The following is a 212062-nucleotide window of genomic DNA, read 5'->3' as shown; positions in this document are numbered from 1 at the left end:
ACGAACACGCAGGTGAGCTGGTCGCCGATGGCGCGGTGGATCAGCGCCGCCGCGACCGATGAATCGACGCCGCCGGACAGGCCGAGGATGACCTCCTCGTCGCCGACCTGTTCACGGATGCGCGCCACCGCCTCTTCGATGTAGTCGCCCATGATCCAATCGGCGGCGCAGCCGCAGACGTCGATCACGAACTTGCGCAGGATGTCGGCGCCGCGCGCGGTGTGCGTCACTTCGGGGTGGAACTGCACGCCATAGAAGCGGCGCGCCTCGTCGGCCATGCCGGCGATCGGGCAGCTGTCGGTCGACGCCATCAGCTTGAAGCCGGGCGGCAGTTCGGTCACCTTGTCACCGTGGCTCATCCACACCTTGAGCATGCCGTGGCCCTGCTCGGTGCGGAAATCCTCGATGCCGTCGAGCAGCTTCGTGTGGCCGCGCGCGCGCACTTCGGCGTAGCCGAATTCGCGCACCGTGCCCGCCTCGACGCGCCCGCCCAGCTGCTGCGCCATGGTCTGCATGCCGTAGCAGATGCCGAGCACCGGCACACCCAGTTCGAACACCGCCTGCGGCGCACGGTCGGTTTCTTCCTCATAGGCCGACATGTGGCTGCCGGACAGGATGACGCCCTGCGCACCGAAGCCGCGCACGAAGTCGTCGCTCACATCGGCCGGGTGGATTTCGCAATACACGTGCGCCTCGCGCACACGGCGCGCGATCAGCTGGGTGACCTGGGAGCCGAAATCGAGGATGAGGATCTTGTGGTGCATGGCAGGTGCAAGGCTCAAGGTACAAGGTTCAAGAAAAAACACGGCGGGTCGAATGACCCGCCGGAGGATTGGGATCAGGTCGTTGCGGCGCCTACTTGCACCTTGCAACTTGAATCTTGCACCTCATTCAACGTGATAGTTCGGCGCTTCCTTGGTGATCTGCACGTCGTGCACATGCGACTCGCGGATGCCGGCCGAGGTGATTTCGACGAACTGCGCGGTGCTGCGCATCTGGTCCACCGTCGAGCAGCCGCAATAGCCCATCGATGCGCGCAGGCCGCCCATCAACTGGGTGATCACATTGACCACCGGGCCCTTGTACGGCACGCGGCCTTCGACGCCTTCGGGCACCAGTTTGTCGGCATTCGACGCCGGATCCTGGAAGTAGCGGTCGGCCGCACCCTGCTGCATCGCGCCCAGAGAACCCATGCCGCGGTAGGACTTGTACGAACGGCCCTGGAACAGTTCGATCTCGCCCGGCGCCTCTTCGGTGCCGGCCAGCAGGCCGCCCAGCATGACGGCGTTGGCACCGGCGGCAACCGCCTTGGCGATGTCGCCGGAGAAGCGGATGCCGCCATCGGCGATCATCGGCACGTCGGTCGAGGCCAGCGCGGTGGCCACGTTGTCGATCGCGGTGATCTGCGGCACGCCGACACCGGCCACGATGCGCGTGGTGCAGATCGAACCGGGGCCGATGCCGACCTTGACGCCGTCGGCGCCCGCATCGACCAGTGCGCGGGCCGCATCGGCCGTGGCAATGTTGCCGCCGATCACATCCAGATGCGGAAAGGTGCGCTTGACCCAGCGCACACGGTCGATCACGCCCTGCGAGTGACCGTGCGCGGTATCGACGACGATCACATCGACGCCGGCTTCGGCCAGCGCCTCAGCGCGTTCTTCGGTGCCTTCGCCGACGCCGATGGCCGCGCCGACGCGCAGCCGGCCATGCGGATCTTTCGCGGCCAGTGGGTGTTCGGTCGACTTCAGCATGTCCTTGACCGTGATCAGGCCGCGCAGCGTGTCGTTTTCGCCGAGCACCAGCACACGTTCGAGGCGGTTGCGGTGCATCAGCGTGCGCGCTTCGTCGAGCGAAGCGCCTTCGTGCACGAAAATGAGCCGCTCGCGCGGCGTCATGATGCGCGCCACCGGCTGGTCGAGATTGGTTTCGAAACGCAGGTCGCGGTTGGTCACGATGCCGACCACGCGCGGGCCGTCGAGCACCGGAAAACCGGAAATGCGGTGACTGCGTGTCAACCCGAGCAGCTCGCGAACCGTCATGTCGGGAGAGATGGTGATCGGATCCTTCAGCACACCGGCTTCGAACCGTTTCACCTTCGACACTTCAGCGGCCTGCATTTTTGCCGTCATGTTCTTGTGAATGATGCCGAGACCGCCTTCCTGGGCCAGAGCAATCGCAAGACGCGCTTCGCTGACGGTGTCCATCGCAGCGGACAGCAGGGGGAGATTGACGTGGATATTGCGGGAAATACGGGTACTGAGGCTTACATCGCGTGGCAGAACACTCGAATGTGCCGGTACGAGCAGCACATCATCGAAGGTCAGCGCCTTCTGGATAACACGCATGACTACTTTCCAATCTGTCAAAAACGTATTATACGCCGCTCGACGCGGCTGGCTGCAGCAGGCGCGGAGGCGATCGCTGCAGTACCCTCAAGCATTTCGGGCAGGAGTTTCTGACGTGTATCTTCGACTGGCGTTCATCGCCCTGGCGTGTCTGCCGCTGCTCGCGACCGCGCAGGTTTATCAGTACAAGGACGCAAACGGCAATCCGGTGTTTTCGGACAGCCCGCCGCCCGGTGCAAAAGCCATCCGCAAGGACGTGAAGGTCGCGCCGCCCGCGGCTGACACCTCCAACAGCAATCTGCAGGAGAAGCTGCAGAGCTTTCAGCAGCGGCGTGAGGCGGCAGCCGCCGAAGAAGCCAAGGCAGCAAAGGAAAGGGCTGAGAAGGAAAAGGCCGACGCCAACTGCACGCGGGCGCGCAACAAGCTTGCGGCATTGCAGTCCGGTCAGCGGATCGTGCGCTACAACGCTCAGGGCGAACGCGAGTTCATCGACGACGCGACGCGGGCGACGGAAACCGCCGACGCGCAGCAGTCGGTGTCGGAGTGGTGCAAGTAGCGGCAAAGGTCGTCCGACGCGCTCAGGCTGCCGTTTCAGCCTCTCCGCCCCGCTCGCCACCGCCCTTCTTCAGCACCTTGCCCTCGGCTGCACGCTGACGGCGCACTTCCTTGGGATCGGCGATCAGCGCGCGGTAGATTTCCACCCGGTCACGGTCGCGCAGCAACTGATCCGGCTTGACCAGCTTCGCGAACACCCCGAGCTTGTTGCGCGCGAGATCGATGTCCGGATACTTCTGCAGCAGACCGGACGCTTCGACCGCCTGCACGGCCGTGGCCCCTTCGGGCAATTCGATGGTCACGAGGTCCTGCCGCTCGGGCAAGGCGTAAATGACCTGGACACGGATGCTTGCACTCACGTCAGGCCTCCTTGCCGTAGATGCGATCCGCCTGCTTCACGAAAGCCTCGACGAAGGTGTTCGCTATGTGGCTGAACACCGGGCCGACCACCTTTTCGATCAGGCGGCTGGAAAACTCGTATCGGAGGTTGAATTCGATCTTGCACGCCACATCGCCCAGTTGTGTGAAGGCCCAGGTGCCGTCGAGCGACTTGAAGGGCCCTTCGACGAGACGTATGGTCATGCTGTGCGGGAAGGATTTGGCATTGGCGGTCGCGAAATGCGCCTTCACCCCATGGTAGTTGATGTCGATCCGCGCGCGCGTCAGCGTGTCGGTGCGCTCTATGACTTCACTGCCGCCGCACCAGGGCAGGAACTCGGGGTAATGCTCTACGCCGTCGACCAGCCTGAACATCTGTTCCGCGCTGCGCTCGATGAGCACGGTTTTTCGGACTTCGGCCATGTCTTCAGAAGGTAAAATCGCAATTCTAGCTGTGCAGCGTCCTCCCGCGCAGCCTCTCGTTCAAGCCACTGCAGCAGATTCCCCGGTCACCGGTTACACCACATGAGCATCGCCGAAAACAAGAAAGCGTTTCACGACTACTTCATCGAAGAACGCTTCGAGGCCGGGCTGGTGCTGGAAGGCTGGGAGGTCAAGGCCATCCGCGCCGGCCGCACGCAGCTGAAGGAGGCCTATGTCGTGCTGAAGGGCGAAGAGGTGTTCGTGATCGGCATGCATGTGTCGCCGCTGCTGTCCGCCTCGACCCACATCCATCCGGACGCGACGCGCAGCCGCAAGCTGTTGCTGCACGCCGAACAGATCAGCAAGCTGATCGGCCTGGTCGAGCGCGCCGGCTACACGCTGGTGCCGTTGAACCTGCACTACACCCGCGGCCGCATCAAGCTGGAAATCGGACTGGCCAAGGGCAAGAAGCAGTTCGACAAGCGCGAGACCGAGAAGGAACGCGACTGGGAGCGCGAAAAGGCGCGCCTGATGCGCTCGCGTGTATGACACCACGGCGGCGGTGCGCCTGTTCGGTGGCAGGCTGATCCGCATGCCGGCTACAGCGCCCCGGCGCCGGAGCAGACCGATGTCGCAGCGGGCAGTCCGGCCGGGCCCCAGCGCGCAGCAGTGCTAAAGTCCGCCGATCCGTTGAACCTGAAAAGTACACGCCATGAGCCGCGACAGCATTGCCCACATCGGTCTGGGCAGCAATCTCGCCGATCCGGAAACGCAGGTGCTGGCCGCCTTCGATGAAATCGCCGCCACGCCCGGCATCACGCTGGAGCGCCGCTCGTCGCTGTACCGCACGGCGCCGATCGGCTACGACAACCAGCCCGACTTCATCAACGCCATTGCGCGCGTGCGCACCACACTTGAACCGCAGGCGTTGCTGGACGCGCTGCTCGCCATCGAACGTACGCACGGTCGCGTGCGTGAATTCCTGAACGCGCCGCGCACCCTTGATCTGGACGTGCTGCTGTACGACGACCGGCAGATCAGCACCGACACGCTGAACGTGCCGCATCCGCGCGCGCATCTGCGTGCCTTCGTACTGCTGCCGCTGCTGGAAGTGTCACCCGACCTGGAGATTCCGGGGCTGGGTGCGGCAAGCGCCTTTCTGGCGCATTGTCAGGACCAGCCGATTTCGCGCATTGCCGATGCGATGATGGTGCGGCTTGCTGTCGGCAGCGTTGTGCCGACGCCTGCGTAGTCTCGAACCCGGGCTAGAAGCCCTGACGGAACACCCGCTGCGCCCAGATCAGGGCCGACAGCGTCTTGGCATCCGTCAACTCGCCGCGCCAGACGGCGGACATCGCGGCGTCGAGAGACAGTGGAAGTACCTCGAGGAACTCGCCTGCGTCGAGATTGGCGCCGACTTGGCGCAAACCACGCGCGAGGAAGATTTCTATCCTTTCATCCGAGTAGCCGATGCACGGATGCATCGTGCCCAGATGCATCCAGACGTCGGCTTCGTAACCGGTTTCCTCGCGCAGTTCGCGCACGGCCGTCTTTTCAGGCGGCTCGCCCGGATCGATCTTGCCGGCGGGAAATTCGATGAAGGTGCGCCGCGGGCCGTAGCGGAACTGGCGTTCGAACAGCATGTTGCCGTCCGGCAGCACCGCGATGATCACCACGGCCCCGGGATGGCGGATGTACTCGCGCACCGCCTGCGTGCCATCCGGCAGCGCCACCTGATCCTGATAGACCTTCAGCAGCACGCCGTCGTAAACCTGACGGCTGTCCACCGTGGTTTCGATCAGGGGATCCTTCATTACTTCAGCGTCTGCCCCAGGGCGGAGGCACATAGCGACAGCAAGGACTGCGGCATCAGCCCGATCAGTGCGATCGCGAGTGCATTGACCGACAGCAGCGCGCGCATTTCGGTTGATGCCACGATGGGGGCTTCATCCTGCGGCGCATCGAAGTACATCAGCTTGACGACGCGCAGGTAGAAATAGGCGCCGATCAGCGACATCATCACCGCGAACACCGCGACGTACAGATAACCCGCTGCGACGACCGCCTGCAGCACGGCCAGCTTGGCGAAGAAGCCGATGAAGAACGGGATGCCGGCCATCGAGAACATGACCATCATCATCACTGCGGCGAACCACGGGCTGCGCTTGTTCAGTCCCTTCAGGTCGTCCAGTTCCTCGGCTTCGACCCCGGCACGGGTCAGCAGCAGCAGCACGCCGAAGGCGGCGGCGCTCATCAGCACATAGGCGATGGTGTAGAACATCGCGCTGCCGAAGGCGTACGAAAGGTGGATGTCGCCGGACGCGCGCAGCTCGATGACACCGCTGACCAGACCGAGCAGCATGAAGCCCATGTGCGAAATGGTCGAATAGGCCAGCATGCGCTTCAGATTGGTCTGTGCGATGGCGACGATGTTGCCGAGCGCGATCGACAGCACCGCCAGCAGCATCAGCATCTGCTGCCATTCATCGGCCAGCGTGGGCAGACCGTCGACCAGCAGGCGGATCGCCATCGCGAATCCGGCCAGCTTGGGCGCCGAACCGATCAGCAGCGTGATCGGCGTCGGCGCGCCGTGATAGACGTCGGGAATCCACATGTGGAACGGCACGGCGCCGATCTTGAACGCCAGACCGGCGACCAGGAACACTAGGCCGAAGCGCAGCACTTCCATATTGGTGGTGGGGTCGGACAACTTGCGTGCGATGGCCGAAATTTCGAGCGTTCCGGTCGCGCCATACACCATCGACATGCCGTACAGCAGCAGGCCCGAAGCCAGCGCGCCGAGCACGAAATACTTCATCGCCGCTTCGGTCGAGCGTGCGGAGTCGCGGTCGAGCGCCACCAGCGCATACAGCGCGAGCGACAGCAGTTCGAGGCCGAGATAGAGCGTCAGGAAGTGATTGGCGGAAATCATCACCTGCATGCCCAGCGTGGCGAACAGCACGAGCAGGTAGTACTCGCCGCGTTCCATACCGCGCACTTCGAGGTAGCCACGGCTGTAGATGACGACTGCGAACACCGTCAGATACAGGCAGCTCTTCAGAACATCGGACAGTCGATCGTCGACGAACATGCCGCTGAAGGTCAGCGTCGTGTCCGCGCCGGCCGTCGCCACCTGGATGACGAAGGCGCCGACCAGCGTGCTCAGCGTGAGGATGTAGGGCAGCCAGTTCTGGCGCTCGGACTTGAACAGGTCGGCGAGCAACACGACGCAGGCCATCACCAGCACGAAGATTTCGGCCGATGCGGGATAGAGGTCAGGCAGTGGGAAGTTCATTCTGTGTGTCCGTCAGAGCTTGCCAACGGCAACGTGTCCCAGCAGCTGGTTCACGGTCGCGTGCATGATTTCAGTCACCGGTTGCGGCCAGATGCCCATGGCCAGGGTGCATGCGGCAAGAACGCCGAGGATCAGCATTTCGCGGGCGTTGATGTCTTTCAGTTCGGCAACATGGCTGTTGGCGACCGCGCCGAAGATGACGCGCTTGTACATCCACAGCGTGTAGGCCGCTCCGAGGATCAGCGTGGTCGCAGCGGCGAAGCCGGTCCAGAAGTTGAACTGCAGTGCGCCGAGCACGACCATGAATTCGCCGACGAAACCGGACGTCGCCGGCAGCCCGACGTTGGCCATCGCGAACAGCAGGAAGAAGGCCGCAAACTTGGGCATGGTGTTCACGACGCCGCCGTAGTCACCGATGTTGCGCGTGTGCATGCGGTCGTACAGCACGCCGATGCACAGGAACATCGCAGCCGACACGAAGCCGTGCGAAATCATCTGCACCAGCGCGCCTTCGACACCGAGCGGATTGAAGATGAAAAAGCCGAGGGTGACGAAACCCATGTGCGAAATCGATGAATACGCGACGAGCTTCTTCATGTCGGTCTGCGCCAGCGCGACCAGGCCGATGTAGATCACCGCGATCAGTGACAGGCCGATGACGATCGGTGCGAAATGGGTCGCGGCATCCGGCACGATGGGCAGGGAGAAGCGCAGGAATCCGTAGGCGCCGAGCTTCAGGCCGATCGCCGCAAGCACCGCCGAACCGCCGGTCGGCGCTTCGACGTGGGCGTCCGGCAGCCAGGTATGCACCGGCCACATCGGCACCTTCACCGCAAAGCTCGCGAAGAAGGCCCAGAAGATCAGCGACTGCGCGGCCATCGCCAGCGGCTCGCGGTGCCAGTCAAGGATGGCGAAGCTGCCGCTCTTGTGGAACAGGTACAGCAGCGCGATCAGCATCAGCAGCGAGCCGAGCAGCGTGTAGAGGAAGAACTTGAACGCGGCGTAAACACGGTTCTTGCCGCCCCAGATGCCGATCACCAGATAGAGCGGGATCAGCGACGATTCGAAGAAGACGTAGAACAGGATGCCGTCGAGCGACGAGAAGATGCCGTTCAGCAGACCCGACATGATCAGGAAGGCCGCGTTGTACTGCGACACCTTGGTTTCGATCACCTGCCAGCCCGCCATGATCACCAGCAGCGTGATGAAGCTGTTCAGAATGACGAAGGGCATCGAAATGCCGTCGACGCCGAGGTGGTAGTTGATGTTGTAGTCGCGCACCCACGGCATCAACTCGACGAACTGCATCGACGCGCTCGATGGATCGAAACCGGTGTAGAGCGGAATCGTGATCAGGAAGCCGAAGATCGCGGTCACGAGTGCGATCAGCTTCGAGAACGCGACGTTGCGGCCATCGCCGCTGGCCAGCACCAGCAGGCCGCCGGCAATCGGCAACCAGATGGCGAGACTGAGAAGGGGAATATCGGTCATTTCTTTATTTGTCTGGCTTGCTCAGCGACCGGTCTGGCCCGCTGTGCGGAAGCACTCCCTTGAATCACACGCTGCAGGCGGCAGCTGCGCCGCCCGCACCCCATCACTTGAAGCCCAGCCTCCACAACAGCAACAGGCAGACGCCGATCACCATTGCAAAAGCGTAGCGGTAGATGTAACCGGTCTGGATGCCGCGCGCCATGCGCGCGAAGGCGCCGACGGCCGAAGCGGAACCATTGACCAGCACGCCGTCGATCACTGCGCGATCACCGGCCGCCCACAGGCCGCGACCGAGCGCACGCGCGCCACCGGCAAACACCACCTCGTTGAACTTGTCGAAGTAGTACTTGTTTTCGAGCAGCGTGTTGATCGGGCGGAAGAGCGGCGCGACGCGGCCCGGCAGCGACGGCATCGCGATATACATGACCCAGGCCAGCACCACGCCACCCAACGCCAGCCAGAACGGCAGCGCAGTCACGCCATGCAGTGCCATGCCGGTTGCCGTGGTGAAGTGGTGGCCGAGTTCGGCCAGCGTGTCGTGCTGCGGCAGCACTTCGACGACTCCGGAGAACCAGTCGCCGAACAGCATGGGCTGCACCGTCCAGAAACCGATGCCGACCGACGGAATCGCCAGCAGCACCAGCGGCAGCCAGACCACCCAGGGGGACTCGTGCGGCTTTTCGCCCGGTGCCAGTCCGTGGTGTTCGTCGGCGTGGTCGTCGTCGTGCACCGCGTGATCGTCACCGTGAGCCGCATGGGCGTGATCATCGTGTGCGGCGTGAGTCGCCTTCGCGTCGTGTGCGGGCGCATCGTGATGGTCGTGATGCGCCTTGCCGAAGTTCTCCGGGCCGTGGAACACGCGGAAGTACATCCGGAACGAATAGAAGGCGGTAACGAATACACCGGCAACGACGCAGAAGTAGGCGTAGCCCGCGCCGGGGATGGTCGAGAAATGCACCGCCTCGATGATCGAATCCTTCGAGTAGAAGCCGGACAGGAAGGGCACGCCGATCAGCGCGAGCGAACCGAGCAGCGACGTGAACCAGGTGATCGGCATGTATTTCCACAGGCCGCCCATGTTGCGCATGTCCTGATCGTGGTGCATGCCCATGATGACCGAGCCGGCGCCGAGGAACAGCAGCGCCTTGAAGAAGGCGTGCGTCATCAGGTGAAACACCGCCGCCGAGTAGGCCGAGACGCCGAGCGCAACCGTCATGTAGCCGAGCTGCGACAGGGTCGAGTAGGCGACAACGCGCTTGATGTCGTTCTGGATGATGCCGAGGAAGCCCATGAACAGCGCCGTCGTCGCGCCGATCACCAGCACGAAGGACAGTGCAGTCTCGGACAGCTCGAACAGCGGCGACATGCGGGTCACCATGAATATGCCTGCCGTCACCATCGTCGCGGCGTGGATCAGCGCGGAAATCGGCGTCGGGCCTTCCATCGAATCCGGCAGCCAGACGTGCAGAGGAACCTGGGCCGACTTGCCCATCGCGCCGATGAACAGGCAGATGCAGACGGCGGTCAGCAGCGGCCAGTCGGTGCCGGCCACCGTCATGGCGACCAGCTCCTCGCGCTTGGCGAACACTTCGGCGTAATTGAGCGTGCCGGCATACGCGGCGATCAGGCCGATGCCCAGCAGGAAGCCGAAGTCACCGACGCGATTCACCAGGAAGGCCTTCAGGTTGGCGTAGATCGCGGTCGGGCGCTTGAACCAGAAACCGATCAGCAGATAGGACACCAGACCGACCGCTTCCCAGCCGAAGAACAGCTGCACGAAGTTGTTGCTCATGACGAGCATCAGCATCGAGAAGGTGAACAGCGAAATGTAGGAGAAGAAACGGTTGTAGCCGGGGTCTTCCGCCATGTAGCCGATGGTGTAGAGGTGCACCATCAGCGACACGAAATTGACGACCAGCATCATCATCACGGTGAGCTTGTCGATCTGGAAACCGATTTCCATCGTCAGACTGCCGCTGGTCGCCCAGGTGTAGAGCGCACCGTTGAAACTGTTGCCGGCCTGCACGTCCTGGAAGATGACCCACGACGCCACCAGCGACACGGCGACGCCGAGGATGGTGACGCTGTGCGCCACCCAGCGCGGTATGACACGGCAGAACAGGCCGGCGATGATCGCGCCGATCAGCGGTGCCAGCGGGACGAGCAGATAGAGCTTTTGCATCGAGGTCATGTCGCTCAACCTTTCAGGCTGTCGAGATCATCGACGTGGATGGTGTTCAGATTGCGGAACAGCACCACGAGGATGGCCAGCCCGATCGCGGATTCCGCGGCGGCTACGGTGAGGATGAAGAAAACGAAGATCTGGCCGGACGGATCGCCCAGGTAATGCGAGAAGGCGACGAAATTCATGTTCACCGCCAGCAGCATCAGTTCGATCGCCATCAGCAGCACGATGAGGTTCTTCCGGTTCAGGAAGATGCCGACGACGCTGATCGCGAACAGCAGCGCGCCCAGCACGAGGAAGTGGGACAGCGATAGGGAGAGCAGTGATGTCATGTCGTGCGCTTCTTTTCTCAGTCTTTTTCGGCCGGCATCGACACCAGACGTATGCGGTCTTCGCGACGCACCGCGATCTGCTTCGCCGGGTCCTGGAACTTGGTGTCCTTGCGCTTGCGCATCGTCAGCGCGATGGCGGCGATGATGGCCACCAGCAGGATGACTGCCGCCAGCTCGAACGGATACACGTACTCGGTGTAGATCAGGCGGCCCAGTTCCTTGGTGTTGCTGTAGTCGGCTCCCGGCGCTTCCGGCGCCGGCGCACCGGCCGCCGAGAAGTAGCGCGCACCGAGCACGGCCACCATTTCGGCAAGCATCAGGCCGGCCACTATCAGACCGGGCACCAGATTCGCCCAGAAGCCTTCACGCAGCCGCTCGATGTTGATGTCCAGCATCATCACGACGAACAGGAACAGCACCATCACCGCACCGACATAGACCAGCACCAGCGCGATGGCGAGAAACTCGGCGCGCAGCAGCATCCACACGCCGCCCGCCGTGAAGAAGGCCAGCACGAGATAGAGCGCCGCGTGCACCGGGTTGCGCGCGGTGATCACGCGCAGCGACGCCAGCACAAGAATCGTGGCGAGAAAGTAGAAGACTGCGGTATGGAAATCCATCATCTATATGTGTCGTTCTTGTCCGTTCCCTGAAGCACCGCCCGCGCACCGCGCGGACCGGCACCCGTCAGCGGTATTTCGAGTCCGCTTCCCTGTCGCTGGCGATCTGACCTTCGTAACGGTCACCGACCGCGAGCAGCATCTGCTTGGTGTAGTACAGGTCGCCACGCTTCTCGCCGTGATACTCGAGCACACGCGTTTCGACGATGGCGTCCACCGGACAGGCTTCTTCGCAGAAACCGCAGAAGATGCACTTGGTCAGATCGATGTCGTAACGCGTGGTACGACGCGTACCGTCGTCGCGCTGGTCGGATTCGATCGTGATCGCCATCGCCGGGCACACCGCTTCGCACAGCTTGCACGCGATGCAGCGCTCTTCACCGTTCGGGTAGCGGCGCAGCGCGTGCAGGCCGCGGAAACGCGGCGACTGCGGCGTCTTCTCTTCCGGAAACTGGATGGTGATCTTGCGAGCGAACAGATGACGGCCGGTCAGTGCCATGCCCTTCAGCAGTTCGGTCAGCATCAGACCGCCAAACATGTCTTTCATCGATCCCATGACGCGTCCTTCACTTCCAGATCGACAGCGGGGACATCATCCAGCCGCCGATGAACACGAGCCACACGATGGTGACGGGAATGAACACCTTCCAGCCCAGACGCATGATCTGGTCGTAGCGATAGCGCGGAAACGTCGCACGCAGCCACAGGAAGAAGAACAGGCAGAAAGAGGTCTTGGCGGCGAGCCAGAGTATGCCGTCGGGCAGGAAGCCCACCGGCGACAGCCAGCCGCCGAGGAACATGATCGACGTGAGGCAGGCAATCAGGATCATGTTCGCGTACTCGGCAAGGAAGAACAGCGCGAACGCCATGCCCGAGTACTCGATCATGTGACCGGCGACGATTTCCGACTCGCCTTCTACGACGTCGAAGGGCGAGCGATTCGTTTCCGCCACGCCGGCGATGAAATACACGACGAACATCGGCAGCAGCGGCAGCCAGTTCCAGGACAGCACGCCGACACCCATGTCGGCGAACATGCCTTCGCCCTGCCCGCGCACGATGTCCGACAGATTCAGACTCTGCGACACCATCAGCACGGTGACCAGTGCAAAGCCCATCGCAATTTCATAGCTGACGATCTGCGCGGCGGAACGCAGGCTGCCGAGGAAGGCGTACTTCGAATTCGACGCCCAGCCGGCGATGATCACGCCGTACACCCCCATCGACGTGATGGCCATGATGTACAGCAGACCGGCGTTGATGTCGGCCAGCACCATGCCGTCGCTGAACGGGATCACCGCCCACGCGGCCAGCGATGGCGCAAGGGCGAGCACCGGCGCCAGCACGAACAGCATCTTGCTCGATGCCGACGGCAGCACGATTTCCTTGAACAGCAGCTTCAGGCCGTCGGCGATCGGCTGCGCCAGACCGCCGAGAAACTTGATGCCGAAGAAGGTGACGCGGTTCGGGCCATTGCGCACCTGCATCCAGCCGATGATCTTTCGCTCGGCCAGCGTCAGGTAGGCCACGCAGCCGAGCAGCGGCAGGATGATCGCGAAGATCTTGACCACGGTCCATACCGGCAGCCAGGCGGCGCCGAGCAGGTCCTGCACGGGTTGCAGCAGCGCATCCATTACACCGCCTCCGCTGTCAGGGTGCCCGTCAGGCTGCCCAGTGTTGCCGTCTGCGGCCAGCCGGCCGCCACACGGACACAATCGGCCGGCACCGTGTCATCGAGTGCCAGATCCAGTTCGCAGGACGACGCCGCTCCGTGCAGGCGCACCCGCTTGCCGGCCGCCAGACCGAACTGCGCAGCCGTCGCGCTGTGCATGCGGGCAACCGGCACCGCCGAGTCGCGCGCGGCAGCCAGCGCGGGCGCACGACGCACCGTGGCGTCATTGCGGTAGATCGGGAAGTCCGCAACGCGCTGCAGCCCGGTCGCCGCCGGGGCGCCGGTCAGACTGACGCCGGTCGCCACATTGCCCAATGCCGCATCGGGCAGCCAGCAGCTTGCACCGGACAGCGCCTTGTCACGCACGGCTTCCGACGTGTCGAAATCGAAGCCCGGCAATTCAAGCAGGCTGCCCAGCACACGCAGCACCTTCCACGCCGGCCGCGTGTCACCCCTCGGGCGCACGACGGCATGGAAGCTCTGAATGCGGCCTTCGCAACTCACATAGGTGCCGGACGTTTCGGTAAAGGGCGAAATCGGCAGCAGGCAGTCGGCGTAATCCAGACCCGTCCTGAACGGCGACATCACGATGACCGTATCGGCTGCCTTCAGCGCTGCAAGTGCGGCGGGCGGATTCGCGGAATCCACCTCCGGTTCGGTATTGAGCAGCACCACGGCGTGCAGACCGGCCGCGAGCATGTCGCGCGCATTCAGGCCCGATTGCGCGCCCACCACCTGCGCCCCCACGCTGTTGGCCGCTTCGACCAGATAGCCGAACCGTGCGCCGGTGATGTCGGCCAGTGTCTGCGCCAGTGCATGCAGTGCGGCGGCGTTGGTCGCCTGTTGCACGACCGAGCCGAGGAAAATCGCACGACCGCCCTCGCCTTCATCGATGAGGCTCTGCGCAATGCGCAGCCCGGCATCCGTCACCGGACTGGCGTCGACGCCTGCCGGCACGGCGACGCTGCGGATCTGCGCTGCAGCGCGCACCAGCGAGGCCAGTTCGGCCGCCATCGCAGCCGGGGCAACGGTGATGCGTTCGTGCAATGTCATCAGCCAGTCGCTGCCGTCGACACCCAGCGCGCTGACCTTGGTGCCGTGGCGCGCGGCCTGACGCAGGCGCTGGGCGATCAGCGGGTGATCCTTGCGCAGGAAGCTGCCGACCACCAGGGCCGCGCCGAGCTTCGACACGTCGGCGATCTTCATGCCCAGCCACGGTGCGCCGGACAGCTTGCCGTCGAGCGAAAAATCACTCTGACGCAGGCGGTGATCGATATTGCCACCCAGCCCGCGTGCCAGCTGGCCGGCGAGATACAGTTCTTCGGTGGTTGAATACGGCGCGGCCAGCACGCCGATCTTGCCGGCGCCGTGGTCGCGTGCTACGCGACGCAGCCCGTTGGCGACATATTCAAGCGCGGTCTGCCAGTCGACTTCAAGCCACTGACCGTCCTGCTTGATCATCGGCTTGGTCAGGCGCTGATCGCTGTTCAGCGCTTCATACGAGAAGCGGTCGCGATCGGAAATCCAGCACTCGTTGACCTCTTCGTTTTCCAGCGGCAGCACGCGCATGACCTGGTCATGCTTGACCTGCACCACCAGATTGGTGCCGAGGCTGTCATGCGGACTCACGGTCTTGCGACGGGACAGTTCCCAGGTGCGGGCCGAGTAGCGGAACGGCTTGGAAGTCAGCGCACCGACCGGGCACAGGTCGATCATGTTGCCGGACAGTTCGGAATCGACGGTGTGGCCGACGAAGGCCATGATTTCCGAATGCTCGCCGCGGTTCGCCATGCCCAGTTCCATGACGCCGGCGATTTCCTGACCGAAACGGACGCAGCGCGTGCAGTGGATGCAGCGCGTCATGTCGGTCGAAATGAGCGGTCCGAGATTCTTGTTGAACACGACGCGCTTTTCTTCCTGATAGCGCGACGCCGAGGCACCGTAGCCGACCGCCAGATCCTGCAGCTGACACTCGCCGCCCTGATCGCAGATCGGGCAATCGAGCGGATGGTTGATCAGCAGGAATTCCATCACGCCCTTCTGCGCCGTGATGGCCTGATCCGAATGCGTCTGAACCTTCATGCCATTGGTGACCGGCGTGGCACACGCCGGCAACGGCTTGGGCGCGCGCTCGACCTGCACCAGACACATGCGGCAATTGGCCGCGATGGACAGTTTCTTGTGATAGCAGAAGTGCGGAATGTGCACGCCCAGACGGTTGGCGGCGTCCATCACCGTGCTGCCGTCCGGCACTTCCAGCTTCTGGCCGTCGATTTCGATCTCTAGCATGCTGCGTGGTCCACGTAGATACGGCTGCCTTCGCGCTGCACGTCGACCGGGACGAGGCAGCGCTTGTGTTCGATGTGATATTCGAACTCGGAGCGGAAATGCTTGATGAAGCTCTTGACCGGCAGCGCCGCCGCGTCGCCCAGCGCGCAGATGGTGCGGCCGGCGATATTGGTGGCGACGTTGTCGAGTACATCGAGGTCGTCCGGACGGCCCTGACCGTGCTCGATGCGATGCACCATGCGGTACAGCCAGCCGGTGCCTTCGCGACACGGCGTGCATTGGCCGCACGATTCCTCGTGATAGAAATAGGACAGGCGCTCGAGCGACTTCACCATGCAGGCGCTTTCGTCGATCACGATGACCGCGCCTGAACCCAGCATCGAGCCGGCCTTGGCGATGGCGTCGTAATCCATCGTGCAGTCCATCATGACGTCGGCCGGCAGCACCGGTGCCGACGAGCCGCCCGGAATGACCGCCTTGAGCTTGCGCCCACCGCGCATGCCGCCGCACATGTCGAGCAATGTGGCGAACGGCGTGCCGAGCGGAATTTCATACACGCCCGGACGATTGACGTGACCGGACACCGAGAAGATCTTGGTGCCGCCGTTGTTCGGCTTGCCCAGCGCGAGGAACTGTTCGCCGCCGTTGGCGATGATCCACGGGATGGCCGCGAAGGTTTCGGTGTTGTTGATCGTCGTCGGCTTGCCGTACAGGCCGTGACTGGCCGGGAACGGCGGCTTGAAGCGCGGCTGGCCCTTCTTGCCTTCGATCGATTCGAGCAACGCGGTTTCTTCGCCGCAGATGTAGGCACCCCAGCCATGGTGGGCGAACAGCTCGAAATCGAAGCCCTTGCCCATGATGTTCCTGCCGAGGAAACCTGCGGCGCGCGCTTCGGCGAGCGCCTCTTCGAAGCGGGTGTACAAGGTCCACACTTCGCCGTGGATGTAGTTGTAGCCGCGGCTGCAACCCATCGCGAAACCGGCGATGATCATGCCTTCGATGACCATGTGCGGGTTGTAGCGCAGCAGGTCGCGGTCCTTGAACGTGCCCGGTTCGCCTTCGTCGGAATTGCACACGACGTATTTGTCCATCGGGAACTGGCGCGGCATGAAGCTCCACTTCAGCCCGGTCGGAAAACCTGCACCGCCGCGGCCGCGCAGGTCCGATTTCTTGACCTCGGCAATGACCTGTTCCTGCGTCATGCCGGTTTCGAGAATCTTGCGCAGGGCGGCGTAACCGCCACGCTTCACGTAGTCGGCCAGACCCCAGGTCCGGTCGCCATCCAGTCCTGCAAGCAGGATCACGGGCAGTTCGGTCGCGGCATTCATTTGAGTTCGTCCAGCAGGGCGTCGATGCGTTCGCGGGTCATCCAGCTGCACAGACGCGTGTTGTTGACGATGATGGCCGGGGCGTCACCGCAGACGCCCATGCATTCGCCTTCCTTCAGCGTGAACCGGCCGTCCGGCGTGGTTTCGTTGAAGCCGATGCCGAGCTTTTCCTGCACGTACTCGGCCGCCTGCTCGCCGCCCGACAGCGCACAGGGCAGATTGGTGCAGACGGTGACCTTCCAGCGGCCGACCGGCTTAACGTCGTACATGTTGTAGAAGGTCGCCACCTCCATCGCCGCCATCGGCGGAATGCGTAGGTGCTGCGCCACCGCTTCGATCGCGTCCGGCGACAGCCAGCCATTCTGTTCCTGCGCAATGCGCAGGCCGGCCATGACGGCCGAAATGGCCTGGCCTTCGGGATACTTCGCGACTTCGCGGTCGATCGCCGCGCACGACGCTTCAGTCAGCGTGAAAGTCATTCTGTCCATGCTCATCGATCACTCATCGATCTCTTACCGGTCAATCTCGCCGAACACGATGTCCATCGTGCCGATGATGGCGACCACGTCGGAAATCATGTGGCCGCGCGACATTTCATCCATCGCGGCCAGATGCGCAAAACCGGGGGCGCGAATCTTCAGCCGGTAGGGCTTGTTCGCGCCGTCGGACACCGCATAGATGCCGAACTCGCCCTTCGGGTGTTCCACCGCCGCATAGCACTCGCCTTCCGGCACATGGATGCCTTCGGTGAACAGCTTGAAGTGGTGGATCAGCTCTTCCATGTTGCCCTTCATCGCTTCGCGCGACGGCGGCGCCACCTTGTGGTTGTCGGTGATGACCGGGCCGGGATTGACGCGCAGCCAGTCGATGCACTGACGGATGATGCGGTTGGACTGGCGCATTTCCTCGATGCGCACCAGATAGCGGTCGTAGCTGTCGCCATTGGTGCCGATCGGGATATCGAAATCCATGCGGTCATACACTTCATACGGCTGCTTCTTGCGCAGATCCCAGGCGATGCCCGAACCACGCAGCATCGGGCCGGTGAAGCCGAGCGCCTTGGCGCGTTCAGGCGTCACGATGCCGATGTCGACCAGGCGCTGCTTCCAGATGCGGTTGTCGGTGAGCAGCGTTTCGTACTCATCGACGTAGCGCGGGAAACGGTCGGTGAAATCCTGCAGGAAGTCGAGCATCGAACCGCTGCGGTTCTCGTTCAGCCGCTTGATGGCATCGGCATTCTTGAACTTGTTCAGCTCGTACTGCGGCATCGAATCGGGCAGATCGCGATAGACGCCACCCGGACGGTAATACGCCGCATGCAGACGCGCCCCGGACACGGCCTCGTAGGCGTCCATAAGGTCTTCGCGTTCGCGGAAGGCGTAAAGGAACACCGTCATCGCGCCGACGTCGAGCGCATGCGCGCCCAGCCAAAGCAGGTGGTTCAGGATGCGCGTGATTTCGTCGAACATGACGCGGATGTACTGCGCACGTTCCGGCACCTCGAGTTGCAGCAGCTTCTCGATCGCCATGCAGTAGGCGTGCTCGTTGCACATCATCGACACGTAGTCGAGCCGGTCCATGTACGGCACGCTCTGGATCCAGGTGCGTGTCTCGGCCAGCTTTTCGGTGCCGCGATGCAACAGGCCGATGTGCGGATCGGCGCGCTGGACGACTTCGCCGTCAAGTTCGAGCACCAGACGCAGCACACCGTGGGCCGCCGGATGCTGGGGCCCGAAGTTCATCGTGTAGTTGCGGATTTCAGCCATGACCGACGTCCCCGTAATTCTCTTCGCGCACGACGCGCGGCGTGACTTCGCGCGGTGCGATGCTGACCGGCTGATAGATGACGCGCTTCTGATCCGGGTCGTAGCGCATTTCGACATGACCGGAAATCGGGAAATCCTTGCGGAACGGATGGCCGACGAATCCGTAGTCGGTCAGCAGGCGGCGCAGGTCGCCGTGGCCGGTGAACATGATGCCGAACAGGTCGAACGCCTCACGCTCGAACCAGTTGGCGGCGGGCCAGACGTCGTTCACCGACGCGATGACCGGGAAATCGTCGTCCTGGATCAGCACGCGCAGACGAAGACGCAGGTTGGACGCAACCGACATCAGGTGGCACACCACAGCGTAGCGCGCGCCGGACGAGCGTGTCGCATGCGTCGAATAGTCGATACCGCACAGGTCGATCAGTTGTTCGAACGGCACGTCCGCGTGGTCGCGCAGCGCGAGCGCAATGTCGTGGTAGTCGGCGGAACCGACTTCGAGTGTCAGTTCGCCGAGCGCGGACGTCGTTGTCCGGAGGCGTTCGCCGAACTGCGCGAGCAATGACTCGCGCAGGGATTCAAGCCGTGAGCTCATGATGTTCAACGCGCGATCGTGCTGGTGCGACGAATCTTGTTCTGCAGTTGCACCAGACCGTAAATCAACGCCTCGGCTGTCGGAGGACAGCCCGGCACATAGACATCCACCGGCACGATGCGATCACAGCCGCGCACCACGGAATAGGAATAATGGTAGTAACCGCCGCCGTTGGCGCATGACCCCATCGACAGCACCCAGCGTGGCTCGGGCATCTGGTCATAAACACGGCGCAGCGCCGGTGCCATCTTGTTGCACAGCGTGCCGGCGACGATCATCAGATCAGACTGGCGCGGGCTGGGACGGAACACGATGCCGAAGCGATCAAGGTCATAGCGCGACGCACCGGCCTGCATCATCTCGACGGCACAACAGGCCAGGCCGAATGTCATCGGCCACAGCGATCCTGTACGCGTCCAGTTGATCAGCTTGTCCAGTTGCGTCGTGACGAAGCCTTCCTGCAGTACACCTTCAATGCTCATCGCTCAATCCGTCGAAAAAACTGCAAGTACCGGGGGAACAGCCAGCGCCTTCATTCCCAGTCTAGTGCGCCCTTCTTCCATTCGTAGACAAACCCCACAACGAGGATGCCGAGGAAGATCATCATCGCCACGAAACCGAACATGCCGATCTCTTCGAGCACGATGGCCCACGGGAAGAGGAAGGCGATTTCAAGGTCGAACAGGATGAACAGGATGGCCACGAGGTAATAGCGGACGTCGAACTTCATCCGCGTATCTTCGAACGCCTCGAAGCCACATTCGTAAGGGGATAGCTTTTCGGGGTCGGGACGACTGGGTCCGACCAGCTTGCCGGCGAGCATCGGCACGAAACCAAAGGCGACACCGATCAGGATGAACAGCAGGACCGGGAAATATTCGATCAACATGACGGGTTGTTCATGCGTAAAAACTGTTCCGGCGACACGGTGAGTAGTCCGGGGCCGGCATCGACGCAGGGCCGGATGGACCCTGCATCACGTTGCACTGCAGCGTGAAACGCGCGGAGTATAGCGCGTTTCACATCAGCCGAAACCTACTTGGGGATATCGGCAGCCTTCGAATCGGGATTCTGCGCTTCCGGGGCCTGAGGCACAGCCGGTGCGGCAGGAACCGTCACACTCTTGGCAGCGTCGATGACCGAACTCGCGCCAGAGCGCGGCTGATTGGTCGCGATGTAGCTCAGCGCGAGACTGGTGCAGAAGAACACGGCAGCCAGCGCGCCGGTGGCGCGACTGAGGAAGTTGGCCGAACCCGACGAGCCGAACAGGCTGCCCGATGCACCACCGCCGAACGCGGCACCCATGTCGGCGCCCTTGCCATGCTGCAGAAGCACAAGAACGATCACGGCAATTCCGACCAGAACGTGGATCGAAAGTACGACTGAAAAAACGATGCCCATCAAATCACCTCAGGATGCAGCAGCAGCTGCAACGATGGCGAGGAAGTCCCCCGCCACCAGCGCCGCGCCGCCAATAAGACCGCCGTCAATATCAGGCTGGCTGAAAAGTTCGGCTGCGTTTTGCGGCTTGACACTGCCGCCATAAAGAATCGATGCACCCGCTGCGACTGCCGAACCGCACAGTGCTTCGAGGCGCGCACGAATGAAGGCGTGCACCGCCTGCGCCTGCGCCGGTGTGGCGGTCACGCCGGTGCCGATGGCCCAAACGGGTTCATAGGCAATGACGCAGCGCGCCAGGGCCTCGCTTCCGATACGCTGGTGGACCGCCGTCAGCTGCCGCTCGACCACGGACTCGGTCACGGCACGTTCGCGCTCGTCCAGCGTTTCGCCCAAGCAAAGAACCGGGATCAGATCAGCTGCCAGTGCGCTTTCTGTCTTGGCTGCGACGAGCGCGTCGCTCTCGCCGTACAGCGCGCGCCGCTCGGAATGGCCAACCAGCACGTAGCGACAGCCGAAATCCTTCAACATTGCTCCAGACACTTCGCCCGTGTAGGCGCCGTACTGTGCGTGTTCGCTCAGATTCTGGGCGCCCCAGCCAACAGAGGACCCCGAAAGCAGATCGGCTGCCTGATGCAGATAGGGAAACGGCACGCAGACCGCCACCGGGAAACCCGGGGCCGGCGCATCGCGCAAGGCCTCGAGCAGTTCAGTGTTGGCCGACTTCGAGCCATGCATCTTCCAATTGCCTACGACCAGTGTTCGCATCGCCGCCACAGTCACCTGCCAAAAGCAAAACCCCGGATTCTAGCGCATGGCTGCGCAAAAATCCGGGGTTCGCACGTCGGACGGACGCAGGTCAGCCGAATCGACCGGTGATGTAGTCCTCGGTTTCCTTGCGTTGCGGCTTGATGAATATCTGGTCGGTCAGGCCGAATTCCATCAGTTCGCCCATGAACATGTAGGCGGTGTAGTCGCTGACGCGCGCCGCCTGCTGCATGTTGTGGGTCACGATGAGGATGGTCACCTTGTCCTTCAGTTCGGTCACCAGCTCCTCGATGCTGGCGGTGGCGATCGGATCGAGCGCCGATGTGGGCTCATCGAACAGGATGATTTCCGGATCGGTCGCCAGTGCGCGCGCAATGCACAACCGCTGCTGCTGCCCGCCGGACAGATTGGCACCCAGCTCGTTCAGGCGGTTCTTGACCTCTTCCCACAGTGCCGCGCCGCGCAGCGCTTCCTCGACCCGTTCGTCGATCACCGAACGGCGCTTTTCGCCGCGCACGCGCAGACCATAGGCGACATTCTCGTAAATCGACTTGGGAAAGGGATTCGGCTTCTGGAACACCATGCTGATGCGCATGCGCACCTCGATCGGATCGACGTCCTGGTCGAGCAGATTGGTGTTGTCCGGGTACAGAATGATCTTGCCGTCGTAGCGGTTACCCGGATACAGATCGTGCATGCGGTTGAAGCAGCGCAGCAGCGTCGACTTGCCGCAACCCGACGGGCCGATCAGCGCCGTCACCTTCTTCTCGTGAACCGGCATGTTGATGCCCTTCAGGGCATGAAAGGCGCCGTAGTGGAAATCGAGGTTCTGTACCTCGGCCTTGGTGGCGATGCTCGCGTCGGTCACGGTATTCATGTCAGGTCTCTCAGGATGCAGGGGGCGATGCCGCTTACCACTTGATGTTGCGGCGCAGACGATAGCGCAGCCAGATTGCAGTGCCATTCATGGCGAGCGTCATCAGCACGAGCACGAAGCCGGCCGCTGCCGCATTCACCTGGAAGGCGGCTTCCGGGCGGGATGTCCAGTTGAACATCTGGATAGGCATGACCGTGAAGGGCGCAAGCAGCCAATCGAAATTGATGAAGGGCGCGACGTCACCGATCGGCGCAGGCGGCAGGAACGCGATAAAGGTGAGCGCGCCGATCGTGATGATGGGCGCGGTTTCACCGATCGCGCGGGCCATGCCGATGATGATGCCGGTCAGGATGCCGGCACTCGAGTACGGCAGGATGTGGTCCTTCACCGTCTGCCATGTGGTGGCGCCACAGGCATACGAACCCTCACGCACCATCTGCGGGATGGCGCGGATGGATTCCCGGGTCGCAACGATGACCACCGGCAGGATCAGCAGTCCCAGCGTCAGGCCGGCCGACAGCACGCTCTGACCGAAACCGAACTTGTAGACGAACAACCCAAGCGCCAGCAGGCCATACACGATGGAGGGCACGCCTGCGAGGTTGGTCACGTTGATCTCGATGATGTCCGTCACCCAGTTCTTCGGCGCGTACTCCTCAAGGTAGATACCCGCTGCGACGCCGAGCGGCACGGCGGACATCGCTGTCACGATCATGACCAGAATGGTGCCGACCCAAGCCGTAAGGATGCCGGCGCTGCCTGCGCGGCGAGACGGAAAGCTGGTGAAGAAATCGTAGTCAAGGCGCTCGGCGCCCTTGATCGCCATTTCGGCAAACAATGCGGTGAAGGTCAGCACACCGATCATCAATGCCAGCAAGCCCAGCAGGCCGAACATCATGTCCCACCGCTTATGGCGCGTGATCATGGCCCGAATGGCCTGGATATCCTGTTGATTCATCGCTCAGTACACCTCACGGAAACGCTTGCGCAGGTAATAGCCAAGCAGGTTGAAGCACAGGGTCAGCAGCATCAGCGTCAGGCCGGCCGCAAAGATCGTCTGGTATCCGATCGAGCCATGCGGCAAGTCGCCCAGGGCAACCTGCACGATGTAGGACGTGATGGTCGCGCCCGGCTCCAACGGGTTCAGCGTGAGATTGGGCTGCATGCCGGCAGCGACGGCAAGGATCATCGTTTCGCCGACTGCCCGCGAAATACCCAGGATGTAGGCCGAGGCGATACCGGATGTCGCCGCCGGCACCACGGTGCGCAGCGCGGTCTGCAGACGGGTCGCCCCCATTGCATAAGAGCCCTCGCGCAAGCTCATCGGCACCGCGCGCATCGCGTCTTCCGAAAGTGAACTGACGTAGGGAATGATCATGATGCCCATCACCAGACCCGCCGAAAGCAGGCTGAAGCCGGGAAGTTCCGGGTAGATCTTCTGCAGAATGGGTGTCACTACCGTCAGCGCGAAATAGCCATAAACGATGGTGGGCACGCCGCCGAGAAGCTCAAGAAAGGGCTTGGCAATTTCGCGCGTCTTGAATGATGCGAATTCGGAGAGGTAGATCGCGATGATGGTGCCCAGCGGCAGGGCCACTGCCAGTGCGACAAACGAACTGGTAAGGGTGCCGGACAACAGCACCATGATGCCGTAGTGGGCGTCGTCGAACAGCGGCGTCCATTGCGTGTCGGTCAGGAAATCCCACAACGACACGTGCTCGAACAACGTCAGCGATTCGTTGAACAGTACATAGACAATGGCGATCGTCGTGATCACCGAAATCGACGCTGCGCCGAAAAGGACAAATTCGATCAGCCGTTCCTTGACGTGACGGGATGCGCGCTTGCGCAAGCGGTCGCTGACCGTATCGGGCGCACTCGACAAAGGTGCTGACATAGGCGGGGCGTTGGCGGACATTGTGGGGCGCTCATTCTATCGGCCACCGGCAATTGCGGCGACTGGACAACAAAAAGCCCCGGGAAAGACCCCGGGGCCGCAGCGCGCGATTGTTATTCCTTAGGATCGCGCTTGAGCAGTTCAGATATCGTCACACCCACCTCGGCAACACCACCGAAAGCCGTACCGGTACGACGCTTTTCGAAGTTTTCATGCGCATGCTTGTAGTCAGCAGGCGTCAGCGGAACGTATTTAACTTCCTTGACGAGTTCCGCGCTTTCCTTGAGGTAGTAATCGACAAACTCCTTCACCTCCGGTCGGTTCGCTTCAGCCGCATTCACGTAGATGAAGATCGGACGCGAAAGGGGCTGGTATTCGCCGGCAATCACCGCTTCGAGCGACGGCAGCACTGCCTTGCCGGTCTTCGGATTGACGATGGGCACCGCATTCAGCTTGTCCTTGTTTTCCGCGTAGTAGGCGTAACCGAAGTAGCCAATCGCATTGACGTCGCGCGACACGCCCTGCACAAGCACGTTGTCATCTTCCGACGCGGTGAAATCGCCACGGCTGGACTTGGACTTGCCGACGATGGCTTCGGTGAAGTAGTCGAAGGTACCCGAGTCGGCACCAGCGCCGAACAGCTTCATCGGCGCATCGGGCCAGGCCGGATTGACCTGATTCCACTTGGTGATCTTGCCCTGGGCGGCCGGCTCCCACATCTTCTTCAGTTCTTCGACGGTCGCCTGCTTCAGGAAGGTGTTCTTCGGGTTCATCACGACGGTCAGTGCGTCGAACGCAACCGGCAGCTCGATGTACTTGATGCCTGCCGCCTTGCAATCCGCCATTTCCTTCTCGAGGATGGGGCGCGAAGCGTCCTGGATCGCAGTTTCGCCGCGGCAGAACTTCTTGAAGCCGCCGCCCGTGCCGGAAATCCCCACGGTCACCTGCACCTTGCCCTTCTTCAGCTTCATGAATTCTTCGGCAACCGCTTCGGTCACCGGAAATACGGTGCTGGAACCGTCGATCTTGATCAGCGCCTGAGCGAGAGCCGAGCCGGATGCAAACAGGGCGCCAAGGGCGGCGGTCAGGGTGGCGATCTTGCGTACGTTCATCAGTAGTCTCCGTAAGGTGTCATCGATTTCGATGCGACCTTCGCAGTCTATGAAGGCTATGTTACAACCATGTGAAGGTGTAACAATTGATCGAACCACCCGTCAGAGCGTCATCAAACGGTCTGCAGCGCCTGTTCCAGATCGTCCACGATGTCGTCGATGTGCTCGATGCCGATCGACAGGCGCACCATGTCTTCAGACACGCCGGCCCGCTTCAGCTCGTCCGGCGACAACTGGCGGTGGGTGGTCGAAGCCGGATGGCAGGCCAGTGACTTGGCGTCGCCGATGTTGACCAGCCGGGTGATCAGCTTCAGCGCGTCCTGGAAGCGCGCCCCGGCCTCTCGACCGCCCTTGACGCCGAAGGTAAGCAGCCCGGACGCCTTGCCGCCGAAATAGCGCTGCACCAGACCGTGGCTCGCGTGCTCCGGCAAGCCGGCGTAATTGACCCATTCGACCTTGGGATGCGACTGCAGATGACGGGCAACCACGGTCGCGTTCTCGCAGTGGCGGTCCATGCGCAGCCCCAGCGTTTCGAGTCCCTGCAGTATCAGGAAGCTGTTGAACGGCGAAATCGCCGCGCCCATGTTGCGCAGCGGCACCGTGCGTGCCCGGCCGATATACGCTGCCGGCCCCAGCGCCTCGGTGTAGATCACGCCGTGATAGCTTACTTCCGGTTCGTTCAGCCGGCGAAAGCGCGCCTTGTGTTCGGCCCATGGGAACCGGCCACCGTCGACGATGATGCCGCCGAGGCTGGTGCCATGACCGCCCATGTACTTGGTCAGTGAATGCACGACGATGTCGGCGCCGTGTTCGATCGGCCGTGTCAGCCAGGGCGACGGCACGGTGTTGTCGACGATAAGCGGCACGCCGGCGTGGTGCGCCACTTCGGCGAAGGCAGCGAAGTCGACCACATTGCCGAGTGGATTGCCGATCGACTCGCAGAACACCGCTTTCGTGCGGGCGTCGATCTTCGCCGCAACCGAGGCCGGATCGGCCGCATCGACGAAGCGCACCTCGATGCCGTACTGCGGCAGCGTGTGTGCGAACAGATTGTAGGTGCCGCCATACAGCGCGGACGTGGCGACGATGTTGTCGCCCGCCTCGGCGATGGTCATGATCGCGTAGGTGATCGCCGCCTGGCCGGAGGCCAGCGCCAGCGCCCCGATGCCGCCTTCGAGGGCGGCGACGCGCTGTTCCAGCACGTCGTTGGTCGGGTTCATGATGCGGGTGTAGATGTTGCCGCGAACCTTGAGGTCGAACAGGTCGGCCCCGTGCTGGGTGTCGTCGAAGGCGTAGCTGGTGGTCTGATAGATCGGCACCGCCACCGCCTTGGTGGTCGGATCCGGCGAATACCCGGCGTGGATGGCGAGCGTGTCGAAACGCATGGTAGTGTCCTCCCTGACTTGAAGGGCGGAAATCTACACGCGACAGGCCGCTCGCACAAAAGCGGTGCAGCAAAACAAAATGCCGCCCCGCACGTGCGGAGGCGGCATTTTCTGACGAAGACCGAGGGGCCGTCAGGCAGCCATCGCGGACTTGACGACTTCGGCCAGTCGCAGCGCGAGCCGACCGACTTCCGCCGCATCCTGACCTTCGACCATGACGCGCAACAACGGCTCGGTGCCCGACGGACGCAGCAGCACGCGACCACGCTGGGCAAGTTCACCTTCGACTTCGATGCGCGTCTGATCGATGATCGGCGCCTTGGACCAGTCGAATCCCGGGCGAAGCTTCACATTGACAAGCTTCTGCGGATAGAGCTTAAGTCCGGAACAGGCCTGATCGAGACTCACGTCCTGCGAGCGCAGCGCCGCGAGCACCTGCAGTGCAGCGACGATGCCGTCACCCGTCGTATGGCGATCGAGGTCGATGATGTGACCGGAATTCTCGCCACCCAGGCGCCAGCCCTGCTTGTGCAGCGCTTCGAGCACGTAGCGGTCGCCGACCTTGGCGCGCGCCAGACCGACACCCATTTCGTGCAGTGCATGCTCCAGCGCCAGATTGGTCATCAGCGTGCCGACCACACCGTTCAGCCGGCCTTCGCGCAGCCGCTGGCCGGCGATCACGTACAGCAGTTCGTCGCCATCGTAGATTCGGCCGGAGGCATCGCACATCATCAGGCGGTCGGCGTCGCCGTCCAGCGCGATGCCGATATCCGCACCGTAGGTGCGGACCGCCGCGGACAGCGATGCCGGCGCCGTGGCACCCACGCCGTCATTGATGTTCATGCCGTTCGGGCTGCAACCCACGCAAACCACTTCGGCACCCAGTTCGTGGAATACCTTGGGCGCGATCGAGTACGCCGCACCATGCGCGCAGTCGACCGCGATCTTCAGCCCGCGCAGATCGAGTTCGGTCGGAAAAGTACTTTTGCAGAACTCGATGTAGCGACCCGGTGCATCCTCGATGCGGCGCGCCTTGCCCAGTCGCGACGACTCCATGCAGCCCATCGGTTCGTCGAGCAATGCCTCGATCTGCAGTTCGACCTCGTCGGGCAACTTGGTGCCGCGCGCGGAGAAGAACTTGATCCCGTTATCTTCGAACGGGTTGTGAGAGGCGCTGATCACGACGCCTGCCTGCAGGCGCAACGCACGTGTCAGATAGGCGACGGCCGGTGTCGGCACCACCTTGGCCAGCATGGTATCAACCCCGGCTGCAGCAAAGCCCGCTTCCAGGGCGGCTTCGAGCATGTAGCCCGACACCCGCGTGTCCTTGCCGATCAGCACCGCCGGATGCTCTCCGGCTGGCAGGTGTTCGGTGGCCACCAGCACGCGTCCGGCTGCATAGCCGAGCCGCATCACGAAATCGGGGGTGATCGGCGCCTGACCCACACGGCCACGCACGCCATCAGTACCGAAATAACGTCTCGACATCTTGTTTGTCTCCTCAAGGGCAGTCGGGGAAAATCCCTGCGACCTGCCAGACAGCCAGCGCGTCGCGCGTCGCCGCCACATCGTGTACCCGTACCATCCATGCCCCACGCGCCACCGAAGCCAGCGCCGCCGCGATACTCGCCGCGGTCCGGTCGGACACCGGGCGCCCGGTCAGCCGCCCCAGCACGGATTTGCGGGACAGACCGACCAGCAACGGGTAACCGCATCCGGCCAGATCGGTCAGCCCCTGGATCAATTCCAGGTTGTGTGCTGAGGTCTTGCCGAAACCGAAACCCGGATCGAGCATGATCCGCGACCGGACAACGCCCGCATCCTGCGCCCGCTGCGCGCTTTGCAGAAGGAAATCAGTCACTTCACGGCATACATCGGCATAACTCGGCGAAACCTGCATGGTTTGTGGCGTGCCCTGCATGTGCATGATGCACACGCCGGCATCGGTTGCTGCGACAACGTCCAGTGCGCCGGGTGCGCGCAGACCGTTGACGTCATTGACCAGCGACGCACCCGCGGCCAGAGCTGCCCGCATCACCTCCGGCTTCCAGGTGTCGATCGAAAGCGGCACGCCCAGGCCGGACAGCGCTTCGATAACCGGTACGACCCGGCGCAGTTCTTCTTCCGCAGAGACCGGATCGGAGCCGGGACGGGTCGATTCGCCACCGATGTCCAGCACGTCTGCGCCATCGGCGATGAACTGTTGAGCCTGCGCCACGGCGCGTTCGAGGTCGAAGGCCACGCCGTCGCCCGAGAATGAATCCGGCGTGGCATTGATGATGCCCATGATCAGCGGGTGGTCGAGCGGAAGGCGGTAGTCACCGCAGTGAAAGCTTCTGGCGGCGGACGATGTGTTCATGGCGCTCACAAAAGAAAACCGGAGGCATCAGCCTCCGGTCGGGGTTGCAGCACGGCGTCGATCAGGCCGGCGCAGCAGCGCTCGGGGCGGCGCCCGGCGTGTTGCCATCGGCCGACGGCTTCGGCGGACGCGACGTCGGCTTCGGCGGGCGAACCGGCCGGCTGTTCATCACATCGTCGATCTGGTCGGCGTCGATGGTTTCGAAGTCCAGCAGTGCCTGGGTCATCGCTTCGACCTTGTCGCGGTTCTCTTCGAGCAGGCGCCGCGCTTCGGCGTAACGGTCATCGATGATTCGGCGGATTTCAGCATCCACGCGCTGCATGGTCGTTTCCGACATGTTGCGGTGGGTGGCCATCGAACGGCCGAGGAAAACCTCGCCCTCCTCCTCGCCATACACCATGGCGCCCATCAGATCCGACATACCCCATTGCGTCACCATCCTGCGAGCCAGATCGGTTGCGCGCTGGAAGTCGTTTGCCGCACCGTTGGTCATCTGGTGCATGAATATCTCTTCTGCGATGCGCCCTGACAGCATCATCGAAATGAGCTGCAGGCAGTATTCCTTGTCGTAGCTGTAGCGGTCCTTCTCGGGCAGCGACATGGTCACGCCCAGCGCACGACCACGGGGGATGATCGTCACCTTGTGGACCGGATCGCACTTGGGCAGCAGCATGCCGACGACTGCGTGGCCGGACTCGTGATAGGCGGTATTCCGCTTTTCTTCCTCGTCCATGACCATCGTGCGGCGCTCGGCACCCATGATGATCTTGTCCTTGGCGCGCTCGAAGTCTTCCATGTCGACCACACGCTTGTTGCCGCGCGCAGCGAACAGCGCCGCCTCATTGACCAGATTGGCCAGATCGGCACCGGAAAAACCCGGCGTACCGCGGGCAATGATTTCCGCCTTGACGTCGGGTGCCAGAGGCACCTTCCGCATGTGCACCGCAAGAATCTGTTCGCGACCGCGGATATCCGGCAGCGGCACCACCACCTGACGGTCGAAGCGGCCCGGGCGCAGCAGTGCCGGATCGAGCACGTCCGGACGGTTGGTCGCGGCGATCACGATGATGCCGGTCTGACCTTCGAAGCCGTCCATTTCGACCAGCAACTGGTTCAGCGTCTGTTCGCGCTCGTCGTTGCCGCCACCCATGCCGGCACCGCGCTGACGACCGACCGCATCGATTTCGTCGATGAAGATGATGCAGGGCGCCTGCTTCTTGGCCTGTTCGAACATGTCGCGTACGCGCGCCGCGCCCACGCCGACGAACATTTCAACGAAATCCGAGCCCGAAATCGAGAAGAAGGGAACCTTGGCTTCTCCGGCGATCGCCTTCGCGAGCAGCGTCTTGCCGGTGCCGGGTGAACCGACCAGCAGCACACCCTTGGGAATGCGGCCACCCAGTTTCTGGAATTTCGACGGATCACGCAGGAATTCGACCAGTTCGACCACTTCTTCCTTCGCCTCGTCGCAGCCCGCGACATCGACGAACGTGATGGTATTGGTCGATTCATCGAGCAGCCGGGCCTTTGACTTGCCGAACGAGAACGCGCCGCCACGGCCGCCACCCTGCATCTGACGCATGAAGAAGATCCAGACGCCGATCAGCAGCAGCATCGGGAACCACGATACGAAAATGCTCATCAGGAAGCTCTGCTCTTCCTCCGGTTTCGCGACCACCTTGACATTGCTCTTCAGCAGATCGCTGACCAGCCAGATGTCCTGCGGCGGCGCGTAGGAGGTGATGCGCTTGCCATCCACGGTCGCAGCATTCAGCGTCCGGCCCTGGATTTCAACCTTCGCAATGCGCCCTGCCTTGACCTCGTCAAGGAATTCGGAATACTCGACCGTGCCTTGTGCTGTCTGGCGCTGGTTGAACTGGTTGAAAACCGTCATCAGCACGATGCCGATGACGAGCCAGATTGCTAGATTTTTGAACATGTTGTTCAAGGCAGTTCCTCAGTATCACGATGGCCGGGGAACCGGCCGGATCAATGCAGCAACAGACAGACCAGACAAGGCGCTTTATGTTCCGGGTCCGGGGCACGACTTTTCAGGCAGACGGATCGCCGCGCCTGCCGCGACACAGAAGATACACCTCTGCACTGCGGTCGCGCGAACTGTCAGGTTTTCGCACGGACACCGTGTCGAAAAGCTGTTCCATGTCGCGCCGCAACGCATCGAAGCCGGTGCCCTGGAATACCTTTACGAGCATGTCTCCGCCACTCTTCAGGTATTCGCGGGAAAATTCCAGCGCCAGTTCCAGCAGGTGGATAGAACGTGCCTGATCGGTCAGCGCGATTCCGGTCAGATTGGGGGCCATGTCCGACAATACAAGCCCGACCGGCCGACCGTCCAGTGCCGACACCAGCTGGCCGAGCGTATCGTCTTCGCGGAAGTCGCCCTGGATGAAATGAACACCGGTCACGGGCTCCATCGGCAGCAGGTCGAGCGCGATCACGCGACCGCCCGGCAAAGTCTTCTTCGCCGCCACCTGCGACCAGCCGCCGGGCGTGCTGCCCAGATCGACCACCACCTTGCCGGGGCCGAGCAGGCGGTCGCGCTCGTCGATCTGCAGCAGCTTGAAGGCGGCGCGCGAACGATAGCCCTGCGCTTGCGCCTGCTTGACGTAAGGATCGTTGATGTGGTCGTGCACCCACTGGCGGCTGGTTTTGTTCTTTGCCATGACTTAGACTTGCGCGCCTTTACGGATTAAGCACATGTTGACTCTTTCGCCTGACGAACGCCGCGCCCTTCGCGCCAGCGCCCATCCGCTCAAACCGGTCGTGATGATTGCCCAGAACGGGCTGACGGATGCCGTTCTGAAGGAGATCGAGCTCGCGTTGAATTCGCACGAACTGATCAAGGTGAGGGTGTTCGATGCCGAGCGCGAACAGCGCGACGCCTGGCTGACAGCGGCCTGCGAGGCGCTCGGCGCGGCGCCGATCCAGCGCATCGGCAACATTCTCGTGCTGTACCGCCCGAATCCTGAACTGCACGTCGTGGCGGCACCGCCTGCCGCACCGGTGCGCAAGACGCGTGCCAATGCAGGCGACAAGCCCTCTGCCGGCAAACCGGTTCCGACACGCAGCAAACCGGCCAAGCCGGTCGCCGGTCGACGCGGTGTGGCGCGCAACGCCAAACCCGCCAGCACCTTCAAGGCGCGCGGCCGGTAAGCGCCCGGCCGCGGCGGCGGTTTTTCAGACGTAGCGCACATCCACGATTTCGTACTCGCGCACGCCACCGGGTGCCTGCACCTCGGCCATATCGCCCGCATACTTGCCGATCAGCGCACGGGCGATCGGCGAATTCACCGAAATCATGCCCGCCTTCAGGTCGGCTTCATCGTCTCCGACGATCTGGTAGCTGACCGGCTTGCCGGCTCCGACGTCCTCCAGATCGACCGTTGCACCGAAAACCACTCGACCTTCGGCGTCCAGCGTCTTCGGATCGATGACCAGCGCGTTGGCGAGTTTGCCTTCGATTTCCTGAATGCGCCCCTCGACAAAACCCTGACGCTCCTTCGCCGCGTCGTACTCGGCGTTTTCGGACAGGTCGCCATGCGAGCGTGCTTCGGCAATTGCGGCGATCACGCCCGGACGATCTACGGTTTTCAGGCGGTGCAGTTCCAGCTTCAGCTTTTCGGCACCAGCCACGGTAAGAGGTACGCTCATGTCAGTCCATCTGCGCATGCAGAGCCTGCAGCGCGTAAGTTTCGAGTTCGGAAATGCGCATGCCTGCACACGCGGCACGCGCCCCTTCGACCGTCGTGAACAGGGTCACCCGGCTCGCCAGCGCGCTCGTGCGGATTGAACGCGAGTCGTTGATTGCACTGCGCTTTTCATCCACGGTATTCACGATGAAAGTAATTTCATCATTCTTGATCATATCGACGATGTGCGGGCGGCCTTCATTCACCTTGTTGACCGCGGTCACCGGCAGACCGGCGGCCGCAATCGCTGCCGCGGTGCCGCGTGTCGCGGCCAGCGTGAAGCCGAGTTCGTGCAGTTCGCGCGCCACATCGACCGCCTTGGGCTTGTCGGCCGGACGCACCGAGATGAAGGCCTTGCCGCTGCGCGGCAGTTTGACGCCGGCGGCCAGCTGACTTTTCACGAAGGCTTCGCCGAAAGTGCGCCCGACGCCCATCACTTCACCGGTCGATTTCATTTCCGGACCCAGGATGGTGTCCACCCCCGGGAACTTGACGAAGGGGAATACCGCTTCCTTGACCGAGAAGTACGGCGGCACGACTTCGCGCGTGACGCCCTGATCCGCCAGCGAACGGCCGGCCATGCAGCGTGCGGCAATCTTGGCCAGTGGCAGCCCGCAGGCCTTTGAAACGAAGGGCACCGTGCGCGAGGCACGCGGATTCACTTCCAGCACATACACGGTGTCGCCGGTGGCGTCGCGCTGGATTGCGAACTGCACGTTCATCAGGCCCACCACATTGAGACCGCGCGCCATCAGCTCGGTCTGGCGACGCAATTCGTCGCACAGTTCGGGCGTGAGCGAAAACGGCGGCAGGGAGCAGGCAGAGTCGCCCGAATGCACGCCCGCCTGCTCGATGTGCTCCATGATGCCGCCGATGATCACCTGGGTGCCGTCGGAAAAGGCATCGACGTCGACTTCGGTCGCATCGTTCAGGAAGCGGTCGAGAAGCACCGGCGAGTCGTTGCTGACCTTGACCGCCTCGCGCATGTAGCGTTCGAGGTCAGACTGCTGGTGCACGATTTCCATCGCCCGGCCGCCCAGCACATAGCTCGGACGGACGACGAGCGGGTAGCCGATTTCCGCCGCCAGACGCACCGCCTGGTCTTCGGCCCGCGCCGTGCGGTTCGGCGGCTGCCTGAGCCCCAGTTCCTGCAGCAGCTTCTGGAAGCGTTCGCGATCTTCCGCGGCATCGATCATGTCCGGGCTGGTGCCGATGATGGGCACGCCGTTGGCCTCCAGGTCACGCGCCAGCTTCAGCGGCGTCTGGCCACCAAACTGCACGATGACGCCGACCGGCTTCTCGATTGCGACGATTTCCAGCACGTCTTCCAGTGTCAGTGGCTCGAAATACAGCCGATCGGACGTGTCGTAGTCGGTCGATACGGTTTCCGGATTGCAATTGACCATGATGGTTTCGTAGCCATCCTCGCGCAACGCGAGCGCCGCGTGCACGCAGCAGTAGTCGAATTCGATGCCCTGGCCGATGCGGTTCGGACCTCCGCCCAGCACCATGATCTTGCGCGCCGACGTCGGGTTGGATTCGCATTCGTCCTCATAGGTCGAATACATGTAGGCGGTGTCGGTCGCGAATTCCGCCGCGCAGGTATCCACCCGCTTATATACAGGGCGCACGCCCAGCGTCTGCCGGTGCAGGCGCAGCGCCGTTTCGTCGCACTGGAACAGCCGGGCCAGCCGGCGGTCGGCAAAACCCTTGCGCTTGAGGTCGCGCATCGTCGCGGCGTCGACGCTCTTCAGACTGCGGCCGAAGAAGGCGCGCTCGGTCAGGATGATGTCTTCGATCTGGGCCAGGAACCACGGGTCGATCTTGGTCAGCTGATGCACCGCATCCAGGCTCATGCCGTCGCGGAAGGCCTGGCCGACGTACCAGATCCGGTTCGGGCCGGGCAGCGCCAGTTCGCGCTCCATCTCGTCAGGGTCGGATTCGATCTCGTCGAAACCATATACGCCGACTTCCAGACCGCGCAGCGCCTTCTGCATCGATTCCTGGAAGCTGCGGCCCATCGCCATCACTTCTCCGACCGACTTCATCTGCGTGGTCAGACGGTCATTGGCCTGTGGGAACTTCTCGAACGCGAAGCGCGGAATCTTCGTGACCACATAGTCGATCGACGGCTCGAAGGACGCCGGGGTCGCACCGCCGGTGATGTCGTTCTGCAGCTCATCCAGCGTGAAGCCCACCGCCAGCTTGGCGGCGATCTTGGCGATCGGGAAACCGGTCGCCTTGGACGCCAGGGCCGACGAGCGCGACACGCGCGGGTTCATTTCGATGACGATCATCCGGCCATCTTCCGGATTGATCGAAAACTGCACGTTCGATCCGCCGGTATCGACGCCGATCTCGCGCAGCACCGCGATCGACGCGTTGCGCATGATCTGGTACTCGCGGTCGGTCAGCGTCTGCGCCGGCGCCACGGTGATCGAATCACCGGTGTGCACGCCCATCGGATCGAGGTTTTCGATCGAACACACGATGATGCAGTTGTCGGCGCTGTCGCGCACGACCTCCATCTCGAATTCCTTCCAGCCAAGCAGCGATTCCTCGATCAGCAGTTCGCTGGTCGGTGAGGCTTCGAGCCCGCGCTTGCAGATTTCGACGAATTCTTCATGGTTGTAGGCGATACCGCCGCCGCTGCCGCCCATCGTGAAGGACGGGCGGATGATGGCCGGAAAGCCGATGCTGGCCTGCACCTGCAGGGCTTCTTCCAGCGAATGGGCGATGCCCGAGCGGGCAGAGCCCAGGCCGATCCTGGTCATCGCGCGCTTGAACTTCTCGCGGTCCTCGGCCTTGTCGATCGCTTCCTGCTTGGCACCGATGAGTTCGACCTTGTACTTGTCGAGCACGCCGTGACGGGCCAGATCAAGCGCGCAATTCAGCGCGGTCTGACCACCCATGGTCGGCAGCAGGGCGTCCGGGCGTTCCTTTTCGATGATCTTCTCGACCATCTGCCAGGTGATCGGCTCGATATAGGTCACATCCGCCATGCCCGGGTCGGTCATGATGGTTGCCGGGTTGCTGTTGACCAGCACGACGCGGTAACCCTCTTCGCGCAGGGCCTTGCAGGCCTGGGCGCCGGAGTAGTCGAATTCACAGGCCTGACCGATGACGATGGGGCCGGCGCCGATGATCAGGATGGTTTGAATGTCTGTACGTTTGGGCATTTGTCTTTGAGGGGCCAGGGACAGGGGTTCAGGGTCTAGGGGAAACATCGGGGCGGCATGGCCGCCGCGCGCTCTCCAGCCTCTAGCCCCGCTTCCCTGCCCCCTCCTCCATCATCTTCACGAATCGGTCGAACAGGTAGGCCACGTCATGTGGCCCCGGGCTGGCTTCCGGGTGACCCTGGAAGCAGAAGGCCGGACGGTCGGTCCAGGCCATGCCTTGCAGGCTGCCGTCGAACAGCGATACATGGGTCACGCGCACATTGGCCGGCAGCGTCGCGGGATCCACCGCAAAGCCATGATTCTGGCTGGTGATCAGCACGCGGCCGGAATCGTTGTCCTTCACCGGATGGTTCGCACCATGGTGGCCGAACTTCATCTTCAACGTTCGGGCCCCCGCAGCGAGGCCCATCAGCTGATGGCCGAGGCAGATGCCGAAAGTCGGCACCCTGCGATCGAGGAAGGTCCGGATGGCGGACACCGCGTAATCGCAGGGCTCCGGGTCTCCCGGGCCGTTCGACAGGAAAACGCCATCAGGTTTCATCGCCAGAACCACGTCTGCCGGCGTCTGCGCCGGCACTACGGTGAGCCGACAGCCGCGGCTGGCAAGCATGCGCAGGATGTTCCGCTTGACGCCGAAATCGTAGGCCACGACATGACGCGGGGTGGCGGCCGGCATCACGAAACCGCGGCCGAGTTGCCACTCGCCCTCAGTCCATTCGTAAGCCTCCCTGGCACTGACGACTTTCGCCAGATCCATGCCGGACAGGCCGGCGAACGCCCTTGCCTGGGCAACGGCCTCGGCCGCATCGACCTTGCCGGCCATCAGGCAGCCGCTCTGCGCGCCCTTTTCGCGCAGCACGCGTGTCAGCTTGCGGGTATCGATGTTTGCGATGCCGACAATGCCCTGCTCCCGCAGATAGGCGTCCAGCGTCTGGTGACTGCGGAAGTTGGACGAACGCAACGGCAGGTCGCGAATGACCAGACCGGCGGCAAATACGCGGCCGGCTTCGACGTCTTCGTGGTTGATACCGGTGTTGCCGATGTGCGGATAGGTCAGCGTGACGATCTGACGGGTGTAGCTCGGGTCGGTCAGGATTTCCTGATAGCCGGTCATCGCGGTGTTGAACACCACCTCGCCCGTGGTGATCGTTTCCGCTCCGATGCTTTTGCCGTGAAAGACAGATCCATCGGCGAGTGCGAGCAGCGCGGGCGCATGGGCGGACACGTAATAACTCCTGAAATCTGTTCGGGGGACGGCGGCGCACGCAAGCGCCACATATGCGAAGCGGGAGACGCCGGTCTGGGCGCTCCCGCTAATGTTCGAATTATACCTTGCCGGTGGTGCGCCGCGCAATTTCGCGGGCGCCCCTTGTACCGGAGCCAGCCAGACGTCTGCGCGGCAGGCTCCTAGGCCGCGGGCGCCATCACTGCATCGCGCGCGTCGAGCAGCGCTTCGGACAACCTGGCGAGATGGACATCCACCTTCTCGTGCTGGCTGACCAGCGCCGGCAAGTCGGCCACGCGGGCGCTGTCCTCGAGCTTCGATACAGCGGCTTCGGCCGGCGCGGCGCCGAATACCGACAGGGAACCCCGCAGGCGATGACAGATGCGGGCAACGCCGGCGCTGTCCTCCAGCTGGATGCAAACATTGAGGCCGCTGCGCAGCTCCGGCAGCTCGCCGAGGAACACATCGATCACGCGCAAGGCCATCGCGCGGTCACCTTCCAGTGTTTCCAGCGTATGTGAGATATCGATCACCGGCGATTCGGCCGGCTCCGCATCGACCACCATACCGTTGAAATCGGTACTGACCGGCGTGCCGTCGGATTCGCTGCGCGAAAGCACACGCTCCAGCGTCGCCAGAAGTTCGTCCGCCTTGACCGGCTTGCTGATGTAGTCATCCATGCCCTCTTCCAGGCACAGCTCGCGGTCACCTTTCATCGCATTGGCGGTCATCGCGATGATGGGCATGTGCTGGACATTGTCGGTATCGACCACCCAGGAACGTCGCTGTTCGCGCGCCCGGATGGCGCGCGTCGCCTCGATGCCGCCCATGACCGGCATCTGCACGTCCATCAGCACGACCTCGAAGTGGTCGCGCTCCAGAAGATCCAGCGCTTCCTGACCATTGGACGCGACCGTTACGACATAACCCGCGCGTTCAAGTGTCCGTACGGCGACCAGCTGATTGACCGGATTGTCTTCGGCCAGCAGCACACGCCGCTTGCGCGCATTGCCGATGCCTTCGTGCGCCAGCGAGCGCTCGATATCGAGGTCTCCGATGGCGAAAGCGAAGTCATCCATTTCCGGTGCGGCGTCGTCCGGTTGGGTGGCGAGCGCCTCGGCCAGCGCGCCGGCCAGTTCGTTCGCCGAAAACGGCTTGTGCAGACGGCCGCGCACACCCAGCGAACGGGCATGCGCGTTGTCGGCCGCCTGATTGGAGCCGCTGAACATCATCACGACGCGGTTGAGCCGGTTCGGCCCCTCGCAGAAGGCGGAAATGAAGTCGAAGGCGTCGGCATCCGGCAAGGTGCGGTCAACCAGCAGGATGTCAAAGGGACGCCCTGATTCATGCGCCTGCTTGAGTGCCTGGCGCGCCGCCTGGACCGAGCTGACCGCCAGCGCCGAGGCGCCCATGTCGCCCAGCATGGCCGCCACGACGCCGCGTGAGGGCAGGTGGTCTTCGAGCAGCAGCACGTGGCGACCTGCGAAACGGCGAAAGTGCGCCGGCAGCGTGGCCTGCTCGATCACCATGCCGCGCAGCGTGAAGTGAAAGGTCGAGCCCTGCCCGGGCACGCTGTCCAGCCACAGACGGCCACCCATCAGCGACACGAGACGGTTGCAGATGGCCAGTCCGAGCCCGGTGCCACCGAAGCGCCGCGTGGTTGACGTGTCGGCCTGCGCAAACGCTTCGAACACCACGGATTGCTTCGCGGTGTCGATGCCGATCCCGGTATCGCGCACCCAGACATGCAGTTCGACCTCGCTGCCACAGCTGACGGGGGTCCCTGTTGTCTCGCAGCCGATCTCGATTTCACCGCGCGAAGTAAATTTGACGGCGTTGCCGATCAGATTGACCAGAATCTGCCGCAGGCGCCCGGGGTCACCCAGCATGCGCACCGGCAGATCGGGCGACAGACGGCAGTAAAGCTCCAGCCCCTTGTGCTGCGCCGCGATGGCAAGGCCGCGCGCAGCGTCGCCGACCACCTCCCCGACCGAATGCTCGACCTGTTCGATTGCCAGCTTGCCGGCTTCGATCTTCGAAAAGTCGAGGATGTCGTTGATGATGACCAGCAGCGCATCGGCCGACGTCTTGATGGCACGCACGTATTCGGCCTGTTCGCTGTCGAGCGTGGTGTCGAGCATCAGTTCGGACATGCCCATGATGCCGTTCATCGGGGTACGGATTTCATGGCTCATGTTGGCCAGGAAGTCACTTTTGGCCCGGCTGGCCGCCTCCGCCTTTTCCTTTGCCAGCAGCAGTTCTATTTCGGCCTGCCGGCGTGCATCGAGCTGGCCGAGATGACCCGATACCCGGATGACGCGGCCGCGTTCGTCGCGCTCGGACGAGCCGGCTTCAAGCCTGACCCAGACCGTGCGGCCATCGGCGTGCCGGAAGCGGCAATCCATCGATGCGTCGTCCGCCATGCTGGCCAGTCTGTCTTCGAGCCACTGATCGAAGGCGGCGGCGTCGTCGGCATGCACGATGTCGCGCCATACCGGAAGCAGATCCGGCAGATCGGTCGGGCCGTAACCCAGTGCCGCCTTGAACTCGGCCGACACCTCGAAGCGCGAACTCGACGGCACCCATCGCCAGAGGTGGCGCGATGCATCGGTTGTGTCGCCGGCCTCGAGCAACTGGTCGATGCGCTGCAGCGATTCGGCCAGCGAGGCGGCTGACGGCCTGCCCGCGAGCCATTTCGCAATATCGGCTTCATCGATCGATGGCAGGCCGAGGTGCTGCAGCAACAGGGAGGACAGCGCTGGGTGCATGGAAATCCGGGACAGGTAGAACCTGTTGAATTAACGGCCGTACAACGGCGGGCTGAAGAACCGGGACGCGGGCGGCTCGGTATCCGCTGCTCAGCGCAGACCCAGCACGTCCTGCATGTCGTACAGACCACTATCCCGGCTGACCAGCCAGCGCGCGGCACGCAGGCTGCCCAGCGCATAGGGCATGCGACTGGCCGACTTGTGGGTGATTTCGATGCGCTCGCCAAGGCCGGCGAACAACACGGTGTGGTCACCGACGATGTCGCCACCACGTATCGTGGAAAACCCGATGGTCGTGTCCTGCCGCTCGCCGGTGTGCCCTTCGCGGCCATATATGGCGCAGTCGGCCAGCGAACGGCCAAGTGCGTCGGCCACCACCTCGCCCATGCGCAGCGCGGTACCGGACGGCGCATCGACCTTCATGCGGTGATGCGCCTCGATCACTTCCACGTCGTAGCCGCTGTTCAGGATTCGCGCGGCGACATCAAGCAGCCGGAAAACCGCATTCACGCCGACCGCCATGTTCGGTGCGAACACGATGGCGATGTCGCGCGATGCCTCGACCAGCCTGGCGCGCTGCGCTTCGCTGAAGCCGGTCGTGCCGATGATCATCTTCACGTTGTGGCGCCGGCAGGCTTCAAGGTGGGCCAGCGTGGCTTCCGGACGGGTGAAATCGATCAGGAAGTCGGCTCCGGCCAGGGCTGCATCGACATCGCTGCTGATCGGCACGCCGGCCGGGCTGCCCAGAAAGGCTGCCGCGTCTTCGCCGATGGCGGCCGAATCCGGGCGGTCAAGGGCCGCGACGAGCCGGGCGCCTTCATCGCGCGACGTCGCTTCGATCAGCATGCGGCCCATGCGGCCTGACGCCCCGGCGATCGCTATGCGCATCGGTGACATGGAATCCTTTCAAACATGAATGTGCCGCGATGACCCCGCGCCTCGTCATTTCGGCGCGACAACCTCGCCCAGATCGATCGTGCGGGTACGCGGCGCCTCGGGCTGGTTCAGATCGGCGTCTTCCGCGCCCACCACGTCGCCACCGAGGCTGACCAGCTTGTCATCCTCGAAATAGACGATCAGGCGGCGCTGCTGGGTGTCTTCCGGCTTGTTGCCCGGTTTGAAGTAGTACAGATAGTCCCAGCGGTCCGGATGAAAGACGTCAGCCAGCATCGGCGACCCGAGCACGAAACGCACCTGGTCGCGCGACATGCCGGGCTTGAGCTGGAATGCCATTTCCTGCGTGACCAGGTTGCCCTGGCGGATATCGATGCGGAACGGATTCAGACGATTGGTCACATCGAGCGCCGAAGGCACGTTGGTGCATCCCGCGAGCACCGGAATCAGGGCGGCGAGGGCGTAGCGGACAACTACCACTGGGGCGAGGGACATCGCTGGACGGGACTCGGTTAGGGCTTCGGGCAGATCAGCCCGCTCGCGGCGCGACGCCGGACGGGAGACGAAAGTCTATATTATAGCGACCTTGATATTGCCGTCAGCCTTGCCCATGAGCGCAAACTCGCACAACCTGAAGAACATCGGCCTGAAAGCCACCCTGCCGCGACTCAAGATCCTCGAGCTCTTCCAGCGCGCGGATGTGCGCCACATGAGTGCGGAAGACGTCTACAAGGCGTTGCTGCAGGAAGATATGGACATCGGTCTGGCGACCGTCTATCGGGTGTTGACCCAGTTCGAACATGCCGGTCTGCTGGAACGCCACTTCTTCGAATCCGGCAAGGCGATGTTCGAGCTCAACGAAGGTCACCACCACGATCACCTCGTCTGCATCCAGTGCGGCAAGGTGGAAGAGTTCTACGACGCCGAAATCGAGCGTCGCCAGATCAAGGTCGCCAAGGACCACGGCTTCGCGGTGCACGACCACGCCCTGACGATCTTCGCCAATTGCACGACCGAAGCCTGCCCGAACAAGAAGAAGCCGCAGCGCGAACCCGGCCGATCCGAACCGGGTTGATCAGTTCGCCGGGCGCTCGCCCAGCATTTCCTTCGCGTGTGCCCGCGTGGTGTCGGTGATGACCTCGCCGCCCAGCATGCGCGCGATTTCCTCGATCCTTGCCACGGCATCGAGCGCGTTCACGGCACTGACTGTCTGCCCCGCGAGGCTGCGCTTGGCGATTGACCATTGCCAGTCGGCGCGTGCGGCGACCTGGGGCAGATGGGTGACGCACAGCACCTGGCGCGCCTTGCCGAGCCGCGCCAGCTGACGCCCCACCACTTCGGCCACCCGGCCGCCGATGCCGACGTCCACTTCGTCGAATACCAGCGTCGGCGTTCCGCTGCGTGCGCTGGCAATCACCTGTATCGCGAGTCCGATGCGCGACAGTTCTCCACCCGAGGCGACTTTCGCCAGCGGTGCCAGGGGTTGCCCGGGATTGGCAGACACACGGAACTCGATCTCTTCCAGGCCGGTGGCTGACGGTTCGGCCAGCGGACGAAGTGCGACTTCGAAGCGGCCACCCTGCATCGCCAGTTCGGCCATGGCTGCGCTCACCTCGGCCGACAGGCGCTCAGCCACCGGCCTGCGTGCGGCTGACAGCCGCGTCGCCGCCTGCAGACAGGCCGTGCGCGCTGCGTCGCGCGCCTGCTCAAGCCGTGCCGGATCCGCGTCGGCGGCCAGCCGGTCGAGCTGCAACTGGCTATCGGCCAGAAGCGCCGGCAGTTCGTCCGGCTCGCAGCGATACTTGCGGGAGGCGCCGAGCACGGCCGCAATGCGATCGTCGGCACGTGCCAGCGCAGCCGGGTCCGCATCGAGCCGATGTGCGTAGGCGCGCAGCGCACGTGCGGCTTCGCCGACCTGGGCCGACGCCGAATCGATCAGGCTGCAGCATTCGCCCAGCGCCGCATCGAACCCCTGCAAGCGGCCGAGCACAGCAGCGATGTGGGCGAGCTGCGCATCCAGCGCGACCTCGCCTTCCTCCAGCAGCGCGAGCGCCTCGGCACTGCCTTCGAGCAGTTGCGAGACATGCGCCAGCCGACTGTGTTCCTGCTGCAGCGCCGCCCAGGCAGCGGGTTCGAACGCCAGTGCGGTGAGCTCCTCGACGAGCCACTGCAGGCGTTCGCGATCGCGCAGGGCCGCATCACTGTCCTGCACGGCGCGCACCAGCGCCTGCTCGCGCGCCTGCCATTCCCGATAGAGCTTCGTGACTTCGATGACCTCGGCCAGCAGGCCGGCGTGCTGGTCGAACAACTCGCGCTGCGCCGATTCGCGCATCAGGGCCTGGTGCGCATGCTGGCCGTGGATGTCGACCAGCAGTCCACCCAGTTCGCGCAGCTGGGCGATGCCGGCCGGCGCGCCGCCTATCCAGGCACGCGAACGGCTGCCGCTGTCGATCACCCGTCGCACGATGACCCGGTCGCCGTCGCATTCGAAATCCTGCGCAACCAGCCAGTCGCGCGCCGGACTGTCCGGTGCGAGCACGAATTCGGCCGACAGCTCCGCCCGCTCCCGTCCGATCCGGACGACCGATGCGTCGGCGCGCGCGCCGAGCAGCAGGCCGAGCGCATCGACGAGGATGGACTTGCCGGCCCCGGTTTCACCGGTCAGCGCACCGAAGCCGGCCGAAAAGTCGAGTTCGAGCTGGTCGACCAGGATGAAATCGCGAATGAAAAGGCGTTCGAGCATGCAGCGCGGTGAGGATTCGGATCGGTGATGTAAATCGGGCAGAACGGGAAAAGCTCAGGCCTCTTTTGGCGCTTCGCTCCAGCGGAGCTTCTCGCGCAACATGGCAAAGTAGCTGTAGCCCGGAGGATGCATCAGGGTTACGCAATACGGCGATCGCTCGATGCGCAGGCAGTCTCCACCCTGCAGATTGAAATGTTCCTGGCCGTCGAAATGGGCGCGCGCGTCATGCCGAAGAAACAACCGGACATCCAGCACCGAACTGTCACTCAGCGCAATCGGTCTCGACGACAAGGCGTGCGGACACAGCGGAACGATGAGCATGCTTCCGAGCGACGGATGCACGATGGGACCGTTGGCCGACAGCGAATAGGCCGTCGAGCCGGTCGGCGTGGAAATGATCAGCCCGTCGGAGCGTTGACTGTATACAAATTCGTCGTCCACCCGGACTTCGAACTCGATCATGCGGCCGAGGTCGCCCTTGGACAGCACGACATCATTGAGCGCCAGCGCCGAGAAAACGGACTCCCCGTCACGCAGCACGCCTGCCTGCAGCAGCGCACGGCGCTCGCGGGTGAATTGCCCTGCCATCAGGGCTTCCATCGCCGACAGCATGTTGGAACGGGCGACATCGGTCAGAAAACCCAGTCGCCCCTGATTGACGCCAACCAGCGGCACGGCGTGCGGCGCCAGCTTGCGGGCCGCGCTGATCAGCGAACCATCGCCACCGATGACCACCGCCAGCCCGGCGCGCCGGCCGATCCCGTCGAATGCAGCCGGCTCGAAATCGTTGCCGGACAAGGCATCCGCAGAATCCTGCTCGATCAGCACCTCGCGGCCGGAGTCGCGCAGCCAGTGCGCGAGCGTGCGCATCGATTCGCCCACCTCCGCGCTCTGGTACTTGCCAATCAGGGCGACGCAGCCGAACGACGGTGGGGATTTGTCCATCGTCGAATTAAACCACAAAGGCCGCGATCGACCGCGAAGCCGACGAGAGCGGGCCGGCCTGTGTCAATATCCGGGCCTGACGCCGTCGCACCCGCGGCACCGTTCTAGAATCTGAAGCCGGAAGCGCACACAAACCGCGAAGTCATGCTCGAAGACCGCTCCAGACTGCTGCTCAAAACCCTGGTCGAACGCTACATCGCCGACGGTCAGCCGGTCGGCTCCCGCACGCTTTCGAAGTATTCGGGGCTGGACCTGTCGCCGGCCACGATACGCAACGTGATGTCGGATCTGGAGGAGCTGGGCTTCATCACCAGCCCGCACACCTCGGCCGGACGCGTTCCGACGCCGCGCGGCTACCGGTTCTTCGTCGACAGCCTGCTGTCGGTGCAGCCGCTGGAGCCCGGCCAGATCAGCGAACTGAAGGGTGAACTGCGCCCGGCCGATCCGCGCGTGCTGGTCGGTCAGGCCTCGCAACTGCTGTCGCAACTGACTCACTTCGCCGGCATTGTGGTGGCACCGCGGCGCCAGATGGTGCGTATCCGGCAGATCGAATTCCTCAGCCTGTCCGACAAGCGCATCCTGCTCATCATCGTGACCGATCAGGGCGAGGTGCAGAACCGCATCCTGCTGACGGAGCGCAATTTCTCGCCGGCAGAACTGGTCAGCGCAGCCAATTTCCTGAACCAGAACTATGTCGGGTTTGATTTCGAGGAAATCCGCGGCCGGCTGCAGGCGGAACTGAAGAAGCTGCATGGCGATCTGACGTCGCTGATGGCGGCTGCGCTGCAGGCGGGCAACGAGGCCTTTTCCGGCGACAAGGGCCAGTATGTCATTTCCGGCGAGCGCAACCTGCTGGCAGTGGATGATCTGGCTTCAAACATGTCCCGTCTGCGCGAGCTTTTTTCACTGTTCGACCAGCGCACGCAGCTTGCCAGTCTGCTCGATCTTTCGCAGCAGGCAGAAGGCGTGCAACTGTTCATCGGCGGTGAATCCGGTCTGGCACCGCTCGACGAATGCAGCGTGGTCACCGCGCCCTACGAAATTCAGGGTCAGGTGGTCGGCAGCGTCGGCGTGATCGGCCCGACCCGCATGGCGTACGAGCGCGTCATTCCGATTGTCGATGTCACCGCCAAGCTGCTGTCGAGCGCGCTGAGCCAGACCTGACCCGAACCACCCGAACCGGGCGCGCCATGGATGCGCGCACCGCAACCCCAACGAGCCCATGTCACGATTCAACGCCGAACCGTCCTACACCCATGGCCAGCCCGCGCGCACCGGCGTGTTGCTGGTGAACCTCGGCACTCCCGACAAGCCGGACGCACCGTCGCTGCGGCGCTACCTCAAGCAGTTCCTGTCGGACGACCGCGTGGTCGAGATTCCGAAGGCCGTGTGGTGGTTCATCCTGAACGTCATCATCCTGAACGTGCGCCCGAAACAGTCCGCCGAAAAGTATGCCTCGGTGTGGACCGACGAAGGCTCGCCGCTGCGCGTGCATACCGAACGCCAGGCCAAGTTGCTGCGCGGCTGGATGATTGCCGAAGGTCAGCCCGACATCGATGTGCGATTTGCGATGCGCTACGGCAGTCCGGCCATCGGCGAGGTGCTGCAGCAGATGAAGATGGATGGCTGCACGCGCATCCTGATGCTGCCGATGTATCCGCAGGCGGCATCGAGCACGACCGGTTCGATGATCGACGAACTGGCGCAGACCCTGCTGCGCTGGCGCAACCTGCCGGAGCTGCGCTATCTGAGAGCCTTCGCAGCCGACGCCGGCTACATTGGTGCGCTCGCGGCCAGCGTGCGCGAGCACTGGGCGAAGAACGGCCGTGCGGACAAGCTGGTCATGTCCTTCCACGGCGTGCCGCACTTCCATCTGGAACAGGGCGACCCCTACCACTGCGAGTGCCACAAGACCGGCCGGCTGCTCGCCGAAGCGCTCGGGCTGGCGAAGGATCAGTATCTGGTTACCTTCCAGTCACGCTTCGGCAAGGCGCGCTGGCTCGAACCGTATACGCAGCCGACGCTTGAGAAGCTCGCCGCGGAGGGCCTGCAGAGCGTGGACGTGATCTGCCCGGGTTTCGTGGCCGACTGCCTGGAAACGCTGGAGGAGATCGCGGTGGAAAACCGTGAAGCCTTCATCGGCAAGGGCGGCAAGACCTTCCAGTACATCGCCTGCCTGAACGAGCGTGCCGACTGGATTGACGCACTGGGCCGCATCGTGCGACGCGAACTGGGTCACTGGTGGGACGAAGCGAGTCCGGTGGCCGATCAGCTGGCCCTGCAGGCCGAACGCGCGAAGTCTTTCGGTGCACTGAAATAGCGGCGTGCTCCCCAGCGGGAGACAACGAAAAAAAGGCGACCCCGGGGGTCGCCTTTTTTCATGCGCTGACCAAATTTCAAGCAGCGCGTGCTTCGGCCACCGACGTTTCGTCATTCTTGGCACGGCGCGGGCGACCGCGGCGCGATGCGCCAGGATCGAACTGGCCGTCGAGCTTCTTCAGCGCGTCCTTGCGCGCCTTCAGTGCCATCTTGAACGCGCCTTCCTCACCGTACTTGTTGACCGAGAATTTCACCCGCTTGCGCCGACCCGATGGCAGTGGCCATGAAGCCACCCAGAACCAGCGCTGTTTCTCTTCCGGCATGTCGCGCGTTTCCGACGCACAGTAACGGCACACCCCGACGACGCCGGAGCGGTTGTTCTTCTTGACGATGCTCGAATACTCGCGCAGCGAGAACGGCGGAAACTTCGCAATGATGTCGTCCCTGAACTGCTTGGCGGCGGTGAACGCTTTCTGCTTGCCGCCGAACACGCCATCGCTGAAGTGCTTGCGGTGTATCACGCCACGTCGCTGGATGGTCACGAGCCAGCCATGCGTCCGGCTGGCTTCGTTATCCACGCGGCTGATGCCATAAACTGAATTGCGGCTCAAGGTCGGTCTCCTTCCGATCAGCACCGGGTTGGCCGGGTGCCTGTGAGGAGAGTTTCGGCCTGCAGGATCGAAACTTTAGCGGCCTGAGCGGCTGCGTTTCACGATGAAACAGGCGGGTCGTGAAGTGTGTCCGGACCGCAAGGCGGCGTCCTTCAGCGACGGAGCGGCGGATCAGGTGCAAGTTCGAGATCAAGCCCGACACCGGCGACGCAGAAACCGGACTCTGTCGGCAGCATGACTTCTTCGCCCTGTGCGGCGAGAGCGGCGTTGGCGCGGATCAGACGCTGCACGACGGTACTGATCAGCTGGCCGCGGAAATGTTCGAGACATTCCTCCGACGCAAGCGTCAGCGCCGACGGATTGATTTCCAGAAAGGTGATCTGGGTCGTGGCGATCACGGTGGCCGACCGGCTGACATGCTTGGGATCGAGATAGCCCATCTCGCCGACCACGTCGCCGGTACCCAGTTCGGCCAGCAGACGACCACCAACGCTGACCTGGGCCTGTCCTGACACGATGAGGCCGAAGCGGTTGTCGGTATCGCCCTCGCGCATCATCACGGCGTTCTCGGCAAACTGGCGCCAGCCGGAAAAGCGCAGCACCTCCCACACCTCGACATCGTCGAATTCGGTGAAGAAGGCCATCTTCCGCAAAATGTTGAAACGGGTCGTGTCCGGCGGCACGTAAGCGTCGTCGAGCAGCTTGAAGCGCACCGACGACAGATCCTTCGCGAATTCGGCACCATTCTTGTAGCGCGAGTACAGATCCTTTTCGAGCGCCTTGCGGATTACCCGGTCCATGCCTTCGGGCACTTCCGGATTCAGCTGCGACGCGGATGGCGGATCGGCATTGATGATCTTGTAGATCAGCTGGGCCGGATGCTTGGCGCGGAAAGGCAGCCGCCCGGTCAGCAGGTGGAACAGCACCACGCCGAGCGAATACAGATCGGTCTTCTGGTTCAGCGGATAGCCCTTCACCTGTTCCGGACTCATGTAGGCCGGTGAGCCCACGCCCATGATGAAGGTCGAATCCTTGTCGTTTTCCTTCGCGACATTCAGCGCCAGCCCGAAATCCGTGACCTTCACGAGGTCATTGGCGCCGATCAGGATGTTGGCCGGCTTGATGTCGCGGTGCACGACACCCTGCTTGAACGCGTAGTCGAGTGCCATGCAGCACTTGAACACGATGCTGACGGCGCGCGGCAGCGGCAGCATCTTGTTGAATTCGCAGTAGTGATCGAGTGCTTCGCCCTCGATGTACTCCATCACCAGGTAGGCGCGCCCCTCTTCCACCTGCGCGTCGAAGATGCGGATGATGTTCGGGTGGTTGAGTTTTGCGGCGATCGCCGCCTCGGTCAGGAACAGCTTGCGCATGCGGCGCGACCATTTGCCCTGATCGCGGTTCTTGTCGCCGAAATCGACCAGCTTCACGGCGACCAGTTCTTCGATGTCATCGGCCTTGCATAGGTATACGGTGGCGGTCGCGCCCTTGCCGATTTCCCGGATAACCCTGTATTTGCCGATGCGATCAAGCATTCTTGAAGTGCGATGGAGGCGTCATGAACATCCGCAATGATAGGGCATCGGCCTTCATGGAACAAAAGCAGTTCCCGATGTCACCCTGAACTTGTGCGCTGTCGCGGGCAAAAACCATACATGTCGGCGGGGCTTGAAATCGCCCGGCTTCGGCCCCAAGTGCATCGGGTCCGAAAGCCAGAGGAAATCGCTGCATGACCGATCAGACCCCGCAAGACCTGCCGAACGAGCTGCCGGCCGATGCCGCAGCCACCGACGAAACACACGCAGCCACCGCCGATCCGGCGCTTGCCGCTGCAGAACTCAAGGTGGCCGAATTACAGGACGCCCTGCTGCGTGCCAAGGCCGAAACCGAGAACATGCGCCGCCGCGCGGCCGAGGATGTGCTGAAGGCGGGCAAGTTCGGGGCCGAGAAATTCGCCAGCGCGATGGTGCCGGTCAAGGACAGTCTGGAAGCGGCGCTCGCCGACCAGTCGTCCGACGTGGCGACACTGCGCTCCGGTGTCGAACTGACGCTCAAGCAGCTGCAGCAGGCCTTCAGTGGCGCCGGCGTCGAGGAAACAGATCCGCTCGGCGAGAAGTTCGACCCGCACCGCCATCAGGCAATCAGCCAGATCGAGGCGCCGGGCGAGCCGAATCACGTGGTTCAGGTACTGCAGAAAGGTTATCTGCTGCATGAACGCGTGCTGCGCCCTGCCCTCGTGATCGTTTCCAGGGCAGCCAGCTGAATGACCCCTTGAAATGTGGGCGAATGCGCCCACATCTGAGGCCAAGCGGTCGTTTCGCTCCCGACACACACACTTATATATAGAGGACCCCGAACATGGGAAAAATCATCGGCATCGATCTGGGCACCACCAATAGCTGCGTGTCCGTCATGGAAGGCGGCAAGCCCAAGGTGATCGAGAATTCGGAAGGTGCGCGCACCACGCCGTCCATCGTCGCCTACACCGAAGACGGTGAAATCCTGGTCGGCGCCTCGGCCAAGCGTCAGGCGGTCACCAATGCGGCGAACACGCTGTTCGCGGTCAAGCGCCTGATCGGTCGACGCTTCGAAGAGAAGGAAGTGCAGAAGGACATCGCGCTGATGCCCTACAAGATTTCCAAGGCCGACAACGGCGACGCCTGGGTCGAAGTGCGCGGCAAGAAGATCGCACCGCCGCAGGTGTCGGCCGAAGTGCTGCGCAAGATGAAGAAGACCGCCGAGGACTACCTCGGCGAGGAAGTCACCGAAGCCGTCATCACGGTGCCCGCCTATTTCAACGACAGCCAGCGTCAGGCCACGAAGGACGCCGGCCGCATCGCCGGCCTGGACGTCAAGCGCATCATCAACGAGCCGACCGCGGCTGCGCTCGCCTTCGGCATGGACAAGAAGCCGGGTGATTCGAAGATCGCCGTGTATGACCTCGGCGGCGGCACGTTCGACGTGTCCATCATCGAAATCGCCGATGTCGATGGCGAACACCAGTTCGAAGTGCTGGCCACCAACGGCGACACCTTCCTCGGCGGCGAAGATTTCGACCAGCGCATCATCGATTACGTGATCGACGAGTTCAAGAAGGATCAGGGCGTCGACCTGAAGAAGGACATCCTCGCGCTGCAGCGCCTGAAGGAAGCAGCCGAGAAGGCCAAGATCGAACTGTCGTCGGGTGCGCAGACAGAAATCAATCTGCCCTACATCACAGCCGATTCGACCGGGCCGAAGCATCTCGCGATCAAGATCACGCGTGCCAAGTTCGAGTCGCTGGTGGAGGAACTGATCGAGCGTTCGATCGAGCCCTGCCGCATCGCGATCAAGGATTCGGGCGTCAAGGTGAGCGACATCGACGACGTCATCCTGGTCGGCGGCATGACCCGCATGCCCAAGGTGCAGGAACGGGTGAAGGAATTCTTCGGCAAGGAGCCGCGCAAGGACGTGAATCCGGACGAAGCCGTCGCAGTCGGTGCCTCGATCCAGGGCGGCGTGCTGCAGGGCGACGTGAAGGACGTGCTGCTGCTCGACGTGACCCCGCTGTCGCTGGGCATCGAAACGCTGGGCGGCGTCATGACCAAGATGATCCAGAAGAACACGACGGTGCCGACCAAGTTCTCTCAGACCTTCTCGACCGCCGACGACAACCAGCCGGCCGTCACCATCAAGGTCTATCAGGGCGAGCGCGAAATGGCCAGCGGCAACAAGTCGCTCGGCGAATTCAACCTCGAAGGCATCGCCCCCGCTCCGCGCGGCCTGCCGCAGATCGAGGTGACCTTCGACATCGACGCCAACGGCATCCTGCACGTCGGCGCCAAGGACAAGGCGACCGGCAAGGAAAACAAGATCACCATCAAGGCGAATTCCGGCCTGTCGGAAGACGAAATCCAGAAGATGGTGAAGGACGCCGAGCTGCATGCCGAAGACGACCGTCGGGCACGCGAGCTGGCCGATACGCGCAACCAGGCCGATGCACTGGTGCATTCGACTCGCAAGGCGCTGACCGAGCACGGCGACAAGGTCGATGCCGGCGAAAAGGATGCGATCGAAGCCGCGATCAAGGAGACCGAAGAGGCCATCCGGTCAGGCGACAAGGAAGCGATCGAAGCCAAGAGCGCCGCATTGTCGACCGCAGCGCAGAAGCTGGGCGAAGCGATGTACGCCCAGCAGCAGGCAGCTGCCGGTGAAGCCGGTTCGGCACCGGGCGGCTCGGGCAAGGACGACGGCGACGTGGTCGATGCCGAGTACACCGAAGTGAACGACAAGAAGTAAGCTGCGCGTCTTCCGGTTGCCGATGGCGACCTGACCGCCGGGGCACAGAGACGCAGGGTCGCGCCCTGCTCCTCTGTGCCTTGGCGTATCTGTGGTGATAACGAATGGCAAAACGCGATTTTTACGACATCCTCGGCGTCAATCGGGACGCATCCGACGACGAGATCAAGAAGTCCTACCGCAAGCTGGCGATGAAGTACCACCCGGACCGCAATCCGGACAGCAAGGAAGCGGAAGACAAGTTCAAGGAAGCCAAGGAAGCTTACGAAATCCTGTCGGACGGGCAGAAGCGCGCCGCCTATGACCAGTACGGCCACGCCGGCGTCGACCCCAACATGGGGGGTGGCGGTGGCGCAGGCCCCGGTTTCGGTGATGCCTTCGGCGACATCTTCGGCGAAATCTTCGGCAATGCAGCCGGTCGCGGCCGGGCGGGCGGCGGGCGCAGCGGCGTCTATCGCGGCGCTGATCTGCGCTACAACCTCGAAATCACGCTCGAAGAGGCAGCACGCGGCACCGACACGCGCATCCGCATTCCGACCATGGACGAGTGCGGCACCTGCGATGGCACCGGTGCGAAGCCGGGCACCAAGCCGGTCACCTGCACGACATGCAATGGCGTGGGGCAAGTACGCATGCAGCAGGGCTTCTTCTCGATCCAGCAGACCTGTCCCAAATGCCATGGCACCGGCAAGATGGTGAAGGACCCTTGCGGCACCTGCCATGGCGCCGGCCGCGTGAAGTCGAGCAAGACGCTGCAGGTGAAGATTCCGTCCGGCATCGACGAAGGCGACCGCATCCGGCTGGCCGGCGAAGGCGAGCATGGTCAGGGCGGCGGCCCGGCCGGCGACCTGTACGTGCAGATCCACATCAAGCCGCACAGCGTGTTCCAGCGCGAGGGCGACGACCTGCACTGCGAAATGCCGATCGGCTTCGCCACCGCGGCACTGGGCGGCGAAATCGAGATTCCGACGCTGGAGGGTGCCGCCAAGATCAAGATTCCGTCGGAAACCCAGTCCGGCAAGGTGTTCCGCCTGCGCGGCAAGGGCATCAAGGGCGTGCGCAGCAGCACCCCGGGTGATCTGATGTGCCACGTGGTAGTCGAAACGCCGGTCAATCTGACGGCACGCCAGAAGGAACTGCTGAAGGAATTCGACGACATCAACCTGAGCGACGAAGCGAGCCACAGCCCGCGCGCCAAATCGTGGATGGACAAGATGAAGAACTTCTTCGCCGGCTGAGCCCTGACGCTNACATCAACCTGAGCGACGAAGCGAGCCACAGCCCGCGCGCCAAATCGTGGATGGACAAGATGAAGAACTTCTTCGCCGGCTGAGCCCTGACGCTTCCGCTTCGGGAAGCCGAAAATGAAAACGCCCGCATGATGCGGGCGTTTTCATTCAGCGGTGCGCCTTCGATCAGGCGACCAGCTTCTTCTCGATCCGCTCCTTGACCGCCGACAGGGCCGGCGGCAGGCGATTCTGCAAGCGCGAGAACAACTCGTTGTGCAACTCGATCTCGAGTTGCCAGGCCGCATGGTCGATCGACGTGATGCGCTCGAACAGTTCGCGGCTGAAATCGACCCCGGTCCAGCTCAGATCGTCATAGCGCGGCGTGGTGCCGAACAGGTGCTCGATGCCGTTCGCCTGGCCCGCCACGCGATCGAGCATCCACTTCAGCACACGCATGTTCTCGCCGAAGCCGGGCCACACAAACTTGCCGTTCTCATCGGTACGGAACCAGTTCACGCAGAAAATGTGCGGCAGCGTCTGGCCGCTGGCTTCGATGCTCTGACCGAGCTTGAGCCAGTGACTGAAGTAGTCGCTCATGTTGTAGCCGCAGAACGGCAGCATGGCGAACGGATCGCGCCGCACCACACCCTGCTGGCCAGCCGCCGCAGCGGTCGTTTCCGAGCCCATCGTGGCCGCCATGTAGACGCCCTCTACCCAGTTGCGTGCCTCGGTCACCAGCGGCACCGTGGTCGAACGGCGGCCACCGAAGATGAAGGCCGAGATCGGCACGCCGGCCGGGTTGTCCCAGGCCGGGTCGATGACCGGATTCTGCGTCGCCGCGACGGTGAAGCGCGCATTCGGATGCGCCGCCTTGGCACCGGTTTCCTTCGCGATGGCGGGCGTCCAGTCGCGGCCCTGCCAGTCGATCAGGTGCGCCGGCGGCTCCTTGGTCATGCCCTCCCACCACACGTCGCCGTCATCGGTCAGCGCGACATTGGTGAAGATGGTGTCGGACGCCAGCGACGCCATGCAGTTGGCGTTGGTATTCTGGTTGGTACCCGGGGCCACGCCGAAATAGCCGGCTTCCGGGTTGATTGCGTACAGACGTCCGTCCTTGCCCGGCTTGATCCAGGCAATGTCGTCGCCGATGGTGGTGACTTTCCAGCCCTCGAAACCCTTGGGCGGAATCAGCATCGCGAAATTGGTCTTGCCGCAGGCGGACGGAAACGCCGCCGCGACATAGTGCTTCTCACCCTGCGGGTTTTCCACGCCGAGAATGAGCATGTGTTCTGCCAGCCAGCCCTGGTCGCGGCCCATGGTCGAGGCGATGCGCAGCGCGAAGCACTTCTTGCCGAGCAGAGCGTTGCCGCCGTAGCCCGAGCCGAAGCTCCAGATTTCCCGCGTTTCCGGGTAATGAACGATGTACTTGGTGGCGTTACACGGCCACGGCACATCCTTCTCGCCCGCCGCCAGCGGCTTGCCGACCGTGTGCACGCAGGGCACGAAGTCGCCGTCGCTGCCCAGCACGTCGTACACCGCGCGGCCCATGCGGGTCATGATGCGCATGTTGACCGCCACATACGGCGAGTCGGACAGTTCGATGCCGATCTGCGAAATGTGCGAACCCAGCGGGCCCATCGAGAACGGCACGACATACATGGTGCGACCGCGCATGCAGCCGCGGAACAGGCCGGTCAGCGTTTCGCGCATCTGCGCCGGCGCCATCCAGTTGTTGGTCGGGCCGGCATCTTCCTCGCGTGCCGAGCAGATGTAGGTGCGGTCTTCGACGCGCGCGACGTCGGACGGGTCGGACAGCGCGAGATAGGAATTCGGGCGCTTGACCGGATCGAGGCGTTTCATCGTGCCCGATGCGACCATGTCGGCACACAGACGATCGTATTCCTCTTCCGAACCGTCGCACCAGTAGATTGCGTCGGGTTGGGTGAGCGCCGCCACTTCGGCGACCCATGTGACCAGCTTGCGGCTCTTGACCCATGCCGGAACGGGTATTTCGCCGGAGCGGATCTGCTCGGGCGACAAGACGACTTTCATGCGACGCTCTCCATAAACCACACTGGGCGGGACGCGGCAGTTGCCGCGTGCCGTCCGGTTCAACCGTTTGAACGAAACCCGCATCAGGCCGGGTGGGCCCATGCATCGGACAGGTACTGACGCAGGCGGGGTGGCCTGCGCCTTCCTTTCGGAGGTCGCACTTTATAGATAACGGCATCTTATGTCTGCTATAAGAATCACGAATGCCGCGATTCTCTGAGCGCCGGCAGGTGTGTGGCGGACGGCGCCGAAGCGCGGATCAGTCCTCTGCCGGTGGTGCGACGAGCGCTTTGAGTCCCGCCCGATCGATCAGCCAGTGATAGCGGCTGTCAGGCGCATCGGACAGCAGATTGCTGCGGCGCAGGATGCCGAGCGCGCGGCTTGCCGATTCCGGCGCTGCACCGAGAATGGCACCGATGTCTTCCAGACTCAGACGGATGGCCCGGTCCGGTTCGACATCGTCGCCAAGGCGCAGCAGCAGGCGCACGACCCGGGTTTTCACGTCGGCGTGACCTGCCGTCAGTTCGGCCAGCCAGGCGTCGGCTTCAGCCAGCGCGGCATGCCAGTGTTCGAGCAGGGGTTTCTGCAGGCGCGGCGTATCCCGGTTGAGCCGCTCGACCAGCACACGCGGAATGCGGCACAGCGCGACCGGTGACAGCGAAATCGAGGTGTGGTCATAGGCCGGACTCACCAGTGCTTCGAGACCGAATACGTCACCGCGACCCAGGATGCGCAGGATGCGCTGGGTGCCGTCCGCCCCGTAGCGCACCAGCTTGACTGCACCGCTGCGCACCGTGAACAGCCATTCTCCGTGGGCACCCGCGTGATAGATGACTGCGCCGGATGGGTAGTCGAAGTCGTCGATCTGGTCGTGGAGAAGCGCGAAATCTGACTCGACCAGATCGGCAAACAGTGCGCTGCGGCGCACGCCGCATTTCTGGCAGTCGCTGTGGCCGTGCCAGGCCGACTTGATCGTGATCGCGCGCACCCTACCCCCGGTGAAATTCCGCTAAGCCCGTCGCCAGGTGGTACCGGCGGCAGAGTCTTCCAGTATGACGCCTTGTTGCTTCAATTCGTCCCTAACGCGGTCTGCAGTCGCAAAATCGCGCGCCTTCTTGGCTGCGATGCGCTGTTCGATGAGTGCATCGATCTGCACATCGTCCAGTCCGCCTGCCTGCGCTCGTCCTTGGAGGAATTCTTCCGCAGATCGTTCCAGCAGACCGAGCACGCCGGCCAGCGCACGCAGTTCGCCCGAAACGGCCGGGTCGCCGCTGCGATTGGCGTCGTTCGACAGTTCGAACAGCACCGCCATCGCTTCCGGCGTATTGAAATCGTCATCCATCGCGGCGCGCAGTCGCTGCCCGGCCGGTGTGGTCCAGTCCGGCCGTACATCCGCCGGCGGGACGTTCTTCAGAGTCGTGTACAGACGGTTCAGTGCGCCGCGGGCGTCGTCGAGATGGGCGTCGGAGTAGTTGAGCGGGCTGCGGTAGTGCGCGCGCAGGATGAAGAAGCGCACCACTTCCGGATCGTACTGCTTCAGCACTTCGCGGATGGTGAAGAAGTTGCCGAGCGACTTCGACATCTTCTCGTCGTCGACGCGCACGAAACCGTTGTGCATCCAGTAATTGACAAAGGTGTGCCCGTGCGCGCCCTCACTCTGGGCAATCTCGTTCTCGTGGTGCGGAAACTGCAGGTCGGCGCCACCGCCATGGATGTCAAAGTGATCACCCAAGAGCTGCGAACTCATGGCGGAACATTCGATGTGCCAGCCCGGCCGACCGTCCCCCCACGGCGAGGTCCATTTCGCGTCAGCGGGTTCCGCCGGCTTGGCGTGCTTCCACAGCACGAAGTCGAGCGGATCCTGCTTGCCGTCATTCACATCCACGCGTTCGCCGGCGCGCAGTTCGTCAAGCGACTTGCCGGACAGCTTTCCGTAACCGGCGAACTTGCGCACGCTGTAATTGACGTCACCGCTCGCGGCACGGTAAGCCAACCCCTTCTCCTGCAGCCGCTCGATCAACGACTGCATCTGCGGCACGAATTCGGTCGCACGCGGCTCGTGATCGGGGCGCAGCACGCCGAGCGCATCGGCGTCCTCGTGCATCGCCGCGATGAAGCGGTCGGTCAGCGCGCGCATCGATTCGCCGTTTTCGGCCGCGCGCCTGATGATCTTGTCGTCGATGTCGGTGATGTTGCGGACATAGGTCACGGCATAGTCCGACGCGCGCAGCCAGCGCGACACCATGTCGAACACCACCATCACCCGGGCGTGGCCCAGATGGCAGTAGTCATACACCGTCATGCCGCACACGTACATGCGCACGCGGCCCGGCTCGATCGGAAGGAATGCCTGCTTTTCGCGGCCTATGGTGTTGTAGATCTTGAGCATTGGTGTGGGCCAAACGGAGGGTGCTTGGGGTACGCGCCGACCGCGCGGGCGGGTCGGTTCGGAATTCAGGCGCAACAACAGGACGTCGGCACGCCTTCTTGATAAGATTCGGGTCTGTCAAACGACGGTTTCACGCCAAAAAGTCTAACACATGGCCTCTTCGACACGTTTTCGTCTGCCGCTCGCATCGCGCATCGCAGCCGCCCTGATCATGCTCGGCGTATCGCTCCAGCCAGCCTTCGCCAACAGCGTTCAGGAAGCCGAAAAGCTGCTGCGACAGAAGCAGCCACAGCAGGCACTGGAACAGATCGACCTGTTTCTTGCAAAAGTGCCGCGCGATCCGCAGGGCCGTTTTTTCAAGGGACTGATCCTGACCGAGTTGGGTCGTGTACCGGAAGCGACGTCGGTTTTCCAGAAGTTGACCGAGGACTACCCCGAACTGCCGGAGCCCTACAACAACCTGGCCGTGCTCTACGCTCAGCAGAAGCAGTTCGACAAGGCCAAGACGGCACTCGAAATGGCCATACGCACCCACCCGAGCTATGCGGTCGCGCACGAGAATCTGGGCGACATCTACGCCCGCATGGCGACCCAGGCCTACGACCGGGCACTGCAGCTCGATTCTTCGAACATCGGTGCGCAGAGCAAACTGAACCTGATCCGCGAAATGGTCGGCAACGCCCCGCGCGGCGGCAGCAAACCGACTTCCTCCAGCACGCTGGCGGCAACGCCGCCGTCGACTGTCGCAGCGGTCACGCCGCCGGTCGCCGTTGTCCCGCCCAAGCCGCCGGAACCCGCAAAGCCTGCATCGCCCGCGGCCACTGCCACGGCAACGGCAACGGAAACACCGGCAGCAACTCCCTCCGCTGCGGCTGCGGCCTCACCGACCGACGGCGCAGCCGGGCTTCCGATGGCCGACATCACACGAACCATCGAGGGCTGGGCCGCCGCGTGGGCGCGCAAGGACGTGAGCGCCTACCTTGCGCTCTACGACAGTACTTTCGAGGTCCCCGGCAAGAAATCGCGCAAGGCGTGGGAGGCCGAACGCCGGGCACGAATCGACAAACCCGGCGCTATCGAGGTACGGATCGAGAACGTGCAGGTCACCCGTGTCGGCGCCGATCGCGTCAAGGCAACTTTCCGCCAGCACTACAAGGCCGTCGGCCTGAAAAGCTCCACTACCAAGACGCTGGTGCTGGTGAGCCGTGATGGTCGCTGGATGATCCAGCGGGAGCGCGTCGGCGGATGACGGCGATGCGGTATTTTTCCGGACGCGCGGTCGCGCGCGTCCTGCGCAATGCGCTGTGCCTGTCGTCGCTGATCGTCCCGCTCGCCATCGGCTCGGGTCAGTCAGGCGACGCCGTGCGCTATTCAGACAGCGGTCCGGAGCCGATGCTCGAACAGGTGTTCCGCCAGATCGAGCGCAACAAGCTGGGGCTGGCGCTCGAACAGGTCGACGCCCTGCTGCAGATCTGGCCCAACTTCCGGCTCGGCCACCTGATTCGGGGCGACCTGCTGATGGCCAGGTCAAGCGCGCTGACCACGATAGGCAATGCACCGAACGCCCCGGAAGAACGGCTGGCCGACCTGCGCGATGAAGCCGTGGCGCGCATCCGCGCCTACCGCGACAAGCCGCCGGCCGATCGCGTGCCGCGCTACCTGCTGCAATTGCAGGCGTCGCAACGTCATGCGGTGGTCGTCGACACACGCCGCTCGAGGCTCTATCTGTACGAGAACGTCGACGGTCAGCCGCGCTTCATTGCCGACTACTACGTGTCGCATGGCCGGCTGGGCATCGAAAAGATGCGCGAAGGCGACAAGAAGACGCCGCTGGGTGTCTATCAGGTGACCGGGTTCCTGCCGCCGGAACGGTTGACCGATTTCTATGGCGCTGGCGCGCTGCCGATCAATTACCCGAACGCGTGGGACCGCAGGCAGGGCCGCAAGGGTCACGGCATCTGGCTGCACGGCACACCCTCCGATACGTTCTCGCGCCCGCCGCGCGCATCCGACGGCTGCGTCGTGCTTGCCAATTCCGATTTCCTTGCGCTGAACAACCACCTGCAGGGCGCGTCGGTGCCAGTCATCATCAGCGACTCGGTGGAATGGCTCACGCTGGACGACTGGCGGTCCGAACGCAGCGAATTCAACAAGGCACACGAACAGTGGCGCAGCGATTGGGAAAGCCGTGACGTCGAGCGCTTCCTGTCGCATTATTCCGCGCGATTCAGCGCCGGCAAGAAGGATCTGGCGGCGTTTGCCGCTCAGAAGCGCGCCGTGAATGCGGGCAAGAAGTGGATCAAGGTAGATGTGGAAAAATTGAGCACCTTCCGCAACCCCGGACGCGAAGACCTGGTCGTCGTCACTTTCGAACAGAATTACCGCAGTGACAACCTGTCGAACCGCATGCTCAAGCAGCAGTACTGGCAGCGGGAAGACGGCCGCTGGCGCATCGTGTTCGAAGGCGAAGGCTGAACCTGGCCGCCCCTCACCCGTCTATCCGGCTGACCTGTCCGTTTGCATGCCCGCATGAATCCCCGATCACCCAACCCGGAGTCACCCACATGAAGAAGTTTCTGCTCGCGCTGCTCGCCAGCCTTGTCCCGCTGGCCGCAATCGCTGCCAATCCGCAGGTCGAACTCAAGACCAGTCAGGGGCCGATACTGATCGAGCTCTTCCCGGAAGCCGCGCCCGCCACCGTCGCCAACTTCCTGCAGTACGCGAAGTCCGGTTTCTACGACGGCCTGATCTTTCACCGCGTGATGAACGGCTTCATGATCCAGGGCGGCGGTTTTGACGCCCAGATGAACCAGAAGCCAGCCGGCGCACCGATCCGCAACGAAGCCGAAAAAGCCATGAGCAAGGGTGTGCGCAACGCGCCGGGCTATCTGTCGATGGCGCGCACCAACGATCCGCATTCGGCAAGCGCCCAGTTCTTCATCAACCTGGTCGACAACCGCTCGCTCGACTACCCGTCGCGCGATGGCTTCGGCTATGCCGCGTTCGGCAAGGTGATCAAGGGTATGGAAGTGGTCAACGGCATCGCCAACGTCCGTACCGGCGACAACGGCCCGCACCAGAACGTACCGCTGACGCCGGTGGTCATCCAGTCCGCCCGCGTCATCGAAGCGCAGCCCTGATTCCCGGCGCGCAGTCGTCACGACTCGTTCCCACTCACCCCACCCACAGCCGCCCCGCGCGGCCCCGCTTACGGAGATTCACATGGTCAAGCTGCACACCAACCACGGCGTCATCACGCTCGAACTCGACGCTGAAAAGGCACCGCAGACGGTTGCCAACTTCCTCGCCTATGTCGAGGCCGGTCATTACAACAACACCATTTTCCACCGCGTGATCGGCAACTTCATGATCCAGGGTGGCGGCTTCGAACCCGGCATGAAGCAGAAGGACACCCAGGCGCCGATCAAGAACGAGTCGGCCAACGGGCTCTCGAACACGGTCGGCACCGTCGCCATGGCGCGCACGTCCGACCCGCATTCGGCCAGCGCGCAGTTCTTCATCAATGTCGGCAACAACCTCTTCCTCGACAAGGACCAGGCACAGGACGGCTGGGGCTATTGCGTGTTCGGCCGGGTCAGCGAAGGCATGGATGTGGTCGAAAAGATCAAGGCAGTGCGTACCGGTCGTTCCGGCTTCCACCAGGACGTGCCGGTCGAGGATGTGCTGATCGAACGCGCCGAAGTGGCCTGAGCGCGCTGGCGCGACGACGCATGGACCTGTTTGCTTCCGATCTCCACCTGTCGTCCGCCACGCCAGACCTCAACGCGGCCTTCCTGCACCTGCTCGAAGGCCGCGCGCGCGACGCCCGACGGCTGTTCCTGCTGGGCGACATCTTCGAGGTGTGGGTTGGCGACGAAGACGCCGATATGCCCGAACACCGCCCGATCATCGCCGCATTGCGCGCGCTGAGCGACGCCGGCACCGACGTCCATGTGCTGCCCGGCAACCGTGACTTCCTGCTCGGCGCCGGATTCACCGCCGCCACCGGCGCCACGCTGCATGGCGACTGGCTGCGGTGCGACGTCGCCGGTCAGCAGGCGCTGCTGATGCATGGCGACACGCTATGCACCGACGACCTGCCGTATCAGCAGTTCCGCCGCATGGTGCGCCATGCCGATTGGCAAGCCGCCTTTCTCGCCCGCCCGCTCGCCGAGCGCCACGCGATCGCCGCAGACCTGCGCCAGCGGAGCCAGCAGGCCGTCGCCGGCAAGGCCGAACAACTGATGGATGCCAACGGCGAGGCCATCGCCGCCGTGCTGCGCCACTACGCGTGCACGCTGCTGATCCACGGCCACACCCACCGGCCGGCCCATCACACACTCGAGGTGGATGCCGTCGCCTGCGACCGCTGGGTGATCGCCGACTGGCGCGACCGCGCCTGCTGGCTCGAAGCCGACGACCACGATCTGCGCGCCTTCACGACGGCCGACAACGGCTGCATCGTGTCCGACCCGCGCCATTTCTGAAGGATGCCCCTCATGAGCCTGCCCGACAACAAGGATGAACTGACGCTGCGCCTCGATGCCGATGGCCGCATCGAGTGCCGCCGTGGCACCGACACGGCAGCGCCCGCGATCCGGTTCGACCCCGCATTCTTCGGCCACCCCGAATCCACTGACGCCCAGCGCGCGCTCGGGCGCTTCGTGTTCTCGCTGCTGCAGGGCATGGCCCCGGCGGCGAACGCCGGCGCAACGCCCGCCGACAACGCGCCGGCCGCGCTGTACGACAACTTCGTCACCCTGCAGAACCGGGCGATGCAGGAATACTCCGCCAGCCTGCTCGAAATGGCCGAGAAGTCCCTGCAGCAATCCGCCGCCGCCGGTTTCGGCCAGGCCATCGAAGCGATGAAGGACTGGCCGTCGGTCCGGACCGTCGCCGACATGCTGATCGCCCGCGGGCCGGAACAGCCGCGCTGAGCGGCGCCGATCTCCCGGACGGAAGGCGGGCGGAATGTCCGCACAGGCGCCACCGCAACACCTGCTTGCAACTGGCAACAGCCGCGCGGCCGCGCATCGACTACTGTTCAGTTGCCGCGAGTGCCCCCGGGCAGTCAGGCCCTCTCCTTCCGCAAGCCCGCCCCGTGCGGGCTTTTTTTTACGGGGTCGCAGCGCAGGCCGCAGCTATCCGGCACTGATTGTGACCGCTGCACGACGCCCTGAAAAGAAAAAGCCAACTCGCGGGAGTTGGCTTTGACGACCGTAATCATTGGTGCCGCTTGTCGGAATCGAACTGACGACCTACCGCTTACAAGGCGGTTGCTCTACCAACTGAGCTAAAGCGGCGCGGGGCGGATTATATCTGCTGTGCGCCGGGCATGGCACGCGCATCGGTAACTCATGGCATCCGGCATGGATTAAACTCGAATCATCATGAACATGTCTCCGCATGTCAGCGCGGTGCAACCAGTTGCCGCGGATGGAGACCCCCTGCCCGATGTCCGATACCGTCACGCCCGTGCCCGTTCCCGGTTCCTCCGCAAGCCGTCTGGCCGGGACCGATGCCGCGCCGATGACGGCTCGTCCGCTTAATGTGCTGCTGATCGAGGACTCCGAGGACGACGCGCTGCTGCTGCTGCACCGCTTCCGGGCGGCCGGCTACCAGGTGTGGTCGCAGCGGGTGGAAGACGAGCGGTCGCTGCGCGAGGCGCTGTCGTCGCGCACCTGGGATCTGGTGCTGTCCGACCACAACATGCCGCGCTTTTCGGCGATGGCGGCGCTGTCCATCCTGCAGAAGCTGGAACTCGACCTGCCCTTCATCATCGTTTCAGGGGTCATCGAGGAAGACATTGCGGTGTCGGCGATGCGTGCCGGCGCACATGACTATCTCAGCAAGGGCAAGCTCGACCGGCTGATTCCGGCGGTCGAACGCGAAATGCGCGAGGCGCGCAACCGGGCCGAGCGGCACAGCGCGCTCGACGCCGTACGCGACAGCGAGGCACGCTTTCGCGCGCTGGCGGCCAACATTCCCGGCATGGTGTTCCAACTGCTGCGGCATGAGGACGGCGGCTGGCGCTTCCTGTTCGTCAGCGAAGGCTGCCTCGCGCTGCTCGGTTTCAAGGCCGGTGAGCTGGTGGCCGCGCCGCGCCGCTTTCTCGACATGATCCTGCCGGACGACATGCCGGAACTCGACCGCGCGATGCATCTGTCGGCGCACACCCATGCCACGGTGAATTGGGACGGCCGCATCCGCCTGCCCGATGAGGACATCAAGTGGGTGAACCTGCGCTCGTCGCCGCGCGTGCTCGCATCCGGCGTACTGATCTGGGAAGGCATCGTTTCCAACATCACGCAGAGCAAGCTGACCGAACGTGAATTGCGCCAGTCGCGCGGCCAGCTGGCCGAGCTGTCATCGCACCTGCAGATCGCCAAGGAAGAGGAACGCGAACGCATTGCGCGCGACATCCACGACGAACTGGGCGGCCTGCTGGTGGCGCTGAAGTTCGAAGTGTCGCTGCTGGCGAACAAGACCGCGGCCGATCCTGACGCGATCAAGGCGCGCTCGGTCAGCATGGGCAAGCTGGTGGATGATGCGATCACCACGGTCGGGCGCATCGCACGCGAGCTGCGCCCGGGCATCCTGAAGGAATTCGGCCTGGCGCCGGCCGTCGAAAGCCATGCGGAGGATTTCTCCGCCCGTACCGGCCTGAAGTGCGAGTTGCTGTGCATCGACCACGACATCGACCCGGACGAGGAAACCGCCATCGCGCTGTTCCGTGTGTTCCAGGAGGCGCTGACCAATGTGTCCAAGCACGCCGGCGCGCACACCGTGGAAGTACGCCTGACCCAGGAGGACGACGACATCGTGCTCGAGGTGGGCGACGATGGCCGCGGCCTGGCGCCGGAAGACCTGAACAAGCCGAAATCATTCGGCCTGCGCGGCATCCGCGAACGCGTGGTGCACCTGAACGGACGTTTTGAAGCGAGCAGCCGCGAACATGGCGGTACCCGCCTGCTGCTGAGGGTGCCGGCCTGCCGCCGCACCGTACTGGAGTTCTCCCGATGAGCAGCATCCGTATACTTATTGCAGACGATCACGCCATCGTGCGCTCGGGGCTGCGCCAGATCCTGTCCGACAGCCCTGACCTGCTGGTCACCGGCGAGGCGGAAAACGGTGTTGAAGCGATGCACAAGCTGCGCGACGGCAGTTTCGACCTGGTGCTGATGGATGTTTCGATGCCTGACCGAAACGGTATCGACACACTGAAGCTGGTGCGCAAGGAATTTCCGCGCCTGCCGGTGCTGGTGCTGTCGATGCACCCGGAGGACCAGTACGCGATCCGCGCGCTGAAAGCCGGCGCCTCCGGCTATCTGACCAAGCAGAGCGCTCCCGAACAGCTGGTCACCGCGATCCGTCAGGTCGCCAGCGGCAAGAAGTACGTTTCGCCCACGCTGGCGATGGAACTGGCCAATGCCATCACAGACGACGACGAGCGGCCGCCGCACGAGAAATTGTCCGACCGCGAATACCAGACACTGGTGATGATTTCCTCCGGCAAGACGCTGACGCAGATCGGCGAGGAACTGAGCCTCAGCGTCAAGACGGTCAGCGTCTATCGTGCACGTCTGCTGGAAAAGATGCGCATGAAGAACAACGCAGAGCTGACCCACTACGGCCTCAAGCACGGGCTCACCGACTGAGGTCGGCTGTCCGCCTGCCTCTCGCTGTGGAGTGTGGAATAACTTGCGGTTCCGCCCTAAAGCCCGTCGTCTGCGTGCCGTTGTATGCATTCGTTACGGACTGTGAATTGCCACTGAAATGTCTGACGCCATGCAGCCGCTGGAAATCGCCCGTGAAGCCTTGCGACGTCTCGCCATGCGTCAGCTTCAGCCCACACCGGAGAATTACCGGTCGCTCTATCACGAAATTGCCGGCACCAAGGCCGACGACCTGTTCCCGGAACGCGCGCTGAAGCTGGTCTGCAGCACCCTGCCCCGCCTCAATCAATCGCAGATCGAATTCGTCGAACGGCTCGAAAGCGCTGTCGTCAGCCGCAGCTGGTCGGCGATCAGCGGATCGCTGGTTGGCCTGCTGCGCGCCCAGGCGGCGCCTCAGCGCAAATGGACGGCGCTGCTCAAGGACCTGTTCAAGCAATTCGAACGCAATCACGACTCGATCACCTACGCACAGAAGCAGGTGGCCATCCAGCAGGTGCTCGATTCGTCCAGCGGCGAACTCGACGCCCTTTACGCGCGGCTGAGCAAGCTTGCCGACAACTGGGAATCGTGCGAGAGCAGTGGTGCATCCGCTGCCGAGCATCATGGCCATGGCGCCCACAATAACGTTTCTGCGCTGGACAACAGTGATGCCGCGCTGCGCGACCTGTTCGCCAGCACGCTCGAAAGTGTGGTGGGCAGCCTGCTGATTTCGGCGCCCGAAGTGCGCGATGAAGCCCTTATGCTGGGCCAGGCGTTGCGCGACGTGCGCGACATGAGCGGCGTCGATGATCTGGCGTCCAAGTTGCGCAACCTTGTCTATCGCCTGAATTGGGTGGTCGACGATCAGGCCGAAATCCGCGCCGGTCTGTTGTCGCTGCTTGACCTGCTGCTGAAGAATATCGGCGAACTGGTTCTGGACGACCGCTGGATGCGCGGTCAGATCGATTCGCTGCGCGCGTTGTGCGATCACCCGCTGACCGCGCGCGAACTGGATGAAGTGGAGCGCAGGCTGCGCGAAGTGATCGAGCGTCAGGGCTCGCTGCGCGGCAACATCGACGACGCGAAGCACCAGATCAAGCTGATGCTGGCGGGTTTCGTAGAACAGCTAGGCAGCTTCACCGAAGCCACATCGGGCTTCGGTGAAAAAATGGAAGGCTATGCTGAAACGATCGCTGCCGCCGACGACATCGGTTCGCTGCAGGACGTCATCGCCGAAGTGATCGCCGCCACGCATTCCATGCGTGCCACGACAGAAAAGTCGCGTGCCGAGGTCGACAACATGCGTGACCGCGTGCGTGCGGCAGAAAACGAAATCCAGCGCCTGCAGGTTGAACTGGAACAGACCAGCGAAAAAATGCGCCACGACCCGCTGACCGGCGCACTCAATCGCAAGGGGCTGGAAGAGTCGTACGCCAAGGAAGTGTCGCGCGCCGCTCGGCGCGGTTCAATGTTGTGCCTTGCCGTTCTGGATATCGACAACTTCAAGCGGCTCAACGATACCTACGGTCACAACACCGGCGACGAGGCACTGCTGCACCTGGTCGGCACGGTACGCGACTGCCTGCGTCCGCACGACACGCTTTCGCGCTATGGCGGTGAGGAGTTCGTCATATTGTTGCCGGAAACCTCGGTCGAGGATTCGGTCATCGTGCTGCAGCGCCTGCAGCGTGAACTGACCAAACGCTATTTCCTGGCCAACAACGACAAGCTGTTGATCACCTTCAGTGCAGGCGTCACCGTAGTCGGCCAGGAAGAACCGCAGACTTCGGCGATCGAGCGCGCTGACGTGGCCATGTATCAGGCCAAGGCCACCGGCAAGAATCGCGTGGTCATCGCACCCGAACAGCCGATCGCCGCGTGAGCCGGGCCGGCAGTCGCCGCGCCCGTCGTCGGTTCCCTGTTGCCGACAACATTCAATCGTGATTTGCGCCGGGGGCTGCCGGTGCTGGCGGCCCTTCCTGATCCGGAGGCAAGCGCGCGCGGCGTCAAACCATCTGCGAAGTGCAATCGGTTCCCGAATATCAAGGTTCGCAATCTTCACGCACCCGGTCAGCGCCTGACCAGACATCGCTGCCATCAGCGCTTTCAATGCGGACGTGACGTGTGATCGACGCTGGATTGTTGGGCATCGCCTGCGGCTCACCCCAACCTACGAGTGCTTTTCACGGCGGCGGTGCGGTCGGCAGTGCGTAGGTTGGGATGAGCCGCAGGCGATACCCAACGTAAACCCTGCCCGTCACGCACCACGGCGGCCACTGAGCGGCCCCTCAGCAGCCACTCACAGCCTGCTCCGCTGACATTCCGTAACAGTCCTGAGCAGGTCCGTCACGATGACCGGAGCACAAATCGGGCCGACCTTGCAGGCAAAAGAGATTGCAGCGGCAACCTGACGTGAGCATGAACGCCCGTACATGCCGCAAGGGCAAGCCATTTCGTATCGGCAGCCGCCTGAAAGCCAAGACGACAAAGGCTTTCATTAAGGTGCCCCGCTAAAGTTTGCAGCGGCAACTCCGTTACTTGAAACATCGGCGACATCAACAGCGGGCCATGCAGCCCGGAGCGCCGTAACTACACACTACTTCGTGACAGGAGAAATAAAATGCCGCAAACCATCAACACCAACGTGCCGTCGCTTACCGCGCAGCGCAACCTGAACTCTTCGCAGAGCTCGCTCGCCACTTCGCTGCAGCGCCTGTCATCGGGCCTGCGCATCAACAGCGCCAAGGACGACGCCGCCGGCCTCGCCATCTCGGAACGCATGACGTCCCAGGTGCGCGGTCTGAACCAGGCTGTGCGCAACGCCAACGACGCGATTTCGCTGACGCAAACCGCCGAAGGCGCGATGGGCTCGATCACCGAAGGTCTGCAGCGCATGCGTGAATTGTCGGTTCAGGCCGCCAATGATTCGAACAGCGCGAGCGACCGTCAGGCCCTGCAGCAGGAAGTCTCGCAGTTGCAGCAGGAAATCAACCGCGTCGCTTCGACGACCCAGTTCAACGGCAAGAACCTGCTCGATGGCTCGTTCTCCGGCCAGTACTTCCAGGTTGGTGCGAACGCCAACCAGTCGATCGGCATCAGCCTGAACAACACCAAGGCCACCAATATCGGTGCCAACACCGTCAGTGCCAACGGTACGCTGAACAACGCAGCCGCCCTTGCAGCCGGCGCTGGCGCCCGCGTCGCCAACACCGTCGTGGCAGCCGAGGATCTGACCGTGACCGGTTCGCTCGGCACCGCAGCGGTTGCCGTGAATCTCGCCGACTCGGCCAAGACCATCGCCGCGTCCGTCAATGCGCAGAGCGCCACGACCGGCGTCAGCGCAACGGCAGCGACCGAAGCCACGCTGAGCGGCCTGACAGCCACCGGTACCTACACCTTCACGCTGTTCGGCGAAAATTCGACCGGCGTCGCCGTGTCGGCCACGATCGGCAACACTGCCGATCTGAGTTCGCTCTCGACCGCGATCAACAACTACGCGGCTACCACCGGCATTACCGCCACGGTCAGCGGCGGTTCGGTCACGTTGAAGTCGGAAAACGGCGCGGACATCTCGCTCACCGACTTCGCCGGCGCCGGCGATATCAGCCTGCAGGGCCGCAACGCATTCACCAGCGCAACGGCCGGTGCTGCGGTTGTCCTGACGGGTGCAACCGCCACCACCGACTCCTCGACGGTCGGCGGTACGCTGAAGTTCTCGTCGTCGGACGCCTTCTCGGTCACCAGCGCTTCGGCCGGCGGCCTCTTCACTGCCACCACGGCAAACGCGAGCTCGCTGTCGGCGGTCTCTTCGATCAACGTGGGTACGCAAAGCGGTGCAAATTCCGCCATCGACGTCATCGACGCCGCGCTGCAGTCGATCAACACGCAACGCGCTTCGCTGGGTGCCATCCAGAATCGCGTGCAGAACACGATCAGCAACCTGCAGACCACGTCGGAAAATGTCAGCGCAGCCCGCAGCCGCATCCAGGATGCCGACTTCGCGATGGAAACCGCCAATCTGACCCGCTCGCAGATCCTTCAGCAAGCGGGTACGGCGATGCTGGCGCAAGCCAACTCGCTGCCGCAGAACGTGCTCAGCCTGCTCCGCGGCTAAGCAGCGGCAATTGAAAGAAACGGGGCACGGTTCGCCGTGCCCCGCTAACTGCAAGGGGAAATCGTCATGGCGATCCAGCCAGTCCCGAGTACCTCGCCACCGCTCACTCCGGCCCTCACGCAGAGCACCGGAGTGAATGTCGTGGTGTCCGCCAGTGTTCGTGAACAACCCGCGCAGAACACCTCGCTCACAAGCGAACAGATCGAACAGACGGTGAATGAAATCCGTCGCCAGATTCAGCCGGTGGACCAGAATTTGCTTTTCACGATTGACAAGGAAACAGGGAAAACAATCGTGAGACTCATCGATTCAAGCACCAAGGAAATCCTGCGTCAGATCCCGTCCGAGGAACTGATCGCGATTGCGCGCGCGCTCGGCAAGGGCCAGAGCGGTCTGATCGAGCGCAAGGCCTGAGGGGCTCGTCACCATGCCAATCTCTTCTGCAGGAATCGGCTCCGGGCTTGACGTTTCAGGCCTCGTATCGCAGTTGATGACACTCGAGCAGCGCCCCCTGACGCTGCTCGCGCAGAAGGAAGCCGGCGTACAGGCAAAGATTTCCGCCTACGGTTCCATCAAGGGTGCGCTGTCGTCCATCCAGTCTGCCGCTACCGCGCTGTCGAATGCGGCAACTTTTACCGCACGCAAGGCAGCCATCGGCAACGCCGACGTGGCAACAGTTGCCGGCACGCAAACGGCGGTTGCCGGCAACTACACACTTGAAGTCAATACGCTGGCCGAATCGCAAGTCGTTGCGTCCGGCCAGTTCGCCGACAGCACAGCCAGCGTCGGCAGCGGCACGCTCACGATACAACTGGGCAAATACGACGCCGGCACATTCACAGCCAACCCGGACAAGGCCGCCGTCAACATCACCATAGCCAGCGATGCGATGTCGCTGGCCGACGTACGCGACGCCATCAACGATGCCGATGCCGGTGTCACCGCCTCTCTCGTGAATGACGGCACCGGCCATCGCCTGGTGCTGCGCTCCGTCGATGGCGGTACTGAGAACACGGTGAAGATCACCGCCACCGACGACGACGGCAACAACACCGATGACGCGGGATTGTCGCGCCTGATCTACGACGCCTCGACCGGCGGTACTTCGCGCCTGTCGCAGATGATCCCGGCGTCCGACGCCACGCTGACGGTCAATGGCATCGCCATCACGTCGAGCACCAATACGCTCACCGATGCGATCGAGGGCGTGACGCTGAGTCTGAAGAAGACCAATGTCGGCGCCCCGACCGTGGTTTCGGTCACCAATGACATGAGCGTCGCCCGCAGCGGCGTCGAGCGTCTCGTCAAGGCCTACAACGATGCACTCGGCGTCATCAAGACGCAGACCAGCTACAACACGGAGACCAACCAGGCCGCCACGCTGAATGGCGAGAGCACGATGCTTGGATTGCGCAACCGCCTGAGTGCCCTGGTCGGCACCTCGATCGCCCCCGGCCTGAATCTTTCGTCCATCGGCGTATCGGTAGAGAAGGACGGCAAGCTGGCAATCGACACGACCAAACTCACGACTGCGCTCGACAACGGCAACGTCGAGAAGCTCTTCCGCGGCTTCGATGACGTCAAGGGCATGGGGAGCCGCCTGACCAGCCTGATGGACGACATGATCGATGCCGGCGGCCTTATTTCCAGCCGCACCGAAGGGTTGACCGCAGCCGCCAAGGCGTACCAGAAACGCGCCGAAGCGATGTCCGACCGCCTGTTGACGATCGAAGCGCGCTACCGCAAGCAATTCAGCGCCCTCGACACACTGATCAGCAACATGACGGCCACCAGCAACTATCTGACGCAACAACTGGCCAATCTGCCGACGATTTCGTCGAGCTGACGCACTGACCACGACCGGGAAAAAGGGACTTTCATGTTTGCATCGCTTTCTAATCCGCACATGGCTTACGCACAGGTCGGCATGGAAACCCGGGTGGCTGGAGCCGATCCGCACCTGCTGATCCTGATGCTGTTCGACGGCGCGCTGATGTCGGTATCCACGGCCAGCCACCAGATGGAAATGGGCGAAACGGCCGGCAAGGGCCTGTCGATTTCGCGCGCCATCGACATCATCGGCAACGGTCTCAAGGTGAGCCTGGATCTGGATGCCGGCGGCGAACTGGCGCAGCGGCTTTACGCGCTCTACGACTACATGTGCGCGCGCCTGCTGCATGCCAATGCCCACAACGACCGCGCAGCACTGGAAGAAGTCAGTCACCTGCTGGGCGAATTGAAGGATGCCTGGGAAGAAATCAGGCAGAAGCTGTCGCAAGGCGCGCCCATGTAGGCAAAAGCGGAAATTGCACGGTAATTACCACTTACATGTGCGACTCCGAACTGCTGCCCGCCTGTACGCTCATTGACTAACCGGTACCTCCTGCACGACGGCCCGACGACATGAATTCACTGCCCCTGCTCGAAGACATGCACCAGATCTCCAGTCACATGGTCGATGCCGCGCGCGCCAACGACTGGGACCGCCTGGTCACGCTCGAACTCGACGTGTTCGCGCTGCGCAAGCGCATCGCCGACAACGACGAAGAGGCGACTTCGCCCTCCGAGCGTGCCCGCAAGGTTGCGCTGATGAAACAGATACTCGCCCACGACGCCGAAGTGCGCCGCCACGTCGAACCCTGGATGGCCCAGGTCAAGGTGTTCCTCGGCAAGCTGCCGGCAGGCCGGGCCGAAAACGGCTGAACACATGAACAACCTGCTGCCGGGCATCTCGCAACGTCTTGCGGAACTGGCCCGCGGCTCGGTACAGGTCGCCGGTCCGGTCAGCCCGATCGGCGAACAGCTGCCTGAATTCCAGCCCGGCGAACGCTACACCGCCCAGATCATCCAGAACCTGCAGGACGGGCGCGCGCGCGCTCAGGTGGCCGGCCAGATGGTCACGCTGCAGCTGCCGCAGGGCGCGCGCGAAGGCAGCACGGTCACCCTCACGCACGTTGCGCGCAATGCGCAGACACTCATTGCCACGCTGGTCCCGGAGTCCGCGGCCGGCGAAACTGCCGATGTCAGCATCAGCCAGCCGGCGCGTGCGATCAGCGCCCTGCTCGACCGGCCCGCGCCACCACCGACTCGCCTGTCCGCCGGGCAAGCGCTGATTGATCCGGCGATGCTGCGCGCGAGCGCCAATGTGACCGATGCCGCTGCAACGCCACTTATCGCCGGCCGGCTGGCCAACGCGATCGGCCAGAGCGGCCTGTTCTACGAGTCGCACCAGGCGCAGTGGGTCAGCGGCGAGCGCACGATCGAATCCACAGAGCGCGAACCTCAGCGTGCCTTTGACCCCCCGATCCGTGCGACGCCAGCCACCCCGCAGCGCGCCGATACCGCAACGCTCGCACGGTCCGGCGCAGAATTCGCACAGGTCAGCGACGCACCCGCCCCGGAGCGGGCCGAGCCCGCGCGCGCAGATTCCGCAACGCCAGCCGAATTGCGACCGTTGGTGCACAACCAATTGCTGGGCCTGGCACAGCACTCGCTCGCCTGGGAAGGTCTTGCCTGGCCCGGGCAGATGATGAAGATCGAGATCGACGACCCGCGCGCCGACGGACGCGCCGACGAGGTTGCTGCAGAGGCAGACGCCGATGTACCCTGGACCTCGCGCCTGCGCCTGGTGCTGCCCGGTCTGGGGGAAGTCGAAACGTCACTTACGCTGTGGCGCGACCACGGTATCGCACTCAATTTTTCCAGTGATCCGGATGCGCGGCTGCGCATGGGTGGCGCCCTGCTGGAGCTGCAGCAGCGCATGAGCGACGCCGGACTGCGTCTGGGTCAGGTGACCTTCGTCGATGCAGCACCTGTCGTCGAAGGTGATATGACCGGGTCGGCCGAGGACAACACGTCCGATCCCGCTGACGCGCAGGTGCTGGCATGACGCAATCTGCCCGCGCCCAGGCGGTCGCCATGGCGTACGGTGCCGGTGATGCCGCGCCGCGCGTCGTGGCCAAGGGCAAAGGGCTGGTGGCCGACGAAATCATCCGGCGTGCACGGGAAGCCGGCGTCTTCGTACATGAATCGCGTGAAATGGTCGCGCTGCTGATGGGGCTCGATCTAGACCAGCGCATCCCGCCCGAACTGTATGTCGCCGTAGCCGAACTGCTGGCGTGGATCTATCGTGTCGAAAAGGGGCTGAACGCCGCTCCGCCATCAACCATCAGGGCGCCTGCCTGACCTACCCTACAACGCACCGCCGCAGTCCTGCGCAAGCAGACGCGGCACACCGACAGGACGCATTCCATGACCGAGGACATCCGGTTCGATCTGCTAGAAGCCGACGACTTCGCCCGCTACGTGCTGGACGGCACGACCGACATCTTGTTCTACCTGCGCGCGATCAAGGACCAGAAGGCCAACATCTCGGTCTATGCCGGCCGTTCGAACGAATCCTTTCTGACGGCTGTACTGGACATCGACGAAGCGCGCGGTGCCGTGGTGTTCGATGCGCCGCGTGACGAGAAACACCTCGAAAGGGCGCTCAAGTCCTCACCCCTCGTCTGCCTCACCTCGCTGGAAAAGGTGAAGGTGCAATTCATGGTGCCGCGCTGCCGCGAAGTCGATTTCGAGGGTGGCCGGGCGCTGGAGATTCCGCTGCCGACGCGCATGCTGCGCCTGCAGCGGCGTGACTACTATCGCCTCATCGTGCCGCCCAATCCGCGCCTGCGCTGCCTGATCCCGACCGGTGACGGCAACGGACGCATGACAGAGGCAAACATCGTGGACATTTCGGGCGGAGGCCTGGCCGTCGTGGCGCCGCCGAGCAGTCTGAATCTGTCGGTCGACAGCCTGATCGACCAGTGCCAGATTATGCTGCCCGAATTGGGCACCATCACCGCCACGCTGCAGGTGCGGAACATGTTCCGCGTCACCGAGCGCAGCGGCAGCGAGTTGCGCGCGGGTTGCCAGTTCATCGGCCTGCCGGCCACCGCCGATGCCTTGATCCAGCGTTACATCCTGCGCATCGAGCAGGAGCGTACAAGTGCGCGAGGCGTCGAGTAACGTGGTCTAGACATGTGAATTCACGCCGTATTGAAGATCGTTAGGTTGCTGACTGCAACCAATACGTTCGCTGGGGTCTTACGATGATGGAAGAGGCAGTGCCATCCACGATTGAGACCACGAGGCAATTGACATGGTGAACGACCTGCAGACGCTGTTGCCTCACGGCTACTGTTTTTCCTGGCAGAAGGATCTGCTGCTGCTGCACGTAGTGGCCAACGTGCTCATCGTCCTCGCCTACTTTTCGATACCCATCACGTTGTGGTCCTTCGTCCGCCGTCGCGAGGACCTGAGTTTCGGACCGATCTTCGTGATGTTCGGCGTCTTCATCATGGCCTGCGGCCTGACCCACGTGATGGACATCTGGACGCTGTGGTATCCGGATTTCTGGCTGGACGGCTGGCTGCGTCTTTTCACCGCAGGCGTGTCGATCGCAACCGCCATCATGCTGTGGCGGCTGATCCCGATCGCGCTGTCGCTGCCCAGTCCCGAATCGCTCAGCCGGGCCAACACCGAACTTAAGGCCGAGATCACCCGCCGCAAGCAGTACGAAGCCGAACTGCGCACGCTGAACAGCCAGATGAAGCAGCAGATCGATGAACTCGAATCGCTGTCGTACGCCATCTCTCATGACGTGCGCGGTCCGCTGCGGCACATCGAAGGGTTCGCCCGCGCGCTGGCCGACAAGCACCCGGCACCGCCTGACCACCCGGCTCAGCGCTACATCGAGCGCATCCGGGCATCAGTGCATCACCTGAGCGATATCGTCGAAGGCCTGCTCGCATTTTCACGCGCCAGCCGCACCGAGATGCGCCGCGAGCGTTGCGACATGAACACGCTGATCGCCGAAGTCGCCGAAGAGCTCGCCCCCGACATGGACCGCCGTGTCGTCGAGCTTAAAATCGGCGCGCTGCCGGATGTACAGGCCGATCCGAAGCTGCTCTACCAGGTTTTCTACAACCTGATGGCCAACGCAGTGAAGTATTCGCGCGACCGTGCGCCGGCAGTGATCGAAGTCGATTGCATCGACGACAGCGGCGACGACCTCGTTTTCCGTATCCGCGACAACGGCGCCGGTTTCGACATGCAATATGCAGGCAAACTGTTCGGCGTGTTCCAGCGTCTGCATCATTCGAGTGAATTCGAAGGCACCGGTATCGGACTGGCGAACGTGAAGCGCATCGTGGAGCGCCATGGTGGCCGCGTCTGGGCCACCGGCGAAACCAATGCAGGTGCCAGCTTCTTCGTCGCCTTGCCGCGGCGGATCCGTGCCGCAGCGGAGCGTTCTGCAAATCCCCTCACAGGAGCAAGCGATGTCCCTGCACTTGCGTGACATTCTGGTTGTCGAAGACAACGTCAACGATGTCGAACTGATGCTGCTCAGCCTTGGAGAACTCAAGCTCGCCAACGATATCGTCATCGTTCGCGACGGGGTCGAGGGGCTGGACTACCTCTACAAGCGCGGCCGCTTCGCCGCGCGCGAGGGTGGCCAACCGCTGTTCATGATGCTCGACCTGAACATGCCGCGCATGGGCGGTATCGACATGCTGGTCGAAATGCGCCGCGACGACAGCCTGCGCACCCTTCCGGTAGTGATCATGACCTCTTCGCGCGAAGATCCGGACCTGCGCCGCTGCTACGACCTGGGCATCAACGCCTACGTTGTGAAACCGGTGGATTTCGACCAGTTTTCGCGCACTGTGACCAACCTGGGCGTTTTCTGGGCGCTGATCAACGAGCCGCCACCGCGGATCTGAACCTTCGGATCAACCACCCATACGGCTGATCAAGAACGATTTTTCCCCGTCGCAGATTTTTGTGCCACGAAACATGAAAGTTCTGTGACGCCTGCATCCGTTTTGGCCTCTGCCGAGTAGAGGGAATGACGACGCGCTCTCGAGTTGCGGTCCCGTCCATTTCCCCAACCATTTTCTTCGGAGAGGTCAGACATGTACGAAAAAACCCGGAAGTACAGAACATCCCTTCTGGCAGCGGCATCCACCGTCGCGCTCGCCCTTGCAACGCCGGCCAGTGCTGCCGAATTCATCGGTCTGACGACCGGCAATGAAATCGGCATGATCAGCAGCAGCAACAGTTCGGCCGCCACCTTCACGTCGATCACCGGCCTCGGCGCCGGCGAACGCATCCTCGGCATCGATCTGCGCCCCAGCAACAACATGGTGTATGGCGTCAGCAGCCTGAACCGCATCTATACGCTTGACGTGTCGAGCGGCATGGCCACCTTCATGGCGGCACTCGACACCCCGCTGGTCAACCCGTCACTGTCCTACGGCATCGACTTCAATCCGGTGGCCGATTTCGCCGGAGCAGGGTCGTTGCGTTACGTCAGCAACGTCGGTCAGAATCTGGCGATCAACGTCGATACGGGTGTCGTCGGCAATGCCGCCAGCGTCGTCCCGTCCGGCTTCAGCGCCGTCGCCTACACCAACTCGGACGCCTCGGCGATGAGTGGCCCGGCATCGACTGCGCTGTACTACCTGAACACCACGACCGATACGCTCCACCTCGCACCGACCGCGTTCAACGCGCCGACCATCACGACCGTCGGATCACTCGGCATTTCGGGCAACGTGATCGGCGCCAACGGTTTCGAAATCGACGCCAGCGGCATGGGCTGGGCGGCACTGACGCTGGACAACGGCGACAGCGGTCTTTACTCGATCGACCTCGGCACCGGTCTGGCGACCTTCAATGGCGCACTGAACGCCAACCTGCGCGGCTTCACGTCTGCATCCTTCATGGCGCCGGTTCCGGAACCCGAAACCTGGGGCATGCTGCTGTCGGGTCTCGGTCTTATCGGCCTGATGGCGCGCCGCCGCATGCGCAAGGCCTGAGCACGCAGCACCTCGCGCGGGCTTCGGTTCGCGCGAACTTCAGGGGCTTCGCGCCGCAGGGTGCGAAGCCCTTTTCTCGTCCTTGCTCGACAAAGGGCACCGCCTGACCGGATCAGCCGAGCAGCAGATCGAAAAAGTCAACCGAAACGACCTTGCGCGCCACCGGTGCCGGCGGGCGCGGCCAAAGTCGCAGCAAGGCGCCCCGATCCGGCGAAAGGCGCTGTTCGAACTGCACGAAATGCTGGCCGTTGATCCGGTTGTATTCGCTCTGGAAGGCCGCCAGGTAGGCATCCGGCGTCAGTCCGCGGGTGGTGCCATTCAGCAGGTTTTCGATGCACAGCGCGGACAGCCGCGCGAATGCGGTCAACCTGCCGACCTCGGCAGCCGCGTCGTGATGGCCGTCGGTATCGAGCGTCCATTGTTTGCGCTCGAGCACTTGGGCGTAGGCGACCGCAGCGTCTCGCACGGGCTGCAGTCCGGTGACGCCCATCGGGTAGGCATCGTGATGCAGACGCGCCTGAGCGATGTCGATCAGCGTTTCGCGGAATCGCTTGTAGCGGTCGAACACCACCGTCACGTAGAGCGACAGCAGCGTGCCCAACAGGATGCCGAGCAGCGCGCCGGATGCATCCTTGCCCCATCGGACCCAGACACGTTCATCCGGTGGCAGGCCGGGAACACGATCAGGCGGCGAGGCACAGACGATCTGCGGCGGCGGACAGGCCGGGCAGCCGTCGGTCGGCGGACAGACCGCGCCGGGATCGACCACGGGCTCGGGCGCAGCGGAAGCCACGACGATCGCGGCGAACGATATGGTCGCCGCAACGTCCGCTACATCAGCGTGCGCGACGCCTTCCAGCCAAAGCGAACAGGCCACGGCTGCAACGCGGCACGCCCGCTGCACCTTCACACGACCCGCCACCGGATCCATGTGCCCACAGCCCGGTGGTCAGTCGAGCACATAGGTTTCATCCTGTTCGGGCACCACGGCAGACCACCCCAGTTCGTGCTCGAGCTTCTGGCGCAGGCTGTCCGCCGCAGCTGCCTCGCCGTGCGTCACGAATACACGGCGCGGCACGCGCCCGACCGGGCGCAGCCAGTCAAGAATCTCGCGGTAGTCGGCATGCGCCGACAAGCCGTCAACCTTGGCCACTTCGCAAGCGATCGGCGCATCGCGGCCGAAGATGCGCAGGCTGCGCGAGCCCTTCAGCAGCGCATCGCCGCGCGTGCCTTCGGCCTGGTATCCGGCGATCACGACCGTGTTGCGCGGGTCGGCGCCAAACGCCAGCAGGTGATGCAGGATGCGGCCGCCATTGAGCATGCCGGCGCCCGCGATGATCACCTTGGGATATCGGTTGCCCGACAGTGCTTCCGACTCCTCCGGCTTCCGGGTGAAGGTGACCGCGTCACGCATGCGGTCGCACGCCTGCTGGCTGAGCCGGTGCTCGTGGCGGTACTGTCGGAACACACCGGTTACGTCGATCGCCATCGGGCTGTCGAGAAATACCGGCAGGTCGGGAATGCGCCGTTCGTCGATCAGCGTGGCCAGCAGATGCATCAGTGTCTGGGCGCGGCCGACCGCGAATGACGGCAGCAGAACCGTGCCGCCGCGCGCCGCGGTGCGGCTGACGATGTCGGCCAGCGTGGCGAACGGGTCATGTTCGGGATGCAGGCGGTCGCCATAGGTCGACTCGACCACCAGCCAGTCGGTGTCGGGCAACGGTTCGGGAGCGTGCATCACCGGGTCGTCCGGTCGCCCGAGATCGCCGCTGAATGTGATGCGCTGCCCAGCGCACTCGATGCAGACGCTGGCCGCGCCGAGGATGTGCCCGGCACGCTGGAAGGTGACACGATAGGGGCCGATCGTGAATGGCTCGCCGAAGCCCGTACTGCGCAGATGCGTCATCGCGTGGCGCGCGTCATCTGCCGTGTACAGTGGCTCGGCCGGATGGTGTTTGCTGTAGCCATACTTGTTGGCGTGACGCGCGTCCTCTTCCTGCAGATGGGCACTGTCCTCGAGCAGGATGTCCACCAGTTCCCGCGTGGCCGGCGTCGCCCACACCGGTCCGTCGAAGCCTTCGCGCATCAGCCGCGGCAGGTAGCCGGAGTGGTCGAGATGGGCATGCGTCAGCACAACGGCCGACAGCCCGGCCGCATCGACCGGAAATGGCTTCCAGTTGCGACTGCGGATGTTCTTCACGCCCTGGAACAGGCCGCAATCCACGAGCAGCGAGTGCCCCTCGTGCGTCAGCAGATAGCGCGAGCCGGTCACCGTACCGGCGGCGCCCAGAAATCGGATTTTCATCGTTGTCGTTCTCCCACCACGAGTGTAGGCCCCGATGGCGACAAGTGACAGGCGCGCCGGTCAGCCCGCTTGCGGAAGATTCCGGACAATGCGCCACAGCATGCCGTCGGCATCGAACAGCACGAAATCATTCAGTCACCGGGGACGGGCTTCGAGCGTGCCGATGGACACGCCGAAGCGGCGGGCGATATCGGCCGCTACGACATGCGCGTGCCAGGCCTCGCCGCCGGCACGGCCGCGCTGTGGGCCGGCTTCTGCATGCACTGCTGGCACTGCGCCGCCGCTGACAGGCGAAAAAAAACCGGCCAAGGGCCGGTTTTGCCTGCGTGATCCGATCGATCAGACCGGCATGTTCATGATGTCCTGGTAGGCATTCACCAGCTTGTTCCGCACCTGCACCATCTGCTGGAAAGACAGGCTGGCTTTTTGCGACGCGATCATCACGTCCTGCAGATTCGCTTCGGAGGTGCCGGTGATGAAGCCTTCCGACATCTGCTTCGCTTGCGCCTGAGCCGCATTGACCTGTTCGATCGCATTCTTCAGCGCGTCACCGAAGTCGGCCCCCGAATCGGCGCCTGCCTGGGCGGCAGGCTTGCCGGCGGCGACCTGCGCAGTGGAGCGCAGTTCGGTGATCATCTGGTTCAGGCTTGTATTCATGACATTCCTCCGTTGCAGTTCGGCTTAACTGCCCTGCGCTGCGCCGCAAGGCGGCAAAAAATGCCGCCCGCGAACCACCCATTCAGGGGTTTTGACCCGGTTGATGATTCATTAGCAAATCCCGCGCCAACACGCTGCAGGGGAAGGTTCAACCTTCCCGCAGCAATCCATCTGCCTTGTAGCGCGCCAGTTTATACCGCAGCGTGCGCTCGGAAATACCCAGCTTCTCGATCGCCTTCTTGCGCGAGCCACCCACTGCTGCGAGCGTTTCGAGTATCAGGTCGCGCTCCATGTCACGCACCGACCTCACCTTCAACGGCGCGTCAGGCGTGGCACTGGGCGGTGCATCGTTGGCCGCGGGCATCGGCATGACCGACTCCACGGCGGGAGCGGGTACCGCTACCGGACGCGACAGACCACGCTGGCCGCCAAGGATGATGTGCTCGGCTTCGATCAGGTCATCAGGCGCCATGATGGCGGCGCGCTGCACGGTGTTTTCCAGTTCGCGCACATTGCCGGGCCAGTCGTGACCGGCAAGGATTGCCGCTGCCGAATTGCCGAGCCTCAGCACGCGACCCTGCGCCTTCGCGCAGCCTGCGAGAAAGTGCCGGGCCAGCGGCACGATGTCGCCCGGGCGGTCGCGCAGCGATGGAATGCCGATCGGGAACACGTTCAGGCGGTAATACAGATCTTCGCGGAAGCGGCCGGCGCGCGCTTCGGCTTCCATGTCGCGGTTGCTGGTGGCCAGCACGCGGATGTCGAGCGGAATCGGCTTCTTGCCGCCGACCCGCTCCACCTCGCGCTCCTGCAGCACGCGCAGCATCTTGGCCTGCAGCGCCAGCGGCATTTCTGAAATTTCGTCCAGCAGCAGCGTGCCGCCATTGGCCTGTTCGAATTTGCCGGCCTGCGCAGCGGCGGCACCGGTGAACGCGCCCTTTTCGTAGCCGAACAGCGTCGCTTCGAGCAGGTTGTCGGGAATGGCGGCACAGTTGATCGCAATGAACGGCATGGCGGCGCGCGCCGACTGCTGGTGGATGTAGCGTGCAAACACCTCCTTGCCGGTGCCGGATTCGCCGGTCAGCAGCACGGTGGCTTCGGAGCGGGCGACCCGCGCCGCGAGACCGAGCACCTGCCGGGTGCGTGCGTCCTCGGCGACCATGTCGGCCGGCGTCACCACCGGTGCGGCATAGCGATCGATGTGGGCGAGCAGCACATCCGGCTCGAACGGCTTGAGCAGGAAATCGCAGGCGCCGGCGCGCATCGCGGCGACCGCCTTTTCGACGTCGCCGAAAGCCGTCATCAGCAGCACCGGCAGCGCGGCTTCGCGGGCGCGGATTTCGCGCAGCAGCGTCAGCCCGTCCATCGGCTGCATCTTCAGGTCGGTGATGACCAGATTCAGCGCGTGCTCGCCGGTATTGCGCTCGATCATGCGCAACGCCTGCGGGCCGTCGGCCGCACCGATCACGCGGTGGCCGGCACATTCGATGGCCAGACACAGCGCATCGCGCAGATTCGGTTCGTCCTCGACCACCAGGATGTTCAGCTTTTCGCTCATTGCAGCTTCTCCAGCACGTCTTCCGGGGCACCGCTGCCTGCCGTGATCGGCAGGCGCAGCGTGAATTGGCTGCCCGCGCCGGGCGCGGACACGCATTCGATGTCGCCGCCGTGCACGCGCGCCACACCGCGTGCAATCGCCAGCCCGAGTCCGGTTCCTTCATCACGGGTGGTGAAGAAGGGTTCGAACAGTCTTTCCTGAATCTCCGGCGCAATGCCTTGCCCGGTGTCGCGCACGGTGAAACCGAGGCGATTGCCATCGATGCCGACCGACAGGCAGACTTCACCTTCCTTGCCGCAGGCCTGCACCGCGTTTTCGAGCAGGCTGACCAGCGCGCTGGCAACCGCCTTGCGATCGCCCGACACCGTGCCGACTGCCGATGCGGCATCGACAATCAGTTCGACGCCAGCGGCACGCGCCACCGGCTCGATGGTGTGGCGCAACTCTTCAAGCAATCCTGCGATGTCGATCGCCTCGCGGCCAAGCACTTCGCCGCGCGCGAACATCAATGTGTCGCGGATCAGCCGCTCGAGATGGCGCAATCTGTCCTGCGCGCGCGACGCGATCGAACGCATGTCGGCAGGCGGCAGCTCACGGCCGATCAGCGTACCGACGTACAGCGTGGCGGCGGCCAGCGGTGTGCGCAGCTGATGCGCCAGCGACGCGGCCATTTCGCCCATCGCCGCAAGACGTTCGTTGCGGGCGGCGGCGATCTTGAGTGCGTGCTGGCGCGTCATGTCGTGCAGCAGCACGATGCGTGCGTTCTCGCCGGTCAGCGGCGCTTCGCTGACCGACAGCCGGCGATGTGCGCCCTCGCTGTCGGTGCAGTCCCATTCGGCGGGAGCGTCGGCCTGTACCAGCCGGCTGGTACAGGACGACCACGACTGCCCTGCCTGCGCGCCCACCATGTCGAACGCGACCGGGTTGGACTGTTCGATTTCGCCGGCGCCATCGACCACGACGACACCCGCCGGCAGCTGGTTCAGCAGGGTGGTCAGCCGGTCGGTCAGGCGCGCCTTCTGTTCATACTGGCGACGCAACTCGCCATTGGCCGCGGCCAGCTCTTCGGTCAAGCTGGCGACCTGACGTTCCAGCGTGCCGTAGGCTTCCGACAGCTCCGCCGACGCGGCATTGAACAAGCGGAAGGCTTCGGCCAGGCGTGCCGCTTCCTCCGGCGCAATGCGCGGCGCGTCCGCGGCAGTGGCGGTGGTGACGGCGGCAGTGGCAGCAGCGGGTTCGGCCATGTACGGAGCGCCGGCAGGCGCAGGAATTGATCGACCGTGCCAGCGTAGCAAGGCGCAGGCCACGTTTTCGGGCGGATCAGCCGCCCAAAAACCCGCCTTATCCGCGGAACGGCTCGCGCGAGGCACGCCGACAATCCGTCTCATCCTGCAAGGTCTGCCTGCCGCAGACCCTTCATCCGTTACCTGCGCGAGACGAAACATGGCCGCTGCAAACGCCGTACTTGATCCGAACACCTCCCTCGCCGGAGCAGCGACCCCGCTCGCGCTGGCCCAGCAGCGGCTGGCTGCCCTGCCGATGCAGAAGAAGATGGGACTGGCTGGCGGTCTCGCAATGGCGATCGCGCTGCTGGTCGGCCTCACGCTGTGGAGCAACAGCCCCAATTACGAAGTGCTGTTCTCCAACATCAACGACAAGGACGGCGGCGCCATCGTCGCGATGCTGCAGCAGCAGAACGTACCGTACAAATTTTCCGAAGGCGGTCACGCCATTCTGGTGCCGTCGCAGTTCGTCCACGATGCACGGTTGAAGCTCGCTGCCCAGGGCCTGCCGCGCGGTGGCTCGATCGGATTCGAGTTGATGGAAAAGCAGAAGATGGGGCAGTCGCAGTTTTCCGAGCAGGTGACCTACCAGCGCGCGCTGGAAGGTGAACTGGCGCAGACCATCGGCACCCTGGCGGCAGTGGACAGCGCCCGCGTGCATCTGGCCATTCCGAAGCAGAGCGCCTTCCTGCGCGACGACCAGAAGCCGTCGGCATCGGTGGTGCTCGGTCTGCTCGGCGGCCGCACGCTCAGCCCGGAACAGGTCGGAGGCATCGTGCATCTTGTCGCATCGAGCGTGCCGCAACTGGCTACCGAAAACGTGTCGGTGCTCGACCAGAACGGCAACCTCCTGTCGGGCAACCGCGACATGAAGGACGGCGCAACGCTCAACCCGACTCAGCTGAAGTACGTGAACGAGATCGAGGCATCCACCATCCGGCGCATCGAAGCCATGCTGGAGCCACTGATGGGACGCGGCAACTACCGCGTGCAGACCGCCGCCGACATCGATTTCAGCCAGACCGAACAGACGGCCGAAACCTACAAGCCGAACCCGACGCCGGACTCCGCGATCCGCAGCCAGCAGATGAGCGAATCGGTCAGCAACCAGCCTGCCGCCGGTGGCGTACCGGGTGCGCTGGCGAATCAACCGCCGACCCCGGCCACCGCACCGATCACCACCCCGCCAGCACCGGGAACGCCGGCTGCCGAGGGCGCACCTGGCGCCCCGCCGATGGTGCCGGTCAACACGCGCAAGGATTCGACGACCAATTTCGAACTGGACAAGACAGTGCAGCACGTGCGCCAGCCTACCGGCCAGATCCGCCGGCTTTCGGTGGCGGTGCTGGTGGCGCAGAAGGTGAAGACCGATGACAAGGGAAACGCCACGCCAGTGGCGCTGACCGACGACGAGCTCAAGCGCATCAACGACCTGACACGCGAGGCGATGGGCTTCAACGAAGCGCGCGGCGACACGCTGAACGTGGCATCGGCTCCCTTCACCGAAGTTCAGCAGGAAGTGATCGAAACGCCGATCTGGAAGGATCCGGAACTGACCGGCATGGCGGGCGACCTGCTGAAATACCTGCTGGTCGCCGGCGTCGCCGCCTACCTGTTGTTCGGTGTGCTCAAGCCGCTCGTGCGCACGCTGACCGAGCCGGTCGAGCGCGACGAGGACGACGTGCGCGACGTCACGCTGGACGCCGATGGCCAGCCGATAGCCCTGCCAGGCAGCGCGGCAGCACAGCTCGAACTGTCGCCTGAGGCGCGCGCAGCGCTCGATTTCGAAACCAAGCTCGAAGCGGCGCGCACGATGGCGAAGAATGATCCGAAGGCGATCGCGGAAGTGATCAAGCACTGGGTGAACGGCGATGAATGATGCTGGAATCGAACGTAGCGCCCTGCTTCTGGTGACGCTGGGCGAAGACGCCGCGGCCGAGGTGCTCAAGCATCTCGGGCCGCGCGAGGTGCAGAAGATCGGCACCGCGATGGCCGGGCTGCGCAATGTGCCCCGAGAGCGGGTGACCGAAGTGCTCGACCTGTTCGACGAAGCCACATCGGCCGGCAGCCGCGTTTCGGCCGACGAAACGCTGATACGCAACATGCTGACGAAGGCGCTCGGCGAGGAACGCGCCGGCCACCTGCTGTCGCGCATCCTGAACGACTCGGACACCGCCGGCATCGAAGGCCTGAAATGGCTGGACGCCGCCACCATCGCCAACCTGATCAAGAACGAACACCCGCAGATCATCGCCACCATCCTGACCCATCTGGAATTCGACCAGGCCGCCGAAGTGCTGAAACTGTTCTCGGAACGGCTGCGCAACGACGTCATCCTGCGCATCGCCACGCTGGACGGCGTGCAGCCGGTAGCACTGAAGGAGCTGAACGACGCGATGTCACGCGTGCTGGCGGGCTCGGCCAAGATGAAGAAGACCGCGCTCGGCGGCATCAAGGCAACCGCCGAAATACTGGGTTTTGTCGGCAGCGCGAATGAATCGGCCATCCTCGATGCGGTCAAGGAATACGACGCGGACCTGGCGCAGAAGATCGTCGATGAAATGTTCGTGTTCGAGAACCTGCTCGACATCGACGATCGCGGCATCCAGACCTTGCTGCGTGAAGTCAGCGGCGACCAGCTGGTACTGGCGCTGAAAGGCGCCTCGCCCGAATTGCGCGAGAAGATTTTCAAGAACATGTCGTCGCGCGCCGCCGAATCGCTGCGCGAAGACCTCGAGGGCCGTGGCCCGGTCAAGCTGTCCGAAGTCGAGGGCGAACAGAAGGAAATCCTGAAGATCGCACGCCGTCTGGCGGAAGAAGGCCAGATCGTCATGGGCGGCAAGGGCGGCGAGGAAATGCTGTGATCCGGTTCAAGGCCAGCATCGCACGCGGATGCAACCGATGACATCGGAGGGCGCGCTCGCTTTCACGCACTGGAAGCTCGAAGTGTTCGACCAGGGCATTGCGCCGACTGCGGGCATCGGGGAGGCTCCGGGCGGGTCGCGTGGCCACGCATCCGCAACGCCGGCACCGACAACAGACGCGAAAGCCGAAGCGGAAGCGGACAGCGAGATACAACCCGAATTCAAGCTGCCCACGGCCGACGAGCTCGAGAAGCTGCAGGCCGACGCACACCGCGAAGGCTATGCCGCCGGCTACGAAGAAGGTACGGCGCGCGTGCGCATGGAAGCGATGCGCCTGCACAGCGTCATCGAACAGCTCGACGAGGCACTGGCGTCGCTCGACACCGAAGTGGCGCAGGGCGTGCTGCACCTGGGCGTGGAAATCGCCCGCCAGGTGGTGCGGCAGGCGATCGCGGTCAAACCGGAAGTGATCGTCGGCGTTGTACGCGAGGCGATCAACCAGCTGCCACATCAGCACACGGCTGTTTATCTGAACCCTGACGACGCGTCACTCGTGCGCTCGCATGCCGGCGAGCAGCTGGCGCATGCCGGCCACCGCATATTCGAGGACGCCGCTATCGCACGCGGCGGCTGCAAGATCGAAGCAGGCGGCAGTCACATAGACGCCACGCTGGCCACGCGCTGGACACGCATCGTCGAGGCGCTGATCGATGACGCGGACTGGATAGAACATGACTGACACCCTGGACACCGCGGCCGACGAGGCGTCGCTCGACAATACGCCGGACGCGGCGTCGCCGGAGGCGACCGAACCGGCGGTAGCGAACCCGCACGTCGCGAAGTGGGCGGGGTTCATGACCGACTGCGGCACGCTGGCCGGACGCGTCAACCCGTATCTGCACGCGGGGCGGCTGACCCGCATCAACGGTCTGGTGATGGAAGCTGCCGGCCTGAAGCTGCCGCTGGGTTCCGGTTGCCGCATCATGGTGCCGGGCGGCAACAGCTGCGAAGCCGAAGTGGTGGGTTTCAACGGCGACAAGCTGTTCATGATGCCAACCGATGACGTCGTCGGACTTGCACCGGGCGCGCAGGTGATTCCGCTCGAAGCGGTACCGCAGCGCCCCACCCCGACCGAAAGGCTCGAGCCGCGCCGGCGTGCATCCGACCGTGCCAAGCACCTGCCGGTCGGTGACGCCCTGCTCGGCCGCGTGGTCGATGGCGCTGGCCGGCCGCTCGACGGTCTCGGCCCGGTCATTACGCGGCATTCGCGTTCGGTGGCCAGTCGCGCGGTGAATCCGCTTCTGCGCGAGCCGATACGCCGCACCATGGACACCGGCATCCGCTCGATCAATTCGCTGCTCACGGTCGGCCGCGGCCAGCGCATCGGCCTGTTCGCCGGTTCCGGCGTCGGCAAGTCGGTGCTGCTGGGCATGATGGCGCGCTTCACGTCGGCCGAAGTGGTCGTGGTCGGACTGATCGGCGAACGCGGCCGCGAAGTGAAGGAATTCATCGAGCAGATTCTCGGCGCCGCCGGGCTGAAACGATCGGTTGTGGTCGCCGCGCCGGCCGATACCAGCCCGCTGATGCGGCTGCAGGGCGCTGCCTATGCCACCACGGTCGCCGAGTGGTTCCGCGATCAGGGCCGCCATGTGCTGCTGATCATGGATTCGCTGACCCGCTACGCTATGGCACAACGCGAGATCGCGCTTGCCATCGGCGAGCCGCCCGTCACCCGCGGCTATCCGCCAAGTGTGTTCGCCCGCCTGCCGCAGCTGGTCGAACGAGCCGGCAACGGGCCCGAAGGTGGTGGCTCGATCACCGCCTTCTACACCGTGCTGGCCGAAGGCGACGACCAGCAGGACCCGATCGCCGACTCGGCACGCGCCATTCTCGACGGCCACTTCGTGCTGACCCGCCAGTTGGCCGATGCGGGCCACTATCCGGCCATCGACATCGAACAGTCGGTGTCGCGCGCCATGCACGGGCTCGTGAAACCCAGCCATTTCGATCTGGTACGCCGCTTCAAGGGATTGTGGTCGCGCTATCAGCGCGCGCGCGATCTCATTTCGGTTGGCGCCTATTCGCCTGGCGCAGACCCGCAGCTCGATCTTGCAGTGAACATGTTTCCGACGCTGGAAGCCTTTCTGCAGCAAGCCATGGACGAACGTGAAGGGTTTGAGGACGCAGTGATGAAGCTGCACCAGATCTTCGGTCTGAATCCCTGATTGCAAAAATCGGTGACACCATTGGCGGCCGTGACCGGCCGCACGCAACTTGCGCCGTCAAAGAGAGACCTTTGAATCATGGCTGAACCCTTTCGTCTGCAGACCATTCTCGACCTGAGCCAGACGCGCATGGACGAGTCTGCGCGTGCGCTGGCAGCACTGATCGCCAGCGAGCACGACCAGTCGCGCAAGCTCACGATGCTTGAGGACTACCGCAAGGAGTATCAGGACCAGTTCATGGCCGCTGCGCGCAACGGCATGACACCGGGCCAGTGGAGCAATTACTCCGCCTTCCTCGCCCGCATCGACGACGCCATCGGCCACCAGCAGCAGCAGGTCGAACAATCTCGCGACCGCGCCCAGGCTGGTCAGCGCGTGTGGCTCGACACGCGTACCCGCGTAAAAGCCTTCGAAACCCTTTCCGACCGCCATCAGGCCACACTCGTCAAGCGTGAAGCCAAGGCCGAACAGCGGGTGGCCGACGACCGTTCGGGTCGCCTGGTTGCGGACGACTGACACTTCACGTTCGCACGTCCCGGAAGCTGGCACGCTAGCTGCTTATACGCCTCCATCAACGGAGGATTTCCCCATGTCAGACATCAAGCTCAGCTTGCCTTCGTCCGCAACGCCGCTCGCTTCAAGCGGTCCGGTAGGCGAAGCGCGCGGCATCGGCGCCGATGCATCGCCCGAGGACGCGGCGACGGCATTCGCCAACCTGCTGCAGGACTCCCTCAAGAACGCGCCTGAAGATCCCCGTGCCGCCTTGCTGGCCAAGCTGCTTGATGACGGCAGCGGCACGCCGGACGACGAGAAGGTCGATCTGCTGGATGCACTCAGCGCCGACCCCGGTCGTATCGCGACCGAACTGCTGCCGGCCGGCCTGCTCGCACCGGCAGTCCTCCCCGTCATCGAACGGCTTGCGGGGGGCACCAGTGCGCCGGTCGAACAGTCCGACCTTGATTTCGATCCGACCGGGCAAGGCGGCAGGAAAGCGGGCCGCGAGGCATCCGGCGACTTGCCGGCGGCAGCGATTGCCGCGGCGACGGACGGCAGCGGCGACACGAACGGCAAGAATCTGCCGGATGCGTTGCTGAATGTTGATTCCCGGATGGACGCCGGACAATCGGCGACACAGCAGCTCCCGCAGGGCGACTTCCGCGCCCACCTGAACGCGGCACAGAAACCCGCCACCGAAATGGCCGTTGCCACGCCGATCACGCATCCGGGCTGGGCGGACGACATCGGCCACCAGGTGACCTGGCTGGCCGAGAACGGCAACAGCCGCGCGGAACTGATCCTGACGCCACCCCATCTTGGCCGGATCGAGATTTCGCTGCAGATCGGCGGCGATCTGAGCACGGCGCAGTTCGTGTCTGCGAGCCCGCAGGTGCGGGAAGCGCTGGAACAGGCCATGCCGCGGCTGCGTGAAATGCTGGCCGAGGGGGGCATTTCGCTCGGCGACACCAATGTGAGCGGCGAACAGCGCTCCGGCGATCAGGGCCAGGGTGGCCAGCGCGGTGACCGCGGGCGCGACGGGAATGGCGATGGCGAGTTGCTGATCGCACCGGCGGCGCGGCGCGGCAGCGGCCTCGTCGACCTGTTCGCGTAGTGATCAACAGCAGCGTGAACACACTCTCCTGATGGCGCCGCGTAAATCGGCGCTAAAAAAACGGGACATTCGGCCGTTATTCGATCATTGAAAGGCATCAGTACCCGCCGACAATCCCGATCCATACAGGAGCGCACACCATGGCAAAAGCCGCCACCGCAGACGACGTCGCCGCAGACGCCCCCAAGAAGAGCAAGAAAATGCTCTTCATCATCCTCGCCGTCGTGCTGCTGGTCATCGTCGGCGGCGCCGCCGCCATGTTCATGATGGCCGGCAGTCACGCCGAAGAAGGCGAGGACGAGCACGCCGATGAAATGAGCGAGGAAGACCCGGACGCCAAGGCCCTCGCCGCAAAGAAGGCCAAGCTGAAGAAAAAGAAGGAAGCGGAAGCCAAGGGCCTGCCACCGGTGTTCGTCGAACTCGACCCCTTCACCGTCAATCTGGCACCGGAAACGCAAGTGGATCAGTACCTTCAGGTCAAGGCCTCGGTCAAGGTTGAAGAACAGCCCGCCGCAGACAACCTGAAGGTGTACATGCCGGAAATCCGCCACCACGTGCTGATGCTGCTGTCGGGCAAGAAGGCGTCCGAACTGGGCACCACCGAAGGTCGCGAAGCACTGGCCGGCGAAATCAGGAATTCGATCAACGCCATCGTTGGCGAAGTACCGACCAACAAGAAGGGTGAGCCGGAAGAGCCAGTCGGACCCGTGGAGGCCGTGTTGTTCACGTCCTTCATCGTCCAGTAGGCGAGATCCGGTCGTCACGAGGAAACGCGATGTCCGATTTTCTTTCCCAGGAAGAGGTGGATGCCCTGCTCAAGGGCGTCACCGGCGAGGCCGACGAGGTAGCCGAAGTCGAAGACACGAGCGGCGTACGCCCGTACAACCTCGGCACCCAGGAAAGAATCGTGCGCGGGCGCATGCCCACGCTGGAACTGATACACGAGCGGTTTGCGCGCTACCTGCGCATCGGCCTGTTCAATTTCATGCAGCGCAGCGCCGAAATTTCGCTCGGCCCGATCCGGCTGCAGAAGTATTCCGAATTCATCCGCAACCTGGTCGTGCCGACCAATCTGAATCTGGTGCAGGTCAAGCCGCTGCGCGGCACGGGGCTGGTGGTATTCGATCCGAACCTCGTCTTTCTGGTCATCGACAACATGTTCGGCGGTGACGGGCGATTCCACACCCGGGTCGAGGGGCGTGACTTCACGCCAACCGAACAACGCATCATCCAGGGTCTGCTGGAAGTGTTCTTCGCCGAGTACGAACGATCATGGGAGCCTGTTTTCAAGATCAATTTCGAGTATGTGCGCTCGGAAATGAATTCGCAGTTCGCCAACATCGCCACGCCGTCGGAAATCGTCGTGGCGGCAACCTTCACGCTGGAACTCGGCGGTGTGTCGGCGGAAATGCACATCTGCCTGCCGTATTCGATGGTCGAGCCGCTGCGCGACACGCTTAATTCATCGATGCAGAGCGACAGCGTCAGTTCCGACAACCGATGGATCAACCTGCTCACCCGTCAGGTACAGGATGCCGCGGTGGAACTGAACGTCCAGTTGGGAGGCGGTTCGCTGACCCTGGGCGGCCTGAACAACCTAAAGGTTGGCGACATCATTCCGATAACCATTTCAGACACCGTACAAGCCGAGGTCGATGGCATTCCGGTTCTGGAATGCAAGTACGGCATACAGGGCGGCCGTTATGCGCTGAAGATCGAGCGTTTCATGGCCGGCGAGGAAGAATTGATCGAACACGCCCTGAATGTGCAGGGCAAGAAAAAGGGTGAGGAACCACAATGAGCGATCTGGCTGAAGCGGAAGAGCAGGTCAGCGAGGACGACTGGGCCGCTGCGATGTCCGAGCAGACCACGGCCGACGATGCGCTTGCCGCACTCGACGGGGAGGCGGCGAAGGATGTCCAGCCCGCCAACATCTTCCAGCAGTTCGGTGATGCGGCGAACAAGTCATCCGAAGGGCTGCGCGACTTCGAGATGATTCTCGACATCCCGGTCCAGCTCACGGTGGAACTCGGACGCACCAAGATTTCGATCCGAAATCTGCTGCAACTGGGCCACGGTTCGGTGGTGGAACTGGACGGAATGGCCGGCGAGCCGATGGACGTGCTGGTCAACGGCACGCTGATTGCGCAGGGCGAAGTGGTGGTGGTGAACGAAAAGTTCGGCATTCGCCTGACCGACATCATCACGCCCGCGGAGCGGATGAAGAAACTGAAACGCTGACGATTGCTCCCGATCGGGCCGCAGGTCAGTCCGAATCAGGCTGGCGAATGAAAAAGAGCGATGCCAAGGCATCGCTCTTTTTCTGTCGGTGCCCGCTGTCATGGCAAGTACGGAAAGCTGACGCCGCGGCGATTCGCGGGCTGGGCAACGAATGGTATCGTTGGCCATCCCCTCTCTTCACGGAGCCGTCATGCGACTGCTGCTCGCCATCTTCCTGCCATTCATGGTCTTCTTCACCATAGGTCGCCCGATCGCCGGCGTGGTTTGCCTCATCCTGCAGCTGACGCTGATCGGCTGGATACCGGCTGCGCTGTGGGCGGTCTATGCGTTGAGTCAGTACAAGACCGACAAGCGCATCGAAGAAGCGCTCGGCAAACGGTAGCCTGCACAGCCGTTTCGGCGACCACGGGTCAGCACAGCCCCCCTCGCTCGACGGCGTGCAGTATGGGCACTCCCGTCGGACGAGATCTACCCTGGCTTGGCGCGGTCGAAGATCGCAAAACCGCTTGTTTCCCGCTTTGCCCGATACATGGCGACATCGGCATGCTCGATCAGTCGATCCCCGGTCTCGCCGTGTTCCGGATAAAGCGAAATGCCGATGCTGGGCGTGATGACGAGCTGCAGGCCGTCCATGTCGATCGGGGCACCCAGGTTCGCCAGCACCATACTGGCCACGCGCTCGATGTTTTCCCGGCCCTGTGGGTTCATCAGCAGGTAGAGGAACTCGTCCCCCCCGTTGCGGCATACCGAGTCTTCATCGCGACAGTGTCCGATGAGCCGATGCGCGATCTCCTCCAGCACGCGGTCGCCGGCGGCGTGCCCATGCATGTCATTCACTGCCTTGAAGCGATCAAGATCGAGAAACATGACGGCCAGGGTCCAGCCATGGCGTTCGGCGAGCGAAATGGCTTGCGCAAGGCGGTCATCGAACAGCGTGCGATTGGGCAAGCCGGTCCGCAGGTCATGCATGCCGTCGAACTTTGCCTTCTGCTCTCCCCGCTGTGACATCGCCAGAGCGGCCTCCGACTCGAGCAACGCTTTTCGGGAGCGCTTCAGCGCAGATTCGACCTCCTTCAGGTCATCGATGCCCTGCGCCAGCGTATCCGTCACCTCGTTCAGGTCGCCCGCGACTTCGTGCACCTTGACTTCAACGCCCTCGCTGTCCGCCAGGGCTTCATGCACGGGCAAAGACGTTACGCCCATCGCGATCTTCGCCTTGACCGCATCGTTGGCCGAGGTCAGTTCATCGGCACAGACTTCGACTTTTTCCTTCGCTTCGTGGCTCTTTTCAAGTGCCCGTCTGAAAGTCTGCGGGGCGAGCACGGGGCGATCCTGGCTGGATCGATGTGAAGTCATGGAAGGGTGTGGTACCAGTTGGGTCCGGCGCAATGTCCTGCATCCGTGGGGATCGCGATCGACGCATCTTCATCTTCTGAATCGCACAGGTTTGAGCACCAGCGCGGACGATACGTTCAACGCCTCGCGCGCGCCGCGCAGCGGCGATCCCCGACGGCGCACGGAGCCGGACGTCGAGCGGCAGAAATTGCCGGCCTAAAACCGATCTATTCCCGCGCTGAACCGGTACTGTCGGGCGCTAGCCTTGGCGCATGAAAACTTGGCTATCGCTTTTGCTTGTTTGTTCCGCCGGCCTCCTTCAAGCCGCAGAGCCGACGGCCACCGCGGCGCCGGCCAGCGGCGCCGGTGCAGTCATGCAGATGGTCGGCGCGCTCGGTGTCGTGCTTGCGACACTGTTCGCCGTGCTGTGGCTGCTGCGCCGCCTGTCCGGCGGTCGCCTGACCGGCAGCGCACCGATCCGCACCGTCGGCGGCATCGCGGTGGGATCGCGCGAACGCGTGGTCCTGCTGGAAATCGGCGAACACTGGCTGGTGGTCGGCGTAGCGCCCGGCTCGGTCACCGGCATCGCGACGCTGCCGCGCGGAGAGATCAGTCCGGCCGGCACCGATGCAAAGCCGGTCGCGGCAGACTTCGGCGCCCTGCTGGCGAAACTGAAAGCAGGTCGGTCATGACGCGACGCCTGCTTCCGGCGCTGGGACTTGCCGCACTGGGCGCAGTCGCGGCCCCGGACACGTGGGCACAGGCCCTGCCTGCACTGACCAGCACGCCGGCCGCCGGCGGCGGCACCAACTGGTCGCTGTCCATCCAGACCCTGCTGCTGCTGACCAGCCTGTCCTTCCTGCCGGCGGTCATGCTGATGATGACCAGCTTCACCCGCATCATCATCGTGCTGTCGCTGCTGCGTCAGGCCATGGGCACGCAGACCAGTCCGCCCAACCAGGTGCTGATCGGTCTGGCGCTGTTCCTGAGCTTTTTCATCATGGCGCCGGTCGGCGAGAAGATCTACGCCGAGGCCTACCTGCCGCTGAGCGAAAACCGCATCGGCTTCGAACAGGCGCTGGACGCGGGCGCCAAACCGCTGAAAACCTTCATGCTGAAGCAGGTGCGCGAGCCGGACATCGAGCTGTTCATGCGTCTGTCGAACACCCCAAAGGTCGCCAGTTCGGAACAGTTGCCGATGCGCGTCGTCGTACCCGCCTACGTCACATCAGAGTTGAAGACGGCTTTTCAGATCGGCTTCATCATCTTCATTCCATTCATCATCATCGACATGGTGGTCGCATCGGTGCTGATGTCCATGGGCATGATGATGATGTCGCCGGTCATCGTGTCGCTGCCCTTCAAGCTCATGCTTTTCGTGCTGGTGGATGGCTGGAACCTCATTCTCGGCACGCTCGTTTCCAGTTTCGGCCAGATATGAAGGACTGCGCACCATGACGCCCACCACCGTTGTCGACATCGGCCGTCACGCCGTCGAAACACTGCTCCTCGTGTCCGCGCCCATGCTGGGCGCGGCCTTGATCACCGGCCTGATCGTCAGCATCTTCCAGGCTGCCACCCAGGTGAACGAAATGACACTTTCGTTCATACCCAAGCTGATCGCGGTGTTCGCCGTGCTGGTCATCGGCGGCCCGTGGATGATCACCATCATGACCGATTACATGCGCCGGCTGTATTCGTCGATCCCGTCGCTGCTCGGCTAGTCCTGAATGATTTCGGTCACCGCCGCCCAGCTCGACCTGTGGATGGCGAGTTTCCTGTTTCCGCTGGCGCGGGTGATGGGACTGATCGCCGCGGCGCCGGTTTTCAGCAACCGCGCCTTCGTCATGCGCGCCCGGCTCGCGCTCGGCCTGCTGATTACCTTTGCCATCGTGCCCACGCTGCCGCCGTCCGGGCTCAGCGTCGGAACCTGGCCCGGCACGATGGCACTGGTGCAGCAGATGCTGATCGGCATCGCACTCGGCTTCACGATACGCATCGTGTTCGCGGCGGTCGATCTGGCCGGCGAGTTGATCGGCCTGCAGATGGGTCTGGGCTTCGCAATGTTCTACGACCCGGACAACGCGTCGCAGTCGCCGGTGATCGCGGAGTTTCTTGGTCTGATGGCGACGTTGATCTTCCTGTCCATCAATGGCCACCTGATGCTGCTGGCCGTGCTGGGCAACAGCTTCGAATGGTGGCCGGTCGGTGCCGACCTGTTCCCGGCCAATGGTTGGCTGGCCATTGCGCGCTGGGGCAGCACGGTGTTCTCCGCCGGCCTGATGCTGGCGCTGCCACTGATCGCAGCACTGCTTGTGGTCAATATCGCACTGGCCGTACTCACGCGCGCCGCACCGGCGCTCAACCTGTTCGCCATCGGCTTTCCAGTGACGCTGATCGCCGGGTTCGTGATGCTGATGCTGTCACTGTCCTTCATCGCACCAGCGATGCAGCGCATGTTCGAGTACGGACTCGAAACCGTAGCCCAACTCGCAATGGGGTGAAGCAGGGGTTTCGCAGCGCATTGCGCTGCGCCTGCTGAACGGGCTGGCTATGCATAGCCAGCCTCCCGAGCTCTGGGGTTTCGCAGCGCATCGCGCTGCCGTTAGAACCTGCCGAGCATGCAAAAGCCGGCGCTGAAAGGCATCCCTGACGGCGCTTACAGCAGCACGTCGCGTGACACACCCGCCCGGCGCAGGATCTTGCGTAGCTGAGCAAGTGCTTCGAGCTGAATCTGACGCACCCGCTCACGCGTAAGACTGAGCTGGTCGGCCAGTTCTTCCAGGGTGGCTATCTCGCGGTTGTTGATGCCATAGCGATACTCGATCACCGTACGCTGCTTGTCGTTGAGTTGGGCGATCCAGGCCTGCACGAGGCTGCCGATTTCGGCGTTCTGGATCTGCTCCTCCGGCCCTTCCTGATTTTCGTCGGCAAGCGACTCACCGATCGAAAGCGAAGGATCGATGTCGAGCGGCGCATCGAGCGAAGCAGTGTGTTCGTTCAGCGAAAGAATGTGCCGCACGTCCTCGACCGGCTTGGCCAGCAAGGTTGCGATGTCTTCGGCGCAGCAATCGCCACCGCTGCGCGCCTCCAGATTGCGCATGGCGCGAAGCACCTGGTTCAGTTCCTTCACCACATGCACCGGCAGCCGTATGGTGCGCGACTGGTTCATGATCGCGCGCTCGATGTTCTGCCGTATCCACCACGTGGCGTAGGTGGAGAAGCGGAAGCCGCGCTCCGGATCGAACTTTTCAAGCGCGTGGATCAAGCCGAGATTGCCCTCCTCCACGAGGTCAAGCAGCGGCATGCCGCGGTTCAGGTAGTGCTTTGCGATATTCACGACCAGGCGCAGGTTGCGCTCGATCATGGTCTGGCGCGCTTCGAAATCACCCAGGCGCACGCGGCGCGACAGGGCGAGTTCTTCCTCCGGCGTCAGCAGCGGGTTGGCACCGATTTCGTTCAGGTAGAGCTGAGTGGCATCGCCGAGGAATTCCGCCTCGGGCGCTTCGACCGGTTCGGCCGCGACCTCGACGCCATCCAGCTCGCCCACGACGGCATCGTCGTCGACGGGCTCAGCCGGTTCAGCGTCTTCGGGTTGCGAAAGATCGGACATGGATTATCTCGGTGGCAGATACTTCATCGGATCGACGGGTTTGCCCTGGCGCCGTATTTCGAAGTGCAGACGGGGCTTGCCGGCTTCGGTGTCGCTGTCGCCTATCTCGGCGATACGCTGACCGCGCTTTACCGTGTCGCGTTCCTGAACCAGTATCTTGCTGTTGTGCGCGTAAGCGGACAAAAACGTATTGTCGTGCTTGACGATGACCAGTTTGCCATAACCGCGCATGGCATCGCCGGCATACACCACGCGACCGCCGGCCGCAGCCAGAACCGGGTCGCCGGTACGACCCGAAACATCGACGCCCTTGTTGCTGCCTTCGCCGAAGCGTCCGATGATGCGGCCGCTCGCCGGCCAGCTCCACTCGACGCCGTCTTCCGCACGTACCGCGTCCGGCGGTGTCACGATGGCGGGTGCGCCGGTTCCTGCAGCACCGGCTGTTGAGGCAGGCGGAGCGGGCGTTGTGGCCGCGACGGCTGCACCCGGCGGCAGGGGCGTGATCCCGGCCGAACGAATGCGGTCAAGTGCCGCTTCGGAATACGGCTCAACGCCGCCGCGTGGCTCGCGCTTGAGCATCGCGTCCGCTGCCGCGGGAACCTGCTCTGTCACTGCCGGCGCGCTCGGAGCAGGCGTGTCCAGGGGCCGCGATTCAACGCCCGGTGCGGCGATCGGACGGGTTTCCATGCCACCCTCCGGTGCAGCGATACGCAATTCCTGCCCTAGCTTGATCAGGTTGGGGTTTTCGAGTCGATTCCAGATCACCAGATCGCGCCAGTCCTGACCATATTCGAGCGCGATGCTGAACAGCGTGTCGCCCTTGGCGACGACGTGTACGCCGGGGCGTTGTGCGGCGGCGGCGGGCGTGGCCGGTGCCGCAGTGGGTGCCGCCCCCACCGGCGGACGGATCTCAACCGGCGCCGGCCGCGTGCCTGCGCACGACGCAAGCAGCAGACACAACGCCGGCACCGCGAACAACGATCTATTCATTCAACCCCCGGCAACAGCGGCACGAAGCGCACCGCGTCCAGTTTCGATTCGACATAGCGATGCGGCTGTCTTTCGATCAATCTCAGCGATTGGTCGGTGGTGCCGACGGGAATCACGAGTCGTCCCCCCTCGGCCAGCTGATCGAGCAATGCCTTCGGCACCGCTGCAGCAGCAGCCGCCACGATGATTGTATCGAACGGCCCTTCGGCAGCCAGCCCGATCATGCCATCAGCGTGTTTCAGGCGAACATTCGGCAGCCGCAAAGGACGCAGGTTGCGCTTGGCACGTTCCAGCAGTGGCGCAATTCGTTCGATGGCATACACATCGCTGGCGAGCTTCGACAAAACGGCCGCCTGATATCCACACCCGGCTCCGACTTCAAGCGTCTTGCCGAGAGGACGTCCGCCAGCTCGCAGAAGTTCAATCATCCGCGCGACGACGAAGGGCTGCGAAATGGTCTGCTGGAAGCCGAGCGGCAGCGCAGTGTCCTCATAGGCGCGCGTACCGAGTGCTTCCTCGATGAACTGGTGACGCGGTATGGACTGCATTGCAGCCAGAACGCCTTCGTCGCGGATACCCGAAACACGCAGCCGTTCAACCATCCTGGTGCGCGCACGCGTCAGGCTCAGACTTGCGTCTGCTGCCGTCATGCGCCCAGCCAGTCGCGCACCTGCCCCATCTGGGCCATGTGGGTCAGGTCGATCTGCAGCGGCGTGATCGATGCGAATCCATGGGCCGTGGCGTGAAAATCGGTGCCTTCCCCGGCATCCTGAGCTGCACCTGCAGCGCCGACCCAATAGACGGTTTCGTTTCGCGGATTGGTGGTTCGCACCACAGGTTCGGCCTTGTGCCGCCGGCCAAGCCGTGTCACCTGGACGCCTTTGAGGGCGTCGAATGACAGATCAGGCACATTGACGTTGAGCAACACGGGTGTTGCAAAGGGACGATCGGTCAGCCGGCGCACCAGATCGCACGCAATGCGCGCAGCGGTATCGTAATGCGCGCTGCCCTTGCGCGTCATCGACATGGCAATCGCCGGCACACCGAGCAGGAACCCTTCGGTCGCCGCCGCAACGGTACCCGAATAGATCGTGTCGTCGCCCATGTTGGCGCCGTCATTGATCCCCGACACGACGATGTCGGGCAGGTGATCGAGCATACCGGTCACTGCGAGGTGAACGCAGTCTGTCGGCGTGCCATTGACATAGTGAAAACCGTTGCGCGCACGACGCAGGATAAGCGGACGGTCAAGTGTCAGGGAGTTGCTGGCGCCGCTGCGGTCAGCCTCGGGAGCCACGACAGTCACATCTCCAACCTCGCCGAGAGCCCGTGCAAGCGCCTCTAGGCCGGGAGCAAAGTAACCGTCGTCGTTGGACAACAGAATGCGCATGGGAAACGGAGGGCGAATGTTGCGGCACGATGTTGCAACCAATGTCGCAACGAATGGACCACAGCAGATTGAAGCAAGAAGAATTGGTCGGGGCGGCGGGATTCGAACTCGCGACCCCTTGCACCCCATGCAAGTGCGCTACCAGGCTGCGCTACGCCCCGACTCAGCGAGAAATTATATCAGGGGCAGGCTGACTTGAGCCGAAAGCCCAGCAAAAATCGGCAACCGCGCGTCACTCGAGCAGATCGAGAATCTCCTGAAGTGCCGCACGCAACTCTGCTACGTCGAACGCGTTCCCCGTCGAAGCCGGGGCATCCCCCGCGCGAGGATCGGAATCGTCGAGACGATTGCGCGCACCACTGATGGTGAAGCCTTCTTCATAGAGGAGCTGGCGGATACGGCGAACAAGCAGCACTTCGTGGTGCTGGTAATAACGCCGGTTGCCGCGTCGCTTCACCGGCTTGAGCTGGGTGAATTCCTGCTCCCAGTAGCGAAGCACATGCGGCTTGACGCCGCACAGTTCGCTCACCTCGCCGATCGTGAAGTAACGCTTGGCGGGAATCGCTGGCAGGACCAGCGGCTCCTTACTCGTCGTTTCCATCGTAATCGATGCCCTCGACGGCCGCCTTCAGCTTCTGGCTCGCATGAAAAGTGACGACCCGGCGGGCGGTAATCGGAATCTCCTCACCGGTTTTGGGGTTGCGCCCCGGGCGCTGCGGCTTGTCTCGCAACTGGAAGTTGCCGAAGCCAGACAGCTTGACGCCGTCGCCGCTTTCGAGCGCATCACGGATTTCGTCGAAGAATGCTTCGACCATATCCTTCGCCTCGCGTTTGTTCAGTCCTACCTGTTCGAACAGCATTTCCGCCAGTTCGGCTTTGGTCAGTGTGGTCATGCGGCTTCCTCGTAACCCTGTCGCCCTGCCGCCTCAGGCGCGCAGCTTTGCACCGAACTCACGCTGTGCATACATTACCAGTTGATCAACGGTCGCATCGACTTCAGCGTCCGCCAAAGTACGTTGAGTATCTTGCATAACTATACGGAAAGCAAAGCTTTTTTCGTTATCCGATATGCCTTTACCCTGATATACATCGAACAGGGCGATGTCCTGCACGATGGCCGGCGAAGCGCTGCGAAGCCCCTCCAGCACCTGCGAAAGCGTTGTCGAACGCGGTACCAGCAGCGCCAGATCGCGCCGTACTGCAGGCTGCCTGGACACGGTCTGGTACGCCGGTACTGCACTGCCGAGCAGTGGTTCGAGATTGCATTCGAATACCAGCGGTGCGCTCACCAATTCGTAGCGCTGCACCAGCTCCGGATGCAATTCACCAATGAACCCGATCACGTGTCCGTTCAGACTGATCGAGGCCGAGCGCCCGGGATGCAGCGCCACATGGCGCGCAGGAACGAACGCTGCCTGCCAGGGCAACACCAGCGCCTCGACATCGCCCTTCACATCGAAGAAATCGGTCGGACGCGCCGCGGCGCCCCACTGTTCCGCTTGAGCGGCCCCCCAGGCCAGTCCGGCGATGCGCAGCGTCTGCGCGAAACCCGGGACCGGCACCGCCTGCGCGTCGTGTGCGAAGCAGCGGCCGATTTCAAACACTCTCACGCGATCAAGCTGACGGCGACGGTTGGTCACCACGTTGTCGACCAGACCACCGATCAGCGTCGAGCGCATGACCGACATCTGGCTAGCGATCGGGTTGGCCAGCACAACCGGCGTGTCGTTGCCGGCAAAATCCTTTTCCCAGCGTCGCTCTACGAATGCGAAGTTGATCACTTCCTGATAGTCGCGATCAGCCATCAGGTGACGCACATTCGATGCGCTTCGACGTCCTTCGGGCAACTCCGGCATGGCCAGTCGGCCGACCGGCGGATGGGTCGGGATGTTGTCGTAGCCGTGCAGACGGGCAAGTTCCTCTATCAGGTCTTCCTCGATGCGCAGATCGAAGCGCCAGGTCGGTGGCTGCACGATGTAATCGCTGCCATCGCGTGCAAAGGGCAGCGCCATGCGCTGAAGACAGGCTTCGATGGCGTCATCACCAAATGGCAGACCGAGCACACGGGACACGCGCAACGGGCGCAAACGTACCGGCTCGCGCGACGGCAGCATGGTGATGCGATCATCGATCGAGCCCGCTTCGCCGCCGCACAGTTCGAGAATGAGCTGCGTGACGCGCTCGACGCCTGCCACGGTATCGGCAAAATCGACGCCACGTTCGAACCGGTGAGCGGCCTCGCTGGAGAACGCGTAGCGGCGGGCGCGACCCTGAATGGCATCGGGTTGCCAGAACGCCGCCTCGACATAGACATTGCGCGTATCAAGCGAGCACGCAGTCGATGCGCCGCCCATGATGCCGGCGAAGCTTTCGACGCCGGTCTCGTCGGCGATGACGCCGCAGTCCGGTGTCAGCGTGATGGTCTGCTCGTTCAGCAGCACGAGTTGCTCGCCCTCGCGCGCCCAACGCACGGTCAGGCCACCCTTCACGCGATCGAGATCGAACACGTGATTCGGTCGGTTCAACTCGAGCATGACGTAATTGGAAATGTCGACCAGTACGGAGATCGAACGCATGCCGGCGCGCTCCAGCCGGCGCTTCATCCACTCCGGCGTGGCTGCGCGGGCATTTACGCCGCGAATGACACGGCCCGAAAAACGGCCGCACAGATCTGCCGCCTCGATACTGACCGGCAGCACCTCGGTCAGCGTGACCGGCGCGGCGACGATCTCCGGCACACATAACGGCGCACCGGTCAGCGCCGACACTTCGCGCGCGATGCCCAGCATGCCGAAACAGTCTGCGCGGTTCGGTGTGAGCTTGATGACGAAAGCGTTGTCGTCAAGATCAAGGTAATGCCGGATGTCTGTGCCTACCGGCGCATCGACGGGAAGCGCGAGCAGGCCGCCATGATCTTCCGACAGCCCGAGTTCGCGCGCAGAACACAGCATGCCGTTGCTTTCAACGCCGCGCAGTTTCGCCCGCTTGATGTCGATACCCGGCAGACTGGCCCCCACCGTGGCGCACGGCACCTTCATGCCGGCGGCTACGTTGGGCGCACCGCACACGATCTGCAGCGGCTCGCCGCCCGCATTCACGCTGCAAACACGCAGGCGATCGGCATCCGGATGCGGTGCAACGGACAGTACTTCCGCCACGACAACGCCGTGAAAGGCGGCTGCCACCGGATCAAGTTCCTCGACTTCGAGACCCGCCATGGTCAGCAGGTGCGACAGCGCCTGCGTATCGATGGCCGGGTCAACGAACTCGCGCAACCATTTTTCTGAAAATTTCATCGGGCAAAAACCTCAGCGGAACTGGCTCAGGAAACGCACATCACCGTCATAGAACAGGCGCAGGTCATTGATGCCATAACGCAGCATGGTAAGGCGGTCGGGCCCGAAGCCGAACGCAAAGCCGGTATGACGTTCGGCATCGATGCCGCAATGGCGCAGCACATTCGGATGCACCATGCCGCAGCCGGCGATTTCCAGCCAGCGACCCGCCAGCGGTCCGCTCGGAAATGAGACGTCGATTTCCGCTGACGGCTCGGTGAATGGGAAGAAGGAGGGCCGGAAGCGCACGTCGAGACGATCGGCTTCGAAGAAGCGATGCAGGAAATCGCTCACCACGCCCTTCAGGTCGGCAAAGCTGACCGACTCGCCAACCCACAGGCCTTCGACCTGGTGAAACATCGGTGAGTGCGTGGCATCGGAATCGACGCGATAGACGCGGCCGGGCGCAATGATGCGGATTTCCGGCATCGTTGCCGCGCCTGCATGACGCGCGACGTGCGCCTGCATGTAACGCACCTGGATCGGGCTGGTATGGGTGCGCAGCATCACATCACTCGCCCCCTCCAGGTAGAAGGTGTCGTGCATGGAACGCGCCGGATGGTTTTCCGGCGTGTTCAGCGCAGTGAAGTTATGGAAGTCGGTCTCGATCTCCGGGCCATCCGCCACATCGAAGCCGATGCCGCGGAACAACGCTTCAATGCGTTCGAGCGTGCGGGTCACCGGATGCAGACCGCCCTTCGCATGGCCGCGTCCGGGCAAGGTCACATCGAGAGACTCTTCCGCCAGACGGGCCTCGAGTGCAGCGTGGCGCAATGCCTCGCGGCGCGCTTCGAGAGCTGCCTCTACCTTTTGCTTGGCGATATTGATTGCGGCGCCAGCGATCTTGCGGGCGTCGGGGTCGAGCTTGCCGAGGCCTTTGAGCAATTCGGTCAGGCTGCCGGACTTGCCGAGAAAACGCGCCTTGACCTGTTCCAGCGCCACAGCGTCCACCGCCGCAGAAAAATCGATTTCCGCTTGTGAAACAAGCGCTTCCAGATCACTCATCGACTTGAATCCGAACAATATGGGGACAAAAAAAGGAGGCCAAGCCTCCTTTTTCTGCGTGCAACATGCTTAGCCGAGTTGGGCCTTGGCCTGATTCGCGATGGCGGCGAACGCGGCCTTGTCGAACACGGCGAGATCTGCAAGAACCTTGCGATCGACCTGGATCGATGCCTTGTTCAGACCGTTGATCAGCTTCGAGTAGGTCAGACCCACTTCACGGGCAGCAGCGTTGATACGCACGATCCACAGCGCGCGGAACTGACGCTTCCTCTGACGGCGGTCGCGGTAGGCGTACTGGCCCGCCTTCATCACCGCTTCCTTGGCGATGCGATAGACGCTATGACGACGACCGCGGTAACCCTTGGCCTGATCCAGTACCTTCTTGTGACGGGCGCGTGCCGTTACACCACGTTTGACTCTTGGCATCTCGTGGGCTCCTTATGCGTAGGGCAGCATGTTGCGAACGCGAGCGTCATCCGTCGCGTGCACCGCCGTCATACCGCGAAGCTGGCGCTTCGACTTGGTGGTTTTCTTCGTCAGGATGTGGCGCTTGAACGCCTGCGAACGCTTGATACTGCCGCTCGCCCTGACCTTGAAGCGCTTTGCAGCGCCCTTCTTGGTCTTCATCTTGGGCATGACAAAACTCCATTTATGTCATCTTCACAGGTGACCGCGAACCTTTCGCAGCACTTTCATACCCGTGAACACTTGTTTTGCCGCGATTTTCTAATCGCGGCGACGCGAGACAAAGCCTCGCGCATCACCGGACTTCAAGTCCGGCAGATTCTTTTGCAGGCTGAGTGAATCAGACCTTCTTCTTGCTTGGTGCCAGCACCATGATCAACTGACGGCCTTCAAGCTTCGGGAACTGCTCAACCACCGCCAGCGCTTCAAGATCGGCCTTCACACGTTCCAGCAGGCGGATGCCGAACTCCTGATGCGCCATTTCGCGACCACGGAAACGAAGCGTGACCTTTGCCTTGTCGCCGTCCTGCAGAAATCGCGACAGGTTGCGCAACTTGATCTGGTAGTCACCTTCGTCCGTACCCGGACGGAACTTCACTTCCTTGATCTGTATCTGCTTCTGCTTGGACTTCGCCTCGGCAGCGCGCTTCGCTTCCTGGTATTTGAACTTGCCGAAGTCCATCAGACGACAGACCGGCGGTTTGGCGAGCGGTGCAATCTCGACCAGATCCACACCGGCTTCTTCTGCCAACGTCAAAGCCTGGCGGGCCGACATTATACCCAGTTGCTCACCCTCTTCGCCAACAAGACGTATTTCCGGGGCGTTGATCTCCGAATTGAGGCGCTGCGATTTTTGCTGACTGATGCTCGTACTCCCGAGGCGAAAAAAATCAGGCCGTGCGATCGATTCCCCGCGTGGCGATTTCATCAGCGAGACGCCGCATGAAGTCGCTCAGGGTCATCTGCCCGAGATCCGTATTTCCCCGGGCACGCACGGCCACCATTTTTGCCGCCTTTTCCTTGTCGCCCACGACGACCTGGTAAGGCAGCTTCTGCAAACTATGTTCGCGGATTTTATAGTTAATTTTCTCCCCGCGCAAATCGCATTCGACGCGCAGACCCGCAGCGCGCAAAGCATCCGTGACTTCCTGGGCGTAATCCGCCTGCGCCTCCGTGATGCCCATCACAACGACCTGGACCGGCGCCAGCCACAGCGGAAAGTTGCCGGCGTGGTTTTCAATCAGGATGCCGATGAATCGCTCGAGCGAACCGAGCACTGCCCGATGCAACATTACGGGTCGGTAACGGCCGTTGTCCTCCGCGACGTACTCGGCGTCCAGGCGCTCTGGCAGCACGAAGTCGAGCTGGAGCGTGCCACATTGCCACGAGCGGCCGATTGCGTCCTTGATGTGGTATTCGATCTTCGGCCCGTAAAAGGCGCCTTCGCCCGGAAGTTCTTCCCACTGCATGCCGGACGCGGTCAGAGCATCGCGCAAACCCGCTTCGGCGCGATCCCACACGTCATCTGAGCCCGCGCGCTTGGCCGGTCGGAGGGAAAGCTTCACTGCCAGATCGTGGAAGCCGAAATCGCGATAGACGCGCAGCAGCAATTCGTTGAAGGCCGTGACTTCCGAAGTGATCTGCGCTTCGGTGCAGAAGATGTGCGCATCGTCCTGCACGAAGCCACGCACCCGCATCAGGCCGTGCAACGCGCCGGACGGCTCGTTGCGATGACATGAGCCGAATTCAGCCAGACGCAGCGGGAGATCGCGGTAGGAATGCAGTGCCGCATTGAAAATCTGCACGTGGCCCGGGCAATTCATCGGCTTCACTGCGTAGTCGCGCTTTTCCGACTCGGTGGTGAACATGTTCTCGCGGTAGTTTTCCCAGTGGCCGGACTTCTCCCACAGCACGCGGTCCATCATCAGCGGTGTCTTCACCTCGCGATAACCGGCTTCGTCGAGCACATGACGCATGTACTGCTCGATCTGCTGCCAAACGACCCAGCCCTTCGGGTGCCAGAACACCATGCCGGGCGCTTCTTCCTGCATGTGAAACAGGTCAAGCTGCTTGCCCAGTCTCCGGTGGTCGCGCTTTTCTGCCTCTTCGAGCATGTGCAGATAGGCGTCCTGCTCGTCCTTCTTCGCCCAGGCCGTGCCGTAAATGCGCTGCAGCATTTCGTTCTTCGCATCGCCGCGCCAGTAGGCTCCGGCCACCTTCATCAGCTTGAACACCTTGAGTTTGCCGGTCGACGGCACGTGCGGGCCCCGGCACAGATCGATGAATTCGCCCTCGCGATACAGCGACACGTCCTGATCGGCCGGAATCGACGCGATGATTTCCGCCTTGTAGTGCTCGCCGATCGACTTGAAGAAGTCGACCGCCTTGTCGCGCTGCCATACCTCGCGCGATACCGGAATGTCCTTCTTCGACAGCTCGGTCATGCGCTGCTCGATCGCCGCCAGATCTTCCGGCGTGAACGGGCGCTTGTAGGAAAAATCGTAATAGAAGCCGTTTTCGATCACCGGACCGATGGTCACCTGAGCGTCCGGAAACAGCTCCTTCACTGCATACGCGAGCAGGTGGGCCGTTGAATGGCGGATCATGTCCAGGCCGTCGGCATCGCGGTCGGTGACGATAGCCAGTTGCGCGTCACCTTCGATCACGAAAGAGGTGTCCACCAGCTTGCCATCGACACGACCGGCGAGCGCCGCCTTGGCCAGACCGGCGCCAATGGATGCCGCAACATCGCGTACGGTGACTGCAGCCTGGAAGCTGCGGACCGAACCATCCGGCAGGGTGATATTGACCATTGGCGTTGCTCCGGAAAACGGTAACGGGGGTGTAACAAAAACTCGGGACGAAAAAAAAGTGCGGCCTGAGCCGCACTTTTCGATTTGCACACGCTTGAACGACATCGTTCCGTGCGTCTTGATCTGCAGGCCTCAGACAGCGATAGGTACCGGAGTGAAACGCGTTCGCGGTGTCATAACGCAACCTTTCAAAACCTGCAGCGAGTGTTGGTAGGCGCGATTGGACTCGAACCAACGACCCCCACCATGTCAAGGTGGTGCTCTAACCAGCTGAGCTACGCGCCTAAAAGAGCGCTCAAGTATAGCCCGAATCCGGCGCGACTCAAGACAAATTTCGCACGCTGTTTTACAGTGCCTGCCAGGCGGCCAGATACTCCTTCCAATGCGCACCCGGCTGCGTGGCCAGCCATTCGCGCACGAAACCGATTTCGGCATCGTACTGCGCGCGGTCGAGCACGCCGCGCATCAACTGGAAGCGCTGGAACACGAGGAAGGTGTTTAGCACATCGGTTTCACAGTAATCACGGATCTGCGCAATCTCGCCGCGCTGCCACGCCCCCCACACGGCTGAACCGTCCATACCCAGCTTGCCCGGGAAACCGATCAGCTTGGCCAGTTCATCCAGCGGCGCATTGCCGCGGCCCTGATAAAGCGCCAGCAGATCCATCAGGTCAAGATGCCGCGAGTGATATCGGCTGATGTAGTTGTTCCACTTGAATTCACGGGCGTCCGGGCCATCACCCTCGCCCATTTCCCAGTAGCGCGGCGCAGTGACGCCATGGATCAGACCGCGGTAGTGCAACACCGGCAGATCGAAGCCCGCGCCATTCCACGACACGATCTGCGGCGTCAGCCGCTCGATGCCTTCGTAGAAGCGCTGGATGATCTGGCCTTCGCCGTTTTCCGGCTCTGCCAGCGACCACACCTTCAACGAGCGCGCATCGCGCAATGCGCACGAGATGACGACGACGCGCTGCAGATGCAGCGGCAGGAAGTCGTGACCGACGCTGGCCCTGCGTTGCTGAAAGGCGAACTCGGCCACTTCCGAGTCGGACAGCTCGTCCGGCAGCTGATGCAGCTGGCGGATACCGGCGATGTCCGGAATGCTTTCGATGTCGAATACGAGTACGGCGGCCATGTCTGTCCTGTGAGGATTGAAATTACTTGCGCGACCACTGCCCGCCGGACTGGACATACCAGCCACTCTGGGCACGCCCGATCCAGCGTTGCGCAAAGGTGGAACGGATGTCCGCCTCCCATTCGGGATGACCGTTGGCGCGCGCGATTTCGCGATACAGCGCATCGCGGTCGCCATTTTCCTGCGCCACCAGCCCCTGCACCGCCTGGCGCTGTGAGAGCGGCACCGCATTGGCATCGCGCAACGCGATCCGGCCATCGGCGGTGAGACCCAGCGCGCCGGATGCATAGTGCGGTGCGAGCTGCGCGTGGCGTGCCTGCATTGCGTCGCGCAGTTGGCTGATCGCAGGCGTGTTGATTTCCAGATTACCCTGCGCCCAGACTGCGCCCGCGTACATCACGCACAGCAGAACGATACGGTGCACTGTCTTCATGGTTGCTTTCCTTCAGGAATAGCCGGCGTCTGGCTGCCGTTCTTCAGCTGCCAGACTTCGTCGATGATGCGATCAGCGGCCTTTTCCGCCGCAGCGGCGGGAAAGTAGATGTTGATGGTGACGCAGCCCGCGAGCAGAGCAGAGGCAGCCAGTGCGATGGTCATCGACCTGCGCGGGGGTGACTGGCGTGTGAGCGCCTTGTATGTATGCGACCTGTTCATGTCCACCTCATTGAAGCACCGGTTTCGTTTCGGTCACGCGCGCCAGCCGTTCCAGCAAAACCTGCCAGTCGACGCGCCGATTGTAGCCAACCACGCTGAGTGCCGGCACACCGCCCCCCTCGATCAGCACGAATCCGCCGTTCCGGTTGCCCAGCCCATCCATCTCGCACACACCATTGCGCAAACGGCACGACACGCCGATGCGCCGATATCCGAAGCGTTCGAACACACCCAGGAATGTACGCTGGATCGCCGCAGTCGCACCCGCCCCCCCCAGCGCAGTGATGCTATCCACAGCGCGCTGGCTGATCGACCGCGGATAGTCACCCTCACTCGAACGCACGCGCGCATCGAACGCCAGTGGCTTCCAGCGCGACAATTCCAGCCCGGTGACATCCCCGTCGAGCCGACCGGTGATGCGACCGAACTTGAAGGTTTCGGTCAGCGCGTCCAGATCGACGTAACGCATCTGCAGGTCGGAAAGTACACGCGGTGTCGTGCCGAAGGGCTCGATCACCTTCAGACCGCTCGCGGCGATGTAGCCGCCGAACACCTGGATCATCAGTTGTCCGTCAAGTGACAGCACGCCATCGCGCCAGCGCACGTGCGGCACGCTGGCGCCGACACTTCCGGCCATGCGCGGCCAGCCGAGTGCCTGCGTCAGTTCCGGCATCGACAGCGGTTCAAGGTCGGCCGAGAGGTCACCGGTCCATCGGCCGTCCACGCGTTCGAAGCGCAGCAGATTCAGCTGAAGGCCGGCGTCGAGCAACGGGATGCGCACCGGCTGAACAGCCACATGATCGGGTGCCACGTCGGCGTCGAGCGCGAAGCGGCCGACAGGCGCACGGCCGAATCGCCCTTCACCCGCGGTGATGTGCATGCGTGCCGCAGCGTCACGCTGCCACGGCAGGTCTGCGTCCAGTTGCTGCAGCGAATACCGTCCGGCTGCGTCACTCACGTGGCCACCGCGTACGATCAGTTTCGCACTGTGCAACCCGGCGGGATCAAGCCGGGCTGCCACATCCGCGTACCCCTGCATGACGAATGCCGGCCAGCCCCGCGCGGCAAACAGGGGCTGAACGAAGCGTTCGTTGAGCAACTTCAGGTCGAGTTCTACGCCCTGCACGCGCGCCGCGCGCAGCGCGACACTTGCGCGATCCAGTGTGGCGTCGCCGGTCAGACGCCCTATACCGGCAAGATCAAGCGCGAGCGCAGTCAGATCCAGTGCTGACGGCGACAATCTGAAATCCGCCGACAGCACGCTGCCGCCTCCCGTCAGATAGACGCTGTCCCACAGCAATTCGCCGCCGCGCCAGTCGGTGACGAGCGCGCCGCGCCAGTCCGGGCCGTCGCGCTGCACGTCGATATCGAGGACCGCCGACAGCGAATCCGCTGCGCGCAAACCGTCTGCCGAGCCGAAACGTCCGTCGCGTAGAGCGAGCGTGGCACGCAATCGGGGCGACCGTTCGGCGCCCTTGAGCACCAATGTGGCGTCGACATCGACCTTGCCGACCGGCACGTACGGTTTCAACGCAGGAATTTCGCCGAGCAGGAACTCCAGGGGCAGGCCGGACGACACCAGCCGCAGTTGCGGCAAGCTGCCAGCCAGGTCGCCGCTCACCGTTACCGTGACTTCGGCGTTCAGGCGGACGTCTGCGCGCAGCGCGCGTTGAGGTCCGCGAAGACTGAGCTCGACCGGCCACGGACCGAAACCTTCGGCGCTCAGCCGCCCTCCCCTGCAATGCACATCAGGCAGCACCGAGAAGTCGTCGCATTCAAGTTTGACATGCTGCAGCGTGCGCCCGGCCACAAGTGCGCGTGACGCAGTGATGCTTGCGCGGCCACCACCCAGCCCGGCTGCCGCGATGCGTACATCGCTCAATTCGACTGCGGCCGCCGACAGTGACTCGAAGCGCAGTTCGATGGCCGCCTGCGGCGATGAATGGGCACCGAGCAGAATCAGCGCTGCAGCGCAGCGGCGCAGCGGCCGCAACAGTCGTTCAGGAGGGAAATACACCCGTAGACAGATAGCGGTCACCGCGGTCGCAGACAATGGTGACGATGGTCGCATTCTCGACTTCGGCCGCAATGCGCAAGGCGACGACCAGTGCGCCGCCGGAACTGATGCCTGCGCAAATACCCTCTTCCGCGGCCAGACGGCGCGTCATGTCCTCGGCTGCAGCCTGACCGACATACTCCAGCCGGTCGACGCGGGCGCCGTCGTAGATCTTCGGCAGATAGGCTTGCGGCCACTTGCGGATACCCGGAATCTGCGCACCTTCCTCAGGCTGGCAGCCTACGATCTGGATGTCCGGATTTTTGGACTTCAGAAAGGTCGAGGTCCCCATGATGGTGCCAGTAGTGCCCATCGAGCTGACGAAATGGGTGACGCGACCTTCGGTATCGCGCCAGATCTCCGGGCCCGTTCCCTCAATATGGGCACGCGGATTATCCGGATTGGCGAACTGGTCGAGGATGATGCCGCGACCTTCGTCGCGCATCTTCTCCGCCACATCGCGCGCCAGTTCCATGCTGCCCGCCTTGCTCGTCAGCACCAGTTCGGCACCGTAGGCGGCCATGCTCTGGCGGCGCTCGATACTCTGGTTCTCGGGCATGACCAGAATCATCTTGTAGCCGCGCATCGCCGCCACCATGGCCAGGGCGATGCCGGTGTTGCCGCTGGTCGCCTCGATCAGGGTGTCACCCGGCTTGATGTCGCCGCGCTCCTCGGCACGACGGATCATCGACAGCGCCGGCCTGTCCTTGACCGAACCGGCCGGATTGTTTCCCTCCAGCTTGCCGAGGATGACGTTGCTGCGACGCGCGTTATCGTCGCCCGGAATGCGCTGCAACCGAACCAGCGGTGTGTTGCCGACGAAATCTTCGAGTGTCTTGTAGTGCATGGCTGCCTTGAAGTCTGTAGTGCGGACTCAGCGTGAGCCGGCCGGTTTGGGGGGCGCGCCTGCCGGCCTCGGTGGAACGGCGGACGTCACGGCCGCTGGATCGGCCGACGGCTGGGCGGGAGGACTGCCGGCGGGTCTCGGTGGTGCGCCTGCCGGTCGCGTCGGCGGAGCATGCGGGGTGCCCGCTGCACCACCCGCCGGACGCGGCGGTGGCGATGCTGCGGATCGCACCGGCGATGCTGCTGGCGCCGGTGCTGCCGGTACCGCAGTGGGCGTTTGTACCGCTGAAGGTGAGGCGCGGCGGCGCATCACCACGGCGCCGATCACTGCGATGAGCACGATCACCCCGACAATCCACCAAGGAAACCCAGCAGAGGCCGGTAAGGCAGAGGGTGGTTTCGCCGTCGCGCCAGAGGTTGATGCACCGGCTACGGGCCCGACGCTGAGCAACGGCTTGAGTTCGGCGAAGGTCTTGTCGCCGATGCCCTTCACATGGCGCAGGTCTTCCACCGAGGCGAACGGGCCATTCGTCGCACGGTGCTCGATGATGGCTTGGGCGCGGCTCGGGCCGATGCCGGGCAATGCATCGAGTTCAGCTTCGGTGGCGACATTCAGATCGAGCGCGGCCAGCGCCCAGGGGGCGGCGAGGCAAAGCAGCAGAAAGCAGATCAGGCGACGCATGGCGCAAAACTCCACAGGCAGACGTAAGACAGACGTCGCGCGACCGTCGGATCAGGTGTGATGCAGATCGGCCGCCAATTCGTCCAGCGAGCATACCGCAGTGCCGAGCTTCGCAACGACGATGCCCGCTGCACGGTTCGCCAGCCGCATCGCATCGGGCATCGAACTGCCTGCCGCCAGCATGACGGCCATAGTGGCGATCACCGTATCGCCTGCGCCGCTCACGTCATACACCTCGCGTGCGAGCGCGGGCTCGTGAATGACACCGTCCGCGTCGTACAGGCTCATGCCGGCGTCCGAGCGGGTCAACAGCAGCGCGCCAAGATTCAGTTCGTCACGCAGCGCGTGCGCGCGGTGCGCAAGGTCGTCGTCGTCCAGCCAGCGTCCAACGACCTCACGCAACTCGTTGCGATTCGGCTTCAACAGCGTGGCGCCGGCGTAGCGCGAATAGTCGTCGCCTTTGGGATCGACCAGCACGGGTTTGCCGGCGGTTCGGGCGATATCCATCATGTCGCGGATGTTCGACAGCGCGCCCTTGCCGTAATCAGACAGGATCACCAGATCCGCGTCGCTCACCCGGCGGGCAAACTCATCAAGCTTGGCGCGCAACACTTCGTGCGTGGGCATGTTCTCGAAATCGATGCGCAACAGTTGCTGCTGGCGTCCGATCACGCGCAGCTTGATCGTGGTCGACAAGGCGGCGTCTTCGTGCAGGCTGGCATCGATGTCCGCCGACTTCATCTGTTCGCGCAGCGTGCAGCCAGCCTCGTCGGCACCCACGACCGACAACAGGCTTACGTGTGCGCCCAGTGCGGCACAGTTGCGCGCGACGTTGGCCGCGCCACCCGGCCGCTCTTCCACCCGGTCGATCTTTACCACCGGCACCGGTGCCTCTGGCGAAATACGCTGCACGTCGCCGAACCAGTAGCGGTCCAGCATCACATCGCCGGCGATGAGGATGCGCGTACGAGAGGTGTCGGGCAACGACAAGTTGGATGACGAAAGGCGCATCGATCAGGGCGTGAGGTCGAATTCTTCGGTACGTTTGGGCGGATAGGTTTCCCAGCCGCCACAGGCCGGGCAGCGCCAGTGAAACTGGCGCGCCTTGAAGCCGCAGGTATCGCAACGGTAACGCGCCACGCGACGCGTGTGCGCATGGATGATGCCCTTCATCAGATCGGAATCGGTGCGCGACTCCGGCGGCAGCGTCTGCATCTGTGCCTCAAGCAGCTTGTCGAGGCCGAGCAGCGTCGGATTGCGGCGCAATTCGTCGCGCACGAGCGCGAGCGCACCGGCCGGCCCTTCCGTGTCGAGTTCCTCCTTGAACACGACGTCGAGCAGATCGAGGGAAGTGTGGCGTTCAAGATAGCTCTTCAGCAACGTGATGCCCTGACGTTCGCGACCGAGTTTGCGGTAGGCGTCGGCCAGACGGCCGGCAACCAGTGCGAGGTAGACCGGATTCTGCTGTTCGACCCGCTGCCACTGCTCGATCGCAAGTTCCCACTGCTGCTCGGCAGCGTGCAGGTCTCCCATCAATACCAGCGCACGCACACACTTGCGATGCGTGGCCAGCGCGTCCTCGAGTAGCGGCCGGGCGTCGCTGTAACGCGACTGCGCAAGCGCATGGGTGGCCAGCTCGCACAGGAACTGGGCAATGTCCTTCTGCGCGCGGTGTGATTCGCCCGGCGGCAAGGCGCGTGCGATCTCGATTGCCTTTGCCCACTCTTTCTCCTGCTGGTAAATGTCGAGCAGGTGATGCAGGGCTGCCATGTCGAGCGGCGTATTGCGCAGACCCACGAAAACCTCTTCGGCGCGATCGAGCAGACCGGCCTTCAGATAGTCCTGACCCAGTTCCAGCCGGGCATTTAGGCGCAACTCCGGCTTGATATCCTCTCGCTTCACCAACGCCTGGTGAATCTGGATGGCACGGTCGGTCTCGCCGCGGCGACGGAACAGATTACCGAGCGCGAACTGCAGTTCGGTGGTTTGCGGATCGCTGCGGGTCGCCTCGATGAATGACTCGATGGCGCGATCCGGCTGTTCATTAAGCAAAAAGTTCAGGCCGGCAAAATATGAACGCGGCAGCGCTCTCGATTCGCTGACCAGATGGCGAATATCGATGCGCGCAGCCAGCCAGCCGAGTCCGAAGAAGAGTGGCAGCGCGAGCAACCACCAAAGTTCGATGTCCATGTTCAGTGGGTAGCCGGCTCAGTCAGCCGAAGTTGGAGTCGGGCCAGACTGCTTGCGCGCATGCGTCCAGCCTGCAAACGCACCAAGCAACACGCCCAGCACGAACAATGCGAGCAGCAGGACCGACAGTTCGATGCGCCACTCGTGGCCGAAGAACCAGCGCACAGTGACCGGATCGCTGTTGCGCGCAGCAAGGCCCAGCAGCAGCAGGAACACGACAATGCGCAGCAGCCAGGTGAGGATGGCCATGGGCGAGTGAAATCAGGATACGGGCGATGCAGCAGCAAGTGCCTGATCGACTCGTTCGCGCAGTTCCTTGCCCGCCTTGAAATGCGGCACGCGTTTCTCGGGCACGAGAACCTTTTCGCCGGACTTCGGGTTGCGACCCACGCGCGGTGGCCGGTGATTCAGCGAAAAACTGCCGAAGCCACGGATTTCGATGCGGTCGCCACGCGCCAGTGCGGCCGTCATTTCATCGAGAATCATCTTGACTGCGTAGTCGGCATCCTTCGCCACCAGTTGCGGGAAGCGGGTAGCCAGCCGGGTGATCAGTTCGGATTTTGTCATGACAGATCGATTGAGCAGGTGCACGGAGCCGGATGATGACAAGACAACGCCGCCCGCAGGCGGCGCTGTCACCAAGCCTCAATCGCAAGCTGCGATCAGGAGGGGTTCTTCAACTTCGCCTTGAGCAACGCACCCAGGTTGGTGGTGCCACTGCTGGCCGACGAACCTTCGGACTGGATCTTCTGAATCGCGTCGTTCTGGTCTGCCTGATCCTTCGCACGCACGGACAGCGTGATCGAACGGGTCTTGCGGTCGAGATTGACGATCATCGTTTCGATCTCGTCGCCGACGTTCAGCACAGTGGTCAGGTCATCAACACGATCACGCGACGCTTCGGATGCGCGCAGATAGCCTTCAACGTCGTCGTTAAGCGCAATCACCGCGCCCTTGGCATCGACCGACTTCACGTTTCCGCGCACGACGCTGTTCTTGTCGTGGGTGGCGATGAAGTTGGTGAAGGGATCTCCATCCATCTGCTTGACGCCGAGCGAAATACGCTCGCGCTCAACATCGATCGACAGCACGATGGCTTCGACTTCGTCGCCCTTCTTGTAGTTGCGAACGGCTTCTTCGCCGGTCAGCGACCATGACAGGTCGGACAGATGCACCAGACCGTCGATGGCGCCGGTCAGACCGATGAACACGCCGAAGTCAGTGATCGACTTGATCTGTCCACGGACCTTGTCGCCCTTCTTGTGGTTCATCGAGAAATCCTCCCACGGGTTTGCCTGGCATTGCTTCATGCCCAGCGAAATCCGGCGGCGGTCCTCGTCGATCTCGAGAATCATCACTTCGACTTCGTCGCCCAGCTGGACAACCTTGGTCGGGTGGATGTTCTTGTTGGTCCAGTCCATTTCGGACACGTGAACCAGGCCTTCGATGCCCTGTTCGATCTCGACGAATGCGCCGTAGTCGGTCAGGTTGGTCACCTTGCCGAACAGGCGGGTGCCTTGCGGGTAGCGGCGCGAAATGCCCACCCACGGGTCTTCGCCCAGCTGCTTGAGACCCAGCGACACGCGGTTCTTCTCGGCATCGAACTTGAGCACCTTCGCTTCGACTTCATCACCGACCGCGAGCACTTCCGACGGGTGACGCACGCGGCGCCATGCCAGATCGGTGATGTGCAGCAGGCCGTCGATGCCACCGAGGTCGACGAATGCGCCGTAATCGGTGATGTTCTTGACGATGCCCTTGACGATCGTGCCTTCCTTCAGGTTCTCGAGCAGCTTTTCGCGCTCTTCGCCTGCGGTCAGTTCGAGCACTGCGCGACGCGACACGACCACGTTATTGCGCTTGCGGTCGAGCTTGATGACCTTGAATTCGAATTCCTTGTTTTCGTACGGCGCGGTGTCCTTGACCGGACGCAGATCGACCAGCGAACCCGGCAGGAAAGCGCGGATGCCGTTGGTCATCACGGTCAGACCGCCCTTGACCTTGCCCGACACCAGACCCTTGACGATGGTGCCGTCGCCGAGTGCCTTTTCGAGTTCGTTCCACGCAGCGATGCGTTTTGCCTTGTCGCGCGACAGCCGGGTTTCACCGTAACCGTCTTCGAGCATTTCGATTGCGACGCTGACGTAATCGCCCGGCGCAACGGTGAGCTCGCCACGATCCGTGCGGAATTCTTCGATCGCGATATAGCTTTCCGACTTCAAGCCGGCGTTCACGACAACGAAATTGTTGTCGACGCGCATCACTTCGGCGGTAATGACCTCACCTGCGCGCATTTCCTGACGCTGGAGGCTTTCCTCGAACAACGCTGCAAAACTTTCCATGGAATCCATGGATTCGGACGACTGGGCAACTTGGGACATTGGCAAAAAGCCGCTTGCGCGGCAACGGGTTAGGGGTGATCACAACACCCTTGCGAACATTCGCAGGGTGCACTTTCTGGACAACGGCGAATCAGGAATCAGTTCGATGCACCGGCTGCCCTGCCTTCACTTGCTCCCACGCATCAAGAACAATCCTGACGGCGGCATCTGCGGACATCGAACTCGTATCTAGCGGAATCGCACCGGCTACGCGCACCAGCGGCGCGTTGGCTCGTTTGCTGTCCCGTTCGTCGCGTTCACGCAAATCCTGAGAAAGACTTTCTAGGTTAGCAGAAACACCTTTTTCGATCAACTGCTTATACCGCCTCTGCGCTCTGACCTCGACGCTGGCGGTGAGGAAAACCTTGAGCGCGGCGTCGGGGAACACCACGGAGGCCATGTCGCGACCGTCGGCCACCAGTCCGGGAAGCCGGCGGAAGGCTCGCTGTCGCTCAAGCAGGGCCTGCCGGACGCCCTGGTGTACGGCAACTCTCGACGCACCGACCGAGGCGTCCTCTCTGCGCATCGCGTCCGACACATCTTCACCGGCAAGCAAGGTCGCGTTGCCCGCAAAACGCACATCGAGCGCGGTAGCAATGGCTTCAAGCGCTTCTCCGTCGTCCAGAGACGCGCCGCGCCGCAGCGCAGCCAGAGCCGTGAGACGATAGAGCGCGCCGCTGTCGAGCAGGTGGAAGCCCAGCGCCGCCGCAACGCGCGCGGCGACCGTCCCCTTGCCGGACGCCGACGGGCCGTCTATTGCGATCACAGGCGCCCGAACGTCGCCGCTCATCGAGCCACCTCCGCCCAGCGAGTGAAGTAGTCGGGAAAAGTCTTGGCGACGCAGCCGGGGTCCATGATACGCAGCGGCACACCGCCCAGCGTAGCCAGCGAGAAGCACATGGCCATTCGGTGATCGTCGTAGGTGTCGATCGATGCACCGGCGATGAAGGCCTTGGGCGGGGTGATCGCAATATAATCAGCGCCCTCCTCCACCGTGGCGCCGACCTTGCGCAGTTCGATCGCCATCGCAGCGATGCGGTCGGTTTCCTTGACCCGCCAGCTGGCGATGTTGCGCAGCCGGCTCGGACCGTCGGCAAACAGCGCGCAGATAGCCAGCGTCATCGCCGCGTCCGGAATGTGGTTCAGGTCGAGATCAAAAGCACGCAGTCGCCCGCTTGCCGGAGCGGATGCCTCCATCCAGTTCGGCCCCATGTTGATGACCGCGCCCAGCTGTTCCAGCGCCTGCGCGAACGCCACATCGCCCTGAACCGAATCACGCCCCACGCCTTCGACCCGCACCGGGCCGCCTCCGATCGCGCCGGCAGCGAGGAAGTAGGACGCCGAAGATGCATCGCCCTCGACAAAGCATTCGCCGGGCGACACGTACTCCGCCGCAGCCGGCAGGCTGATCGATGACCAGCCATCGCGACAGGCATCGACACCGAACTGGCGCATCAGGGCAAGCGTGATGTCGACATAGGGCTTGGAGATCAGCTCACCTTCAATATCGATGCGCACAGCACGCCCGGTCAGCGGCAGCGCCATCAGCAGCCCGGTCAGGAACTGGCTCGACACGTCACCGCGCACGCTGACGACTTCCACCTGCCGTAACCGCGCCGGATGGATACGCAGCGGCGGAAATCCGGCCTGGCCCTCGTAATCGATCTGTGCGCCGACCTGGTGCAGTGCGTCCACCAGATCGCCGATGGGCCTTTCATGCATGCGCGGCACTCCGTGCAGACGATATTCGCCGCCCATCAGGGCCAGCACCGCTGTCAGAGGACGGAAGGCCGTGCCGGCGTTACCGAGGAACAAGTCCGCTTCACGTACCGCGAACTGCCCGCCGGTGCCGTGAACACGATAGTCGTTGCCGCCCGCGTGTTGCCAATCCACGGCAAGACTGCGCAGGGCATCGAGCATGCGGTCTACGTCGTCGGAGGCCAGCAGGTCGTGCAGCAGCGTATCGCCTCGCGCGAGTGCTGCGAGAAGCAGCACGCGGTTCGATATGCTTTTCGAGCCTGGCAACCGCAGCGTACCGCGGGCAGTGGAGGCAGCAGGAAGGTCGAGAAATTCTATTTTCATCATAGCGGGAAGGTTCGCCGGCACCATCAAACGAGGACGGCCGGCTGTCGGATCAGCTCTGGCGCTGCGCCCAGGCAACGCGGGCCTCTCGGGCGATGCCCAGCAGCTTTTCGATGCCCGCCGCGTCGCCTTGCTCGATCAGCGTGCGGTAGCGCGCGAGTTCTTCTTCATAGGCGGTCAATTCGGAAAGCAATGCATCGCGATTGGCAAAGAAAATGTCGCGCCACATTTCGGGGTGGCTGGCAGCGATGCGGGTGAAATCGCGAAAGCCGCCGCCGGCGAGGCTGAATATCTCGTCGGCGTTCGACCGAGCGGCCAGTTCGGACACCAATGCGAACGACAGCAGATGCGGCAGGTGACTGACCGACGCCAGCCATCGGTCATGGTGTTCGGGCGAAGTGGTCGACACCTGCGCACCGCACACCTGCCAGGCCTTGCGGACCAGATCGATCGCTGCGTCATCGTTTTCGACCAGCGGCGTCAATACCACCCTGCGCTTGTCGTACAACTCGGCGCGCGCCGCCTGCGGGCCGCTCTTTTCGGCACCGGCGATCGGATGCCCCGGCACGAACTGCCCGATGCGGGAACCGAACCGGGCTCGCGCCACCGCAACGACATCGGCCTTGGTGCTGCCGGCGTCCGTGACCACCGTGTCGAGTGAAAGATGCGGCATCAGCTGCGACATCACGACATCCATCTGGCCCACCGGCATCGCGAGCAGCACCAGATCGACACCCTGCAGGGCGGTTCTCCAGTCTGTCTCGACACGGTCGACGAGGCCAAGAGACAGCGCGTCCTGCATGCTTTCCGCAGTGCGTCCGATGCCGACGACCTCGCCAACCTGCTTCGCCTGCTTCAACGCCGCAGCAAATGAGCCGCCGATCAGACCGACACCGCAGACCAGCAGGCGTCCGACCAGAGGCTTCGTCATGACGCGGGTCACGTCCAAGCCCTTGTCAGGGCATCGATAAAGCGCGCGTTCTCCGACTCGACGCCGATCGACACGCGCAGCCATTCCGGCATCGCGTAGCCGGCGATCGGACGCACGATGACTCCCTGCTCGAGCAATCGGCGGTTGGTGGTGGCCGCATCACCCGCGCGGAAGGCAATGAAATTGGCGCAGGAGTGGATGTACTCGATGCGTTGCCCGTCAAAGAACGCTTCCATCTGGCGCAGCCCGGCTGCATTCACTGCAGCCGAGGCACGCACGAAATCCTGGTCGGTCAGCGCGGCTGCGGCTGCAGCGAGGCCGACATTCGACACATTGAACGGTTGCCGAACGCGATTGAGCAGATCGACCACCGACGGCTGACCGATGCCGTAACCAACGCGAAGCCCCCCGAGTCCATACGCTTTGGAAAAGGTGCGCGACACCAGCAGGTTGGGATAGCGTGCGAGCCAGCGCGCGCTATCGTAGGCAAGGTGTTCAGGCAGGTATTCGCTGTACGCCTCGTCCAGCACGACCAACACATCAACCGGCACGGAAGCAACGAACCGCTCAAGCGCCGCAGCGTCGACAAATGTACCGGTCGGATTGTTCGGATTGGCGATGAACACGACACGCGTGTCGACACGGATGGCTGCACGCATCGCGCCGAGATCGCAGCCGAAACCATGCGCAGGGACTTCGATGCCGAAAGCGCCTGCAGCCAGCGTCGCCAGCGGATAGACCGCGAAGGCGTGCTTCGAATACACCGCACTGCTGCCCGGCCCCAGAAGCGCGCGCGCCACCATTTCGAGCACGTCATTCGAGCCATTGCCGAGCACGATCTGATTCATCTCGATGTCGTGATGGCGCATCAGGGCCTGCTTCAGTTCGAAGCCGTTGCCGTCGGGATAGCGCGGCACCTCGTCGATCGCTGCCAGCGCGGCCGCGCGGGCATGCGGGCTCATGCCCAGCGGATTTTCGTTGGACGCGAGTTTGACGATGGAAGACTCTTGCAGCCCCATTTCGCGGGCCAGTTCGGAAATCGGCTTACCCGGCTGATACGGGGAAATCGAACGGATATGCGCCGCTGCGCGGTCGAACACACTCATGAATTGCTCACCGAAACCGGATAGGAACCCAGCACCTTGAGCGAACCTGCTTCGCCGCGGATGCGGGCGATTGCCTTGCTGACGGCCGGCTCACTCAGATGACCTTCGATATCGACATAGAAAACATACTGCCAGCCGCCACTGCCGAAGCCGCGTACCGGTCGCGACTGCAACTTCGTCATGCTGACCCCCTCATCGGCCAGTGGCTGCAGCAAACGCACGACTGAACCGGAACGGTTCTGGACGGTGAAGATGAGCGAGGTCTTGTCGCGGCCCGACGGACCTGCATCGTGCTCGCCCAACACCAGGAAGCGCGTGGTGTTCGCCGGATCATCCTCGATGTTGGCGGCAAGGATGTGCAGGTCGTAGGCACGCGCTGCGGCCTCGCCAGCAATCGCTGCAGCGCGCTCCTCCTCGGCTGCGCGACGCGCCGCCTCGGCATTGCTGGCCACCGCCACCGTCGGTACGCCCGGCAGGTTGCGGTTGAGCCATTCATGACACTGCGCGAGCGATTGCGAATGGGAGTAAACACAACGCACCTCGTTCAACGGCGTGTCGCGACTCATCAGATTCTGTTCGACGCGCAACATGACTTCACCGCAGACCATCTGCGTCGTGCTGAGCAGCATGTCCAGCGTTCGTCCGACCGCGCCTTCGGTCGAATTCTCGACTGGCACGACGCCGTACGCCGCGTTGCCGGCCTCCACCGCACGAAACACCTCATCTATCGTAGCCAGTGGCAGCAGAGCCGGCGCCGAACCGAAATGCCGGCGTGCCGCACTTTCGGAAAAGGTACCTGCCGGACCGAGGAAAGCGACCGTCAGCGGCTGCTCCAGCGCGAGGCAGTGCGACATGATTTCGCGAAATACCGTCTTGACCGCGTGGCCGGGCAGCGGGCCCGGATTGTTATCCTCGAGCCGGCGCAGCACCTGCGCTTCACGTTCCGGGCGATAGATGTTGCCCTGCTTGATTTCGCCGATGCGGTGCGCGACACGCGCCCGCTCGGAAATGAGCTGGAGCACGCGTTGATCGATGTCGTCGATCGCATCGCGCAACTTCAGCAATTCCTCCAGCTCGGAAGTGGATGTCGGGGGAGTCGGATCGGATGCCATCGTTCAACCGTACCTGCGTTCGAATTCAGTCATGTAGTCGGCCAGTGCGCGCGCACCGTCGAGCGGCATCGCGTTGTAAAGCGAGGCGCGCACACCGCCCACCGCGCGATGTCCCTTGAGGTTGATCAGCCCGCGCCGGCGCGCGCCATCAAGAAAGCGTGTTTCCAGCCGCGGCTCGCGAAGGAAGAAAGGAATGTTCATGCGCGAACGCGAACCCTTCTGGATGCGGTTCGTGTACAGCTTCGAACCGTCGAGCACGTTGTAGATAAGCGTCGACTTGGCAGCGTTCTCCCGCTGCATCGCCGCGACGCCACCTGCCTTCTTCACATGCTCGAACACCAGCCCGGCAACCCAGATCATGAACGCCGCGGGAGTGTTGTACATCGAATCCCACTCGACGTGGCGCGCATAGCTCATCATCGATGGCACCGCAGCCCGCGCACGATGCAGCAGGTCGTCGCGGACGATCACGATTGCCAGTCCGGCCGGGCCGATGTTCTTCTGTGCCCCCGCGTAGATCAGGCCAAAGCGCGACACATCCAGTGGCCGCGACAGGATGTTCGACGACATGTCCGCCACCAGCGGGACGCTGCCGGTATCCGGATAATCGGCAAATTCGACGCCACCTATCGTTTCATTGGCGCAGATGTGCACGTACGCGGCCTGCGGATCCAGTTGCCAGTTCGCCGCATCGGGTACGCGATCGAATTCGCTGGCGGCTGCGCTGGCGGCGATGCGTACATTGGCCAGAGGTGCGGCTTCAGCCATCGCCTTGTCAGACCAGTAACCGGTGTGGATGTAATCCGCGCTCTGCCCCTCGCGCGCCAGATTCAGCGGTACCATTGCGAAGTGCGGCGTGGCACCGCCGTGAAGGAACAGCACGTGGTGAGAATCGGGGATCGCGAGCAGTTCGCGCAGATCGGCTTTGGCGCGGGCGAGAATGTCGGCGAACGGTTCGCTGCGGTGCCCCAGTTCGAGCGCCGAGTATCCACCTCCATCAAAATCCTGCCACTCGCGCGCAATCCGCTCGATCACCGGGTCCGGCATCATCGCCGGCCCAGCCCCGAAGTTGTATGCGCGCTCGCCCATGTCAGAACTATTCCGCGTCCTCGCCCCCGGCATCGGCTTCACCGGCAGACTCTGACTCGGCGTCGGAATCGACGTCGGCTTCGCTGTCGCTTTCGATCACCTTTTCGACGCCCGCGAGGCGGGTGCCACCATCGAGGTTGATCAGCGTGACGCCCTGGGTCGAACGGCCCATTTCCCGGATGTCTTCCACCCGCGTGCGGATCAGTACGCCGCCGGTAGAGATCAGCATGATTTCATCCCGGGTATCGACCAGCACGGCACCGACCACCGCGCCATTGCGCTCGCTCGACGCGATCGCCATGACGCCCTTGGTGCCGCGACCATGTTTCGGATACTCGGTCACCCGGGTGCGCTTGCCATAACCGTTCTCCGTTGCGGTCAGCACACTCAGTTCATCGTTCTTGGACACCAGCATGCAGATCACGCTCTGGCCACCTTCGATCATCATGCCGCGTACACCACGTGCAGTACGGCCCATCGGACGCACGTCAGCCTCTGCAAAGCGCACGGCCTTGCCAGCGTCCGAGAACAGCATGATGTCGTCGGTACCGTCGGTGATCGCGACGCCGATCAGCACGTCGCCTTCATCCAGATCGACGGCGATGATGCCGGCCTTGCGCGGATTGCCGAAATCCGACAGTGGTGTCTTCTTGACCGTGCCGCGGCCGGTCGCCATGAAGATGTAGTGGTTCTCGTCGAATTCCTTCACCGGCAGCACGGCCGTGATCTTCTCGCCTTCCATCAGCGGAAACAGGTTCACGATGGGCTTGCCACGCGAGTTGCGCGAACCTTCCGGCGCCTCGTACACCTTGAGCCAGTAGACGCGACCGCGGCTGGAAAAGCACAGGATGTAGTCGTGCGTGTTGGCGATGAACAGCTGGTCGACGAAGTCGTCTTCCTTCACCGCCGCTGCCTGCTTGCCGCGTCCGCCGCGGCGTTGCGAGCGATAGTCGGCCAGCGGCTGGCGTTTGAAGTAGCCGCCGTGCGACAGCGTCACGACCATGTCCTGCTGAGCGATCAGATCCTCGATGCCCAGATCCTGGGTGTGCGTGACGATTTCCGAGCGGCGGCCGTCGGCGAACTGGTCGCGGATCTGGCGCAGCTCGTCGGAAATGATCCAGTTGATGCGTTCCGGGCGGGCCAGGATGTCGAGCAGGTCGATGATCTGTGCGATCACCTCCTTGTACTCGGACATGATCTTTTCCTGCTCGAGGCCGGTCAGGCGGGCCAATTGCATGTCCAGAATGGCCTTGGCCTGCGCGTCCGACATGCGGTAGCCGTCGGCGAACGAACCGAATGCCGCATCGAGACCATCCGGCCGGAACGCTTCGGCACCGGCACGGGCAAGCATTTCATCGACCAGCGGTGACGTCCACGGCCGCGACATGAGTGCGACCTGCGCCTCGGCGCGCGACGCCGAGGCCTTGATGAGCGCAATGATTTCGTCGATGTTCGACAACGCAACCGCCAGACCTTCGAGCACGTGTCCGCGATCGCGCGCCTTGCGCAACTCGAACACGGTGCGACGGGTGATAACTTCGCGCCGGTGCGACAGGAAGCAGTCCAGCATTTCGCGCAGGTTCAGCAGACGCGGCCGGCCATCGACCAGCGCCACCATGTTCATGCCGAAGGTGTCCTGCAGCTGCGTGAGCTTGTACAGGTTGTTCAGGATGACTTCCGGCACTTCGTTGCGCTTGAGTTCGACCACCACGCGCATGCCGGACTTGTCGGACTCGTCGCGGATGTCGGAAATGCCCTCGATCCGCTTTTCGTTCACGAGCTCGGCGATGCGCTCGAGCAAGGTCTTCTTGTTAACCTGGTACGGTAGCTCATCGACGATGATGGCCTGCCGACTGCCGCGATCGATGTCCTCGAAGTGCGTGCGGGCGCGCATGACGACACGGCCGCGGCCGGTCATGTAGCCCTCGCGCACGCCGGTCAGACCGTAGATGAATCCGCTGGTCGGAAAATCGGGGGCCTGCACGATGTCGATGAGCTGTTCGATCGTCGTGTCCGGCTCTTTCAACAGCAACTGGCAGGCGTCGAGCACTTCGCCCAGATTGTGCGGCGGAATGTTGGTCGCCATGCCGACCGCGATGCCCGCACTGCCGTTGATCAGCAGGTTGGGAATGCGGCTGGGCAGCACCAGCGGCTCTTGCTCCTTGCCGTCGTAGTTCGGTCCGAAATCGACGGTTTCCTTGTCGATGTCGGCCAGCAGCTCAGCGGCAATCTTGTCCAGACGGCACTCGGTGTAACGCATGGCCGCCGCGTTGTCGCCGTCTACCGATCCGAAATTGCCCTGGCCGTCGATCAGCGTGTAGCGCAACGAAAAGTCCTGCGCCATGCGCACCAGCGTGTCGTAGATCGCCGAATCGCCGTGTGGGTGGTACTTACCCATGACATCGCCCACAACGCGAGCGCACTTCACGTAGGGCCGGTTCCACTGGATGTTCGCCTCGTGCATCGCGAACAGCACCCGGCGATGCACCGGCTTGAGGCCGTCGCGCACATCGGGCAGCGCGCGGCCGACGATCACGCTCATCGCGTAATCGAGGTAGGAATGCCGCATTTCGTCTTCGAGCGAAATGGGCAGCGTTTCCTTGGCAAAAGAAATGGTCATCTGAGGGCGGGAGGCGGACGGCGGCTGTCGTTGTATGAAACCAGTCAGACGGCTTGCTGTCTGTGCGGGCGGTTTGTGCAGCCAAACCGCAAGTTTAACATGCGCTTGCACTCGCCCCGGGGCCGCCGCACGTCACCCGGACAGACTAGACTTCGTCAAATCGCACCGACCTCTCCTCCGCCCGACATCCATGCACACAGCGCAAGCGCCCATTGCAATCGACCTGTTGATCGAAGCCCGCTGGATCATCCCGGTCGAACCTGCCGGGATGGTGCTCGAATATCACGCCGTTGCGGTCAGCAACGGCCGCATCGTTGATGTCCTGCCGGCGGAAGAAGCACGCCAGCGCTACACACCGGGTGAGCTCCGGACGCTGGACGACCATGTATTGATTCCGGGCCTGGTCAATGCCCACAGCCACGCCGCGATGAATCTGCTGCGAGGCTACGCGGACGACCTGCCGCTGATGCGCTGGCTGAGCGAGCACATCTGGCCGGCCGAGCAGGAACATGTGAGCCACGACTTCGTCCGCGACGGAACCGCGCTGGCCTGCGCTGAAATGCTGCGCGGCGGCATCACCTGCTTCAACGACATGTACTTCTTTCCGGATGCCGCTGCCGAAGCCGCGATCAATCTGGGCATGCGCGCCGTGCTGGGCATTGTGGTGATCGAGTTTCCAAGCGCCTGGGCCAGTGACGCCGATCAGTACATCAGCCGAGGGCTCGCAGTGAGGGATCGCCACAAATCCCACCCGCTGCTTCACTTCACGTTGTCGCCGCATGCACCCTATACGGTTTCCGACGCCACGTTCGAGCGCATCCGCACACTGGCCGAGCAACTTGATCTGCCCGTCCATACCCATGTCCACGAAACGCAGAGTGAAATCGAGCAGAGCATTGCCCAATACGGAGTAAGGCCGCTCGAACGCCTGCACCGGATCGGGCTGGTCGGCCCGGGACTGATTGCAGTACATGCGGTACATCTGGATGCTGACGAAATTGCGTTGCTGGGCCGCGAAGGCGCAAGCGTGGCGCACTGTCCCACGTCCAACATGAAGCTTGCGAGCGGCGCGGCGCCAGTCATGGCGCTGATGGCAGCAGGCGTCAATGTCGGACTGGGCAGCGACGGGGCCGCCAGCAACAATAGGCTCGACCTGTTCCAGGAAATGCGCCAGGCAGGGCTTCTTGCCAAGCTCACCACTGGCGACGCCGCTGCGCTGCCGGCCGCTCAGTTGTTGCATATGGCAACACTAGGGGGCGCGCGCGCGCTCGGCCTCGATCACCTTATCGGCTCCATTCGCCCGGGCAAGTCGGCAGATCTCTGCGCCGTGGCGTTCGACGCGCTCGAAACACGTCCCTGTTACGCGCCGATGTCGCACATTGTGTATGCCGCAGGGCGGGAACATGTCAGCGAAGTATGGGTCGCAGGACAAGCGCTTGTCAGCCGTGGCATCATGTTGCACCCGCACAACAACGAATTGAAGGCGCGCGGGCGGCTGTGGCAAAATAAGGTATTCAAATAACGGCTTGCCGCTGCCGTCTTGGCGGATTTCGCTGGTAATCGTGGCTTCAGCAAAGACTTTGCGGGCGTTTGCTCCGGAATCTTGCGAATCCATGGAAGGTCCGATTTACAACCGATTCAAGTCTCATACGAGGGGATCATGCTAAAACAACTGACGCAAAAACCGCTGCTCATCGCTCTGCTCGCCGCTTCCGCCAGCTTTGCCTCGAACGTATCCGCGGCTGAAGACATCAAGGTCGACCCGAAGATCCAGGCCCACGTCCCGTATGTGATTGACAGCCGCGGCGTTGTGGTTCGCAGCGCAACCGGCCTGTGCTGGAGGACCGGCTTCTGGACCCCGGCCTACGCTGCATCCGTGCCTGCAGTCGGTTGCGCCTGCGACAAGGACCTGCTCCCGAAGGATGTGTGCGAGCCGCCCGCTCCGGTCGTAGCCGCCCCGGCACCGAAGCCCGCTCCCGCCCCCGCCCCGGCTCCCGCGCCGAAGCCCGCCGCACAGAAAATCACCCTGTCGGCAGACGCCCTGTTCGATTTCGACAAGGCCGTACTCCGCCAGGAAGGCAAGGACAAGATTGACGACGTGGTCAGCAAGCTCGGTTCGATCGACCTTGAAGTGATCATCGCCGTCGGCCACGCTGACCGCATCGGCAAGGAAAAGTACAACCAGACGCTGTCCGAGAAGCGCGCAGCTGCGGTGAAGGAATACATCGTCAGCAAGGGCGTAGAAGCGAATCGTGTCTACACTGAAGGCAAGGGCGAATCGCAGCCGGTCACGGGCGATGCCTGCATGAAGATGGGCGCAGAAAACTTCCGCAACAAGAAGCTGGTGAATTGCCTCCAGCCTGACCGTCGCGTGGATATCGAAATCATCGGCACCCAGAAGTAAGCGGGTCCCTTGATCGGAAAAGCCCTGCACTTGTGCAGGGCTTTTTTTCGTCCGACTTTTCCCGAAGCTGCGTATACCATCGACTGCAACCGATGAACGCCTTGCCCTGTCAATGTGCACATGACTACTCAACAGAACGCCGATCCGCTCGAGCTGGAGAAGTTTTCCGAACTCGCGCACCGCTGGTGGGACCCGGAATCCGAGTTTCGCCCACTGCATGAAATCAATCCGCTGCGACTCGACTGGATAGACGGCTGCACCGGCATCGCCGGCAAGCGCGTGCTCGACGTCGGTTGCGGCGGTGGCATCCTGTCGGAGAGCATGGCCGCGCGCGGCGCCGACGTAACCGGCATCGATCTCAGCGAAAAGGCGCTTTCGGTAGCACGACTTCACCTGCTTGAAAGTGGCCGCAACGTGCGGTACGTACTCCAGTCAGCGGAAGATCACGCACGCGAAAATGCCGGCCAGTACGACGTGGTCACCTGCATGGAAATGCTGGAACACGTGCCCGATCCGGCGAGCACAATACGCGCATGCGCCACAATGGTGCGCCCGGGGGGTACGGTTTTCTTCTCGACGCTGAACCGTAATCCGAAGTCCTGGCTGTTTGCCATCGTCGGCGCCGAATACATACTGCGCCTGCTGCCGCGCGGTACGCACGAATACGAGAAGTTCATCAAACCGTCTGAGCTCGCACAGGACGCACGTGCGGCAGGCCTGCGTGAAGTCGAACTGATGGGCATGCTCTACAACCCCCTGACCAAGGTTTATTCGCTCGGCCGCGACACGACGGTCAATTACCTGATGCGATGCGTGCGCGATGAATGAATTGCGTACACGTGGCGTTCTGTTCGACCTTGACGGAACGCTCGCAGACACGGCGCCCGACCTCGGCGGTGCGCTGAACCGACTGCGCACCGAATCGGGCCTGCCCGAACTGCCCGCAGACGTCCTGCGGCCACACACCTCGGCCGGCGCACGCGGCCTGATTGGTGCCGGTTTCGGGATCCCCCCCGACGACGAGCGCTATGCCGCGCTCGCCAGTCGATTTCTGGCGATCTACGAAACGGCCCTGTGCGTGCAAACCCGCTTGTTCGAAGGCATGGGCGAAGTGCTGACCCGACTCGAGCTCGCCAACCTGCCCTGGGGCGTCGTCACGAACAAGGCAGCGCGCTTCACGCTGCCACTGATGCGCGAACTCGGTCTGCACGAACGCGCATCCAGCATCATCAGCGGTGACAGCGTTCCGGTACCGAAGCCGGATCCCGCAGGTCTGAAGCTGGCGGCCGAACAGATGGCGGTCGCCCCGGCACGTTGCATCTACGTCGGTGATGATCTGCGCGATATCGAGGCCGGCCGGGCCGCCGGCATGCGCACCGTCACGGCAGCCTTCGGCTACCTCGGCACCGGCGCGCACTTCCGCGACTGGGGCGCCGATCACATCATTCACCACCCGCTTGAACTGCTCACCCTCTTGTAATCACCTTCGGGTGGTATCATGTAATTGCTGAGGGGGCGACCTGGTCTCGACGTGGGTCGCGAAGCAGCGCAGGGCATACCGAGGGTCGGAGTACCTCGTAAATCCAACCGAAAATTAGATAGTCGCCAACGACGAATCTTACGCTCTGGCCGCTTAAGGCCGGACGCTGCACCGACTGATTAGCGGGTCGGGCCGGGCAACCGGTCGCAGCGCCATTAACAGCTAAAGTAAGGATGCACTCCGCCGCGTGGTGCATCACGAAAATCAAGCGGATCGCCTTTCATCAGCCTGCCGGGTCGGCGGGTGACGGGTTAGACCAAATGGCCAGGCTAAGTATGTAGAACTGTCTGTGTAGGGCTTGCGGACGCGGGTTCGATTCCCGCCGCCTCCACCAAAATTTCATCCAGCAGCATCCAAAAAAGGCCAAAACACTTTGATTTCAAGGAGTTTTGGCCTTTTTTACGCTCATAGACATCCGGGTATGTCCTTGTGCATCGGACGTTTTCGCGGGTAATTTGACGCCGCAGCCAGCTCGATTCGAGTTACCCGCCGCAGGAGTTTCCCGACCGTGGCAGTCGTGCAGCTACCCGAAGTCACCATCCGCAACGCGAAGCCGAAGGACCGTCCGTACAAGCTCAATGACGGCGGTGGCGTGCTGCTTCTCATCCAACCTAACGGCGCGCGCGGGTGGCGTCTCCCCACCAAAAAACGACAACCTGCTGATTCGTCGGTGTGCCGCTCTCGTGCATGCGCAATGGTGGCACTGCGATTTCCCGGCAGCAGCCAGAGCGTGGCCAACTCCGCAGCACGGAAGCCGCATGCGCCAGCAGCGACATGCGAGTGCGAAGGCTCACACACCAAGCGTCCAGGGAAGTTTGATCCGCCTGCATGCCGTGCAGGCCTTTCTCATCATGATCCGGAACTTAGCTCCTGATCACGATTTCGGCCTTCAGTTGAACACTGAAGCTTCGGCGAACTCGACGGTCACGGGGCCGGCGCATGGCAAATGACATTCTTGTTATCCTTGGGATCGCCGTCCCGGCGCCATGTCTCGTTGAAGGCGGACAGCTGCGCGGGCAGCAGTGCGTTCTGCACGCGCGTCACCCTCAGCCTGTCCGTACAGGCATCCTGTCAGTTGCCCCGCACCATCGCCATTACTCGCCCCATGTCCAGTGTTTCGGCCTGCTGCCGGATCTGTGGCAGGTACTGCGCCTGCATCTGCTTTGCCGGCGCAAGCAGGTTCTGGAAGGTGTCACGCAACATCGCGGCATTCATCATGCGACCGCCGGCGTAATAGCGCTTCGCCAGTTGTCCGAGGGCATAGGTGGTGGCGAACGAGAATGCCATGCCGGTCGCTGCGCCACCCAGCTTGCCGAATGTCTTGCCGGCCGCCTTGCCAAGCAGGCCGCCAAGCAGCTTGCGACCGAATTGCTCGAGATATTGCGACGTCAGCCCGACGCCGGCCGCGGCGATGAATTCCCGGATGTGGCCTTGGTCCAGCGTCACGCCGTGCGCCTTGCCGATGCCGTAGACCATCTTGACCTGCAGCGGAATGATGGCCATCGACGCCCAGGACTGCGGCAGCAGCTCCAGCGCACCATTGATCAGCGAATGGTTGAGGATGGACTTGTCGAGTTCGGCCTCCGGTACCGACGACTGGAACACTGTCGCCCCCGCGGCCGAAGGTACCGCCGCCACCGGGTGTGGTGCTTCACCGACGGACAGCGGCACCGCCACCTCGCCCGAAGCCACGATGGCTTCGGCGTCGGCATCAAAAGCGGCCGCCTGCTCGGCGTCGAGCTGAAGACGCGTCTTCAGCTCACCGAGGAAACGCTGTTCCGCTTCGCTCTGCCGGCCATCGGCGTCGCAGACGCACACCGCCATTTCATAGGCGAGCTGGCGCTGGCCTGCGTCGGTCAGCGCGGCGATGCACGCATCCAGCGACACCCGCCGGAGCAGCACATCCTGATAGACGCGGCCCAGATCGGCGCCGCCAGCCTCCCCCGAGACGGATTCGGCGATACGGCGTATTTCGTCGCGTTCGCGGTCATGCTTGTTGCCGTCGGCGAGCGCCGCGTACAACACGATGGCCAGCAGGGCGCTCTGTTCTTCGGGCTTCATGTCGTCACTCCGTTTCGATTACTCGACTGCATCACTGACGCACTCACTGCGCAGCCTTCAGCGCAGCGATGCGTTCTTCCAGCGGCGGGTGCGTCATGAACAAGCGCTTAAGGCCGCCATTGCCGCCACCCGCGATGCCGAACGCGGCCATCTTGTCCGGCAGCGGCTGCGGATGCAGCGAGTTCAGACGCTCCAGCGCGGCGATCATGTTGCTGCGGCCGGCCAGTCGTGCGCCGCCGGTGTCGGCACGGAACTCGCGCTGGCGCGAGAACCACATGACGATGATGGACGCAAGCACACCGAGAATAAGTTCGGCCACGATCATCGTGACGAAGAAGGCCGGGCCGTGACCGTCCTCGTTCTTGAACACGACCCGGTCGACCGTGTGGCCGATGACGCGCGACAGGAACATCACGAATGTGTTCACGACACCCTGGATCAACGCCAGCGTCACCATGTCGCCATTGGCGGCGTGCGCCACTTCGTGGCCGATGACGGCTTCGGCCTCGGCACGTGTCATCTGCTGAAGCAGGCCGCTGGATACTGCGATGAGCGAACTGTTCTTGCTCATTCCCGTCGCAAACGCATTCACGTCGGGCGCATCGTAGATGCCGACCTCGGGCATCTTGATGCCGGCCTCGGCCGAATACTTGCGCACGGTCTCGTACAGCCAGAACTCGGTCGAGTTCGCCGGCGTTTCGACGACCCGCACGCCCATTGCGCGTTTTGCGGTCCATTTGGAGATCGCCAGCGAAATGAGCGAGCCGCCGAAACCCATCACGGCGGCGAAGATCAGCAGCGAGCCCAGATTGAGGCCGTTCTCGGTCAGGTAGGGCTCGACGCCCAACAAGCGCATGGTGATGGACAGCACCAGCACGATGGCCATGTTGGTGGCGAGGAACAGCAGGACGCGTTTCATGGCGTGAATCTCCTTTTTTCGACGGGCAAAGCGCACCGCCTTCGGTGAATCGGCGTGGCGCACCGGGCGCAACACGTGTCAGCGTCCGATATTAGCCTTGCGCAAAACATCGAACAACACGAACTAAACTACGTTTAACTTCCATCTTTTGGAAGTTTTAATCGCTTGAAAAGCTCTTCCCGCATCCCACGCCGATCCGGCGCGGCAGCTGGGCAGCGTCCGCTGACCGTCGCTCATCCACCACATCCCGATTTTGCGCCGCAGCATCCGAATGCGCATACTGTGACTTGAACGAAGCCGGAGCGTTTTCATGCCTGTCACTGCTGTAAAGATCCGGGTGCTCGGAGCACTCATCGCACTTCTCCTCTCACCGCTCGCACGGGCGCTTGATTCACCGCCGCCGCTCAACCTCGATCAACGGCATTTCACCGTCTCGGGTCTGTCGTCCGGTGCCGCCATGGCGGTGCAGTTGGGGGTGGCGCATTCGTCGCGGGTGCGCGGCATCGGCATCGTGTCCGGGCCGCCGTATCTGTGCGCACAAGGTTTCGTCACCAAGGCGACCAATGACTGTCTGACGCTGGGCCGCACCTGGTTGCGCGAGCTGTTCGGACCGATGTTCGGGCTGTCGCTGTTCAGTTCGGGCGAGCGCGACATCGAGGTGCAGGACCTGATCGCCGACACGAAGAAGCTGGCGCAGCGTGATCGCATCGACCCGGTCGCGAACATGGGCGGCCAGCGCATCTGGGAATACCGCGGCAGCGAGGACCGCGTGGTCGGCGCCAAGGCGTCGGCAGCGCAGCACGCCTTCTTCCTGCACTTCAATGGCCTGATCGTGCGCGGCGAGCCGCGCGCCACGCCGCATACCCTGCCGACGAACGATCCGGCGCAGGGTGCATGCGATGTCAGCGACGAGGATTTCGTCAGCGGCTGTGATTTCGACGCTGCCGGCTTCATGCTGCGCAGCCTTTACAAGAAGCCGCGCGCGCGGGCGGACGACGGCGCCGGCCAGTGGTACGCGCTGCGTCAGGCCGACTATGTGCCGGTCACACCCGGTATGGCTGATCCGGACGCTGCGATGCGCATGCTGGGCCTGGCCGAATCGGCTCATGTCTTCGTGCCCGAGCGTTGCCGGGACGAAAAGTGCGGCATCCATGTCGCGCTGCATGGCTGCCAGCAGGGCATGACGGACGAAGCTTTCCAGGCTTTCACCGAAGGGGGGGGCTACATACGGTGGGCGGGGCCGCTGCGTCTGGTACTGCTTTTTCCGCGGGTCGACGCCATCCAGCCGCTTGAACGTGGCAACTGGGACAGTGTCGGCAATCCGATGGGCTGCTGGGACTGGTGGGGCTACACCACGCCGACCGATCTTTATGGCTATGCCACGCGCGATGCGCCGCAGATCCGCACGCTGATGAATATGGTGGACAAGCTGGGCAAGCCTGAATAGGCGACACCGCCCGGGGCAGACGAAGGATTCAGGCCGCCAACGCCGGCGCCGGTGCAACAGCGGCCAGCAAGAGGCGCTCGAGCTCGTCGTTTGCGCGCACCGGCCGCAATTGCTGATACAGCGCCTCAGCCTGAGGATAGGTACGGCGCAGAAGGTTCAGCCACTGCTTGAGCCGGCCGGCTGCGTGCCGCGCTTCCACATGGCTGAGCACGCGCTGCCAATACTCGGCCAGCAGCGGCGCGAACTGCAGCCAGTCCTGCGCCGGCGCGGTCGCCGCCTCACCCCGGATGTGCCGGCGGATGCGTTCGGCCAGCAGCGGGTCGGCCACCGCGCCGCGACCGAGCATCACGTCACCGAGGCCGCTTTCCGCGCGGCAACGCAGGTAATCCGCCACCGTCCAGATTTCGCCATTGGCGATCACCGGCACCTTCACCGATTCGGCGATGCGCGCGATCCACGGCCAGTGCGCCGGCGGACGGTAACCGTCGGCCTTGGTGCGGGCATGCACGACAATCATCTGCGCGCCACCATCGGCCAGCGCCTGCGCCGCCTCAATGGCGCGCCCGGTGTCATTCACGCCGAGCCGCATCTTGGCGGTGAAGGGTACGCGGCCGGCCACCGCACGGCTCACTGCCCGGACGATTTCGAACAGCAGTTCGGGCTCGTCGAGCAGCACCGCGCCGCCACGATGGCGGTTCACCGTCGGCGCGGGGCAGCCGAAATTCAGATCGATGCCCGCCGGATGCAACTGCGCCAGCAGGTCGGCGTTGTCGGCGAGGCAGGCCGGATCCGAGCCGAGCAACTGAACGCGCAGCGGAACACCACCGGCCGTTGTCGACTGTGCGAGCAGTTCGGGCGCAACGCGCGTGTAGACGCGTGCCGGCAGCAGCATATTGGTGACACGGACGAATTCGGTCACGCACCAGTCGTAGTGCGCCACCTGCGTGACGACTGCACGCAGGCGTGCGTCGAGCAAGCCTTCCATTGGCGCGAGCAGCAAGCGAGGAGAGGCGGACGACGGGACAGACATGCGGGCCGGTCGCGCCAGCAGGGCGCGGGACGGTGAAAGGAACACGATTATCGCTGCATCACGCGACTCAAGGTGATGCGAACGCTCATGCGCTTTTGTGGTGCCCGGAGCGGGAATCGAACCCGCATGACTTGCGTCGAGGGATTTTAAGTCCCTTGTGTCTACCAGTTTCACCATCCGGGCGGATGGACATCGGTGTTCAGAACAGACGAACACCGGACGCAGCGCCGGCGAAGGTATCACGGCACGTGATCATGGCCGATAGCCCGCCCTGCACGTGGTGTCAATGCGATACGCGTACCCGAAGCTGCGCGCTCGCGCCAGCGGCCACCAGCACCTCGCCGACGACTGCTGCCTGTCCGAATCCGTGATCGCGGAAGATGGCCAGGACGGCGCCGACACTGGCTGGATCGCATGATACGAGCAGACCGCCGCTGGTCTGGGGATCCGTCAGCAAGGCCTTGTCCTCTGCGGCAAAGTCGTCGGGCAGCCCGACGTGCGCGCCGTAGCCCCCCCAGTTGCGACCCGAAGCGCCGGTGACGAAGCCGCCCTGCGCCAGCGCACGCACACCGCCGAGCAAAGGCACGGCCGACCAGTCGATGCGCACATCGCATTTCGCACCACGCGCCAGTTCCAGCGCATGACCGGCCAGACCAAAGCCGGTCACATCGGTCAGTGCATGCACGCCCGGCAGCGCCGCCAGATCAGGGCCCGGCGTATTCAGCTTCGTCGTGGTCGCGATCATCTGCGCGTAGCCCGCGTCGTCGAGTGCGCCCTTCTTCAGCGCAGCCGACATGACGCCGACGCCCAGCGGCTTGCCCAGCACCAGCACGTCGCCCGGTCGGGCATCGGCGTTGCGGCGTACGCGCTCCGGGTGAACCAGCCCCAGCGCAACCAGCCCGTAGATGGCTTCGACCGAATCGATGGTGTGACCGCCGGCCACCGGGATGCCTGCGTCGCGGCATACGCTGGCGCCGCCTTCGAGGATGCGCCCGATGGTCGCGACCGACAGCACATTGATCGGCATGCCGACCAGCGCCAGCGCCATGATGGGGCGCCCGCCCATGGCATAGACATCGCTGATCGCATTGGTCGCCGCGATGCGTCCGAAGTCGTACGGGTCGTCGACGATGGGCATGAAGAAATCGGTGGTCGCAATCAGCGCCTGTTCGTCATTGAGGCGATACACGGCGGCGTCATCGGCCGTTTCGATGCCGACCATCAGTTCGCGCGGCATCGGCATCGCGGGCATGCCCTTCAGGATGTCGGACAGCACGCCCGGCGCGATCTTGCAGCCACACCCACCGCCGTGCGATAGCGATGTCAGGCGGGGCTCGGTGGCGGATGTCTGTGCAGTGCTCATGGTGGAGTCCAGGGGAAAGCGGTTCATCGGGACGGCATTGCCGTCGGGGGTGCGTCGAAGGATGCCAGACATTCGTCGATCAGCGCATGCAGCGCCGAGCGTTCGTGTTGGGCCGAAAAAAGCGCTGCCTTCGTGTCGCACTGGTACGCCAGATGCGCCAGCCAGTCGGCGTCGTCGCGCGCACGTGCCAAAAGCGCTGCCAGCGCATGTGCGTCACCCGGAGCACAGTAACCATCGTAATCCGCACCGAGCAGGCCGACATTGCCGTCGATGCGCGACGCCAGCACGGGCACGCCGCTGCGGATCGCCTCGATCACCGTGTGCGCGCCGCCTTCCATGCGGCTCGGGTGTACCAGCACGCTGGCGCGCTGCAGGCGACGACGGGTGGCGTCATGCGACAGCCCGCCCAGCCAGCGGTAAGCGGGGTACTGGACCATCAGGTGGCCAGCCGCTTCGCCCAGTTCCGGATCGAGCGCACTGCCGATGTGGTCGATGCGGATATCGCACCGTGCCGCCAATTCGCGCACGGCGTCGAACAGCACGTCCGGCGCCTTTTCGGCTCTCAGGTGACCTATCATCAGCGCGCGCAGGTAACGCGTCGGCGGTGCCTGCCGTATGCGCGAGGGACAGGACTGCAGCACGACGCGGCAGCGCGGCTTCAGCGAATCCGGCAGCGAGCGCGGACCGAGCGCGTTGAGCACGACCAGCCGGTCGGCGATGTCGAGCGAGTGGCGGGCAGACGCATCGGTCGCGATATCCCGGTAAAGATCGGTACCGGTCAGCACGACGATCAGCGGCCGCTCCGGATGGCGCGCGCGCCACGCGGCAGCCGACGCGGCAGAGCGGCGGGCGTGCAGCGCGATCATCACGCTTTCGTCACCGTCGTTCCACGCGCCGGTCAGATGCACCTCACAACGGTCGCGCAGCATCGACGCCCAACGCCGCGCGGTGCGCCAGTTGCCGTTGTTGGCATCGGCCAGCGCCGGCGTGACGATCACCATCTTGAGACGCGACATGGAGCTTTCCGTCATGAATGTTGTGCAGTCATCGACCGGCGCCCGCTACGGCGGCAGGGCGCTGCTGATTCAGGCACTGCAGGACAGTCGTGCCGACACGCTGGCGCGCTTCGCCGAATACCGGCGTGCCTTTCCGGATCTGCGCATTCCGTTTCACGAAACCCTGAACCCGCCCCTGTGGGAGCTGGGACACATCGGATGGTTCCAGACCTGGTGGACATCACGCAACCCGCAGCGCGCGCTCGGCTGGCGCGCCGATCCCGACGCGGCACGGCTGCCGGCCGCCCGCGCCGACGCCGATGCACTGTTCGATTCGAGTCGCGTGGCGCATGCCCTGCGGCCGGGGCTTGCGCTGCCCGACGCAGCCGCCACGCTCGACGACCTGAAGACCCAGCTCGATGACGTGATCGCGCTGCTCGAACAGACGCCCGAACACGATGAAGCGCTGTATTTCTTTCGCCTCGCACTGCTGCACGAAGACATGCATCACGAAGCTGCGTTGTACATGGCGCAGCAGCTCGGCATCGCAATCGACGACGCACGCTGGCGGCCCGTGGCTATCGCACGTGGGCAGACAGGCGACGCCCTGCACTTTCCAGCCAGCATCTGGATGCTCGGACATTCCGGAACCGGCTTTGCCTTCGACAACGAGTGCGCGGCCCACCCGGTCGGCATGCCGGCCTGCGAAATCGACCGGACCGTTGTCACCTGGCGGGACTACCTGCCCTTCGTCGACAGCGGTGCGCATGAGGACGCGCGCTGGTGGAGCGATGCCGGCTGGCGCTGGAAGACCGCTCAGGACCGACGGCATCCGCGCTATCTGCGTCGGCACGCGGGTGGCTGGGAACAGCTTCTGTATGGCCGCTGGTTCGAGATCGATCCGGATCATGCCGTCAGTCATGTCAGCGCCTACGAAGCCGAAGCGTGGTGCCGATGGGCCGGCCGGCGGCTGCCCACCGAAGCGGAATGGGAGCGCGCTGCCGTTGCCGAGCCTGCCGCATTCGAATGGGGGCAGGTATGGGAATGGACGGCCAGCACCTTCCTGCCCTACCCCGGCTTCACGCCGCATCCCTATCGCGACTATTCGGCGCCCTGGTTCGGCGACCGGCGCGTGCTGCGCGGGGCGTCGTTCATGACCCAGCCGCGCATGCATCACCCGCGCTACCGGAACTTCTTCCGCCCGGAGCGCGACGACGTGCCGGCCGGCTTCAGGACCTGTGCAGCGGGCTGAATGCATGGCTCACGCCGGCAGCGCCAGAAAGACGCCGAAGCGGGCCTGCGCATCCATCCAGCACGACACCTCGCAGAATCCGGCTTCGTGCAGCAGCGTCTCGAATGTGGCCGGTGTCCACTTGTACGAATTTTCGGTGTGGATGCGCTCGCCTTCGGCAAAGCGCCGCTCGCCGCCCGACCAGCGCACGGTCACCGCACGACGTGCCTCGAGATGCATTTCGATGCGCGATGCCGCACCGTCGAAGCGTGCGACGTGCCGCCAGCCAGAGACGTCGAAGTCGGTGCCCGCAACGCGATTCAGGTGACGCAGCACATTCAGGTTGAAGGCCGCCGTCACACCCAGCGCGTCGTCATATGCCGCTTCAAGCACCGCAGTGTCCTTGACCAGATCGACCCCGATCAGCAGGCCACCGCCACGCGCGGCCGTACAGGCTTCGGCGAGCAGACGACGGGCATCCGGCGGTGCGAAATTGCCGATGCTGGAACCCGGGTAGAACACCAGCGCAGGGCCTTCGTACAGGGTATCCGGCAGATCAAGGCAGGCCGAAAAGTCGCAGCCGACACCCAGCATGTCCATTGCCGGATGCGCGCGCTGCAGACATTCGATCGACTGCCGGAGAAAATCGGCGGAAATGTCGATCGCGACATAGCGGCGCGGTGCGAAGGCATCGAAAAGCGCTGCGGCCTTGGCACAGCTGCCGGCACCGAGATCGATCAGGTCGAAGGCGGTGCCGGCATGTGCGCGGAAGCGGTGTGCCATGTCCGACGCGTGCGCGCCGAATATCGCCGCTTCGGTGCGCGTCGGGTAGTACTCGTCCAGCGCGGTGATCGCCTCGAACAGACGCGAACCGAGCACATCGTAGAAGTATTTGGGAGACACCGACGCCACGGGCTGCATCAGCCCGGCCAGCACATCGTCCAGCCGCAAGGTATCGTCGATCGGCTGCAACTGGATGAAACGCGGTGTTCGCATCATGGTCGTAACGCAGCCTTTATATTTGTCGGTCGGGCGCAGCATATCGCACGCTGCGCCTTCATCATCGGCTGGCCGCACGCACTGCTCACTGGACGATTAATGCCCCCAATCCGCCGCATCGGTCTGCTCTTCGCCTACGACTGGGACCGCATCGGCTTCGAGCGGCACGCCTCGCGCCACAAGTTCTACCGCGGAGGTTTCGACCTGTTTTCCTTTCCGGACAATCTGCGGCTGATCGGTTTCGATTTCGATCGATTCGCCGACCGTACCGCCGACCGCGCGAGGCGTTGCGGATGGTTGGCAGTGCTGTCGCATCACGAACCATTCGGCGCGCTGGCTGCCGCCATGGTGGCTGAGCAACTCGGCCTCCCCGGCGTGCCACCCGAGGCGATTCTGGCCGCGCAGCACAAGCTGCATGCCAGACGGGTGCTCGAAAACGTTGCGCCCGAAGCCTGCCTGGCCTTTGCCGGGCTCGATCTGGATTACGGCGAACCAGTCCCGGAACATCTGCCCGGCGGGTTCGAGTATCCGGTGTATGTAAAACCGGTCAAGGCGGCTTTTTCGGTACTCGCACGCGAGGTCGGCAGTCGGGCAGCGCTGCAGGCACATACCCGATTCGACTGGCGGGAGCTGTGGGTGATCCGGCATCTGGTCGAGCCCTTCGATCGTGTGTGCCGGGCACGGCTGCCGCAGGCTGGCAGCGCGCATCGCCTGCTGCTCGAAGCGCCGGTCGATCCGGGCACACCGCAATTCAACCTTGATGGCTGGGTATTCGACGGACAGGTGCATGCACTGGGCGTGGTCGACGCGATCATGTATCCGGGCACCCAGGCCTTCATGCGCTGGGAGGTGCCGAGTCGCCTGCCGGAATCGGTGCAGGCGCGCGCACTTGACGTCGCGCGGCGCTTTCTCGGCGCGATAGGCTATTCGCTCGGTTTCTTCAATCTGGAATTCTTCTACGACGCGGCTACCGATCGTCTGACCGTCATCGAATGCAATCCCCGTCTGGCTTCGCAGTTCTCGGATCTGTATCGCCGCGTTCAGGGCATCGATGCGCACGCCTGGTCGCTGGCGCTGGCGCTCGGCGAAGACCCGCGACTGCTGCGCCGCGAAGATCCGACCGCCTGCGCGGCTGCCAGTCTCGTCTATCGCGCCTTCGACGCTGACGGCCTGCCCGCCATGCCGGACCGGACTTTGCGTAGCGCCTGGCAGCAGCACTTTCCCGACGGACTGCTTTTCGCTTTCGGCCGCAGTGGATACAGCCTGCGACGCGATCTGAAATGGACCGGCAGCCACCGCTACGGCATCGTGCATCTGGGCGCGCCGGATGCAGCGCAACTCCAGGTACGGGCCGAAGCCGCCAGCCGCATGCTGGGCTGGCCCGTGCCCTACGCCGACGATGCTCGCCTCGAGCGGGAAAGCGGCTCGAGCACGCGCGAAGTTGCCTGACCACACGTACTGACTGAAGGTCACTTCGACACGCGGTGTAAGCAATCCGCTGATGCGGCGGTCCGTTCTGGTTGTTCGACTCAACCGAAGGAGACACGCATGAACCGCTTCATCCGCTTCACCGCAATCGCCGCTCTTTCCCTCGCCGCCAGTCTGGCCCATGCGCTCGATATCCAGCCCTATACGGCGGCTGCACTCGGCGCCGCACAACAGGCCGGCAAGCCGGTGGCCGTGCACTTTCACGCGGAATGGTGTTCCACCTGCAAGACGCAGGAGAAGGCACTCAATGCGCTGAAGGCCGAAAAGGGTCTGGACATCACCGTTCTCATCGCCAATTACGATGAAGAGAAGGACCTGAAGAAGCAGTACAAGGTGCGCAGCCAGTCGGTGCTGATCGTATTCAAGGGCGAACAGGAAAAAACCCGACTCGCCGGCGACACTGACATCGAAAAGATCCGCGCCGCGCTGCAGGCCGGTCTGTGAGTTCCGCCGCCGAGTTCGGCCTGGCGCTGGCTGCTGGCAGCCTGACGACCCTGTCGCCCTGCGTGTTCCCCATTCTGCCGCTGGTGGTGGGCGGTGCCGTACAGGCGAACCGTCTGGCACCGGTGGCGATGGGACTCGGCATGGTTGCGTCGTTTGCGCTGCTGGGCGTGCTGGTCGGCGTGCTCGGCGATGCACTCGGGCTGGACGGCGATCTCATACGCACCGCCGGCGCCTGGCTGCTGATCGCCTTCGGCATCGTCATGCTGGTGCCGGCGCTGAGCGACCGCTTCAGTCTGCTGATGAGTCCGATCGCCGCCACTGCGCAGCAGGCGAGCAATCGCGTCGATGCCGGCTCGCTGCGCGGCAGCTTTCTGCTCGGCGCGGTACTCGGCATGGTGTGGAGCCCCTGCTCCGGACCGCTGCTGGCTTCGGCACTGACGCTGGTCGCGAGTGAAGGCGGCGCCGCACGCGGTGCATTGATACTCGGCCTGTTCGGCCTCGGCGCAGCAACGCCGCTTGTCGGCTTCGCGTATGCGTCCCGGGCCGGCTTCATGCGGTCGCGTAATTGGGTGCTGGCACACATCGACCACATCAAGAAGGGGTTCGGTCTGCTCATCCTGCTTGCGGGTCTGGCGGTGCTGATGGGCTGGGACAAGCAGCTCGAAGCCGCTGTACTGAATCTGCTGCCGGACGGCTGGGTCCGTACGACCGTCATGTTCTGATCACGGCTGTGCAAACGCGCGCAGCATCATCGTGGTCAGGTCGTGCAGACCGCCGCGCGGCTCGCGTGGCGGTTCCAGCCCGGCGTGGAAACCCTGCGCGGCGAAGCGTGCGAGCAGGTCCGGATCGCGCGACACGATATGTACCGGCACGTCCCATGAGGCACCTTCGCCGCTCACATTGGACGCAGGCTGGTGGTCGCCGACCAGAATGTAGACCGTCCCGCGCGGCTGCGGCTGGCGCAGATAGTCGCCGAGCCAGCGATAGGTGTATTCGACCATTTCCACGTAGCCCGGAAACATGTTCAGCCAGTCCGGCTTCACGGCCAGCGCACGCGCGCTGTCTTCCGCATCGAACGGAGTGTCACCGAGCAGTTTCCGCGGATCGGACTGATGGGGCGGCACAGGGCTGAACGGAAGATGACAGGTGATCGTCGGGAAGAACACGAAACGCGGCGGCGAGTCGGCATCACGCGGGAACAACTGCTCGAAACGCGCGGCGGCATACTGGTCGGGAATTTTCCAGTAGCCGAATTCCGGTCCGGGGTAATCGAGATCGCGGCCTTCCACGAACTGATCGTAGCCGTAGAACACGCGCTCCGGCCAGTCCCAGAACAGAGCCGGGTAGAAGCCGAACGTCCGGTACCCGTTGGCGCGGAACAGCGTGATCAGAGTCGGCCGATCCGTAGTCAGCAGCAGATCGTGGCGCAGCGGATCGGTAAGGTCGAGCCCCGACAGCATGCCCAGTTGCGCAAGATCCGATGCACCGCCGAAAGTCGGCGAGCGCATGAAGGCAGACACCACGCTGAAGCCTCCTTCAGCAATGTCGGCCGCCAGTCGCTCGCGCGCTGGCTTCAGGCGGGCTGCTGCCTCGGGGTTGTCGTAGACCACCGCGCCGTAGGATTCGAGCGGCATCAGATAGACATCGCTGCCACGCAGCCCTGCCAGTGCAGTGCCGGGTAGCGCCGCAAGTGCGGCATCGATTGCGTGGGCGCGTGGCAGGGTCTGCTCGACACGCTGCTCGGTGAAGATGGTTGTCAGCAGCGTGGCCTGGCGAACGTAGGTCGGCACGATGGCGCGCGACACGACGGGCCAGGTGGCGCGCACACCGGCGATGTTGGCTGTCACCAGCAGGACAGCCAGTGCCGTGACGAGTTGCGCCCATCGCGTCCGCAGCGCGTAGGGGACAGCATCGCGCACAGCGATCCGGATCAGCAACCCGAACAGCCGATAGATCGCATACACCAGCAGCACGACCGCGGCGACGGCTCCCGTGCTCATCCACCACGGTAGATTCTGCGCAGACACCCACAGAAAGCGCGGAATCTGTTGCCCGTCCCAGTAGAGATTCACCGGCCGCCCGAACAGGGCGGGTACGGTGACGTCGCCGTAGCGCCCGAGCACGAGCAGCATGAACACCACGGTGAATCCGGCCAGGACGCGCGGCGATGGCGCCCCCCACCTGGCAACCACGAACAGCAGGCTGAGCCACAGGCCGACGAATTCCGGCGCCAGCCGATGGTCGGGCACGATGGCTGGCGTGGGCCACACGTTGTTGAAGCTGAGGAGGGCATTCAACAGCAGCAGCGCGAGGGCGGCCTGTGCCCCGCGACGCCACGCAGGCAAGGCAGAAGTGATCACGCCCGGACGCGCCCGGATGCGATGTAACCCATGCCGTATTGCGTCGGCGTCAGCCGCCAGCCATCGAGTCGGGGTGCGATGCGGTCCCAGGGCGAGCGCAGTTCGCCCGGCGCCCCGTTGTAGCCATGGTTCTTGAAGTAGACCCAGATGTTCAGCGGCGCCAGCCAGAGCGGAAAGTACTTGATGCCTGCGATGGCGACTGCCGCGCCTGGCCGGGCGCAGGCCAGCAGGCGCTCGACGGCAGACGCCGAGCGCAGTACATCGTGTGTGTAGTGGAACAGCAGCGCGTCGACAGGCGCCGGCAGGAACAGCCCCTGAGCCGGCGTTTCATGCAGGTGAACGTTCTGCCAGCCGGCAGCCGCAACGCGTTCGCGCGCCTGCTTCAGCATGTCCGGACTCTGGTCGAAGCCATGGATCTGGCCCGCCTCACCCACGCACTCGCGCAAACGTGCAAGGCTCAACCCGGTGCCGCAACCGACGTCGAGAACGGCCTGTCCGGGCCGAAGGTCGAGCAGGTTGATCGTCCGTTCGCGGATCGGCCAGGTCGGGCCGCACGTCGCGTCATAGCCGGCGGCCCGATGGCGATACTTTTCGATGGAAGCGATGCGAACCGCTTCGTCGGGCAGGCCGGCAGGTGATCGGACGTTCATTGCAGGTCGGATACCGCTGGAGAGGAAGGGCTGGGCAGCGCAATGTGCCCGCCCGTTTTCAACTCAGACGTCCGGCGCGGCGAAGGGTTTCCACGATCTGTTCGACTTCCTCTTCCTGCGTGCTTGAAGAAATCGTCAGCATGCTGCCATCCACATCGAGCAGTGGCTGCCCCTGCCCGGAAACGACCCTCACCTCGACTCGCTCGCCCGCAGGGACGACTGCACCGAGGCTCGGTGGCTGGCCGGAATCCGCATCCACCACCACGATGAGGCCGGCATCGAGGAGGATGCCTGCAATCCGCAGGAAGTCCGCCGTCGCCGCCGGCAGCACGATGGTGTGCCGTCCAATCGACATGAGCTTCTGCTCAAGTCGGCAGGCGTCTACGCCCTCGCCCGCCCACAGCAGCAACGGCGACTGCTGCTTGAGTGCCGCGCGTTCGGCGCGGCCGGTGCCGAGCTGAGTCCAGCCGAGATCGCGCGGTTTGCTGCGCGCGCCGTGCAGCAAGCCGGCACCGACGGTGTTGTTGCTCAGGCGGTCGATCAGGATGAAGCTGCCGGTGTCATGCACCGTTTCATACGGGTCGAACGCGATCAGGCGGTCGGTCACCAGCGCGACGCGGCCGATTTCGTTCAGCGCCAGCGCCGCCGCTTCGCCGCGCTCCATCGTGTTCACATTGACGCGGTATTCGATCGCGTTGATGGTGGCGCCGACGGTGCGCGTGCCGCTCTTCATCAGATAGCTGCGGCCGGTGGCGAGCGCTTCGTCGCTCATCCACACCAGCGTGGCGTCGAAACTGTCGCCGGCGCCGGACGGTTGCGCCGCCGCGACGATGACGTCGCCCCGGCTGCAGTCGATCTCGTCGGTCAGCGTCAGCGTGACCGACTGGCCGGCCACCGCTTCCGGCAGATCGCCGCCCGAAACGACGATGCGCTCGACCGTGCTGTCGCGGCCGGACGGCTGCACGCGGATGCGGTCACCGGGGCGCACGGTGCCCGAAGCGATCAGTCCGGAGAAGCCGCGGAAGTCGAGGTTGGGGCGATTGACCCACTGCACCGGCAGACGGAACGGACCGCTCGTCTGGATGTCATCGATCGGTACCGTTTCCAGGTGCTCCATCAGCGTCGGGCCGGCATACCAGGGCGTGCGATCGCTCTTGTCGGTGATGTTGTCGCCCCGGAGCGCCGACATCGGAATGCACAGGATGTCGTTCAGACCGATCTGCGCCGCGAAGGTGCGGTAGTCGCGCTCGATGCGGTCATACACGTCCTGCGAGAAGCCGACCAGATCCATCTTGTTGATGGCGACCACCACGCGCCTGATGCCGATCAGCGACACCAGGAAGCTGTGGCGGCGCGTCTGCGTCTGCACGCCGTGACGGGCGTCGACCAGGATGATCGCCAGGTCGGCCGTCGAGGCGCCGGTCACCATGTTCCGCGTGTATTGCTCGTGGCCCGGCGTGTCGGCGACGATGAACTTGCGCCGGTCGGTCGAGAAAAAACGGTAGGCCACGTCGATCGTGATGCCCTGCTCGCGCTCGGCCGACAGGCCATCGACCAGCAGCGCGAAGTCGAGATCGCCGCCCTGCGTGCCGACCTTCTTCGAATCGGCTTCGAGCGCGGCCAGCTGGTCTTCGAACAGCATTTTCGATTCGTACAGCAGGCGGCCGATCAGCGTGCTCTTGCCGTCGTCCACGCTGCCGCAGGTGATGAAGCGAAGCAGGCTCTTGTGCTCGTGCTGCTTGAGGTAGGCACCGATGTCTTCGGCGATCAGGTCGGAAACGTGTGCCATATCAGAAGTACCCTTCCTGCTTCTTCTTTTCCATCGAGCCGGTCGAATCGTGGTCGATCACGCGGCCCTGCCGCTCCGAGGTCGTCGTCAGCAGCATTTCCTGGATGATGTCCGTCAGCGTCGCGGCGGTCGATTCGACCGCGCCGGTCAGCGGATAGCAACCCAGCGTACGGAAGCGCACGCTCTTCATCTGCGGCACCTCGCCCGGGCGCAGCGGCATGCGTTCGTCGTCGACCATGATCAAGGTGCCGTCGCGCTCGACCACCGGACGCTCCGCGGCAAAATAGAGCGGCACGATGGGAATGTTTTCCAGGTGGATGTATTGCCAGATATCGAGCTCGGTCCAGTTCGAGATCGGGAACACTCGGATCGACTCACCCGGATGCTTGCGCGCGTTGTACAGCTTCCACAGCTCCGGGCGCTGGCTCTTCGGGTCCCAGCGATGCTGCGCGGTGCGGAACGAAAAGATGCGTTCCTTGGCGCGCGACTTCTCTTCGTCGCGACGTGCGCCGCCGAATGCGGCGTCGAACTTGTACTTGTCCAGCGCCTGCTTCAGGCCTTCGGTCTTCCACAGATCGGTGTGCAGCGCCGACCCGTGGTCGAACGGGTTGATGTTGCGCGACTTGGCATCGGGATTGATATGCACGAGCAGGTCCATGCCCAGCTTGCGCGCCATCGCATCGCGGAATTCGTACATCGCCTTGAATTTCCACGTGGTATCGACGTGCAGCAGCGGAAACGGCGGCACCGACGGGTAGAAGGCCTTGGCGGCCAGGTGCAGCATCACCGCGCTGTCCTTGCCGACCGAATAGAGCATGACCGGGTTTTCGGCCTCGGCCACCACCTCACGCATGATGTGGATGCTCTCGGCTTCCAGCCGCTGCAGGTGGGTCAATGTAGTCATCGTGATGAAAACCGAGAAGCAGGGTTGCGCATCGGCCCGAAGAGGCTGGCTGACGCGGAAGGACCAGGATTTTACATTGCGCGCGTGCCCGTGGGTACGGCTGCGCGATTTGCAGGGCCATACAGGCTGCTGGATCGGCTCATTCGAGCGACCAGATTGCCCCTGAAGCAGGGTATCCAGTCAGCCCGCAGACCGCATATCTGCATGGACGCAGTCCGCGAGCCACCGGACACTCCGTCTCTGCGTATGCGCTTCGGCTCGTTGCTTGCCGCCGCGGCCACCCCAACCCTAACTTGGCTATCCGCGAATGAGGCAGTCCGGCCCCGAGGTCACCTGCACTACGACCTGCCAATCGACGGCTACTGGATTGTCGCCAGTTCCACGTCTAATTATCTGCAACATGACTCTGCCGGACTCGCGCGCCTGCTGCACGGCTTGCTCAAACATTGCGCGGTTCCTTGGACATAGACGGCGCGCGCCGTGACCTTTAACGGAGGCGGAGCAGCCAAATAAGTCATGCAGGTGCATCACGCAAAGAAGTTGCAACTCTAGGGATACAGCTTCTGATGAATCAGGAAGGGCTCTTCAGATCATCGGGAGTTGGTGCAAACGTACGGGGCGAAAATCCTAGATCGCGGACAGCATCGCTGTAGTCGAAAACCATATCGACATTCATCCGCTCCACCATACCAAACGACAACGTTGACCTTGGACGAGCCACCGACCACGCTGACACCACGCACCGGAAAATCCAGTGCGGCACCTTGACTAACCGCGGCCGTCGCGTCATTCCAATAAAGATGCGTTCGATCATTGTCCGGTAAGTCAACCTCTCTTTGCCACACAGGTCGTAGGAACGCCTTGCAGCGGCGGGCGACCACCCAGCCGCGACGACTGCATGCGCAAGATCCTCGGCATGTAACGGTTGGCGCAGCCCGCGCGCGGAACCCAGTAGAGGAAAGAACCCGAAACGCCTTATGAAGGCGGCTACGGCACCCACATTCTTGTCTCGTCCGAAACCGTAGATCAGCGTCGTGCGAAGGATGACCCATTCGACGCCATTGCTCTCCGCCCATGCGATCAACGCACGCTCGCCGTCGATAAGCCGCTTCACGGTCAATTGCTCACGTGGATCGGAAGAATCAAGCTTCGTAAACCGGCTCGTCGAGGATACGGCAACCACACGCTTGGCTCCGCTCGCAAGCACGGTTGCCAGATACTCCGGAAGTATCCATATCGGCGCGAGGCAAAACCATACTTCAACCCGGTCAACGTTAGCGACATTGAGTTCCGCGGTCGGTCGCCACGCCACGGACTCGATCTCACACACCTGCGCGCTGCGCGAATAGGCACGGATCCCGCAACCCTGCTCGCGCAGACTTTCGAGCAGTATCGGGCCAACCAGTCCACGCGCACCCAGAACTGCGACTGTAATCCTCTCAGCGATCACCTACTCTCCCACGGAGACCACGGATGAAATGAACCGACGCCAGCAGGGCAAATCGTGTCCAGACGCCGACGGCCACAATCCACATGAGAAGACCTGGATACTGATGGCGGAAAAACTTTCGGTAGAACCGCATCATGCCGCGATGCTTGTGCCACTCAACAAAGATAGGGCGATTACGGCTGCATGCCCCAAGTGCGTGAACAACGCGCGCCGTCGGCACGAACACGATGCGCCACTCCCTTTGGCGGAAGCGCATGCACCAGTCCAGATCCTCGCAATGCAGGAAGTAGCCCTCATCCCAGTTGCCAACATCGTCGACAGCGGTTTTGCTGACAAGCATGCATGCGCCGGAAATCGCCTCGACGTCGATCGGAGCCAAGGGCAGTGGCTGCTTGTGCAGATAGAAGTCGAAGAATAGCTTCGGCCAGCGCGACGAGAAACGGCTCAGTCCGGTCATGCGCACCAACGACCGCCAGGGAGTCGGCACTGCACGACGCCCGCCGCCCTGCTCACTTCCATCCTCGTTGAGCAAGAGCCCACCAACCATCCCGACGTGGGACTGCTCTGCGAAAACTTCCAGCATTCTCGCGATCGCCCCAGCCTCAAGGCTGCAATCCGGATTAAGGAAGAGGATGTACTCGGTAGAACAGGCCCGCAGACCCACATTGCAGGCTGCGGCAAATCCTGCGTTGTACCCGTTTCGGATGCAACCAAAGTAGGGGTCGCTGCCGAACTCGCGTTCGCACTCGACCAGACTGCCGTCCGTCGAATCGTTGTCGACCACCAGCACCTTGCGAGAGCCTGCCAGTGCGCCACGCACGCACTCCGTGAGCAGCGAACCGGCGTTGTAGTTGACGATGACTACAGATAAGTCGTCCCGACCAGGCAACACTACGGGCGTCGTCATCGCGCGGACTGCCGGGACACACGGAATCCGGCCCCTGGGAAAAGTGACTTGTCGAGTGCAATCCAGACGTCCCGCACGCTCGCCCTGCGCACGCGCTGTATCGCCTTACGCTGCACCCAGACGGCCGGCAGCGCCCGCACTGCGTCGCGCTTGGCTCGCATCATGACCGCCGCCTGCCCCGAGCGCATCGCAGCAGCCAGATAGGCGAAGTTCATCAGAAGATGCAAAGGTAAAAGAAGCCAGAACAATGTGGAAGGCATGTTTTTAACATAATTGAAGATGATGTTTCGATGCCCGTAATAAACCGCGAAATCACTTCGCCGCCCGGTCAATGCGGAACCAATGTGTCGCACGATCGCGTCGGGGACGTAGCGGCAACCGTATCCGGCCAATCGGAGCCTGAAGCCGAGGTCGACATCTTCGAGATAGCAAAAAAAATTCTCATCGAAACCACCGCACTCCATCAAAGCAGAGCGGCGATAAAGCGCCGCAGCCGCGCACGGCGCGAAAACCTCCTCCTCGACCAGAAAGCGAGCTGCGGCGGCGCCGCCATGCCCCCGTCGGGCAGGCTTTCCGCTGACCGACAGAACGTCACCGGCACCATCCAGCCTGCAGGCATTACCATGATCGAGCATCCGGCTTGCAAAGCTGGCGCACGACGGATTCTCGCTGGCCGAACGGAGAAGTGCCTGCAGCCAGCCAGGCGCGGGAAACGCGTCCGGATTGAGCAGAGCCACGTACTCGACGTCACTGCAGCGTGAAATGGCAAGATTGTTGGCTGCGGCAAAGCCGAGATTTTCGGGCGACAGAACCAGCTCGCAAAGCGCGCGGCCCCGGACGACCGCCTCAAGCCGGTCTGCATCGGCGCTACCGTTGTCAATTACCAAAATGCGACGAGGCTGAAACGTCTGCGTATCGAGTGCGTCGAGCACGCTACCCAGCAGCCCGCTGGCGTTCCAAGTCACGATGACCACGGCAACTGTCGTCACATCGAATCCTTGCGCCTCGATCTGCGCGCAAACGGAGTATGGAAATACAGTCGCCGCAGCAATGCGCGAACAGCCGCAGCAGGTGTCGTCCACGGCCGGGCCTTGCCGGTATTCATTTGCTTGTAGGGCGCAACGAATCCGCGATCGAGTGCTCGCATCGACGCGGGCAATGCCAATGGATCGTCAATACCCTCGTCGATCTGCACGAGTAGCGATGGACGGACATGCCCGCAGGTCACCATCTGCGCAAGGCTGGCACGCGGGATGAAGTCGTCGGCAATGGCACGACGGAGCCAGGTTACCCACAAGTGACCCTGCGGATTGGCGCAGGACACCCATGGCTGGGAGTTCATGTCGGTGTAGTGGAGCAGACGTGTATCGCCCGGACTATATCGTTCAAGAGCATTCCAGCCTGCGGGAAGCACGCGACCTACACTTCGAGCGACCCGCATGTCGTACATCAGTGCGCCGTAGTCCAACTCGCCGGCGTCAAGGCGGGCGACGATGCTCTCGATCCGCCAGTCCAGCGCTGCACAGTCGAGGAGCATGACACTGAACTGCCCGCGGCGCCCATGGTCCTCCTCGATCACCGTCAACAGATCGTGATCATGAAATTCCTGACACCAGAGTTCGGCAATATCGGAGAACACCAGCATATCCGCATCAAGATAAATGGCGCGGCCGGCGTGCCCACAAAGTTCGGGGATAAGGAAGCGCTGGAACGAGAATGGCGTGCGCGGCCGGTTCACAAGATCGGCAGGCATCGGAATCTCGCGGCCCTGCGAATGGAGTGCAACAAGCGTTACGGGCAGCGAAGCAGAAGCGCGGATCGAGAACTCGAGCACGCGCATGGGCAGCAATTCAGCCTCCGTACAGGCAACGAACACGCGCACGGGACCTTCGACCTCGACAACACTCGGCGCGTGCACGCTGGCATCCATCAACGTCGTCTCATGAAAGCAACGGCGCAAGCGCGAATGCTGCGTGCGGAATGCGCGCCATCCGTGGCCGGACACGCTCTACATAGCGTTGCACGCACGAATGCGCGGCGATCCTTCGCACCATCTCGGGCAACAGTTGGCTTCGGTCGAAGTGCTTGGCGGGCTCGTCGACCAGCACATTGCGGAAGTCGAAGTCTGCATGCAGAAAACCGTTCAACCCCGAGACGCTGCGCTCGAAGTCGAAGACCAAATCCTCATAGTGCAGATGCAGAACATCGTGCCGCGCCTCGACCTGCTCGATCGCTTGAAAGGCCGCGACCCAGGCTTCGAGCATCGCGTCGAAATCGGTGATGGATTTCCACCAGTCCCGTCCCAGGCGCGCCGCCTCGAGCCGGCGCAGCATCGAGTTGACGACATCGAGCGGATTACGCGTGACGTGCAGGTAACGCACTCCGGGAAGGCTCAGCACCTGATCGATCTCACGCGCGTAGGCCGGCAGCTTGTCGCCCCAGAGTTGCAGTGCCGCGCCGGGATGCAGTTGCGCGTGATGATGTGAATAGATGAAGTGCAGCGTCGGCCATACGGCCGAACGATCGAAATTGTGGCTGTGTATCGAGTCAAGCGTAAGCGTCTCGCGCGGCGACAGTTCGCGCATTCCGTTCTGCAGGGCCTTGGCCCGGCGGGTTCGGGTGTCGAGCAGCTTTTCGAGAACCTGCACGCTCTTCAACAGATTCTCTTCCGACGAAATGAATACGCCAGGCGCCGAGTTGAGAACCTGAAGCACGGCGGTCGTACCGCTGCGCGGGCTGCCGCCTATCAGCAAGACCCCATTCTTCATGAGGCCCTCGGTCGTGGATGTCTGGCCAGCATCAGGGCACTCTTCGCTGCCTCCTGCAAGGGGCGCACATCCGTGAACCTTTCGAGCAAAAGGCGCTCGCCTCCCTGCCCCAGTCGCACATCCGTGACCACGACACCGTCGTCGGACAATGAATCGGCCACGTCATCAACGTATTCCGAAACCGGGTAATGGAACCCCCAGGACTTGCGGGAAAAAACGAAATCCACTGGCCGACACGCGGCAATCGACCAATTCCCGACCTCACACAGCCGCAGGTCGCCGGGGGCAACACCGTTCAGCGCCAGGAATTCCGCCGTCACCTCCAGCGATGCCGTGAAAACGTAGGTCTGATTGAAGCCTGTCGGCGCGGTCTGAATACTGCTCAGGTCGACCGACTTGTCAAACAGGTAGATCACCGGCTTTTCGGCACCGCAGCAGCGGTACAGCAGCAAGTCAATCAAACCGATGCCGCAGCCGATATCAAGGATGCTGCGACAAGTTGCGGGAAGGCAAGACTTGATGGCAGTAAAGAAAACGCGATTGGCTTCCAGATAGGAAGCAATGAACTCTTCCTGAAAGGCGCGATTCTCGAGAATGGTCGCAAACACATCACCTTCCCCTTCATAGCGTCGACGGACCTCGGCCGCGGCACCCTGCGCAAGCAATACATGCAGCACCGAAAGAGGAAAGACGATACCGTCATGAATGACGGTAGCCGAGGGCGAGGGCGGGACAGAAACTTGAATGTCTGGCATCAGATATCCGGAGAACAGGAACAGCGATGAGACGAAATCAAAGCGGCAGATTCACGATGAACGCACGGCCTGCCCAGCTGTAGTTGAAAAAATCCGAAACAAAATGTGGATTATGCATACGCCACTCATCGAATGCCTTGTGCACACCTCGGTCCGGACGTCCGCGATAACAGAACCAGTCGTCGAAGAGCAGCACGGCTCCGTCGACCAGTCGCGGACCCAGGAAATCGAGACACTCCTTGGCCGAGCTGTAAAGGTCACAATCGATATGGGCAATGGCAACGTCTGAACCGGCGAGCTGCGTCGTCGTGGACTCAGCAACGAGACTGTCCGAAAAAAAACCCGGAATCAGACACACCCGATCGACCGGGACACCCTCGCCTTCGATCAGCGCATACACAGTGCGGCTGTCCGTGTCGGCGAACTGTCCGGGTTGGAAGACCGCGTAACCCTCGAGCTGGTCAGCGTCGGAAAACACAGGCAGACCGCGAAAAGAATCGAAACCGAAGAATCGACTGACATGAGCGCGGCCGGTCTTCTTGCGCCAGTGAAGATCTGAACGAACGGCGCGCGCAAGAGAAACACCCTGAAACACGCCGAATTCGAAATAGTCGCCGCTTGTTTCCGACTTATAGATGAACTCGAATGCCTTGTCGAGCGCACCCGGTCGATCAATCCCCGTTACCATTTTGATTTCCAAAAAATTGAATCAATGTTCCTGACAATCTACCGTCCAATTTTCCGACCGACCCACAAGGCATGCCAATGTTCTCGCCACCCACCTAGTTCATCGATGGGAGGAACGTCGAGATTATCGGGCAATGAGCCGCCGCGCTGATCTTTCCTTCGCATTTCCGCATCATATCCGGACAGTAGCGTCTCAACCGTTCCAGTCTTCTCGAAAAGCAGACGGAGTCCGGAGTGAGAGAAGCGCCAATAATCCTCCGGAAACGGATGATAGCGCCACGAAAAAGGGACGATCTGAACAACGAGACCACCGGGCCGCGCAATTCTCACCATCTCGGAGGCTGCAGCCCAGGGATCAGCCACGTGTTCAAGAAGATTCATTGAAAAAACAATATCAAACGAATCGGTCGAAACATGGGCACAACTGCAGATATCACCGACGATTGCATCGCTCCATCCTGGATCGATATCCATCACGCGATACTCATAGCCTTCTGCAAGCGCCCTGCGCTCCCCCTTCCGGCCGCCGACGTCAAGAAAGGACTTACCGGGAGCAGCGGCTTCCCGGATGAAGCGAAAGGCAGCATCCCTGCCAACCATATCTACATGCGGCGAGTACGCCCCTTCGTTCAGAACCTTAAAATCCTTCGCGCTTCTCGGCACGACCAGCTGCAGGAATCCGGAAGCGATCATAGCCCCCGAGTCCCCTTCCTCACGGACCCTGGATTTGCTTCCTTCGAAACGCTGCTTGCGGAAAAACGAAAGTATATTCATGATCGTCAGCGAAAAATACTTTCGTCATTTGAAAAGATGTAGTTCGGAGGACTATTCAGGAATGGCCCCACGCTAGCCGCGTCTACCTCCATGAACCTGATTCGCCCGGAATTCCGATCATAATCAACCCGTCGAACACACGAAAAATAGGACTCGAGCGCGGCAAGATATTCGGTGCGAAACTCGGGCTTGATTTCAAGTGACAACACCCGAGGGGGACGTTCCTTAAGCATGCGGACCGCGCCGCGCACGAAGTCAAGCTCTCCTCCTTCGATATCGACCTTGACGTAATCGAACCGGAGCAAGGGAAATAAATCATCAATCGTGCGTATCTCGACAAGAACAGAAGCCGGGTGCTCTCCATATACTTTCGGCCGGATCTCGACGACTTCCGGATAAAGTGTAGATCCTTGGTGATGCGACGAGGAAAGGATCAGCGCACCCTGTCCCAAGCGATCGCCGATCGCCAGGTTGTAGCTGTGCAAGCCGGGGGCCCGGAGAGATTCGAGGCGAGAAAAAATCTCGGGACTTGGTTCAAACGCATGGACTTCCCGGGCTCCTTGCGCAAGATAATGGAGTGAAACATACCCGATGTTCGCTCCCAGATCGAGTACGAGGTCACCGGGACGCAACAGTTGATGCGCAACAGCGACATCGACATCATCGATTCCCGATCTCGATTTATCGAGATAAGCAATTTCGTGCTTGTTATCGAGTCGAAGTTCGATTTCATGGCCACCGATGATCAGGGCTGTTCTTGCGCAGTCAGCTTCAGATCGAGTGATTCCGGATTTTCGAACGGCGGCAGCTCCGTATCGTGTTAACTTTGAACGAAGGGCACAAAAGATATTCATTCTTCCACCTTGTCCAAGAATGTCCAACGCGCAAGCCGCTGAAGCGCGCTTCCGAGGAAAAGCTCGCCGGTCACACGGAAGCTCACGGAATCGGAAAGACAAAGCTGATCGAGGCCATCACTGCTGGAAATGAGGACAGACAACGAATATGCACCGGGGTTGAACTCAGCGTTCCCGATATCGGCCATCAACCAGCCAGGATCGGCCGGCCATTCGATATCGCTTCGAGTGGAATTCCACTCCATCAAGACGTTGCTGGTCACTTCCTTCAACAAAATACGAACCTGTATGCCTTTGGGCAACCTGGAGATGTTGATGGCAAGCGCGAGCTGTTCGCCATATGAAACTCGCTGGCCCTCCCTGAGAGGACTGTTTGAAACATAAAGGACAAGATCGACGAGTTCAGCATTCAGTGTGTGCCGCTTGCCATTCTCATTGATATCCCCGAGTCGCTCCTGATACAGCGCAATTGCCTGCTGGATATTGCCGTCGTGAATGACGCGCCCCTTTTGCAGGAAGATACCTCTGTTACACATCCGTGAAACCTGTCCCAATGAGTGAGAGACAAAGAGCACCGCAGCTTCCCGAGTCATTTCATTGATGCGTTGGTAACATTTCAGACGAAAACTCAGGTCACCGACCGCCAATACTTCGTCGAGAATCAGCACATCGGGCTTCATTACGGAAGACGCGGAAAAGCCAAGCCGGGACCGCATGCCCGAGCTGTAGAACTGCACCGGTGAATCGAAGAACTCGTCGAGCTCGGCGAAGTCGGCCACCTCTTCGACATAATGGTCAAGTTCCTTGCCGACCAGGTTCATGAGACGGCCGCGCATGCGGACATTCTCGCGCCCAGTGAGCGCCGGCTCGAAACCTGCGCTCATTTCGAGAAGATGACCGATGCGACCGTTCAGCTCGACCCGCCCCGTGTCCAGCTTGAGTTTACCGGCAATGCACTTGAGCAGCGTGCTCTTGCCGGCACCGTTCTGACCAAGAATGCCGAGAACTTCGCCTCGGCGCAGTTCAAACGACACATCGCGAATCGCCCAGAACTCCTGTACATCGAGCGTCGCCCCCTTCGTCTCTCCAGACCGTTCCCTCAGGTAGCTGCGCATGAGCCCTCGCGCACCGGACCGGAGCGAAGATTTGAAATCGCGGGAATATTTCTTGCCGGCGTTATCAACCGTGAGCAACAGATCCATCAGGCCCCCAGCCTTTCAAGCACGATAGGCACCTGCGCCTTGAGCTGCCGAGCCGACAACACGAGCAGCACCACCGCCACCAGCGTCCAGACCACCAGCGCCACCTGATAAGTGGGCGGCCTGCCCGCGATGGCATCCATCAAGGTGGCCAGCACCGGCGCCGCCGGATTGATGCAATTCACCCAGTACAGCAGCGAGTCCGCATTCTGGGTGGCTGGATAGAACACCGGTGACAGCAGCACCAGCGGAAGGTTGAAGGAGCCGATGGCCTTGTTGACGTCCGGATACAACGCCGCCCACGGTGCTAGGCTCAAGCCGAGCGCTGCCGCACTGAGCGCCACGCTCAGCAGGCTGAGCAGCACCCACAACCAAGACACTCCGTCGGGCGGAAATAGCAGTCCGAGAAAAAGCATGGCTGCTAGAACGGTGACAACACGGAGGCACAGGCCGAACAACGCTTCGAACAGGACAGCCAGCACCAATGGCTGCTCGGAAACGTTCAAGCCCCGCAGCAGCGAACGTCGCGTCCGGATCAGGCCCGACATGTCCTGCAGCAGCCGAAACCAGAACTGCAGAAGCGTGATACCCATGAAGGCCCGCAGCACATCCACCAGGTGATCGGCGCCCGAAGACTGATCGGACAAGCCCCGCTTGACGACCAGGAAGCACACCGCGTAAAGCACCGGGGTCAGGATTTCCCAACTGTAACCCAGCAGATGCTTGCGGCTCTGCAGACGGATGGCCGACAAGGCAATCGCCCAGCCGGTACGCACAGCGCTCAACCAGAAGACATTCATTCGGAAAGTGCCTCGGTCACCGATTCGGCGATGGCGTCAAACCGCCCCAGGGCGACCTCGGGCCGGGAAAGATCGATCGAGTGTTCCCCAAGGAACCAGTCCACAAATCCCCGGTACCTTCGCTCGAGCTCGCCGGCCTGAATACCTGTACAGGCGGCCCAAGCCTCGTCGAGCGTATCCGGCGTGGCATGCACGGTGACGCAATCATATTCGGCTCGACCGAAAGTGAGCACCGGCTTCACATGCAACAAGGCTTCGAAGCCCACACCGCTGTTGATCGTGAAGACCGCGGTCGAATTGGCTATCAGGTCATGCACGTGTGCAGTGCTCCAGAAACCGCCTGCTGCGGCCACCATTTCTGCAAACGGCTTCATGAGCTTCTGGCTCACCGGATGCGGTTTGAACACGACTGGCACGCCGGACCGCCTGGACCATTCGAGCACAGCTTCTACAACTTCGGTTTCGGCGAAATCGGAGAAATAGCGGATCGACTGGTCGTGCGGAATCTGCAGGGGAAAGAACACATATCCACCGAGGGGCACTTCGCGGGAAGTCCGCAGCTGCAGGCTCGAGACGCGCTTGTGTTGTCCGAATTTGCTCTGCAGCTTGCCGGCTTTCAATCGCGCTCGGTATTCGTCGAACCCCCCAGCCTGCTGCTGCACGGGCAACGCGCCGGCGTCGATCGGGTAAATCGACGATGCTGCACTCCATCCCTCGCCATCGACGACGAATACCCAACGGAAGTACTCCTGCATATAGAACAGGACCTTCGTGCCCCCGGCCTTGAAGTCCAGATGACAGCGGTGGGGCACGAATGCGAGTTCGTAGCCCATCCGGTCGATCAGTGCCGGCTGAATCTCGGCCGCTGGAAGCTCATGGATCGCAGTGCGGACGCCCCGTCGCTCAAGCGCATTGGCGAGATGAATCGAAAATTCCTTCCAGCGCAGTCGAAGGTCGACAACATCGTCCTTCAGCTTCGGGATCACAGAACTTTCATCGATCGTCTTCCAGGGCAGATCGAAGCGTGGCTGGAAGATCGCGACCTTCGCATGTGCCCACGGGGACCGTGGCGAGTACATCGATCCGCCAGACAGGCTGACAAAGTGCTCAGGACGCCTATCCGACAGCATGTCCTTCATAAACAGGAAACGGGCATCGCCCTTGCGATCACCCTTGGCTGTCCAGACGATGCTGGAACTCCCGAACTCCCAATCCAGGTATGCCTTGCGGATGTGTCCGATCACTAGTTCGTGCCGCCGCCGGAACAAAATGCTCGAGAACACCTCTTGATCGAGGTACCAGGTCGCACGCTCATCCGCAAAACATTCGGCAAATCTGTTCCGCACGTCAACCAGCAACGCACGCACTGCAGGATTGACGCGGAACAGTATGGCGCCGTTCTTAATCCTGCGTTTCAGCGGAACGTCAGCCTCTAGTTGCTCACTGAAAAGGATCACCTCGGCGTCGGCGCACGTGCTGAAATCGTGGTCTATGGGGTTGACGAAAAGGCTGTCTGCGTCAAGGCAGAACACCGGCAGCGACAGGGCATCCAGCAGGTCAGGCAACACCATGAAGCGCGCACATGCGAAATAGGTCCTGCGGGCTTCGTCAGAGGCGAAGCTGAAATCTAGTTGTTCAGACATCACCGCAAGCCGCGTGGTCGCAAGCCGGCGCGCGAAATCATCGATCCGGAGAAGGTCTGCATCGCCCGGGTTTACGACGTGCAGGACAAACAGGTAGCCCGGCGAAAAGCAGTCAAGGCTCTTAATCAGCGAAAGCGCGTAACCAATGTACTCGGCGTCGCAAGCGCAGAAAACCACAAGATGGTCCGTCTCCGCCATCTGCGGAGGCGTGATCCAGCGGACAGAGCGCCGCTCAAGGAAGTGCTTTGCGTTCAATTGTGCATCCAGTTGTTGAGGCTCCCCGGTTCAAAGATCATCGCGGCGGAATTCACCGCCCGCCGTCTTCGTCGCAGGCCCCCACGTAATCACCGTCGTCGCATTCGCGAGCAGATGGGAAGTGAAGTACTTTTTGACCGACGTGATCCGGATCCGACCCTCGGCTTCGTATCGACGCAAAAGGGCGTAAAGGTTCGCGTTTTGATTGCGTTTCTCAGCAAACCGTCGATTCTCCGTATCGATGCGTTTCATCAAATCCTTCCCGGCAGGTGCATCGAGCCATTTGTCGGACGCGAATTGAAAACCGACCGGTTCCATGTGCATACAAACCCGGAAACCTGGAATTTCGAGTATCCGGTCGATCAGCGTGGCCGGCACCTCCGGAATCTGTTCAATGCTGTGGTGCGTAAAAACGCAGGTTTCAGCATCGCCATCCAGCGCCGAAAAATCGGCATTGTAATAATCGAAAGCCGACGAGCGCACTGTCATTTCCGGTGCGCATGTCGTACCGACGCGCTCCATCAGCTCTCGCCCGGTCCGCGTCAACTCGAAGCCCCAGTATTCGGCATCCAGCCGGGCACCGAACTTGTAAAGGTTGAAGAGATTCTTTCCCCAGCCCGATCCAAGCTCGACGATGCGCTTGGCACCAGATCCGAACATCGAGATCATCTCCCGCATCTTCACGGAATCCGTCAACAGGGTTACTACGCGGGGATCAAGGTCTGACACCCTTATCAACTGTCTATCAAGGATGTATCCCGTCTCGGCAATCTTGCGTTCGTGCTGCGCGTACTTCTCGCGAAGCATTTCGTCTTCGAAATCCGGACCGAAATTGCGACGCATGAACAGGTGAACGCGGCTCAGATCCGATTCCCCCTGGGAAACCACCCGATCAAACTTGTCACTCACACCCTGCCATAGGTGCTCGTACTGGCCCTCGACGAAAGATCGCCTCGTCCCCGTGTCCGTGGAAAACGCGGCACTGTCTTCCTGTCTCCGCTCTTGGGTCATCGCTTTATCTCCTGAATGATGAATGCCTGACGAATACAGAACATCGGCCGCACGCGATGTCAGAGGTGGTTGATGGTAATCATCGTCGGACGCGCCATTCGGTGGCGCAGACCGATGAAGCGCCGCTCTACGAGCAGATGAAGCGCAAGCGAAACAATTGCCGCGATCGCCAGCGCGATGACGAATTCACCATAATTGCTTCCCTTGAACTGCAAGTATCGGAGCACCGGTATATGCACGAGGAACACCCCGTAAGACAAATAGCCCGCCATTGAATCATACCGCCGCGGTGCAAGCTTCAATCCGCCAAGCAGCAGCAGGGGTGCGGTGATGAGCGCGAGCGAGTACTCGCCGAGCCAGCGCACCACCGGAGCACTACTTCGGGCAGCGATCACAAAGAGCACCACGCCGAGCGCCATCGAAAGGTACTGCCAGCGCGCCCACCACGGACGAACGACATTCAAGTTACGGTACAGCATGAAACCGACGATGAACACCGGAAGCACACCAACCAAAAAGCGATAGGTGAAGCTCTCCAGCAGATCCGCGTTACCCGAGCGCAAGGCCTGATAGACGAGGATGGTCGACGCGAGGACGATCAGGACGATCACCCACTCGCGCAGTCGCCGGATGACCGGAAAGATCGTGAAGTACTTGACCTCGAGCGCCAGAGACGCAACCGGCGTGAATGCGAAGAAGGCGCCATAAGGAAAGTCTCCGCCATGCATGAAGCCAAGCAGGCCGTTCAAGGGCTGGAGGAAAGCAAATACCCATGTCTGCAGGTCCCGATAGTCCGAGGGTTGGGCGCGCAGCGACGGCTCATACCAGACGAGACCGACGATGCCGACAAGTACCATCACCGCGAGGAACATCGGGTAGATGCGCAGGAGACGATCGCCGTAATAGCGCCAGACACGCCCCTCTCCTTCGTAGCGGTCGAAAATCGCGGCAGTGAAGAAACCGGAGATCAGATAGAAGCAGAAGACTGCATAGACACCCTGATTGATCCTGACGCCGAGAACGTTCCAGAGCGGATAGTTCAGGTGCGAGTACAGAACGAGCGCGGCGAGAATGAATCGGAGATAACCAACCATCGAACGGCACCCGAATGGCTATTTACGTGCGATCACGTGATATCGGTCGGCCAGACCGCTTTCGCGGAAGAATCGCCGGATGCGCAGGGCGAAAGCGCAGTTCAGCAACCCGTCGCCGGCAAGTCCCTCCACGCGGTCGTTCGACAGCGCCCCCCGGTCAACGCGGGTGTAAGCCCAACTGCGGACCATATCCTTGATGACCGGCTCCTGCATGACCTCGATGGATCTGAATCCGAGCGATTCGAGCAACTTCACCAACTGGGCGGGCGGCAGCAAAACGATGTGCCGCGGACATTCGAGTCCCCACCAAGCCGACCTGTAACGGGCCGCCGAGGGACCCGCAGGGTTGGGTGTGGAAATATGGATGATGCCGCCCTCGTCCATCGCATCGAAAACCTTTCCGAGCGTGGCGCGCGGTCGATAGAGATGTTCGACAACATGATTGAGGCGCACGAATTTGAGCCGGCGATGTGCGAGCTTGTCCCACGATGCGTCACTGACGTCCATCGTCTCATGCCCGCGCCGTGCCACTTCCGCAAGAGCCTGATCTGAAAAATCCATGCCCAGGGTTCGACAACCGAGCTTTCGGGCACGGTCCAGATACTTGCCCGAACCGCAACCGAAATCGAGGATGTCGCCGGCGGCCGCCATCTGCTTGTCGAGGGACTTCATCCAGTTCGCGAAGTCGTCCATGCCGACCAGGCTGCGTGCAATGCGGTCGAGAAAGGCATTGACCACTGCGGGCAAGTGCGAAAGCGTGCGCACGTCATGCTTCGCGGCGTGAGGACCATAGGCCGACGTGTAGCACCGATGTACCTGGGATTCGATCGGACGGATGGACTGGAAAAGCGATCCGCATCCGTTGCACGTGCTGTACTCGAATTCCTGATCTGTCGAGCGGTACAGACGGTCCTTGGCACGTGACCAGAGCGCTGCGTCGCGCCCGCTGCATGCAGGGCACTCGTCCACACGCTCGGTGGCTACTGAAACGTCATTCATCGAAATTTTCCAGGCTAGCGCAGACCGAACTTCCTTGCGAAATGTCGGAAATTCTTCTCGACGATGTAGCGTGTCAGCTTAAGGTATCGGGCATTGTCCTGCATCAACGTGGTACCGCGGGGAATATCCCGATTATGTATAAAGGCTGGGTTGCCGGTCTCGGCGCACAGCCTTGCAAAGTCCATTGCGGCTCCGTCGATCTTCACGAAAGGATTCATCGTCACGACGTTCACTCCGCGCGTGCGCAGCGCGGACCGGACCTCGGCGACACCTTCGTAGTACTGCAGGTAGCGCACGTCCGGCGACTCCCCCTTCCACATAGTGTGCTGGTCATGCGCATGATGATTCTCGCCGATCGCGCCGTTGTCGCAGCCGATCAGGACGATGTTCCGAGCCCCCATGTTGGCGGCAAGATTCATCGCGCTTTGGGAGATCGAGGTCCAGAGATAGAGTTTTTCCGGATGGGGTTTGCGCACCCAGTCGAGCACACGACCGGTTTCGCTGGGCTCATCTAGGCCGGTCAGACTGGCCTTTCCGTCGTTCTCGAAGCCGAAGAATCGCTGGTCGGCATAGGCGACCTCTTCCGGCGTGCACTGGGCGCCGATTTTGGAAGGTTTGGTGACCCACGTAATATCGGGGCGCGGTGGTTCACCTTCGATGAATTCGGGAATATTCAGCCGCGGCATCATGGTGATCGCATAGCGTGTCTCGAACACCTTCCAGGCTTGGTTAAGGCCTATAGTGATCTTTCCCTCCAGCAGTTCGAGCGGAAAGACACGAAGACTCGTACCCGTTCCGACAATGTAGATGTCACTGCCCGGATGCCTGTCGTACAGCTCGCTGATAAATCTCATTGCTTGGCCGTTCCCTCTTACGCTTTCGCTGCCATCGCATCGATCAGTTGAAGCGCATCCTGGCGCACGTCCTTCGCTTGGATTCGCTGCTTCAGCAGCTGGATATCCAGATAGCCGCTGTCCAGCGTTCCCTTGAGCAGCTTGAAGAACAGCTCCTCTTGCGCTTGGTCGGGATGCGGTTGATAGCGCTCGACGTTGTCCCTTGCCGCATCGGCGCGGGACAACCCCAAGTTTCGACGCAGGCGCGCGAAGAATCCGTCATCCTGTACCTGAGAGGTCTTCGTTGTCAGGTTGAAATCGATCGCAAGCCCGGTCTTCCAAGGCTGGGTAAGACGCTCGGTGGTGTGCAGCAGTCGGGTTTCGGGCACGAGACGATCGAACGAATTCCACTCCTCGCCGATCTCGCCGATCGTGGTCGGATCTTCGTTCGTGAGCCCGATCCAGGGGCCATAGTCGAGCTTACCCGCGAACATCTGGTCTATCTCTTCATCCCAGCGCCAATGCTTGAGCTTCTCGCAATCGAGCAGCATCACGCTGCTCGCGTAGAAGGTGTGACCGTTGCCTTTGTAGCCATCGCGGACGTGACGACACAGGATGGCCTTTCCGCCCATGTCGGCGTTGAGCAGATCAAGGATGTCACCGACCGCGAACACATCCGGATCAGTGACCAGTGCCCTTCCCTTGAATCCCATCAACTGCGGCACCATGCGACGAAGCGGACTGAAGGATTGCAGATCCTCGTTCAGCCATACGGCGTTCTTTCCTTTGCGAAGATACCGCTGCCCCTGGCGCTTCATCAGATGCGGCGTATCCTCAAGCCGGAGCAGCTTCACGGCGAAAGCATCGGGATCACGAGACGCCTGCTTCATCGAATACATTCCGACGTAGGCTCCGATCACCTGCTTGTCATTCGTGTGGATGAACACGGTTGGCTTCTGAATCATGGCCTCTCCTTCAGACATCGCTGAAAAGATCGTCGACGATGCGTGTAGCCGCATCGCCGGGTTGAATCACCTGGTCGGCGAACTGCCGAGACTGGGCTGCAAGGGTGTCGTGTCCACCAGGCTCGACCACCTGCAGTACATACTCGCCCCACTGTTCAAGCGTTTCGATGCCAAATAGTCCGTTGTAGCGAGCCGCATCTATGCCTCGAGTCACCACTGCCACCGGAAGCCCGAACCGCGCTGCATGAATGGCCACGGACGAAGGCGAACTGATCACCGCGTCGAGGCGCGGAAGTATTTCCCGCATTTCGCCGCTAAGTTTGGCGATCGTGACGTTCGGCGCTTCGACAAGCTTGCGACGGCTTGGAATATCGAGCCAGCGTCCGGCAGGATGGGTGTGAACGACGAACGAAATTTCAGGGAAGCGTCGCGTGAGCGCCCGGATACCTTTGACAAAAAAATCCCGGTATGCCTCCGGATAGCGATGCCAGTGCAGATTCTCGAAGATGCCGATCACGCGTCGGGCGTTTGTTTCAGCGTGACGTACAGCATGTGACGGTGGCCCGATGATATCCGGGCACCCCACAGTGACGCACTTCTCGAGTGTCGCACGCCGCACCTGCGGACAGAGGCTGGAGCGGCTGCCCCACAAGTAAATCCTCTTCGATGCAAAGCGTATCTTTCGGGCCGACTGGAGCGGATCGTCATAAGTCAGGCCAGGAGTCTCATAGCCGTGTTGCAAGGTCGCGGTGACGACGCCCTTCGAATTCGCAACCCGGCAAAGCGAGTGCGCGAATCGGTGCGGCAGGAGGCTGGATTCCGAGGCCGCGAGCAATACGCGAATACCGTCTGGCAAATGGTAGGCACCAAGTCCTGCAGGATCGACAGCAATCATTTGCACGCCCAGCACGCCGAGCTCAGAAGTGATATCAACCAGATCCTTCTGGAGTTCCGCATTGAGGATCGCAACGATGCTGCGTCCGCGTCGCCTCATTTCGGCGACCAACGGTCGAAGCAGCACCCAGTCCAGCGCCATCTGAACAACGACCGCCGCTTCGGTGGCAGGGACAACTGGTACGCCGCGATCGATCGCATCATCGATTACCTTGCACCAGAGATCACCAATGATCCGCCCCCCGTAGAGTGATTCGATCAGCAGCCGAGCACGTTCGACGTCAGCTCGTCGCCGTTCAGCGTCCGCCAGATAAGCGGCAAGGCCAGCCCGCCCGCCGTCGAGCGATATGACCGAGGACAGAGGCTCCAGTGCAGGCGTACGGGTCGCTACGACCGGCGCACCGCTAAGCAGCGCAAGCACCGCCCGATTGGATGATTTGCAGACACTGAATTCGTCCAAGCTGTTCGGGATTATGACGACGTCCGCGCCTCTGAGCTCATTCAGCAAAGTGGAGTTCGACCATTCGATATAGCGGGTGCGCATTCGAAACGGTCGAATATGCGTATCGAACTTGATGATGTTGTTACTCACGACAACCAACTCTACGTCGAACTCCTCCGCGATCGATTCTAGATCGTCCTTCACAAGGATTAAATCAAGCATCCCGAACTGAGCGTAGTCCGCTCCGTGATGCCCGAACCAGACAATACGCTGATCGGCATGCTCACTGAGCTGCGCCGAAACGAGGCGACGCGGCTCAACTGCGTCTCGAATGACAGGCCTTGCTTGGGACGGCTGTGCTCGACGTCGAAACATTCCATTCCAAGTCGTTTCGACTGCGATTCTCGCAATGTGACCTATAACGGGACCGAGTTCCCCCGTCTGCATATGTCTAACCTTGCGCTTCAACGTATCGAGTTGCTTCAGCATACGCTGACGAGCGCTTTGTCGTTCCGCCAGACGAACATCTGCAAGCCGTTTCGACATCGCTTCCACGAGTTCGTCCGTCTCTATTCCATCCGGAATAACCCGTACTACGCAATCGACTGGAATGCGACTTCTGAGGACGTCAGCAAGCGGTTCCGTAGTGGTCACGACCACGGACGCAAGACGGGCTATCTGTTCAAAAATCAACGTCGGGCGAGAGGAAACGACACCGCCCTTGCTGCCATATCCATCGATGAAGATGTTGTCGCAAAGATCGACAATGACAGGAATACCTCGGCGTCTGGCTTCGCTTACCAACACCAGATCATCCGGGGAAAAGCTCTTTACGATCACCAAGCAGTCGATACCGTCAAGCTGCGACGGAAAAGAAACTGAAAAAATACGATTTTCTATACCGCGGTGATCCAGTTCGAGAATCGGGAGCAATCCTCTGTATCGAACCGATGCGATCTGCAACGACAATGAAGCAAGCTTCCAGCCGACAACGAAACACTCGGGCATAAAGCCTCTCTCGGCAGCACAGCCTTACCTGTGCATCATCCTCACCACCCAACAACTTAGCAAGCGCGATCACGTTATTGCGACGAATGGCAGATTAAGGCCGGTTCGTCAGAGACTATTGATCCACGTCATTCCGAATCGATAATAGTGGGAAAATTAATGGCGCAGCAATGCCGTAGTATGCCTAAAAGAAAACACTGGTAATTCTCGCGGAATCACCTTGCAAAATCTTAGAGACTCGTGATGCTCTGGCGAAACCGGAAATCTAACCGCGTGATAGCAAGAATGCTACGTCTGAGGGACTCTTTCCGGCTAGGTCAAAGTAGTCGTGGTGGAGAGGAGGAGGATCGAACTCCCGACCTTCGCATTGCGAACGCGACGCTCTCCCAGCTGAGCTACCCCCCCAACGAGCGCGCAGTATAGTGCGCCGCAGGCGGCTTGTGAAGGAACGTGCGACGCAGAAACCGGTCGCACTGCTGCACGGAATCAAGTGACGGAGCAAACGATGGAATCGGACGAAACACGCGGGCAGGAACGCCGGCTCTTCATGCGCAACGGCATCGCGCTGCTGGCGGCGGGCTCGGTACCGGCCTTGCTGTCAGGCTGCGCGACGGCCGGGCTGTATTCGAAGGTTGGCGATCACGATGCATCGGCGATCGCGACGGGCGATGAATGGGCTTACGACGAGCTCAATGGTTACAACCGCGAGCGCCAGGCGCAGATTCGCTACATTGTGGAGGCAGGGGCTTCGCCGGTGCTGCGGCTTGAAGTCGAGGGCAAGCCGCTGAGCGGCCTGCGCCACGACCAGCGTGAGGAATACGACGCGCCGTGGGTCGTCACGCGCGATTCGGTGTACGACTACGACAACCTGTACAACCCGCCGCTGCCGCTGCTGCCCGCGCTGCTCGAGCCGGGAGCGCGCGAAAGCTGGCAGTCGATGGTGGTGCATGACGCCAAATCGCGCGCCAAACGCTGGCACGTGCAGATCGACGCCCTGCGCACCGAGTCGGTCACGGTGCCGGCAGGCACGTTCGAGGCGCTGAACGTGCGCCGGCTGATCAAGTTCGAGCACCCGGATTTCTTCCGCAGCCACTCGGAGCGGGTCGAAAACCTGTGGTACGCGCCGGAGGTGAAACGCTGGGTAAAGCGCGAATGGCGCGGGCAGTACCTGCAGAAGATGCGCGCCCGCATGCCCTACTTTCGCGAAGACTGGATCGTCTGGGAACTGACGTCGTTCAGCGTGGCGTGATGCCCGCCCCGGCCAGCGCGCGCTTGAGCCGGTCGTTCACCGCCGACCAGGGGCCGGCCTCCGGCGTCGCCTCGATCACGATCATCGCACCACCGCTGGCATCGGCTTCGCGCAGGGCGGCGTAAAGGCCGCGCGCGTAACCCGCCGGATCAGCCGGCAGCATGCTCCAGTGGTGCGGACAGTCTGCCAGCGGCGGTTGGGAGTGGGCGATCACTGCGCAGCGGCGCCCGCTGTGGCGAAAGGCGTTCAGGAAATCGCGCAGGCGTTCGCCAGCCACTTTCTTCATCGGCGTGCGCGGAGCGTAATGCGCCGCCATCGTGCCTGACGCGCGCGGTGCGCCCTTCCCGGCTGCGTCTGCAAGCGGGCGACCGATCACCGCTTCGATCTGTGCCGCCGATATCGCCCCCGGGCGCAGGATGCGTGGCGCCTCACCCGACAGATCGAGAATGGTCGATTCGATGCCGATTTCGCAGGCGCCACCGTCCAGCACGGTGATCGCGTCGCCGAATTCATCGCGGACATGCGCGGCGGTGGTCGGGCTGATGCGGCCGTAGCGATTCGCCGACGGCGCAGCCACGCCGCTTCCGAAGGCGCGCAACAACTGCAGCGCAACGGGATGCGCCGGAACCCTCAGACCGACCGTGTCCTGCCCGCCGGTGACTTCGTCCGGTACATCGGCGTCGCGTTTCAGGATCAGCGTCAGCGGTCCGGGCCAGAACGCGTTTGCCAGCGCGATCGCTTCACGCGGGATGTCGCGCGCCCAGTCGACCATCAGGGCGGTCTCCGGCAGGTGCACGATCAGCGGATGATCCGCCGGCCGGCCCTTCGCAGAGAAGATCCGACGCACGGCATCGGGGTTGAGCGCATCGGCGCCCAGGCCATATACGGTTTCGGTCGGAAACGCGACCAGCTCGCCGGCTTGCAGCGATCGGGCCGCCGCGTCGATATCCGCACTGCCCGCCACCACGCGGCTCAGTCCTCGATGCCGAGCGCTGAACGTGCGTTCATCGCCAGATCGATGAGGGGCTCGCCGGACTCGCCCAGCACCGTGAAGTGCCCCATCTTGCGACCATGGCGCGCGTGGTGCTTGCGATACAGATGCAGCTTCAATCCGGGGACGCGCAGCAGGCGCGACCATTCGGGCTCGTGCGCATGGTGCGGATCACGCTCGTACCACAGGTCACCCAGAAGATTGACCATCACCGCACGCGAATGCTGTCGCGCATCGCCCAGCGGCAGGCCGCACAGGATGCGCACCTGCTGCTCGAACTGGCTGCTGATGCAGGCATCGATCGTGTAGTGGCCGCTGTTGTGCGGTCGCGGTGCCATTTCATTGACCAGCAGCCGGCCTTCCGAAATGAAGAATTCGACGCCGAGTACGCCGACGTAACCCAGTTCAGCGGCGATGCCGATCGCCATTTCAGTCGCTTCGGCGGCCAGCGCGCCGCTGATGCGTGCCGGCGCGATGCTCACGTCCAGGATGCCGTTGCGATGGCTGTTCTCCGCGATCGGAAAAGGTTCGACTCGGCCGGCCGAATCGCGGGCCAGCACGCAGGACACTTCCATGTCGAGCGTCAGCATCTTTTCCAGCACGCAGGCTTCGCCGCGGAAGCTTTCGAACGCAGCCTTGGCTTCCGCCACGTTGGCCACCCGCGCCTGACCCTTGCCGTCGTAACCGAAGCGCGCCACCTTCAGCACCGCCGGGAACAGCGCCGGATCGACCGCTTCGATCTGCACGGCGCTGGTGACCGCGGCGAACGGCCCGACCGCGAAACCGCGATCCGACAGGAAGGATTTTTCAGCGATGCGGTTCTGCGCCACCGCCACGCACTCGGCGTTGGGACGAGTCGGGATGAATTTGGCGAGATGGTCCAGCGTGTCTGCCGGCACGTTCTCGAATTCGGTGGTCACCGCCGCACAGCCTTGCGCCAGCCGCTCCAGCGCCTCCGCGTCGTCGTAGGCGGCACACAGGTGTTCATCGGCCGCCCGCCCGGCCGGACTGTTCCGGTCCGGATCGAGCACGACCACCCGGTAACCCATCTCATGAGCGGCCAGCACGAAGAAGCGGCCAAGCTGACCGCCTCCCAGCATGCCCAGTGTCGCGGGAGGAAGAATCATGTGTTGCGACTCCGACGAAAGCGCTTGGTACCGGCATCGCCCATATTTGGCGAAGCAGTGCCCGAAGAGCGGTGAAATTCAACGAATACAAGAACCTGAAAAACGAGAGCCCGCACAGCACAAGCAAGACAAGCGGCCGCTGCCGGCTGGCAGCACCGGAATGCATGATCAGTCGTCAAGCTTCATGTCGAGCACGGTCTGGGTCTGCCGCGCGCGGAAGGCATCCAGCGCCCGGGCCAGCGCAGCATCTTCGCCCGCCAGCATGGCAATCGCAAACAGCGCCGCATTGGCTGCGCCCGCTTCGCCGATGGCGAAGGTGGCGACCGGAACGCCTTTCGGCATCTGTACGATGGACAGCAGAGAATCCATGCCGTTGAGTGCCTTCGATTGCACCGGCACACCCAGTACAGGCACAGTGGTCTTCGCGGCCAGCATGCCCGGCAGATGCGCGGCGCCGCCGGCCCCGGCGATGATGGCACGCAGGCCGCGCGCACGCGCTTCCTCGGCATACGTAAACAGAAGGTCCGGCGTGCGGTGCGCCGACACGACGCGTGCTTCGAAAGGCACGCCGAACTGCTCGAGCAGCGCAGTCGCCGCGCGCAGTGTGTCCCAGTCGGAATTCGACCCCATCACCACGCCAACCCGGGGCGCTAGCGCTGCTTCAGAAGCACTCATCGTCAAGGTCCTCCGGCAGCCCGCGCCGCCCGGAAAAAGGTGCGAACTTTACACCTGTAGAGCAATAAATGAAAAAGCGAAGGGGCACCGGTTCCCCGATGCCCCTTCGCCCGTGTCAGGCTGCTGCAGCGATCAGTCCGGGCGACGTGCCCGGTCTGTGCGGCCACCGCCTGCGCCACCACGATAACCACCTTCGCGGCGCGGTGCGCCACCCGGCTTGGCACCCCAGCCGCCCGGACGAGCCGAGCTGCCCGGACGAGCGCTGCGCGGTGCCGTGCTGCGCGGTTGTACGCGCGGCTCCAGGCCCGGAATGGTGTGCACAGGGATCACGTGGCGGATGAAGCGTTCGATCGTCTTCACGCGGCGCACGTCGTCGCCGGACGCCAAACTGACCGCGATGCCGCTGCGGCCGGCACGGCCCGTGCGGCCGATACGGTGTACATAGTCTTCTGCCGACTTCGGCAGATCGAAGTTGATCACATGGCTGATGCCGGCCACGTCGATGCCGCGCGCAGCGACATCGGTCGCCACCAGCACGCGCAGCGCTCCGCGACGCAGATGACCCAGCGTGCGGTTGCGTTCGCCCTGATGCATGTCGCCATGCAATGCAGCTGCGAGGAAACCGTTTTCGCCCAGCGTTTCGGCGATCTGGTCCGCATCGCGCTTGGTCGCCGTGAACACGATGGCCTGTTCGACGTCTTCGCCACGCAGCAAGTGGTCAAGCAGACGCTGCTTGTGGCCCATGCCGTCGGCGAACAGCAACCGCTGCTCGATCTTCTCGTGCTGTGCTGCGGTGGCGACGATTTCGATGCGCTGCGCATCGCGCGTCAGGCGCTCGGCCAGACGGCAGACACGCGGTTCGAAGGTGGCCGAGAAAAGCAGCGTCTGGCGATTCTGCGGCAGGCGTTCAACGATCGCTTCGATGTCTTCGATGAAACCCATGTCGAGCATGCGGTCGGCTTCGTCGAGCACCAGCATTTCGAGGCGACCGAAATCGATGCGACCACTGTCCATCTGGTCGATCAGGCGACCGGGCGTGGCGACCAGCACTTCGTACGGCTGGGCCAGCAGCTTGTTCTGCATGACATAGGATGTACCGCCGACCACGCTGACCGCCTTGGCATAGCGCATGCCCTTGCCGTACTTGCGGCAGGCTTCGGTCACCTGGATCGCCAGTTCGCGGGTCGGGGTCAGCACCAGCACACGAGGACCGCGCGCCTTGACCGGCGATTCCTGCATCAGTCGATTCAGCGCCGGCCACATGAATGCAGCGGTTTTGCCGGAGCCGGTTTGCGACGACACCATCAGGTCACGACCGGCCAGAGCGGCAGGCACTGCCATCTGCTGGACGTCCGTAGGATTGGGGTAGCCGGCCTCGACGATTGCGCCAAGAAGGTTTTCGTTAAGACCGAGTTCTGAGAATTCCATGAGTTTTTTCCACACGATGGCCACCGGCCGTGCTGCGTGAGGCAGAACGGAAGGAGCGGGTTGGTCGGGCGAAATCCCGACGATCTATCGGCACTAACCGATCAACCACGCATGACCAAACAGGCGGGAGAAAAAGACAGGCCAGGGACGATAACTTGCTGTGCACGCACCGGAATTACCCGGAAGCCGATCGGAAACCGGCCGCTCTGCACTGAGGGGCGGACTTTACAGACGCTCGCGTATGTTTGCAAGTGCTTTTTCGCATTGCAACATTTCACGAGCCACGCGCCAGCCTGAACGAGCGCTGTGCTGCATCCGACCAGTCCGGTTTCGGGTAGCCGACAGACAGACTGTGCGCTAGCCCGATCGGCGAGCTTGCTGACATACTTCGGCGGGTTCGCTCTTTACTCCGGATGACTTGATGAGCTCACTGACGAACGACTTTGACTTCGAATCCGCCCTCGCTGCATGCGTACGAGGTGAACGCAACGCCCTCCATCGCATCTATCAACTTGAAGGTAGCCGCCTGCTTGGCGTCGCACTCCGCATCGTACGCCGGCGCGATGTTGCCGAAGATGTCCTGCACGACGCCTTCGTTCGCATCTGGGACAAGGCGGCGAGCTTTGACCCCAGCCGCGGTTCGGCGCGTGGCTGGATCTACAGCATCGTTCGCCACGGCGCGTTGAACCATATCCGCGACCACGCACGGGAGGTGTCGGTTGATGCCACGCCGGAGACCGAATTCGCAGTTGAGGCAGGCTCCAGTGCTGCCGACCCTTACGAACAGGTGTTGCTGTCGTCCGAATCCGGTCAACTGTACGACTGTCTGGAAAAACTGGATGTTGCGAAGCGTTCAAGCATCCTGCTGGCCTATCTGGAAGGTTGCACGCACACGGAAATAGCGAGCCGAATGAACACACCGCTGGGAACGGTCAAGGCCTGGATACGTCGCGGCCTGCAGGCACTGAAGGAGTGTCTGGCATGAATGAGTCCATGGACAACAATGAACTCGCCGGCCTCTATGTGCTCGGTCTGCTCGACGATGACGAGCATGCGCAGGTCAGCCGGCAGATGGCGGCCGACCCCGCTCTCGCCGCCGAAGTGAGCTACTGGCAGGAGCGCCTGCTTCCGCTCGCTGCGATGGTGGAACCCGAGGCACTGCCCCCGGCGCTGTGGTCGCGCATCGAGCGCAGCATTGCACCGGTTGTACGCCAGGTGCCACGCGTCGAGCCTTCAGCATGGAGCCGTCTGTGGGACAACCTGGCCTTTTGGCGATCCCTTGCGGCAACCGGATTCGCCGCTGCAACGATACTGGCGGTTGCCGGCCTGGCCGGTGCGCCACGCGATGACACGCCGCGCTACATGGTCGTGCTGGTGGCGCCTGACGACAAGGCACCTGGCTGGGTGATCCAGGCAAGTACCGAACAGTCGCTCAAACTCATCCCGCTGGGCAGTGGCGAAGTGCCGCCTGCCAAGGCTTTCCAGTTCTGGACCAAGGCAGACAAGTGGCAAGGCCCGGTTTCGCTCGGGCTGGTTCAGCCGGGCCGTACGCTGGACGTGAAACTGGACAAGCTGCCGCCTCTGGAAAACAACCAGCTGTTCGAAATCACGCTGGAACCGGAACAGGGCTCGCCGATCGATCGTCCGACCGGCCCGATTCTTTTCATCGGTCGGGCTGTCAAGGTTATGTAGCGGCCTTGAGGCAAAAAAAAGGGGGCCGCGAAAAGCCGGCTCCCTTTTTTTGTAATTTGAATCAATGGCCTTTGGCGTGCACCTCGCGGGCCCGTTCAACCAGCGCATCCAGCCCGAACTTCTTCAGTTTCAGATAGAGCGTGCTCTTGGCGATGCCGAGCGAACGCGCGGCCAGCGCCATGTTTCCGTGACTGCCGTCAATTGCGCTCAGGATGGCTTCCCGCTCGGCTTCTTCAAGGCGCCGGCTGTCGCGCACTTCGCCGATGCCGAACATGTGCTGCTCTCCGCCATGCATCGGCGCATCAAACGGACGAATGCCGCGAACCTGCGGATCATCGGTGTGGATGATCGCGCGCGGACGTTCTCCCGTCAGCAGCATCGATTCCAGCACATTGCGAAGTTCCCGCACATTGCCAGGCCACGAGTAGGACGACAGGTCACCAAGGTCGCCTGCACTCAGTTGCGGGGCCGGCAAACCATGATGCAGCGCGAGTTTTTCGAGCAGCGCACGAGACAGCACCGGAATGTCGCTCAGACGGTCACGCAGCGGCGGGATGCGGATACTCGTCACGGCGACGCGGTAGTAAAGATCCATGCGGAATCGACCGTCGGTCACCTCCTTGCGCAGGTCACGGTTCGTCGCGGTGATGAGCCGGAACTTGACCTTGCGGGCCGCATTCTCGCCGAGTCGGTAGATTTCACCCTCTTCGAGCACGCGCAGCAGGTGCGGCTGCATGTCGAGCGGCATTTCGCCCAATTCGTCCAGAAACAGCGTGCCGCCGTTGGCTGCTTCGATCTTGCCCATCATGCCGCCGCGTCGTGCGCCGGTGAAAGAGCCTTCCGCGTAGCCGAACAATTCCGTCGCAAGCAACTCGCGCGACAGGCCGCCGCAATTGACGACGACGAAAGGTGCCGACTTCGCGCTGCCGCAATCGTGGATGCCTTTGGCAAACACCTCTTTGCCGACACCGGTTTCGCCGAGCAGCAGCACCGGAACATTCGACTTGGACAATTGACGCGCACGCTCGACTGATTCGACCAGCGCCGGATCCTTGCCCACGACGCAGTCAAGTTTGCTCGGCTCCTGTGCGGCACTCTCCGCCACCAGGGGCGCGGCGCTGCTGTGAGCCGCGCGAGGCCGGAAGATCGGAATCGTCAGCAAGGTTCCGATGCGCTGGCCATTGTCGAATACGGGTTCCAGCCATTCGGGTGCAATCCAGCCCTGCAAACCGGCAGGCAGTCCGTCATCGGTGGCATGGCCGAGCGAGATAGACGCAATATCGAGCCTGCGCGAGCCGATACGGCCAACCGCGAGTTGATTGAGCGCCTCTTCTGCCCGCTCGTTGGTCTTGACCGGATTGCCGCGGCGATCGAACACCACGACGCCGTCGCCACTGGAATGCGTCAGTCGGTGCATGCAGCGCTCAAGCAGACGGAAACGGATACCCATTTCATGCTTGGCCAGACGACCCTCGATCTTGCTGGCAGTCGCCACCACCAGCGCGAGGCTGTGACGGTTGTAGGTCTGGTGCAATCCGGACACGTCGATGGCACCCAGTACTGAACTGTCGTAGGGATCAAGAATGACGGTCGACGAACATGTCCAGCGCTTGATACCGGCGCAGTAATGCTCAGCTGAATGGATCTGCACCGGATGACGTACGGCGATTGCCGTACCGATTGCGTTCGTGCCACAGGCGGTTTCGCTCCAGCTTGCGCCGGGCGTCATGTTCATGCTTTCGCCTTCTTCGCGCGTTGCATGATCGCCTTCGAGGCTGAGGATGGTACCGCTGTGGTCGGTGAGCACCATGATGGTGCCGGTTTCAGCGAGGAAGTCGCGTGCCATCGCCATGACCGGCGTGCTTGCGCTAAGCAGATCGCCGTGTTTTTGCTGCAGGGAATAGAGCGAGTTCTCGCTCAGGGGAGGCGGGGCCTGGTACTTGCCTGGATCAACGTGCGCGTTAAGACAACGGCGCCAGGAATCGTCGATCAGTCGGCGCAGAGCATCGGAACTGCACTCTTCACCGTTGAGCACTCGCTCCCAGTGTTTCATGACGTCCCGGTCACGCTCGGGGCGGGAAAACATCTGGCTTTGATCGTCGTCCCTTACATCCATGGCCACCTCCTTTTTTGCACGGAGGCAGACGGATACCCCATACGCCACAACATTGCGTTGCGAAGCACAGGGTCCGACTCCTCCAGGACCTGCGTAGCGATGTACTTCGAGGCACACCGTCTCGCGGGCTGAGTTTAAATCTTATGCGCCGACGAAAAAAGATTCGCCGGAAGTACTGAAGCGATCAATGCAAGCCTTCTCGGGCCATAAATCGCTGGTGTATCCGAAACTTACGTGAAGCTTACTCCTGCCACAACTCAAGCGCCACTGCCGTGGCTTCACCGCCACCAATGCACAAGCTTGCCACACCGCGACGGCCGCCTGCACGGCGCAGTGCACCAAGAAGCGTAACGATCAGGCGCGCACCCGTTGCGCCGATCGGGTGGCCCATCGCACAGGCGCCACCATGGGGGTTCACCTGATCCGCGTCCAGACCGAGGTCACGAATTGCGGCGAGGGTCACCACTGCAAATGCCTCGTTGATTTCAAAAAGATCAACATCGGCCATCCTCCAGCCACTGCGCTCGACCGCACTGCGGATCGAAAACGCAGGGGCCATCGGGAAACGCCGCGGTTCGCCCGCGTAGGACGCGTGGGCAACGATAATGGCAAGCGGTGTCAAGCCCAGGGCCGACGCGCGCGAGGCGCGCATCATCAAAATGGCCGCCGCGCCATCCGAGATCGAGCTCGAATTCGCAGCCGTGACGGTTCCATCCGCTCTGAACGCGGGCTTGAGGGCAGGAATCTTTTCCGGTTTGGCCGATTGCGGCTGCTCATCGCGCGCAATGACCGTGGCCGGAGCACCGCGTCCCTTGCCGGCAACCGTCACCGGTGCGATTTCCCAGTCAAAGGCGCCGGAAGCCGCGGCGTCACGCGAGCGCGTCAGCGAGCGCAGCGCCCACGCATCCTGATCCTCGCGCGAAAAACCGTACTCGTCGGCGCATTGCTCGGCGAACACGCCCATCAACGAGCCACGGTCGTCGTATGCATCTTCCAGACCGTCAAAAAACATGTGGTCGATGACCCGATCGTGACCAAGCCGATAGCCGCTGCGCGCGCGCGCGAGGAGGTAAGGCGCATTGCTCATCGACTCCATGCCCCCCGCCGCAACGATGCCCGCGGAACCTGCAACGATTGAATCATGCGCCAGCATGACCGCTTTCATGCCCGACCCGCACACCTTGCTGACGGTCGTGCAAGCACTGGAATAAGGCAGGCCGGCACCAAGGGCCGCCTGCCGGGCGGGTGCCTGTCCAAGTCCCGCGGGCAGTACGCAGCCCATGTAGACCTCTTCGATGTCTGACGCCTGGATTCCCGCTTGCTGGACCGCAGCCGCAAGCGCAATCGAACCGAGTTGCGGGGCGGCGAGCGACGACAACTCACCCAGAAAGCCACCGAGTGGCGTACGCCGGGAGGCGACGATGACTACAGGATCCTGGGCTGAATTCAATTCACGCTCCTGAAGGGTTGCACGCGACGAAGCGGAGGGATGACGCTCCGCAGGATGCGGCTTCTCGCAACACACTCACACTCGGTCGCAACTGCGCCCCACAAACATCGGGCACAGATCGCATTTCACACACGTCGAACACAGCGTCGTTGGACATTTGCAATGTGTTCGATATTAGGACGCACCAAATTCGGACAGTCAAGCCCAAGCGTTGCGCAGGCTGAGCACTTCGTCAATGGACCGCGGATCTTCCATGCATGAAAGGTCACCGACAGGTCGCCCGATGTAGGCATTTCGAAGCACCCGGCGCAACACCTTGCCATTGCGCATTTTCGGAATCTGCCCGAGGACATGAATACGTGCCGGTCGCAAAGGCTTGCCAAGCAAACGTGCCACGTGATCGGACAATTCGGACTCCCATACGCTCCAGCCGGTATCGGAATCGGTACGCGCGTCATGCAGGCGGACGAAACACACCACGGCTTCCCCCTTCACCGCGTCGGGAACGCCTACTGCAACCGCTTCGGCGACGAGCGGGTGCGACACGAGCGCCGATTCGAATTCGATCGGACCGAGTCGCTTGCCCGCCACGCGGATCGTGTCATCGCTGCGGCCATGTACGAACCAGTAGCCGTCGCTGTCCATGCTCGCCCAATCGCCATGCAGCCAAACATCCGGAAGGCGCGACCAGTAAGTTTCCTCGTAGCGAGCAAAGTCCTTCCAGAAACCGCGTGCCATACCGGGCCACGGCTGTCGCACGACCAGTTCGCCGACGGTCCCGCGCACCGGCCGGCCTGTGACATCGACGATGTCAGCTGCCATGCCCGGTATCGGGCCATTGAATCCGCATGCCACCTGGGGCAGCCCGGGGAAGCAGGTCAGTATTCCGCCCCCCACCTCCGTGCCGCCCGAGTAGTTGATGATGGGCCGCCTGCGCTTGCCGACGGTTTCGAACAACCACAGCCAGGGCGTTTCGTTCCATGCCTCGCCGGTCGACCCGAACACCTTGAGCGTATCAAGCATGCCGGGCGGAGGTACCGCGTCGTGACTGCCCATGAGACTGCGCACCAGGCTGGGTGAAAAGCCCAGATGCGTCACGCCGTGAGACTTGACCACACGCCACAGGCGACCCGGATCCGGATAGTCGGGCGGCGCTTCGCACAACACGATCGTGCTGCCGAGCATCAGCCCGCCGAACACCATCCAGGGGCCCATCAGCCAGCCCATGTCGGTCACCCACATCAGCGTGTCGTCAGCCTTCAGGTCAAACGCCATCGCGAGATCCTGCGCCGCCTTGACCGGAAAACCGGCATGGGTATGGATAACGGCCCTGGGCCGTCCGGCAGTACCCGATGTGTAGATCAGCATCAAGGTCTGATCGGGTGGGAAGCTCTGCGCACCGGCACCGGCACCGTGCGACGGGAGGGACTTCATTGCTTCATAGCCCAGCACGCCAAAGCTGGATTGCTCATGATCATGCCAATACGAACCGTCCGAAGGCTTTTGGTCCACCACGATTACATGGCGGATGTACGGACATTGAGATGACGCGCTCAGCGCAACGGGGAGCATGCGTATCGACTGACCCCGACGGTCGTGGCTGTTGGCGCAGATCAGCACCGTAGCGCCCGAATCGGCCAGACATTTGACCATGGCATCGGACGAGAGGCCCGAAAAGAGCGGTACTGAAACGACCCCTATCCTTGCTGCAGCAAGCATGACCACTGCAGCTTCGGGAATCATCGGAAGGTAGATTGCAAGCCGGTCACCTGCCCGCATGTCGATGGCTTGCAGCCCTGATGCAACGCGGGCCACCTCATCGGCAAGATCACCGTAACTCAGACTGCGGAACTCTCCCGCATCGCCTTCCCACCGGATCGCGACCTTTTCACTGTTTCGCCTGGCATGCTTGCCGACGAGATTATCGAACAGATCCAGCTGGCCGCCGACGAACCAGTCGGGCCACATGATTCCACCCGAAAGATCGAGCGTCTGCCGATACGGGACCTGCCACTCCAGTCCGATGTCCTGCAACACCCGATCCCAGAACGTGGCGGGATCACGTTCTGCATCTTCCTGCAGTTGATCCAGCGTTCCATATCCATGACGTTCGATGAACAGGGCAAGCCGGGTGCCCTTCCATGCGTAATCAGAGGGCGTGAATACCTTCATTGTTGAACCTTGTGATCATGCAATCACGCAAACGTGGGTTCCTGCTGACTTCTTGATCTCCGCCGGACATGAGAAAAAAGCCCGACCCCGCTGAATGCGGGGGCGGGCGAACATGCCGGGAGGAGGTACCAGCAATACTTGCAAAAGCGCTTACTTGCCGGTTGCGACTTCTTCCAGCACGTTGAGCGACACGTCGGTTTCCTTGACGCCAGCCGGATTGGACTTCATGTTCGACGACCAGTTGGTGGCGTGGCCACGCTTGACGTCGATGATGTGTCCGATCACGGGCATAACCGCCTTGTAGCCGTCGTCGCCGGTGTCAGGCCGGTTCTGGAAAATGAACATCTTCCAGAATTCGCCCTTGCGGTCGAGCGCGAAGCCGAGGTACGGACGCGGGAAGTCCACTTCCATGTACACGGTCTTCTTGCTGTACGGATGCTCGTCAGGGCATACGCCTTCGACCACATACACTTCACGCGGCTCCCAGCCGATGTCCGGCGCCGGGTTGAAGTGCGGCGGAATGTCGATGCCGATGCGCGGGAAGCGCTTGGCCGGCTCGGTGAAGGGCTGCTTCACGTCCACACTGATTTCCGGGCTGTGTGCGATGGCCAGCACCCAGCGCTTTTCCAGCAGCTTGTTCGACTTGTACTTCGTCGGGGCGGCATCCCAGATGTCCCAGTCGTCATACAGCTGGTCGGTGCCGCCGATCGGGTCCATCCACGCACCGCCCGACAGGCGGCGTACGCGACGCACCGACTTCAGGTAGGCGTAGGAGTCATCCGGCACCTTCGAGTCAGCCTGGTTGTAACGCACCGAGAACAGACCCAGACCGCGGATGTCCTGCGGGTAGGTCGCCACGAAGTAGGTCTTCTGCGAAATGTCGCCCTTGCCGACGGTGATCGGGCCGCCGTCAAGACGCCCTTCCATGTAGTAACGACGCGACTGGAAGGCCTGCACCCGCTCGTAACCCTTCTTCGCATCCAGGAAGGCCCAGGCGATGTCGCGCAGGTCCATCGTGGCGCCATAGGTGGCGGCACGCAGGTTCCAGATCACCTTGTCGCCGGCGTGCGGGTCGTCCATCTTGATGGTTTCCGGCGGGAACAGCATGCCGGCTTCCCATCCCGACACCGTACGATCGGCCGGGTTGAACTTGACGTTGTTGATGTTCTTCTTCGACCACTCCACGTACTTCGGATCCATCTCGATCTTCTTCGAGTTCGCGAGCTTGATGGTCGTGTTGTAGTTCTTGATCATCCACTCGAGCTTTTCCGGGACCATGCTGGCGATGGTCTTGTTCTCGAAGGTGTCGTTCTTGATGCTGTCGTAATTTTCCTTGTTGATCACGAAGCCTGCGGCCAGTTCCTTTGCGAAGGCCTGACCGGCACCAGCTGCGAGCATCAGCGCGATCGCGCCGGCGACGCCGGTGCGGGCAAGGTTGCTACGGGATTGGGTACTCATCTTCATCATGTCTTCTTTCCTTTGATCAGAACTGACGGGTCACACGAAGCACGAGCTGGCTGGCGCGGCTGAAATAGCCGAACAGCTGCGATTCGCCACCGCTGAATTGCTGACGATTGCTCTTGCCACCATCCCAGAAAATGTCCGCTTCAGCCTTCGCCACCCACTTGTCGTCGAACACGACCGACACGCTCGGGATTGCAAAGCCACCACCGTTGGACAGATCGAAGCCCACTGCAAAACCCGGGTTGATCGTGTCGTTCTTGTAGTTCAGGCCGGTGAACAACGTCAGGATGGTGTTGTGCTCGTTCAGCGGCGTGCCATAGGCAAACAGGCGAACAAGCTGTTCGTTGCCGTCATAGTTCAGCACTTGCGTGTTGAACAGCTGGATCGACGAGAACGACGGGCGCGACGTGCCGAGCAGGTCCTGGAAGTTCAGGTCCTTGTCGATGCGAAGCATCGTGCGAAGAGTGTCCTTCTTCACGATTTCGCAAAGACCGAGACCCGCAGTACACACACCACCACCGCGCGTGATGTAGTTACCTTCGCCGAAACCACCCACGCCTGCGTTGTACGGCTGGTCCTTCGTGTAGGCCACTTCCGCGCTCAGAACGGCATCCAGCGTTTCGCTGTATCCGCTGACGGTCACACCGAGAACATCGATCTTCGGGTGAATGCGCTGGAACAGTTGTTCGCCGTTCGTAACCCCTTGGTGGGCAACTGCGCCGAACAGGCCAGGAACAACGCCCGCGCTCGCGACCGGATCTGCTGCAAACGTCGTCAGATAGGCAACCGAGTAGTTCAGGCCATAGGCCTCACCATTCCAGCGGATACCACCCGTCACGTCGTCCTGGTCGCCATCCTTGTGCTCGCAGTTCTTGCTCGTACCCGAGCTCAGGTCAAAGCCGCGATACGGCTGGAAAAACCAGCGACCGCCGTTGATGTCGTATGTATTGCCGATGTCTTCGCAACGATCCCAGCCCGGACGGATATAGGCTGCAATCAAGCCATTTGCTTCAGGAATGCGGATCTTGGTCGACAACAGAATCAACGGCTTGCGCCATTCTTCGTTCTCACCTTCGAAGAAGAGGCGCCAGCTGTAGTCGTAACCGTGTACGAGGTCCATCGCCTGGAAGAAGTCCGACTCACCCCAGACCAGTTGCTGCTTACCGAACTTGACCGTCACGCGCTCGCCGATGGGCACTTCAGCCCAGAACTCACGGATCTCGCCGTTGTTGTAGTTCTCGGTGATGCTCCTGGAATCGCGATTGCTGTTGACGCCGAACGCATTCGCGGTACCGTCGGCGCGCAACTCTTCAAGATCCGACAGGTAGTTTGTCTTGTATTCGCGGTCGAGACGGCCAATGGCCTTCCACTTCACCGGGCCAGTCTTGACGTCAAGGTCAAGCAGCAACGAACCGCGCAGCATCGAAAGCTTGCCGAAGCTGTCCTTGCCCACCCGGCTCAGCTCGGGTTGATCTTCCAGGTTCATCGAAGCCCAGGCGCGCACATAGCCGCTCAGTGCCCAGGTAAAGTCGTCGCGACCCATCCACGTTCCTTCGAGGCCAGCGGCGTTCGCGACGGGCATGCCCATCCCGGCCAGCACAGCTGCAACAGCCAGACCCGGTCCGGTCTGCCTGAAGATTTTGCTTCTTCTCATGTCTCCATTCCCTCCGTTTTGGCACTACCCATGAGCCATCTGCTCACGCCCGGCATCGTGTGATGCCGGGCGAGGCAAGCGACCCTCACACAACTACTGCAGATCCCTCGGCGCGCTCGATCGGGCGCTCTTTGCTCCCCACGACGAACGTGGGGCGGAACACATATACGATTGCCGGCATGATGAACAGCGCGCTGAAGGCCGAAATGAAGAGCCACAGAGCAATCAGCAGGCCCATGTCTGCCTGAAGCCTGAGCGACGAGAAGCTCCACAGACCCACGCTGGTAATCAGCGTCAGTGCCGTCAGCAACACGCCACGTCCCTGGCTGGTCAGACAGTTCAGGATGGCCTTCTCGACGTTGTCATGCAGGTGCAGCTCTTCGCGGATGCCATCGACGATGTAGAAGGTGTAATCCACCCCCAGACCGATACCCAGTGCCACGACAGGCAAGGTATTGATGTTCATGCCGATTTCGTTGTAGGCCATGTAGCTGAACGTGATCGTGTTCGACAGCATCACCGGAATCATGAAGAAAACGCCGGCGACCATCGAGTGGAAGGTCACGGTGCAACACACGACCAGCACGAGCAGCGCCAGCGCGATGGCTTCGATCTGGCCCGCGAGAATCACTTCATTCACCGCGGCCAGCACACCGACCAGACCGCCCGCGAGCAGGTATTCGGCGTTCTCGATCGGGTTCTGCTTCACGTAGTCCTGCACACGTGCCACAGCGGTACGGATCGTTTCGCCCTGGTGATCGCGGAAGAACAGCGTCACAGCCCCGTTCAGCGCATCACTGTCGGCGTAGCGATCCATGTCACCCGGGTCGGAGCCCGACACGAACATGTAGGTCAGCTCGCCGTTCTCACCCGCATCATTGCCAAGCTCTCCGTACATCGGATTGCCTTCGCGCAGCACGCGACGCACCTGCGGCAGGATGTCAGCGAGCGAAATGCTGCCGCCAACTTCAGGCTGGGCTTCCATGTAGCGCTGGAAGTTGGCCATGCTCTGCAGCACCTCCGGCTCGCGCAAAGAACCCTTTTCCTTGCCTGCGACCACGACGAACATGCGGTCCGAGCCCTGGAACTGGCGGTTGATGTCAGCCGCATCGGTGTTGTACTGCGAGTCCGGCCAGAGAATCGGCGAGCCCGGATTCGCGTCGCCCACCTTCAGGTTGAACGAGTACCAGAAGGACACCGCAAACACCGCCAGCGCCACGCCGAGAACAACGAAGCGCGCCTTCGTGACCACGATGCTGGACGCGAGGTTGAGAATGACCATCAATACCGGACGGATATTGATCGGATGAACGAAGCGGTGGCTGTACGATCCGTCGGCGTTCTTGCGCGGGTTGAACCACGACAGCAATACGGGCGTCATGATCAGCGCGCCGATGAAAATCGCGAAGATCCAGACGGTACCGATGTAGGAAATCTTCTCGAGCATCGGAATCGGGGTCAGCGCAACCACCAGCACGCAACCCGCGTCAGCGACGATCGCAAGCAGACTGGGCTTGAACAGGTGCTTCGCACTCGCCACCGCTGCGTCGGACGCTTTGGCAGTTCCGTGCGCGATTTCATCGTCGAAGCGCGAAATGAGCTGCACAGAGTTCGAGATCGCCTGCGCCGTGATCAGGAAGGCCACCACAATGACCAGCGGATCGAGGTGGAAGCCCATCAGCTTTGCAGCACCGAGCGCCCAGCAGGCGCTGATGATGGCGGCGATCAACGGAATGATCGTGCCATGCACGGTACGCGTGATCAGCAGCAGGATCAGGACGAGCGATGCGATGGCAGCGAAGAAGATCTGGATCGTTTCGTCGAGGTAGAAGTTCACCCAGCCATACAGCACCGGCTCGCCGACGACTCGAACGAGCACACCATCGCCCTCCGCTTCCTTGATCAGACCCATGATCTGATCGAAGGCCTTGCTGTAGTTGATTTCCGTATCAAGGAAGTCAGCCGTGATCAGCGTAGCCTTCAGATCGATGGACACATACGGTCCATAGATCAGCGGGTTGTTCAACACTGCCTCGCGCAGAATGGCCATCTCCTTGTCATCCGCAGGCAGGCGCGGCCACATGATCGGGCGTGACTCGACCCCTTCAGTGGATGCCCGGACTTCCTTTGTCTTCTTGGATGCGATGGAAACGATCTGGTAGGTATCGACTGCATCGACCTGCTGGAGACCGACCGTCAGTTTCTGTACTTTTTCAAGCACTTCCTTCTTGAAAATGTCTCCGTCCTCGACTTCGACCATGATGCTGACCATGTTCGATCCGCCGAAGGTGGACTTGAATTTCTGATTGACCTCGACGTAGGGGTGGTTTTTCGGAAGCAGATCGCTGAAGACTGTCTTCACTTCGACGAACGAAGCGAGGTAGGCCATAACGACCGTTGCAATCAGGACCGCGAGTACAACCAGCATGCGATTCTTGATCAGCAATGCGAACGCATGTTCGACCTTGCTGAAAGTAGTATTTTTCACGCGATTCTCCTTGCCTGCTATCGACCGACGACGGTGATCTTCCCGTCCTCGAGAATTCCGAGATTTGCGCCGGCAACGAAATACTTCGAGCCAGCCCGGACGATCTGGGTGCGCCACGCAACATCACCTTCAGCAAGACGCCCGGCAGTCCATTCGGTCGCATCCGCGTTCGAGGTGACCTTCACGCCCTTGTCGCCGACTGCAATCCAGTTGTTCTCATCCCAGATGACATCAAGCAGGTGCTCGCGCGTCAGACCCGGCACCACGCGCCAGGTCACACCGGCGTCGTCGGTCACAAGCAGCGTCCCGGTCAAGCCCACGGCAACCCCGTGTGTCGCATCGCGGAAGGTGACCGCCATCAGACTGGACTGATTCTCTGTCTCGACTGGCGTCCACGTTTCACCACCGTCTTCGGTACGCATGATCGAGCCGACTTCACCCACCGCCCAGCCGGACTGCCCGACGAAGTAGATGGCGTTCAGCGCACGGTCGTCTTCCGGAAGCAGCCGCGTCCAGTTGGCACCCTTGTCGGTGGATTTGTAGAGCCCGGAAAATTCGCCAACGGCCCACGCCGTGTCACCGAATACGCGAACACGGAACAGCTTGTTGGGATTTTCGGACTTGGGAGTGTTTGCAAGCTTCCAGCTCGCACCGCCATCGTTGGTATGCAGGATCGTGCCTTCGTTGCCCGCTGCGACCGCGGTCTGTGCATCCCAGGCTGCGATGCCCTGAAGATTCACAAGCGTGGGAGTGGGCTGTCGGAGCCAGGTCTTTCCGCCATCGTCGGAACGGACGATCTTGCCGGCCGTACCCGCTGCCCAGGCAATCTGCTCGGTGGGGGTAATGATGCTGAAGAAGTTGTCGCGCCGTTCGATCGGCTTCGGTTCAACCTTGGTGATGACTGCTTCCGCCTTCACGAAGAAGCCGGCGTAAAGCAAACCGCCAATAATGATGATCGGGAGTAATTGAGTAATGATGCTCAGTATCTTCTGAACACCACCGCCAGAGTCTCTTGCCTGTTGCATCTTCAGTCTCCTTCACGCGTCATTTCGTGCTCTGCGCGCGACGCTTTTCATGACCTGTTTTCGATGTTCGACACGACCGTTCCCTACGGCGGTGTAGAGCACTTCGGCTCTGCCGGCATCAAGTACAGGGTGTTTGGAGGAACGCAGCCGGCTGTAGCCGGCTGCGAACTGGCCCCTGACCTCCTCCGGTCAGGGGCCACGCGTGCCTTGTTTAGGCGGCGCGTTCGGGTACGGGCAAGCCCACCCACTCCTTGTAGAACGTTTCGATGTCCGGCTCGAAGTCATGGATCACCGGGTACCACGGGGTCGGAGCTTCGACGTCGTGCATCGTGCCGCAGCTCGGGCAGTAGTACTCACGATAGACCTGCCACTTCGTGTCCGGAGCCATCAGCGCCGGATACACGTCGGCCATCGCTTCTGGCGTGTCGCGCACGTAGATGTTGGCGAACAGCTTCCAGTTTTCCTTGTAGCCGCAGAACTCGTGGCCACAATCGCACTTGACGATCCACTGCTTGTTCTTGGCCGACTGCACGATGTACAGATGCGGGCCCAGCGGAAGGACGATGCGATCCGGAAACGTCACCTTCGCCTGCAGTGCTTCCACGTACATGCCGAAGCGTGCCTTGTCCTTCGGCATCGACAGCATGCGGAACGTCGTATCCCAGTCGAGGGTGCCCGCGGCCAGGTGTGCTACTTGCTCTTTGTTGTAAGTCGACATTTGCTACTCCTAGATTCGCTTAACGTTCAGGCCGTAAATTATTCTTCGACCTGGACGATGGTACGGACGTCCGGCATCAACGACAGGTCCATACGGAACTTGGACCCGTACGACGGAACACCCAGCTCGGTTTCCAGCACGTCCCAGTCGGCGGGCAGGCTCCAGAACGTCTTGAATTCGTTCTTGAACTTTTCCGACAGCGCGAAGCTGGTTGCGAACATGTGCTGAACCGGCGTGGAAGCGTGCTTGTTGATGATGCGGGCACGCTCTTCCTTCATCCACTCACGGGTCGGCACCGAGCGTGCGATACGTTCCTTGCGGAATTCGGCGCGGCGGGCAGCGGTCTTTGCAGCATCAACCGTGTAGACACCCTTGGCATTCTGCGTAACGACGGCCGCGTAGACCTTGGCAGCGAATTCGGGCAGAAGGAACAGCTCGTTCAGGTCCTTCTCGATCGACTTCACGTCACGATCCAGCGGATCGCCGAAGCCCGGGCCACCACGCAGGTAGTTCAGGTACAGATCGTGGTTGGCGTAGCAGTCTTCCGTGGTCATGCACTGCTTGTCGCGCTTCACGAGCGACGTTGCATCGATGCTTTGCTCGTAAATGTTCAGGCCCGGATCCAGATCGGCGCCCAGCGGGATCGCTTCGCCGTTGGCGATGCGACGCTCGAGGCCCGTGTTGTGGGCTTCGAAACGGTAGCCGGTTGCCGACGGGTAACCACCCATCAGACCCCAGTCGCTGTTCATGTAGCCGTTGCCCATGAAGAACATCGACCAATCCTGCGAATTCCAGACCATGCGCAGGGTTTCGAAGCCGCAGCCACCACGGTACTTGCCGTAGCCGCCGGAGTTGGCCTTGACATTGCGACCCAGGTACAGCAGGGGTTCTGCCATTTCCCAGATTTCGATGTCGCCCATGTCGCCTTCCGGATTCCAGATGGCGGCAGCGTGGTTCAGACCGTCCTTGACTGCGCAGGCACCGGTGCCGCACGACGAAGCTTCGAAGCTGTTGACCGCGTGGATCTCGCCGTCCTGGTTGATACCGCCACCTTGCAGCCAGTTCGACGTGTTGGCGTTGCCGGCATTGACTTCTTCGAGGTAGCCGCGGCTGAAGTAAGCCTGCGACAGACCGCGCCACAGAGCCGACCAACCCGACACCAGGAAGTGCCATGCGTAAGCGTGGCCGGTGCGGCGGTCATCCGGGTTGCACCATGCGCCCTTCGGCAGGTGGAACTCGGTGGCGTAGTAGGCACCGTCATTGATACGCTGCGTCGGAACGAGCGTCTGGCACATCATCACCCAGATGCCGCTGGTGAAAGCGACCTGGTGGGCGTTGAAGGTATGCCAGCCCCAACGGCTCGCACCTTCGAAGTCGAGGCGCCACTTGCCGTTCTCCTTGATCGTCATCTTGCACGGCGAGTGCATGATCGAATCAAGCTTGGCAAACTTGCTCGACACACCGATGTCCTCGTGTGCGTACGGCACATCGACGAAAGCGACCTTGCGGTAAACGCCCGGGATCGTCATGTCCTTGATACGCATCATCAGGCCGCGACGACCTTCTTCGATAACTTCGTAGGCGAACTTTTCGTACGCTTCGATGCCGTCGGCAGCGATCACTTCTTCAACCAGTTCGCGGATCATGTGGCAGCCGGCGATACGGGTCTTTTCGTCGAGGATCCAGTACTTCGGCGTACGCACCGAACGCTGCGACTCATGCAGCCAGTCACGCAGCGGGGTGTCATTCACACCGGTCTTGCGGCAGGTGATCATGTAGCCGTCGCCGAAACGCGAGGTCTGGCCCGTCGACATCGAACCCGGCGTCACGGCACCGGTGTCGATCACGTGCGTCACACCACCCACCCAGCCGATCAGACGGCCGTCGTGGAAGATCGGGACGATGGTCGCGATGTCGCACGGGTGGACGTTGCCGATGGCGCAGTCATTGTTGGTGAACATGTCACCCGGGGCGATACCGGGATTGGCTTCCCAGTTGTTCTCGATCATGTACTTGATCGCAGCGCCCATCGTGCCGACGTGGATGATGATGCCGGTCGAGGTCAGAACGCAGTCGCCGACCGCGTTGTAGAGCGTGAAGCACAGTTCACCTTCCTGCTCGACGATCGGGCTGGCGGCAATCTTCTTGGCGGTTTCACGAGCGTGAACCAGGCCGCCGCGCAGCTTCGAGAACAGCTTCTCGTAGCCGATCGGATCGCGTTCGCGCAGCTCGAGGGTTTCCAGTCCGTTGTAGCAGCCGGTTGCTGCGGTGCGCTCCATGATGCCGGCGCGGAACTGGGACAACGTCTGGCCGTTCTTCAGCAGATCGGCAAAACCGGTTTCAGTGTTGCTGAGCATATTCATAATTGTTTCTCCTCACTTGACTTCTTTGAGATGGAACAGGCGATGCTTGTCGACCGTGGTCTCGAAACCATTCGGCACGACGAACGTGGTAGCGTCCGATTCGATGATCGCGGGTCCGACGATGTGGTTGCCGGCCTTCAGCAATTCCATCTTGTACAGCTTCGCATCGACCCACTTCTTGTGACGGTAGAACGGACGCGTACCGAGGAAAGCTTCGGCCGGCGGCGTCGGGCCACCATCCGGATCTTCCGGCAGCACCGGCTTCTGCGTCACGACGGTACCGCGCATGATCGCGCCGGTAGCCGAATTGCCCAGTTCCGGCGAACGAGCCGAATTGGCATACACGCGACCGTAGGTGGTTTCGAACGCTTCGACAATCTTGTCCCAGTCCGCTGCAGTCGATGCATTGGTGATCGGGGAAATGATTTCGAGGTCGTTCAGCTGACCCGTGTATTGCATCTTGTAACCCGGGATCAGCAGCACGTCTTCCGGCTTGTAGCCATTGATGACGAACTCTTCGACCACCTTGGCAGCCAGTTCGGCCCAGGCGCTCTGCAGGATTTCGCAAGCGGCGATCTTGGCTGCGTCGGTGCCATGCTGCGGTACAGCCAGGTCAACCGACTTGTCGTAGCGGTATTCGAAGTCTGCGCAGGCGCAACCGAAGGCTGAGAAGCCAGCGGCCCATGCCGGAACGACGACGTCCTTGAAGCCCACGCCTGCGGTGTAGCCGTAGGTGTGAACCGGGCCGGCGCCGCCATACGAGAAGCAGGTGAATTCCGTCGGGTTGTAACCGCGGGCGCTGATGTTCGCACGCAGGTATTCCGACAGCGTCAGGTCAAGCAGTTCGATCACGCCGGCAGCGGCGTCTTCGACCGACAGGCCCAGCGGGTCAGCGATCTGTGCCTTGATGTGGTCACGTGCGCGCTGAACGTCGAGCTTGATCAGGCCGCCGAGGAAGTTGTTCGGGTTCAGGTAACCCAGCACAACGTGGCAGTCCGACACCGAAACCGTGTCCAGACCGCTTTCCGGCCAGCAGGTGCCGACACGGTAACCGGCGCTGTCCGGGCCCAGCTTGATCGACTTCGAGTACGGATCGATACGAACGAACGAACCTGCACCGGCACCGACCGAGTCCATCGCCACCAGCGGCAGCGACAGCACGAGACGCGCCATGTCCGGATCGGACTTGATCGCGAACGAGCCCTTGGTGATCAGAGCCACGTCGAACGACGTACCACCGATGTCCGAGCACGCGATGTTTTCGTCACCCAGGCACTCGCCAAGCATCTTCGAACCGATCACGCCGCCGATCGGGCCGGACACGATGGTACGGGCCAGTTCCTTGGCCTTCCAGCTGATCGTGCCGCCGTGCGTAGCCATCACGCGCAGGTCGAACTTGGCACCGTGCTTCTTGAAACGGTCGCTCACCAGCTTCAGGGTCGCACGCGACGGTTCTGCGCCGTAGGCTTCCAGAATCGTGGTGTTCATGCGGTGACTTTCCTTGCGCTGCGGGTAGTAATCCACCGAAGCGAAAACCGGAATGTCGGCACCGAGTTTCTTCAGCTCTTCCTTGCAGGCGTCGCGAGCCAGCTTTTCGCTGTCTTCGTTCTTGTGCGACTGAAGCAGGCAGATCACGATGGCCTTGGAACCCGCTTCTACCAGCTCACGCGTGGCCTGACGGACTTCTTCAACCCGCAGCGGGATAACGATCTTGCCCTGAACGTCGGTACGCTCGGTCACACCACGGGTGCGCGAGATCGGAACCAGCGGTTCGTCGTAACGGTGCGTGTTCAGGTGAATACGGTCTTCGAGGGCGTAGCCGAGGTAGCTCTGCAGTGCGCGACCCATCGAGTGGACCTGCTCGAAACCCTTGTTGCAGATCAGGCCGACATCGAGGCCCTTGCGCTGCAGAACACGGTTCAGCATGGCGGTGCCCGAATACACGCAGGTCACCAGCTCCGGATACACATCGTCAACTTCGCGGCCCCAATGCGCCAATGCATCGACCGAAGAGTTGTAGATCGCCAGGGATTCGTCCCCGGGATTGCTTTGTGCTTTGCCGACCACGAAGCGGCCGTCAGCACGGACAAAAAAGGTGTCAGTCATGGTGCCGCCTGCGTCAATCCCCAGCACCTGAACCGACGAGTTTTCGATCGTCATCTCCACGTCTCCATTTAATTAACCTGCCTGTGTTTGCTTCCGGCCCGCCCGGACGGACCGGCCTTTATTGATCGACCGTCGTGCAATCGAACACTGATGCTCTGCAAGGACAGTGCCAGCGTGCATTCGATCACGCAAAACAAGCACAACCATTTGTTTTTAAAACACTAAAGTTCAAGGTGGGTCACAAGCACCCTGAACCGTACGACCGTCCGGACGGATGGAATTCGGACGGCTTGCTTGAAGCGGACCGTCTGTCGGTCGGACAGTCCGTCCGGACGCATGCAGAACGAAGCACTTTCGGCCGCAGGCGGATGTTGCGACGCAACATGTCAAATCGCTTGAAACGGCTTGCCGACGCCAAGGGCGCGGAATGGGTCATCTTGGCAACGCGATGCGGCCGACATGACCGTACGCTCGATGCTTATCCAAATGATTGAACGAACGTTCATTCGAAGGGTGTTCTGCTGGGCAGGCAGGGGGCGAAAACGCGGGCACTTCCGCCAGGCAGTCCGGGCTTCGCGAGCCGCCGGAAAAGCGCCGGATGGAAGTCCGGATGCGCGTGCTCAGCGCAAGAGGATGGACTTGACGCGATAGACCTGCTCGGCCGGTTCGAACGGTCGCGGCACGGAGACACCGCGGCGACATGCTTCGCGCGCGGATATCTTTTCGATCCAGCGCGCCAGCGCGCGATAGGGCGTCATGTCGATGCCGGACCAGGCATGCATGCGCACGCACGCCCACTGGGCGATATCGGCGATGCTGAAATCCCCGGCGAGGTATTCGTCTGCCTGCAGTTGCGCATCAAGGCGGGCGAACAGCACGCGCAGTTCGCTTCGTGAGGCGCCGCCCTTGCCGGCCGGGTCGGATGTGACGCGTCGTGTCACGACGGAAACGCCGCCGGATACCGGGTTGGCGAAATCCGTGGCGAGCCATTGCTCGACCCGGGCGCGACCGGCTTCGTCGCGGGGCATCAGGCGTCCGGTCTTTTCCGCCAGATAAAGCAGGATGGCCCGTGACTCGATCACCGCTTGATCACCGGCTGTGCGATCAACGATGGCCGGCACGCAACCGCACGGGCGGATGCGCAGAAAATCCGGCGCAAGCTGCGGATCGCTGCAGGCGTCGACGGGATGCACGATGTAGGGGAGGCGCAACTCTTCGAGCGCGATCGACACCTTCCATCCTTCCGGTGTCGGTGCGGTGTAAAGATCTATCACCTGCGCGTCCCCTGAATCGTCAGCCGGATCAGGCCTTGGCGCTCGGACGGGCGCTGACTTCGTCGAACCAGCGCTGCAGGTTCCTGCAATCGGCCGGAATCTTGATGTCGGACCAGAAGGCAAATTCGACGCTGCAGAACAGCGTGCAGTCGGCGATCGAGAACATGTCCCCCGCAATGAAGCGGTTGTTGGCGAGTTGCTCGTCGAACTTCCGGAAGAACAGTTCCAGGCGCATGCGGCCGCGATCGACCAGCGCGGGAATCTGCGGCACCGGCACGGCAAAGCCGGGCAGACCGCGGTCGATGAAGGCTTCGTGCGTGTTACGGAACACCTCGCCGGCAGCCATCATGCCTTCGTCGAACGCACGGCGCTCCCACATTTCGACGACGCCACGCTCATACGCATTGCGGCCGAACATCGGGGGTGACGGGTACATCTCATCGATATAGCGCGCGATGGCAATCGATTCACCCAGTTGGCGGCCGTCATCGAGTTCCAGCATCGGCACCATGGCCTGCGGAAACTTCGCGATGTAGTCGGGGCGCAGCTTCAGGTCGTCACCACCGACTTCGATGATTTCGATGTCGAGTCCCTTTTCCGCAATGCACATGCGGGCGCGCTTCGGATTGGGTGCTGCATGCCAGTCGTACAGTTTCATCGGGGCAATCCTCCTTGTTGTCACAACATGTCCGAATGTTCGGCGAGGTATTTGGCCACACCGCGGTCAGTCGGCATTACGCCGACCCTGCCCTTCTGCCAGCCGGCCGGACACACTTCACCGTTACGTTCGGTGTACTGCAGTGCATCGATGACGCGCAGAAGTTCATCGATGTCCCGCCCGATGGCGAGACTGTTGACGATCTGGTGCTGCACGATGCCTTCCCTGTCGATCAGGAAGGTGGCGCGCAATGCCACGCCGGTCGGGCCTTCGACGTCGAAGGCCCGAACAACCGAGTGGGTCACGTCGCCGATCAGCGGATAGCTGAGCTGACCGACTCCGCCCTCCTCCCGCGGCGTCTTCTTCCACGCAAGATGTGAGAAGGTCGAGTCGATCGAACACCCGACCACATCCACCTGACGCCGCGAGAACTCGGCCATGCGATGTTCGAACGCAATCAGCTCCGACGGACAGACGTAAGTGAAGTCGAGCGGGTAGAAGAACAGCACCACATACCGCCCCCTGTAGTCGGCGAGGCGAAACGGCCGGAATTCGTTGTCGGGCCAGACCGCGCTCTCAGTGAATTCAGGGGCGCTACGCCCGACCAGCGCACTCACGCCCGGCCCTTTCCCGACTCACCGAAACCGAACTGTTCAGCGCGGAAGGGCCGACGCGCCAGGCTCGCCAGCGTGTCGGGGTCACAGCCTTCCGGATGCCGCCAAGCCATCAGGCGCTGGTAACTCGCAAGCAGCTTCATGAAACGCGGCAAGGCGCGATCCTGCGGGGTCGTGTTGTCGTAAAGCTCCATCAACTCGCCCAATTCGCGTTCGTCGAAACCGAGCTGCACGGCAGCGGCAGCGATGATCAGACGGTCGTCGTCGTCGCAGCGGAAGCCATCGTCGCCCTCGGGCACGATGATTCCGAGCGCTTCGAACACACCGAAGCGGCTCAGCGGCAGGCCATAGCCTTCGACCAGCTGTTCGCGGCTGAGGGTGCGCCCCGCATCGGCGGGCCGCGCGGCCGACTTCGTTGAAGCGGCCGCCGGTTTCATCGCATCACCACAGGCGCGGTGTGGATCGGAGCGCCGGTCTTTTCCTGCACCTCTTCCAGGCTGACGCCCGGCGCGAGTTCGCGCAGTTCCAGTCCGTCCGGCGTCACGACGAGCACGCACAGATCGGAAATGATCATGTTGACCACCCCGACGCCGGTCAGGGGCAGATCGCAGTTCTTCAGAATCTTGTGTTCGCCCGCCTTGCTGCAGTGGTCCATCAGCACGATCACGCGCTGCACACCGGCCACCAGATCCATCGCGCCGCCCATGCCCTTGACCAGCTTGCCCGGAATCATCCAGTTCGCCAGGTCACCGTGTTCGCTGACCTGCATCGCACCCAGGATGGCCAGATTGATGTGCCCGCCGCGGATCATGCCGAAAGAATCGGCGCTGCTGAAGAAGCTGCTGCCGGGGATGGTGCTGACCGTCTGCTTGCCGGCATTGATCAGGTCGGCGTCGACTTCGCCTTCTAGCGGAAAGGGGCCGATGCCGAGCAGGCCGTTTTCCGACTGCAGCCAGACATCCATGCCCTCCGGAATGTGGTTGGCCACCAGCGTGGGCATGCCGATGCCCAGATTAACGTAATAGCCGTCTTTCAGCTCGCGCGCGGCGCGGCGCGCCATGTCGTCTCGTGTCCAGGCCATGTCATTGCTGCCTTGTGGTGAGTTTTTCGATGCGCTTCAGCGGTGCGGTATTCACGATGATGCGATGCACGAAGATGCCGGGCGTGTGGATCTGATCCGGATCCAGCGCGCCGGTCGGCACGAGTTCCTCGACCTCGACCACCGTTACCTTGCCTGCCGTCGCCACCATCGGATTGAAGTTGCGCGCGGTCTTGCGGTAGATCAGGTTGCCCGATTCGTCGGCCTTCCACGCCTTGACCAGCGACACGTCGGCGCGCAGGGCATGTTCGAGCAGATAGCGCTGACCGCCGAACTCGCGCGTTTCCTTGCCGTCCGCCACCGGCGTACCGACACCGGTACGCGTGTAGAACGCCGGAATGCCGGCGCCGCCGGCGCGCAGCTTCTCGGCCAGACTGCCCTGGGGCGTCAGTTCGACCTCCAGTTCGCCGGACAGCAGCTGACGCTCGAACTCCTCGTTCTCGCCGACGTATGAAGCGATCATGCGATGCACCTGACGGTTGCCGAGCAATCGCCCGAGACCCACGCCATCGATGCCCGCGTTGTTGCTGATCACCGTCAGATTTTTCACGCCGCTGTCTGCCACGGCGTTGATCAGCAGTTCCGGAATGCCGCACAGACCGAAACCGCCCACGGCAAGCGTATGGCCGTCGGTGATCAATCCCTTGAGCGCGGTGACCGCGTCCGGGTAAAGCTTTTTCATCTGCCTCCTCCTTGTGCCTGCACGCACTTTTGGTCGCAACACTCCGTGTCGGTGTGCCGCCGACCAGCAGTAGCGGCCAGCAAAGCCTGTGCCTGCGCAGGCATGCTGCAGCGCACTCATCACAAGCCCTTGTTTTTGAATCTAAAATACACGTGCGTCCGAACGGTGACGACCTGTCCGGACGGTGGGCAGTCCGGAAATCATCCGTCGCCATCAGTCCGGGGTTCGACTTTCAGCCGACCGATTGCATCCGGATGAACGCGCATGCCGTAGAGGTGGCATCAATGATGAATGCCTGCAACCGCCTGCGCAGCGGCTGCATGTCGCCGGGTGCCGCAAAGAACGCGGTCAACCGAGGAACAGGTTGCACACTAAGGAATCCGATGCTAAATCTTAGGTCTGTCGAAAACCCTGTCGAAAGCGGTGCGGCGCCCTCGCGGCGACGGCACCCTTTTCGGGGCGTGCCCGATGACCGCATCCGCGAACAGCAAGCCGGTGCGACACATGAATATTCCGGTTTCAGAATGCATGTACGAGATTCCCGATCCAGAGCGATGCCGTGTCAGCGTGGGGCCGCGTGCCGCGTTCCTTGCCGTACCACACGTCACCGCGCGCAGTGCGCCACGAATCTCGTCCAGTGCAGGACACCCACCCCATGCAAGGCTGGCGGACGGCAACGACCTCGCCGTCATGACAGCGCAACGCCGCATAGTCCGCCCCCGGTCCGGGAGGCGGACATGTAGGGAGGTCGCGGGCGACACACGTCGTCCTTCAGTCAGACATCGGCCATGGCGGAATGCAGAAGCCTTCCCCGCTGACGGATTTCACCGGACGCCGATCTTTCGTTTGATCCTGAACCACAGACCAAAGGAGTAGGAGACGATGCAAAACCAAGGCAACCAGACGCCACGTCGCAGTGCGCTGCGAACAGGCATGGCAGGCGCGATCACACTCGCGATCGGATTGGGCGCGAGCCCCGCCTTCGCGAAGGAGCTTCCCGCAGGCTTCGTGATCAACAAGGAAAATTACGAAAGCATCAAGAACGACACCTTCGAGAACAAGACCATCGCCAGCATGGTCCCGGAAAAGCTCGAGTGGATGATCAAGAACTACAACCTGACCATCAAGCTCGCGAACTCGAAGAAGATCGAGATGGATCCGAAGTACGTGGAGTGGTCGAAGAAGAACATCAACACGGTGAAGTTCAATCCGGCTGACCGTACGGTGACCGGGTGGCAGGCCGGCATGCTGTTCCCGCCGGAAACCATCAAGATGGACGACCCGCACGCCGGCGACAAGGTGATCTGGAACCTGCGTGCCGCCACCTACGGCGCCACGATGGATCTGCGCGACATCGCCTGGGCCTTCCTCGATGCGAAGAAGGGTTACGAGCGGGTGCAGGCCTTCCAGTCGCGTCGTTACTACATGGAAGGGCGTCTTGACGGCGGCCCGATCACCGTCGGCAAGGGCGACATTTCGCAGAAGACCTACTTCGTGGCGACCTACCCGCAGGACATCCGCGGTCTGGGTCTGTTCTCGGTGCGTTACAACCAGGCTGACTCGAAGGTGCCGGATGATTCCTACGCCTACCTGAAGTCGGTGCGTCGCGTGCGTCGCCTGTCGGGCGGCGCGTGGATGGACCCGATCGGCGGCACCGACCAGCTGTATGACGACTGGGACATCTGGGATGCCGCCCCGACGAAGTATGTGTCGAACAAGCTGCTGGAAAAGCGCTGGGTGCTGGCCATCGCACACAGCCCGGAAATCAGTGTGGACGTGAAGCAGCCCTTCACCGAGCCGGCCAAGCGCTTCCCGCGCATCGGCATCGACATTCCGCCGCACTTCAACCCGGCGCCGGACATCGGCTGGGAGCCGCGTGAAGTCTACGTCGTTGAAGGCATCCCGCCCCCGGAACACCCCTACAGCAAGAAGGTGGTGTACATGGAAGTCGATTTCCCGCGCCCGTATCTGGGCTATGCGGAAGACCGCAAGGGCGAATTCTGGAAGATGTTCATCTTCCAGAACCGGCCTGACATCGGCGACGACGGCTACAAGGCGGTCATGCCCGTGATCGGACACATCATCGACGTCAAGCGTGGCCATGCCACCAACTGGTCGTCGAACATGAAGTCCAATCCGGCTGGCGTCAAGGAAACCGACGTGTCGCTCAACGTGCTGGAAGAAGTCGCAACCGGCAAGTAAGACCGCAGGCCATGACCCGAAGGCCCGTCCGAGCTGCGCGCGGACGGGCCTTTTGTCCGGCGGCGGTTGCAACCCGAACGCCAGGTGATCGAACGCCGAGCGTGCCGGGGTCATCTCGGGGCCCGCGCATGGTGCAGGCTCCCCGAATCAACCCTGCTCCGGTCCGGAAATCGGTCATCGTGATCGGACGGGGTCCGACTTTCGTCCCCGGATGAACGACGTCCTCCCGGGATACGGCGCGCAGCCGTGACACCGCGCGTGGCATGGCCCGTGCTTCTTCGTTAGACCACTAATGTAATGAACCCGGTACACACCGGGCACCCCAGGAGACTGTGCATGTATACAAAGGAATTCCACGCCGACTCGCTCGCATGGGAACCCAGCGGTATCGATGGCGTGTACTTCAAGGTGATCGACGGCGAACTCGCGACGACGGCATCCACCGTGCTGTACAAATTCGACGCGGGCTCGTGCGTGCAATCACATCTGCATACGCAGGCCGATGAGGTCGCGTATGTGCTCGACGGTCAGTTCATCGAAAACGGCAAGGCCTATGGTCCGGGTTCGATATTCACGGCACCGGCCGGCACGGCACATGGACCGCACACGACCGACACCGGCTGCACGGTGATGTTCGTCCTGTCGAAGGGCCTCGATTTCATCCCGGCCGAATGATCCCTCCGCGCTGCCGGTGGCGGTAACGGTCCACGTTGCCGGCAGCGCACCTCTCTCCCGGCTTGCACCGCTTTTCGCCCTGCCTGCGCGCGCGCTTCACGGTGCGGTCTCCTTCGGGGTTTCATTGCCTGCTTCTTCCTCCGCTGCGCGACGGGCCTCGGCGTCCTCTTCCGTCTCTTCATCGCCCGAATTCACGGCCGGAATGTCCAGCGGACTGTTGATCGCGATCTGCGACAGCGCCGGCACCACATTCACCGCCTGCGGGCGCGTCGGATTCGGCACCCGACCTTCGATCGCGTTGCGCGACTCCTCCCGACCGCTGTTGTCCGGGTCCGTCGCATTGACCACTTCGTGCAGCGAGCTGCGCGTCAGCGCCGTCTCGTCGGTCACCAGACGGTAGCGCTCAAGACGCAGCGCAAACTGCCCGTCCGGCGCATTGAGCTGGATGTCCGCCGGCTCGATCACCGTCGTCGCGTTGTCCATGTAAACATTGCTCAGCGGATTGATGAAGCGCGCCTGGTTGTCGATCCGGCCATCCAGCACTTCCAGCCAGCCACGTTCCGTCTCGATCCGCGCGTCCTGCGAATACAGCCGCTCGAAGCGCGTACCGATCGGACTGTCGAACGTCAGATCAACCCAGCGCGCCATCCCGCCGCCAGGACCCGTCACGTTCATCAGCAGCGGACCCGAAGTGCCGGTTTGAACGATTTTTGCAGTAATCGAACCGACGCCGATCGATAGTTGCGAATCGACTTCGAGCGCGCCCGCCTCGATGTCGCCATCCGTGATGATGTCGATGGTGTCGCCGCTCAGCCGCTTCACACTGACCCGACCGTTGATCGTTTCCAGTCGCACGCCCCGGCCGGCGGTCACCGCATCCATCAGGATGTCCTGTTCGGCGAACACACTTGCGTTGCCCGCATCGGCCGTCGCTTCACGCACCGTCACGCTTTGACCGGCGCGCAGGTCGAGATTGCCGCGCACGGCACGGACGCTGCCGCCGCTGACCGTGCCGATTGCCGTGACCGACGCATCACCACCGGCCTTCACTTCGCCCACTGCGAGATCGGACGAGAAGTCAGGATCGGCGGTGGTGATGCCCGACAGATGCACGTCCTCCGCCGCCTCTGCATTGACCACGTAACCGTTGCCCGGCGCGACGACCAGTGCCTCGCCCGATGCACCTATGCTGCCGGCGAGCGAGCGCAGGTCGATGTCGCCCTCCTCCGTCTGCAGCGCCACGACACGCTGCGCGCCGCGGGCATCCAGAATGCTGCCGGCGCTGGTCAGGTGAATGCCGCCGGCACTGGCGAACATTTCTGCCACGCGCATCGGACCACTCAATTCATTCAGCCAGATGCCGCTCGCCGCGCGCGCCGTCAGCGTCGCGGCCGTACCCAGATCGAGACTGACCGGGCGTGCTGCGCTGCCGATGCTGCCGTGGCTGGCTTCGAGAATGGTGCTGCCGCCGCGCAGATTCGGAACGGCACCCGCGCCGGCATCGATGATGCCGCCCGATACCTTGAGACGTATCGTCTTGCTGTAGTCGGCACCGCCCCCGCTGGCATCGAGCGACACCAGATTGATGTCGCCCGGCAGCGCCGTGCCGTTGCGCTCGTAGTCGTCGGCCCCGAGGAATACGTGGCCGCGTGCATTCACCGTCACGCTGCCGTCCGCAGTCGTCGACACATCGACGTCATCACGCTTGAGCACGGTGGCGGTCTTCGCCACCGTGTCGACCGCCACGTCGTCGGCTTCAGCTGCTGCCAGCGCACGACGCTGGTCGGGATCGAGGGTCGCCAGTGCAGCGATGCTGACCGTGAATTGCCCTTCGTCGCGTCCGACGCCCCCCGCCGTACCGGCGGCATTGAGCACAATGTGACGACCCACCACATTGGGCTGTTCGATGCGGGTTTCGGTGTCCGACACCGATTTGTTGTAGATCGCGGCACTGACGCCGTAACGCACCTGGTTGTCGGTCCATGCGTGCGTGCCGTTGGAGATGTCAGCCAGCGTCCGGTCCGTGTCGACCGACCCGACATACTGGAAGTCGGCGTCATAGTCGGGCAACGCTCCGGTGGCCAGCGTCACGCCCAGGCCACCCAGCTTGTCGTGCAGGTCGCGCAGCCGAGGCGGCACGGCGGCCGCATCGTAGGCGTCGGCCCGGTAGACATAGCTGCCGGCATTGGCGGGATCTTCGATCAGCTTAACGTTGCGCAGCGACCAGTATTCGCGGTACTCGCGGTCGATGCCTGCGCGATGCGCCTTGAGCGCATCGGCCAGACTGTCGGCTGCGCCGTCGGATTCACGCAGTCGCAGGTTCTTCCACACGGCGTCCAGCTCGGCTTCGGCACGCGTATCGCGCGTCTCGTTGCGGTTGCCATCGACGATGCGGCCAGTGCCGGCGGTCAGCGTCACGTCCCCGGTCAGCGATTCGACCTTGTCCAGCTGCAGGTCGCCGTCCGGCTGCAGCACGACGATGTCGCCCATCGCGGTGAAGTCGAGGCCACCCTGGAGCGTGGCCTGCGTCTGCACGACGAGCGCCTGAGTGTTGCTGCCGATGCGCCCGTTCAGCGACACCAGTTCGACGCCACCGCCCTGCACCCGCACGGCATCTCCGACCCCGGCCGACACGATGTCGCCATCGGCCTGCAGGAACACGCGGCCGTCCGCACCGGTGATCGCCTGCGCCACGCGCATGTCACCCGACACCGCCAGCAAGCCGACGTCGCCGCCAGCGCTCACGGCATCGATGCTGCCGTTTCCGGACAGATTGAGTTGCAAGGGTGCAATCGCGCTGCCGATGCCACTGGCAGCCCGCATCGTCAGGCTTTCCGTCGTGATGGTGCCGCGCGCGCTTTCCGATGCGATGGCGCCGCCGGGCAGCCCGTCTCCCGCCGTCGCATCGAGCGAAACCAGACCGGTCCGGTTGGTCAGGCTGCCGGTGAGGATGATATCGCCGCGGCTGACGATGTCGATGCCGCCGGTGTCGTGGCCGATGAAGCTGATCGGGATCAGGTGGTCGGCCTTGACCGTGTGGGTGTTGTAGCGCTTGGTGCCGAAATCGCTCCAGACTTCGTAGGTGTGCCATTTCCAGATGCAGAAAAACCACGAACACTTCGACCTTTCGGTCGACCACTCCCTGTAGGACGTCGTGACGTCCCTGCGCTGGTAACGATAGGCGTCGTCACCAAGGGCCGGATCGACTCTCGTGTACTCGCCTTCCATCAAGGGCGTCGCGTCCGGATACTCGACATAGGCCGTGCGATCCGCGATCGACCAGCTGCCCGGGAAGAACCAGAACTTGGTTTCCTTCTCGTAGCGCGCGTAGGTGTTCGTCGTGCTGCGCTGACCGGTCACCCAGGTATAGGTCTGGTCCTCGACCGGCGCGTAGCCGGTGCTGCGCGTGTTGATCAGATCCACATAAGACGCCACCGGACGTTCGACCAACTTGTCGCCCGCCGGCGTGCTTTCGGTCGTCACGATGACGTCCGACGTCTGCACATCGGCGCCCAGCCGCGTGACGATGCGGGTGACCGGCGTCAGGCTGTTGTAGTAGGCGGTCGTCGGCGTGCTCGACTGCAGCGGGCTGCTGACGATGGCACCGAAGCCGCCGTTCGCGGCCGGGTCCCAGCGGCGCAGGTAATCGGTGATGCGCACGCGGCCTTCGATGTCGTTGCCGGTGTCCAGTCCGCTGATGACGATATCGTAGCCGGTGAGGTTGTCGATGTCGAAGCGACCGTAACCGTCCATGGCCGCGATGCGGCCGCCACCGGTGTTCAGTATTTCGCCCAGCAGTTCGAGCTTGCCGCCCTCGACCTTGACCGGCTCCTGTTCGATGCGGTTCAGTTCGGCATTGAAGAAGGCGACGATGTTGCCGTCGGTGCCGGTGATGCGGAAGCGCGGATCGGCCGGCTTCATGCCACCGGCCACCAGCGCGTCGTAATTCGTCTTCGCCTGCGCCAGCGTGGTGGCGGTCTTGTACGGGCCGATGTCGAGATTGACGCGCGCATCGGCGTCGATCGTGATCGACCGGTCGGGAAGGCCGCTCTGCAGCAGGCCGTTGATGTTCAGGTAGCGGGCACTGATGAAGATGTTGTTGCCGGCGATGGTCGGCGCACCGTTGCCGATGCGTACGTCGTCGGCCGCGCCGCTGAACAGGCTGCCATCCTCGAAATTGTTGGCGGTTCCGCCACTGCCGCCGCTGGGCGTGCGCGTGCCGCCCCACAGGTCGCGTGCGGCGCCGGCGGTGTGATAGAAGGCCGACGGAGAACTGAACACGAAATCGCGCCCTGCCGTGATGTTGATCGTTGCCGCCTGGATATTGGGGGCCGTCAGCGGATTCAACGGGTCCTTCGGCTGCACCAGCACGCTGCCGCGCTCGCTTTCCAGCGTGACGGTGCCGAGCAGGTTGCTGATGTCGCCGACCACCTCGATGTCCGGCGCGCGGGCGTCCGCATCGAGCGGAATGTAGGTGTTCCTCGCCTCGATCAGCGGCACGGCCGAATCGGGTGCGATGTCGACGTTGCCGAAGCCGGCCGCGCCGCCCTTGTTGCGGGCATTCAGCTCGGCGTTGATGTCGGCCGTCGTCGGGCGGGTGCCCGGCGTGTTCAGGATGGCGACGCTGTTCAGCACGAGCCGCCCGGTCGCATCTTCCGGAATGGTCAGTGCATCGGTGCGCAGGAAGGCCGAACTGTTGTTGATGATCCGGATCTGCGCGTCGCCGCGCGCCACCAGCTGGCCGCTGCCCGCCAGGTAGTCGCCCATCACATTGATGTTGCCGCCGCGTGCGCTCATCTCGGGCAGGATGATGAAGGCCGCGTCGGACACCGATGCCGTCGCGCCGCCCGCCGGGAACAGATCGGCGAGCTGCTGCTCGAGGAAGTTGATTTCGGCGGTCAGTGCCGCCACCGTCTCGGGGCTGCTCGCATCGGCGCCGGTGCTGGTCACGCCCTGATACTGACCGCGGATTTCCTTCAGCGAGTCGATGCGCGTCTGCAGGTTGTCCTGCAGGTTCTCGATGCGCGCGACCGGCATGTCGAGGCCGTCGGAGCGCGTGATCCAGTACTGCTTCGAATAGGTGTCGTAGACGCAGCCCGCAACGCCGGGCGCCTGGCACTTCGCCTCCTGGCCGTCGCGCGACACCTGCGAGCTGAGCGTCAGCGGCAGCGCACCGCCACCGGGATCCGTCTCGCTGATGGTCATCCAGCGCTGATTGTGGATGCCGGCGTCGATGAAGCCATTCACTGTCGCACCGGCCTGCGACTGTTCTATGATGCGTCCGCTGTTCTGCTCGATCGACACGTCGCCGCCACCGAACAGGTTGCTGATACCGCTGGCAATGGCACTCGCCGCCTGGCTGTACAGGTCACGCGCCACACCATGTCCGTCGACGAGGTGACCGAAGCCCTTGTCGGCGATCAGGCTCACGTCCTTGACGCTGCGCAGGCTGCCGTCGACGACGATGCGGTTGGTCTGGGTGAGCAGGCCGTCCGCGCCCCAGTCCAGGCCGGGTATCGGAATCAGCGAGTTGTTGTACAGGTCCGTGTAGGCGACCGACGAGAAGCGGTTGCGCACGCCGCCGGCATCGCGGCCGGCACCGAGGTTGATGAAGCCGTCGGCGCGAATGTCCGTCCCGGCACCGATCGAGGTCGTCGACCTGCTGTGGATGTCCGATTTCGAGAAGCCATCGGCGTAGGCCGCCAGACCCCAGGTCTTGGAACTGGCGCGCGCCTCGACATCGATGTTTTCGCGCGTCGCAAGATTGAAGTCGCCCACGGTATCGACGACGACATTGCTGCCGATGCGCGCTTCGGTCCGTCCGACATCCCCTGCCGCGGTGGTCAGCGGGTTGATGTTCACCTCGATGATGGATTCGGCATCGGCGGCACTGATCGCCCCGCCCGCTTCCAGCTTGGCGCGGTCGCGCAGCATCACGTCCGACACCGCATTGAAGTCGCTGCGCCCCGCGTCATCCGGATCGCCCAGTACGCTGACCCGCGCGTTGTCGCCGACCTCGACCCGCGTGATGTTGTCCACCCGCGTTTCGCCGGACCCGGCCGCGCCGCCTGCCAGGCCACCCGCTCCGGCAAACACGTTGAACACGTCGATGACGGCAGTCCCTTCCACGCGTGTGAGCCACGGTTTGCGCGTCTCGTTCAGCGCGTACACATCCAGATCCCAGGTGTTCAGATGCGCACCCGCGCGGATGCCCGCGACCACCCTGGCGTCGATGTCGTTGCGCGCCTGCGCGCCGCTGGCACCGACCACACCCGCCGACAGCGAATCGACGCGGGCATTGAAGCTCGCCATGTGATCGGCGCGGACTTCCATGCGCCCGCCGCTGTCCGTGACCAGCGCATCGCCGGCCGCGCCACCACCGAGCAGCGCCTGCGTATCGGACAGATTGCGCGTTGACGCCACGGCGGCTGCACCCGCAATGATGCCGCCCGAGCCGGCTTCGGCATCGGCCGAAGTTTCGTCGTGACCGGTCGCGACCACGCTGAGCGCGTCGCCGACCGTGCCGGTATTGCCGTTGTCGATGGACGCGAGCGTGATCGATCCCGCGACGGCATCCGCCAGATTCGCCCCGAGCGCGAGCAGTCCGCCGAGGGTGACGCCGCTGGTGACGGCCGTCTGGCGCGTGCGGTTCGATGCGGTCAGCGACGTGCTGTCCGCGATCGCGAGCACATTGCCCGTGCCCATCGTCGCGTTGACCAGCGAGGTGCCGCCGGCGTATGAGTCACTGCCATTGGCGCCGACCAGCAGCGATCCACCGGTCGCGTTGGCGTACGAGTAGGCGCTGTGGCCCACACTGGTGCCAACACTCGGCAGCAGTGTCGCCGCATTCAGCGACAGCGCGCCAGCCGTGATGCTGTTGTAGCGGCCCACCGTTGCATAGGATTGCGTCGACGCCGACGCTTCAGCCAGCGACACGCCGATCGACACGGCGAGCGAGCCGTTGTAGCCGCGGGCGACCGCGCTGACCTGCGGCGTACTGTTGGCGGTGACCGACACCGCCGAACCGGCGCCGGCGATCGTCACCCGGTCGGCGACGGCGGCATTCGCCGTCCCCAGCGCGCCGGCGCGCGACTCGGAGCCCGAACCCGCCGCGACACCGCCGGCACCGGCTTTCGACTCGGCAGATACCGTGTCTTCGCGCGTCGCCCGCACATCGAGCAGCCCGCCCGCCAGCGTGACGCCGGTGGCGGCAGTCTGCGCCGTGGCGGTATCGAGGCCGCCGATCTGCGCGCTCGTGCTGCCGCTCTTGTCGGCGCGCGCAATCACGATGCCGGCCGCGACCACGCCGACCGCGTAGCCCTCTGCCTTGGCGCGGGCATCCAGCGTGTCGTCGGCGCTCACGCGCACGTCACCCGACGCGCTGCCGACGGTGGCCTGCGCCCCGGCACCCAGCCCGGCACGCACGGTGTTGTTCACGTCTGCCGTGGCGACGGCGGCCCCGACGCCGACCAGTCCGCCGGCCGCCTGGAAGCTGTCGACCTGCAGTGCCGGTTCGGCCTGCACCAGCGGATCGTCGTCCGGCAGTTCGGCCGTTTTCGCGCTCAGTTCGATGTCGCCGGTATCGGCCTGCAGCGAGATGGCGCCGACCGTGGTCGCGCCGACGTTGTGGCGCACGTCGAGCACGCCGACCGATGCGCCGACGCCTGCCAGACCGCCCAGCGCGATGCCGCCGGCGCCGACTTCGATGCGGTCCTTTTCCGATGCACCGATGCGGATGTTGCCGCCGGCGACCAGCGTGTCGCGGCTGCCGTCGCCGTCGACCACGCTGGCCTGCGTGGCACCCACCGGCGCGGCGTTGATGTCGTCCTTCGTCGCGACCTTGCCCGCCGCATTGACGCGTTCGATGTCGGTTTCGGAGAAGCTGTCGGCCGTGCGGACATTGCCGCCCTCCTCGTCGGTGGACAGCAGGTCGCGGTCGGAAAAGCTTTGCGCCGAACTGAGCGTGCCTTCGTTCTCGCCGTCGGTGTTGTCCAGTTCGCCGGCGGCGTTCGCGTTCATCGTCGCATTGAGCAGCGTGACCGCGGCCGAGCCACCGATGCCGAGCGTCCCGCCCGCCGCCGCAGCAGCAGCAAGGTTCGACAGCTTGCGTTCGGCTGTCGACATGACATCGATGTCGCCGCTGACGTACACATCGCTGTCCCGGATGGTCGCCGATGTCGTGTTGTCCACCTTGGTCACCGAAGCACCCGCGCCCACGCCGGCCATGCCGCCAAGCGCGGCCGCACCGGCCCGGCTTTCGGTCACGACGCTGTCGCTGGCGCTGACCAGCAGGCTCGCAGCGCGCTCATCGCTGCCGCCGATGGCGCTGCCGACCACCGATGCTTCGGTCGTGCTGCCGATGATGCCGACCGCCACCGCACCGGCCACGCCGGCGAAGCCGCCGCCCGCGCCGCCGACAGCCCAGGTGCGCATTTCAGTGGTGGTGCCTGCGGTGACTGTCACCGCCTCGTCGGCGTCGACTGTCGTGTCCTCGAGGCGCGCGCGCGTGGTGCTGTCATCGAGGCCGACCGCAAACGTGCCGGCGCCGGCAGCGCCGCCCACCGCCAGTCCGCCACCCGCCACAAGGAAGGTCGAAAAGTGCTGCGACATGACGTCGAGCGAGCCGACTTCGAAATCCGCCTGCTGCGCAGAGGCTTCCGTGGTGCTGGTGAATTTTGCCACCGAGCCGCTGCCGACCACGGCGACCACGCCGCCGGATGCGCCGACCACCACGGATGCCACACCCTGCGCCGACAGCGCATTGATGTCGGCATTGCCTTTCGCAGTGATGTCGGCGCGACGCGTATCGCCGCCGGTCACCTTGGCGATGGTGTTGCGCTGGAACACGTTGACGTCGGCCGACGCGCCGATGCCCGCCGCGCCGATGGCGATGGAGCCGATGAAGGTGTTGCCGTAGGCGTGGTCCGCCGCCCGGATGCTGACCGCCTGCAGCGCCGACGCGCCGCTGTTGTCGCCACCGTTCAGCACCGAATCGCTCACCGTTGCCAGCGTTTCGCCACCGATCACGCTCGCGCTCGCGGTCAGTGCAACGCCCGCATACAGCCCGCCGGCCACGTTGGCGACACCGGTGCTGGTGTGATGCGTGGCCAGGGCGTTGACCGCGATGCCGCGCACGTTCACCTTGCCGCGCGAGGCGGTCAGGTCCGGCGCCACGAAGGGATTGCTGGATGAATAGCCGCCGCCTTCGGTATTCATTTCGTCGATGCTGTCACGCAGGTTGGCGCCGGCAACCTCGCCGTCATTCACATTCACGCCGCTTCCCTGCTGGGCGCGCGCTGCGACCTCGCTGCTGCGGATCGCCGCCTCGGTGGTGCCGGTGATCTCATTCACCGTCACCGATGCGCCCACCCCGGCCGCCGCCAGGCCGATGCCGGCCGCACCGGCCAGAACCGAAATCCGGTCATCGGCTTCGGCCAACACGGCGACATCGTCGCGCGCCTCGATCACCGCGCCGTTCTCGATCAGCGCACGCGTGTCGGAACTGATCAGGTTCACCGCGACCGAGCCCCCAACGCCGACCTTGACGCCGGCACCGACCCCCACCGATGCCGTCTTGATGGTGGCCAGCGAATCGGCGCTGATGACGACACTGGCGACATCCAGACCATCGGTCGTCTTCTTGCCCGACACCCGGGCGAGCGTCACGTTGCCGATGTCGTTCACCGCGACGGCAGCGCCGAATCCGGCGGACAGGCCCAGCCCGACGCCACCGGCCAGCGATTCTATGAGCGAAGTGTCGGTCGCCGTGACCGTCACGTTTGCTTCGGCTGCAGCGACATCGGAGTCAACGATCTCGGCGGTGGTGCGGGTCTGATCGCTGAAGTTGGTCGACGCCGAGCCGGCGCCGCCGAAGGTCGATGCGAGACCGCCGGCGACCGACGCCGACTTGATGGTCGACGTGTTGGTCGCCGTCAGCGCCAGCGTATCCACGGCCTCGCCGGTCCGGTCCTCGACCAGGGAGTCCTCGAGTGCCGCCCGCGTCGTGTTGCCGATCTCGTTGTAGGCGACGGCCACACCGACGCCCGCGGTGCTGAGCGAAAACCCGACCGCACCGGCAAGCGACTCGATCGTCGACAGGTCACTGGCCGACAGTGCGATCGCGCCACCCGACTTCAACACCATCGCGTCGCTCGATGCACGCGTCTCGTTCGTGATCGTATTGATCGTCACTGCGCCACTCAGCGACACGCCGTTCGACGCACTCAGTGCGGCCGCGACCGACGCGATGTCGTTGTCGCTGGTGGCACTCGCCGAAACGCCGGCTGCGCCGCGCACGATTTCGTCATCGCTGTCGGTGTCGTCACCGACCAGTTCGGCGACGGTGTCGGAATCCACCGTGGAAATCGCCACCGCGGCGCCGAAACCGGCCTTGCCGCCATAGCTCGCGGCACCGGCCACGCTGCGGATGTCCGAACTGTCACTGGAAATCAGCGACACCGACCCGCCGGTGTCCACCCCGGCGCCGTCGATCGACACCCGCGTGCTGTTGTCCACATTGCTGTAGGCAACGGAACCGGCAACACCGACCTTCTGCCCTGCGGCCACGCCGGCCGACACCGACCACATCGGGCCGCCGTTCCACGCATCGAGCAGCACATTGCCCGACCCGCCGAAGGTCAGCCCCGTTCGGGCGATGGTGGCCTGCGTGATCTTTTCCAGCTGATTCCAGGTGAAAGCGCCGCCCAGGCCTGCGCTCTTGTCCGTGGCGATGGTCAGCGCACCGGCGCCGGCAAGCGCCAGCGCGTCGTTGCGCGCACCGGCGTTGAGCCCGTGTGTCAGCGCAACCGTCAGGTCGGTCACGCCGTCGGCATCGGTATTGATGTCCAGCGTCGAGGCCTCCGTCCCGGCGACCGACACGCTGGCCAGATCGGCCACGGTCGCGCGGGTCGTGTCATTGACCAGGTTGATCGACACGGCAGCCGAAATGCCGATGCCGGATTTTCCCTGTTCGCCCTTGTCCTTGACATTGGTTTTCGCGCCGTCGCCGCCGGGCTTGCCGTCCGTGCTTTCGTCACCGCCGCCGGGCAGCGAGCCGGCCACGGTGAACGCGCCCTGCGTCGCGCCCGTGACCGCCTTCAGGAAGATGTTTCCGGCAGCCGTCAGCGCGCCGCCCGACCCGGTTTCATCAGGGCGGTTGCCGATCAATGCGCTCGTGGTGCGGTCAAGGTCGTTGACCGCGACCGAGAAGCCGATGCCGATGCTGCCCGAACGTGCCACGCCGCCAGCGACATTGATCGACATGCTGTCGTCGACCGCCTGCAGCACGACGTCGCGCGCATTGACCGTGGTACCCGATGCGATCTGCGCAATCGTTTGCAGATCGCTGTCGATCAGCGAGAACGCCCCCTGGACCGACACCTTGCCGGCCTTGCCGGCCGCTTCGGCAATGGTCACCTGGTCGAAATCGGTGCCGGCCAGCAGCGCCAGTCCGTCGGCGCGCACGGTCGCGCCGCGCGCGATGGTCGCGTCGGATCCGCCGGTCAGCGTCAGGTGATGGTAGGTGCCGCCGAAGCCGGCCGAAGCGCTGTTCGACCCACCGTCCGGCAGCGTGGTCAGATCGATTTCCGGCACGCCCGCCAGATTCAGCAGGCCGTGAGAGGCGTTCGCGGAAACGGTGACATCCTGCGCCGCCGACAGCGGTGCGGTGCCGGCATTGATATGCGCCGAACCGATCTTCGCGTTGGCCTGGCTGTCGAGGGTGAAGTAATCGACCGCGCCGGCGAACGACAGCCTTTCGCTTTCGACGCCACTCTGCACCCACGACGTCGCATTGATCGGCTGGCCGATCAGGTCGAACAGATTGCTGCCAAGATTCGTCCACGCGTCGGGGTCGGCCCAATCCATCGTGTCCAGCGTGTCGTAGGCATCGAGCCACTGCGTCCAGAACGGCGTCAGCTTCGTGTCGGCGGCGACCGTGATGGCGCCGTCTGCATTCACCGTCGCGCCATCGCCGATCAGCGCATCGGTGCGATGCGTCACGTCGATCACCGCGATCGAACCGGAAATCGCGATCTTCTTTTTCTCTTCCGTCTTCGCCTTCTGTTCGTCGGGCGGCAACGGATTATCAGGGTCAGGCGCTTCCAGCGAGCGCTCGTCGACAGCCGCAGACGTTTCGAAAGACAGCGACTCCTCGGCGTTCGCGAACACGTCGACGCGCCCGCGCGAGGTCACCCCCGCACCGGCGACGATCTCTGCCTTCACCGCGTTGCTGTTGTCGACCCATGCGAAGGACGCCGACAGGCCGAAGTTGCCGCTCGATCCGGCGCGCGCGTCCTTGTTCGGCACATCGGCGACGAAGGCGGTCAGTTTTTCGAACAGCGCGACATCGATCGGGCGCGCGTTGCTGAAACCTTCTTCGGGATTCGGATCACCGGCAGTGCCGGCCGACGCACCGACCGAGGTCTGTGCGTCGTCGGCCAGCGAGGCCGTCACGCTCACGCTGCCGGCATCAGTCACGGTGCCACCCAGCGAAGCGGTCATCGTGGTGGTGTTCACCATCACGGCGATGCCGGACGAAGCCATGCCGTCCTTGAAGGAACTGCCGGTGGCCGACACCTCGATCGACTTGGCACCGGTCGCTTCGACAGCGAGCGATGCAGCCTTCTCGATCACCGCCGCACTGCCCACGGTCGTTTCGGCGCGCTGATTCGCAATGCCGACGGCGAAGGCGAAGTTTGCGTACTCGCTGGCCGTCGACAGCATGTTGTTGTAGTGGCCGGTGTTGATCGTGTCGACCTTCACCAGCAGCGTGCTGTCGGCTTGCGAGCGCAGCGTCATCGCGCCGCCGGACGACAATGTGGCGCGCTTGATGTCGACCGTGGCCAGCGCGTCGGTTTCGCCATAGCCGATGCCGAGCACGGAGCCGACCACCCGCATCGAAGCATCGGTCACCGCCACCGACTCGATCTTCAGATCACCGCTCGCTTCGATGCGCGCGCCGCCATCGACGTCTATCGTGGCGTGGGCAACCGACACCGTGGCATCGACCACCAGCGCCAGATCGTCGAGGAAGTCGAGCAGCGCGTCGGTGTATTCCTCACCCGTCCACACCCACTTGTCGTTCGCGTCGGCCTTCAGCGTGACATCGCGCCCCGTGATGGTGGCGTTGTTGACGGTGATGGACGCGATGGAATCGTCGACCGAGCCGAGCACCGGCGTCGACTGGTTGTCCGTGGCGAGCAACTGGATGTCGCCTCCGAAAGGGGCGAAATCGCCGTCGGCGTGCGCCAGCACCTTGCTGCCGGACTTCAGGTCGATGTGCTTCGCTTCGAAGGTGATGTCGCCGGACGGCCCGACCGAAGCGCCGGTCGCGTGACTCACCGCGTCGGTTCCGGCGACGCGGCGGCTGGATACCGTCACGTTTTCGTTCACCGTGATCCTGTTGTCCGCCTGCAGCAGCAGGTTGGCACCCGTGACGCTGACGCCATTGTCCGGCCCGGCCGGAATGCCGGCGTAGCCGCCCGCTCCGCGCAGCAGGTTCGCGCTGAGCACGATGTTCAGCGGATCGATCAGCACCAGGCCCGCCGCGCCGCCCGC

General features: G+C 62.8%; 187 protein-coding genes, 5 tRNA genes and 1 other RNA gene. 60 read left to right on the top strand and 133 right to left on the bottom strand.

Annotated elements, in window-relative coordinates; genetic code table 11:
• Together guaA and guaB are read right to left on the bottom strand one after the other, a co-directional pair.
• Window positions 1-764: glutamine-hydrolyzing GMP synthase (gene guaA, locus NMQ16_RS11605; RefSeq protein ID WP_257080819.1), on the bottom strand; the 764-nt coding region annotated here is incomplete at its 3' end.
• 123 nt (window positions 765-887) lie between these two features.
• A complete protein-coding gene (gene guaB / locus NMQ16_RS11600; RefSeq protein WP_257080818.1) occupies window positions 888-2348 on the bottom strand; it encodes an IMP dehydrogenase in 1461 nt (486 codons plus the stop codon).
• On the opposite strand from guaB, the gene NMQ16_RS11595 reads away from it, so the two are divergent.
• The gene (locus NMQ16_RS11595) at window positions 2347-2904 is read left to right on the top strand and encodes a DUF4124 domain-containing protein (protein ID WP_257080817.1); all 558 of its coding nucleotides are present in this window, start codon (window positions 2347-2349) and stop codon (window positions 2902-2904) included. The genes guaB and NMQ16_RS11595 overlap by 2 nt on opposite strands.
• Before the next feature lie 22 nt (window positions 2905-2926).
• Here the strand turns inward: NMQ16_RS11595 and NMQ16_RS11590 are convergent, their stop codons facing one another.
• Entirely contained in the window at window positions 2927-3262 is a 336-nt protein-coding gene (locus NMQ16_RS11590) for an RnfH family protein (protein ID WP_257080816.1), read from the bottom strand.
• 1 nt (window position 3263) lies between these two features.
• Window positions 3264-3704, bottom strand: a complete 441-nt coding sequence (locus NMQ16_RS11585; protein WP_257080815.1) for a type II toxin-antitoxin system RatA family toxin — start codon at window positions 3702-3704, stop codon at window positions 3264-3266.
• 102 nt (window positions 3705-3806) lie between these two features.
• Here NMQ16_RS11585 and smpB point away from each other — a divergent pair, with 102 nt between their 5' ends.
• Entirely contained in the window at window positions 3807-4253 is a 447-nt protein-coding gene (gene smpB, locus NMQ16_RS11580; protein ID WP_069040003.1) for an SsrA-binding protein SmpB, read from the top strand.
• A 163-nt stretch (window positions 4254-4416) separates the two neighbouring features.
• On the top strand, window positions 4417-4956 hold the full coding sequence (folK, locus tag NMQ16_RS11575) for a 2-amino-4-hydroxy-6-hydroxymethyldihydropteridine diphosphokinase (RefSeq protein ID WP_257080814.1): 540 nt from the start codon (window positions 4417-4419) through the stop codon (window positions 4954-4956).
• 13 nt (window positions 4957-4969) lie between these two features.
• Here the strand turns inward: folK and NMQ16_RS11570 are convergent, their stop codons facing one another.
• From NMQ16_RS11570 to NMQ16_RS11445, 26 genes are all read right to left on the bottom strand, one after another.
• A complete protein-coding gene (locus tag NMQ16_RS11570; RefSeq protein WP_257080813.1) occupies window positions 4970-5518 on the bottom strand; it encodes an NUDIX domain-containing protein in 549 nt (182 codons plus the stop codon).
• A complete protein-coding gene (gene nuoN / locus NMQ16_RS11565; RefSeq protein WP_257080812.1) occupies window positions 5518-6999 on the bottom strand; it encodes an NADH-quinone oxidoreductase subunit NuoN in 1482 nt (493 codons plus the stop codon). The genes NMQ16_RS11570 and nuoN overlap by 1 nt, the downstream gene beginning before the upstream one ends.
• 12 nt (window positions 7000-7011) lie before the next feature.
• A complete protein-coding gene (locus tag NMQ16_RS11560; RefSeq protein ID WP_257080811.1) occupies window positions 7012-8490 on the bottom strand; it encodes an NADH-quinone oxidoreductase subunit M in 1479 nt (492 codons plus the stop codon).
• A 103-nt stretch (window positions 8491-8593) separates the two neighbouring features.
• Entirely contained in the window at window positions 8594-10681 is a 2088-nt protein-coding gene (gene nuoL / locus NMQ16_RS11555; protein ID WP_257080810.1) for an NADH-quinone oxidoreductase subunit L, read from the bottom strand.
• Window positions 10682-10686: 5 nt separating this feature from the next.
• Entirely contained in the window at window positions 10687-11007 is a 321-nt protein-coding gene (nuoK, locus tag NMQ16_RS11550) for an NADH-quinone oxidoreductase subunit NuoK (protein ID WP_069039998.1), read from the bottom strand.
• 17 nt (window positions 11008-11024) lie between these two features.
• Complete coding sequence (locus NMQ16_RS11545) at window positions 11025-11627, bottom strand: NADH-quinone oxidoreductase subunit J (RefSeq protein WP_257080809.1); 603 nt, start codon at window positions 11625-11627, stop codon at window positions 11025-11027.
• Window positions 11628-11694: 67 nt separating this feature from the next.
• Complete coding sequence (gene nuoI, locus NMQ16_RS11540; protein ID WP_371132733.1) at window positions 11695-12183, bottom strand: NADH-quinone oxidoreductase subunit NuoI; 489 nt, start codon at window positions 12181-12183, stop codon at window positions 11695-11697.
• A gap of 10 nt (window positions 12184-12193) precedes the next feature.
• Window positions 12194-13261 (bottom strand): NADH-quinone oxidoreductase subunit NuoH, encoded by a 1068-nt coding sequence (gene nuoH, locus NMQ16_RS11535; RefSeq protein WP_257080808.1) that lies wholly within the window; start codon window positions 13259-13261, stop codon window positions 12194-12196.
• Entirely contained in the window at window positions 13261-15588 is a 2328-nt protein-coding gene (gene nuoG, locus NMQ16_RS11530) for an NADH-quinone oxidoreductase subunit NuoG (RefSeq protein ID WP_257080807.1), read from the bottom strand. Before nuoG ends, nuoH begins: the two co-directional genes overlap by 1 nt.
• A complete protein-coding gene (gene nuoF / locus NMQ16_RS11525) occupies window positions 15582-16916 on the bottom strand; it encodes an NADH-quinone oxidoreductase subunit NuoF (protein ID WP_257080806.1) in 1335 nt (444 codons plus the stop codon). Before nuoF ends, nuoG begins: the two co-directional genes overlap by 7 nt.
• Window positions 16913-17395, bottom strand: coding sequence for an NADH-quinone oxidoreductase subunit NuoE (nuoE, locus tag NMQ16_RS11520; RefSeq protein ID WP_257080826.1), 483 nt, complete (start codon window positions 17393-17395; stop codon window positions 16913-16915). The genes nuoF and nuoE overlap by 4 nt, the downstream gene beginning before the upstream one ends.
• A gap of 33 nt (window positions 17396-17428) precedes the next feature.
• Window positions 17429-18682: an NADH-quinone oxidoreductase subunit D gene (locus NMQ16_RS11515; protein ID WP_257080805.1), complete on the bottom strand. Its 1254-nt coding sequence runs from the start codon at window positions 18680-18682 to the stop codon at window positions 17429-17431.
• Entirely contained in the window at window positions 18675-19277 is a 603-nt protein-coding gene (locus NMQ16_RS11510) for an NADH-quinone oxidoreductase subunit C (protein WP_257080804.1), read from the bottom strand. Before NMQ16_RS11510 ends, NMQ16_RS11515 begins: the two co-directional genes overlap by 8 nt.
• A 5-nt stretch (window positions 19278-19282) precedes the next feature.
• Entirely contained in the window at window positions 19283-19759 is a 477-nt protein-coding gene (locus tag NMQ16_RS11505; protein WP_018411439.1) for an NADH-quinone oxidoreductase subunit B family protein, read from the bottom strand.
• A 50-nt stretch (window positions 19760-19809) separates the two neighbouring features.
• Window positions 19810-20166, bottom strand: coding sequence for an NADH-quinone oxidoreductase subunit A (locus NMQ16_RS11500; RefSeq protein WP_069039991.1), 357 nt, complete (start codon window positions 20164-20166; stop codon window positions 19810-19812).
• A gap of 146 nt (window positions 20167-20312) precedes the next feature.
• Window positions 20313-20678 (bottom strand): preprotein translocase subunit SecG, encoded by a 366-nt coding sequence (secG, locus tag NMQ16_RS11495; protein WP_257080803.1) that lies wholly within the window; start codon window positions 20676-20678, stop codon window positions 20313-20315.
• A 9-nt stretch (window positions 20679-20687) separates the two neighbouring features.
• The gene (tpiA, locus tag NMQ16_RS11490; protein ID WP_257080802.1) at window positions 20688-21443 is read right to left on the bottom strand and encodes a triose-phosphate isomerase; all 756 of its coding nucleotides are present in this window, start codon (window positions 21441-21443) and stop codon (window positions 20688-20690) included.
• 91 nt (window positions 21444-21534) lie between these two features.
• Window positions 21535-22320 (bottom strand): phosphate ABC transporter ATP-binding protein PstB, encoded by a 786-nt coding sequence (gene pstB / locus NMQ16_RS11485; protein WP_257080801.1) that lies wholly within the window; start codon window positions 22318-22320, stop codon window positions 21535-21537.
• A 34-nt stretch (window positions 22321-22354) separates the two neighbouring features.
• Window positions 22355-23278, bottom strand: coding sequence for a phosphate ABC transporter permease PstA (pstA, locus tag NMQ16_RS11480; protein WP_257080800.1), 924 nt, complete (start codon window positions 23276-23278; stop codon window positions 22355-22357).
• Window positions 23279-23281: 3 nt separating this feature from the next.
• Window positions 23282-24238 (bottom strand): phosphate ABC transporter permease subunit PstC, encoded by a 957-nt coding sequence (gene pstC, locus NMQ16_RS11475; RefSeq protein ID WP_257080799.1) that lies wholly within the window; start codon window positions 24236-24238, stop codon window positions 23282-23284.
• 92 nt (window positions 24239-24330) lie between these two features.
• Window positions 24331-25329: a PstS family phosphate ABC transporter substrate-binding protein gene (locus NMQ16_RS11470; RefSeq protein WP_257080798.1), complete on the bottom strand. Its 999-nt coding sequence runs from the start codon at window positions 25327-25329 to the stop codon at window positions 24331-24333.
• Between the two features lie 113 nt (window positions 25330-25442).
• A complete protein-coding gene (locus tag NMQ16_RS11465; RefSeq protein ID WP_257080797.1) occupies window positions 25443-26714 on the bottom strand; it encodes an O-acetylhomoserine aminocarboxypropyltransferase/cysteine synthase family protein in 1272 nt (423 codons plus the stop codon).
• Window positions 26715-26846: 132 nt separating this feature from the next.
• Entirely contained in the window at window positions 26847-28202 is a 1356-nt protein-coding gene (gene glmM / locus NMQ16_RS11460) for a phosphoglucosamine mutase (protein WP_257080796.1), read from the bottom strand.
• A 13-nt stretch (window positions 28203-28215) separates the two neighbouring features.
• Window positions 28216-29073: a dihydropteroate synthase gene (folP, locus tag NMQ16_RS11455; RefSeq protein WP_257080795.1), complete on the bottom strand. Its 858-nt coding sequence runs from the start codon at window positions 29071-29073 to the stop codon at window positions 28216-28218.
• 61 nt (window positions 29074-29134) lie between these two features.
• Entirely contained in the window at window positions 29135-31021 is a 1887-nt protein-coding gene (gene ftsH / locus NMQ16_RS11450) for an ATP-dependent zinc metalloprotease FtsH (RefSeq protein ID WP_306441801.1), read from the bottom strand.
• Window positions 31022-31124: 103 nt separating this feature from the next.
• Window positions 31125-31757 carry an RlmE family RNA methyltransferase gene (locus NMQ16_RS11445; protein ID WP_257080794.1) on the bottom strand — a complete coding sequence of 211 codons (633 nt, stop codon included), beginning with the start codon at window positions 31755-31757 and terminating at the stop codon, window positions 31125-31127.
• Between the two features lie 34 nt (window positions 31758-31791).
• Between NMQ16_RS11445 and NMQ16_RS11440 the strand changes: the two genes are divergently transcribed.
• Window positions 31792-32247, top strand: coding sequence for a YhbY family RNA-binding protein (locus NMQ16_RS11440; protein WP_257080793.1), 456 nt, complete (start codon window positions 31792-31794; stop codon window positions 32245-32247).
• A 24-nt stretch (window positions 32248-32271) separates the two neighbouring features.
• Here NMQ16_RS11440 and greA read toward each other — a convergent pair whose 3' ends face one another.
• From greA to NMQ16_RS11410, 6 genes are all read right to left on the bottom strand, one after another.
• Window positions 32272-32745, bottom strand: coding sequence for a transcription elongation factor GreA (greA, locus tag NMQ16_RS11435; protein WP_257080792.1), 474 nt, complete (start codon window positions 32743-32745; stop codon window positions 32272-32274).
• A 1-nt stretch (window position 32746) separates the two neighbouring features.
• Window positions 32747-35962: a carbamoyl-phosphate synthase large subunit gene (gene carB, locus NMQ16_RS11430; protein ID WP_257080791.1), complete on the bottom strand. Its 3216-nt coding sequence runs from the start codon at window positions 35960-35962 to the stop codon at window positions 32747-32749.
• 82 nt (window positions 35963-36044) lie between these two features.
• Window positions 36045-37187, bottom strand: coding sequence for a glutamine-hydrolyzing carbamoyl-phosphate synthase small subunit (carA, locus tag NMQ16_RS11425; protein ID WP_257080790.1), 1143 nt, complete (start codon window positions 37185-37187; stop codon window positions 36045-36047).
• Between the two features lie 182 nt (window positions 37188-37369).
• Window positions 37370-39955, bottom strand: coding sequence for a response regulator (locus NMQ16_RS11420; protein ID WP_257080789.1), 2586 nt, complete (start codon window positions 39953-39955; stop codon window positions 37370-37372).
• Between the two features lie 90 nt (window positions 39956-40045).
• Window positions 40046-40843 carry a 4-hydroxy-tetrahydrodipicolinate reductase gene (gene dapB, locus NMQ16_RS11415; protein WP_257080824.1) on the bottom strand — a complete coding sequence of 266 codons (798 nt, stop codon included), beginning with the start codon at window positions 40841-40843 and terminating at the stop codon, window positions 40046-40048.
• Between the two features lie 54 nt (window positions 40844-40897).
• Window positions 40898-41344 (bottom strand): outer membrane protein assembly factor BamE, encoded by a 447-nt coding sequence (locus NMQ16_RS11410; protein WP_257080788.1) that lies wholly within the window; start codon window positions 41342-41344, stop codon window positions 40898-40900.
• 115 nt (window positions 41345-41459) lie between these two features.
• Between NMQ16_RS11410 and fur the strand changes: the two genes are divergently transcribed.
• Window positions 41460-41924 (top strand): ferric iron uptake transcriptional regulator, encoded by a 465-nt coding sequence (gene fur / locus NMQ16_RS11405; protein ID WP_069039973.1) that lies wholly within the window; start codon window positions 41460-41462, stop codon window positions 41922-41924.
• On the opposite strand, the gene recN is transcribed toward fur, so the two are convergent.
• Both recN and NMQ16_RS11395 read right to left on the bottom strand, forming a co-directional pair.
• Window positions 41925-43592, bottom strand: coding sequence for a DNA repair protein RecN (recN, locus tag NMQ16_RS11400; protein ID WP_257080787.1), 1668 nt, complete (start codon window positions 43590-43592; stop codon window positions 41925-41927).
• Between the two features lie 54 nt (window positions 43593-43646).
• On the bottom strand, window positions 43647-44537 hold the full coding sequence (locus NMQ16_RS11395; RefSeq protein ID WP_257080786.1) for an NAD kinase: 891 nt from the start codon (window positions 44535-44537) through the stop codon (window positions 43647-43649).
• 144 nt (window positions 44538-44681) lie between these two features.
• Between NMQ16_RS11395 and hrcA the strand changes: the two genes are divergently transcribed.
• Both hrcA and hemH read left to right on the top strand, forming a co-directional pair.
• Complete coding sequence (hrcA, locus tag NMQ16_RS11390) at window positions 44682-45701, top strand: heat-inducible transcriptional repressor HrcA (RefSeq protein ID WP_069039970.1); 1020 nt, start codon at window positions 44682-44684, stop codon at window positions 45699-45701.
• A gap of 58 nt (window positions 45702-45759) precedes the next feature.
• Entirely contained in the window at window positions 45760-46857 is a 1098-nt protein-coding gene (gene hemH / locus NMQ16_RS11385; protein WP_257080785.1) for a ferrochelatase, read from the top strand.
• 76 nt (window positions 46858-46933) lie between these two features.
• Here the strand turns inward: hemH and NMQ16_RS11380 are convergent, their stop codons facing one another.
• Window positions 46934-47467, bottom strand: a complete 534-nt coding sequence (locus NMQ16_RS11380; RefSeq protein ID WP_257080784.1) for an AP2 domain-containing protein — start codon at window positions 47465-47467, stop codon at window positions 46934-46936.
• Between the two features lie 152 nt (window positions 47468-47619).
• A complete protein-coding gene (locus tag NMQ16_RS11375; protein ID WP_257080783.1) occupies window positions 47620-49002 on the bottom strand; it encodes a serine/threonine-protein kinase in 1383 nt (460 codons plus the stop codon).
• A 194-nt stretch (window positions 49003-49196) separates the two neighbouring features.
• Between NMQ16_RS11375 and grpE the strand changes: the two genes are divergently transcribed.
• The 3 genes from grpE to dnaJ all read left to right on the top strand — a co-directional run bounded on the left by grpE (window position 49197) and on the right by dnaJ (window position 52983).
• Window positions 49197-49730: a nucleotide exchange factor GrpE gene (gene grpE / locus NMQ16_RS11370; protein WP_257080782.1), complete on the top strand. Its 534-nt coding sequence runs from the start codon at window positions 49197-49199 to the stop codon at window positions 49728-49730.
• Window positions 49731-49825: 95 nt separating this feature from the next.
• Window positions 49826-51745 carry a molecular chaperone DnaK gene (gene dnaK, locus NMQ16_RS11365; RefSeq protein WP_257080781.1) on the top strand — a complete coding sequence of 640 codons (1920 nt, stop codon included), beginning with the start codon at window positions 49826-49828 and terminating at the stop codon, window positions 51743-51745.
• A gap of 104 nt (window positions 51746-51849) precedes the next feature.
• Window positions 51850-52983: a molecular chaperone DnaJ gene (gene dnaJ, locus NMQ16_RS11360; RefSeq protein WP_257080780.1), complete on the top strand. Its 1134-nt coding sequence runs from the start codon at window positions 51850-51852 to the stop codon at window positions 52981-52983.
• Between the two features lie 177 nt (window positions 52984-53160).
• Here dnaJ and NMQ16_RS11355 read toward each other — a convergent pair whose 3' ends face one another.
• The 3 genes from NMQ16_RS11355 to cysS form a co-directional block, all read right to left on the bottom strand.
• Window positions 53161-55026, bottom strand: a complete 1866-nt coding sequence (locus NMQ16_RS11355) for a phosphoenolpyruvate carboxykinase (GTP) (protein WP_257080779.1) — start codon at window positions 55024-55026, stop codon at window positions 53161-53163.
• A 259-nt stretch (window positions 55027-55285) separates the two neighbouring features.
• Complete coding sequence (locus tag NMQ16_RS11350) at window positions 55286-56014, bottom strand: Crp/Fnr family transcriptional regulator (RefSeq protein WP_257080778.1); 729 nt, start codon at window positions 56012-56014, stop codon at window positions 55286-55288.
• Between the two features lie 21 nt (window positions 56015-56035).
• Window positions 56036-57415 carry a cysteine--tRNA ligase gene (gene cysS / locus NMQ16_RS11345; protein WP_257080777.1) on the bottom strand — a complete coding sequence of 460 codons (1380 nt, stop codon included), beginning with the start codon at window positions 57413-57415 and terminating at the stop codon, window positions 56036-56038.
• A 151-nt stretch (window positions 57416-57566) separates the two neighbouring features.
• Between cysS and NMQ16_RS11340 the strand changes: the two genes are divergently transcribed.
• From NMQ16_RS11340 to NMQ16_RS11315, 6 genes are all read left to right on the top strand, one after another.
• The gene (locus NMQ16_RS11340) at window positions 57567-58664 is read left to right on the top strand and encodes a tetratricopeptide repeat protein (protein WP_257080776.1); all 1098 of its coding nucleotides are present in this window, start codon (window positions 57567-57569) and stop codon (window positions 58662-58664) included.
• 5 nt (window positions 58665-58669) lie between these two features.
• Complete coding sequence (locus NMQ16_RS11335) at window positions 58670-59890, top strand: murein L,D-transpeptidase family protein (protein ID WP_257080775.1); 1221 nt, start codon at window positions 58670-58672, stop codon at window positions 59888-59890.
• A gap of 89 nt (window positions 59891-59979) precedes the next feature.
• Window positions 59980-60555, top strand: a complete 576-nt coding sequence (locus tag NMQ16_RS11330) for a peptidylprolyl isomerase (protein WP_257080774.1) — start codon at window positions 59980-59982, stop codon at window positions 60553-60555.
• Window positions 60556-60637: 82 nt separating this feature from the next.
• A complete protein-coding gene (locus NMQ16_RS11325; protein WP_257080773.1) occupies window positions 60638-61126 on the top strand; it encodes a peptidylprolyl isomerase in 489 nt (162 codons plus the stop codon).
• Between the two features lie 20 nt (window positions 61127-61146).
• Window positions 61147-61902, top strand: a complete 756-nt coding sequence (locus NMQ16_RS11320; protein ID WP_257080772.1) for a UDP-2,3-diacylglucosamine diphosphatase — start codon at window positions 61147-61149, stop codon at window positions 61900-61902.
• 12 nt (window positions 61903-61914) lie between these two features.
• A complete protein-coding gene (locus NMQ16_RS11315; protein ID WP_257080771.1) occupies window positions 61915-62352 on the top strand; it encodes a hypothetical protein in 438 nt (145 codons plus the stop codon).
• Window positions 62353-62642: 290 nt separating this feature from the next.
• On the opposite strand, the gene NMQ16_RS11310 is transcribed toward NMQ16_RS11315, so the two are convergent.
• A tRNA-Thr gene (locus tag NMQ16_RS11310) sits at window positions 62643-62718 on the bottom strand.
• A 151-nt stretch (window positions 62719-62869) separates the two neighbouring features.
• Here NMQ16_RS11310 and NMQ16_RS11305 point away from each other — a divergent pair.
• From NMQ16_RS11305 to NMQ16_RS11235, 14 genes are all read left to right on the top strand, one after another.
• Window positions 62870-64438: an ATP-binding protein gene (locus tag NMQ16_RS11305; RefSeq protein ID WP_257080770.1), complete on the top strand. Its 1569-nt coding sequence runs from the start codon at window positions 62870-62872 to the stop codon at window positions 64436-64438.
• Window positions 64435-65073 carry a response regulator transcription factor gene (locus tag NMQ16_RS11300; protein WP_257080769.1) on the top strand — a complete coding sequence of 213 codons (639 nt, stop codon included), beginning with the start codon at window positions 64435-64437 and terminating at the stop codon, window positions 65071-65073. Before NMQ16_RS11305 ends, NMQ16_RS11300 begins: the two co-directional genes overlap by 4 nt.
• 118 nt (window positions 65074-65191) lie before the next feature.
• On the top strand, window positions 65192-66952 hold the full coding sequence (locus NMQ16_RS11295) for a diguanylate cyclase (protein WP_257080768.1): 1761 nt from the start codon (window positions 65192-65194) through the stop codon (window positions 66950-66952).
• 738 nt (window positions 66953-67690) lie between these two features.
• Window positions 67691-69184 (top strand): flagellin, encoded by a 1494-nt coding sequence (locus NMQ16_RS19260; RefSeq protein ID WP_306441800.1) that lies wholly within the window; start codon window positions 67691-67693, stop codon window positions 69182-69184.
• Window positions 69185-69250: 66 nt separating this feature from the next.
• Window positions 69251-69598 carry a flagellar protein FlaG gene (locus NMQ16_RS11280; RefSeq protein ID WP_257080767.1) on the top strand — a complete coding sequence of 116 codons (348 nt, stop codon included), beginning with the start codon at window positions 69251-69253 and terminating at the stop codon, window positions 69596-69598.
• 13 nt (window positions 69599-69611) lie between these two features.
• Window positions 69612-71030, top strand: a complete 1419-nt coding sequence (gene fliD, locus NMQ16_RS11275; protein WP_257080766.1) for a flagellar filament capping protein FliD — start codon at window positions 69612-69614, stop codon at window positions 71028-71030.
• A 60-nt stretch (window positions 71031-71090) separates the two neighbouring features.
• On the top strand, window positions 71091-71477 hold the full coding sequence (gene fliS / locus NMQ16_RS11270) for a flagellar export chaperone FliS (protein ID WP_083224169.1): 387 nt from the start codon (window positions 71091-71093) through the stop codon (window positions 71475-71477).
• A 110-nt stretch (window positions 71478-71587) separates the two neighbouring features.
• Complete coding sequence (locus NMQ16_RS11265) at window positions 71588-71887, top strand: flagellar protein FliT (protein WP_257080765.1); 300 nt, start codon at window positions 71588-71590, stop codon at window positions 71885-71887.
• A 4-nt stretch (window positions 71888-71891) separates the two neighbouring features.
• Window positions 71892-73073, top strand: a complete 1182-nt coding sequence (locus tag NMQ16_RS11260; RefSeq protein WP_257080764.1) for a flagellar hook-length control protein FliK — start codon at window positions 71892-71894, stop codon at window positions 73071-73073.
• A complete protein-coding gene (locus tag NMQ16_RS11255) occupies window positions 73070-73369 on the top strand; it encodes an EscU/YscU/HrcU family type III secretion system export apparatus switch protein (protein WP_257080763.1) in 300 nt (99 codons plus the stop codon). The genes NMQ16_RS11260 and NMQ16_RS11255 overlap by 4 nt, the downstream gene beginning before the upstream one ends.
• 66 nt (window positions 73370-73435) lie before the next feature.
• A complete protein-coding gene (locus NMQ16_RS11250) occupies window positions 73436-74194 on the top strand; it encodes a flagellar brake protein (RefSeq protein WP_257080762.1) in 759 nt (252 codons plus the stop codon).
• Window positions 74195-74327: 133 nt separating this feature from the next.
• The gene (locus NMQ16_RS11245; protein WP_257080761.1) at window positions 74328-75527 is read left to right on the top strand and encodes an ATP-binding protein; all 1200 of its coding nucleotides are present in this window, start codon (window positions 74328-74330) and stop codon (window positions 75525-75527) included.
• Window positions 75508-75951, top strand: coding sequence for a response regulator (locus tag NMQ16_RS11240; RefSeq protein WP_257080760.1), 444 nt, complete (start codon window positions 75508-75510; stop codon window positions 75949-75951). Before NMQ16_RS11245 ends, NMQ16_RS11240 begins: the two co-directional genes overlap by 20 nt.
• A 192-nt stretch (window positions 75952-76143) precedes the next feature.
• On the top strand, window positions 76144-77049 hold the full coding sequence (locus tag NMQ16_RS11235; RefSeq protein ID WP_257080759.1) for a DUF4394 domain-containing protein: 906 nt from the start codon (window positions 76144-76146) through the stop codon (window positions 77047-77049).
• Window positions 77050-77161: 112 nt separating this feature from the next.
• On the opposite strand, the gene NMQ16_RS11230 is transcribed toward NMQ16_RS11235, so the two are convergent.
• The gene (locus NMQ16_RS11230) at window positions 77162-77980 is read right to left on the bottom strand and encodes a hypothetical protein (RefSeq protein ID WP_257080758.1); all 819 of its coding nucleotides are present in this window, start codon (window positions 77978-77980) and stop codon (window positions 77162-77164) included.
• A gap of 18 nt (window positions 77981-77998) precedes the next feature.
• Window positions 77999-79354: an MBL fold metallo-hydrolase RNA specificity domain-containing protein gene (locus NMQ16_RS11225; protein WP_257080757.1), complete on the bottom strand. Its 1356-nt coding sequence runs from the start codon at window positions 79352-79354 to the stop codon at window positions 77999-78001.
• Window positions 79355-79423: 69 nt separating this feature from the next.
• On the opposite strand from NMQ16_RS11225, the gene NMQ16_RS11220 reads away from it, so the two are divergent.
• Window positions 79424-79684 carry a hypothetical protein gene (locus tag NMQ16_RS11220; protein ID WP_257080756.1) on the top strand — a complete coding sequence of 87 codons (261 nt, stop codon included), beginning with the start codon at window positions 79424-79426 and terminating at the stop codon, window positions 79682-79684.
• A 9-nt stretch (window positions 79685-79693) separates the two neighbouring features.
• Here the strand turns inward: NMQ16_RS11220 and fliE are convergent, their stop codons facing one another.
• The 3 genes from fliE to NMQ16_RS11205 form a co-directional block, all read right to left on the bottom strand.
• Complete coding sequence (fliE, locus tag NMQ16_RS11215) at window positions 79694-80011, bottom strand: flagellar hook-basal body complex protein FliE (RefSeq protein ID WP_257080755.1); 318 nt, start codon at window positions 80009-80011, stop codon at window positions 79694-79696.
• 148 nt (window positions 80012-80159) lie between these two features.
• Window positions 80160-81566, bottom strand: a complete 1407-nt coding sequence (locus NMQ16_RS11210) for a sigma-54 dependent transcriptional regulator (protein WP_257080754.1) — start codon at window positions 81564-81566, stop codon at window positions 80160-80162.
• The gene (locus NMQ16_RS11205; protein ID WP_257080753.1) at window positions 81563-82810 is read right to left on the bottom strand and encodes a PAS domain-containing sensor histidine kinase; all 1248 of its coding nucleotides are present in this window, start codon (window positions 82808-82810) and stop codon (window positions 81563-81565) included. Before NMQ16_RS11205 ends, NMQ16_RS11210 begins: the two co-directional genes overlap by 4 nt.
• Window positions 82811-83009: 199 nt before the next feature.
• On the opposite strand from NMQ16_RS11205, the gene fliF reads away from it, so the two are divergent.
• From fliF to NMQ16_RS11155, 10 genes are all read left to right on the top strand, one after another.
• Window positions 83010-84728 (top strand): flagellar basal-body MS-ring/collar protein FliF, encoded by a 1719-nt coding sequence (fliF, locus tag NMQ16_RS11200; RefSeq protein ID WP_257080752.1) that lies wholly within the window; start codon window positions 83010-83012, stop codon window positions 84726-84728.
• Window positions 84721-85713 carry a flagellar motor switch protein FliG gene (fliG, locus tag NMQ16_RS11195; protein WP_257080751.1) on the top strand — a complete coding sequence of 331 codons (993 nt, stop codon included), beginning with the start codon at window positions 84721-84723 and terminating at the stop codon, window positions 85711-85713. Before fliF ends, fliG begins: the two co-directional genes overlap by 8 nt.
• A 37-nt stretch (window positions 85714-85750) precedes the next feature.
• Complete coding sequence (locus tag NMQ16_RS11190) at window positions 85751-86452, top strand: flagellar assembly protein FliH (RefSeq protein WP_257080750.1); 702 nt, start codon at window positions 85751-85753, stop codon at window positions 86450-86452.
• A 115-nt stretch (window positions 86453-86567) separates the two neighbouring features.
• Window positions 86568-87938 (top strand): flagellar protein export ATPase FliI, encoded by a 1371-nt coding sequence (gene fliI / locus NMQ16_RS11185; protein ID WP_257080822.1) that lies wholly within the window; start codon window positions 86568-86570, stop codon window positions 87936-87938.
• A gap of 78 nt (window positions 87939-88016) precedes the next feature.
• Window positions 88017-88454 (top strand): flagellar export protein FliJ, encoded by a 438-nt coding sequence (gene fliJ, locus NMQ16_RS11180; protein ID WP_069039934.1) that lies wholly within the window; start codon window positions 88017-88019, stop codon window positions 88452-88454.
• Window positions 88455-88527: 73 nt separating this feature from the next.
• Window positions 88528-89547 (top strand): flagellar hook-length control protein FliK, encoded by a 1020-nt coding sequence (locus NMQ16_RS11175; protein ID WP_257080749.1) that lies wholly within the window; start codon window positions 88528-88530, stop codon window positions 89545-89547.
• Between the two features lie 140 nt (window positions 89548-89687).
• Window positions 89688-90293: a flagellar basal body-associated FliL family protein gene (locus NMQ16_RS11170; RefSeq protein ID WP_257080748.1), complete on the top strand. Its 606-nt coding sequence runs from the start codon at window positions 89688-89690 to the stop codon at window positions 90291-90293.
• Between the two features lie 29 nt (window positions 90294-90322).
• Window positions 90323-91348, top strand: coding sequence for a flagellar motor switch protein FliM (fliM, locus tag NMQ16_RS11165; protein ID WP_257080747.1), 1026 nt, complete (start codon window positions 90323-90325; stop codon window positions 91346-91348).
• Window positions 91345-91788 carry a flagellar motor switch protein FliN gene (fliN, locus tag NMQ16_RS11160; protein WP_069039930.1) on the top strand — a complete coding sequence of 148 codons (444 nt, stop codon included), beginning with the start codon at window positions 91345-91347 and terminating at the stop codon, window positions 91786-91788. The genes fliM and fliN overlap by 4 nt, the downstream gene beginning before the upstream one ends.
• A gap of 190 nt (window positions 91789-91978) precedes the next feature.
• Window positions 91979-92170, top strand: a complete 192-nt coding sequence (locus NMQ16_RS11155) for a YqaE/Pmp3 family membrane protein (RefSeq protein WP_069039929.1) — start codon at window positions 91979-91981, stop codon at window positions 92168-92170.
• Window positions 92171-92256: 86 nt separating this feature from the next.
• Here the strand turns inward: NMQ16_RS11155 and NMQ16_RS11150 are convergent, their stop codons facing one another.
• On the bottom strand, window positions 92257-93177 hold the full coding sequence (locus NMQ16_RS11150) for a GGDEF domain-containing protein (RefSeq protein WP_257080746.1): 921 nt from the start codon (window positions 93175-93177) through the stop codon (window positions 92257-92259).
• Between the two features lie 320 nt (window positions 93178-93497).
• Between NMQ16_RS11150 and fliO the strand changes: the two genes are divergently transcribed.
• From fliO to fliR, 4 genes are read left to right on the top strand one after another with little or no spacing between them, the layout of a single operon-like run.
• Window positions 93498-93815, top strand: coding sequence for a flagellar biosynthetic protein FliO (gene fliO / locus NMQ16_RS11145; RefSeq protein WP_257080745.1), 318 nt, complete (start codon window positions 93498-93500; stop codon window positions 93813-93815).
• Window positions 93812-94564, top strand: a complete 753-nt coding sequence (gene fliP / locus NMQ16_RS11140) for a flagellar type III secretion system pore protein FliP (RefSeq protein WP_257080744.1) — start codon at window positions 93812-93814, stop codon at window positions 94562-94564. The genes fliO and fliP overlap by 4 nt, the downstream gene beginning before the upstream one ends.
• Before the next feature lie 13 nt (window positions 94565-94577).
• A complete protein-coding gene (fliQ, locus tag NMQ16_RS11135; RefSeq protein WP_069039926.1) occupies window positions 94578-94847 on the top strand; it encodes a flagellar biosynthesis protein FliQ in 270 nt (89 codons plus the stop codon).
• 6 nt (window positions 94848-94853) lie between these two features.
• A complete protein-coding gene (gene fliR / locus NMQ16_RS11130) occupies window positions 94854-95627 on the top strand; it encodes a flagellar biosynthetic protein FliR (RefSeq protein WP_257080743.1) in 774 nt (257 codons plus the stop codon).
• Between the two features lie 155 nt (window positions 95628-95782).
• Here fliR and rpoS read toward each other — a convergent pair whose 3' ends face one another.
• The 32 genes from rpoS to gyrA all read right to left on the bottom strand — a co-directional run bounded on the left by rpoS (window position 95783) and on the right by gyrA (window position 125621).
• Window positions 95783-96736 carry an RNA polymerase sigma factor RpoS gene (rpoS, locus tag NMQ16_RS11125; protein ID WP_257080742.1) on the bottom strand — a complete coding sequence of 318 codons (954 nt, stop codon included), beginning with the start codon at window positions 96734-96736 and terminating at the stop codon, window positions 95783-95785.
• 3 nt (window positions 96737-96739) lie between these two features.
• Entirely contained in the window at window positions 96740-97726 is a 987-nt protein-coding gene (locus NMQ16_RS11120; protein WP_257080741.1) for a peptidoglycan DD-metalloendopeptidase family protein, read from the bottom strand.
• Window positions 97723-98376: a protein-L-isoaspartate(D-aspartate) O-methyltransferase gene (locus NMQ16_RS11115; protein ID WP_257080740.1), complete on the bottom strand. Its 654-nt coding sequence runs from the start codon at window positions 98374-98376 to the stop codon at window positions 97723-97725. Before NMQ16_RS11115 ends, NMQ16_RS11120 begins: the two co-directional genes overlap by 4 nt.
• Window positions 98373-99116: a 5'/3'-nucleotidase SurE gene (surE, locus tag NMQ16_RS11110; protein WP_257080739.1), complete on the bottom strand. Its 744-nt coding sequence runs from the start codon at window positions 99114-99116 to the stop codon at window positions 98373-98375. The genes NMQ16_RS11115 and surE overlap by 4 nt, the downstream gene beginning before the upstream one ends.
• Window positions 99117-99200: 84 nt before the next feature.
• Window positions 99201-99277: transfer RNA gene (locus tag NMQ16_RS11105), tRNA-Pro, on the bottom strand.
• Window positions 99278-99348: 71 nt separating this feature from the next.
• Window positions 99349-99717 (bottom strand): MerR family transcriptional regulator, encoded by a 369-nt coding sequence (locus tag NMQ16_RS11100; protein ID WP_257080738.1) that lies wholly within the window; start codon window positions 99715-99717, stop codon window positions 99349-99351.
• Window positions 99701-100009, bottom strand: a complete 309-nt coding sequence (locus NMQ16_RS11095; protein WP_069039919.1) for an integration host factor subunit alpha — start codon at window positions 100007-100009, stop codon at window positions 99701-99703. Before NMQ16_RS11095 ends, NMQ16_RS11100 begins: the two co-directional genes overlap by 17 nt.
• A 33-nt stretch (window positions 100010-100042) precedes the next feature.
• Complete coding sequence (gene pheT / locus NMQ16_RS11090; RefSeq protein ID WP_257080737.1) at window positions 100043-102412, bottom strand: phenylalanine--tRNA ligase subunit beta; 2370 nt, start codon at window positions 102410-102412, stop codon at window positions 100043-100045.
• A 12-nt stretch (window positions 102413-102424) separates the two neighbouring features.
• The gene (gene pheS / locus NMQ16_RS11085) at window positions 102425-103456 is read right to left on the bottom strand and encodes a phenylalanine--tRNA ligase subunit alpha (RefSeq protein ID WP_257080736.1); all 1032 of its coding nucleotides are present in this window, start codon (window positions 103454-103456) and stop codon (window positions 102425-102427) included.
• A 69-nt stretch (window positions 103457-103525) separates the two neighbouring features.
• Window positions 103526-103882 carry a 50S ribosomal protein L20 gene (rplT, locus tag NMQ16_RS11080; RefSeq protein WP_257080735.1) on the bottom strand — a complete coding sequence of 119 codons (357 nt, stop codon included), beginning with the start codon at window positions 103880-103882 and terminating at the stop codon, window positions 103526-103528.
• Window positions 103883-103894: 12 nt separating this feature from the next.
• Entirely contained in the window at window positions 103895-104092 is a 198-nt protein-coding gene (gene rpmI / locus NMQ16_RS11075; protein ID WP_008062636.1) for a 50S ribosomal protein L35, read from the bottom strand.
• A 169-nt stretch (window positions 104093-104261) separates the two neighbouring features.
• On the bottom strand, window positions 104262-104849 hold the full coding sequence (infC, locus tag NMQ16_RS11070) for a translation initiation factor IF-3 (protein WP_257080734.1): 588 nt from the start codon (window positions 104847-104849) through the stop codon (window positions 104262-104264).
• Window positions 104812-106734 carry a threonine--tRNA ligase gene (gene thrS, locus NMQ16_RS11065; RefSeq protein WP_257080733.1) on the bottom strand — a complete coding sequence of 641 codons (1923 nt, stop codon included), beginning with the start codon at window positions 106732-106734 and terminating at the stop codon, window positions 104812-104814. Before thrS ends, infC begins: the two co-directional genes overlap by 38 nt.
• 208 nt (window positions 106735-106942) lie before the next feature.
• Window positions 106943-107019, bottom strand: a tRNA-Val gene (locus NMQ16_RS11060).
• Window positions 107020-107080: 61 nt separating this feature from the next.
• Complete coding sequence (locus NMQ16_RS11055; protein WP_257080732.1) at window positions 107081-107872, bottom strand: 3'-5' exonuclease; 792 nt, start codon at window positions 107870-107872, stop codon at window positions 107081-107083.
• 22 nt (window positions 107873-107894) lie between these two features.
• Window positions 107895-108305, bottom strand: coding sequence for a YdbL family protein (locus tag NMQ16_RS11050; protein WP_257080731.1), 411 nt, complete (start codon window positions 108303-108305; stop codon window positions 107895-107897).
• The gene (locus NMQ16_RS11045) at window positions 108302-108469 is read right to left on the bottom strand and encodes a hypothetical protein (RefSeq protein WP_257080730.1); all 168 of its coding nucleotides are present in this window, start codon (window positions 108467-108469) and stop codon (window positions 108302-108304) included. Before NMQ16_RS11045 ends, NMQ16_RS11050 begins: the two co-directional genes overlap by 4 nt.
• 64 nt (window positions 108470-108533) lie before the next feature.
• Window positions 108534-110519 (bottom strand): hypothetical protein, encoded by a 1986-nt coding sequence (locus tag NMQ16_RS11040; RefSeq protein ID WP_257080729.1) that lies wholly within the window; start codon window positions 110517-110519, stop codon window positions 108534-108536.
• 7 nt (window positions 110520-110526) lie between these two features.
• Complete coding sequence (gene cysM, locus NMQ16_RS11035) at window positions 110527-111429, bottom strand: cysteine synthase CysM (RefSeq protein WP_257080728.1); 903 nt, start codon at window positions 111427-111429, stop codon at window positions 110527-110529.
• 27 nt (window positions 111430-111456) lie between these two features.
• On the bottom strand, window positions 111457-112110 hold the full coding sequence (locus tag NMQ16_RS11030) for a helix-hairpin-helix domain-containing protein (protein WP_257080727.1): 654 nt from the start codon (window positions 112108-112110) through the stop codon (window positions 111457-111459).
• A 51-nt stretch (window positions 112111-112161) separates the two neighbouring features.
• Window positions 112162-113121, bottom strand: coding sequence for a D-glycero-beta-D-manno-heptose-7-phosphate kinase (gene rfaE1 / locus NMQ16_RS11025; RefSeq protein WP_257080726.1), 960 nt, complete (start codon window positions 113119-113121; stop codon window positions 112162-112164).
• 3 nt (window positions 113122-113124) lie between these two features.
• Window positions 113125-114300 carry a lipopolysaccharide assembly protein LapB gene (gene lapB, locus NMQ16_RS11020; protein WP_257080725.1) on the bottom strand — a complete coding sequence of 392 codons (1176 nt, stop codon included), beginning with the start codon at window positions 114298-114300 and terminating at the stop codon, window positions 113125-113127.
• Window positions 114301-114318: 18 nt separating this feature from the next.
• Entirely contained in the window at window positions 114319-114549 is a 231-nt protein-coding gene (locus tag NMQ16_RS11015; protein ID WP_257080724.1) for a lipopolysaccharide assembly LapA domain-containing protein, read from the bottom strand.
• 12 nt (window positions 114550-114561) lie between these two features.
• Complete coding sequence (locus NMQ16_RS11010) at window positions 114562-114867, bottom strand: integration host factor subunit beta (RefSeq protein WP_257080723.1); 306 nt, start codon at window positions 114865-114867, stop codon at window positions 114562-114564.
• A gap of 95 nt (window positions 114868-114962) precedes the next feature.
• A complete protein-coding gene (gene rpsA, locus NMQ16_RS11005) occupies window positions 114963-116681 on the bottom strand; it encodes a 30S ribosomal protein S1 (protein WP_223300160.1) in 1719 nt (572 codons plus the stop codon).
• Between the two features lie 91 nt (window positions 116682-116772).
• On the bottom strand, window positions 116773-117471 hold the full coding sequence (gene cmk / locus NMQ16_RS11000; protein ID WP_257080722.1) for a (d)CMP kinase: 699 nt from the start codon (window positions 117469-117471) through the stop codon (window positions 116773-116775).
• Complete coding sequence (aroA, locus tag NMQ16_RS10995; protein WP_257080721.1) at window positions 117468-118763, bottom strand: 3-phosphoshikimate 1-carboxyvinyltransferase; 1296 nt, start codon at window positions 118761-118763, stop codon at window positions 117468-117470. Before aroA ends, cmk begins: the two co-directional genes overlap by 4 nt.
• Window positions 118764-118815: 52 nt before the next feature.
• Window positions 118816-119694 (bottom strand): prephenate dehydrogenase/arogenate dehydrogenase family protein, encoded by an 879-nt coding sequence (locus NMQ16_RS10990; protein WP_257080720.1) that lies wholly within the window; start codon window positions 119692-119694, stop codon window positions 118816-118818.
• A gap of 8 nt (window positions 119695-119702) precedes the next feature.
• Window positions 119703-120800, bottom strand: coding sequence for a histidinol-phosphate transaminase (hisC, locus tag NMQ16_RS10985; protein ID WP_257080719.1), 1098 nt, complete (start codon window positions 120798-120800; stop codon window positions 119703-119705).
• Window positions 120797-121912, bottom strand: a complete 1116-nt coding sequence (pheA, locus tag NMQ16_RS10980; protein ID WP_257080718.1) for a prephenate dehydratase — start codon at window positions 121910-121912, stop codon at window positions 120797-120799. Before pheA ends, hisC begins: the two co-directional genes overlap by 4 nt.
• Window positions 121913-121915: 3 nt before the next feature.
• Window positions 121916-123001 (bottom strand): 3-phosphoserine/phosphohydroxythreonine transaminase, encoded by a 1086-nt coding sequence (gene serC / locus NMQ16_RS10975; protein ID WP_257080717.1) that lies wholly within the window; start codon window positions 122999-123001, stop codon window positions 121916-121918.
• Between the two features lie 7 nt (window positions 123002-123008).
• Complete coding sequence (gyrA, locus tag NMQ16_RS10970) at window positions 123009-125621, bottom strand: DNA gyrase subunit A (protein WP_257080716.1); 2613 nt, start codon at window positions 125619-125621, stop codon at window positions 123009-123011.
• Window positions 125622-125811: 190 nt separating this feature from the next.
• Here gyrA and NMQ16_RS10965 point away from each other — a divergent pair, with 190 nt between their 5' ends.
• The 5 genes from NMQ16_RS10965 (at window position 125812) to ssrA (ending at window position 129899) form a co-directional block, all read left to right on the top strand.
• Window positions 125812-127143 carry a TRZ/ATZ family hydrolase gene (locus NMQ16_RS10965; RefSeq protein WP_257080821.1) on the top strand — a complete coding sequence of 444 codons (1332 nt, stop codon included), beginning with the start codon at window positions 125812-125814 and terminating at the stop codon, window positions 127141-127143.
• A 138-nt stretch (window positions 127144-127281) separates the two neighbouring features.
• The gene (locus NMQ16_RS10960; protein WP_373566778.1) at window positions 127282-128025 is read left to right on the top strand and encodes an OmpA family protein; all 744 of its coding nucleotides are present in this window, start codon (window positions 127282-127284) and stop codon (window positions 128023-128025) included.
• A gap of 120 nt (window positions 128026-128145) precedes the next feature.
• Window positions 128146-128853 carry a bifunctional 2-polyprenyl-6-hydroxyphenol methylase/3-demethylubiquinol 3-O-methyltransferase UbiG gene (gene ubiG, locus NMQ16_RS10955; RefSeq protein WP_257080714.1) on the top strand — a complete coding sequence of 236 codons (708 nt, stop codon included), beginning with the start codon at window positions 128146-128148 and terminating at the stop codon, window positions 128851-128853.
• Window positions 128846-129505, top strand: a complete 660-nt coding sequence (locus NMQ16_RS10950) for an HAD family hydrolase (RefSeq protein ID WP_257080713.1) — start codon at window positions 128846-128848, stop codon at window positions 129503-129505. Before ubiG ends, NMQ16_RS10950 begins: the two co-directional genes overlap by 8 nt.
• A gap of 31 nt (window positions 129506-129536) precedes the next feature.
• Window positions 129537-129899, top strand: a transfer-messenger RNA (tmRNA) gene (gene ssrA / locus NMQ16_RS10945).
• A gap of 737 nt (window positions 129900-130636) precedes the next feature.
• On the opposite strand, the gene NMQ16_RS10940 is transcribed toward ssrA, so the two are convergent.
• Entirely contained in the window at window positions 130637-131626 is a 990-nt protein-coding gene (locus NMQ16_RS10940; protein WP_257080712.1) for a YcjF family protein, read from the bottom strand.
• A gap of 43 nt (window positions 131627-131669) precedes the next feature.
• Window positions 131670-132545, bottom strand: coding sequence for a protease HtpX (gene htpX / locus NMQ16_RS10935; protein WP_257080711.1), 876 nt, complete (start codon window positions 132543-132545; stop codon window positions 131670-131672).
• Window positions 132546-132855: 310 nt separating this feature from the next.
• On the opposite strand from htpX, the gene NMQ16_RS10930 reads away from it, so the two are divergent.
• Window positions 132856-133992: a PHB depolymerase family esterase gene (locus tag NMQ16_RS10930; RefSeq protein ID WP_257080710.1), complete on the top strand. Its 1137-nt coding sequence runs from the start codon at window positions 132856-132858 to the stop codon at window positions 133990-133992.
• 28 nt (window positions 133993-134020) lie between these two features.
• On the opposite strand, the gene NMQ16_RS10925 is transcribed toward NMQ16_RS10930, so the two are convergent.
• From NMQ16_RS10925 to senB, 4 genes are all read right to left on the bottom strand, one after another.
• Entirely contained in the window at window positions 134021-134977 is a 957-nt protein-coding gene (locus NMQ16_RS10925; protein ID WP_257080820.1) for a tRNA-dihydrouridine synthase, read from the bottom strand.
• Window positions 134978-135120: 143 nt separating this feature from the next.
• Window positions 135121-135205: transfer RNA gene (locus NMQ16_RS10920), tRNA-Leu, on the bottom strand.
• A gap of 100 nt (window positions 135206-135305) precedes the next feature.
• Entirely contained in the window at window positions 135306-136385 is a 1080-nt protein-coding gene (gene selD / locus NMQ16_RS10915) for a selenide, water dikinase SelD (RefSeq protein ID WP_257080709.1), read from the bottom strand.
• 23 nt (window positions 136386-136408) lie between these two features.
• The gene (senB, locus tag NMQ16_RS10910) at window positions 136409-137401 is read right to left on the bottom strand and encodes a selenoneine biosynthesis selenosugar synthase SenB (RefSeq protein ID WP_257080708.1); all 993 of its coding nucleotides are present in this window, start codon (window positions 137399-137401) and stop codon (window positions 136409-136411) included.
• Between senB and senA the strand changes: the two genes are divergently transcribed.
• Window positions 137400-138632: a selenoneine synthase SenA gene (senA, locus tag NMQ16_RS10905; protein ID WP_257080707.1), complete on the top strand. Its 1233-nt coding sequence runs from the start codon at window positions 137400-137402 to the stop codon at window positions 138630-138632. The two genes, senB and senA, sit on opposite strands and share 2 nt — an antisense overlap.
• A 9-nt stretch (window positions 138633-138641) precedes the next feature.
• Here senA and egtD read toward each other — a convergent pair whose 3' ends face one another.
• A complete protein-coding gene (egtD, locus tag NMQ16_RS10900; protein ID WP_257080706.1) occupies window positions 138642-139610 on the bottom strand; it encodes an L-histidine N(alpha)-methyltransferase in 969 nt (322 codons plus the stop codon).
• 99 nt (window positions 139611-139709) lie between these two features.
• Here egtD and NMQ16_RS10895 point away from each other — a divergent pair, with 99 nt between their 5' ends.
• From NMQ16_RS10895 to NMQ16_RS10885, 3 genes are all read left to right on the top strand, one after another.
• A complete protein-coding gene (locus NMQ16_RS10895) occupies window positions 139710-141059 on the top strand; it encodes an acetyl-CoA carboxylase biotin carboxylase subunit family protein (RefSeq protein ID WP_257080705.1) in 1350 nt (449 codons plus the stop codon).
• Window positions 141060-141158: 99 nt separating this feature from the next.
• Window positions 141159-141542, top strand: a complete 384-nt coding sequence (locus NMQ16_RS10890; protein WP_257080704.1) for a thioredoxin family protein — start codon at window positions 141159-141161, stop codon at window positions 141540-141542.
• Window positions 141539-142264, top strand: a complete 726-nt coding sequence (locus NMQ16_RS10885) for a cytochrome c biogenesis CcdA family protein (RefSeq protein WP_257080703.1) — start codon at window positions 141539-141541, stop codon at window positions 142262-142264. The genes NMQ16_RS10890 and NMQ16_RS10885 overlap by 4 nt, the downstream gene beginning before the upstream one ends.
• Here the strand turns inward: NMQ16_RS10885 and NMQ16_RS10880 are convergent, their stop codons facing one another.
• From NMQ16_RS10880 to NMQ16_RS10770, 23 genes are all read right to left on the bottom strand, one after another.
• Entirely contained in the window at window positions 142265-143839 is a 1575-nt protein-coding gene (locus tag NMQ16_RS10880) for a sulfatase-like hydrolase/transferase (RefSeq protein WP_257080702.1), read from the bottom strand. It abuts the gene before it with no gap.
• Window positions 143840-143898: 59 nt separating this feature from the next.
• Window positions 143899-144552: a class I SAM-dependent methyltransferase gene (locus NMQ16_RS10875; protein WP_257080701.1), complete on the bottom strand. Its 654-nt coding sequence runs from the start codon at window positions 144550-144552 to the stop codon at window positions 143899-143901.
• Between the two features lie 58 nt (window positions 144553-144610).
• The gene (gene cysN, locus NMQ16_RS10870) at window positions 144611-146341 is read right to left on the bottom strand and encodes a sulfate adenylyltransferase subunit CysN (protein ID WP_257080700.1); all 1731 of its coding nucleotides are present in this window, start codon (window positions 146339-146341) and stop codon (window positions 144611-144613) included.
• Between the two features lies 1 nt (window position 146342).
• Complete coding sequence (cysD, locus tag NMQ16_RS10865; protein ID WP_257080699.1) at window positions 146343-147245, bottom strand: sulfate adenylyltransferase subunit CysD; 903 nt, start codon at window positions 147243-147245, stop codon at window positions 146343-146345.
• Between the two features lie 571 nt (window positions 147246-147816).
• Window positions 147817-148695 carry an NAD-dependent epimerase/dehydratase family protein gene (locus tag NMQ16_RS19390; RefSeq protein WP_257080698.1) on the bottom strand — a complete coding sequence of 293 codons (879 nt, stop codon included), beginning with the start codon at window positions 148693-148695 and terminating at the stop codon, window positions 147817-147819.
• Window positions 148685-149602: a glycosyltransferase family 2 protein gene (locus NMQ16_RS10855; protein WP_257080697.1), complete on the bottom strand. Its 918-nt coding sequence runs from the start codon at window positions 149600-149602 to the stop codon at window positions 148685-148687. The genes NMQ16_RS19390 and NMQ16_RS10855 overlap by 11 nt, the downstream gene beginning before the upstream one ends.
• Window positions 149599-150591 carry a glycosyltransferase family 2 protein gene (locus NMQ16_RS10850; RefSeq protein ID WP_257080696.1) on the bottom strand — a complete coding sequence of 331 codons (993 nt, stop codon included), beginning with the start codon at window positions 150589-150591 and terminating at the stop codon, window positions 149599-149601. Before NMQ16_RS10850 ends, NMQ16_RS10855 begins: the two co-directional genes overlap by 4 nt.
• Window positions 150588-151532, bottom strand: coding sequence for a glycosyltransferase (locus tag NMQ16_RS10845; protein ID WP_257080695.1), 945 nt, complete (start codon window positions 151530-151532; stop codon window positions 150588-150590). The genes NMQ16_RS10850 and NMQ16_RS10845 overlap by 4 nt, the downstream gene beginning before the upstream one ends.
• 10 nt (window positions 151533-151542) lie before the next feature.
• Window positions 151543-152370 (bottom strand): sulfotransferase, encoded by an 828-nt coding sequence (locus tag NMQ16_RS10840; protein ID WP_257080694.1) that lies wholly within the window; start codon window positions 152368-152370, stop codon window positions 151543-151545.
• Window positions 152367-153125, bottom strand: a complete 759-nt coding sequence (locus tag NMQ16_RS10835; protein WP_257080693.1) for a hypothetical protein — start codon at window positions 153123-153125, stop codon at window positions 152367-152369. The genes NMQ16_RS10840 and NMQ16_RS10835 overlap by 4 nt, the downstream gene beginning before the upstream one ends.
• Before the next feature lie 37 nt (window positions 153126-153162).
• The gene (locus tag NMQ16_RS10830) at window positions 153163-153813 is read right to left on the bottom strand and encodes a class I SAM-dependent methyltransferase (protein WP_257080692.1); all 651 of its coding nucleotides are present in this window, start codon (window positions 153811-153813) and stop codon (window positions 153163-153165) included.
• A 38-nt stretch (window positions 153814-153851) separates the two neighbouring features.
• Window positions 153852-154586: a bifunctional 2-polyprenyl-6-hydroxyphenol methylase/3-demethylubiquinol 3-O-methyltransferase UbiG gene (locus NMQ16_RS10825; RefSeq protein WP_257080691.1), complete on the bottom strand. Its 735-nt coding sequence runs from the start codon at window positions 154584-154586 to the stop codon at window positions 153852-153854.
• Window positions 154587-154591: 5 nt separating this feature from the next.
• Complete coding sequence (locus tag NMQ16_RS10820) at window positions 154592-155440, bottom strand: FkbM family methyltransferase (protein ID WP_257080690.1); 849 nt, start codon at window positions 155438-155440, stop codon at window positions 154592-154594.
• Complete coding sequence (locus NMQ16_RS10815; RefSeq protein ID WP_257080689.1) at window positions 155437-156642, bottom strand: ABC transporter ATP-binding protein; 1206 nt, start codon at window positions 156640-156642, stop codon at window positions 155437-155439. Before NMQ16_RS10815 ends, NMQ16_RS10820 begins: the two co-directional genes overlap by 4 nt.
• Window positions 156642-157391, bottom strand: coding sequence for an ABC transporter permease (locus NMQ16_RS10810; protein ID WP_257080688.1), 750 nt, complete (start codon window positions 157389-157391; stop codon window positions 156642-156644). The genes NMQ16_RS10815 and NMQ16_RS10810 overlap by 1 nt, the downstream gene beginning before the upstream one ends.
• Window positions 157392-157435: 44 nt before the next feature.
• On the bottom strand, window positions 157436-159337 hold the full coding sequence (locus NMQ16_RS10805) for a hypothetical protein (protein ID WP_257080687.1): 1902 nt from the start codon (window positions 159335-159337) through the stop codon (window positions 157436-157438).
• Window positions 159338-159367: 30 nt separating this feature from the next.
• Window positions 159368-160348, bottom strand: a complete 981-nt coding sequence (locus NMQ16_RS10800; protein ID WP_257080686.1) for a hypothetical protein — start codon at window positions 160346-160348, stop codon at window positions 159368-159370.
• A 59-nt stretch (window positions 160349-160407) separates the two neighbouring features.
• Window positions 160408-161442: an acyltransferase gene (locus tag NMQ16_RS10795; RefSeq protein ID WP_257080685.1), complete on the bottom strand. Its 1035-nt coding sequence runs from the start codon at window positions 161440-161442 to the stop codon at window positions 160408-160410.
• Between the two features lie 18 nt (window positions 161443-161460).
• Window positions 161461-162135: a class I SAM-dependent methyltransferase gene (locus NMQ16_RS10790; RefSeq protein WP_257080684.1), complete on the bottom strand. Its 675-nt coding sequence runs from the start codon at window positions 162133-162135 to the stop codon at window positions 161461-161463.
• Between the two features lie 320 nt (window positions 162136-162455).
• A complete protein-coding gene (locus tag NMQ16_RS10785) occupies window positions 162456-163295 on the bottom strand; it encodes an alpha/beta hydrolase family protein (protein WP_257080683.1) in 840 nt (279 codons plus the stop codon).
• Window positions 163296-163312: 17 nt separating this feature from the next.
• Window positions 163313-164239, bottom strand: coding sequence for a hypothetical protein (locus NMQ16_RS10780; protein ID WP_257080682.1), 927 nt, complete (start codon window positions 164237-164239; stop codon window positions 163313-163315).
• Window positions 164240-164249: 10 nt separating this feature from the next.
• Window positions 164250-166583, bottom strand: a complete 2334-nt coding sequence (locus NMQ16_RS10775; RefSeq protein ID WP_257080681.1) for a glycosyltransferase — start codon at window positions 166581-166583, stop codon at window positions 164250-164252.
• 329 nt (window positions 166584-166912) lie between these two features.
• Window positions 166913-166988 (bottom strand) — tRNA-Ala (locus NMQ16_RS10770).
• A 100-nt stretch (window positions 166989-167088) separates the two neighbouring features.
• On the opposite strand from NMQ16_RS10770, the gene NMQ16_RS10765 reads away from it, so the two are divergent.
• On the top strand, window positions 167089-167832 hold the full coding sequence (locus NMQ16_RS10765) for a DUF3108 domain-containing protein (protein WP_257080680.1): 744 nt from the start codon (window positions 167089-167091) through the stop codon (window positions 167830-167832).
• Here the strand turns inward: NMQ16_RS10765 and NMQ16_RS10760 are convergent.
• From NMQ16_RS10760 to NMQ16_RS10745, 4 genes are all read right to left on the bottom strand, one after another.
• Window positions 167819-168799, bottom strand: a complete 981-nt coding sequence (locus tag NMQ16_RS10760; RefSeq protein WP_257080679.1) for an L-threonylcarbamoyladenylate synthase — start codon at window positions 168797-168799, stop codon at window positions 167819-167821. The genes NMQ16_RS10765 and NMQ16_RS10760 overlap by 14 nt on opposite strands.
• A 5-nt stretch (window positions 168800-168804) precedes the next feature.
• Window positions 168805-169950, bottom strand: coding sequence for a 5-(carboxyamino)imidazole ribonucleotide synthase (locus tag NMQ16_RS10755; RefSeq protein ID WP_257080678.1), 1146 nt, complete (start codon window positions 169948-169950; stop codon window positions 168805-168807).
• A 168-nt stretch (window positions 169951-170118) separates the two neighbouring features.
• On the bottom strand, window positions 170119-170625 hold the full coding sequence (purE, locus tag NMQ16_RS10750) for a 5-(carboxyamino)imidazole ribonucleotide mutase (RefSeq protein ID WP_257080677.1): 507 nt from the start codon (window positions 170623-170625) through the stop codon (window positions 170119-170121).
• Window positions 170626-170757: 132 nt separating this feature from the next.
• The gene (locus tag NMQ16_RS10745; protein WP_257080676.1) at window positions 170758-172053 is read right to left on the bottom strand and encodes a DEAD/DEAH box helicase; all 1296 of its coding nucleotides are present in this window, start codon (window positions 172051-172053) and stop codon (window positions 170758-170760) included.
• Between the two features lie 421 nt (window positions 172054-172474).
• Between NMQ16_RS10745 and NMQ16_RS10740 the strand changes: the two genes are divergently transcribed.
• Both NMQ16_RS10740 and NMQ16_RS10735 read left to right on the top strand, forming a co-directional pair.
• Window positions 172475-173038, top strand: a complete 564-nt coding sequence (locus NMQ16_RS10740) for a sigma-70 family RNA polymerase sigma factor (RefSeq protein WP_257080675.1) — start codon at window positions 172475-172477, stop codon at window positions 173036-173038.
• The gene (locus tag NMQ16_RS10735; RefSeq protein WP_257080674.1) at window positions 173035-173745 is read left to right on the top strand and encodes an anti-sigma factor domain-containing protein; all 711 of its coding nucleotides are present in this window, start codon (window positions 173035-173037) and stop codon (window positions 173743-173745) included. The genes NMQ16_RS10740 and NMQ16_RS10735 overlap by 4 nt, the downstream gene beginning before the upstream one ends.
• Before the next feature lie 61 nt (window positions 173746-173806).
• Here the strand turns inward: NMQ16_RS10735 and NMQ16_RS10730 are convergent, their stop codons facing one another.
• The 16 genes from NMQ16_RS10730 to NMQ16_RS10655 form a co-directional block, all read right to left on the bottom strand.
• Window positions 173807-175861 carry a sigma-54-dependent Fis family transcriptional regulator gene (locus NMQ16_RS10730; protein ID WP_257080673.1) on the bottom strand — a complete coding sequence of 685 codons (2055 nt, stop codon included), beginning with the start codon at window positions 175859-175861 and terminating at the stop codon, window positions 173807-173809.
• Between the two features lie 241 nt (window positions 175862-176102).
• Window positions 176103-177311, bottom strand: coding sequence for an acetyl-CoA C-acyltransferase (locus NMQ16_RS10725; protein ID WP_257080672.1), 1209 nt, complete (start codon window positions 177309-177311; stop codon window positions 176103-176105).
• A 198-nt stretch (window positions 177312-177509) separates the two neighbouring features.
• Window positions 177510-179483: an AMP-binding protein gene (locus tag NMQ16_RS10720; protein WP_257080671.1), complete on the bottom strand. Its 1974-nt coding sequence runs from the start codon at window positions 179481-179483 to the stop codon at window positions 177510-177512.
• Between the two features lie 150 nt (window positions 179484-179633).
• The gene (locus tag NMQ16_RS10715; RefSeq protein WP_257080670.1) at window positions 179634-180941 is read right to left on the bottom strand and encodes a DUF1329 domain-containing protein; all 1308 of its coding nucleotides are present in this window, start codon (window positions 180939-180941) and stop codon (window positions 179634-179636) included.
• Window positions 180942-180966: 25 nt separating this feature from the next.
• Window positions 180967-182601: a DUF1302 family protein gene (locus NMQ16_RS10710; protein WP_257080669.1), complete on the bottom strand. Its 1635-nt coding sequence runs from the start codon at window positions 182599-182601 to the stop codon at window positions 180967-180969.
• Window positions 182602-182686: 85 nt separating this feature from the next.
• Window positions 182687-185089: an MMPL family transporter gene (locus tag NMQ16_RS10705; protein WP_257080668.1), complete on the bottom strand. Its 2403-nt coding sequence runs from the start codon at window positions 185087-185089 to the stop codon at window positions 182687-182689.
• A 17-nt stretch (window positions 185090-185106) separates the two neighbouring features.
• Window positions 185107-186114, bottom strand: a complete 1008-nt coding sequence (locus NMQ16_RS10700) for a YCF48-related protein (protein ID WP_257080667.1) — start codon at window positions 186112-186114, stop codon at window positions 185107-185109.
• A 211-nt stretch (window positions 186115-186325) separates the two neighbouring features.
• Window positions 186326-186832: an acetone carboxylase subunit gamma gene (locus tag NMQ16_RS10695; protein WP_069039868.1), complete on the bottom strand. Its 507-nt coding sequence runs from the start codon at window positions 186830-186832 to the stop codon at window positions 186326-186328.
• 38 nt (window positions 186833-186870) lie between these two features.
• On the bottom strand, window positions 186871-189195 hold the full coding sequence (locus NMQ16_RS10690; RefSeq protein ID WP_257080666.1) for a hydantoinase B/oxoprolinase family protein: 2325 nt from the start codon (window positions 189193-189195) through the stop codon (window positions 186871-186873).
• A 12-nt stretch (window positions 189196-189207) separates the two neighbouring features.
• Window positions 189208-191355, bottom strand: a complete 2148-nt coding sequence (locus NMQ16_RS10685) for a hydantoinase/oxoprolinase family protein (protein ID WP_257080665.1) — start codon at window positions 191353-191355, stop codon at window positions 189208-189210.
• A gap of 566 nt (window positions 191356-191921) precedes the next feature.
• Window positions 191922-192575, bottom strand: coding sequence for a glutathione S-transferase (locus tag NMQ16_RS10680; protein WP_257080664.1), 654 nt, complete (start codon window positions 192573-192575; stop codon window positions 191922-191924).
• Between the two features lie 28 nt (window positions 192576-192603).
• A complete protein-coding gene (locus tag NMQ16_RS10675) occupies window positions 192604-193233 on the bottom strand; it encodes a glutathione S-transferase family protein (RefSeq protein ID WP_257080663.1) in 630 nt (209 codons plus the stop codon).
• Window positions 193234-193253: 20 nt separating this feature from the next.
• Window positions 193254-193850: a peroxiredoxin gene (locus NMQ16_RS10670; RefSeq protein WP_257080662.1), complete on the bottom strand. Its 597-nt coding sequence runs from the start codon at window positions 193848-193850 to the stop codon at window positions 193254-193256.
• Window positions 193847-194284: a hypothetical protein gene (locus tag NMQ16_RS10665; protein ID WP_257080661.1), complete on the bottom strand. Its 438-nt coding sequence runs from the start codon at window positions 194282-194284 to the stop codon at window positions 193847-193849. The genes NMQ16_RS10670 and NMQ16_RS10665 overlap by 4 nt, the downstream gene beginning before the upstream one ends.
• On the bottom strand, window positions 194281-194928 hold the full coding sequence (locus NMQ16_RS10660) for a 3-oxoacid CoA-transferase subunit B (RefSeq protein ID WP_257080660.1): 648 nt from the start codon (window positions 194926-194928) through the stop codon (window positions 194281-194283). The genes NMQ16_RS10665 and NMQ16_RS10660 overlap by 4 nt, the downstream gene beginning before the upstream one ends.
• A gap of 1 nt (window position 194929) precedes the next feature.
• Window positions 194930-195628: a CoA transferase subunit A gene (locus NMQ16_RS10655; protein WP_069039860.1), complete on the bottom strand. Its 699-nt coding sequence runs from the start codon at window positions 195626-195628 to the stop codon at window positions 194930-194932.
• 882 nt (window positions 195629-196510) lie between these two features.
• Here NMQ16_RS10655 and NMQ16_RS10650 point away from each other — a divergent pair.
• Both NMQ16_RS10650 and NMQ16_RS10645 read left to right on the top strand, forming a co-directional pair.
• Complete coding sequence (locus tag NMQ16_RS10650) at window positions 196511-197830, top strand: DUF1329 domain-containing protein (protein WP_257080659.1); 1320 nt, start codon at window positions 196511-196513, stop codon at window positions 197828-197830.
• Between the two features lie 336 nt (window positions 197831-198166).
• Complete coding sequence (locus NMQ16_RS10645; protein ID WP_257080658.1) at window positions 198167-198505, top strand: cupin domain-containing protein; 339 nt, start codon at window positions 198167-198169, stop codon at window positions 198503-198505.
• Between the two features lie 96 nt (window positions 198506-198601).
• Here the strand turns inward: NMQ16_RS10645 and NMQ16_RS10640 are convergent, their stop codons facing one another.
• On the bottom strand, window positions 198602-212041 hold the full coding sequence (locus NMQ16_RS10640; RefSeq protein ID WP_257080652.1) for a leukotoxin LktA family filamentous adhesin: 13440 nt from the start codon (window positions 212039-212041) through the stop codon (window positions 198602-198604).
• Window positions 212042-212062 lie beyond the last annotated feature (21 nt).

The organism is Methyloversatilis sp. XJ19-49, assembly GCF_024580145.1.
In the GTDB taxonomy this organism is placed as follows: Bacteria; Pseudomonadota; Gammaproteobacteria; order Burkholderiales; family Rhodocyclaceae; genus Methyloversatilis.
This window is presented reverse-complemented; position numbering and strand designations above follow the sequence as displayed.

Coding starts and splice junctions, on each gene's coding strand:
- fliS (WP_083224169.1), top strand. CDS start 71,091: ATGGCTTACGCACAGGTCGGCATGGAAACCCGGGTGGCTGGAGCCGAT.
- NMQ16_RS10840 (WP_257080694.1), bottom strand. CDS start 152,370: ATGAAGAATGGGGTCTTGCTGATAGGCGGCAGCCCGCGCAGCGGTACG.
- NMQ16_RS10950 (WP_257080713.1), top strand. CDS start 128,846: ATGAATGAATTGCGTACACGTGGCGTTCTGTTCGACCTTGACGGAACG.
- serC (WP_257080717.1), bottom strand. CDS start 123,001: ATGGGCGAGCGCGCATACAACTTCGGGGCTGGGCCGGCGATGATGCCG.
- fliG (WP_257080751.1), top strand. CDS start 84,721: ATGAATGATGCTGGAATCGAACGTAGCGCCCTGCTTCTGGTGACGCTG.
- nuoH (WP_257080808.1), bottom strand. CDS start 13,261: ATGGATGCGCTGCTGCAACCCGTGCAGGACCTGCTCGGCGCCGCCTGG.
- NMQ16_RS10775 (WP_257080681.1), bottom strand. CDS start 166,583: ATGCCCGAGTGTTTCGTTGTCGGCTGGAAGCTTGCTTCATTGTCGTTG.
- NMQ16_RS10855 (WP_257080697.1), bottom strand. CDS start 149,602: ATGACGACGCCCGTAGTGTTGCCTGGTCGGGACGACTTATCTGTAGTC.
- pheT (WP_257080737.1), bottom strand. CDS start 102,412: ATGAAATTTTCAGAAAAATGGTTGCGCGAGTTCGTTGACCCGGCCATC.
- thrS (WP_257080733.1), bottom strand. CDS start 106,734: ATGGTCAATATCACCCTGCCGGATGGTTCGGTCCGCAGCTTCCAGGCT.
- NMQ16_RS11375 (WP_257080783.1), bottom strand. CDS start 49,002: ATGCTTGATCGCATCGGCAAATACAGGGTTATCCGGGAAATCGGCAAG.
- NMQ16_RS11100 (WP_257080738.1), bottom strand. CDS start 99,717: ATGGAAACGACGAGTAAGGAGCCGCTGGTCCTGCCAGCGATTCCCGCC.
- NMQ16_RS11050 (WP_257080731.1), bottom strand. CDS start 108,305: ATGAAGACAGTGCACCGTATCGTTCTGCTGTGCGTGATGTACGCGGGC.
- cysS (WP_257080777.1), bottom strand. CDS start 57,415: ATGCTCAAGATCTACAACACCATAGGCCGCGAAAAGCAGGCATTCCTT.
- NMQ16_RS11235 (WP_257080759.1), top strand. CDS start 76,144: ATGTACGAAAAAACCCGGAAGTACAGAACATCCCTTCTGGCAGCGGCA.
- NMQ16_RS11030 (WP_257080727.1), bottom strand. CDS start 112,110: ATGCGTCGCCTGATCTGCTTTCTGCTGCTTTGCCTCGCCGCCCCCTGG.
- NMQ16_RS11015 (WP_257080724.1), bottom strand. CDS start 114,549: ATGGCCATCCTCACCTGGCTGCTGCGCATTGTCGTGTTCCTGCTGCTG.
- senA (WP_257080707.1), top strand. CDS start 137,400: ATGGAGCTTTCCGTCATGAATGTTGTGCAGTCATCGACCGGCGCCCGC.
- dnaJ (WP_257080780.1), top strand. CDS start 51,850: ATGGCAAAACGCGATTTTTACGACATCCTCGGCGTCAATCGGGACGCA.
- NMQ16_RS11055 (WP_257080732.1), bottom strand. CDS start 107,872: ATGGCCGCCGTACTCGTATTCGACATCGAAAGCATTCCGGACATCGCC.
- NMQ16_RS11465 (WP_257080797.1), bottom strand. CDS start 26,714: ATGCGTTTCGACACGCTCGCCATCCACGCCGGGTATTCGCCGGATCCG.
- NMQ16_RS10790 (WP_257080684.1), bottom strand. CDS start 162,135: ATGGACGACTTCGCGAACTGGATGAAGTCCCTCGACAAGCAGATGGCG.
- NMQ16_RS10940 (WP_257080712.1), bottom strand. CDS start 131,626: ATGAAGCCCGAAGAACAGAGCGCCCTGCTGGCCATCGTGTTGTACGCG.
- NMQ16_RS10785 (WP_257080683.1), bottom strand. CDS start 163,295: ATGAGATTTATCAGCGAGCTGTACGACAGGCATCCGGGCAGTGACATC.
- NMQ16_RS11170 (WP_257080748.1), top strand. CDS start 89,688: ATGGCAAAAGCCGCCACCGCAGACGACGTCGCCGCAGACGCCCCCAAG.
- NMQ16_RS10895 (WP_257080705.1), top strand. CDS start 139,710: ATGCCCCCAATCCGCCGCATCGGTCTGCTCTTCGCCTACGACTGGGAC.
- NMQ16_RS11410 (WP_257080788.1), bottom strand. CDS start 41,344: ATGTCCCTCGCCCCAGTGGTAGTTGTCCGCTACGCCCTCGCCGCCCTG.
- NMQ16_RS10815 (WP_257080689.1), bottom strand. CDS start 156,642: ATGGATCTGTTGCTCACGGTTGATAACGCCGGCAAGAAATATTCCCGC.
- NMQ16_RS10720 (WP_257080671.1), bottom strand. CDS start 179,483: ATGAAGGTATTCACGCCCTCTGATTACGCATGGAAGGGCACCCGGCTT.
- NMQ16_RS11335 (WP_257080775.1), top strand. CDS start 58,670: ATGCGGTATTTTTCCGGACGCGCGGTCGCGCGCGTCCTGCGCAATGCG.
- NMQ16_RS10735 (WP_257080674.1), top strand. CDS start 173,035: ATGAATGAGTCCATGGACAACAATGAACTCGCCGGCCTCTATGTGCTC.
- NMQ16_RS10660 (WP_257080660.1), bottom strand. CDS start 194,928: ATGGCCTGGACACGAGACGACATGGCGCGCCGCGCCGCGCGCGAGCTG.
- NMQ16_RS11230 (WP_257080758.1), bottom strand. CDS start 77,980: ATGGATCCGGTGGCGGGTCGTGTGAAGGTGCAGCGGGCGTGCCGCGTT.
- nuoN (WP_257080812.1), bottom strand. CDS start 6,999: ATGAACTTCCCACTGCCTGACCTCTATCCCGCATCGGCCGAAATCTTC.
- NMQ16_RS11205 (WP_257080753.1), bottom strand. CDS start 82,810: ATGGCCGAACCCGCTGCTGCCACTGCCGCCGTCACCACCGCCACTGCC.
- NMQ16_RS11340 (WP_257080776.1), top strand. CDS start 57,567: ATGGCCTCTTCGACACGTTTTCGTCTGCCGCTCGCATCGCGCATCGCA.
- NMQ16_RS10825 (WP_257080691.1), bottom strand. CDS start 154,586: ATGAATATACTTTCGTTTTTCCGCAAGCAGCGTTTCGAAGGAAGCAAA.
- aroA (WP_257080721.1), bottom strand. CDS start 118,763: ATGAAAATAGAATTTCTCGACCTTCCTGCTGCCTCCACTGCCCGCGGT.
- NMQ16_RS11010 (WP_257080723.1), bottom strand. CDS start 114,867: ATGACAAAATCCGAACTGATCACCCGGCTGGCTACCCGCTTCCCGCAA.
- fliR (WP_257080743.1), top strand. CDS start 94,854: ATGATTTCGGTCACCGCCGCCCAGCTCGACCTGTGGATGGCGAGTTTC.
- NMQ16_RS11245 (WP_257080761.1), top strand. CDS start 74,328: ATGGTGAACGACCTGCAGACGCTGTTGCCTCACGGCTACTGTTTTTCC.
- nuoK (WP_069039998.1), bottom strand. CDS start 11,007: ATGACATCACTGCTCTCCCTATCGCTGTCCCACTTCCTCGTGCTGGGC.
- NMQ16_RS11190 (WP_257080750.1), top strand. CDS start 85,751: ATGACATCGGAGGGCGCGCTCGCTTTCACGCACTGGAAGCTCGAAGTG.
- fliJ (WP_069039934.1), top strand. CDS start 88,017: ATGGCTGAACCCTTTCGTCTGCAGACCATTCTCGACCTGAGCCAGACG.
- NMQ16_RS11120 (WP_257080741.1), bottom strand. CDS start 97,726: ATGAATAGATCGTTGTTCGCGGTGCCGGCGTTGTGTCTGCTGCTTGCG.
- NMQ16_RS10650 (WP_257080659.1), top strand. CDS start 196,511: ATGCAAAACCAAGGCAACCAGACGCCACGTCGCAGTGCGCTGCGAACA.
- ubiG (WP_257080714.1), top strand. CDS start 128,146: ATGACTACTCAACAGAACGCCGATCCGCTCGAGCTGGAGAAGTTTTCC.
- NMQ16_RS11395 (WP_257080786.1), bottom strand. CDS start 44,537: ATGGACAAATCCCCACCGTCGTTCGGCTGCGTCGCCCTGATTGGCAAG.
- hisC (WP_257080719.1), bottom strand. CDS start 120,800: ATGAGTGTGTTCGACCGCGCAGCGGCGCATATCCGTTCGATTTCCCCG.
- NMQ16_RS11115 (WP_257080740.1), bottom strand. CDS start 98,376: ATGACGGCAGCAGACGCAAGTCTGAGCCTGACGCGTGCGCGCACCAGG.
- NMQ16_RS11295 (WP_257080768.1), top strand. CDS start 65,192: ATGTCTGACGCCATGCAGCCGCTGGAAATCGCCCGTGAAGCCTTGCGA.
- fliQ (WP_069039926.1), top strand. CDS start 94,578: ATGACGCCCACCACCGTTGTCGACATCGGCCGTCACGCCGTCGAAACA.
- NMQ16_RS11095 (WP_069039919.1), bottom strand. CDS start 100,009: ATGACCACACTGACCAAAGCCGAACTGGCGGAAATGCTGTTCGAACAG.
- hrcA (WP_069039970.1), top strand. CDS start 44,682: ATGCTCGAAGACCGCTCCAGACTGCTGCTCAAAACCCTGGTCGAACGC.
- NMQ16_RS10740 (WP_257080675.1), top strand. CDS start 172,475: ATGAGCTCACTGACGAACGACTTTGACTTCGAATCCGCCCTCGCTGCA.
- nuoI (WP_371132733.1), bottom strand. CDS start 12,183: ATGGGATCGATGAAAGACATGTTTGGCGGTCTGATGCTGACCGAACTG.
- greA (WP_257080792.1), bottom strand. CDS start 32,745: ATGAGCGTACCTCTTACCGTGGCTGGTGCCGAAAAGCTGAAGCTGGAA.
- lapB (WP_257080725.1), bottom strand. CDS start 114,300: ATGGACATCGAACTTTGGTGGTTGCTCGCGCTGCCACTCTTCTTCGGA.
- NMQ16_RS11225 (WP_257080757.1), bottom strand. CDS start 79,354: ATGAAAATCCGATTTCTGGGCGCCGCCGGTACGGTGACCGGCTCGCGC.
- NMQ16_RS10710 (WP_257080669.1), bottom strand. CDS start 182,601: ATGAGAAGAAGCAAAATCTTCAGGCAGACCGGACCGGGTCTGGCTGTT.
- NMQ16_RS11445 (WP_257080794.1), bottom strand. CDS start 31,757: ATGGCAAAGAACAAAACCAGCCGCCAGTGGGTGCACGACCACATCAAC.
- surE (WP_257080739.1), bottom strand. CDS start 99,116: ATGCGCATTCTGTTGTCCAACGACGACGGTTACTTTGCTCCCGGCCTA.
- NMQ16_RS10830 (WP_257080692.1), bottom strand. CDS start 153,813: ATGGTAACGGGGATTGATCGACCGGGTGCGCTCGACAAGGCATTCGAG.
- NMQ16_RS19260 (WP_306441800.1), top strand. CDS start 67,691: ATGCCGCAAACCATCAACACCAACGTGCCGTCGCTTACCGCGCAGCGC.
- fliP (WP_257080744.1), top strand. CDS start 93,812: ATGACGCGACGCCTGCTTCCGGCGCTGGGACTTGCCGCACTGGGCGCA.
- NMQ16_RS10800 (WP_257080686.1), bottom strand. CDS start 160,348: ATGACCCAAGAGCGGAGACAGGAAGACAGTGCCGCGTTTTCCACGGAC.
- cmk (WP_257080722.1), bottom strand. CDS start 117,471: ATGAGCGGCGACGTTCGGGCGCCTGTGATCGCAATAGACGGCCCGTCG.
- cysN (WP_257080700.1), bottom strand. CDS start 146,341: ATGGCACACGTTTCCGACCTGATCGCCGAAGACATCGGTGCCTACCTC.
- nuoE (WP_257080826.1), bottom strand. CDS start 17,395: ATGACTTTCACGCTGACTGAAGCGTCGTGCGCGGCGATCGACCGCGAA.
- NMQ16_RS10930 (WP_257080710.1), top strand. CDS start 132,856: ATGCCTGTCACTGCTGTAAAGATCCGGGTGCTCGGAGCACTCATCGCA.
- NMQ16_RS10765 (WP_257080680.1), top strand. CDS start 167,089: ATGGAATCGGACGAAACACGCGGGCAGGAACGCCGGCTCTTCATGCGC.
- NMQ16_RS11545 (WP_257080809.1), bottom strand. CDS start 11,627: ATGGATTTCCATACCGCAGTCTTCTACTTTCTCGCCACGATTCTTGTG.
- NMQ16_RS11510 (WP_257080804.1), bottom strand. CDS start 19,277: ATGAGCTCACGGCTTGAATCCCTGCGCGAGTCATTGCTCGCGCAGTTC.
- pheA (WP_257080718.1), bottom strand. CDS start 121,912: ATGGCATCCGATCCGACTCCCCCGACATCCACTTCCGAGCTGGAGGAA.
- NMQ16_RS11155 (WP_069039929.1), top strand. CDS start 91,979: ATGCGACTGCTGCTCGCCATCTTCCTGCCATTCATGGTCTTCTTCACC.
- fliN (WP_069039930.1), top strand. CDS start 91,345: ATGAGCGATCTGGCTGAAGCGGAAGAGCAGGTCAGCGAGGACGACTGG.
- NMQ16_RS11420 (WP_257080789.1), bottom strand. CDS start 39,955: ATGCACCCAGCGCTGTCCTCCCTGTTGCTGCAGCACCTCGGCCTGCCA.
- pstB (WP_257080801.1), bottom strand. CDS start 22,320: ATGAATACCGTGACCGACGCGAGCATCGCCACCAAGGCCGAGGTACAG.
- NMQ16_RS10665 (WP_257080661.1), bottom strand. CDS start 194,284: ATGAAACCGGCGGCCGCTTCAACGAAGTCGGCCGCGCGGCCCGCCGAT.
- NMQ16_RS10845 (WP_257080695.1), bottom strand. CDS start 151,532: ATGGATGCCAGCGTGCACGCGCCGAGTGTTGTCGAGGTCGAAGGTCCC.
- NMQ16_RS10715 (WP_257080670.1), bottom strand. CDS start 180,941: ATGAGTACCCAATCCCGTAGCAACCTTGCCCGCACCGGCGTCGCCGGC.
- cysM (WP_257080728.1), bottom strand. CDS start 111,429: ATGCACTACAAGACACTCGAAGATTTCGTCGGCAACACACCGCTGGTT.
- NMQ16_RS10875 (WP_257080701.1), bottom strand. CDS start 144,552: ATGAACGTCCGATCACCTGCCGGCCTGCCCGACGAAGCGGTTCGCATC.
- fliM (WP_257080747.1), top strand. CDS start 90,323: ATGTCCGATTTTCTTTCCCAGGAAGAGGTGGATGCCCTGCTCAAGGGC.
- pstA (WP_257080800.1), bottom strand. CDS start 23,278: ATGAATCAACAGGATATCCAGGCCATTCGGGCCATGATCACGCGCCAT.
- NMQ16_RS10835 (WP_257080693.1), bottom strand. CDS start 153,125: ATGCCAGACATTCAAGTTTCTGTCCCGCCCTCGCCCTCGGCTACCGTC.
- NMQ16_RS11470 (WP_257080798.1), bottom strand. CDS start 25,329: ATGAACGTACGCAAGATCGCCACCCTGACCGCCGCCCTTGGCGCCCTG.
- dapB (WP_257080824.1), bottom strand. CDS start 40,843: ATGCGCATAGCGATCGCCGGGGCGTCAGGCCGCATGGGCCGCATGCTG.
- NMQ16_RS11355 (WP_257080779.1), bottom strand. CDS start 55,026: ATGAAAGTCGTCTTGTCGCCCGAGCAGATCCGCTCCGGCGAAATACCC.
- NMQ16_RS10695 (WP_069039868.1), bottom strand. CDS start 186,832: ATGTCGACTTACAACAAAGAGCAAGTAGCACACCTGGCCGCGGGCACC.
- fliF (WP_257080752.1), top strand. CDS start 83,010: ATGGCCGCTGCAAACGCCGTACTTGATCCGAACACCTCCCTCGCCGGA.
- NMQ16_RS11250 (WP_257080762.1), top strand. CDS start 73,436: ATGACCGAGGACATCCGGTTCGATCTGCTAGAAGCCGACGACTTCGCC.
- purE (WP_257080677.1), bottom strand. CDS start 170,625: ATGAGTGCTTCTGAAGCAGCGCTAGCGCCCCGGGTTGGCGTGGTGATG.
- htpX (WP_257080711.1), bottom strand. CDS start 132,545: ATGAAACGCGTCCTGCTGTTCCTCGCCACCAACATGGCCATCGTGCTG.
- grpE (WP_257080782.1), top strand. CDS start 49,197: ATGACCGATCAGACCCCGCAAGACCTGCCGAACGAGCTGCCGGCCGAT.
- NMQ16_RS10925 (WP_257080820.1), bottom strand. CDS start 134,977: ATGGAAGGCTTGCTCGACGCACGCCTGCGTGCAGTCGTCACGCAGGTG.
- NMQ16_RS11175 (WP_257080749.1), top strand. CDS start 88,528: ATGTCAGACATCAAGCTCAGCTTGCCTTCGTCCGCAACGCCGCTCGCT.
- NMQ16_RS11560 (WP_257080811.1), bottom strand. CDS start 8,490: ATGACCGATATTCCCCTTCTCAGTCTCGCCATCTGGTTGCCGATTGCC.
- rpsA (WP_223300160.1), bottom strand. CDS start 116,681: ATGTCCCAAGTTGCCCAGTCGTCCGAATCCATGGATTCCATGGAAAGT.
- NMQ16_RS11515 (WP_257080805.1), bottom strand. CDS start 18,682: ATGGCTGAAATCCGCAACTACACGATGAACTTCGGGCCCCAGCATCCG.
- folP (WP_257080795.1), bottom strand. CDS start 29,073: ATGAACACATCGTCCGCCGCCAGAAGCTTTCACTGCGGTGACTACCGC.
- egtD (WP_257080706.1), bottom strand. CDS start 139,610: ATGATGCGAACACCGCGTTTCATCCAGTTGCAGCCGATCGACGATACC.
- carB (WP_257080791.1), bottom strand. CDS start 35,962: ATGCCCAAACGTACAGACATTCAAACCATCCTGATCATCGGCGCCGGC.
- hemH (WP_257080785.1), top strand. CDS start 45,760: ATGTCACGATTCAACGCCGAACCGTCCTACACCCATGGCCAGCCCGCG.
- fliE (WP_257080755.1), bottom strand. CDS start 80,011: ATGAATACAAGCCTGAACCAGATGATCACCGAACTGCGCTCCACTGCG.
- NMQ16_RS11325 (WP_257080773.1), top strand. CDS start 60,638: ATGGTCAAGCTGCACACCAACCACGGCGTCATCACGCTCGAACTCGAC.
- guaB (WP_257080818.1), bottom strand. CDS start 2,348: ATGCGTGTTATCCAGAAGGCGCTGACCTTCGATGATGTGCTGCTCGTA.
- NMQ16_RS11315 (WP_257080771.1), top strand. CDS start 61,915: ATGAGCCTGCCCGACAACAAGGATGAACTGACGCTGCGCCTCGATGCC.
- NMQ16_RS10795 (WP_257080685.1), bottom strand. CDS start 161,442: ATGGTTGGTTATCTCCGATTCATTCTCGCCGCGCTCGTTCTGTACTCG.
- NMQ16_RS11585 (WP_257080815.1), bottom strand. CDS start 3,704: ATGGCCGAAGTCCGAAAAACCGTGCTCATCGAGCGCAGCGCGGAACAG.
- NMQ16_RS11210 (WP_257080754.1), bottom strand. CDS start 81,566: ATGAGCGAAAAGCTGAACATCCTGGTGGTCGAGGACGAACCGAATCTG.
- NMQ16_RS10820 (WP_257080690.1), bottom strand. CDS start 155,440: ATGAATATCTTTTGTGCCCTTCGTTCAAAGTTAACACGATACGGAGCT.
- rfaE1 (WP_257080726.1), bottom strand. CDS start 113,121: ATGCGCCTTTCGTCATCCAACTTGTCGTTGCCCGACACCTCTCGTACG.
- NMQ16_RS10675 (WP_257080663.1), bottom strand. CDS start 193,233: ATGAAACTGTACGACTGGCATGCAGCACCCAATCCGAAGCGCGCCCGC.
- infC (WP_257080734.1), bottom strand. CDS start 104,849: ATGAAATCGCCACGCGGGGAATCGATCGCACGGCCTGATTTTTTTCGC.
- NMQ16_RS10755 (WP_257080678.1), bottom strand. CDS start 169,950: ATGATTCTTCCTCCCGCGACACTGGGCATGCTGGGAGGCGGTCAGCTT.
- folK (WP_257080814.1), top strand. CDS start 4,417: ATGAGCCGCGACAGCATTGCCCACATCGGTCTGGGCAGCAATCTCGCC.
- NMQ16_RS11440 (WP_257080793.1), top strand. CDS start 31,792: ATGTTGACTCTTTCGCCTGACGAACGCCGCGCCCTTCGCGCCAGCGCC.
- NMQ16_RS10890 (WP_257080704.1), top strand. CDS start 141,159: ATGAACCGCTTCATCCGCTTCACCGCAATCGCCGCTCTTTCCCTCGCC.
- NMQ16_RS11255 (WP_257080763.1), top strand. CDS start 73,070: ATGACGCAATCTGCCCGCGCCCAGGCGGTCGCCATGGCGTACGGTGCC.
- smpB (WP_069040003.1), top strand. CDS start 3,807: ATGAGCATCGCCGAAAACAAGAAAGCGTTTCACGACTACTTCATCGAA.
- NMQ16_RS11320 (WP_257080772.1), top strand. CDS start 61,147: ATGGACCTGTTTGCTTCCGATCTCCACCTGTCGTCCGCCACGCCAGAC.
- NMQ16_RS11260 (WP_257080764.1), top strand. CDS start 71,892: ATGAACAACCTGCTGCCGGGCATCTCGCAACGTCTTGCGGAACTGGCC.
- gyrA (WP_257080716.1), bottom strand. CDS start 125,621: ATGACCATTTCTTTTGCCAAGGAAACGCTGCCCATTTCGCTCGAAGAC.
- NMQ16_RS10965 (WP_257080821.1), top strand. CDS start 125,812: ATGCACACAGCGCAAGCGCCCATTGCAATCGACCTGTTGATCGAAGCC.
- rpmI (WP_008062636.1), bottom strand. CDS start 104,092: ATGCCCAAGATGAAGACCAAGAAGGGCGCTGCAAAGCGCTTCAAGGTC.
- NMQ16_RS11500 (WP_069039991.1), bottom strand. CDS start 20,166: ATGTTGATCGAATATTTCCCGGTCCTGCTGTTCATCCTGATCGGTGTC.
- NMQ16_RS11330 (WP_257080774.1), top strand. CDS start 59,980: ATGAAGAAGTTTCTGCTCGCGCTGCTCGCCAGCCTTGTCCCGCTGGCC.
- rplT (WP_257080735.1), bottom strand. CDS start 103,882: ATGCCAAGAGTCAAACGTGGTGTAACGGCACGCGCCCGTCACAAGAAG.
- NMQ16_RS10700 (WP_257080667.1), bottom strand. CDS start 186,114: ATGCAACAGGCAAGAGACTCTGGCGGTGGTGTTCAGAAGATACTGAGC.
- NMQ16_RS11280 (WP_257080767.1), top strand. CDS start 69,251: ATGGCGATCCAGCCAGTCCCGAGTACCTCGCCACCGCTCACTCCGGCC.
- NMQ16_RS11265 (WP_257080765.1), top strand. CDS start 71,588: ATGAATTCACTGCCCCTGCTCGAAGACATGCACCAGATCTCCAGTCAC.
- NMQ16_RS11240 (WP_257080760.1), top strand. CDS start 75,508: ATGTCCCTGCACTTGCGTGACATTCTGGTTGTCGAAGACAACGTCAAC.
- pheS (WP_257080736.1), bottom strand. CDS start 103,456: ATGAGTGATCTGGAAGCGCTTGTTTCACAAGCGGAAATCGATTTTTCT.
- pstC (WP_257080799.1), bottom strand. CDS start 24,238: ATGTCCGCCAACGCCCCGCCTATGTCAGCACCTTTGTCGAGTGCGCCC.
- NMQ16_RS10690 (WP_257080666.1), bottom strand. CDS start 189,195: ATGAATATGCTCAGCAACACTGAAACCGGTTTTGCCGATCTGCTGAAG.
- NMQ16_RS11570 (WP_257080813.1), bottom strand. CDS start 5,518: ATGAAGGATCCCCTGATCGAAACCACGGTGGACAGCCGTCAGGTTTAC.
- NMQ16_RS10780 (WP_257080682.1), bottom strand. CDS start 164,239: ATGATTCAGAAGCCAACCGTGTTCATCCACACGAATGACAAGCAGGTG.
- NMQ16_RS10990 (WP_257080720.1), bottom strand. CDS start 119,694: ATGACGAAGCCTCTGGTCGGACGCCTGCTGGTCTGCGGTGTCGGTCTG.
- fliI (WP_257080822.1), top strand. CDS start 86,568: ATGACCGACTGCGGCACGCTGGCCGGACGCGTCAACCCGTATCTGCAC.
- NMQ16_RS11045 (WP_257080730.1), bottom strand. CDS start 108,469: ATGACCATCGCACTGGCTGCCTCTGCTCTGCTCGCGGGCTGCGTCACC.
- rpoS (WP_257080742.1), bottom strand. CDS start 96,736: ATGTCCGATCTTTCGCAACCCGAAGACGCTGAACCGGCTGAGCCCGTC.
- dnaK (WP_257080781.1), top strand. CDS start 49,826: ATGGGAAAAATCATCGGCATCGATCTGGGCACCACCAATAGCTGCGTG.
- NMQ16_RS11595 (WP_257080817.1), top strand. CDS start 2,347: ATGACTACTTTCCAATCTGTCAAAAACGTATTATACGCCGCTCGACGC.
- secG (WP_257080803.1), bottom strand. CDS start 20,678: ATGGGCATCGTTTTTTCAGTCGTACTTTCGATCCACGTTCTGGTCGGA.
- NMQ16_RS10730 (WP_257080673.1), bottom strand. CDS start 175,861: ATGGATGTAAGGGACGACGATCAAAGCCAGATGTTTTCCCGCCCCGAG.
- fliO (WP_257080745.1), top strand. CDS start 93,498: ATGCAGATGGTCGGCGCGCTCGGTGTCGTGCTTGCGACACTGTTCGCC.
- fur (WP_069039973.1), top strand. CDS start 41,460: ATGAGCGCAAACTCGCACAACCTGAAGAACATCGGCCTGAAAGCCACC.
- NMQ16_RS10655 (WP_069039860.1), bottom strand. CDS start 195,628: ATGAAAAAGCTTTACCCGGACGCGGTCACCGCGCTCAAGGGATTGATC.
- cysD (WP_257080699.1), bottom strand. CDS start 147,245: ATGACTACATTGACCCACCTGCAGCGGCTGGAAGCCGAGAGCATCCAC.
- recN (WP_257080787.1), bottom strand. CDS start 43,592: ATGCTCGAACGCCTTTTCATTCGCGATTTCATCCTGGTCGACCAGCTC.
- NMQ16_RS10960 (WP_373566778.1), top strand. CDS start 127,282: ATGCTAAAACAACTGACGCAAAAACCGCTGCTCATCGCTCTGCTCGCC.
- selD (WP_257080709.1), bottom strand. CDS start 136,385: ATGAGCACTGCACAGACATCCGCCACCGAGCCCCGCCTGACATCGCTA.
- NMQ16_RS11305 (WP_257080770.1), top strand. CDS start 62,870: ATGTCCGATACCGTCACGCCCGTGCCCGTTCCCGGTTCCTCCGCAAGC.
- nuoG (WP_257080807.1), bottom strand. CDS start 15,588: ATGCTAGAGATCGAAATCGACGGCCAGAAGCTGGAAGTGCCGGACGGC.
- NMQ16_RS10685 (WP_257080665.1), bottom strand. CDS start 191,355: ATGACGATCGAAAACTCGTCGGTTCAGGTGCTGGGGATTGACGCAGGC.
- NMQ16_RS10645 (WP_257080658.1), top strand. CDS start 198,167: ATGTATACAAAGGAATTCCACGCCGACTCGCTCGCATGGGAACCCAGC.
- senB (WP_257080708.1), bottom strand. CDS start 137,401: ATGTCGCGTCTCAAGATGGTGATCGTCACGCCGGCGCTGGCCGATGCC.
- nuoL (WP_257080810.1), bottom strand. CDS start 10,681: ATGACCTCGATGCAAAAGCTCTATCTGCTCGTCCCGCTGGCACCGCTG.
- fliD (WP_257080766.1), top strand. CDS start 69,612: ATGCCAATCTCTTCTGCAGGAATCGGCTCCGGGCTTGACGTTTCAGGC.
- NMQ16_RS11300 (WP_257080769.1), top strand. CDS start 64,435: ATGAGCAGCATCCGTATACTTATTGCAGACGATCACGCCATCGTGCGC.
- tpiA (WP_257080802.1), bottom strand. CDS start 21,443: ATGCGAACACTGGTCGTAGGCAATTGGAAGATGCATGGCTCGAAGTCG.
- nuoF (WP_257080806.1), bottom strand. CDS start 16,916: ATGAATGCCGCGACCGAACTGCCCGTGATCCTGCTTGCAGGACTGGAT.
- NMQ16_RS10745 (WP_257080676.1), bottom strand. CDS start 172,053: ATGGAATTCTCAGAACTCGGTCTTAACGAAAACCTTCTTGGCGCAATC.
- NMQ16_RS11505 (WP_018411439.1), bottom strand. CDS start 19,759: ATGAGCATTGAAGGTGTACTGCAGGAAGGCTTCGTCACGACGCAACTG.
- glmM (WP_257080796.1), bottom strand. CDS start 28,202: ATGTCGAGACGTTATTTCGGTACTGATGGCGTGCGTGGCCGTGTGGGT.